The 230,686-nt window shown below is 38.3% G+C and carries 184 protein-coding genes and 2 riboswitches; of the genes, 87 read left to right on the top strand and 97 right to left on the bottom strand.

The window, feature by feature from the left end:
- Positions 1-1,249 precede the first annotated feature (1,249 nt).
- The 5 genes from Q4534_RS04695 to Q4534_RS04715 all read left to right on the top strand — a co-directional run bounded on the left by Q4534_RS04695 (position 1,250) and on the right by Q4534_RS04715 (position 4,778).
- Positions 1,250-1,888: a bifunctional 2-polyprenyl-6-hydroxyphenol methylase/3-demethylubiquinol 3-O-methyltransferase UbiG gene (locus tag Q4534_RS04695; RefSeq protein ID WP_303612016.1), complete on the top strand. Its 639-nt coding sequence runs from the start codon at positions 1,250-1,252 to the stop codon at positions 1,886-1,888.
- Between the two features lie 19 nt (positions 1,889-1,907).
- Positions 1,908-2,489 (top strand): YdeI family protein, encoded by a 582-nt coding sequence (locus Q4534_RS04700; RefSeq protein WP_303612017.1) that lies wholly within the window; start codon positions 1,908-1,910, stop codon positions 2,487-2,489.
- Positions 2,490-2,587: 98 nt separating this feature from the next.
- Positions 2,588-2,953 (top strand): DUF2200 domain-containing protein, encoded by a 366-nt coding sequence (locus tag Q4534_RS04705; protein WP_303612018.1) that lies wholly within the window; start codon positions 2,588-2,590, stop codon positions 2,951-2,953.
- A 113-nt stretch (positions 2,954-3,066) separates the two neighbouring features.
- Positions 3,067-3,804, top strand: a complete 738-nt coding sequence (locus Q4534_RS04710) for a hypothetical protein (protein ID WP_303612019.1) — start codon at positions 3,067-3,069, stop codon at positions 3,802-3,804.
- 146 nt (positions 3,805-3,950) lie between these two features.
- Positions 3,951-4,778: a glycerophosphodiester phosphodiesterase family protein gene (locus Q4534_RS04715; protein WP_303612020.1), complete on the top strand. Its 828-nt coding sequence runs from the start codon at positions 3,951-3,953 to the stop codon at positions 4,776-4,778.
- A gap of 280 nt (positions 4,779-5,058) precedes the next feature.
- Here the strand turns inward: Q4534_RS04715 and Q4534_RS04720 are convergent, their stop codons facing one another.
- Complete coding sequence (locus tag Q4534_RS04720) at positions 5,059-5,832, bottom strand: helix-turn-helix domain-containing protein (RefSeq protein ID WP_303612021.1); 774 nt, start codon at positions 5,830-5,832, stop codon at positions 5,059-5,061.
- A gap of 174 nt (positions 5,833-6,006) precedes the next feature.
- Positions 6,007-6,852: a ChaN family lipoprotein gene (locus Q4534_RS04725; protein ID WP_303612022.1), complete on the bottom strand. Its 846-nt coding sequence runs from the start codon at positions 6,850-6,852 to the stop codon at positions 6,007-6,009.
- A gap of 217 nt (positions 6,853-7,069) precedes the next feature.
- Here Q4534_RS04725 and Q4534_RS04730 point away from each other — a divergent pair, with 217 nt between their 5' ends.
- Complete coding sequence (locus tag Q4534_RS04730; protein ID WP_303612023.1) at positions 7,070-7,522, top strand: hypothetical protein; 453 nt, start codon at positions 7,070-7,072, stop codon at positions 7,520-7,522.
- 125 nt (positions 7,523-7,647) lie between these two features.
- Entirely contained in the window at positions 7,648-8,490 is an 843-nt protein-coding gene (locus Q4534_RS04735; RefSeq protein WP_303612024.1) for an oxygenase MpaB family protein, read from the top strand.
- Positions 8,491-8,497: 7 nt separating this feature from the next.
- Here the strand turns inward: Q4534_RS04735 and Q4534_RS04740 are convergent, their stop codons facing one another.
- The 3 genes from Q4534_RS04740 to Q4534_RS04750 form a co-directional block, all read right to left on the bottom strand.
- The gene (locus Q4534_RS04740; RefSeq protein WP_303612025.1) at positions 8,498-8,671 is read right to left on the bottom strand and encodes a DUF5522 domain-containing protein; all 174 of its coding nucleotides are present in this window, start codon (positions 8,669-8,671) and stop codon (positions 8,498-8,500) included.
- Positions 8,672-8,881: 210 nt separating this feature from the next.
- Positions 8,882-10,708, bottom strand: a complete 1,827-nt coding sequence (locus Q4534_RS04745) for a RagB/SusD family nutrient uptake outer membrane protein (RefSeq protein ID WP_303612026.1) — start codon at positions 10,706-10,708, stop codon at positions 8,882-8,884.
- Between the two features lie 21 nt (positions 10,709-10,729).
- Positions 10,730-13,882, bottom strand: coding sequence for a TonB-dependent receptor (locus Q4534_RS04750; RefSeq protein ID WP_303612027.1), 3,153 nt, complete (start codon positions 13,880-13,882; stop codon positions 10,730-10,732).
- Positions 13,883-14,581: 699 nt separating this feature from the next.
- Here Q4534_RS04750 and Q4534_RS04755 point away from each other — a divergent pair.
- The 9 genes from Q4534_RS04755 (at position 14,582) to Q4534_RS04795 (ending at position 23,787) form a co-directional block, all read left to right on the top strand.
- The gene (locus Q4534_RS04755) at positions 14,582-15,211 is read left to right on the top strand and encodes a hypothetical protein (RefSeq protein ID WP_303612028.1); all 630 of its coding nucleotides are present in this window, start codon (positions 14,582-14,584) and stop codon (positions 15,209-15,211) included.
- 63 nt (positions 15,212-15,274) lie between these two features.
- Positions 15,275-17,728 carry a heavy metal translocating P-type ATPase metal-binding domain-containing protein gene (locus Q4534_RS04760; protein ID WP_303612029.1) on the top strand — a complete coding sequence of 818 codons (2,454 nt, stop codon included), beginning with the start codon at positions 15,275-15,277 and terminating at the stop codon, positions 17,726-17,728.
- Complete coding sequence (ccoS, locus tag Q4534_RS04765; protein WP_303612030.1) at positions 17,719-17,901, top strand: cbb3-type cytochrome oxidase assembly protein CcoS; 183 nt, start codon at positions 17,719-17,721, stop codon at positions 17,899-17,901. The genes Q4534_RS04760 and ccoS overlap by 10 nt, the downstream gene beginning before the upstream one ends.
- Position 17,902: 1 nt before the next feature.
- A complete protein-coding gene (gene ccoN / locus Q4534_RS04770) occupies positions 17,903-20,035 on the top strand; it encodes a cytochrome-c oxidase, cbb3-type subunit I (protein ID WP_303612031.1) in 2,133 nt (710 codons plus the stop codon).
- An 11-nt stretch (positions 20,036-20,046) separates the two neighbouring features.
- Positions 20,047-20,238 (top strand): hypothetical protein, encoded by a 192-nt coding sequence (locus Q4534_RS04775; protein WP_014022899.1) that lies wholly within the window; start codon positions 20,047-20,049, stop codon positions 20,236-20,238.
- Positions 20,225-21,151: a cytochrome c gene (locus Q4534_RS04780; RefSeq protein WP_303612032.1), complete on the top strand. Its 927-nt coding sequence runs from the start codon at positions 20,225-20,227 to the stop codon at positions 21,149-21,151. Before Q4534_RS04775 ends, Q4534_RS04780 begins: the two co-directional genes overlap by 14 nt.
- A 61-nt stretch (positions 21,152-21,212) precedes the next feature.
- Complete coding sequence (gene ccoG / locus Q4534_RS04785) at positions 21,213-22,628, top strand: cytochrome c oxidase accessory protein CcoG (protein ID WP_303612033.1); 1,416 nt, start codon at positions 21,213-21,215, stop codon at positions 22,626-22,628.
- A gap of 19 nt (positions 22,629-22,647) precedes the next feature.
- Positions 22,648-23,073, top strand: a complete 426-nt coding sequence (locus Q4534_RS04790) for a FixH family protein (RefSeq protein WP_303612034.1) — start codon at positions 22,648-22,650, stop codon at positions 23,071-23,073.
- Entirely contained in the window at positions 23,074-23,787 is a 714-nt protein-coding gene (locus Q4534_RS04795; RefSeq protein WP_303612035.1) for a sulfite exporter TauE/SafE family protein, read from the top strand.
- 7 nt (positions 23,788-23,794) lie between these two features.
- Here Q4534_RS04795 and Q4534_RS04800 read toward each other — a convergent pair whose 3' ends face one another.
- A complete protein-coding gene (locus Q4534_RS04800) occupies positions 23,795-23,944 on the bottom strand; it encodes a hypothetical protein (protein ID WP_303612036.1) in 150 nt (49 codons plus the stop codon).
- A gap of 79 nt (positions 23,945-24,023) precedes the next feature.
- On the bottom strand, positions 24,024-24,338 hold the full coding sequence (locus tag Q4534_RS04805; RefSeq protein WP_303612037.1) for a phage tail protein: 315 nt from the start codon (positions 24,336-24,338) through the stop codon (positions 24,024-24,026).
- Positions 24,339-24,956: 618 nt separating this feature from the next.
- Between Q4534_RS04805 and Q4534_RS04810 the strand changes: the two genes are divergently transcribed.
- Both Q4534_RS04810 and Q4534_RS04815 read left to right on the top strand, forming a co-directional pair.
- Positions 24,957-25,529 (top strand): peptidylprolyl isomerase, encoded by a 573-nt coding sequence (locus Q4534_RS04810; protein WP_303612038.1) that lies wholly within the window; start codon positions 24,957-24,959, stop codon positions 25,527-25,529.
- A 113-nt stretch (positions 25,530-25,642) separates the two neighbouring features.
- On the top strand, positions 25,643-26,974 hold the full coding sequence (locus tag Q4534_RS04815; protein ID WP_303612039.1) for a GntP family permease: 1,332 nt from the start codon (positions 25,643-25,645) through the stop codon (positions 26,972-26,974).
- A gap of 24 nt (positions 26,975-26,998) precedes the next feature.
- Here the strand turns inward: Q4534_RS04815 and Q4534_RS04820 are convergent, their stop codons facing one another.
- Genes Q4534_RS04820 through Q4534_RS04830 form a run of 3 tightly spaced genes read right to left on the bottom strand, consistent with a single transcriptional unit; the run spans position 26,999 to position 31,415 of the window.
- A complete protein-coding gene (locus tag Q4534_RS04820) occupies positions 26,999-27,781 on the bottom strand; it encodes an SDR family NAD(P)-dependent oxidoreductase (protein WP_303612040.1) in 783 nt (260 codons plus the stop codon).
- A 10-nt stretch (positions 27,782-27,791) separates the two neighbouring features.
- Entirely contained in the window at positions 27,792-28,883 is a 1,092-nt protein-coding gene (locus Q4534_RS04825; protein WP_303612041.1) for a sugar phosphate isomerase/epimerase, read from the bottom strand.
- Between the two features lie 6 nt (positions 28,884-28,889).
- On the bottom strand, positions 28,890-31,415 hold the full coding sequence (locus Q4534_RS04830; protein ID WP_303612042.1) for a c-type cytochrome: 2,526 nt from the start codon (positions 31,413-31,415) through the stop codon (positions 28,890-28,892).
- A 1,039-nt stretch (positions 31,416-32,454) separates the two neighbouring features.
- Here Q4534_RS04830 and Q4534_RS04835 point away from each other — a divergent pair.
- The 8 genes from Q4534_RS04835 (at position 32,455) to Q4534_RS04870 (ending at position 45,251) form a co-directional block, all read left to right on the top strand.
- Positions 32,455-35,649, top strand: coding sequence for a TonB-dependent receptor (locus Q4534_RS04835; RefSeq protein ID WP_303612043.1), 3,195 nt, complete (start codon positions 32,455-32,457; stop codon positions 35,647-35,649).
- Between the two features lie 27 nt (positions 35,650-35,676).
- Positions 35,677-37,452 carry a RagB/SusD family nutrient uptake outer membrane protein gene (locus Q4534_RS04840; RefSeq protein ID WP_303612044.1) on the top strand — a complete coding sequence of 592 codons (1,776 nt, stop codon included), beginning with the start codon at positions 35,677-35,679 and terminating at the stop codon, positions 37,450-37,452.
- A gap of 346 nt (positions 37,453-37,798) precedes the next feature.
- On the top strand, positions 37,799-38,221 hold the full coding sequence (locus tag Q4534_RS04845; RefSeq protein ID WP_303612045.1) for a 3-hydroxyacyl-ACP dehydratase FabZ family protein: 423 nt from the start codon (positions 37,799-37,801) through the stop codon (positions 38,219-38,221).
- 481 nt (positions 38,222-38,702) lie between these two features.
- On the top strand, positions 38,703-39,860 hold the full coding sequence (locus tag Q4534_RS04850) for a glycosyltransferase family 4 protein (RefSeq protein ID WP_303612046.1): 1,158 nt from the start codon (positions 38,703-38,705) through the stop codon (positions 39,858-39,860).
- Between the two features lie 83 nt (positions 39,861-39,943).
- Positions 39,944-40,756 carry a polysaccharide biosynthesis/export family protein gene (locus Q4534_RS04855; protein WP_303612047.1) on the top strand — a complete coding sequence of 271 codons (813 nt, stop codon included), beginning with the start codon at positions 39,944-39,946 and terminating at the stop codon, positions 40,754-40,756.
- Between the two features lie 2 nt (positions 40,757-40,758).
- Positions 40,759-43,206: a tyrosine-protein kinase gene (locus tag Q4534_RS04860; RefSeq protein WP_303612048.1), complete on the top strand. Its 2,448-nt coding sequence runs from the start codon at positions 40,759-40,761 to the stop codon at positions 43,204-43,206.
- Positions 43,207-43,397: 191 nt separating this feature from the next.
- Positions 43,398-44,444, top strand: a complete 1,047-nt coding sequence (gene rfbB / locus Q4534_RS04865) for a dTDP-glucose 4,6-dehydratase (RefSeq protein ID WP_303612049.1) — start codon at positions 43,398-43,400, stop codon at positions 44,442-44,444.
- A 12-nt stretch (positions 44,445-44,456) separates the two neighbouring features.
- Positions 44,457-45,251 carry a thymidylate synthase gene (locus Q4534_RS04870; RefSeq protein WP_303612050.1) on the top strand — a complete coding sequence of 265 codons (795 nt, stop codon included), beginning with the start codon at positions 44,457-44,459 and terminating at the stop codon, positions 45,249-45,251.
- Between the two features lie 31 nt (positions 45,252-45,282).
- Here Q4534_RS04870 and Q4534_RS04875 read toward each other — a convergent pair whose 3' ends face one another.
- A complete protein-coding gene (locus Q4534_RS04875; RefSeq protein WP_303612051.1) occupies positions 45,283-46,080 on the bottom strand; it encodes an aminotransferase class IV in 798 nt (265 codons plus the stop codon).
- Between the two features lie 238 nt (positions 46,081-46,318).
- Here Q4534_RS04875 and Q4534_RS04880 point away from each other — a divergent pair, with 238 nt between their 5' ends.
- Both Q4534_RS04880 and Q4534_RS04885 read left to right on the top strand, forming a co-directional pair.
- Positions 46,319-47,659 carry a TolC family protein gene (locus Q4534_RS04880; RefSeq protein ID WP_303612052.1) on the top strand — a complete coding sequence of 447 codons (1,341 nt, stop codon included), beginning with the start codon at positions 46,319-46,321 and terminating at the stop codon, positions 47,657-47,659.
- Between the two features lie 12 nt (positions 47,660-47,671).
- Positions 47,672-48,979, top strand: a complete 1,308-nt coding sequence (locus tag Q4534_RS04885; protein ID WP_303612053.1) for an efflux RND transporter periplasmic adaptor subunit — start codon at positions 47,672-47,674, stop codon at positions 48,977-48,979.
- Between the two features lie 79 nt (positions 48,980-49,058).
- Here Q4534_RS04885 and Q4534_RS04890 read toward each other — a convergent pair whose 3' ends face one another.
- On the bottom strand, positions 49,059-50,234 hold the full coding sequence (locus Q4534_RS04890; RefSeq protein ID WP_303612054.1) for an O-succinylhomoserine sulfhydrylase: 1,176 nt from the start codon (positions 50,232-50,234) through the stop codon (positions 49,059-49,061).
- Positions 50,235-50,353: 119 nt separating this feature from the next.
- A riboswitch (SAM riboswitch) is annotated at positions 50,354-50,456 on the bottom strand.
- A gap of 241 nt (positions 50,457-50,697) precedes the next feature.
- Positions 50,698-51,348, bottom strand: a complete 651-nt coding sequence (locus Q4534_RS04895) for an SGNH/GDSL hydrolase family protein (RefSeq protein WP_303612055.1) — start codon at positions 51,346-51,348, stop codon at positions 50,698-50,700.
- Between the two features lie 312 nt (positions 51,349-51,660).
- Here Q4534_RS04895 and Q4534_RS04900 point away from each other — a divergent pair, with 312 nt between their 5' ends.
- Together Q4534_RS04900 and Q4534_RS04905 are read left to right on the top strand one after the other, a co-directional pair.
- The gene (locus Q4534_RS04900; RefSeq protein ID WP_303612056.1) at positions 51,661-52,734 is read left to right on the top strand and encodes a DUF4407 domain-containing protein; all 1,074 of its coding nucleotides are present in this window, start codon (positions 51,661-51,663) and stop codon (positions 52,732-52,734) included.
- 121 nt (positions 52,735-52,855) lie between these two features.
- Positions 52,856-54,331: a sulfatase gene (locus Q4534_RS04905; RefSeq protein ID WP_303612057.1), complete on the top strand. Its 1,476-nt coding sequence runs from the start codon at positions 52,856-52,858 to the stop codon at positions 54,329-54,331.
- A gap of 29 nt (positions 54,332-54,360) precedes the next feature.
- Here Q4534_RS04905 and Q4534_RS04910 read toward each other — a convergent pair whose 3' ends face one another.
- From Q4534_RS04910 to Q4534_RS04925, 4 genes are read right to left on the bottom strand one after another with little or no spacing between them, the layout of a single operon-like run.
- Positions 54,361-56,004, bottom strand: coding sequence for a hypothetical protein (locus Q4534_RS04910; RefSeq protein ID WP_303612058.1), 1,644 nt, complete (start codon positions 56,002-56,004; stop codon positions 54,361-54,363).
- A complete protein-coding gene (locus Q4534_RS04915; protein ID WP_303612059.1) occupies positions 55,997-57,154 on the bottom strand; it encodes a DUF4249 domain-containing protein in 1,158 nt (385 codons plus the stop codon). The genes Q4534_RS04910 and Q4534_RS04915 overlap by 8 nt, the downstream gene beginning before the upstream one ends.
- Positions 57,154-59,916 (bottom strand): carboxypeptidase-like regulatory domain-containing protein, encoded by a 2,763-nt coding sequence (locus Q4534_RS04920; protein ID WP_407933569.1) that lies wholly within the window; start codon positions 59,914-59,916, stop codon positions 57,154-57,156. The genes Q4534_RS04915 and Q4534_RS04920 overlap by 1 nt, the downstream gene beginning before the upstream one ends.
- Positions 59,913-60,596, bottom strand: a complete 684-nt coding sequence (locus Q4534_RS04925) for a hypothetical protein (protein WP_303612061.1) — start codon at positions 60,594-60,596, stop codon at positions 59,913-59,915. Before Q4534_RS04925 ends, Q4534_RS04920 begins: the two co-directional genes overlap by 4 nt.
- 477 nt (positions 60,597-61,073) lie before the next feature.
- Between Q4534_RS04925 and Q4534_RS04930 the strand changes: the two genes are divergently transcribed.
- A complete protein-coding gene (locus Q4534_RS04930) occupies positions 61,074-62,366 on the top strand; it encodes a hypothetical protein (protein WP_303612062.1) in 1,293 nt (430 codons plus the stop codon).
- A 91-nt stretch (positions 62,367-62,457) separates the two neighbouring features.
- Here the strand turns inward: Q4534_RS04930 and Q4534_RS04935 are convergent, their stop codons facing one another.
- Together Q4534_RS04935 and Q4534_RS04940 are read right to left on the bottom strand one after the other, a co-directional pair.
- Complete coding sequence (locus Q4534_RS04935) at positions 62,458-63,252, bottom strand: alpha/beta hydrolase family protein (RefSeq protein WP_303612063.1); 795 nt, start codon at positions 63,250-63,252, stop codon at positions 62,458-62,460.
- 108 nt (positions 63,253-63,360) lie between these two features.
- Positions 63,361-64,584 (bottom strand): S-adenosylmethionine:tRNA ribosyltransferase-isomerase, encoded by a 1,224-nt coding sequence (locus Q4534_RS04940; protein WP_303612064.1) that lies wholly within the window; start codon positions 64,582-64,584, stop codon positions 63,361-63,363.
- A gap of 205 nt (positions 64,585-64,789) precedes the next feature.
- Here Q4534_RS04940 and Q4534_RS04945 point away from each other — a divergent pair, with 205 nt between their 5' ends.
- The 4 genes from Q4534_RS04945 to Q4534_RS04960 all read left to right on the top strand — a co-directional run bounded on the left by Q4534_RS04945 (position 64,790) and on the right by Q4534_RS04960 (position 70,354).
- Positions 64,790-65,893 (top strand): o-succinylbenzoate synthase, encoded by a 1,104-nt coding sequence (locus tag Q4534_RS04945; RefSeq protein ID WP_303612065.1) that lies wholly within the window; start codon positions 64,790-64,792, stop codon positions 65,891-65,893.
- A 44-nt stretch (positions 65,894-65,937) separates the two neighbouring features.
- Complete coding sequence (locus tag Q4534_RS04950) at positions 65,938-67,344, top strand: sugar porter family MFS transporter (RefSeq protein ID WP_303612066.1); 1,407 nt, start codon at positions 65,938-65,940, stop codon at positions 67,342-67,344.
- Between the two features lie 14 nt (positions 67,345-67,358).
- Positions 67,359-68,516: an AGE family epimerase/isomerase gene (locus Q4534_RS04955; RefSeq protein WP_303612067.1), complete on the top strand. Its 1,158-nt coding sequence runs from the start codon at positions 67,359-67,361 to the stop codon at positions 68,514-68,516.
- A gap of 110 nt (positions 68,517-68,626) precedes the next feature.
- The gene (locus tag Q4534_RS04960; RefSeq protein WP_303612068.1) at positions 68,627-70,354 is read left to right on the top strand and encodes an FAD-dependent oxidoreductase; all 1,728 of its coding nucleotides are present in this window, start codon (positions 68,627-68,629) and stop codon (positions 70,352-70,354) included.
- A gap of 87 nt (positions 70,355-70,441) precedes the next feature.
- Here the strand turns inward: Q4534_RS04960 and Q4534_RS04965 are convergent, their stop codons facing one another.
- Positions 70,442-71,725, bottom strand: a complete 1,284-nt coding sequence (locus Q4534_RS04965; protein ID WP_303612069.1) for an acetylxylan esterase — start codon at positions 71,723-71,725, stop codon at positions 70,442-70,444.
- Positions 71,726-72,241: 516 nt separating this feature from the next.
- Between Q4534_RS04965 and Q4534_RS04970 the strand changes: the two genes are divergently transcribed.
- Entirely contained in the window at positions 72,242-72,700 is a 459-nt protein-coding gene (locus Q4534_RS04970) for a cold-shock protein (protein ID WP_014022859.1), read from the top strand.
- 262 nt (positions 72,701-72,962) lie between these two features.
- Here the strand turns inward: Q4534_RS04970 and Q4534_RS04975 are convergent, their stop codons facing one another.
- The 3 genes from Q4534_RS04975 to Q4534_RS04985 all read right to left on the bottom strand — a co-directional run bounded on the left by Q4534_RS04975 (position 72,963) and on the right by Q4534_RS04985 (position 75,470).
- A complete protein-coding gene (locus Q4534_RS04975) occupies positions 72,963-73,478 on the bottom strand; it encodes a 5' nucleotidase, NT5C type (RefSeq protein WP_303612070.1) in 516 nt (171 codons plus the stop codon).
- Positions 73,475-74,074, bottom strand: a complete 600-nt coding sequence (locus Q4534_RS04980; protein WP_303612071.1) for a hypothetical protein — start codon at positions 74,072-74,074, stop codon at positions 73,475-73,477. Before Q4534_RS04980 ends, Q4534_RS04975 begins: the two co-directional genes overlap by 4 nt.
- A 214-nt stretch (positions 74,075-74,288) precedes the next feature.
- Positions 74,289-75,470, bottom strand: a complete 1,182-nt coding sequence (locus Q4534_RS04985) for an aspartate aminotransferase family protein (protein WP_303612072.1) — start codon at positions 75,468-75,470, stop codon at positions 74,289-74,291.
- A gap of 265 nt (positions 75,471-75,735) precedes the next feature.
- Between Q4534_RS04985 and Q4534_RS04990 the strand changes: the two genes are divergently transcribed.
- Both Q4534_RS04990 and Q4534_RS04995 read left to right on the top strand, forming a co-directional pair.
- A complete protein-coding gene (locus tag Q4534_RS04990; RefSeq protein ID WP_303612073.1) occupies positions 75,736-76,497 on the top strand; it encodes a DUF1080 domain-containing protein in 762 nt (253 codons plus the stop codon).
- Between the two features lie 28 nt (positions 76,498-76,525).
- Positions 76,526-77,869 carry a Gfo/Idh/MocA family protein gene (locus Q4534_RS04995; RefSeq protein ID WP_303612074.1) on the top strand — a complete coding sequence of 448 codons (1,344 nt, stop codon included), beginning with the start codon at positions 76,526-76,528 and terminating at the stop codon, positions 77,867-77,869.
- Between the two features lie 282 nt (positions 77,870-78,151).
- Here Q4534_RS04995 and Q4534_RS05000 read toward each other — a convergent pair whose 3' ends face one another.
- Positions 78,152-78,595, bottom strand: a complete 444-nt coding sequence (locus tag Q4534_RS05000; protein WP_303612075.1) for a peroxiredoxin — start codon at positions 78,593-78,595, stop codon at positions 78,152-78,154.
- Positions 78,596-78,752: 157 nt separating this feature from the next.
- On the opposite strand from Q4534_RS05000, the gene Q4534_RS05005 reads away from it, so the two are divergent.
- The 3 genes from Q4534_RS05005 to pncA all read left to right on the top strand — a co-directional run bounded on the left by Q4534_RS05005 (position 78,753) and on the right by pncA (position 81,740).
- Positions 78,753-79,574: a DMT family transporter gene (locus tag Q4534_RS05005; protein ID WP_303612399.1), complete on the top strand. Its 822-nt coding sequence runs from the start codon at positions 78,753-78,755 to the stop codon at positions 79,572-79,574.
- Positions 79,575-79,636: 62 nt separating this feature from the next.
- Positions 79,637-81,118 carry a nicotinate phosphoribosyltransferase gene (locus tag Q4534_RS05010; protein ID WP_303612076.1) on the top strand — a complete coding sequence of 494 codons (1,482 nt, stop codon included), beginning with the start codon at positions 79,637-79,639 and terminating at the stop codon, positions 81,116-81,118.
- Positions 81,108-81,740: a bifunctional nicotinamidase/pyrazinamidase gene (gene pncA / locus Q4534_RS05015; protein WP_303612077.1), complete on the top strand. Its 633-nt coding sequence runs from the start codon at positions 81,108-81,110 to the stop codon at positions 81,738-81,740. The genes Q4534_RS05010 and pncA overlap by 11 nt, the downstream gene beginning before the upstream one ends.
- A 147-nt stretch (positions 81,741-81,887) precedes the next feature.
- On the opposite strand, the gene Q4534_RS05020 is transcribed toward pncA, so the two are convergent.
- The gene (locus tag Q4534_RS05020) at positions 81,888-82,436 is read right to left on the bottom strand and encodes a ferritin (RefSeq protein ID WP_303612078.1); all 549 of its coding nucleotides are present in this window, start codon (positions 82,434-82,436) and stop codon (positions 81,888-81,890) included.
- A 168-nt stretch (positions 82,437-82,604) separates the two neighbouring features.
- Positions 82,605-84,467, bottom strand: coding sequence for a CocE/NonD family hydrolase (locus Q4534_RS05025; RefSeq protein WP_303612079.1), 1,863 nt, complete (start codon positions 84,465-84,467; stop codon positions 82,605-82,607).
- A 186-nt stretch (positions 84,468-84,653) separates the two neighbouring features.
- Here Q4534_RS05025 and kdsB point away from each other — a divergent pair, with 186 nt between their 5' ends.
- A complete protein-coding gene (kdsB, locus tag Q4534_RS05030; protein WP_303612080.1) occupies positions 84,654-85,388 on the top strand; it encodes a 3-deoxy-manno-octulosonate cytidylyltransferase in 735 nt (244 codons plus the stop codon).
- A 28-nt stretch (positions 85,389-85,416) separates the two neighbouring features.
- Here the strand turns inward: kdsB and Q4534_RS05035 are convergent, their stop codons facing one another.
- Entirely contained in the window at positions 85,417-86,127 is a 711-nt protein-coding gene (locus Q4534_RS05035) for a 16S rRNA (uracil(1498)-N(3))-methyltransferase (protein ID WP_303612081.1), read from the bottom strand.
- 110 nt (positions 86,128-86,237) lie between these two features.
- Between Q4534_RS05035 and Q4534_RS05040 the strand changes: the two genes are divergently transcribed.
- Positions 86,238-86,699 carry a GAF domain-containing protein gene (locus Q4534_RS05040; protein WP_303612082.1) on the top strand — a complete coding sequence of 154 codons (462 nt, stop codon included), beginning with the start codon at positions 86,238-86,240 and terminating at the stop codon, positions 86,697-86,699.
- 178 nt (positions 86,700-86,877) lie between these two features.
- Here Q4534_RS05040 and Q4534_RS05045 read toward each other — a convergent pair whose 3' ends face one another.
- Positions 86,878-88,038 (bottom strand): acyltransferase family protein, encoded by a 1,161-nt coding sequence (locus Q4534_RS05045; RefSeq protein WP_303612083.1) that lies wholly within the window; start codon positions 88,036-88,038, stop codon positions 86,878-86,880.
- Between the two features lie 454 nt (positions 88,039-88,492).
- On the opposite strand from Q4534_RS05045, the gene Q4534_RS05050 reads away from it, so the two are divergent.
- Positions 88,493-89,245 (top strand): glucosamine-6-phosphate deaminase, encoded by a 753-nt coding sequence (locus tag Q4534_RS05050; protein WP_303612084.1) that lies wholly within the window; start codon positions 88,493-88,495, stop codon positions 89,243-89,245.
- Between the two features lie 132 nt (positions 89,246-89,377).
- On the opposite strand, the gene Q4534_RS05055 is transcribed toward Q4534_RS05050, so the two are convergent.
- The 3 genes from Q4534_RS05055 to Q4534_RS05065 are packed head-to-tail and all read right to left on the bottom strand — an operon-like array spanning position 89,378 to position 94,351.
- Complete coding sequence (locus tag Q4534_RS05055) at positions 89,378-89,974, bottom strand: nucleotidyltransferase family protein (protein ID WP_303612085.1); 597 nt, start codon at positions 89,972-89,974, stop codon at positions 89,378-89,380.
- A 5-nt stretch (positions 89,975-89,979) separates the two neighbouring features.
- The gene (locus tag Q4534_RS05060) at positions 89,980-91,446 is read right to left on the bottom strand and encodes an SGNH/GDSL hydrolase family protein (protein ID WP_303612086.1); all 1,467 of its coding nucleotides are present in this window, start codon (positions 91,444-91,446) and stop codon (positions 89,980-89,982) included.
- A 13-nt stretch (positions 91,447-91,459) separates the two neighbouring features.
- Positions 91,460-94,351: a carboxypeptidase-like regulatory domain-containing protein gene (locus tag Q4534_RS05065; RefSeq protein WP_303612087.1), complete on the bottom strand. Its 2,892-nt coding sequence runs from the start codon at positions 94,349-94,351 to the stop codon at positions 91,460-91,462.
- 250 nt (positions 94,352-94,601) lie between these two features.
- On the opposite strand from Q4534_RS05065, the gene Q4534_RS05070 reads away from it, so the two are divergent.
- Positions 94,602-94,808, top strand: coding sequence for a hypothetical protein (locus tag Q4534_RS05070; RefSeq protein WP_303612088.1), 207 nt, complete (start codon positions 94,602-94,604; stop codon positions 94,806-94,808).
- A gap of 86 nt (positions 94,809-94,894) precedes the next feature.
- Here the strand turns inward: Q4534_RS05070 and gldC are convergent, their stop codons facing one another.
- The 9 genes from gldC to pdeM are packed head-to-tail and all read right to left on the bottom strand — an operon-like array spanning position 94,895 to position 100,935.
- Positions 94,895-95,236 carry a gliding motility protein GldC gene (gene gldC / locus Q4534_RS05075; protein ID WP_303612089.1) on the bottom strand — a complete coding sequence of 114 codons (342 nt, stop codon included), beginning with the start codon at positions 95,234-95,236 and terminating at the stop codon, positions 94,895-94,897.
- Positions 95,237-95,293: 57 nt separating this feature from the next.
- Complete coding sequence (locus Q4534_RS05080; RefSeq protein WP_303612090.1) at positions 95,294-95,962, bottom strand: 3-oxoacid CoA-transferase subunit B; 669 nt, start codon at positions 95,960-95,962, stop codon at positions 95,294-95,296.
- Positions 95,963-95,974: 12 nt separating this feature from the next.
- The gene (locus tag Q4534_RS05085) at positions 95,975-96,670 is read right to left on the bottom strand and encodes a CoA transferase subunit A (RefSeq protein WP_303612091.1); all 696 of its coding nucleotides are present in this window, start codon (positions 96,668-96,670) and stop codon (positions 95,975-95,977) included.
- A complete protein-coding gene (locus Q4534_RS05090) occupies positions 96,660-97,613 on the bottom strand; it encodes a bifunctional riboflavin kinase/FAD synthetase (protein ID WP_303612092.1) in 954 nt (317 codons plus the stop codon). Before Q4534_RS05090 ends, Q4534_RS05085 begins: the two co-directional genes overlap by 11 nt.
- The gene (gene truB, locus Q4534_RS05095; protein WP_303612093.1) at positions 97,600-98,289 is read right to left on the bottom strand and encodes a tRNA pseudouridine(55) synthase TruB; all 690 of its coding nucleotides are present in this window, start codon (positions 98,287-98,289) and stop codon (positions 97,600-97,602) included. The genes Q4534_RS05090 and truB overlap by 14 nt, the downstream gene beginning before the upstream one ends.
- On the bottom strand, positions 98,289-99,083 hold the full coding sequence (locus tag Q4534_RS05100) for an undecaprenyl-diphosphate phosphatase (RefSeq protein WP_303612094.1): 795 nt from the start codon (positions 99,081-99,083) through the stop codon (positions 98,289-98,291). The genes truB and Q4534_RS05100 overlap by 1 nt, the downstream gene beginning before the upstream one ends.
- Before the next feature lie 5 nt (positions 99,084-99,088).
- Positions 99,089-99,292 carry a DUF3098 domain-containing protein gene (locus Q4534_RS05105; RefSeq protein WP_041934845.1) on the bottom strand — a complete coding sequence of 68 codons (204 nt, stop codon included), beginning with the start codon at positions 99,290-99,292 and terminating at the stop codon, positions 99,089-99,091.
- Positions 99,293-99,297: 5 nt separating this feature from the next.
- Positions 99,298-100,188: an ABC transporter permease gene (locus Q4534_RS05110; protein ID WP_303612095.1), complete on the bottom strand. Its 891-nt coding sequence runs from the start codon at positions 100,186-100,188 to the stop codon at positions 99,298-99,300.
- A 42-nt stretch (positions 100,189-100,230) separates the two neighbouring features.
- Positions 100,231-100,935, bottom strand: a complete 705-nt coding sequence (pdeM, locus tag Q4534_RS05115; RefSeq protein WP_303612096.1) for a ligase-associated DNA damage response endonuclease PdeM — start codon at positions 100,933-100,935, stop codon at positions 100,231-100,233.
- Between the two features lie 377 nt (positions 100,936-101,312).
- Between pdeM and Q4534_RS05120 the strand changes: the two genes are divergently transcribed.
- Positions 101,313-101,966, top strand: a complete 654-nt coding sequence (locus tag Q4534_RS05120; RefSeq protein WP_303612097.1) for a hypothetical protein — start codon at positions 101,313-101,315, stop codon at positions 101,964-101,966.
- 6 nt (positions 101,967-101,972) lie between these two features.
- On the opposite strand, the gene Q4534_RS05125 is transcribed toward Q4534_RS05120, so the two are convergent.
- Positions 101,973-105,800 (bottom strand): PVC-type heme-binding CxxCH protein, encoded by a 3,828-nt coding sequence (locus Q4534_RS05125; protein WP_303612098.1) that lies wholly within the window; start codon positions 105,798-105,800, stop codon positions 101,973-101,975.
- A gap of 17 nt (positions 105,801-105,817) precedes the next feature.
- Positions 105,818-107,395 (bottom strand): sulfatase, encoded by a 1,578-nt coding sequence (locus Q4534_RS05130; RefSeq protein WP_303612099.1) that lies wholly within the window; start codon positions 107,393-107,395, stop codon positions 105,818-105,820.
- Between the two features lie 234 nt (positions 107,396-107,629).
- On the opposite strand from Q4534_RS05130, the gene Q4534_RS05135 reads away from it, so the two are divergent.
- Positions 107,630-108,517, top strand: coding sequence for a LamG domain-containing protein (locus Q4534_RS05135; RefSeq protein WP_303612100.1), 888 nt, complete (start codon positions 107,630-107,632; stop codon positions 108,515-108,517).
- Between the two features lie 171 nt (positions 108,518-108,688).
- Here Q4534_RS05135 and Q4534_RS05140 read toward each other — a convergent pair whose 3' ends face one another.
- From Q4534_RS05140 to Q4534_RS05220, 17 genes are all read right to left on the bottom strand, one after another.
- Positions 108,689-109,207 (bottom strand): hypothetical protein, encoded by a 519-nt coding sequence (locus Q4534_RS05140; RefSeq protein ID WP_303612101.1) that lies wholly within the window; start codon positions 109,205-109,207, stop codon positions 108,689-108,691.
- Positions 109,208-109,520: 313 nt separating this feature from the next.
- Positions 109,521-109,979, bottom strand: a complete 459-nt coding sequence (locus Q4534_RS05145) for a DUF1569 domain-containing protein (RefSeq protein ID WP_303612102.1) — start codon at positions 109,977-109,979, stop codon at positions 109,521-109,523.
- 136 nt (positions 109,980-110,115) lie between these two features.
- The gene (locus Q4534_RS05150) at positions 110,116-110,697 is read right to left on the bottom strand and encodes an O-methyltransferase (protein ID WP_303612103.1); all 582 of its coding nucleotides are present in this window, start codon (positions 110,695-110,697) and stop codon (positions 110,116-110,118) included.
- A 47-nt stretch (positions 110,698-110,744) separates the two neighbouring features.
- Positions 110,745-111,560: an alpha/beta hydrolase gene (locus tag Q4534_RS05155; protein ID WP_303612104.1), complete on the bottom strand. Its 816-nt coding sequence runs from the start codon at positions 111,558-111,560 to the stop codon at positions 110,745-110,747.
- Between the two features lie 79 nt (positions 111,561-111,639).
- Positions 111,640-112,182, bottom strand: coding sequence for a DUF1697 domain-containing protein (locus Q4534_RS05160; protein WP_303612105.1), 543 nt, complete (start codon positions 112,180-112,182; stop codon positions 111,640-111,642).
- A gap of 302 nt (positions 112,183-112,484) precedes the next feature.
- Positions 112,485-113,081 (bottom strand): YdeI family protein, encoded by a 597-nt coding sequence (locus Q4534_RS05165; protein WP_303612106.1) that lies wholly within the window; start codon positions 113,079-113,081, stop codon positions 112,485-112,487.
- 162 nt (positions 113,082-113,243) lie between these two features.
- Positions 113,244-114,641 (bottom strand): aldehyde dehydrogenase family protein, encoded by a 1,398-nt coding sequence (locus Q4534_RS05170; protein ID WP_303612107.1) that lies wholly within the window; start codon positions 114,639-114,641, stop codon positions 113,244-113,246.
- On the bottom strand, positions 114,638-116,278 hold the full coding sequence (locus Q4534_RS05175; protein WP_303612108.1) for an acetolactate synthase large subunit: 1,641 nt from the start codon (positions 116,276-116,278) through the stop codon (positions 114,638-114,640). Before Q4534_RS05175 ends, Q4534_RS05170 begins: the two co-directional genes overlap by 4 nt.
- Positions 116,279-116,362: 84 nt before the next feature.
- A complete protein-coding gene (locus tag Q4534_RS05180) occupies positions 116,363-117,328 on the bottom strand; it encodes a nucleoside hydrolase (RefSeq protein ID WP_303612109.1) in 966 nt (321 codons plus the stop codon).
- 17 nt (positions 117,329-117,345) lie between these two features.
- Positions 117,346-118,854, bottom strand: coding sequence for a sodium:solute symporter family protein (locus Q4534_RS05185; RefSeq protein WP_368509149.1), 1,509 nt, complete (start codon positions 118,852-118,854; stop codon positions 117,346-117,348).
- Between the two features lie 12 nt (positions 118,855-118,866).
- Entirely contained in the window at positions 118,867-120,345 is a 1,479-nt protein-coding gene (locus Q4534_RS05190) for an aldehyde dehydrogenase family protein (protein WP_303612110.1), read from the bottom strand.
- The gene (betA, locus tag Q4534_RS05195) at positions 120,342-122,012 is read right to left on the bottom strand and encodes a choline dehydrogenase (protein WP_303612111.1); all 1,671 of its coding nucleotides are present in this window, start codon (positions 122,010-122,012) and stop codon (positions 120,342-120,344) included. The genes Q4534_RS05190 and betA overlap by 4 nt, the downstream gene beginning before the upstream one ends.
- Before the next feature lie 91 nt (positions 122,013-122,103).
- Positions 122,104-123,231 (bottom strand): PQQ-dependent sugar dehydrogenase, encoded by a 1,128-nt coding sequence (locus Q4534_RS05200; RefSeq protein WP_303612112.1) that lies wholly within the window; start codon positions 123,229-123,231, stop codon positions 122,104-122,106.
- 84 nt (positions 123,232-123,315) lie between these two features.
- The gene (locus Q4534_RS05205) at positions 123,316-125,760 is read right to left on the bottom strand and encodes a ligase-associated DNA damage response DEXH box helicase (RefSeq protein ID WP_303612113.1); all 2,445 of its coding nucleotides are present in this window, start codon (positions 125,758-125,760) and stop codon (positions 123,316-123,318) included.
- A gap of 431 nt (positions 125,761-126,191) precedes the next feature.
- Positions 126,192-126,533, bottom strand: a complete 342-nt coding sequence (locus Q4534_RS05210) for a zinc ribbon domain-containing protein YjdM (protein ID WP_303612114.1) — start codon at positions 126,531-126,533, stop codon at positions 126,192-126,194.
- A 475-nt stretch (positions 126,534-127,008) separates the two neighbouring features.
- On the bottom strand, positions 127,009-128,109 hold the full coding sequence (locus tag Q4534_RS05215) for a PepSY domain-containing protein (RefSeq protein ID WP_303612115.1): 1,101 nt from the start codon (positions 128,107-128,109) through the stop codon (positions 127,009-127,011).
- Between the two features lie 184 nt (positions 128,110-128,293).
- Positions 128,294-129,295 carry a DUF1080 domain-containing protein gene (locus Q4534_RS05220; protein WP_303612116.1) on the bottom strand — a complete coding sequence of 334 codons (1,002 nt, stop codon included), beginning with the start codon at positions 129,293-129,295 and terminating at the stop codon, positions 128,294-128,296.
- 300 nt (positions 129,296-129,595) lie between these two features.
- Here Q4534_RS05220 and Q4534_RS05225 point away from each other — a divergent pair, with 300 nt between their 5' ends.
- The 7 genes from Q4534_RS05225 (at position 129,596) to Q4534_RS05255 (ending at position 139,832) form a co-directional block, all read left to right on the top strand.
- The gene (locus Q4534_RS05225) at positions 129,596-130,924 is read left to right on the top strand and encodes a Gfo/Idh/MocA family protein (protein ID WP_303612117.1); all 1,329 of its coding nucleotides are present in this window, start codon (positions 129,596-129,598) and stop codon (positions 130,922-130,924) included.
- Between the two features lie 226 nt (positions 130,925-131,150).
- Complete coding sequence (locus Q4534_RS05230; protein WP_303612118.1) at positions 131,151-131,720, top strand: RNA polymerase sigma factor; 570 nt, start codon at positions 131,151-131,153, stop codon at positions 131,718-131,720.
- Positions 131,721-131,858: 138 nt separating this feature from the next.
- The gene (locus tag Q4534_RS05235) at positions 131,859-132,806 is read left to right on the top strand and encodes a FecR family protein (RefSeq protein WP_303612119.1); all 948 of its coding nucleotides are present in this window, start codon (positions 131,859-131,861) and stop codon (positions 132,804-132,806) included.
- 147 nt (positions 132,807-132,953) lie between these two features.
- Positions 132,954-136,385, top strand: coding sequence for a TonB-dependent receptor (locus Q4534_RS05240; protein WP_303612120.1), 3,432 nt, complete (start codon positions 132,954-132,956; stop codon positions 136,383-136,385).
- Positions 136,386-136,430: 45 nt separating this feature from the next.
- Positions 136,431-137,909 (top strand): RagB/SusD family nutrient uptake outer membrane protein, encoded by a 1,479-nt coding sequence (locus Q4534_RS05245; protein ID WP_303612121.1) that lies wholly within the window; start codon positions 136,431-136,433, stop codon positions 137,907-137,909.
- Between the two features lie 25 nt (positions 137,910-137,934).
- The gene (locus Q4534_RS05250; protein WP_303612122.1) at positions 137,935-139,272 is read left to right on the top strand and encodes a sulfatase; all 1,338 of its coding nucleotides are present in this window, start codon (positions 137,935-137,937) and stop codon (positions 139,270-139,272) included.
- Between the two features lie 185 nt (positions 139,273-139,457).
- The gene (locus Q4534_RS05255) at positions 139,458-139,832 is read left to right on the top strand and encodes a DUF3703 domain-containing protein (RefSeq protein ID WP_303612123.1); all 375 of its coding nucleotides are present in this window, start codon (positions 139,458-139,460) and stop codon (positions 139,830-139,832) included.
- Positions 139,833-140,119: 287 nt separating this feature from the next.
- Here Q4534_RS05255 and Q4534_RS05260 read toward each other — a convergent pair whose 3' ends face one another.
- Positions 140,120-141,682 carry a YdiU family protein gene (locus tag Q4534_RS05260; RefSeq protein ID WP_303612124.1) on the bottom strand — a complete coding sequence of 521 codons (1,563 nt, stop codon included), beginning with the start codon at positions 141,680-141,682 and terminating at the stop codon, positions 140,120-140,122.
- A gap of 568 nt (positions 141,683-142,250) precedes the next feature.
- On the opposite strand from Q4534_RS05260, the gene Q4534_RS05265 reads away from it, so the two are divergent.
- Entirely contained in the window at positions 142,251-143,633 is a 1,383-nt protein-coding gene (locus tag Q4534_RS05265; protein ID WP_198249261.1) for a sulfatase, read from the top strand.
- Positions 143,634-143,753: 120 nt separating this feature from the next.
- On the opposite strand, the gene Q4534_RS05270 is transcribed toward Q4534_RS05265, so the two are convergent.
- The 8 genes from Q4534_RS05270 to Q4534_RS05305 all read right to left on the bottom strand — a co-directional run bounded on the left by Q4534_RS05270 (position 143,754) and on the right by Q4534_RS05305 (position 157,019).
- A complete protein-coding gene (locus Q4534_RS05270; RefSeq protein ID WP_014022795.1) occupies positions 143,754-144,158 on the bottom strand; it encodes a response regulator in 405 nt (134 codons plus the stop codon).
- The gene (locus tag Q4534_RS05275; protein WP_303612125.1) at positions 144,124-146,142 is read right to left on the bottom strand and encodes an ATP-binding protein; all 2,019 of its coding nucleotides are present in this window, start codon (positions 146,140-146,142) and stop codon (positions 144,124-144,126) included. Before Q4534_RS05275 ends, Q4534_RS05270 begins: the two co-directional genes overlap by 35 nt.
- 480 nt (positions 146,143-146,622) lie before the next feature.
- A complete protein-coding gene (locus tag Q4534_RS05280; protein WP_014022793.1) occupies positions 146,623-147,027 on the bottom strand; it encodes a response regulator in 405 nt (134 codons plus the stop codon).
- Positions 147,020-148,843: an ATP-binding protein gene (locus Q4534_RS05285; RefSeq protein ID WP_303612126.1), complete on the bottom strand. Its 1,824-nt coding sequence runs from the start codon at positions 148,841-148,843 to the stop codon at positions 147,020-147,022. The genes Q4534_RS05280 and Q4534_RS05285 overlap by 8 nt, the downstream gene beginning before the upstream one ends.
- Before the next feature lie 880 nt (positions 148,844-149,723).
- Positions 149,724-151,193 carry a potassium/proton antiporter gene (locus tag Q4534_RS05290; protein ID WP_303612127.1) on the bottom strand — a complete coding sequence of 490 codons (1,470 nt, stop codon included), beginning with the start codon at positions 151,191-151,193 and terminating at the stop codon, positions 149,724-149,726.
- A 290-nt stretch (positions 151,194-151,483) separates the two neighbouring features.
- On the bottom strand, positions 151,484-152,596 hold the full coding sequence (locus Q4534_RS05295; protein WP_303612128.1) for a Gfo/Idh/MocA family protein: 1,113 nt from the start codon (positions 152,594-152,596) through the stop codon (positions 151,484-151,486).
- Positions 152,597-152,638: 42 nt separating this feature from the next.
- Positions 152,639-153,499, bottom strand: coding sequence for a sugar phosphate isomerase/epimerase (locus Q4534_RS05300; protein ID WP_303612129.1), 861 nt, complete (start codon positions 153,497-153,499; stop codon positions 152,639-152,641).
- Positions 153,500-153,521: 22 nt separating this feature from the next.
- Complete coding sequence (locus Q4534_RS05305; protein WP_303612130.1) at positions 153,522-157,019, bottom strand: PVC-type heme-binding CxxCH protein; 3,498 nt, start codon at positions 157,017-157,019, stop codon at positions 153,522-153,524.
- 152 nt (positions 157,020-157,171) lie between these two features.
- Here Q4534_RS05305 and Q4534_RS05310 point away from each other — a divergent pair, with 152 nt between their 5' ends.
- Complete coding sequence (locus Q4534_RS05310) at positions 157,172-158,047, top strand: AraC family transcriptional regulator (RefSeq protein ID WP_303612131.1); 876 nt, start codon at positions 157,172-157,174, stop codon at positions 158,045-158,047.
- 109 nt (positions 158,048-158,156) lie between these two features.
- Here Q4534_RS05310 and Q4534_RS05315 read toward each other — a convergent pair whose 3' ends face one another.
- The 6 genes from Q4534_RS05315 to Q4534_RS05340 form a co-directional block, all read right to left on the bottom strand.
- The gene (locus Q4534_RS05315; RefSeq protein WP_303612132.1) at positions 158,157-158,558 is read right to left on the bottom strand and encodes a heme-binding protein; all 402 of its coding nucleotides are present in this window, start codon (positions 158,556-158,558) and stop codon (positions 158,157-158,159) included.
- A 340-nt stretch (positions 158,559-158,898) separates the two neighbouring features.
- Positions 158,899-159,873, bottom strand: coding sequence for an NAD(P)-dependent alcohol dehydrogenase (locus Q4534_RS05320; protein WP_303612133.1), 975 nt, complete (start codon positions 159,871-159,873; stop codon positions 158,899-158,901).
- A gap of 675 nt (positions 159,874-160,548) precedes the next feature.
- Positions 160,549-161,502, bottom strand: a complete 954-nt coding sequence (locus Q4534_RS05325) for a DUF4625 domain-containing protein (RefSeq protein WP_303612134.1) — start codon at positions 161,500-161,502, stop codon at positions 160,549-160,551.
- Between the two features lie 93 nt (positions 161,503-161,595).
- Positions 161,596-163,974, bottom strand: coding sequence for a TonB-dependent receptor (locus Q4534_RS05330; RefSeq protein WP_303612135.1), 2,379 nt, complete (start codon positions 163,972-163,974; stop codon positions 161,596-161,598).
- A gap of 96 nt (positions 163,975-164,070) precedes the next feature.
- Complete coding sequence (locus Q4534_RS05335; protein ID WP_303612136.1) at positions 164,071-164,283, bottom strand: DUF3820 family protein; 213 nt, start codon at positions 164,281-164,283, stop codon at positions 164,071-164,073.
- Positions 164,284-164,296: 13 nt separating this feature from the next.
- A complete protein-coding gene (locus Q4534_RS05340) occupies positions 164,297-164,728 on the bottom strand; it encodes a hypothetical protein (protein ID WP_014022780.1) in 432 nt (143 codons plus the stop codon).
- Between the two features lie 303 nt (positions 164,729-165,031).
- Here Q4534_RS05340 and Q4534_RS05345 point away from each other — a divergent pair, with 303 nt between their 5' ends.
- Positions 165,032-166,312, top strand: a complete 1,281-nt coding sequence (locus tag Q4534_RS05345; protein ID WP_303612137.1) for a nitrate/nitrite transporter — start codon at positions 165,032-165,034, stop codon at positions 166,310-166,312.
- A gap of 116 nt (positions 166,313-166,428) precedes the next feature.
- On the top strand, positions 166,429-166,650 hold the full coding sequence (locus Q4534_RS05350) for a hypothetical protein (protein WP_303612138.1): 222 nt from the start codon (positions 166,429-166,431) through the stop codon (positions 166,648-166,650).
- A gap of 3 nt (positions 166,651-166,653) precedes the next feature.
- Here Q4534_RS05350 and argH read toward each other — a convergent pair whose 3' ends face one another.
- The 8 genes from argH to Q4534_RS05390 are packed head-to-tail and all read right to left on the bottom strand — an operon-like array spanning position 166,654 to position 174,957.
- Complete coding sequence (gene argH, locus Q4534_RS05355; protein ID WP_303612139.1) at positions 166,654-167,982, bottom strand: argininosuccinate lyase; 1,329 nt, start codon at positions 167,980-167,982, stop codon at positions 166,654-166,656.
- Entirely contained in the window at positions 167,979-169,064 is a 1,086-nt protein-coding gene (locus Q4534_RS05360; RefSeq protein ID WP_303612140.1) for a M20 family metallo-hydrolase, read from the bottom strand. Before Q4534_RS05360 ends, argH begins: the two co-directional genes overlap by 4 nt.
- A gap of 42 nt (positions 169,065-169,106) precedes the next feature.
- The gene (argB, locus tag Q4534_RS05365; protein WP_303612141.1) at positions 169,107-169,892 is read right to left on the bottom strand and encodes an acetylglutamate kinase; all 786 of its coding nucleotides are present in this window, start codon (positions 169,890-169,892) and stop codon (positions 169,107-169,109) included.
- Positions 169,893-169,904: 12 nt separating this feature from the next.
- Entirely contained in the window at positions 169,905-170,846 is a 942-nt protein-coding gene (locus tag Q4534_RS05370; protein WP_303612142.1) for an N-acetylornithine carbamoyltransferase, read from the bottom strand.
- Positions 170,843-172,000: an aspartate aminotransferase family protein gene (locus tag Q4534_RS05375; protein WP_303612143.1), complete on the bottom strand. Its 1,158-nt coding sequence runs from the start codon at positions 171,998-172,000 to the stop codon at positions 170,843-170,845. The genes Q4534_RS05370 and Q4534_RS05375 overlap by 4 nt, the downstream gene beginning before the upstream one ends.
- Before the next feature lie 51 nt (positions 172,001-172,051).
- The gene (gene argC, locus Q4534_RS05380; protein ID WP_303612144.1) at positions 172,052-173,020 is read right to left on the bottom strand and encodes an N-acetyl-gamma-glutamyl-phosphate reductase; all 969 of its coding nucleotides are present in this window, start codon (positions 173,018-173,020) and stop codon (positions 172,052-172,054) included.
- On the bottom strand, positions 173,007-174,212 hold the full coding sequence (argG, locus tag Q4534_RS05385) for an argininosuccinate synthase (protein ID WP_303612145.1): 1,206 nt from the start codon (positions 174,210-174,212) through the stop codon (positions 173,007-173,009). The genes argC and argG overlap by 14 nt, the downstream gene beginning before the upstream one ends.
- 52 nt (positions 174,213-174,264) lie before the next feature.
- A complete protein-coding gene (locus tag Q4534_RS05390) occupies positions 174,265-174,957 on the bottom strand; it encodes a GNAT family N-acetyltransferase (protein ID WP_303612146.1) in 693 nt (230 codons plus the stop codon).
- A gap of 557 nt (positions 174,958-175,514) precedes the next feature.
- Between Q4534_RS05390 and Q4534_RS05395 the strand changes: the two genes are divergently transcribed.
- Genes Q4534_RS05395 through alr form a run of 3 tightly spaced genes read left to right on the top strand, consistent with a single transcriptional unit; the run spans position 175,515 to position 179,889 of the window.
- Positions 175,515-176,735, top strand: coding sequence for an acetyl-CoA carboxylase biotin carboxylase subunit family protein (locus Q4534_RS05395; protein ID WP_303612147.1), 1,221 nt, complete (start codon positions 175,515-175,517; stop codon positions 176,733-176,735).
- 8 nt (positions 176,736-176,743) lie between these two features.
- The gene (locus tag Q4534_RS05400; RefSeq protein ID WP_303612148.1) at positions 176,744-178,738 is read left to right on the top strand and encodes a hypothetical protein; all 1,995 of its coding nucleotides are present in this window, start codon (positions 176,744-176,746) and stop codon (positions 178,736-178,738) included.
- Complete coding sequence (alr, locus tag Q4534_RS05405; protein ID WP_303612149.1) at positions 178,732-179,889, top strand: alanine racemase; 1,158 nt, start codon at positions 178,732-178,734, stop codon at positions 179,887-179,889. Before Q4534_RS05400 ends, alr begins: the two co-directional genes overlap by 7 nt.
- A gap of 18 nt (positions 179,890-179,907) precedes the next feature.
- Here the strand turns inward: alr and Q4534_RS05410 are convergent, their stop codons facing one another.
- The 5 genes from Q4534_RS05410 to Q4534_RS05430 all read right to left on the bottom strand — a co-directional run bounded on the left by Q4534_RS05410 (position 179,908) and on the right by Q4534_RS05430 (position 185,211).
- Complete coding sequence (locus Q4534_RS05410) at positions 179,908-181,392, bottom strand: alkaline phosphatase family protein (RefSeq protein WP_303612150.1); 1,485 nt, start codon at positions 181,390-181,392, stop codon at positions 179,908-179,910.
- A gap of 123 nt (positions 181,393-181,515) precedes the next feature.
- The gene (locus tag Q4534_RS05415) at positions 181,516-182,295 is read right to left on the bottom strand and encodes a glycerophosphodiester phosphodiesterase family protein (protein ID WP_303612151.1); all 780 of its coding nucleotides are present in this window, start codon (positions 182,293-182,295) and stop codon (positions 181,516-181,518) included.
- 134 nt (positions 182,296-182,429) lie between these two features.
- The gene (locus Q4534_RS05420) at positions 182,430-182,819 is read right to left on the bottom strand and encodes a VOC family protein (RefSeq protein ID WP_303612401.1); all 390 of its coding nucleotides are present in this window, start codon (positions 182,817-182,819) and stop codon (positions 182,430-182,432) included.
- A 21-nt stretch (positions 182,820-182,840) separates the two neighbouring features.
- The gene (metX, locus tag Q4534_RS05425) at positions 182,841-183,896 is read right to left on the bottom strand and encodes a homoserine O-acetyltransferase (protein ID WP_303612152.1); all 1,056 of its coding nucleotides are present in this window, start codon (positions 183,894-183,896) and stop codon (positions 182,841-182,843) included.
- 10 nt (positions 183,897-183,906) lie between these two features.
- Positions 183,907-185,211, bottom strand: coding sequence for an O-acetylhomoserine aminocarboxypropyltransferase/cysteine synthase family protein (locus tag Q4534_RS05430; protein ID WP_303612153.1), 1,305 nt, complete (start codon positions 185,209-185,211; stop codon positions 183,907-183,909).
- Positions 185,212-185,393: 182 nt separating this feature from the next.
- A riboswitch (SAM riboswitch) is annotated at positions 185,394-185,503 on the bottom strand.
- 496 nt (positions 185,504-185,999) lie between these two features.
- On the opposite strand from Q4534_RS05430, the gene Q4534_RS05435 reads away from it, so the two are divergent.
- From Q4534_RS05435 to Q4534_RS05455, 5 genes are read left to right on the top strand one after another with little or no spacing between them, the layout of a single operon-like run.
- On the top strand, positions 186,000-187,652 hold the full coding sequence (locus tag Q4534_RS05435; protein ID WP_303612154.1) for a S8 family peptidase: 1,653 nt from the start codon (positions 186,000-186,002) through the stop codon (positions 187,650-187,652).
- 22 nt (positions 187,653-187,674) lie between these two features.
- Entirely contained in the window at positions 187,675-188,823 is a 1,149-nt protein-coding gene (locus Q4534_RS05440; RefSeq protein ID WP_303612155.1) for a cysteine desulfurase family protein, read from the top strand.
- Positions 188,824-188,839: 16 nt separating this feature from the next.
- The gene (gene moaC, locus Q4534_RS05445) at positions 188,840-189,325 is read left to right on the top strand and encodes a cyclic pyranopterin monophosphate synthase MoaC (RefSeq protein ID WP_303612156.1); all 486 of its coding nucleotides are present in this window, start codon (positions 188,840-188,842) and stop codon (positions 189,323-189,325) included.
- Entirely contained in the window at positions 189,309-190,487 is a 1,179-nt protein-coding gene (locus tag Q4534_RS05450; protein WP_303612157.1) for an NTP transferase domain-containing protein, read from the top strand. Before moaC ends, Q4534_RS05450 begins: the two co-directional genes overlap by 17 nt.
- A 58-nt stretch (positions 190,488-190,545) precedes the next feature.
- A complete protein-coding gene (locus Q4534_RS05455) occupies positions 190,546-191,736 on the top strand; it encodes a class I SAM-dependent RNA methyltransferase (RefSeq protein ID WP_303612158.1) in 1,191 nt (396 codons plus the stop codon).
- Positions 191,737-191,983: 247 nt separating this feature from the next.
- Here the strand turns inward: Q4534_RS05455 and Q4534_RS05460 are convergent, their stop codons facing one another.
- The 5 genes from Q4534_RS05460 to Q4534_RS05480 form a co-directional block, all read right to left on the bottom strand.
- Entirely contained in the window at positions 191,984-194,089 is a 2,106-nt protein-coding gene (locus Q4534_RS05460; RefSeq protein WP_303612159.1) for a M28 family peptidase, read from the bottom strand.
- 7 nt (positions 194,090-194,096) lie between these two features.
- Positions 194,097-195,257 carry a C40 family peptidase gene (locus Q4534_RS05465; RefSeq protein WP_303612160.1) on the bottom strand — a complete coding sequence of 387 codons (1,161 nt, stop codon included), beginning with the start codon at positions 195,255-195,257 and terminating at the stop codon, positions 194,097-194,099.
- Between the two features lie 71 nt (positions 195,258-195,328).
- Positions 195,329-196,618, bottom strand: coding sequence for an amidohydrolase family protein (locus Q4534_RS05470; RefSeq protein ID WP_303612161.1), 1,290 nt, complete (start codon positions 196,616-196,618; stop codon positions 195,329-195,331).
- A 51-nt stretch (positions 196,619-196,669) separates the two neighbouring features.
- Positions 196,670-198,040, bottom strand: coding sequence for an amidohydrolase family protein (locus Q4534_RS05475; RefSeq protein ID WP_303612162.1), 1,371 nt, complete (start codon positions 198,038-198,040; stop codon positions 196,670-196,672).
- Positions 198,033-199,715, bottom strand: coding sequence for an amidohydrolase family protein (locus Q4534_RS05480; RefSeq protein ID WP_303612163.1), 1,683 nt, complete (start codon positions 199,713-199,715; stop codon positions 198,033-198,035). Before Q4534_RS05480 ends, Q4534_RS05475 begins: the two co-directional genes overlap by 8 nt.
- 269 nt (positions 199,716-199,984) lie before the next feature.
- Between Q4534_RS05480 and Q4534_RS05485 the strand changes: the two genes are divergently transcribed.
- The 4 genes from Q4534_RS05485 (at position 199,985) to Q4534_RS05500 (ending at position 203,711) form a co-directional block, all read left to right on the top strand.
- Positions 199,985-200,530: a class I SAM-dependent methyltransferase gene (locus tag Q4534_RS05485; RefSeq protein ID WP_014022751.1), complete on the top strand. Its 546-nt coding sequence runs from the start codon at positions 199,985-199,987 to the stop codon at positions 200,528-200,530.
- A 37-nt stretch (positions 200,531-200,567) separates the two neighbouring features.
- The gene (locus tag Q4534_RS05490; RefSeq protein WP_303612164.1) at positions 200,568-201,626 is read left to right on the top strand and encodes a PA0069 family radical SAM protein; all 1,059 of its coding nucleotides are present in this window, start codon (positions 200,568-200,570) and stop codon (positions 201,624-201,626) included.
- Between the two features lies 1 nt (position 201,627).
- Positions 201,628-201,894, top strand: a complete 267-nt coding sequence (locus tag Q4534_RS05495; RefSeq protein WP_303612165.1) for a hypothetical protein — start codon at positions 201,628-201,630, stop codon at positions 201,892-201,894.
- A 146-nt stretch (positions 201,895-202,040) separates the two neighbouring features.
- The gene (locus tag Q4534_RS05500; protein ID WP_303612166.1) at positions 202,041-203,711 is read left to right on the top strand and encodes a DUF6909 family protein; all 1,671 of its coding nucleotides are present in this window, start codon (positions 202,041-202,043) and stop codon (positions 203,709-203,711) included.
- On the opposite strand, the gene Q4534_RS05505 is transcribed toward Q4534_RS05500, so the two are convergent.
- The 3 genes from Q4534_RS05505 to Q4534_RS05515 all read right to left on the bottom strand — a co-directional run bounded on the left by Q4534_RS05505 (position 203,708) and on the right by Q4534_RS05515 (position 206,975).
- Positions 203,708-204,415: an SIMPL domain-containing protein gene (locus tag Q4534_RS05505; protein ID WP_303612167.1), complete on the bottom strand. Its 708-nt coding sequence runs from the start codon at positions 204,413-204,415 to the stop codon at positions 203,708-203,710. The genes Q4534_RS05500 and Q4534_RS05505 overlap by 4 nt on opposite strands.
- Positions 204,416-204,550: 135 nt before the next feature.
- Positions 204,551-205,723, bottom strand: a complete 1,173-nt coding sequence (locus tag Q4534_RS05510) for a DUF1343 domain-containing protein (protein WP_303612168.1) — start codon at positions 205,721-205,723, stop codon at positions 204,551-204,553.
- Between the two features lie 274 nt (positions 205,724-205,997).
- Positions 205,998-206,975 carry a GlxA family transcriptional regulator gene (locus Q4534_RS05515; RefSeq protein WP_303612169.1) on the bottom strand — a complete coding sequence of 326 codons (978 nt, stop codon included), beginning with the start codon at positions 206,973-206,975 and terminating at the stop codon, positions 205,998-206,000.
- A gap of 383 nt (positions 206,976-207,358) precedes the next feature.
- Here Q4534_RS05515 and Q4534_RS05520 point away from each other — a divergent pair, with 383 nt between their 5' ends.
- From Q4534_RS05520 to Q4534_RS05535, 4 genes are all read left to right on the top strand, one after another.
- The gene (locus Q4534_RS05520) at positions 207,359-207,787 is read left to right on the top strand and encodes a VOC family protein (protein ID WP_303612170.1); all 429 of its coding nucleotides are present in this window, start codon (positions 207,359-207,361) and stop codon (positions 207,785-207,787) included.
- A 565-nt stretch (positions 207,788-208,352) separates the two neighbouring features.
- Entirely contained in the window at positions 208,353-209,222 is an 870-nt protein-coding gene (locus Q4534_RS05525; protein WP_303612171.1) for a polysaccharide deacetylase family protein, read from the top strand.
- Between the two features lie 443 nt (positions 209,223-209,665).
- Positions 209,666-210,184, top strand: a complete 519-nt coding sequence (locus Q4534_RS05530) for a TonB family protein (protein WP_303612172.1) — start codon at positions 209,666-209,668, stop codon at positions 210,182-210,184.
- Positions 210,185-210,430: 246 nt separating this feature from the next.
- Positions 210,431-210,754: a YbjQ family protein gene (locus tag Q4534_RS05535; protein ID WP_303612173.1), complete on the top strand. Its 324-nt coding sequence runs from the start codon at positions 210,431-210,433 to the stop codon at positions 210,752-210,754.
- A 414-nt stretch (positions 210,755-211,168) separates the two neighbouring features.
- Here Q4534_RS05535 and Q4534_RS05540 read toward each other — a convergent pair whose 3' ends face one another.
- Both Q4534_RS05540 and Q4534_RS05545 read right to left on the bottom strand, forming a co-directional pair.
- Positions 211,169-213,046 carry a monovalent cation:proton antiporter-2 (CPA2) family protein gene (locus tag Q4534_RS05540; protein WP_303612174.1) on the bottom strand — a complete coding sequence of 626 codons (1,878 nt, stop codon included), beginning with the start codon at positions 213,044-213,046 and terminating at the stop codon, positions 211,169-211,171.
- Between the two features lies 1 nt (position 213,047).
- Positions 213,048-213,635 carry an NAD(P)H-dependent oxidoreductase gene (locus tag Q4534_RS05545; RefSeq protein WP_303612175.1) on the bottom strand — a complete coding sequence of 196 codons (588 nt, stop codon included), beginning with the start codon at positions 213,633-213,635 and terminating at the stop codon, positions 213,048-213,050.
- Between the two features lie 828 nt (positions 213,636-214,463).
- On the opposite strand from Q4534_RS05545, the gene Q4534_RS05550 reads away from it, so the two are divergent.
- The 13 genes from Q4534_RS05550 (at position 214,464) to Q4534_RS05610 (ending at position 230,652) form a co-directional block, all read left to right on the top strand.
- The gene (locus Q4534_RS05550; RefSeq protein WP_303612176.1) at positions 214,464-215,060 is read left to right on the top strand and encodes a DUF4255 domain-containing protein; all 597 of its coding nucleotides are present in this window, start codon (positions 214,464-214,466) and stop codon (positions 215,058-215,060) included.
- A 2-nt stretch (positions 215,061-215,062) separates the two neighbouring features.
- Positions 215,063-215,920, top strand: a complete 858-nt coding sequence (locus Q4534_RS05555) for a hypothetical protein (RefSeq protein WP_303612177.1) — start codon at positions 215,063-215,065, stop codon at positions 215,918-215,920.
- 11 nt (positions 215,921-215,931) lie between these two features.
- On the top strand, positions 215,932-217,905 hold the full coding sequence (locus Q4534_RS05560; protein ID WP_303612178.1) for a phage tail sheath C-terminal domain-containing protein: 1,974 nt from the start codon (positions 215,932-215,934) through the stop codon (positions 217,903-217,905).
- A 33-nt stretch (positions 217,906-217,938) separates the two neighbouring features.
- A complete protein-coding gene (locus Q4534_RS05565) occupies positions 217,939-218,367 on the top strand; it encodes a phage tail protein (protein WP_303612179.1) in 429 nt (142 codons plus the stop codon).
- Between the two features lie 2 nt (positions 218,368-218,369).
- Positions 218,370-218,810, top strand: coding sequence for a phage tail protein (locus Q4534_RS05570; RefSeq protein ID WP_303612180.1), 441 nt, complete (start codon positions 218,370-218,372; stop codon positions 218,808-218,810).
- On the top strand, positions 218,810-218,959 hold the full coding sequence (locus tag Q4534_RS05575) for a DUF5908 family protein (RefSeq protein ID WP_303612181.1): 150 nt from the start codon (positions 218,810-218,812) through the stop codon (positions 218,957-218,959). Before Q4534_RS05570 ends, Q4534_RS05575 begins: the two co-directional genes overlap by 1 nt.
- Positions 218,960-218,964: 5 nt before the next feature.
- On the top strand, positions 218,965-219,657 hold the full coding sequence (locus Q4534_RS05580) for a LysM peptidoglycan-binding domain-containing protein (protein WP_303612182.1): 693 nt from the start codon (positions 218,965-218,967) through the stop codon (positions 219,655-219,657).
- A 15-nt stretch (positions 219,658-219,672) separates the two neighbouring features.
- Positions 219,673-221,394, top strand: coding sequence for a type VI secretion system tip protein VgrG (vgrG, locus tag Q4534_RS05585; RefSeq protein WP_303612183.1), 1,722 nt, complete (start codon positions 219,673-219,675; stop codon positions 221,392-221,394).
- Positions 221,395-221,401: 7 nt separating this feature from the next.
- The gene (locus tag Q4534_RS05590) at positions 221,402-221,695 is read left to right on the top strand and encodes a PAAR domain-containing protein (protein ID WP_303612184.1); all 294 of its coding nucleotides are present in this window, start codon (positions 221,402-221,404) and stop codon (positions 221,693-221,695) included.
- A 13-nt stretch (positions 221,696-221,708) separates the two neighbouring features.
- Positions 221,709-222,119, top strand: coding sequence for a GPW/gp25 family protein (locus Q4534_RS05595; RefSeq protein WP_303612185.1), 411 nt, complete (start codon positions 221,709-221,711; stop codon positions 222,117-222,119).
- Positions 222,120-222,184: 65 nt separating this feature from the next.
- Positions 222,185-225,316 carry a baseplate J/gp47 family protein gene (locus tag Q4534_RS05600; RefSeq protein WP_303612186.1) on the top strand — a complete coding sequence of 1,044 codons (3,132 nt, stop codon included), beginning with the start codon at positions 222,185-222,187 and terminating at the stop codon, positions 225,314-225,316.
- A 3-nt stretch (positions 225,317-225,319) separates the two neighbouring features.
- On the top strand, positions 225,320-228,004 hold the full coding sequence (locus Q4534_RS05605) for a hypothetical protein (protein WP_303612187.1): 2,685 nt from the start codon (positions 225,320-225,322) through the stop codon (positions 228,002-228,004).
- 11 nt (positions 228,005-228,015) lie between these two features.
- Positions 228,016-230,652 carry a hypothetical protein gene (locus Q4534_RS05610; protein ID WP_303612188.1) on the top strand — a complete coding sequence of 879 codons (2,637 nt, stop codon included), beginning with the start codon at positions 228,016-228,018 and terminating at the stop codon, positions 230,650-230,652.
- Positions 230,653-230,686: the final 34 nt, after the last annotated feature.

Consider the following 230,686-nt stretch of genomic DNA (forward strand, 5'->3'; position numbering starts at 1 on the left):
CGAACATCATTTAGAGAAGAATATTTGACATTTTTGAAAAAATTCAATGTTCCTTTTGAAGACCAATATTTATTTGACTGGTTGGAATGAGGTGCCACTCCTCTGGAGCATCTCTGATACCAAGAGAATAAGGGTAAAAGTCATTTAGTATTTAACTCTTAATTGGAGAAAATTAAAATTGATACACTTTACTTTTTTAAAAAAAGTGGGAAACCAAATTGTCGTTTTTAAAATGTGTAGTGCACATTCGGGATTTTTATGTATTTGGGAAGGAGTGTTTATATTATACTGATTTATAATTATTTGACTTATGGTTAAAGCTCCGAAGGAGTTTTATTTTTGTAGTACTAGGTGCTTGAGTTATTACAAGCTCCCTAGGAGCGATACCCAAATTTTAATACAGAACGTTTTTGCTGTAAAGAATCAAGAATGGCTAATTAGATTTCAGGGTTCAGAAGACCAATATACGTTTTATTGGTTGGAATGTGCCGCTCCTCTGGAGCTCCTGATCATTGAGGATACAATAATGCTACAAAAATATTGCTCCTCTGGAGCATCATAATTCTCAAGCGAATTATTGGGAACAAGAAGCATTTGTTTCTAGGTTTGAGTAAATGAAGGTTTGTAATTGTTGTTCAATAGCGATGAATGGGAGAGCAGGTTGTTGAATTACTTGACTTGTTATATAGAATCTAATTCGTTTTCTTTCTTAGCAATTGTTCTATTATTAACTTGATTTATAATTATTTAACTTATGGCTGAAGCTCCGTAGGAGTTTCATTTTTGTAGCACTAGGTTTTTGAATTATTACCAGCTCCGTAGGAGTGATACCTTAATTTTAATACAGTACGTTTTTGCAGTAAGAAACCGAGAATTTCTAATTTGGTTTCAGGGTTTTGAAGACCAATATACGTTTGAATGGTTGGCATGAGGTGCCGCTCCTCTGGAGCTCCCGACCATTAATGATACAATATGCTACAAAAATATTGCTCCTCTGAAGCATTTAGATTTTCAACTGAATTATTGAGGGATACAATAAGCCTAAGTGTGTAAATTTGAGTAAGTTAAAACGTTTTATCATTTTGTTTAATCCAAAGCTCCGTAGGAGTTTCATTTTAGTAGCACTTAGTGATTGAATTATTAAAAGCTCCATAGGAGCGATACCTTAATTTTGTGGTATGGCAAATGCCAATTGAAAAAGTTATAAATTGGTAGGCAATGCCAAGAATTTTGGTGAAAATGTGAAACCATGACGGAATTTTGGGAAGAAAACTTTAAAGACAAACAATCCATGTGGGGGTTTAGCCCGGCAGATGCAGCCATTGAAACCGTGAAACTGTTTCAAAAGCATGAACTGCGAAAAATCCTTGTCCCCGGCTTTGGCTATGGCAGAAATGCAAAAGTTTTTATGGATGAGGGCTTTGATGTGACCGGAATAGAAATCTCAGAAACGGCAATTGATATTGCCAGAAAGCAATATGGAAACCAAATAAATGTTCACCACGGATCAGTAAGTGGAATGCCTTTTGACAATGAAACTTACGATGGGATCTTTTGCTATGCCTTGATTCATTTGCTTGAAAAGAAAGATCGGCCCAAACTAATAGCCGATTGTTACAAGCAGCTTAACGAAGGTGGTTTAATGGTTTTTGTAGCTATTTCTACCGAAGACCATGCTTTTGGGAAAGGGGAGGAGATTGGCAAGAATAGATTTTTGACACCTCATGGTGTTGAATTGTTTTTTTATAACCTAGATTCTGTAAACGATGAATTTGGTGATTATGGGCTGCTTGAATCCAAGACAATCATGGAGCCGGCGAAAAACATAGTAGGCAAGCCCGGCCAAAAATTTTGGCAGATTGTATGCAAGAAAGCTGCTGTAGGTTAAAAGAATTAAATTATAGCACATGACCAAGGTAATAATCGAGGATTTCTGTCCATCAAATAAAGAAGAATGGAGCAATTGGCTAGAACGCCATCACTTAATAAAAGAGGCTGTATGGCTCATTGTTTATAAGAAAAGATCAGCTACTCCAAACCTTACTTGGAGCGAATCTGTAGATGAGGCTTTGCGATTTGGCTGGATCGACAGTTTGAAAAAGCCTATAGATGATGAAAAGTACAGACAATACTTCAGCAAAAGAAAGGCAAACAGTATTTGGTCAAAAACGAATAAAGACAAAATTGAAGCTTTATTAGAGAAAGGCTTGATGTCGGAGGCAGGCTTAAAAACGGTTGAAATTGCCAAAAAAAATGGATCCTGGTCTATCTTGGATGCTGCAGAAACCTTGGAAGTTCCCATGGATTTAGCAAGTAAATTCAATGAGTTTCCGGGGGCAAGAGACTTTTTCGATAGTCAAAGTAAATCTTGCAGGAAAAGCTTGCTAACATGGATTGCAATGGCAAAGCGACCCGTTACTCGAGAAAAAAGAGTATTGGAAATAGCAGAAAATGCTGGGCAGAATTTAAAACCTAAGGCATTTCGATAGGTGCCAAGTACTCGTCTTTTGGCTTTGCCTTTCGTTAATCCCCTTGAGCAATTTTAATACAGAAATATCTATTAAAAAAACATAAATCCCAAAATTCTATGAAAGACACAAGTCACCACGATGAACGGATTGCCAAAATGACATTCGCCACGGTATACCCGCATTATGTAACAAAAGTAGAAAGGAAGGGAAGAACAAAAGAAGAATTGCATCAGGTAATTGATTGGCTCACAGGATTTAATGAGGAGAAACTTCAGGAACTTATTGAAAATCAAGCTACTTTTGAACATTTTTTTCAGGAAGCCAACCTAAACCCCAATGTTGACAAGGTAAAAGGAGTTATTTGTGGTTATCGTGTGGAGGAGATTACAAATCCCTTGACACAACAAGTACGGTGGATGGACAAGCTGGTAGATGAATTGGCCAAAGGTAAAAAGATAGAAAAGATTTTAAGGGGTAGTTAGGGGTTGAATGGTTGGTATTAGCAAGGTGTAGATAAAGGATTTTAGGGTGACTTAAGTTAGCTTTTTGTCCTATGATTTAAAATCCTTTAATTTGTCACCTAAGAATCCATATTATGAGAAATATATGTTTACTAGCATCTTTGTTATTATTTCTTGCCTGTACGGAAGAGGAAGTGCCTTCTCAGCCGGTTGTATACGATGGTGATCTTGAAATTAGGTCGCTCTCTGACCTTAAAGATATTGCAGAAAGGGGGTATACAACCATTAATGGAGTGCTTGCCATTCATTATACCAATGAAGTGGAAGATTTTTCACTGCTGAAAAACTTGCAAGAGGTTTCAGGCCTTATTATACGTTACAATGATGACCTCCAATCCTTGAAAGGGTTAGAGAATATTGAGAAGGTGGCTTTCCTAGAGATAGAAAGTAACCTTGAATTAAAGGATTTGACCGGTTTGGAAAACTTAAAATCAGTAACTAAAATTCTTTCCATTAAAGACAATGATCAATTGGGCTCCTTGGCTGGTTTAAAAGCATTGACTTCCTTGAAAGAGCAGTTTGTATTATTTGATAATAGGTCTTTAACCAACCTTCATGGTTTGGAGCAATTGCAGGAAGCCCAACAAATGCTGATAACGAATAATGTCAACCTAACAAGTTTAGAAGGCTTAGAAAACTTAAATACATCTGCAGATATTAGGGTTTATTCCAATGATTCACTCATAGATTTTTGTGCCCTGTCAAATTTCATGGAAAAGAAAGGAGAAGAAGATTCATATGTTGCCCTATTGAACGCTTTTAACCCTACCATAGCCGATTTTGAGAACGGTAACTGTGTCTGGATTCCATAGAAATTGGTAGCAACTTGACCTTTAAATTAATATTCAGTTGATTTAGATTTAACACAGCACAAGGCTTAATTTCCTAATCTTAATGGCCTTCCTTCAACTTTTAGTAGTATAGCTTAGTGATACTTTACATAAGATTTATAAAGCATATGCATTTGATTACAAAAAGAATTTTAGCACCATTATTATTCCTTTTCTTATTTGTCCAATTTGGCCAAGCACAGGTTGATGAAATCAAGGAAAAGTTTCTTAAAACTGAAGAATTGATGGTAATTGCTCACCGAGCAGCCAACCAAAATTTCCCGGAAAATAGTATTGTTGCCATAGAAGAAGCTATCCGTATGGGAGTGGATATAATTGAGCTAGACATTAGGGTGACTGCTGATGGTGTAGTGGTTTTGATGCATGATCAAACAGTAAATAGAACAACCACCGGCAGCGGAGATATTGAAACTTTGGATTATAGCTATTTACAAACTTTAAACTTACTTCATAAAGGAGAAGCTACCAAGGAGAAAATTCCAACTTTAGAAGAAGCATTGAAAGTTACGAAAGGGCGGATTATGGTGGATATGGACATGAAAACGGATAAAGTGGAAGAAGTGTTGGAGGTGGTTAAAGCCATGGATGTTGTTGATGAACTGTTGTTTTTTGATTCAGATTGGGATGTTTTGGCGGCATTTCAGACAAAGCTTCCGGATGCGTTTATTATGCCAAGAACTTACAAAACAAAAGAGATTAAAAAGGCGGTTAAGAAATTTAACCCTAGGGCAGTGCACATAGACCCGAGTTTTTATACACCTAAAACAGTGGCAAAAGCAAAAAAATATGGTGTAAGGCTCTGGATTAACGCTCTAGGAGATGTGGACAGGGAAATGCTAGCCAATCCCGACCAAGAATGGGCCCGAGAATGGCTAAATAAAGGAGCTACCATGGTACAGACTGATGTGCCAAGCTTTTGGACAAAACTCAAGTAAATTGACCTTAATGATTTGAAGGTGTGATAGCTGGTGCTGTCACACTTTTTTTGTAATCTAAGGCGTTTTTTCAAGCCTTTTGGACAGCTTCAGTACTTTTTGGAAAAAGTGATTTGCTTCCTTATCTGTCTTTGGAGGCTACATAATCCTTTGCCTTTATTTTTAATTTTCAAGGTTGTACCCCTATGATTTAACCCGGATTATGTAATAGAATGTCTATTGCATATTTCGGGTTTAAGTCTTTTAACCCTAAATAAGTATTAGATGATCTATTGCCTATTTAGGGTTTAACCTTGTCAAAAGCACTATACAATACAATTAGCAGGAGAATTTCACTAATTGCCAAGAATAATAAACCCAACAAAGCCAATACAACAGAAATAAAAAGCAAGCCCGTGATCATGACCACAATGCCAGCACCTATGGCCATGTTTCCAAATTCTTCTTTGTACCTATAAAGTCCGAACCCAAAAATCAAGTAAATGCTTCCGAATAATATGGACTGAGCGGCCACCAGGGGCAATGGATCAGTATCCATGTTATAAAACAAGTAGAGGTCAGCAGCTATGCAAATCACAATTCCTGCAACGGCTAGTAAGGAAGCCGGTTTTATCCAATTGTTTTCCCAAATATGCCCCATCTGATAAAATCCAAGCATAAATAGAGAGTAAAATATCAATATGCTTATTTTGACTAAGGTGTATTGCCAAGCTGAGATACTTATAGGCAGAGAAGTACTTAACCCATAGTCCATATAAGCTTCCCAAAAGGCCAATATGAAATAGACTACCCCACTAATGAATGCCAAGAGCAGCCATTTCGGTGCTTTCTTTGAGGTACTTGAAAGAGGATTATTTGCTTGTAATTGATCGAGTTCTATGTTTAGCGCTGCAAAGATTGACCGAACAGTATGTGATCTAGGGGTAACTTCACCTGCTTCGATGCGTTGAATTGTGCGCACATTGATATTGCAGCGTGCAACCAATTCTTCTTGAGTGAGTCCATTCGCCTTTCTTAATTCAAGGATTTTCTTTCCCAATTCCGGTTGTTCCATGAGATTCTATTCGTTTGGTTTCATTTGCAAGGTCTGCTAAAAATTGTTTAATGAGCCTGTATCTGCAACGGATTTAACCCGACATTTACCCGACAATCGACTTATTTAATGATTATTGACACCAAATAGATATGTTTTCGCATAAATAAACCATTTGGTATATGAAGGGTTGAGTTATTTCGTAAGGATAATAAAATCAGCAAGGGCCTTTTTGTTTTCTAGATTTTCATTATTAGCAAAGCATGAAATGGTTTTTACATGTAATTTCGGTTTCATTCTTTTTAATTCAGCCACGGTTCCAAGTCGCTCGTCACTATGAAACCTACCGGTAAGGTGTAATATTTTTGTTTTTTTGTCTTTACGCCATGCTTTGAGTATGCTTTCAGCCATGGTAGCGTCACGGAGCAATTGAGCATGGAAAACCGATGGTCCCATACTATGTGCATGAGCACCCATGGCTTCATTGAATTTGTGCAGGTAAGGGTCTCCGGCTTCAGGGATTTTTATTTTTGCAAACAAGCGCCGGGATTTTCTTTGGAGTAGGTCTAAAGAGGTCAAGCCTTTTCTACTTACCATATTTGCATACCTACCGGGTACATTGGCTGCAATCACTTGTTGCTTATTTTCTTTGGCTAAATTTACCAAAGGAGCATAATCTGAATAATTGTTCCAAACTTTGCCTTCTTGCCGGAGTTTCTTTTCTGTAATTAAACCTGCAAGGTATTCGTCCAATACGAGCTGCACATCTCTCTCAAACATCTCCATACTGAGGGTTAGGGAGCCGTTCTTTGCTAGCAAATCGTTGTACAATTCGTATTGTAACACATGAGCAATGCTGTCATTGTGTTCTTCTCCAAAAAATATGACTTCTGCCTCAGTTAGTTTATCCACTAAAGAAACCAAAGAGAGTTTATTTCCCGTTTTCGTTTCAATAATTGTATAGGACTCTTGTTGAGAGGTGGTAGGTGGAAGGCTGAACTGTAAAAGAATAAAAAAGAGAGAGGTGATAGAAAAATTCATCGTAAGGGAGTTTAGCATGTTAAATTATAAAATTCTAAATATTTTATCAAAAAGGAATGCCAAGAGGATAATATCAATAAATAAAAAGATGGCTTGGGTTCTATGCTCAGAATGAGTGAATGCCTTTTTTTATTAGGGGAAACAACAACTTTTCTAAATCTAATTCCGTCTAGGTTTTAATGTTTACTCAAAATTAACAATTAAAATTATTTCAAAGATGATCAGAAAGGGCATGTTCACCCTATTGCTAATGGTAGGGTTTGTTTATATGGAAGCAAAAGCTCAACAGGAGTTTAAAATTGTGACCGTAGTAGAATCTATTGTGCCAATGGGAATTGGTAGGTCTCGTATTATTGACAGTCAGACGGAAAATAATTATGAAGAATATACCACTGATAGAACAGATGGTAAAAAAAGTAATCAAAAAGAAATCAAAAGGTCTGATATTAAGGTGGATGAGTTGGAAGAAACGAAATTACTCAATTTTTTCAGTTTGACCGGAATCAACTTTCAGAACATTGCTTCAAATGATGCAGTTATCGCTTCAAAAATCAATGCTATGCTGTCAAAGGGCTGGAAACTGACCTATGTTGCAAGTGGAGTGGAAAGCAATGCTGGAGCAGATGATGGCAAAGGTATTTATATTACCCGCTTGTTTTTTTCCAGGTAGGGTGATGAATAAAGAATAGGAGTAAAGGTGGATATGAGGTCTCCTTTACTCCTTTAATGGGCAGTGAAGATGATTTTGAGAATTTCATTTTCAGAAGTCGGACCTAAATTGTACATTTAGAAACGATGGCTATTAAACCTTTTACACACCAAATCGAGGAACTAGATCCGGCTAAGGATTGTGAAAAAATTTGTTACCTCCTCACTTTTCATTGTTTCCCCTGGGACATGGAAAAGGCCCTTGAATTTGCCTTGTTCAGAACTTTTGCGGTTCCATCTGTTTCCCGTTTACTTGTTGCAACAGGTGAGTTTATCAAACATACACGTAAGCGGTACGATGATACTGAGTTGCTCTTGTATGAAATCCTTGAAAATGGCATGGATAGTGAACGTGGCACCATGGCAATTGACCGAATAAATAATATGCATGGTAGGTACAAAATAGCCAATCGAGATTACCTCTATGTACTTTCCACCTTTATTTTTGAGCCAATTCGCTGGATGGATAAATGGGGCTGGAGACCTTTTTCATTGGCCGAAAAAAATGCAATTCTTAACAACTACTTAAAGTTGGGCGAGCGGATGCACATCAACGATATTCCTCAAACCCTCGCAGCTTTTGAAGCTTTTAATATGGCATATGAACAAGAACACTTTATGTTTCATAAGGCCAATGCAATGGTAGGTAACAAAACTCTTGACCTTTTGCTGGGATTCTATTTGCCCAACTGGTTGTTCCCTTTGGGAAGGCCTGTAGCTTTGTGCTTAATGGATGCCCCACTTAGGAAAGCAATGGGTTATAATAAACCGGCTGATTGGCTAATCAAAATGGTACAACAAGGGATGCTTATTCGTGGTAAGTTGTTAAAATGGTTGCCTGAAAGAAAAAGCCCCATATTAGGTACAGCGCGTAAACGCAAAACTTACCCAACAGGATATAAAGTGGAGGAGTTGGGTACCTTTAGATAAAAATGTTTCACTTAATTTTTTGCTGCTTCGGAGGGTAAGGACAATGCCGGCATTGGTTGCCACAGCAACTTCCCCTTTGTATATGGTAATTTTCCGTAAAGACCATAAGCCTACCCTCAAAATAATAATGAAAGCCTTCTTTTAATAAATGTGGAGGAGGAAGTTTGTTTTCCTTTTTCAAAGTGAGTGATGCTGATAGCCAGCTTTATGTTATTTAATTCAATTTGGCTTTGATGAAATTAATTCGGTCAAAGTGGTGGATTTAAAGACGGCGTTTGTTCTAAAAAAGGGTATAAAGATGGCGCAATCAATTATTTGGCGCCATCTTTATACCACAATTTCTTTTTGCTTTAGCTTTTGCCAAAGTAATCAATAATAGGTTATATAATTATTAATACCCCGGATTTTGTAACAGTTGCGGAGCTCTGTTTAGTTCGTCTTGCTCTATGGGCACCCAATATAATTTTTCAGAAAAGTTCCTTTTAGGTGCTGCAGATATCTTCCTCCAGGTAGTCGTAATGACCCCATCTTCGGTAACTTCTTTGATATCTACTCCATAAAGGTCAGGAGCAAAATTTTCCTCCAGCAGTTTCCACCTTCTGGTGTCATACCAGCCTACATTTTCAGAGAAAAACTCAATCTTACGTTCATACATTAATGCTTCCATGATATCTCCGGTAAAATCCGGTAGAGCAACTCGGTTTCTGACCATATTGATATAGGTAGTGGCTGTTTCTGTATCTCCCAATTCTAGAGATGCTTCTGCATAATTCAATAGGATTTCAGGGTAGCGAATCCATATAAAGATGTTTTCATTGGCCATATCTCTGCCAATAATTTCATCGTCCATGAATTTTTTCATTACGTATCCGGTATAATTCCCATTGGAAGGAGAGACTGGGCCTTGTCTGGTATCCAAGCCAAAGCGTTCGCTTACTAAAACACCATTTTCGATTACAGTTCTTGTCCTTCTTTCGTAGATCCCAAGTGGGTCGATGTGTGCCAAATCATCGAATCTTGGTTGAAAAACAGCACTGTCATATAAGATGCTTCCATAAAATCTAGGTTCCCTATGTTTGTAAGGATTCTCATCTGTAAAGTCTGATGAAACATTGATGTATTCATCATTGGCATTAAAATTAAAGTGGTCAAAGAAATCTGTGCCATCAGCCATTTGGTAGCTGTCTACAAAATTCCCATAAGGCGCATTGTTTCCATGACAAGATAAGCCATTAAGACCATTTCTTAGATTGGTGTTAATCCTAGGGCCATCATCTGCTCTATGCATTTTTCCCCAAATAACTTCAGGACTTGATAAATCTCTGGCTTTAAACAGTGAAAAATAATTATAAGCAGCAGCTTCTTGATCAGGAGCACCAAAATCTTCCAAAGAAACTGTTCCCAGATCTATCAAATCTTTAGCAGCATCCCTAGCAGCAGTCCATAGTGCTTGTCTGTTAGGATTCGCATAACCTACATATTCATTCACGGCTGTTCCATCAGCAGTTAAATCACTGGCTGCAAATAATAACATCCTAGATTTAAGCGCCATTGCGGTTTCTTTGGTTGCCCTGCCCATTTCCATTTCGCTTTTGAGCAACAATAAATCCGCAGCAGCATCTAAATCTTTTACTATAAAGTCAATGGTTTCTTCAAAGGTGCTACGTAAGTATCCGGAAAAGTCTTCGCCTAATTCAGCCGGAGTATCCAATAAGGGAACACCACCATAGGATCTGCAGATATCGCTGTAAAATACAGCCCTAAGAAAGATAGCTTCTCCTTTTAAAACGTCTACCTGGGCCTGAATATTTGCTCTTTGAGATTCAGGATAAGCCTCTGGCAGTGCATCGATTTGAGATAGAAATAAATTTAGTTTATGAATATTGGAATAATGCTGCCAAGTCAGGTGTCCCCTGTCAATGCCCGGATTCCCTGCACTGATGGTTCCTCGTCCATAATCTGTTAGCTGTGCTCCTTTTGTCATGGTGGTTTCCCCTACAAAGAGACCGGTTTGGTAACCATGGCTTCTTTGATTCCATCCATATTCTACACTGTTGTATAGATCGTTTAGGTAGTATCTTACCAAGTTTATATCAGACCAAACGACAGGGTCAGAATAGCTATCAAGGGGCGACCTGTCGAGTAATTCATCGTTGCAAGAGAAGCTTCCTAGCAACAAAGCAACTAATATTGTCAGTTTACTTATATTTCTTTTCATAATATAATTTTTTTTAGCCAATTAAAATGAGATTTGAGCACCAATAGAAATAACCCGCATAATTGGGTAGGCTCCCATTCCACTTACTTCCGGATCCATGATGTCATTTCCCGAATAAATCAACCAAAGATTTTGGCCTGAGGCATAAACTTTGGCAGACTCAAGACCAATCAAATCTAAAACAGTACTTGGTACTCTATAATTAATCTGTAAATTCTTTAGCCTAGCATAAGATACATTGGCATAGTTATAATCTGTATCATAATTGCTTCTCCAATATTCTTCTAACCATTGGTAGGCACGTGGTTTTGTAGCGTCAATATTATCCGGGGTCCATCTGTCCTCAGCGTCATACTGAAAATAATTACCGGCAGTTCCAGAACGCAAATCATCGTAAATTCCTCTCAGCGCATTACCATGTCCTTGGACAAGAGCAGTCAATTCCCAATTTTTATAAGAAAAATTCAGGTTCAAACCAAAGGTGATTTCAGGTGTTGTTGTCAAAGGAAATAACTGACGGTCATTTGTGGTGATTTCTCCATCATTGTCATAATCTTCAATGATGATGTCTCCGGGCCTTGCGCCAGCAACGTGTGGCATAGAATTCACTTGTTCCTCATCTCTAAAGATGCCGATTGAATTGTACAGAAGTAGAGCACCTTGTGGGTGGCCCGTTCTTACTTGCCATGGAACAGGGCGTTCCGGTTCATCAGACTCAATGATTCTGTTTCTTGCAAAAGCAAAATTACCGGAAACACCGTAACCGATATCTCCTTTTTGATCATCATAGCTCATGATCACTTCAACGCCATAATTGTCTACGACACCAAAGTTTTCATCAGGTAATGAAAGGCCTACGAAACGTGGTATGGATACATTTCTTTGTACTAGGATATCACTTCGTCTTTCGTAGAAAAAGTCTGCATCGAAGCCTAGTTTGGTGTCAAATAATAGGGACTCCCATCCTAGGTTGAAAATACTTGCCTTTTCCCAGGTTATATTAGGATTGGGTATTCCTTGCTGTCTTAAGCCGGGCAAGTAAGTTTTGCCTTCTCCCAAAGCCAGCCCTTGAACGAAACCATAGCTGGCCAAATACTGAAAAGGAGAGACCAAATCATTTCCCATTTGTCCCCATGTCGCTTTCAATTTAAATTGATCGATTAAACCCAAATTATTTTTCCACCAATCATATTCTGAGGGTCTCCAGCCTGCCAGTACGGAAGGGAAATTGCCCCATCGGCCTGCTTCTTTGGAAAAATTAACAGATCCATCTCTTCTAAAACTAAACTGGAACAAATAAATTTCTTTGAAATTATAACTAATTCTACCAAAATAATTTTGTCTTGCACCAAAACTTACCGAACCGGCATTGTCTTTTTCAGCATCACCTCCGGCAAATAAATAGGGGAGTTGGTCAGAAACAAAATACCTTCTGTAGGCGTTGAAGTTTTCTTGGAATCCTTCATTTTGCTCATAGGCCATAAATGCATCAACATTGTGAACATCGTTAAATGTTTTGGTGTAATCAATTTTAAAATTGAAAGTACTGGTGTTAGAATAATTCGAATAATCGGTTAACCTAGGTTCAGGGGGACCTTTTTGACTACCGATAATATAATCTGAACCGTCCTCAACTCCGGTATTTCCATCTGCCAAATAGGATTCCTCATTGAAGCTATACAAGGTGAAAGGTTTTTGGAATAATTTTCTTTTTTGGAAATAAAGGTCATATGCAAAATAACTGGATGCCGATAGACCTTCTACCCAAGGTATTCTAAGCTTTGCAGAGAAGATGTTATTGCTTCGGAATTGTTTGTCATCATCGAAACCGGTTTGATCTGAGGCCATTACCATTGGTTGGTAACCAAACTCGATGTCAGGTCCCGGCAATCCATTAGGATATACAGCATGATTGGTTGGGTACATTCTTCGAATAGTCTGAAACATACTTGATGTTGACATTCCGGAATACATTCTGTTTTCTTGAATTCCCGATATGTCTACGCCCAAATCCAAATATTCATTAATTTTAAAATCAACATTTGCCCTTAGATTGTATCTTTTATAGGAGGTGTTGGAATTGGTATATATACCATCATCTGCTTGAGTACCAAACGAGGTGAAATAACTCACTTTTTCTCCACCACCTGTTACAGATAGGTTGTGATGACTGGTACTACTAAAGTCTCTCAAGGCTACCTCGTTCCAATCTGTATTGGGGTGGGTCCAAGGATAATCTCCTGACCTGTATTTTTCTACATCTTCTTCAGAAAAAAGCATATTGGATTCATCCACTCCCCGATATGACTGGTTTTCTCGAATCATGGTAGCATAAGTTGCGGCATCTGCCATTTCCGGTAATTTGGTTGGAGATAGCCAGCCTTTATAAAATCCATAAGTGATTCGAGTAGGGGTGTCTTTCTGTCCTCTTTTTGTAGTTACTAAGATTACCCCATTGGCAGCTCTTGCACCATATATCCCTGCGGAGGCATCCTTTAGTACCGTTATACTTTCAATATCATTTGGATGGAGGGAGTTTAGGTCTCTTCCTATAATACCATCAATAACCACCAAAGGTGAGTTGTTTCCCAAGGTGGCATTCCCTCTAATTCTGATGCTGGCCTGGTCTTTACCAGGTTCTCCACTGCTTTGCATAAAAATACCACCAGGAAGACGACCAGCTAAGGCATTGGAAACGGCACCCACAGGAGCCGATGAAATCTCATCAGCATTAACTGTGGTAACGGAGCCGATTACATTTACTTTTTTCTGAGTACCGTACCCGACTACAACTACTTCATTTAAGGAGGAGATGCTTTCTTCCAATTCCACATTCAGAATACTTTTCCCACCTATTTCAATTGATTTTGAATTGAAACCAATAAACGAGAAAACTAATGTGGATTGTTCAGGCACTGAAATCGAATAATTGCCATCGATGTCGGTGGCTGTGCCTAAGCCGGTGCCCGGAACTGATACTGTTACCCCAGGGATAGGTTCCCCATTTTCATCGGTAACCTTACCAGTAATGGTTACATCTGCATTGATAATGGTTTTAGTGGTCGTAATTTCAGCTTTGGCATCGGCCGTAATGATTGACCCCAAATGTAGCATCAATGGTAGCGTACAATAAAGGGGGAACCTGTAAAACTTAAAAGGTTTTCTTTTTTTCATACTGTTGAAAGGGTTAAATATTAGTGAACGGATAATAATTTTAATTCTATATGACAATTGTGTAAAATATTGCTTATGGGTTTTCTTGTTTCGCTTGTGAAAAAATTAATTCTGACGTTTTTTATCAAAATAAACTGTGGTTGAAGCTTAAGGTGGGCAATATAATATTTAAAAAATTTAAAACTTATATTTATATGAAAAATTGATTGAAAAAAAACTAAAATTCTTTAATTTATTATATTAATCAAAAATTTATATTTATGATCTTATTTTTTATATTAGGTAGATGATATATTTATTTAGGGTAGATAATGACTTGGTTATTAAAGTTTTGATTAATATTTGGCCACAATCGGATATCATTTGTAAAGAGCTATTGAGCATTTATTTTGATTGGAGGGGAACCGGTATTGACTCAGCTTAATAACATTGGAATAAGACTGCTCCTAGATAATTTGAATGGATGAAAAAATGATTTTGCAATAGAAAGTAACTGTATCGCTTCAAAAATCTCATAAGTTTTGACTGAAATACTTAGCTTTATGGTAACAGGATATTTCTTCCTTTCCAGATGTAGCAATCTTTACTTTTGCCTGCTAGCCTAATCTATTAAAACATGACTTTTATCATGTTTACACCTTCTTATAATCAAGTTCGCTTTGGTAATTGGGGAGTAGCTTTGTAGAAAATAAAAGGTATATGCAAGCCAAGCTAGAAACACAATTTGCCTTCCCAAGTGAATTAATCACTTCTTATCAAGAGATACCTTTACCAGAAGAGTTTAAAGTTAACTTGGAGGTTAGGCCGGAGAATAATAGGTTGCAAATAACCACTAAACCGGTCCTTTATACGGCGCATTTGCCACGAATCCTTGATTGGTTACATGGTCTAGATCAGCCTAGCCCTTTAGAAAAAGAGCCATGCGATACACCGGTGCTTTTGTATGATAAAGAGTTGTCATTCGAAAGACTTCTTTTTCATTATGACGGAACTCCTGCATCAGCTAAGATCATCAAACATTTCTTGCTATTATTCTCAAATAACTTGCAAGCGAGTAAGGCAACCATAATTTCACCTGCTTTTATTCCAAAGTCAAAATTAAAGGAGGAGCAAGAACTCATCCAAGAAGTAACAAACCATATTTCTGAAACTTCTTTTATTAAGTTTAATTTTAATAGAATAGGAGATTTTTGGTCATATGCTGTAAAACATCAGAAAACCCTGTTAGTAACTACCAAAAATAACCAATCGGATTTGGCCAAAGTACTATTTCATTTTTACAAAGGAGGACTTTGGTACGATAAATTATCATTTTACTTGGCTTTATAAATTATTGTTTTTAATGATATTCGTCATGTTTTTAATTATATTAAAGGATTAACTTGTCCGAAAATGGAGGAAATGCCTACAAAAACAGAAAAATCTAAAATTGTCAGTTGCTTTCACTGTGGTGAAAACTGTGATGATGAGGCGATTATGTGTGATGAAAAGAATTTTTGTTGCACAGGTTGCCTGACTGTTTATGAGGTTTTGAATGACAATAATTTATGTGATTATTATGCTATTGAAGCATCTCCGGGGAGCAATCAGAAAAAGAAAGAAATTAGAGACAATCGATTTGATTATTTGGAAGATGAGGATGTCATAAATAGGTTGATAGATTTCAAGGATGATGAACAATCCCATGTGACTTTTTCTATTCCTATGATTCATTGTGCCTCCTGTATCTGGCTTCTTGAAAATCTATACAAGCTTGAGCCGGGAGTAACTTTTTCCAGGGTAGACTTTATCAAAAAGAAAGTTCAAATAAAATATTTGTCTAAAGAGACCAGTTTAAAATCTATTGTTAAGTTGCTGTCCCATATTGGCTATGAGCCCAGAATAAACCTTTCTGATCTGGGTGAAGAAAAAAGCCATAAGACCAATAAAAAGCTCATTTACCAATTGGCAGTGGCAGGATTTTGCTTTGGTAATATGATGTTTTTTAGTTTGCCTGAATATTTTTCAGAAACTGAATTGCTGGGTAATGGGTTTAGCCATCTTTTCAATTACCTGAATATTATCTTGGCTTTGCCTGTAGTTTTTTATTCTGCTACGGATTATTTCCGCTCTGCTTGGATCGCCATTAGGAATCGTTCTGTTAATATGGATGTGCCTATCGCACTGGGAATCATTAGTTTGTTTTCTTACAGTTTGTTTGAGATCTTTATTTCAGGACAGGAGGGCTATTTGGATACACTTGGAGGATTGTTGTTTTTTCTTTTGGTGGGGAAATATTATCAACAAAAAACATTTGATACCCTTTCTTTTGATAGAGACTATAAGGCTTATTTCCCCATTGCAATTACTAAAATGATCAAGGATCGTGAGCAAGTAATTCCTTTAACTAAGCTTAATGTTGGTGATATAATTAAAGTTAGAAATGAAGAATTAGTGCCTGCAGATAGCATATTATTAGAGTCTGAGGCCTCGATTGATTATAGTTTTGTGACTGGTGAGGAAATACCCATTCCTGTGAAGAAGGGTGAACTTATATATGCTGGAGGAAGACAAAAAGGTGCAGCCATAACGCTGGCTGTTCAGAAATCCCCTTCTCAAGGATATTTGACAGACCTTTGGAACAATGAAGCTTTTTCAAAGGATGAGCAAGAAGACTCCTTGGCTTCGATGGCAAATCGAATCAGTGGAAAATTTACTTTCACAGTACTTTTGATTGCATTTGGAGCATTGTTATACTGGAGTTTTAATGATATTTCGCTCGGAGTCAGGGCTTTTACTTCTGTATTAATAATTACTTGTCCCTGTGCTTTGGCTATGTCCACTCCTTTTACCTTAGGGAATGTGATGCGGATATTTGGTAAAGGGGGTTTTTATTTAAAGAATACCCAAGTGATCGAAAAACTTGCAGGTATCAATACCCTTGTCTTCGACAAAACAGGGACACTAACTGCCCCTTCCAAAGCAAGGGTGAGCTACCATGGCGAAAACCTTACAGAGGAATCGAAAAGTATGGTAAAAGCTTTGGTGAATTTTTCTGTCCACCCATTGAGTAACAGTATCAATCAATGGTCAGGAAATGTAAAGCCTGTAACATTGGACAATGTGGAAGAGATTCCTGGGAAAGGATTACAGGCGAGTTATAAGTCCAAAAGCATAAGCTTGGGTTCCGCATTGTTTTTAGGTGTGGGGTCCATAGATAAAGTGAACAATATAGGCAATGAGGTACATCTTGTCATAGACGGCATGCATTGGGGTGTTTTTCGAATTGCAAGTAGTGTTAGAGAGGGGATAGAAAAAATGGTTCCGGAATTGGCTAAATCTTATGACATTCATTTGCTTTCCGGAGATCATAACCATGAAGAAGATTATTTGAAACAGGTTTTAGGAGAGAACGTATCTATGCATTTTCAGCAATCCCCCAAAAGTAAATTGGCGCATATCCGGAGGATGGAAAATACCGGTAAGCATGTGTTGATGGTTGGTGATGGACTCAATGATGCTGGAGCACTTAAAGCAAGTGAAGTGGGAATTGCGGTAACTGATAATATCTCACATTTCAGTCCTGCAAGTGACGCAATTCTGGACGGAAAAAAATTAAGTTATTTGCCAGATTATTTGGATTTTGCTAAAACAGGGCGAAAGATTATCAAAGCCAGCTTTGGTTTGAGTTTCACCTACAATGCGGTAGGAGTCTTTTTCGCAGTTCAGGGATTGGTGAGTCCGGTGTTATGTGCGATTTTGATGCCTGCTAGCAGTATTTCTGTGGTTTTGTTTACAACAATTGCCACCAATTTTCAAGCGTATAGAAAAGGATTAAACGATAAGGAGATGATTCTATGGAAGTGATATTTGTTCTGATAGGTATAAGTTTAGTCATGGCTGGAGGCTTTTTATGGCTTTTTTTTAAAGCGATGAAAGGTGGGCAGTTTGATGACCAACATACACCGGCGATCAGAATACTATTTGACCAAAAAACGAAAAGTAAAGCGAATAAAAAAACACCTAAAAAAAAGAAGTGATATGTCAGGAACGACACTTGAAAAGTTTAGTTACGATAACAAGATCGTAAAATTCTTCGGCGCAGCCACCATGATATGGGGATTAGCCGGAATGCTGATAGGCTTGCTTGCTGCCACCCAGCTATTTTTACCCGAAGCAAATTTAGGCAATCCTTATACGACCTTTGGGCGGATAAGGCCCCTTCATACGAATGCAGTAATCTTTGCCTTTGTAGGGAATGCCATTTTTGCCGGCGTTTATTATTCTATGCCCCGCCTACTTAAGGCTCCAATGTGGAATAAAACCCTTAGTTGGATCCACTTTTGGGGATGGCAGGCCATTATTCTTTCTGCTGTAATTACGCTGCCATTGGGATTAACTTCATCCAAGGAGTATGCAGAACTTGAATGGCCTATAGATATTGCCATTGCCATCATTTGGGTAGCATTTGGTGCCAATATGATTGGTACTTTGATCAAGCGACGAGAAAAACACATGTATGTAGCCATTTGGTTTTATTTGGCTTCGTTTGTAACCGTAGCAGTATTACACATTTTCAATTCCCTAGCTTTACCGGTATCCTTTTTTAAAAGTTATTCAGCATACGCAGGTGTGCAGGATGCCTTGGTACAATGGTGGTATGGACACAATGCGGTAGCATTTTTCCTTACTACTCCTTTCTTGGGATTGATGTATTATTATTTGCCAAAGGCAGCTAACAGACCTGTATTCTCCTATAAGCTCTCTATCGTCCACTTCTGGTCCCTAATTTTCCTATATATCTGGGCAGGTCCTCATCACTTGTTATATACCGCTTTGCCTGAATGGGCCCAGGTTTTAGGTGTTGCATTTTCAATTATGCTACTTGCTCCAAGTTGGGGTGGGATGGTTAATGGGCTGCTCACACTTAGAGGTGCATGGGATAAGGTTAGAGTAGACCCTGTGTTAAAGTTTATGGTGGTGGCTGTTACAGCCTATGGTATGGCTACCTTTGAAGGCCCATTACTTTCTATTAAAAGTGTAAATGCCATTGCTCATTATACAGATTGGATCGTAGCTCACGTGCACATTGGTGGATTGGGATGGAATGGATTTCTAACTTTTTCCATGCTGTATTGGTTATGGCCAAGAATGTGGAGAACCAAATTGTTTTCCGTTAAATTGGCCAATACTCACTTTTGGTTGGGAACCCTTGGGATATTGTTTTATGCCTTGCCAATGTATGTGGCAGCCCTTACCCAAAGTTTAATGTGGAAAGAATTTGCAGATACAGGGCGTTTAGCCTATCCTAACTTCTTGGAGACAGTTATTCAGATAGTACCAATGTACATGCTTCGTGCATTCGGAGGTTTACTTTACCTGAGTGGAGCCATATTGATGGTGTATAACCTAGTGAAAACTGCAGCTGCAGGATCCTTCTTAGAAGAAGAGGAAGATGAAGCACCGGCTTTGGCAAAACACGTGGAAGAAAAGAACGAATTCTGGCACAGGGCCTGGGAAAGAAAACCTGTATTTTTCACCATTTTGGCTACAATAGCTATTTTGATAGGAGGAATTGTAGAGATTATTCCTACTATATTAGTTAAGTCCAACGTACCTACTATAAGTAGTGTAGAGCCATATACGCCACTTGAGTTGCAGGGTAGGGATTTGTACATTGCCAATGGTTGTGTAGGCTGCCACTCTCAAATGATTCGTCCATTTAGGTTTGAAACTGAGCGTTATGGAGAATATTCCAAAGCAGGTGAGTATGTTTATGACAGACCATTTTTATGGGGATCCAAACGTACAGGTCCAGACTTACATAGGGTAGGGGGGAAATACCCCGATAGCTGGCATTATCACCATATGGTAGATCCAAGAAGTATGTCGCCGGGATCTTTGATGCCACCATATCCTTGGATGACCACCAATATTATGGATCACAGCAATATTGGAGCGAAGATAAGAACCATGCAAAAATTAGGTGTTCCATATGAAGAAGGTTATGATGAAAGGGCTATGGAAGACCTGCAAAGGCAAGCCAAAAAAATTGCAGGAAATTTAAAGGAGTCAGGAATCGAAGTGTTACCGGATACGGAGATTATAGCCTTGATTTCTTATCTGCAGCGATTAGGAACTGATATTAAAAAAGGTGGATCCGGAAACGAATAAACTAGAAAGAAATGAAAAAAAATATTTTAAGCTCAATGGAGAATATTGAGATTTACCCAATCATTTCCTTATTGATATTTGTTATTTTCTTTATCGGAATGTTTTGGTGGGTCTTAAAAGTAGATAAAACTTATGTGGACCATATGAAAGAAATGCCACTCAATGATGAACCTCAAAACGATAAGTCGAATGAAAAACTTTAAACTGATTGGAGTCACCCTGATGTGTTTGTTAATGGCAGTGCCCGGCTTTGCCCAAGAAGCAGAAACCAGCTTCTTGGCCCAAATGCAGCAGCTCGATAGCAATACCTTGCTTTTGCTAGCCATAATTGCTGTCGTTTTGCTTGTCATAGTGGTTATTGTTGCGGTGATGGTTTATATGCTGTCCTTTCTAATGACAATAATGAGAAAGGAAAACCCTGCTTTGGCAGCAGAGCCTTCCTGGTGGGAGTCGTTTAAGACCAAATATGTTGTTGGTAAAATGAAACCAATTGCCGAAGAGAAAGATATACAGCTTAACCATAGTTATGACGGAATTGTGGAACTGGACAATTTCATGCCTCCTTGGTTAAAATATGTATTTTACCTTACAATTTTCTCAGCAGTAGTTTATTTTCTGAATTACTCTGTATTAGGAATAGGAAAAACACAAATTGAAGAATATGAGGCATCATTGGAGGAGGCGGCACTTGAAGCAGAAGCTAGAGGAGCGATGATGCTAACTTCCATAGACGAAACCAATGTAGAATTGGATACTTCTACCCCCGCGTTGGAAGCCGGTGAAGAATTGTTTACCGGGAATTGTGCGGCCTGTCATGCCATGGATGGTGGAGGTGGAGTTGGTCCAAACTTAACCGATGAGTATTGGTTGCATGGGGGAGATATAAAAAGTGTCTTTACCGTGGTCAAATATGGTGTGGTTGAAAAGGGGATGATTCCTTGGCAAGATCAGTTGAGCCCTGAGCAAATGCAGCAGGTATCAAGTTATATCTTGTCACTACAAGGAACTTCACCCGCCAATCCAAAAGATCCTCAAGGAGAAAAATATGAACCCACTATCGAGGAACCGGTAGATGCTTTGGGTGAGGAAGAGTTGGGTGTAGAACCTGCTGAATAAAGCCAAAAGGTCGGGTTTGAAGCTTTTTCAGACCCGACATTTATCATAAAACAAGAGAATTATGGCTGTTAGAAATGAAAATCTAAATCCGGACAAGTTTAGGGATGCACTTGGAACTGTGAATCAGGATGGGAAAAGACATTGGGTTTTTCCCAAAAAGGTTTCCGGAAAATTCTATCAATACAGGACCTATTTTTCATGGCTACTCCTAGGGATTTTGTTTGCAGGGCCTTTCATTAAAGTAGATGGTCGACCTTGGTTGCTATTCAATATTTTTGAACGCAAATTCATAATTTTTGGAGCTGTTTTTTGGCCCCAAGATACCCATTTGCTGATTTTTTTATTGCTTATTTTCTTTGTCTTTATTATCCTATTTACGGTAGTTTTCGGGAGGGTGTTTTGTGGTTGGGCTTGTCCCCAGACACTCTTTATGGAAATGGTTTTTCGCAAAATAGAGTATTGGATAGAAGGGGATGCCGGCCAGCAAAGAAAGTTGGATGCTATGCCTTGGAATGCAGAAAAAATAAGGAAAAAGTCCATCAAAATGGCCATTTTCATTTTTATTTCTCTGCTCATTTCACATACTGTAATGGCATACCTTATAGGTATTGACGAGGTGTTGGAAATTGTTTCTTCTCCTCCTACAGAGAATTTGGCTGGGTTTTTCGGCCTCTTGGCTTTTACCGGGATTTTTCTTTTCGTTTTCTCATGGTTTAGGGAGCAGGCATGTATTGTGGTTTGTCCCTATGGACGTCTTCAAGGTGTATTGCTGGACAATCAATCCATCAATGTAACCTATGATTATAAAAGAGGGGAGCCACGGGCTCCCATAAGAAAGAAAAAGGTAGAAGAAAAGCCTGCTGGTGATTGTGTGGACTGTACCTTATGTGTTCAGGTTTGCCCTACTGGAATTGATATTAGAAATGGCGTACAAATGGAGTGCGTAAACTGTACGGCCTGTATGGATGCTTGTGACGACGTCATGGAAAAAGTGGATCGTCCCAAGGGCTTGATCAGATATGCTTCTGAAAATAGTATTCTTACCGGAACATCTAAATTGCTTACGGGAAGAGTGAAAGCCTACTCCGGAATACTCTTGTTGCTGATTGTAGGCTTTGTCTCTTTATTAGCTACTAGGGAAGATTTAGGTGCCACAGTGACCAGGTTTAGGGGAATGACCTACCAAGCCAGAGAGGGGGCTCAAATCAGTAATCTATATGAAGTTACCTTAATCAATAAGACCTTTGATGAACAAGAGGTTACTTTGGTGCCTGATGATCCTACATTTACCTTAGAAAAGGTGGGACATACCGATTGGCATCTCGAAGGACAGTCAAAGATTGAAGGTAGGTTTTTTCTGGTTAAGCATCAGAAAGACATGAAAGTACCACAACAAAATGTGGACCTTTTGTTGCAACAAAACGGGATAACCATAGATCGGATTTCGACGAGTTTTATGGGCCCCGTTGGAGAATGACAATATTTAAAGAATAGATATGAATTGGGGAAATGGGATTTTACTATTGTTACTTGTTTTTATTGGCTTGATGGTTACCTTGGTTACCATTTGCGTGAAGCAAGATGATATTCATTTGGTTACTGAGGATTATTATGCGGAAGAAATTAAATATCAGGAACATATAGATAGGGTAAGTAATACCCAGGCTATAGAAGGGAAGGTCATGCAATTTGATGCCCTTAGCAAGACGCTTCAATTCAAGTTGCCGATTGGGGCCAAAGGAGAGTTGCACTTATTTAGGCCTTCGGATGCGCGGATGGATAAGAAAATTCAGGTTGAAATTAAGGACACTGAATCCAACGTTTTGAATCTGAATGATTTAGAGCCGGGTTATTGGAAGGTAAAAATGACCTGGGAAGCAAATGGGGTAGCCTATTTTGAAGAGAAGAAAATAGATATTTAAATGATTTGGACAGCCTTTATATGGGGTTTGCTTGGCTCATTTCACTGTGTTGGTATGTGTGGGCCTATTGCTTTGGCCTTGGCAGGGAAAGATAGAAACAAGTATTTGTTTAATAAATTACTCTATAACTCAGGTAGGGCCATTACTTATTCCTTATTAGGTGGATTGGTAGGAATGCTGGGTTTTTCTTTGTCTCTGGCAGGTGTACAGCAATGGGTTTCCATTGTTCTCGGGCTGAGCATTATTGCCTTGGCTTTTTTTTATAAAGAATCTGAAAAGTGGATAAGCGGATCCACATTTTCGAAATCATTGATAAAGCTAAAAACACAATTGGGAAAATCCATAAAAAGAGGTGGTAGTAAAGCTTTTTTTCTAACCGGATTATTGAATGGCTTCCTTCCTTGTGGAATGGTATATATGGCCTTGATGGCTTCCTTGGCATTTCAAAGCCCAATTTATGGAATGGCTTATATGTTCGTCTTTGGTTTGGGTACTTTTCCTGTGATGATTTTGCTTATGTTTTCAAAGGATGTCTTCTCTTTGAATTTTAGGATGAAAATGAATAAGGCTATGCCCTATTTTGTGATGTTTATGGGAGTCCTATTTGTTTTAAGAGGTATGGGTTGGGGAATACCTTATTTGAGTCCCAAGCTTGGACTGCCAACTGCCCATGCCACAGAACTCCTAGACAGTGATATTACCCATTGTGAATGATGGGAAATCATGTTCTTGCCGGATAATACTCCTGAATACAGATAATGAAATTGATACTTAAATAGGGGGGCATTTGTTCAAATGGTTCATTTCCACCCGTTTCACTAATAGATTTTTCATTCATTTTGCTATTGGAAGTATCCGCATAGGTCATCATTGTATAGGGAGGCCAAAAACGTTGGCTTTAACTTGACTAAGGGCCATATAATTGTTCTCGGGATTATTGGAATTGGCTTTTATAGAGTTTGATCATAAGGTATGGGAATGAGCAGGTAGGTTATTTTTTCTAATTGACAGGTTTCCTGACCACCATTTTCACCGTTCTTTTTAGGACTAAGCCCTAGGCCGGACCCACTTCCAACCGGCATTCTTCCTCTTAAGTCCGGTAAAGCGAATGTAGTCTTACTATCTCCTCCATACATATTGCCCAATATTGAAAATAAGGACTGATTGTCTTTGATTGACATTTTCCTTCCATCACATGGCGCAGATCCTTGGGGAGTGAAATTGCCGGCAAACATTTTTATTACTCCTATGTACTCTTCAAACATATTTGAATTGATTCGTTAATTTGTTGATTGGTAAAATAATCAAAATATATTTTTAAAAGTAGGTTAAAGTGTGTTTTTGATTCGGTTTATTGGTTAATAATCCATATAAAAGTATTACTTACCCTGTTTTTGTACCATAAACCGCATTTACATTTTTTGAGGACTAATATTGGATGGAAAAGGGTTGGAGTTTTTTTTTGTGAATGGAAGTTGTTGGTAGATTAACAGCCTTAATTAATTATATAGGATTTCCTGTAGGATAATTCACAATTAATTTTTCTATTGCCTTATGCTGTTATTGGCACAGGTTTTTGGTGTTACTGATTAGCTCTTTGATGAAATAGTGGGCTTAGTTTGAAATTTATTGCCTTACTTTTTGTATTTTGTTTAACTCGGATAATGTAAAGGGATTTCCTAAGCTTTCTCAGGGAGGGTTGTAATCACAATAAAATCAGGCTGTTTGTATGGCTTAATATAGCATTGTTATGGTTTACCACTCTTTCGATTAGTAGGGTTGAAAACAGCAAGGAAGTGGCTGAGCTTGAAGTGAATCCAGCACGTAATAGATTGTGTATTACATTTTTTGAGTTTATATTAAAAGATTAAAGGATGTAAACCATGAATAAATTTATCAGCTGTGTCTTATTGTTTGTCATCATTAATTCAATACATGCACAACAAATTGAGAAGTACCTAATCGAGACAGAAATTGGGGATATTGAACTTGAAGTGTATCCGGAGAAGGCCCCAATCACTGTAGAGAATTTTCGTGCTTACGTTGAAAAAGGACTTTATGCGAATTCTAGTTTTTTCCGGGTATGTACACCGGAAAACGAAGCAGATAGAGAGATTAAAATAGAAGTAATCCAAGGTGGGAATGTTCCTGACAGTTTATTGTTGGCTCCAATACCCATAGAAACAAGCGAAGAAACAGGTGTTAAACATAAAAATGGAACCATATCCATGGCCAGATTAGGACCTAATACTGCGCAAAGTTCTTTTTTTATTTGTATTAATGCACAACCTGAACTGGATTATAAAGGAAAAAGAAATCCGGACGGGTATGGTTTTGCTGCTTTTGGTGCGGTTACCAAGGGAATGGAGCTGGTTAATGAAATTCAATCCGGAGAAGAAGTTGACCAATACCTTATTGATCCGATAAAAATACAATCCATAAAAAGAATGAATTAAATGGTATTTATTCATAAGGAAAGGAATTATATTTTATAAATATCTATAAATACAGTTGAAATAAAGATAAAAATGCTTTATTTGGTAAGTAAAATAAACCCAAATATTGCTATATGTTAATCTTTGTTTTGATTCTATTGGTGCTGGCCATTATTGTGGTAGCGATCATTAAATTTGAAATTCACCCTTTTCTCGCCTTATTCACCGGAGCCATTCTATATGGACTATTGGCAGGAATGCCTACAGCCTTAATTATTAGCTCCATTACCGAGGGGTTTGGAGGAGTCTTGGGGAGGATAGGTTTACTGATCCTTTTTGGGGTTATTATAGGTACTTTTCTGGAGAAATCGGGAGGAGCTTTTGTCATTGCAAAAAAGGTGCTGTCCTGGGTGGGACAAAAATCAGTGATGCTTGGAATGATGATTACCGGATACATCTCCTCTATTCCTGTATTTGGCGACAGTGCCTTTATCATGTTAAACCCAATCAATAAATCACTGTCCTTTAAAGGGAAGTTGCCATATGCCGCAACAACCGTAGCCTTAACTTTGGGGATTACTGCCACACATTCATTGGTGCCACCCACTCCGGGACCTATAGCTGCCGCAGGTATCTTGGAAGCTGATTTGGGACGGATAATTTTATTTGGTGCGATTATCAGTGCTTTGGGACTGATACCTTGCTACTACTTTTGCAAGTATTGGGTTTCAAAGATTCATTTAGAACCGGTCTTTGCCAAAGTGGACAAATTAGGTTATTCAGGGAAAAGCCCTTCGCTGGGCAAATCTTTTATGCCAATTATCATTCCTTTGGTTTTGATAATTTTATCCTCTATTGCTGCATATCCAACCAAACCCTTTGGGGAAAATCAATTCACCTCACTTATTTTGTTTATTGGTAACCCAATAATTGCTTTACTTTTAGGCGCTTTTTTGGCCTTTAGTTTGCCCGAAAAATTGGACAAAAAAGTACTGTCTTCTGCGGGTTGGTTTGGGGAAGCATTGTTGATAGGTGCACCTGTGATACTCATCACAGGTGCTGGAGGAGTTTTTGGTAAAATGTTGCAAAATTCCGGAATTGCTGATCAGATTAGTGGTCTGATGAGTAGCGGACATTGGAGTTTATTCCTTCCTTTTGCCATGGCTTTTGCTTTGAAATCTGCCCAAGGTTCATCAACCGTTGCCTTGGTGACTACAGCCTCTATTATGGTTCCTTTGATGCCCGCATTGGCCTTGGATACTGAGATAATGCGCGTATTTACTGTTTTGGCTACAGGGGCAGGGGCCATTGCCGTATCCCATGCCAATGACAGTTTTTTCTGGGCCATGACTCAATTGTCAGGAATGAATATCAAACAAGGCTACCAGTCACACAGTTTGGGTACCCTTATTTTATCCATTACTTCCATGGTTATTATATTCTTTTTGGCCAATATATTGGCATAGGCTTTTACAAGATTTCCTTATGGGCTATTTGGCTGTCCATCCTCCGTCCACGGTAAGAAAAGATCCAGTCATGTAATTGGCTGCTTCACTGGCTAAGAATATTGCAGCTCCTTGAATTTCTTTGAGTTCCCCCCATCTTCCCAAGGCTGTAGCTCCAATAATAAACTCCTTGGTAGCCGGATCATCGGCAACCGGTATATTCATTTCTGTGAGGAAAGGCCCCGGGCAAATCGCATTAACCTTAATATCAAATGGCGCCAACTCTATACCCAAAGCTCGGGTCATTTGGACCACAGCGCCTTTACTTGAAGTGTAAGGTGTGCGATTGGCCAAACCTACAAGACCTAAGGTGCTGGCCAAATTTATTATTTTCCCTGAATTTTGAGCCTTCATATGGGGGATAACGGAGCGAATACATAGCCAAGAACCAGTGACATTTACTTCCATTACTTTATTAAAATCCTCCAAACTTACCTCATCAATCGCCCCTCTAATGTTTATTCCGGCACTGTTTATCAAAATATCGATGCTACCAAATGCTTCTATTGCAAAAGTAGCCATGGCATTGGTTTGGTCTTCCTTCGAAATGTCAGCAGCAAAAGCCAGCGCCTTTACCCCGTAGGTTTTGGCGATCTTATCAGCTATAATATGGCCGTCTTTTTCATTCCTATTCACAATTAATAGATTCGCTCCGGCAGAGGCAAGTCCTGCTGCCATGGCAAGGCCTAAACCTTTGGATCCACCTGTGACAATGGCTGTTTTTTTACTAAGATCAAATAATTTAATTCCTGGTAAGCTGTCTAACATGTTTTTTAATTTATAGGTTTAAATTTTCTTTACTGTATGATAATGAAGTCAATACATTGTATTCTTCTTTGGCCAATAAGGCCTCAGGTTCCAAAGAATTGATATTGGGAAGCTTTTCTTTTCTACCATTTACCCAAGTAAGCATTGCTGCCAATTCCGAGGCCGGCACTTGTTGAAGCGTGGCCCAATAATCAGGAGTCAAACAGGGGATAAGCAACGGGTTTCTTGTAATCATTTCGAGATTAAAAGTAATTGTCGGATTATGCGTTTTGCAGGTGTCAACAATATGTTTCAATGCCAAGCAACCTTCTCCTAATGGGACTTCAGACAATTGAAATCCCTCTTCATAAGGAGCTACAGCCATGTCTTTGACATGTGTAGTGAAAACATAGGGTGCCAGTAGTTGGAGGGTATGTTCAGGCTGTTCCATTAAAGCAATGCTGTTTCCAAAGTCCAAGGTAACCCCAATCCATTCACTTGATATTTTTTTTACCAAATGAACCAATTCATCAGATCGCCAATCTTTGTGATTTTCAATCGCCAATTTGATTTTATGCTTGCTTAAAATTGGTACTACTTTTCCTAGCATTCTTGTGGCCTCTGTTTTGAAGGATATAAAATCTTCTTCTGTATGGATAGCTTCATATCTTCGAGGTCCTAAACTTACGGTTCTCAATACCTTGACTCCGGCTTCCTTTGCTAGGATTAGTTGCTTCTCAAAATCCGGTAGATCAATCTCCTTCTTTGGCATTCCAATAGATCCTTCAAGGTACATGCCAAGCTTTTCTCTTTGATCTCTTATTTTTTTTGAGAAATCAGTTGACCAACCTTTGACGCCAACTTGGATGCCTCCAGCACCGATTTTATGGCAATGGTTAAGCAATTCACCGGCATTTTTAAAGCCCGGATAAAGGCTGCTTTGATAAGAAGAATGCCATCTTTTTCCGTAAGAATGAACGACAATGCCCAATTTTTCCTTCCCGAAAATACCAGGAAGATCAGGGATGCTCATGGCCAATAAACCCATGCCTGCAGTTTTAATAAACTTGCGACGCTCTTTTAAAAAATTTGGGACTGTTGTAGGTAGGGGGGGTGGGTTCATGCGTTTTTAAGGTTTGTTTAGCGGGTTTATTGGTGGCTCATATTGTAAAAGATCCTTTGGTTTCCATGGCAAAACTCTGCCTTGTGTTGAAAGTCTTAATTCTGCAATTGTACCACTCTTTACAGCCGGTGCATTATTGTTCCATTCATTTCTAATATAGGTGAGTATATTTGCTATCCTACCATTGTCTAAACTAGCCATGGAAGGCATAACGGGTAAGATTTCCGGGCTTTGGTATTGAACCCCATTGACAGTTAATGGGCCTTCTAATCCATGGATTAAAATCATGGCAAGTCGCGTTTCATTTCCTGTAACCCACTCAGAATTGTTTAATGGTGGCCCCATTCTTTTTACGCCTTCACCATCTTCTCCATGACAACCTGCACAAGTACTTACATAATACTGTCTACCTTTAGCAAAGGATGCCTTCTCACTATTTGTCAAGAGGAAGGTGCTTTTAAGGCTGTCCACTTCATTTATTTTGCCGGGCCAGTCAAACAAGTTATTTAATTGACTGATGTTTAAATTACTTTTTTCAAAATCAGTACTGGTCGAGAACCTTGGTGCTGTGGAAAGCTGAATGGGCGATTTTTTATGTTGGGAAGCAGCCACGGACATGCCCCTAAAAATAGCCGATGACTTCCAGTCATCGGACGGTGCGCTTTTATCTAAAATTTGTACCAACTTTTGCATTTCCAGTGGTTCATACTTGTTGCTGATGGCTGTAGTCAACATTTCAATAAAAATGGCTTTTGAACTTGTTTTGTTTTGCCATGTTTTTTGCCTTATTAGTAACTGCAAAAATGCAAATTCACGATCATACAAGCTACTGAGTGCCGCATCCCTAAATATAGGCTCATCAATCTTTTGTTCCAAAATAGCCAAGAGAACCTTAAAATTAAACTTTGGAGAAAAACTGCCTGAACTTAATACCAATTGGAGATTTATTTCCGGAATATTAGTTTTCACTATTTTGAGCATGGCATTTTTCAGGGCCTCTTTGACACTTGAATTATTTGCAGAAACCTGTTCTGCAAGACGTAGGGCATGGATAGTAACTTGTGGTGATTTAATTTTATCTTTTCTCAATAGGAGGATGATAACCTTAGCATCTAATTTCTCCATGCCTTCCAAAGTCCATAAGGCATGGATTTGTGCCAAAGGATACCTGTCATCTAAGGCCAGCTTTTCTAAACTTTCTACTGTGTTATTGTCATTTTTTTCTACTAACAGCCTTTGTGCCATATCTCTATGCCAGCCGTTAGGATGTTTCAGCTTTTGAATGAGCTCGTGGCTTTTTAATTCAGATAGTTTTGGCGCTGTTTTGTTTTTTTGGTTTTTTCCGCTTATCCGCCATATTCTGCCATAATGAGTAGGCAATTCAAGTTTTCTATTGATTGTTATCTCTTTTAAATAAGGAGAGATATAGGCAGCATGTTGGATTAGGCCACGGTACATGTCGGTAATATATAAGGCACCATCAGGACCTGAAGTTAAACTCACAGGCCTAAACCGCTCGTCTTGAGAGGCAATCACAGACCGGCCTTGATCGGGCGAGGTGGTTTGGATAAAAATCCCATTCTCCTTAACCCTATTCCTTTTAATTAAATTTCCGGAAGGTTCACAGATAAAGACATTTTCTGAATATTGTTGTGGAAGCCCATTACCCCTAAAGTAAAAGGGAGAACATGCTGATGTAAATTCCTTCAGCCTATTTTTTTCATCCAATGTTCCGGGAATATAACCTCTGTTGATGGCTAAATTCTCCCTAACGGGAAAAATTTCACGATCCGCGGTAAGACCTTGGTCGATCCCTGAGGTGCTGCTATGGTTAAGGTTTCTATTAAAATAGTTTGGGGGTACAAGATCTGCATGCAAAGGCGACCAATTGTAATTGTAGTAAAGCCTTCCATAATTATCCTGGCTAATGCCCCATTGACCTCGAAATTCAGTGCTGTCTTTAATCCATTTTTGACCTATAAGCTTATATCGAAACCGAGATTTTGCATTGTAATACCAATTGTCAATTCCTCTCAATAAACCGTTGCCGGCATGTTCAGGTAAATTACTTCCTGCATAATCAGGGTCTACCAATATCTTGGTATCGGCCACCAAATCACCATCCAGGTCCTGAGTCCACCATAGGGCCATATTTTCAGCCACTAAGGCACCGTTGGTTACAGTGGCAAGTGCTCTTGGTAAGATAAGGTTATCTAGATAAATGGTTTTTTTGTCCATTTCCCCATCCCCATTTATATCTTCCAAGATTGAAATCCTGCCATTCGGTGCTAGTTCATCATACCCGTCTATGCTATTCATAAAACCTCGCATCTCAACTACCCAAAGTCTTCCCTTTTCATCAAAACTTGTAAAAACAGGGTCTTCAACCAAGGGTTCAGCTGCCACAAGTTGTATCGAGAGGTCATTATTTAATTCAAATTTGCTAAGTGCTTCTTGTATTGAAAGTACAGGGGAGGGTTCATTCTTCTCTTGCGTGTTACAGCTGGTGCTTAAAAAAAATATTATACACACCAATTTCAGGACGGAAGGGCTTAAACTGTATGAGCAATATTTAAACAATTTCTTAATAAAAGGGTTATTTGGGTGTGATTTTTGTGGTTATTTGGTAAATATAAAATTTTAACTTTAAAAATAAATAGAATTTAGTATGTAACAGTTAAAAATTTCACGATATGCAATTTTATCAGAAGTTAGTGTGTGTTTTTAGATAGTCAAAGGCTGGTAAAAACCTATAAAAAGTGAAATTTTACCGATGGAGGAATTCTAATTTGAATATTGCTTGCCCTTTATACTTAAGAAAATCAATGATTGTAGTGTGATAAGGAAGGATTCGATATAAATTTTAATTTCACATAATAAATGAATATTTAATTCCGTTTACCTTACCGTAAAAATTTTTTCTGCTAAATCTAAATATCATCTATAAAAGTTTTCTTTATGAGAATTAATATTAGTTAAAATATTTAAATATAAATATAGATCAACACTTAGGTTACATTAATGTAATGATTATTTTTTATCGGTTGATTAAATTAAATAGTTTATATTCAACTGTATTAAATATAAATTTTGTGTAATCTTCAAAAACAAAATTTAGTGTTGTTTTTGAAGATGGCTAGAAGGGAATAGTATTGTTTTTTAAAGGTAAAGTATTATTGGTATAGGATTTGGTTTGATTTAGTAATTAATTTGCAGATTTAAATCAATTTCAAATAATTGGCTAAAATTTTTTTCCTTAAATTAAAAAATCATATTATTGCTTAAGTCGTTTGATTAATTATTTTTTTTGTATGTCTATTTTGTAATAAATAATAATTAACAGAAAAAGATAGCCCATTATGCCAGTACTACCATTTGCCTCAGTAAGTCCTTTAGCGTTTTTTGGAACCAGCGTGCATTCAGAGGACAGTTATCCGCAATGTTTTTCACCGGAAAATTCTTTATAAGTTAAACAATGGTTGCCCTTATCGGTTAAATCATTTGAGCTTTGTTTATACAATGTGCTCTTAATTTATATTAAATTAATTTATACTAAACCTAAAATTTACTTATGTTAAAAATTTACAAGTTATGCAGTTTGGTACTGTTGTCTTTGTTTGTGAGCACGGGCTTTGCCTTGGCGCAAATAGAGGTTTCGGGTACCGTCACGGACGACCTTGGGGATCCACTTCCCGGTGCAGCCGTATTAGTAAAAGGTACATCGAATGGTACTGTAACAGACCTCGATGGTAATTACACAATTTCAGTAGCCAATCAAGAATCCACCTTGGTCTTTTCTTTTTTGGGATTTAATAATGTGGAGGAAGTGGTTGGAAGTAGGGCGTCAATCGATGTCACTTTAGAACAAGGATTAAGTGGTTTGGATGAAGTGGTTGTAACAGGTTACGGCTCTCAGTCCAGAAGAGAGATTACCGGTGCAGTTACTTCAGTCGATTCTGAGGAATTACTTGCTATCCCAGCCACAACATTTGCCCAACAGTTGCAAGGAAGGGCAGCGGGGGTGACCATTATCAATGATGCGACACCTGGAGGCGGAGCCACTGTACGAATTAGGGGATTTGGAACGATTAATAACAATGATCCCCTTTATGTAATAGATGGTGTGCCCACCCAAAGTCAAGGGAATTTAAACCCCAATGATATAGAATCAATTCAAATTCTAAAAGATGCCTCAGCTGCTTCTATTTATGGTTCTAGAGCTGCAAATGGTGTGATCATCATTACTACAAAACGAGGTAAAGTAGGGAAGCCAAGTGTTTCATTCAATGCCTATTATGGTATGCAAACATCCGATAGAGGCCCCGATCCTTTGAATGCAGAAGAGTTGGGAGAGTACCTTTATTTGGCCAATATTTATGGAAACCCAGGCAGTACACCCACACATGGTCAATATTCATGGGGGCCAAATGGCGAAGTAAGTATTCCTGATTATGTGTTTCCAAGTGGAGCCATGGAAGGAGATCCCGGAGTCGATCCAAGTTTATATGCATTGGAACCGGGAAATATTTACCCAATTACCAGAGCATCTGACACTGACTGGTGGGCTGAAACCACAAGATCTGCACCTATACAGAGCTATCAAGTGACAGCAAATGGAGGCACGGAGAATGGCAGGTATGCATTGTCATTGAATTATTTCAGTCAGGATGGTGTGGTAAATGATATAGGATATGACCGATATTCTCTTAGAGCCAATACTGAATTCAAAACACTGAAAAATAGATTAACGATTGGAGAAAATCTTTCCGTAACAGTCGGCAATAGAAAAGGTGGATTTGGTAATGGATCGAGAGGTAATAATGAAGAGCAAAATGCTGTATTTAGTGCCTCCCTGCAACACCCACTTTTGCCTGTATATGATATCATGGGCAACTTTGCAGGAAGTAGAGGAGCCAATTTAGGTAATAACTATAACCCTGTGGCCTTCTTGGAAAGGGCGAAAGACAATAGGAATTTAGAATTGAGGGTTTTTGGAAACATTTATGCTCAGGTAGACCTTACGGACAATATTTATGTAAGGTCAAGTTTTGGTGTGGATGCTAACAATAGGAGAGCCCGATATATAGGCCGTCCACAGCCTGAATATGTTGAGGGTAATTTTGTCAATAGCTCCACTGCAGAGAATGAATATTCTTATCAATGGGTATGGACCAATACGGTGAGTTATACAAAAACTTTCAATGAAGTGCATGCATTTGATGCTTATTTAGGTTTGGAGTCCATTAAAGAATTTGGAGAAATATTCGGCGCTTCCAGACAGAGGTTTGCTTTCGAAACCAATCCAATCATTTCTTATCTTGACCTAGGAGATCCAAATACCGCAACCAATTTTGGAAGAGTAGAAAGTGATTATCGACTGTATTCGCAGTTTGGAAAATTGAACTATTCTTATGATGGTAAATACCTCGTACAGTTTATTTTAAGGAACGATGGATCTTCAAGATTTTTAGCTGCTTCAAGAAATGCAACATTCCCCGCGTTTAGTTTGGGATGGAGGTTATCAGATGAAGCAGCAATAGCTGAAGCTTTACCTATTGTGTCAGACATGAAATTAAGGTATGGTTGGGGTAAGACCGGTAACCAATTGATAGGTGATTACAATGCCTATACAACCTACAGGTCCAATATTTTCAACGCAGGTTATCCTATTGATGGCTCAACCACTACACCATCCCTTGGTTTTGATGCACAGCGCTTTGGAAATCCAAATGCAAGGTGGGAGACTACTACCTCAAATAATATTGGTTTGGATATTGAGTTGATGAATGGAAAGTATTTCTTCGAATTGGATCTTTGGAACAGGGTAACTTCAGATATGTTGTTTCAAACCCCGATAAATTACGGACATGGAGATGCTACTGCACCATTCTTTAACGTCGGTCAAATGACCAATAAAGGCATTGACCTAAACTTAGGGCTTGATGACACTGCTATGGGAGGAGATTTAAGTTATGGGATTTCTGCCAATTTCTCTATGTATAGAAACAATGTTGATAATTTGGCGGAGAATGAGGACAATGTATTGTTTGGTACTTCCACTAGAGTTCCCTCAGTAACCATCACCCAATCAGGGTATCCAATTTCTTCTTTCTTTGGCTACAATAACTTAGGTATATTCCAAACCCAAGAAGAGGTAGATGCCCATCCTGCTTATGGTAACTACAATGCTGTTGGTAAATTTAAAGTTCAGGATGTTAATGAAGATGGAGTGATTACCGATGCAGATAGGACCATCATTGGAAATCCTCACCCTGATTTTGTTTATGGAATAAATTTAAACGTAGGGTATAAAAACTGGGATTTGGCCATTTTTGGAAATGGATCAGTAGGGAATGATATATTTAATTATATCAATTACTGGACTGATTTCAATACTTTCCAAGGAAATAAATCAAAGACAGCTTTGTATGACGCTTGGCAGCCTAGTAATCCTTCAGGAACTTTCCCAATTATGGATATCAATGACCAGGTAAGTAGTCGACCTTCCAGTTATTTTGTTGAAGACGGTTCTTATTTTAGGATGAGAAATGTTCAGTTGACCTATAATTTGTCCGATGCTTTATTAAATAATATAGGCATGAGTAGGGCTTCAATTTATTTCCAAGGTCAGAACCTGTTTACCATCACAAAGTATTCAGGTACAAATCCTGAGATTCAGACAGGAAGTAACAATACCGTCGGGTTTGATGGAGGTTATATGCCTATTTCCAGAAATTTGATTTTGGGAGTAAATGTTACGTTTTAATCAATCATAACATAAAGAAGCAAACAAATGAAACGAATATATTTAAAAATAGCTACAGCATTTGTACTTGGACTGTCCATTACTTCCTGCCAGGAAGAATTTTTGGAAACAGTGCCTCAGGGCCAATTCAGTACAGTAGATCTGGCTAATGCACAAGGGGTAGAGGGGCTACTATTGGGAGCCTACGCAATGATAGATGGATACGGACTGGATGGACAATCCGGATGGAATGGCACCATAGACAATTGGGTGTATGGAGGTGTAGTGTCAGATGACGCCTATAAAGGAACAGATGCAGGTGATCAGCCGGAACAGTCTTTCTTGGAGGCTTTTGATTTTCAGCCTACCAATCTTCACTTAAGAAATAAATGGAGAGCGGTTTATAAAGGAGTGGCTAGGGCAAATGATGTTTTGAACACTTTGAAAAAAGCTGAAGATGTGTCTGAGGCAAGGAGTGCTCAGATTATTGCCGAAGCAAGGTTTTTAAGAGGGTTTTTCCATATGGAAGCTAGAAAAATGTGGAGAAGAGTTCCTTATATTGATGACACTACCTTCGATTTAATTGATTTGGAGAGTAGTAAAGTGCCAAATGATAAAGAGATTTGGCCGGATATTGAGGCTGACTTTGAAGCGGCAATGAATACCCTGCCTGAATCCCAGGCAGATGTTGGAAGACCCACAAAATGGGCAGCACAAGCTTTTCTGGCCAAAGCAAAGATGTTTCAAGGATGGGACCAAAGCACCGGGGAAGCCAATACTACCGTACTAGCGGAAGCCAAGACGTTATTGGATGATATTTTAAACAATGGACCATTTTCATTGACCAATACTTTCGAAGAAAATTTTCTTGTGGGAAGAAGAAACAATGAAGAGTCGATTTTTGAAATTCAATTTTCTATCTCAAGTGCTACTACAGCTGCAGCCAATGAAGGAACTACTTTGAATTATCCCTATACAGATCCTTGGGGCTGTTGCGGATTTTACCAGCCTTCCCAAAACTTGGTAAATGCTTTTAAAACTTCCGAGGAGGGGCTTCCGCTTTTGGATACCTTTAACGACAGTGATGTTCCCAATGACCAAGGCTTGGCTTGGAATGATCCTTTTCAGCCTTATGAAGGTCCATTGGATCCAAGACTGGATCATACAGTAGGTAGAAGAGATGTGCTATACAAAGGGTATAAAATCCACGGTAGTGATTTTATCAGGGATCAGAACTATGCCGGGCCATATTCACCAATTAAGCATGTGGCAGAGCCGGAATTTTTCGGAATAGGTTCAAACCCACGTTTGTCGGCCAATAATTACAGGATCATGAGGCTGGATATGGTGATTTTATGGCTTGCTGAGGCTGAGGTAGAGCTTGGTAATCTGGAAAGGGCCAGAGAGCTCGTAAACATGATCAGAACTAGAGCAGCTAACCCAGATGGTTTTGTACCAAAAGCCATTCAAGGGGCTGAAAGAAATGACTATACAATAGTAGAAGGGGAGCCTGCTGCTAATTACGTAATATCAACTTATGACATGCCATGGACAGACCAAGATGTGGCAAGAAAAGCTGTAAGAATGGAAACAAGGTTGGAATTTGCTATGGAAGGTCATAGGTTCTTTGATTTACAGCGTTGGGGAATTGCTGCTGAAACCATGAATGAATACCTTAACGAAGAAGGTACCAAAAGGACTTACTTAAGCAATGCGAGTTTTACCAAAGGTGTACATGAATATTTTCCTGTGCCTTTAGAGGCGATTGAAAGATCCTTTAAAGAAGGATCACCTACATTGGTTCAGGATCCTGCATTCGATTAAATAATTGTTTTTGATAAAAAATAAAAAGGGTGGGGTTTCCTCACCCTTTTTTCTTTACAATTCTATGCTGTTCTAGACAAATCAATCCTTCTTTTCCGGGATTATGGGTAGGTTATATATTAAGCTAATGAATTTGGTTAGAGAAGAAACTATATTCGATAGATGCTTGGTGTAACCTCCAAATGCCCTGTAACATTTATCTTCATGAGAAGATTGATCAATTCATTTAGATTTAAACTGAGACCCTATGCCTTATACCATTTAAAATTAATTAAATTGGTAAGGCTTATCCAAAAGAATTTATGGTCGTGAAAAAATACTAACCAAGCTTTAAAAGTAAAAAACAATGGATGCTTCAATCGAAAAATTAATACCTCATCGATCTCCTTTTTTATTTGTAGATAAAATTATTTCCGCAAACGAGAAAGAAATCATCGGACTTAAAACCTTTGACAAAGCCATTGACAAAATGGCTACGGGTAGTTTTTCTGATTTTGATTTTATTCCCGGTATGATTTTAATTGAATCCATGGCACAATGCGGAGGTGCAGGAATTAAAAAAGCAGGACTTGCAGATGGCTTTTTTGGTCTGGTAAGTATGGACAATGTCCGATTTTTAAAAGGAGCCACTTACAATGAAGAAATTAAATACACCATCCGGAATATAAGAATTAGCAATAAGATTATTAAACAAAGTGGGATTGCCACTGTTCGGAATGCACCTATTGCAGAAGCTACTTGGGTTTGTGCACGAATAGATAATGCATAAATTGTAATAGGTTACTTCCTAGTTGAGTTTGAATTTGTCGGTGGTAATAAGGTCTAATTTTATTCACTCCTCCCAAAATAATTGCGCCTTATTCTCAAAATTTTTTAAGATTTAAACCTTGGGTATAAGGTGAAATCTTTTTGCTTTAGATGACTTTTGACTGTTTTTTAGCATTGATTTGTGTATTTGCAATGCGTAATCATTCCTTATATATTTTAAGGAGATGATTTTTAATAACCTTTTAAGGAAATGTCGACGGAGAACTCTTTGATTATCATTTATTTATAAATATTTATCGATTGACTTATGCATTATGGCTTTTTTTGCCAATTACTCATTTAAAATAAATCCGATTGCCTGACCACTTTTTACCAATTCCTTTCGTTTCATTAATAATAAAAATTGAAGACAACTGCGTAGAATATTTAATTTTCCATCGATTTAATAGGTATATTTGACCTTTTAATTAAATAATAGCTGAATGCCAAAGTTGATTAGGATCACTACTGTTCCCATTTCTCTCAAATTATTATTAAAAAATCAAATGAGTTACATGTCCAATGCAGGATTTGATGTACTTATGGTTAGTTCAGAAGGAAAAGAATGGTATGATGTTTCAAAAAATGAAAAAGGCATAAGGAAAGAAATCATCCCTTTTACCAGAAAAATTACTCCCTTAAAAGACATTTATTGTTTGTGGTTATTGTTCCGCTTGTTTAAGCGAGAAAAACCGGATATTGTGCATACCCATACACCAAAGGCCGGTTTGTTAGGGATGGTCGCCGCCTGGATGGCCGGAGTACCTGTAAAAATTCATACTTTGGCTGGGCTTCCCTTTATTGTGGAAAAAGGTAGGAAAGCAAAACTATTGTCTGATATTGAAAAAATTACCTACCGCTTTGCAGATGAAGTTTGGCCTAATTCTCAATCCTTAAAGGATTTTATCGTAAGTAAAAAACTAGTTCGGCCGGAAAAAGTGAAAATTATAGGTGATGGGTCCTCGAATGGGGTAGACCTAAAGGTATTTGACAGGAATAATTTACAGGAAAATCATTTGGTAGCAGCTACCATGCGAATTGTACCAGGGGAGGATGATTTTTTAATGCTAACAGTTGGTAGGCTAGTTAAAGATAAAGGGATTGCTGATTTAGTGGAGGCATTCCTCCAGTCTAAAATTGTAAATCGGTCAAAATTAATTTTATTAGGAGACTTTGAGCAGGATTTGAATCCTCTTGAACCGAAAACCATTAACCAGATAAAGGATCATCCAAGGATAGTACATGTGCCATGGACGGATCATGTAGCACATTATTTGGCCATTTGTGATGTTCTCATACACCCTTCTCATAGGGAAGGATTTCCCAATGTTCTTTTGGAATCAGGAGCCATGTGCTGTCCAATAATCTGTTCGGATATTCCCGGAAATACAGATTTAGTGAAACATAAAAAGACTGCCCTTGTTTATCAGACAGGTCTTGTTTCAGCATTGAAGGAGGCCATGGAATTTGCATTCGTTAAAAGAGCAGATATGCAGGGTTATGCGGAAAATCTTCACCAGAGGGTTGTGGAAAAATTTGACAGAAAATCTATTCAGAAAAATATTTTTAATGCATATAATCGCTTGTTAAATAACGAATAATGCACTTTAAATTTATTATTCTCATTTTTTTTCAAACCGTTCATATTTAGTTAATTTTGGAGGTGGTCATAAAAAGTTTTTACATGAAAAGACTGGTATTTCCGGTTTTAATTTTTATTTCAATTACTTCCTGTATAAGTAATAAGAGAATTAATTATCTTCAAAATTTAGAAGGAAATGAACCCATTGAATTGGATGAATTTATTCCTTTTGCTGATGTAGAATATGAGTATGTTTTACAGCCATATGATATTGTAGACGTAGATTTTGCTTCCTCCAATGAAGATTTATTGAAAGCCTTCGAGTTTCAAGGAGCCAATGCTGTAAGAACTGGTAGGGCTGGCGGAAATGGGAACATGGACATTTTTTACTTTTCAGGTTATTCAATAGATAAGGACGGATACATTCAAATTCCAAATTTGGAACCCATTAAAATTGCCGGTTTAACTGAACTGGAAGCAAGAGAAAAAGTTCAAGAGGCCATTGGGTTTTATTTCAAAGATGAAGTGCAGGTAAAGCTTAGAATTGGCGGCATAAGGTTTACCACCTTGGGAGAATTTAATAACGTAGGGCCTAAGATGATTCTAAAAAACCGAGCCACCATTTTTGACGCAATTTCAATTGCAGGAGAATCCAATATTCTGGCGCGTAAAAATGAATTGTTTTTAATAAGGCAGTATGATGGAGGCACCAAAATTCACCAAATCAATTTGAATGACAGGCAACTTTTGGCTTCCCCCTATTATTTTATTCAGCCCAATGATATATTGTATTTGCAACCGATGAATATTAGACAAATTGGTTCAGGAGAGAATTTGACAGGAAGCTTGCAGCTTGGAGTTTCCATTATTACCGCCTTGATGTTCTTATACGGTATTACCTCAGGGCTCTTTTAGTTATGGAAAATCTAGATCTTTCGCAATTTGACGAGCAGGAAAAGCCAATTGATATTAAGTATTACTTAATTAAATACTTTAGGTATTGGCCTTTGTATTTGGTTTGTATTTCAATTGGATTGGTCTTTGTATTCCTTTTTCACCGGTATACAGTTGAACGATATGAGGTAAGAGGGAGTGTCATGATCAAGAGCAACGCTTCCCCTGAAGTCAGAATACTTGATCGTTCAAATATTTTTTCCGGAGGAGAAAACCTTACCAATGATATTTTATTGTTTTCCTCTAAAAATCTGGCTTCTGAGGCTTTGAATAGCTTGCACTTTGATGTGAGTTATTTTGCCTCAACCAATATAAAGGAAATTGAACTTTACAAAAATAGTCCAATAAAGGTTGAAGTAGACTGGGAATACCCACAGATCGTCAATAAAAAGATCAGTATTAACATACTCTCAGATTCCACATTTATGTTGCTTTCCGGCGAAAACACTTTTTTTGATAGGTTTTTCACCAGCTATCAATACGTTGAAGAGGAAAGAGATATTTTCAATAAAGAGCTTAATTTTGGCGAAGAAATAATAGGAGATAATGCCAAATTTAAAGTTTTTTTACTTGACGATGCTCGGCAATACAACACCTATGAATTTTTACTTCACAATCCGGCATCCTTGGTGGATACGTATGCTAATGCCATTCAGGTAAAGCCACTTATCAATTATGGGACTGTGCTTGAGATCAGTACAGTTACTAAGATTGTAGAAAAAGGCAGTGATTATATCAATGCGCTAATGGACGCTTTTCTGGAATATGATCTCAAGGAAAAGAACAGGATTTCCGAAAATGCCTTAAAATTTATTGAAGAACAGCTATATATTGTTGAGGACTCCTTAAAGTCTGTGGAGGGTAGAATGCAACAATTTAAAGTAAGCAATAAAATGCTGGATGTGAACGCAGAGTTCGGAGGAGTGCTGAATAGTATTCAGGCTTTAGAAACCAACATCCAATCCATAGACTTTGAATTGGCCTATTACAATACCCTTAAAAATTATTTGATTACTAAAACAGATTCTTTTGAGGAAATTGTTGCCCCTTCTGTCGTGGGGATTGATGATCCACTTTTTAATGAATTGGTAGGTTCATTGGTAACCATTTCTCTAGAGCGCCGAAAGTTACTTTCTTTAGTTAATGAAACACACCCAGATGTAGCCGTTTTGGATCAACAGATCCATAGGTTGAAAGAGAATTTATTTGAGAATATCAAGAACCTCATCGCCAATACAGAAAGTAGAAAAAAAGAAAATCAGAAGAAATTAAATTCCTTTGATCAACAGTTTTCTAACCTACCCAAAGCAGAATCAGATTACACCAATATTTTAAGAGAATTCAAGCTGAGGGAAAATTTATATACCTATCTTCTTGAGAAAAGAGCGGAGGCCGGTATCGCCAAAGCGTCGAATGTACCCGATAACAGTATCGTGGACCAAGCCAAACGGGGTACTTTAATTTTTCCTAAAAAGACTCAAAATTACACCTATGCCATTGGATTAGGATTTTTTCTACCCTTAGGTTTTTTGGTGCTGTTTCACTACTTAAATAATAGAGTGATGGATCAGATCCAATTGAAGAGCCTCATGCGAATCCCTCTTTTAGGGACCATTGGCTACAGTGATAAGAATACCAATTTATTAGTAGCGGAGTATCCACGGTCTCTGGCCTCGGAATCATTTAGATCGCTTCGTTCGGCACTGTTTTATATAGCAAGTGAAAAAAAATGTAAGCGTGTCTTGGTTACTTCAAGTATTTCAGGTGAAGGTAAGACATACATTAGCCTGAATCTTGCTTCTGCAATGGCTTTGAGTGGGAAAAAGACATGTATAATGGGACTTGACCTTCGAAAACCCAAACTTGCAAAATACCTGGGTGTATCCAATAAAAAAGGACTTTCTACCTTTTTAGTGGATAAAGATAGGGAGGACGAGATTATTGTTAAAACACCTTATGAAAATCTTTACGTGGTCCCTTCCGGAGCGGTACCTCCCAACCCCGCTGAGCTATTGCTAAAGGATAAAATGGGCGAGTTTCTAGACCATTTGGAAGAAAGTTTTGACATTATTATTATGGATTGCCCTCCGGTAGGATTAGTTTCCGAAACCATGGATTTATTGCGTTTTTCGGATGTTAACCTTTATATTGTAAGGCATGATTTTACAAATAAAAATCACCTATTGATGATCAATGATCTTTATGCCAATGATCAAGTAAGGAATTTTTATGCCATTTTTAACGGATTAAAAAGTGGTGGGGATACCTATGATTTTAGCGGTTATAATTATGGTTATGGGTACAATTACTCTTACATGAGAAAAAATAGCTACGGGGATGGTTATTATGCAGAAGAAAAAGAACATAAAACTAGTTGGCTAGCAAAATTATTAGGAAAGTTTAAAGTTTAAACATTCTCGTTTTATCTCCGAAGGAAAGAGGGATGTGCTTGAAAGTTTTTTACTAATTACTTGAACTGGGCGTCTGATTTTTTTGAATTTTATGGTCGGAATTGGAATGGAAATTGTCCTAGCTTTTGTCAGGTAAACTGTACAAAGCTAGATTTGAAATTTTTACATACATATTATAATATCTTTTAATTATGGAAAAATCAATTTTGATTACAGGTGGAGCAGGGTTTATAGGCTCCCATGTTGTCCGACTTTTTGTAAAAAAGTATCCCAACTACAGAATTGTTAACTTGGATTGCCTGACCTATGCAGGTAATTTGGAGAATTTAAAGGACATTGAAGGAGAAAAAAATTACGTTTTCGCCAAAGCGGATATTAATAATGAGGAGCTATTAAAGGAGGTATTCAATGACTACCAAATTACTGATGTGATCCACTTGGCCGCAGAATCTCATGTGGACAGGTCAATCACCGACCCACTGGCTTTTGTGAAAACAAATGTAATGGGAACTGTTAACTTGCTCAATACAGCCAAAAATTTCTGGAAAGACAGAGAGAATCATCTTTTTTATCATGTTTCCACAGATGAGGTGTATGGTTCATTGGATGATGGCGGGTATTTCTTGGAAACCACCCCATATGATCCCCAATCTCCCTACTCTTCATCCAAAGCAGCTTCAGATCATTTTGTAAGGGCTTATGCCAATACTTATGGCTTGAGAACAGTAATTTCAAACTGTTCCAATAATTATGGCCCCAACCAATTTCCTGAAAAGCTAATTCCTCTATGTATTCACAATATCAAACAAAATAAACCCTTACCGGTTTATGGAAAAGGTGAAAACATTAGAGATTGGTTGTTTGTAGTGGATCATGCCAGAGCCATTGATCTAGTTTTTCACGAAGGTAAAACGAATGAAACCTACAATATAGGAGGTTTTAATGAATGGAAAAACATAGATATTGTGAAGCTCCTATGTGAAATCATGGACAGAAAACTGGGCAGAGATAAAGGAGCTTCAGCGCAATTAATTACCTTTGTGAAAGACCGAGCGGGGCACGATCAGCGGTATGCAATTGATGCCGATAAAATCAACAAAGAATTGGGATGGAAACCCAGCCTTACCTTTGAAGTAGGCATTGAAGAAACAGTTGATTGGTACTTGGAAAATGAAAAATGGCTGGATAGTGTGACCTCGGGAGATTATCAAAAATATTACCAAGAACATTACAGTTAAAAGCAATTCAGTATGCAACAATATCACCAATTATTAGAACACATATTGGATCATGGAATTAAAAAAGGAGATCGGACAGGTACCGGTACGCTAAGTGTATTTGGGTACCAAATGAGGTATGATTTGTCCAAAGGTTTTCCTTTGGTAACAACCAAAAAATGTCATACACGATCCATAATTCATGAATTGCTATGGTTCTTATCCGGTGATACAAATATCCAATACCTAAAAGATAATAAAGTTTCAATTTGGGATGAATGGGCGAATGAAAATGGTGATTTGGGCCCTGTGTATGGGTACCAGTGGAGACACTGGCCCGATGGAAAAGGAGGAGAAATTGATCAAATAAAGAATTTAATTCATCAGATTAAAACCAATCCTAATTCCAGGCGACTAATTGTTAGCGCCTGGAATGTGGCTGATGTAGATCAAATGGCTTTGCCTCCTTGCCATCTTTTGTTTCAGTTTTATGTGGCTGAAGGTAAGCTGTCCTGTCAATTGTACCAACGAAGTGCGGATGTGTTTTTAGGAGTGCCTTTTAATATTGCCTCCTATGCTTTGTTTTTGGCTATGATAGCTCAGGTTTGTGACCTTGAAGTAGGGGAGTTTATCCATACCCTTGGAGATGCACACTTGTATAACAACCATCTTGATCAGGCCCGGCTCCAGCTTAGTAGAGAATGCAGATCCTTGCCGCAATTGAAATTAAACCCTGAGGTAAAGGATATTTTCTCTTTTAAATATGAGGACATAGAATTGTTGAATTATAACCCTCATCCCAGAATAAAAGCTGAAGTATCGGTTTAAAAGTAAACCTCTCAAGTTTACCATATCCTCATTAAAGGTCAAAAAGTGAAAGTAGTTCAGGCTCAGGTTTTGGGGCAAAATCTCTATCTTCAATTTTAAGTAAGTAACTTATTCCGGTTACATTGCTCACAAAAACCTGATCTGCCTTCAGTAAGTCATTGGGTTTAAACTTTCCTATCTCACAATGCTTTTCTAAATCTTTTAAGCGGCCAATGATTTGTTTCCGAGAAACCCCTGCAATGCAATTGGTCGAGAGGCTAGGGGTATAGTATTGGTCTCCTTTTACCCAAAAGATATTGGAGCTACCAGCCTCTGAGACAAAGCCTTTCTCGTCCAATAAAATTACATCAGCCATGCCCTTTTCTTGCCGTTCTATATTGGCCATAATATAGTGCAAGGCATTTAATGTTTTGACTCCGGACCATGCTGTGGTATTGGTATGAACTTTTTGGCTAATATAAGCAGTGCTTTTGGTTTTAGGGGATGGGTTAAAATCAGAAACGATAAGATGTTCACAAGCGGTATTTTCAATCGGGCTATACTTGCCTATTCCTGATCTGTAAATATTCCACCTGACCCTTAGCATTTTGGTTGTACCGAAGATATTTCTTAGCATTATGCCTATCTCTTCCAAATCAAGTTCTCCATTTATTTTTAATTTTTGGAGTCCATTGACCGCTCGGTTTTGATGGTCTTGATGGAACCTGAATTGGCCATTGATAAAACACATTGTTTCAAAGATTCCATCACCGAATAGGAGGGCCCTGTTGAGGGGTAAGGCATCAACTTCAGTAAAAATCTTCGAATTGGATTTAAAAAACTGTCTCATTTTTGTACAGTGAACTGTTCATATACGAACAAAATGGTTATTTGATTGTTCCTTTCTCGTTAAAATTAATTAATTAATGGTATTTATAGGTGGTTTTCAAAGAGAAAGGTTTAAACTTGAAAGTAAATGACTAATTAGCACTAGGTTTGCTTAATAAAAGCTGGTTCATAAAGTTTTCAAAAATTATTAAAAAAAGAGATAAACTTTTTAATTGCAAAAAGATAAAATACCAAAGTTCATGAAAAAGCATATTTTACTGCTATTGATATTTGTTTCTGGATTGTCTACATCGGTTTTTTCCCAAGATAATCTTGGTAAGTTGACTTTGGAGCAAAGTGTTGAAACAGCATTAGAAAATAACCTAAATTTAAAGAGGGCTGAAATGAACCTAATAAGTTCTGAAGCCAATTTGTTGGAAGCCAAAGGACAAATGATACCGTCTTTCTCAATGGGTGCCAGCTCAGGTTTTCGCTGGGGTAGATCCATAAACCCGGTAACGAATGATTTTGAATCCAGGAGAATAGGTAATGTTAATATATCAGGGAACTCAAGTTTACCCATTTATTCTGGGGGGAGGGTTCAGAATAGCATCAAACAATCCAAATTAAATGTGGAAGTCAATCGCTTGAATGTAGAAAAAAGCAGAAATGACATTACACTAAATACGATTAACCTCTTTATAAATGTGGCATTTTCAATGGAACAGTTGAATATTGCCCAATCACAGTTGAAGACCAGTGCGGATCAACTGGAGAGAACAAAAAGTCTAGTAAAAGCTGGGGCTTTACCTAAGGCAGATCAATTGGACTTGGAAGCTCAAAGAGCTACCAATGAATTGGAAGTGATCAACGCGCAAAACAATCTAAGAATTGCGAAGTTAAACTTATCACAATCCTTACAGTTGCCTTTCGATGATAACTTTGGTATAATTATCCCAGAGGTTGGAGTAGAAGGGTTAGAAATTGGAACGGTAGGGGTTGCTGAAGTATACTCAATAGCCGAAGGAAGATTGCCGGAGATCCAAGCGGCAGCGTTGGCAGTAAAGAGCGCGGAATATGGAGTGAAAATAGCAAAGGGAAGTTTTGCACCAAGTTTGAGCCTTAGCGCAAATGTTTTCTCAAATTACGTGGACCAGAGTACTTTTATGACTCCTGATCCTCTGTTGCAACAATTTGAAAACAACCTCTCACAATCTGCAAACATTGGTTTGAGTATCCCTGTTTTTTCCAATTTCAGAAATAAAGCAAGTTTGCAAAGAGCAAGAGTACAGAAAAGATTGAGTGAAATTCAGGAAATAGAAGCTAAGAACCTTTTAAGACAGGATATTGAATCTGCCTATACATCAGCGTATGCTGCAGAACAATCCTATAAAAGCTCATTGATAAGAGTGGAAGCATTGGGCGAGTCTTTTAGGATGGCCAAGCAACGATTTGAAGTGGGCGCTATCAATGCTGTTGACTTTCAGGTTGCACAAAACAATTTATTCAATGCAGAGGCAGACCTGGTTACTGCGAAATACCAATTTGTGTTTAGTGTTAAAGTCTTGGATTTTTACTTAGGAAATCCCCTTACCCTATAATAGATCAAAACAATGGCAAAGAAAAAATCTAAAAAGATAATATACATATTACTGGGAGTATTGGCATTCTTGGTAATAGGAATGATAGTAGGAAAACAAGCCGGTTGGGTAGGTGGAGAGAAGCCTTTAGAGGTTCAGATCGGTAAGGTTAGTAAAAAAGACATCGTGGAGAAAGTGAGTGCCTCCGGAGTAGTTCAACCCGAAACAGAGGTGAAAATGAGTCCAGATGTTGCCGGTGAAATTATTGAATTGAACGTCAATGAAGGAGACTCAGTTAAATTGGGTGATTTATTGGTCAAAATCAGACCTGACAACTTTATCTCTGCATTGGATCGGGCTCAGGCCAATTTAAACCAACAAATGGCTAATTTAGCACAGTCAAAAGCTAGTTTGAAACGTTCTGAAGCACAATTCAACCAATCTAAATTGAATTATGAGCGGAATTTAACCCTTTATGAAGACAAGGTGATTTCAGATGCTGATTTTGAACAAATCAAAGCAGAATTCCTTACAGCTGAAAATGACCTTGAAGCAGCCAAGCAGTCAGTTATCGCTTCGGAATTTATAGTCAAAAGTGCCAAAGCTTCAGTGGATGAAGCAGGAGAAAATTTGAGGTTAACGAATGTTTATTCCCCCACAGATGGTATCGTCTCCAACTTGCTGGTGGAAAAGGGAGAGCGTGTAGTTGGAACTGCCCAAATGGCAGGTACAGAAATGCTTCGCATTGCGGATTTATCTAAAATGGAGGTAAGGGTAAATGTTAATGAAAACGACATTGTCAGGATCAGTATGAGTGATACTACTTTGATAGAAGTGGATTCATATGCTTCTACAGGCAAGAAATTTACAGGGGTAGTGACCGCCATTGCTAATTCAGCCAACGAAAAAGTAAGTACGGATGCCGTTACTGAGTTTGAAGTTAGAATTAGGATTTTGAATGACTCTTATAAAGACTTGGTCTCAAAAGAAAACCCCTTCCCATTTCGTCCGGGTATGACAGCGAGTGTTGAAATCATAACGGACAAAAAAGTAGGTGTATTAGCCATTCCTCTTGCTGCAGTTACAGTAAGGGCAGGCCAGACCATAGAAGAAGGTGAAGGCAAAGGTAATATGAAAGAATTGGTTTTCATGAAAATTGGGGACAAGGCCCAGGTCCAGGAAGTAAAAACCGGCATCTCTGATTTTGAAAACATTGAAATCTTGGAAGGACTTGTAGAAGACCAGGAAGTCATTACAGGGCCATACTATGTCGTTAGCACCCAATTGGAAAATGACAAAGAGGTGAAAACTGCAGAAGCTGCAGAAGGTGAAAAAGAATAAACAGAAAACAATAATAGAAAAATTAAAGCTTATCAAATGCCATGATTACAAATAATGTATTTGTAATCATGGCATTTTTTTATTTAGACTGTTCTAAAGCCCTCTCAATGTCCAAGATGATATCGTCTACATGTTCCAAACCAACGGATAACCTTACTAAACCATTCAATATCCCTACCTTAGCTCTTTCTTCTTCAGAAAGCTTGCTATGAGTGGTAGAGGCTGGATGAGTAACGATACTTCTGGTGTCCCCCAAATTTGCGGTTACAGAAATCATCTGCAATTGGTCAATGAATTTTTTTGCTCGGTTTAACCCTCCCTTTAATGTTAGGGTGATAATACCTCCCCCATGTTTCATTTGTTTTTTGGCTAGATGAAACTGTGGATGAGATGCTAAGAATGGATATTTTACTACTTCCACTTCTTGGTTTCCTTCAAAATACTGAGCAATTTTCAAGGCATTTTCGCAATGCCTGTCCATTCTCACTGCCAAAGTCTCCATACTTTTGGCTAAAACCCAAGCATTGAAAGGGGACAAGGATGGCCCTGTATGGCGCATAAAAAATTGAACTTCATCGATTAATTCTTTCTTGCCCAAAATAAGCCCTCCCAAGACCCTTCCTTGCCCATCTATGAATTTGGTGGCGCTATGGGTGACGATATGTGCTCCCCACTTGGCAGGTTGTTGCAAATAAGGGGTAGCAAAACAATTGTCTACTACCAAAACCAGATTATGTGCATTGGCAAAATTAGCGATGTATTCCAAGTCGATTATCTCTAAACCCGGGTTAGATGGAGTCTCTATAAACAACATCTTGGTGTTGGGTTGTACCAGTTCTTCCCACCTGTCGATATCTGAAATGTCTCCATAGGTATGTGAAATACCCCATTTCGGAAATACGCGTGTTAGCAGTTGATGCGTAGAGCCAAACAATGATCTTGAAGCCAAAACATGGTCACCTTGTCTTAGTAAAGAGGCCATACTGCCAAACATTGCGGCCATTCCAGAGGCAGTCGTAATGCCACTTTCAGTTCCTTCTGCTGCACAGACCTTTTCTATCAAATCACTTGTGTTGGGGTTGGCATACCTTGAATATATATTGCCTTCAATTTCGTCTGCAAACATTTGTCTGGCTTGTTCTGCTGAATCAAAAACAAAACTAGAACTTAGGTACAAAGGTGCAGAATGTTCTCTCTGATCTGAGGAGGATTTAGCAATCCTTACAGCTTGGGTTTCAAAATTTTTATAATTCATAAAAGAAAATTGTCTAAAGATGGGTACATGTATTTATACTCTTCTTCTTTAATATTGAAGAACAGCAAAACAAGTCGAGAAAAGTAAAGGTGGAGATTGTATGTAATGTCATATAGTCTAATTTATCGTTCCCTATATTGGGCAGGTATTGGCACCTTTCCTTGGTTTGGAAGGTTGCCAGAGGTTCACAGAGCCTGATCTCTCGCCTCTTCTTTATAAATCAGTTTCCTGAATTTACTGCAAAGAAAACAAGGGTAATTCGATTTTCCAAATTCCCTCCTGTTTTTATATGGGGTAACTTTTCTGCTTGGGCCTGTACCTTGGGCTTGAGGTTTGTCCGAAGTAAAAAAATCCCCTTTCCTATAAACCTTCTGGCAATTCAATGGAAAGGGGAAAATGAATTTTAATAGACACACTTGAATAGGTCAGCTATTCAAGTGTTACATTTAACTGAATAACTGAGTTATAAATACTTTTCAATGGTTTTTGCCCATATGGCATAACCTTTTTCGTTCATGTGAAGGTTATCTTTAATAAAGATATCATCCATTGGCTCTTTGTCTTTGTTAAGCATAGGCTTCCATAAGTCAGCATATTTCATGTACTTTTCACTCTTTGTGAATTTTTTTAGTTTTTTATTCAACTCTAGGTACTGATCCGCAAGCTTCCATCTGGCGATACTTGGTTTCGGACTAACGATAATGATTTCTGTTTCAGGCAAGGCTTCGTGTATTTTACTTGTAATCAGATTGAAAGTCATTAATATTTCTTCAACGGACTTACCTGATGAAATGTCATTGTCTCCTTCATAAATAAAAACTTTAGAAGGTTTATAATCCAGTATAAGTTCATCAATATAGTATAGTAAATCACTAGCCTGAGAACCGCCAAAACCTCCATTGATCACAATGTGTTGCGGAAAGTCTTCTTGCAAGCTTTTCCACATCCTTATGGTAGAACTACCTGTGAAAACGATACCATTCAAATTGTCTTGAATTGGATTGTCTTTGTGGATCTTCTCCACCTGTCCTTTAAATCTAGTAGGGTCTTGAGCAAAAACTGTGGTAGAAATAAAAAGTAAAACAGCTAAGAAAGCGAAATTATAATTTTTCATATTTGATTATAGATTTTATTGTCTAAAATAATTGAAATATGCGGATTTTAAAATCATTTTATTGTTTGATTGTCACGATAGCGGACAAATAAAGCGGACAGTTTTTTATTCTGCCCCATCATTGGCTATAATTTCTTGGTAAGCCTACAAATATCTATTAGTTAAAGGTATACTTTTATTTATTTAAAGTATTGAAATACAGTATTTTATAATTTATTTCTGGAATTTAATCTACATTTAAAGTAAAATCATTTTTTTGGCAGCCTACTTGAATAGTGTTTCTTTTAAAAAGCCACACAAGCACTCTTATCTATGAATAAAATTGAACGCTTCCTTATATTTTGCTCAGGGGCTTACCTTCCACTGGTTAAGCGCTGCCCGGGATCTATTCATCAATTCATAGGTATAGGGGGAACAGTCTTGTTCACAGCTGTTTTTGCAGGCTTGTCTGTAGGTTATGCTTTATTTACCGTTTTCGAAAGTCTATGGCCAGTTTTGGCTGTGGGAATTTTGTGGATGTTGATGATTTTTAACTTGGATAGGTACATTGTTTCCACCCTCAAAAAGCGGGAAAATTTCAGTCTGGAATTTAAACAAGCTATTCCTAGATTAATATTAGCCATACTGATAGCATTAGTAATTGCCAAACCTTTGGAGTTGAAGATTTTTGAAAAAGAGATCAACAGGGAATTAGATCGACAACGTTTGGAAACAATACGAGAAAGTAAGGATCAAATTAAAGCCGGTTATCCTGAAATTCAACAACTACAAGCTGAAATTGATGGACTTAATGCAGAAATCAAAAGTAAGGAGGATTTTCGAAATGAGAAACAGCTTGAATATGACAATGAACGATTTGGTGTAAAGACGGATGGAACTACCGGTAGAGCTGGTATTGGCATTAATGCTGAAAAGAAGGAAGAACAATTGGACCAGGCCCAGCAGGACTTGTTGCAAACTCAAACTTTAAACAGGGAGAAAATTAAAGCGATTCTGTTGGAAATAGATCAACTTAATGATCAAATGAAATTAGAGTTGGATCATCAGATGCTTTCAGTGGCATCCAATAACGGACTGGCTGCACGTATACAAGCCTTAGATAGTCTTACGAATGCAAATACTGCTGTCTATTGGGCCAACTTAATGATAATGCTTCTGTTTGTCATGATAGAAATGGCTCCTATTCTCGTGAAACTGCTGGCGAAAAGAGGAGCTTATGACCACTTGCTTGATGCTTATGAGGCAGGGGTTATTTTGTATGCGGATGAACAATGGCACAAAAAGAAAAGTCAAAGCGATTTGAGAAAAGATGTATTTGATGAAATTGAACCTGAAAGGAAAGTTGCTCAGAAAAAATTTGATTTGGGACTGCTGCAAGCGAAGTAAAGCCAATAATCACTAATAAATTAGGTGTTTAGCTTATAAGTATTATGCTTATTTTTTTGGGTAGCTTATTGAATTTAGTGTAATTTTCACCAAATTTCATTTTCATCCCAATTTTAGCCCTATGAGATCAATAACCCTAATTTTATTAGGTTGCCTTCTTAGCTTGAATTTTTCATGCAAACCAAAAGAAACTGAACAGCATGGAGGTGAAGAAACTCCCCCCCCTCCAAATATTGTTTTTATTTTGGCCGATCAATGGCGTGCACAGTCTGTGGGATTTCTTGGGAATAAGGATGTTATTACGCCTAACTTGGATAGTTTAGCAAAAGAGAGCACTGTTTTTCATAATGCAGTTACTGTAATGGCCGTATGTGCACCTTGGCGAGGGAGTTTTATCTCAGGTCAGTATCCATTGACCCACGGGGTTTTTTACAATGACAAACCCTTTCCAACGGAAGCCACCACTATAGCAAAAATATATAAAGAAGCGGGCTACCAGACAGGTTATATTGGCAAATGGCATTTAAATGGGCATGCAAGAGGTGAAGAACCTTTTAGTGCTAGAAATAAACCTGTACCTAAAGAAAGAAGGCAGGGGTTTGATTATTGGAAAGTCAGAGAAGTAACCCACAATTATAACAACTCATATTATTTTGATGAAGAAAATCAAAAGCAATTTTGGGAAGGGTATGATGCTTTTTCTCAAACTGACAGTGCCATCAGCTATATCAATAAAAATAAGGACAGTCCTTTTCTATTGGTATTGTCTTGGGGTCCTCCTCATGACCCTTACCATACTGCTCCGCAAGCATACAGGGATATGTATGAGCCTTCAGCATTAAGTGTGAGGCCAAATGTTCCTGAAGAATTTCAAGATAGTGCAAGGAATGTATTGGCCAACTATTATGCCCATTGTACAGCCTTAGATCACGCTGTAGGCGATTTATTAAAAGCCGTTGATCAAGCTGGTATTGCTGACAATACGATTTTTGTTTTCACTTCTGAACATGGAGATATGATCATGTCTAAAGGAATGTTGAAGAAGCAAAGGCCTTGGGATGAATCCATAAAAGTCCCAATGCTCATTAGGTATCCTGAAAAATTAGGCAAAGGCAATAAAGCGGTTTACGACCCTATTAATACACCGGACCTTTTACCTACCTTGTTGGGATTAAGTGATTTGGAAATACCCGAGTCCATTGAAGGAACAGACTTTTCAAGTAAATTGATAGCAGGTGAAGAATTAGGGAATGAGGCAGCATTAATCATGCTTCCGGTTCCATTTCATGAATGGAAATTTTTGAATGGAGGTAGAGAATATCGTGGAGTCAGGACAAAAAAATATACTTACGTTAGAGATTTGTTGGGGCCTTGGTTGCTTTATGACAATGAAAAAGATCCTTACCAGATGCATAACCTGGTTGACATGCCTCAGTTTTCCCAATTAAAAAATCATTTAGACGGCCTATTGAATGAAAAGTTGAAGGCTACCAATGATGAATTTCTTCCCGCAGATGAATACATGGAAAAATGGAATTATTTGTACGACAGAAATGACAGTATTAGGGATGAAAATTATCTTTCAATCAACAGGTGATTTAAGTAGGAGAAATTTCGGTAAATCAATCAGTTTAGGTTAAGTAAATAGCTCGCTGTGTTAAAGGTTTTATTTCGACCTTCTCTGTATCGAACCCTTAGTTCGAAGTTTCCTTTTAAAAGGGAAGGCTTGAAAGTAAAATTAAGTATTCCATTGTCATCAATTTCTTTGTTGGATTGCCAGGTTAAAATACTTCTGAAATCGGGGAAATGCTTCTCATGATTAGCTGTTTTTGATGCGGTATGAAATTCATAAGGTTTTTGCAATCCCTTGTAAGTGATAAACAAGGCATTCTTAGGTAGGTCAAAACCTCCAAAATCGTTTTTAAATGAGCTGAGGTTTACCATGCCAGTAAATTTTAGATCATTGATATAAAAATACCGGTTGATAATGTCCATGCTTTTGATACCTTTTGGGTTAAATTTAGCAAATGCATCACTGTCAAATACAGGCATTCCATCGATTACTAGCAAGGGACTTTCTTTAAATACTAGGTTATACGGGATATTGAAATTTTTAAATATGGTTTTGCGGTTTTGACTTCGTACCAAAACCATGGGAACATATTCCCTAATGGTGGTGGCCATGTCTTCAAAGCGGTTGTAATCATCCAATTGATAACTGTAGTCTGTGATGTATTGAAAAGGTAAGGGGACAAGTGGCACCTCAATCGGCGCCAGATAATATTGATGACTAGCTCTAGCTAAAATCTTTTCTTTAATAAATGCTTCGTCAGTAGGGCTTAGTGATAGAGGAGGCAGGGTAAAATCCTCATTAGGAGTTTTCTCCCAAAATGGTGAAGAAAGTATGAAGTTTACCTGTTCATCTGTTCTTGTAGATTGTATGACTGCATATTCAAAAAAGGAAAAATTTCCAGTGTCAAAATAGACATCTCCCTTTTCATTCGGTTTGTCTACAAACATATGGGATTGATTGCCATGCAGGGTTAGGAAAAATACCTCAGCGGTATCAATGGCACTGTCAAGAATTTTACCCTTAACGATATGTCCATATAGTTCCGGGATTAAGTCCTGATTCTGAGGAGTCTCGGAAGCATACATTTCATTAAAATTGATAGTAGCACCAAGATCATCTAAAGGACTTACTTTATTGACTACAATTGAAATGTCGCTAGCATCAGGCAGGGGCAATGATACTGCTAACAAGCTATCCCTTGAATTGATATATGAGGGATTCAGTAAGTTGGGAAGGTCTCCGGCTTTCTTTTGTTGACTAGAATCGATTACAGGTGGCTTTTGAGAGTTAATAATAGAAACCATGGATTGAAAAACTCCTTTTTCACCTGAAATATAAGGGCTGATTCTTGTATAAACCCGCAATAAATAATTGTCGGAGGGAAGCTCAGGGGGAATTTGTAAATAGGAATTAACTTTTCCGTTTTCAAGCTTGGCAAGATCTCCTGCCACAGAAATTCCATTTCTATCCAAGAGCTCCATATAAATCACTTTAGAGGGACTGGGTTTATTTCCGGAATTTACCGAAACTTCCATCCATAGGTATTCCTCTGTTAAAGAAACAGGGTTGACGACTTGAACCAAAACCTCTTCATCAGGAAAGTTGTCCGTCGATTGGGCCAGGCCTTGAAAACTGTAGGTACAGCAAAAACCAAGGAAAATAAGGGTAAGGCATGTAGTTAAAAATTGCTTATTCATCTTGCCAATAATCTGGTTTTTCAAGTACTCCTCCTCTGAGTCTGCAATCTGTACAGCCTTCTGTAGAAGCAAAATAGCCTCCACAAGGTAAATCATCACAATATTCATATAAAGGTATAAAATTCAACAAACCGAATACTTCTTGATAATCCTGCGGAGCAATCGTATCAATTATGCAACCGTAATAATCTTGAATTGAAGTCCGCCATGGAACCACATCACTGGAATTGATGTAGAGTACTTTTTCTTTTGAAACGCCAGCTGAAATATATCCTATCACGGATTCGTCCGGGTTGTTTACTGAGTGAATATTGCTCTCCACCGCTGAGGGTAGGGGGCTGAATATACCACCAATATCGTCAGAATTTCTTCTGATTCCCTCCCAGAAAATATAGGCCTCGCTGTTGATAGCATATTGCTTAGCTTTGATTCTATAACGGATTCCTAATTTTTCAGATAAACTGTCTATGGTTAACAATTCCTTTTGAAAAATTCGACTGTCTTCAAAGCGAGAAGAGACCTCCAAAATAACCCTTCTTGATTGGTCAAAATTATAGCAGCGATTGGTCAATTGATCCAATGGTATGTCTACCATTTCTCCTGTTTCTTTGTCATAGTTAAAAAAGGAAGTATGTGGCGTACGGTATATCCATGCTTCTTCATATTGCCATAGAAAATATTCAGCTTCATCATTGCCTATAGTATTGCTATAAATCTGTACATCCCCATCTTCTTTTGTAAAAGTGATTTCAAAATCAGGTGTGGCGATTGGTACTATTTTGTCAGAAACGTAACTTTCGCCATTGCTTAAATTTATGCTAAGGGTATATACCTCATCTTCCGGCAAAAAATCCTCGATAATATAGGAACCAAAATTATCGGATTCCAACTCCCAACTTTCACCACTATCGGTGGTAAGGAAAATGCTGGCCCCCGGCACAGAGAATTGAGGTATATCGCTATAGAGGGTTGACGCATAACTTAAGTTGATGCTTGTTGTGCCTCCACCCACTTCAATAAAACCTTCTACCACCAAAATATTTTCATTCAACTCATTGAGTTCAGGAGAAAAAGGTTCTCTACAACCAAAAGAGAGTAAAAGAATACCCAGCAGCACATGGAACTGTGTTTTATTTATTTTGGTATCCATTAAAATTTAAAATTATAGGTGATAAATGGAATAGGTCTAGCAAATATGGATAGTTTATAGCCTTGTATGGTCCCGTTTTCCGGGGAAAAGTAGACCGAATAAGGATTTGCGCGACCAAGTAAGTTGTATACCCCCATTGACCAAGAGGCATGAGCTAGTTTTCTGACTTTATGATTACCTTCAATATTAAATGACAAGTCTACTCTGAAATAATCCGGTATACGGTATGCATTTCGGTCTGAATAATAGACTCTTTCTGAGCCGTTGTAATAAAACTTGGCAATGGGCAAGGTGATTGGCCTGCCTGTACTGTAATTGGCATTGATAGAAGTATTTATCCTTTTGGTAAATTCAAAATTTCCTGCCAGCATGATGTCATGGGGTTGGTCAAAATTACTGGGGTAAAATTTCCCTCTATTGACCATCTCTCCCAATTCATCAGGATTGGTTCTGAACAAGGATCTTGAATAAGTATAACTTATCCATCCATTTAATTTCCCCTCCGTTTTTTTCGCCATTAGTTCTATGCCATATGCCTTTCCTTGGGTATTGATTACATCTTGTTCAATATTGTCATTTAGGATTAGAGAGGCCCCACTTCTGAAATCTACTAAATTCCTCATTTTTCGATAATAAATTTCGGCTGAAGTTTCAATGGTGTTTGATTGGAAATTTTTAAAGAATCCTATGGCCCATTGGTCTCCAAGTTGAGGGGCCAAATGAGGATCACTTAACTTCCAAGTATCCGTTGGAGCAATGGCAGAAGTATTGGTAAGCATATGTAAATGCTGCCTCATACTGTTGTATCCTGCCTTAATTGAAGTGAAGTTATCCAAAGCATATCGAGCAGAAAACCTAACCTCAGGACCCTGATAAGTATTGATTATTTCGCCTGAAGAGTACGCTGTTTCTCCTATTTTGGTTTCTTCAGTCTTAATTGAATTTCTAGGGTATTCATTGACTGTATTTGGTCCCAAGTAATTGTAAATAACATATCTTAAGCCATAGCTGAACATTAATTTTGGATTAAATTCATATTCGTCTCCTAAGAAAAAAGAAGTTTCTAAAGCATTTTCACGACTTACTTGCTCATGAAGAAGGATGGACTCGCTTCCTTTGGGTATTTGTTCTCCGGGGTTGAGGTTATAATAAATGGCATTCATGCCAAAGCTCAATTGGTGTTTGTCGTTTAAGTCAAACGTGAAATGATTTTTCCAACTGCTTTGGTCCATTCCAAAACCAAAAGTAAAGGCATTTAAAGGATCTTGTTCGCTCTGAATGTCAAAAGTATATTGGTCATGGCCTAAGTGAAACTTGCCTTCCAAACGATCACTAAAATAATGCGTCCAAGAAGCACTTAGGTTTAAATTCTGATAATTAAAAACAGTATCCTTATCAAATCTAAAGGCATCCTTGCTCCAATAGGCAGAAATGGTAAGCTCATTGTTTTCATTCATTTTGTGTTTCATGTTTAGGTTTAAATCATGAAACGAAGCCCTGCTATTTCGGAATTCTGAATCTTCATCCAAAAAACCAAATAACCAATTGGAATAAGTAGTTCTTCCCCCAACGGCAAAGGTTGTTTTTTCAGAAAGTGGTCCCTCCAAGTACAAGCGACTGGTCATTAAACCTATGCCACCGCCCCCCTTAAGTTTCTCTTCATTGCCAAACTTGCCTTGAATATCAAGCACAGAAGATAACCTTCCTCCAAACTTTACAGGAACACCGGCCTTGTATAAGTCTACACTTTCTACCATGTCCGGATTGAAGGCAGAAAAAAGCCCAAAAAGATGGGTCGGATTGTAAATTGTAGCCCCATTGAATAAAATCAAGTTTTGGTCTGCTGCTCCACCTCTCACATTAAATCCCGCGCTAGCCTCGCCAACGGTTTTTACTCCGGGTAAGGTCAGGACGGCTCGTAGCACATCCACTTCCCCAAGTACAGCCGGTAATTTTTTTAAGGATTGTACAGTGATAGAAGAAAGCCCCATTTCCGGCCGTTCTATATTGGCAGATTTTTCTGAGGTTACGGTTACTTGATTTAATGAAATAATATTGTCATCCATTGCTACATTTAGCACACCATCCCCACGTATATTGACCTGCCTTTGTTCCTGGTATGCTCCGAAATTTTGGAAAATTAAAGTGTGGCGTCCTTTGCTTAAAGTAATGGTGTAGTTGCCTTTTTCATCTGAAATAGACTTGGCACCCTGCTCAGTAGTATAGATTAATGCACCAATGATAGGCTCACCGGACTCAAAACTTCTTATTTTCCCTTTTAAAACGGCTACTGTAGCACCCGGAGCATCATTGCTGCTTCCAATTTCCCATAGCCTGTTCTTTGCAAAGGAGCGGTCCTTGTTTTCTTTTTGAACTGAATTGTCCACAATTAAATTCGCTGAGGATGATTTGACTTCAAAAAAATCCTTGGGGAGCTCCATATTCAAGGCAGTTCCTCGGCTAATGAAAATTCTTTTTTCATTGTCGATTGCATAATATAGCTCCGACCCTCTAAAAATTTCATCTAATAAATTCTCAATGGTGCTTTCGTAGGCATTGACATTGATGGTAAGGGTGTCAACGTCTGCTTGTTTGAAGAACATGCGATAGTTTGATTTGCTTTCGACCATTTGGGAAAATTGGTCAAAAGAAATACCTGAAAAAATCCCTGAAATTCTTTCCTCACTTGGTGTTTGCGCAACTGTATATTGCATGCTTATCAAGAAAAGGAAGCTTGCTAACCTAAATAATTTCTTAATCATGGTTGGACATTATTCGACATATTCACCAAAGTTCTCAAATAAGTTTCTCTGTTTTTTTTGTAGCGAAGACCTAAAGCTTTTAGCTCTTTTTTTGCTGATTTCTTCTCAATACCTAAGGTCTCAAAAATTTTACTTTTCTTGGGTACCTCCACCAGTTTTCCTTCAATTTCAAAAAAATACTTGACCACTTCCTCATAGCTTCTAACAAGTTCTATTGTAGAGGTTTCTTGCTTCTTTTGTTTTCTGTGTTTGGCATATAAGCCTATTTCACCCGCCTCAACCTCTCTGTAATAGCCGTTTCTATGAAACAAGAAATTATTGGGTTTCTCTTTTTTGATAAAAAAGGCACCGTTATTTAATTTGAAGCTATCTATTTTTAAGTGATTTAAAATCATCCTCTGATGAAAAGCAGATGAAAAGGAGATGATCCAATCCTCCCAAATATCATATTGTAAGGGCACATCCTCAAAGTAGTTTTCTCCTATGGTTAAAGCTCCCAACTCAATCTTTGCGGATAAATAAAATGGGTGTCCATCCAATGACCTGTTTTCTTCAATATAATGTGTGCCCGTGTTGATTTCTGGAAAAAACTGTATGATCTCCTCATACTTTCCCACCAATTGTTCCGACTTAGGCTCTTGAGCTTTCACCTGAAAAGATCCTGTCAAAATAACTGCCATAAGTATTGTTCTGAACATCAAAGGAATGAATCTAATGGATCAATAAATTTGATTAAAAATTTCTGAAATATAGGCTATTTTATTTTAATAAAAACCAGCTTTTTTGCAATGCTAGAAAAATAATTGTTAACAAATCTTAAAAATGGAATACCAGATTACCTTTTGCATTAATTTACGGTTTAATAATCTGTTTAAAACCTTAATTTATTTTTAAAATGAACCGCAAACTGGCTTAATAAGTAGAACAATATCACTCCTTTAAAAGTTAAAATGAAGGAATTTATGCTAGCCGACTTTCAAAATAGGATTAAAAAAATAGCTATTTGAAGTTGACTGTTGGCTGAGGTAGGGATTGTATCATGGCTTATAAATTTATACGATAAATAGGGTAATTTGAATTAATGGATAAACTTGTTTGGCCTGATTGTTGGCTGTGTTAATTTTTAGATTAAAGAGATTTTTTAATTAAAGATAAAGTTGAAAAATACATTTCCTCCAGATTGTAAGAAACAAACAGCTAAAATTGTCCTGCTTGGAATTGGTCTTCAAAGTATTGATTTCCTGTTTAAGTGTCAAAGTAAGTTTGAAGAAGTAAATGTTGTTCTATTTGAAAAATCAGAGCTTGGGCCATTTTTATTGGAAGCCCTGCTAATGGCGAGAGACAAGAATCTCCTTTCTACGCCGGATAAGAACTCAACTTTTCAAGTAGAAAATATAACTTTTACTTTCATTCCCTCCTCCATTAATTCAATTGATAAAGAAGAAAGGGTAATCTACCACAAGAGAGGGAAACAGAGATATGATTACTTACTAATTGAGGAGGCACAGGTCTTTAAGATTTTTTCTAATAGTGACCAAAGCTTAACTGCGCTTTTATCCGAAAGTTATAAGGCTGATTATAAGGTTGATAAAAAAAATGTGGTGGTGATTGAAGGTCATGACTTGTTTGCTATTTCCATTGCCATTCGATTGTTACATTTTGGTATTGTGCCTGTAATCATTTGTAACGCATCAAGGTTGACGAGTAAGGAATTGCCGGAAGAAGAAGCTTGGTTAATTGGTAAGTATTTAAAATATATAGGGGTTGAATCAATTTTTGATGTTCATTTAAATTTTAATAGCTTAATAAGCCATAAAAACTTTCTAGAGATTAAAACTTCAAAGAATAAAACCTTGCATGCCCATTCTATTATTTCTGCATCGGTAGGTTTTAATAGCAATGGCAGTATGGCTAATTCAAATGGTATAATCCTGGATTATTTCGGTTCTTGCTCAACTGATACATTAGATGTAAGTAAATTTGCAGCGCTTTTAAATGAGCCATTTGATGAGAGGGCGATTAACAAGAATAAAAGGCATTATAAAATGAATGGCACTTGGCCTTGTTCTCAATGCTTTTTCAATGAACTAGAATGGAAAAGTTATGGGGAAATATCCCCTAACTGTGGTCAAAATACGCACAATTTTTATTGGGAACATCCGGGGGGAGAAGTTTCATTTAGAATGCAATATGGTAAGTCAGATTTATTGATTAAAGGGTTGTCTTTTTTGGGGATCCCTTTTAAAATGGGTTTTATCGAAGTAATGCTAGAAGCGAAATGCAATGCCCATGAATTTATTGAAAGGATGAATGAAGGCCTGGCTAATTCAAACCAAGTAACAGATGTTTACCCATTGATTAAAAAATCTTTTGGAGTGGAATTTAAAGATGAAATAAAAAAAGCGAGGGATCCCTTTTATAAGCGAATACTTAAAAAGTGGTTTAAATGATAATTGGACATGGTCAATTTTCATTTAAACCATCTCCTGCTTACCATTTTTCTATCTATGGAGCCATTTAAACAATGATTGTAAATGGTAGTTACCTACTCAGTTGCTCCTGGAAAAAAAGAAAATGAAAAGGAATGGCTTCTGTCCAATACTCCCAATTGTGAGCACCGGGTCTTTCAATATAATCATGCGGAACACCGGCGTCTAAAAGGAACTGGTGCATTTGTCTGTTTGGTTTTAAAAGAAAGTCCTCCGTACCACAGTCAATAATCATCTGCACATCATTCTGCTTCATTTTTTCTATTAAGCCAACGGCCGTATAGGAGCTAAAAGGTGCCTCATAATTGATTTTTCCCAGCATTTCTTTTTGCTGTTTTTTTCTTAGTGCTTTTCTTTCCTCATCGATATCCCATAAATCGGTATCAATATTCATTACTCCACTCATGCTACCTGCTGCAAAAAACAAATCCGGATTTTTGGCACTTAGCATGATTGCTCCATGTCCTCCCATAGATAACCCGGTGATAGCCCTGCCTTGTCGAGAGGCGATGGTTCTGTAGTTTTGATCAATTTCTTTGATAAGGTCAATTGTAATATAGGAAGCATAGCGAACAGAATCCATCATCGGACTGTCATAATAATAACTAAAAGGACCTACCTCAGGTGTGACAATCAGCATTTCATATTGGTTGGCCAAATCAGGTAATAGGTCAGGCTTTTTAACACTTTTATGCCAATTGCTAAAATCACCACCTGCACCATGCAAGAGATAGACTACCGGATAATCTTCTTCTGAATCTTTATAACTATCCGGAAATGTAATGGCATACCGCATTACTTTATTTAGGCTTTGGCTATGGTGATTCACCGTGTCCACTTGAGCCATAGCACTGTTAATTATTAAAGCGACAAAGCCACATAAAAGGAGCGATCTTAAAACTAACATAGGGATTCTGAGAAATGTAATTTAATAAATGATGCTTGGGCTAGATACCTAACCTAATTTATTGTTCCACAATAAACTGCTGTCTCCGTAGCTTAAAAACCGGTAATTATTATCTAATGCTTCTTTATAGATTTCTCTCCAATTGCCATGTGTGAAAGCTGCCACTAAAAGAATTAATGTAGATCCGGGCTGGTGGAAATTGGTCACTAGCCCATTGCATAATTTAAATTCGTAGCCCGGGAAAATAAATATCTCTGTGGACCCTATCAACTGATTCAAATCATTTTCCTGCATCCATGCAAGAATGGCTTTAAGGCTTTCATTTTTGCTAGGAAGGCTTGTGTATTCTTGGTAGGGGGTCAATTTCTCTATTCGAAACTCTTTCGATTTCCCTAGCAAAAGATTAACACCAAACCAATACAAGCTTTCTAATGAACGCATGGAAGTTGTTCCCACTGCTATTATATTGCCTTCAGCAGCAATTAAATTGACAATGTTTTCTTTGGTAAACACCATTTGCTCACTATGCATTGGATGTTCAATGATATTGTCATGTTTGATTGGCTGAAAGGTACCTGCTCCGGTATGTAAGGTAAGGTATTCTATTGAAATTCCTTTAGCCTTTAAATCGGTTAGGGTTTGGTCTGTAAAATGAAGTCCTGCTGTTGGTGCTGCTACAGCCCCTTCCTTAATAGAATAGACTGTTTGATAACGTACTTTGTCCGCATCCTCGGCTGCTCTGTTTAAGTAGGGGGGGAGTGGTACCTCACCACTAGCTTCAACTATCGAAGCAAAGGATTTGTCATCAGGATTCCAGCTCAATTCAACTTCCCTGTTTTCCCTATTGACCAATTTTGCTTGTAAGGTATAGCTTATTGAATCGATGACTATTTGGGAGGAAAGTTGTTCATTTTCTTTCCATCGTTTAAGATTTCCAATCATGCATTTCCAAGTTACCGGTCCGGTGCTCTCCATACTTTGTTGAATAAGGGTTACAGGGAGAATAGGATTGAGTAGGAAAATTTCAATTTTTGCTCCAGTTGCTTTTTGAAAGTGAAGCCTGGCAGGAATAACCTTGGTATTGTTAAATACCAGATGGCTGTTGGCAGGAATCAAAGCTGAAATATTCGAGAATTTTTTATGTCTAATTTTACCATTTTCAAAATGCAATAATTTAGATTTATCCCTTAGCTCAAGTGGATGTTTGGCGATGTATTCATCAGGTAAATCATAGAAATAATCCTTCAACTGTGGAGCACTTTCGATGCGCATGTTATTAATAATTCTCGAAATTCAACATTCTTTATAAAACCGATGCAAATATAGCCCTTTCAAAGCAATACCATTATATATTGGATGGTTTCTATGGTTCCGATAACCATTGGAATAAAATCCGGAAAAATTAACTGCTTAAAGCATTGCCCCTTTTCATCCTTTGGAAGAAAATAACCATATTTGACTATAGCTAAAAAGACAAATGACCAAAATATTTACAGTTAAATGCTCCGTTATTGCTTATAATTTGGATTTTAAGTTTGATGCAGGAACCAGCAGGGGAGTACTTAAAAATAAATTAACCCACTTTATTCAAGTTCGTTCAGACCAATTCCCGACGGCCATCGGGATTGGAGAGGCAGGCCCATTAAAAGGGTTAAGCATAGACGATGTTTCTGATTTTCAGGATAAGATCAATTTGATTTTGAGAAGGGTGGAGAAAATGAAATTCCGGGCCGATCAAGAACTGCTTTTACAGCAGATAGATGAGCTTGATCTTAGCAAGTATCCAAGCATTCAATTTGCACTCGAGACTGCCTTGCTAGACTTAATCCATGGCGGTAAGCGGGAAATATTTCAAAATAGCTTTTTCAATGGCAATTTATCTCTTCCTATAAACGGTTTGGTATGGATGGGGGATAAGGGATTTATGGAGCGTCAAATTGAACAAAAACTTGAGCAAGGCTATGATTGCATTAAAATGAAAATAGGGGCAATTAATTTTGACCAAGAATGTGAAATTTTAGGGAATATAAGGGGGCGATATTCAAAAGAAAAAATAACGATTAGAGTTGATGCCAACGGGGCTTTTACGCCTGATAAGGCGCTCGATAAGCTCCATAAATTAAATGAGTATGACATTCATAGCATTGAACAACCGATTCAACCGGGTTTGATTCAAGAGATGAGTAAATTATGCAAACAATCCCCCATTCCCATAGCTTTGGATGAAGAGCTTATAGGGGTATGTGGAAGAGAAAATAGATTAGCATTACTCGAATCAATTGCCCCTCAATACATCATTCTTAAACCAACCTTGCTCGGTGGTATTGTAGCTACAAGAGAATGGGTTGAGCTTGCTGATCAAACCAACACCGGCTGGTGGATGACCTCGGCATTGGAAAGTAATATAGGCCTTAATGCCATCGCTCAACTAACCGCTGCTTTAAAAGCTACTTTGCCTCAAGGCCTAGGGACCGGGCAATTGTACCATAATAATATTGAGTCACCTTTGTGTATATCAGAAGGTAAATTGTCTTACAACGTAAATATTGATTGGGAATTACCTGACATTTTTAATCAGTAAGCCAACCGATTTTTTATGTCAAATTCTTTAATATTATCCAGTAAATGATGAAAGTAAACGCTGCTTATTACTATATAATTTTTCTGTCTTTAGTAGCTGCCATTGGTGGGTTTTTATTCGGTTATGATACAGCTGTTATTTCAGGGACCATCAGTGAGGTTACCAAACAATTTTCTTTGGGAGCCATTGCACAAGGTTGGTATGTGGGTTGTGCATTATTGGGTTCAATAATTGGAGTGAGCATGGCAGGAGGTTTGGCTGATAAATATGGCCGAAAGAAGGTAATGCTACTTTCGGCAGTATTGTTTTCAGTATCAGCCATTGGCTGTGCACTCGCAGGTACTTTCAATGCCTTAATTGTCTATAGAATTATCGGAGGGGCAGGCATTGGTATGGTGTCTATAGTTTCTCCAATGTACATTTCTGAGGTGGCACCTTCTTCCATAAGGGGAAGTTTGGTTTCTCTGTATCAGTTGGCCATTACTGTAGGCTTTTTAGGGGCTTTCTTAATGAATTTTCAGCTGTTAAATTTTGCAGAAAGCAAACTATTTGAAATAGATACAATCCTGTATAAGGTTTTTAATGAGGAAGTTTGGAGGGGAATGTTAGGGATGGAAACCGTTCCTGCATTGTTGTTTTTCCTGATCCTATTGCTAATTCCTGAAAGTCCTAGATGGCTTGTGATCAACAATAAAATTCCTAATGCAGAACAGGTGTTTACCAAATTATACAGTTCTACAGCATCCGGAAAGCAAAAAGTAAAAGAAGTAATGAACCAATCCGGTCAAATTGGAGATAGCAATTGGATGCTGTTAAAAAATCCGGTGATTTTAAAACCTGTACTCCTGGGAATGGCCATTGCTATCCTTGGTCAATTTATGGGAGTAAATGCTGTCTTGTATTATGGGCCTAGTATTTTTGAGCAATCAGGTTTAAGTGGAGGAGATGCGCTTTTTTATCAGGTGATGGTGGGTTTGGTCAATGTTTTGACAACCATATTGGCTTTGATTATCATTGACCGTGTCGGTAGGAAGAAATTGGTCTATTTTGGTGTGTCAGGAATGGTCTTGTCCCTGCTAATGATAAGTTTTTACTTTTATGGAAGTGATAGGTATGGTTTGCCATCGATTTTCCTGCTGGTGCTATTTTTGGCCTATATCTTTTTTACTGCCATTTCTATATCTGCTGTAATTTTCGTTTTGCTTTCTGAAATGTATCCCAATAAAATCCGAGGCTTGGCCATGTCTATTGCAGGTTTTTCTCTTTGGTTGGGTACTTATTTGATAGGTCAATTAACTCCTTGGTTTTTGGAAAACCTTGGGCCTTCAGGGACTTTCTTGTTCTTTGCTTTGATGTGCTTTCCTTACTTGTATATCATATGGAAAAAAATACCTGAGACAGCCGGGAAAAGCTTGGAGGAAATAGAAAACTATTGGTTCGAGAAAAAATAAAAAAACAACTAGCCATGAAGGAATACCTGGATTTATATAAAAACGAATTATTAAATAATGTAATTCCCTTTTGGGAAAATAATAGCCCGGATAAAGAATATGGAGGCTTTTTTACCTGCCTTAATAGGCAGGGAGAGGTCTACGACACAGACAAATTCTTGTGGCTGCAAGCTAGGCAGGTTTGGATGTTTGCTGTAATGTATGATCAGGTGGAGGCAAGAAAAGAATGGCTTGATTTGGCAAAGCAGGGGGCTGATTTCCTAATTCAACACGGGAGGGACAAAAATGGAGCTTTTTATTTCTCATTAGACCAAAAAGGAAAGCCTTTGATTCAGCCTTATAATATATTTTCCGATTGCTTTGCAGCCATGGCTTTTGCTGCGCTAAATAAAGTGGCCCCAAATGATGCCTACGCTTCCATTGCAGTGAATACCTTCGAGAACATTCTTAAGAGAAGGGACAATCCAAAAGGTATTTACAACAAAACATTTCCGGGAACAAGAGATTTAAAAAGTTTTGCCTTGCCCATGATATTGAGCAATTTAACGCTTGAAATGGAGTCTTTGCTAGATAAGGAGAAGGTTGAAGAATTGGTTCCTACAGTTATCCATGAGGTGATGGATGTTTTTTATCAAGAGGAATCCGGCTTAATTTTGGAAAATGTGAACTTGGATGGAAGTTTTTCTAATTCCCATGAGGGGAGGTTAACAAGTCCCGGTCATGCCATAGAGGCCATGTGGTTTATGCTAGACTTAAGCCAAAAGTATAAGGATGAAGATTTGTGTCAGAAAGCCATTGCAACAGGATTAAAAACTTTAGAGTATGGCTGGGACAAAACTTATGGAGGGATTTTTTATTTTTTGGATATTTTGGGCCATCCCTCGGAAAAGTTAGAGTGGAATCAAAAATTGTGGTGGGTCCATTTGGAAACTTTGGTGTTTTTATCAAAAGCTTATGCCATCACGGGCAATAATGATTGTCTTCAATGGTTTTATAAGGTACATGAATATACCTGGAATCATTTTAAAGACCCTGATTCTTCTGAATGGTTTGGTTACCTGGACAGGTATGGCAAAATTCAATTGCCACTCAAGGGTGGCAAGTGGAAAGGATGTTTTCATGTACCCAGAGGGCTGTATCAGGTTTGGAAAAGTCTTGAAAAAATTCAATAGTTAATATGAGTCCCTAGTCCGGCGATTGGCTTGGAAGCAAATTTATTCCGGAACAAGAAAACAATTGCAGGCTTTGGATTTAATTCTAAGCAAAATATAATATTGAGACAATGAATAGAAGAAACTTCATGGGCAAGGTGGTAATGGGGGGAGGCACCATTGCTACAGCTACACTTTCAGGTTTATCGGCACATGCTAACCAAGGAGCGAAGAGGGTTCAAATAAACGAAAGTGGCAAAGTATTCAAAGCAGATTTAATCATTGCAGGGGGAGGACTGGGAGGCTGTTCAGCTGCTTTTGCAGCATTGAGAAATGGCTTGACTGTAGTGATGACCGAAGAGACAGATTGGTTAGGAGGTCAGCTGTCTCAGCAAGGAGTGCCGCCGGATGAGCATCAATGGATAGAAACGCATGGGGCCCCCGAATTGTACCGGGTTTTTAGAGAGAAAATCAGAGATTATTACAAAAGGTGTTACCCTTTAACTCCCGAAGCTGCCGCCAACAAAAGGCTCAATCCGGGGGGAGGGTCAGTCTCACGACTTTGTTTTGAACCGAAGGTAGGCCACCTTGTTTTGCAAGAAATGTTTGCATCCTATGAAAGTTCTCGAAAACTCATTATACTCAAGCAGCACAAGGTAGAGACTGCCAAAGTCCATGGGAAAAGGGTGCAATCGCTGATTGCTACAAATACAATTACAGGAAATACTTCCTTATTGGAAGGTGAATATTTTGTGGACGCTACTGAATTGGGGGACTTGCTGCCTCTTACAGGTACGGCTTATATCACCGGAAGCGAAGCGAAGGGAGACACCGGAGAATTCCATGCAGGGGTGACCCACCGGCCTGAGAACAACCAAGCCTTTACAGTCTGCTTTGCCATTGACTATGTTAAAGGGGAGGACTGGACCATACCTAAGCCTTCTGACTATGAGTTTTGGAAAAATTTCGAACCCCAAATGAACCCTCCCTGGGCGGGGAAAATGCTGGAACTTAATTACAGCAGTCCAAAAGACTTGAAGCCAAAAGCCCTTGGTTTTCATCCGGAAAGTGTGAAAACAGGCGACAGTTTAAATTTGATGGTTTACAGGAAAATTATTGAGCAGAAAAATCATCAACCGGGCTTTTATGAGGGAGATGCTACCCTCGTCAACTGGCCACAAAATGATTATGTGTCGGGTAATATTGTGGATGTAAGTGAAGAAACCTTTAAAAAACATGTTGATGCAGGAAAACAGCAGAGCTTGTCATTGCTTTATTGGCTGCAAACAGAAGCCCCTCGGCCTGATGGGGGCAAAGGTTGGCCGGGCCTTAGGCTCAGGAATGATCTGATGGGAACACAAGATGGTTTGGCCAAATATCCATATGTAAGGGAATCAAGAAGGATAAAAAGTTTGTTCACGGTTTTAGAGGAACATGTGGGGGCAGCCCAGCGGGCGCAGGTTTCAGGCTTAGAGGGGAAGGCTTTAAAAGCCGCAGAATTTCATGATAGCGTAGGGATAGGTTATTACCATATCGATTTGCACCCCAGCTGTGGAGGTGATAATTACATTGATTTTGGTTCATTGCCATTTCAAATACCTTTAGGAGCGTTAATTCCTCAAGAAACAGAAAACCTTTTACCAGCCAATAAAAATATTGGCACCACTCATATTACCAATGGATGCTATAGATTACACCCCGTTGAGTGGAGTATAGGTGAGGCAGTAGGTATGTTGGTGCCCTTTGCAATTGGTAAAAAAGAGCAACCCAAAAACATTCGGGAAAACAGCTCTTTATTAAAGGAATTTCAATCTTTTGTAAGGTCTCAGGGTATTGAAACCAGTTGGCCGCAGGCTTAAGTAATGGCCGCAGTACTGTATTGCTAAGAGAAAAAGTAAAAAGCTTGAAAACCATTGATTTTCAAGCTTTTTTATTACTTATCTTATTTATTTGGCTCCGATTTTTTTAACCAACCATTCGTGACCTTCTTTGCTTTGTTCAGCATAACGCCAGTGTGCGGCATCATGATAAAGCGATAATTCCTTTTCTCCGGGAACCACATTGTAGGCAGAATACATAGAGGTAGGAGGGCATACATTGTCATTGAAACCCCAAGAATAGAAGCCGGGGACTTTCACAAACCTTGCAAAGTTTACCACATCATAATACTTGGATGTTTCAATTCGGTTCGGCTGATTGCTCCATTCATCTCTAAATAAATGTGGCCAACCACCGGCTCTACCATGAAGGTAGCCTGTGAGGTCAGAAAGGGCAGGGTAATAACTTACCAAATATTTAATTCTTTCATCTAAACCGGCTGTGATAATGGATAAAGCACCTCCTTGGCTTCCGCCCATGACACCAATATTTTCACCGTCAAACTCTTCCTGAGCAAAGATAAAATCCACAGCTCTTACACAGCCAAGGTATACTCGCTTGTAATAATATTTGTCTTTATCATCCAAGAAGATGCGGTTATAGTTGGCCAATGCACCGGCTCTTAGATCCTGGTACAATGATGAATTGTATAAATTTACCGGAATACCATGAATTCCAATTTGAAGAGAGATAACATTTTGATTGATATTCGCACCATAGTAGGGTCTGATTCCGGCGCCAGGAACATGCAAGATTGCAGGATATTTTCCCGGCTTCTTGGGCTTGGTTAGGATACCATAGATTTCACCACTAATATTTTTAAAGGATACATGGTAAACATTGGTATGGTGGGTAGATCTTTCGGGGATTAAGGTTAATACAGGCTCCAGAGGTATATCTTTTAAAGCTGCTTTTCCCTTGTCCCAAAATTCTTTAAAATCATCAGGTAAGGTGGTTGTAGGCTGAATTTCTAAAGGTGCAATTCCGGCTGTTCCTGTATTGGTATAGGTTTCTCCGTTTTCTCTATAGGTTACTTGACACCTTACAAAGCCAGGGACATCAAGTTTTCCACCTTTTAAAGTAGTTGTTCCCTTTTTTAATGTTTCTGTTCCGGTCAAAACAGGCTCCATTTTTTCCGGCCCAATTTGATATTCGATTTCAGCTCCTTCGACTAACTGACCGAACTTGTAAATGGCCACATCAAATGATATGTTATCACCTTTTTCATAAATTTTATCGGTTGATGATGGGCTAACCATTATCCTGATAAGGTCTCCTTGTTGAGATTGAGCAGATACAAATCGGCTGAACACCAGTCCGATTAATAATAACAATAAAACGTGTTTTTTCATTGAATAATGATTTTGTTTAATATTGGTTTTTTGAATTAATAAATTGTCAGGTAATAAAGTTATAAACTAATGCCTTTTAAAGCCAAAAAGTACAATAAATATTCAATTTTTAAAGAGGTCTATATCTATATGTAATTCATGTGGTAGGCCAGTCGGTTTGATTCTAGCACCTGCTGAATGGCTATTATTTTCCAATACTTCTGAAACCCTGAACTTTTTTAGGGGGAAGTGGGAAGGAACGATTTTTTAGGTTAAATAACCTTAAAGTTGGGTTAAGACCTTCTTTTAAAAATATATTCATGGTATGAAATAGGAATAATCCATTATTTTGGCCAAATTTGTACTTACCCAGAGAAATAATACCCGCTAATTTTATAGAAAGTACCGGATTGACCCGTATTTTTTCATTCCGCAGGTGCTACTAATAATGATAAAATTAGGATGACTTGATTGGTGTTTACTGGATTATCGGTCTTATAACCGGCAAAAAACTAACGAAAGAACAAAAAATAATTTATGGCAAAATCGAAAGAAACTTTTAACAAAAAAGAAAAAGAGAAAAAAAGATTAAGGAAGAAGAAAGAGAAGGAAGAAAAAAAAGAAGCCAGGAAATCTAATTCCAACAAAGGGGGAGATCTTGATGACATGATAGCCTATGTAGACGAAGATGGTAATATCACTTCAACCCCACCGGATCCTACCGTTAAGAAAAAGAAAATTGAGCTTGAAGACATTGAAGTAAGTGTATCCAAACAAGCTCCAATTGATCCTGAAGATCTAAGAAGAAAAGGAAAAGTTACCTTTTTTAACGAATCTAAAGGTTATGGATTTATTAAAGATCTAGAATCTCAGGATAGTATATTTGTCCATGTGAAAGGACTGGTTGATGATGTCAGAGAAAATGACCAAGTAACCTTTGAAACCGAAAAAACACCTAAAGGCTTAAGTGCTATAGATGTGAAATTGGCAACTTAAGCATTTGTGCTAATTTATATATAAAACATTTTATCTGGGTATGTTTGAATTAACATAGCTATCTTAGTCAAGATACCTGAAACCCAGGACTAAAATAAGAATCCATTCACCCTTTCCGCTTATAGGTAAGGATGAATGGATTTTTTCATTTGAAACTATTCTAATGATAGATGCCTTAAATCCAGATGGTATTGCTGAAATTAACTTTGAATAGGCCAATAATGCTACATTAGAATCACAAAGGGCCGGTTGAAATTGTGGTTTACAGTAAAATCTGTTTCAATTCCTCCCAGTTTTTAACTCTTTCATGATTTTTCGGGTCGGCATTTTCATTGTGTGGCTGGGTAAACAAATAAGTCTTTCCTTTAAAATAATCAAGGTTTTTAAAATGATCATCTATCATGATGTCGGTATTGATTATTTCTTTGGAACCACAGAAAACCATTTGTTGCCAAGTAATAAAGGGAAAGTGTTCACTTAACCATAAGTGCTTCTCTCCCAGGCTTAATGGGAATTCTGTGGCAGCAGAAACTATAAAAATCTTATAAACCTTAGATAATTCCTCAACCACCTGCTTGGCACCGGAAATTAGCGGTGCTGTTTCAAAAAAACCTTTGGCGTTTACGTGTTTTAATAGGTGCGGAAATGCCTCTCCTTCTGTTAAACCTATCATGTCTTTTTGATTCAGACGTTCTCCGGTTTCTGCAAAATGCATGTCAATAAACTGTGTATAAACATCTGCCAAAACCCCATCCATGTCTATGGCGATTGTTTTCATGAATCTTTCTTGTTTAGCGCATCCACCAATTGACGATTGAGTTTTCTCTCTCTTTCCAGGGTGTTCCTTCTGTGTAATTCAAATTCCTCGCGAAGGTCCTCTAAGCTTTGTTGGGTTTCTGCAGTCACTTGGTGACTTCTTTTAAACCTGAAGTAGGAAATAACTAGTATTAAAATCAAAAGAATAATTATGCCCCATACCAAATTGTTGTAAAAATTCTTGTGTAATAACATACCAAAAATACTGAAGCTGTCCTTTTCTTCCACAGCTCGGTCAAAATCGGCTTTGGTGGTACTTAGTTTTTGGTTCAAGTCATTTATTTGGGTTTTGTTTTCCTGCAGGGTAGCCTTCAGCTCCTGAATGGTAGATTTATACCCACTTAATGAATCCAAAATATTGGTTCTTAGTTTTTCCAGGGAACGTAATTTAATGACCTTATACTCTTGGTAGTTAGTAGAAACCTTTTTAATATATTCAAATTGTTCCTCAATCGTGCCATTCTCTAATTCTGCTGTTGAGGGAGCGGATTGTTCCTGAGCCGATAAGTTAAAGCTTATGGATAAAAATAAGGTGAATAAAAAATGGCGAATCATCATAATACAATTGGTTAATTTATTTATTGTTCTATTCCTAGATTATCAATTTCCGTGCAAAATAAGGAAAATTTAAATTTTATGTTCATTTGCACAGGGTACATTCTCCATCTATGCTAGTCAAGCATAAATGCAATATCTAGAATGTAAATTTAAAATAATTTTTACGCTTTCAATATTTCCTAAAAAACCTAGGAGTTGGTTTAATGTTTATTAATTAAACCTCATCTATGGCTTTGAGAATACGTTCACAAGCAAGATGAATTTCCTCATTACTTATGGTTAGTGGAGGAGCTATTCTCATGGCATTTTCGCAATATAAAAACCAATCCGTGATAACTCCATCTTCAATGCAACGGTCAATTATAGGTTTCAATATTTCAAATGAATCAAAAGCTACAGCCATCATCAGCCCTTTGTTTCTAATCTCCTTAATCTTAGGATGTTTTAGCAAACTTTTAAATAGTTCAGCTTTTTCTTCAACTGTTTCAATTAAATTTTCTTCTAAAATCACCTCTATGGTGGCCAACGAAGCAGCTGCACTTACCGGATGACCGCCAAATGTTGTTATATGCCCTAATAAGGGGTTTTCTTTGAATACCTCCATGATTTCTTTGGAGGCAATAAAAGCTCCAATGGGCATTCCTCCGCCCATACCTTTGGCGCAAACCACTATATCCGGTATGATTCCGAAATGTTCAAAGGCCCAAAATTTTCCTGTCCTGCCAAATCCTGCTTGTACTTCATCCAAGATTAATAGGGTGCCGGTTTGGTCACATCTTTCCCGAAGGGCCTTAAAATATTGCTTGTCGGCCACACGTATTCCTGCTTCACCTTGTATGGTTTCCAAGATTATTGCCGAGGTTTCTGTGCTAATGTGTTTGAGTTGTTCCTTGTCTCCGTATTGGATATTTCTCACTCCGGGTAATAAGGGTCTATAGGCTCTTTTAAATATTTCATTACCTCCAACTGAAAGTGCACCATGTGAAGAACCGTGGTAGGCGTCTATGCATGAAATTATTTCTCTGCGGTTATTGTATCTTTTGGCGAGTTTGAGGGCTCCTTCAATCGCCTCGCTACCACTATTTACCAAGTATACATTGTCCAGGCTTTCTGGTAATGTATTGACAAGGGCCTGGGCTAAAAGGGATTGCGGTTGTTGTACATATTCTCCATAAACCATAAGATGTAAGTACTTGTCCAATTGTTTATGAATGGCTTCCAGAACTTTAGGGTGGCGATGACCAATATTGCTTACGCCAATGCCTGAAATTAAGTCCATGTATTTTTCACCATTGGGACCAAACATATAAATTCCCTCTGCCTTTTCTATTTCTATCAAGAGAGGGAAATCGGTCGTTTGTGCCAAATGAGATAAAAATAACTGTCGGTTGTTCATAATAATAAATACAAATGAAAATATACTGGGATTAATTACCACTTTTTGTGGCAATCATCAGCAAAACAAAAGTAATCATAATATGTCCTGTAATGAAACCTTAATTGATTAAGGAAGCTTTAAATGATTTTAATTAATTGAAATCTTATGCATTTTAATGCATGAAATTCGCCGAAATAGAGAAATTTATGCCGATTAATTAAGGTTTATCTGCTACAAATCATTTAATTTGAGAAACACATATTCTTAAACCAAAAATATACCAATGAAATCAAAATTATTTTCTTTGTTTTTAGTCTTGGGCGTCACTGTTGCTTTTTCTGTTTCTGCTCAAGAAAAAGATATTAAATTGCCACCTCAAGCTACCGAGTTTTACGAACCGGTTGTGCAACCTGTTAAGCCGGGAAATGAAAATCACCTGCCACCGGCGGATGCGATTGTACTGTTTAATGGGAGTAGTTTGGACGCTTGGGTAAGTGAGAAAGATGGGAGTTTCCCTAAATGGGAAGTTAAAGATGGTGTTTTCACCGTAGTGGCAAAAACCGGAGGAATTAAAACCAAAGAAACTTTTGGTGATGTTCAAGTTCACTTGGAATGGCGTTCACCCAGTGAAGTAAAGGGAGATGGGCAAGGACGTGGTAATTCAGGTTTTTTCTTAATGGGAAAATATGAATTGCAGATTCTCGACTCTTATGAAAACAAAACCTATTCTAATGGCCAAGCAGCAAGTATTTACAAGCAGCATCCACCATTGGTAAATGCTACACGCCCTCCTGGAGAATGGAATACCTATGATGTGATTTTTACTGCTCCGGGATTTGACTCTAAAGGCATGTTAGTATCTCCCGCTAGAATTACAGTATTGCACAACGGAATTCTTGTACAAAACAATGTAACACTGCATGGGCCTACTGAATATATAGGGATTCCTCATTATGTGGAGCATGAGGAAGAATTACCTTTTCATATCCAGGACCATGGCAACCCCGTTAGTTTTAGGAATATATGGGCGAGAAAGTTAGATTGATTTACCATTCTAATAATTAAAATTAACGATGAACTCCAGAAGAAAATTTATTCATAAATCAATTCTTACTTCGGCAGGCTTGGCCACCTTACCCAACCTATTGTCTGCAGAGCATTTAAATGCACGGTCTAAACGTGTGGGAGCCAATGATCAAATTAACTTTGGGTTAATTGGCTGCAAGGGAATGGGCTGGTCAAATATGCACAGTCACTTAAGAATTCCTGAAGTCAACTGTGTAGCATTGGCAGATGTGGATCAAAGTGTTTTGGATCAACGTACCGAAGACGTGTACAAGCTTCGAGGGAAAAGGCCAAAACAGTACAAGGATTACAGGCTGATGCTTGAAGATCCTGATATAGATGCAGTAATCATTGGGACTCCGGATCATTGGCATTGTTTGAATTTGATTGATAGCCTTTCTGCAGGTAAACATGCTTATACCGAAAAGCCCTTGGCTAATTCCATAGAAGAATGTAACCTGATGGTGAAGGCTGCGGATAGGTACGGTAAATTGGTGCAAGTAGGCCAATGGCAACGTAGTGGTTCTCAGTATGCCCAGGCCATAGAGATGGTTAAATCCGGCAAGCTGGGAAATATTAGGTTGGTCAAAACTTGGGCCTACCAAGGATGGATGAATCCTGTCCCCCAATTACCCAACAGCCAGCCTCCTGCAGGTGTTGATTATAAGATGTGGCTTGGTCCGGCTCCTGACAGACCTTTCAATGCTAACAGGTTTCATTTTAACTTTCGTTGGTTTTGGGATTATGCAGGAGGATTGATGACAGATTGGGGCGTGCATGAAATTGATATAGCCCTATATGCCATGGGGGTAAGTGCGCCTAAATCAGTGATGGCATCAGGTGGTAAATTGGCCTATCCTGATGATGCTTCTGAAACGCCGGATACCCTTCAAACAGTATATGAATACGATGGTTTTAATATGCTATGGGAACATGCAACGGGAATAGATGGAGGAAATTACGGAACCACTGAAGGCATCGCCTTTATTGGGAACAATGGTACACTGGTGGTCAATAGAGGCGGTTGGAAAGTCATTGCTGAAACCGAAAATGTCAATGGCATGAAAAAAGAGAAAATTGAAGCATTAGAACTTGTCAAGCCGGAGTGGCCTGCTCAAAGAATGCATAGCAAAAACTTTGTGGAAGCCATGAAAGCCAATGATCCGTCTTTGCTCCACTGTGGAATCAAAACAGGCTCCGTAGCGGCAATCAATGCTCATATGGGAAATATCGCCTATAAATTGGGCGAGAAAATTTATTGGGATGCAGAGAAAGGACAGTTTACAAGTGGAAAAGCCAATAAGTTAATTAAAGCCAACTACAACAATGGTTGGAAATTACCTAAAGTATAAAAGCAAAAAAGGGATGTCAATTGCATCCCTTTTTTTATTGTCTTTGTAGTATTTTAGCTAGAGTAATTCCAAGCATTAATAGTAACTTGTCCTGTTGTTTTACATATGGGGTGTAAGCAGAAGAAAATAAGTTTATTTGGAGGCTACTGCTTAACACCGCAAGACTTAATAGACTCCCAAAAAGGGTCGGAAACAACCCAAAAATGACTGATATTGAAATGATGTCCCCATGAAATTAATGCCCTTGGCCCTATTAATTCCAGAAGCAGGTAACGGACCTGCTCAGTAGTTTTCAAGCATCTTTTTAATATGTGCTTTTGCATTGAACATGTCTTGGAACTCATCCTGGATCACATGCCCCTTGTCTAGCAGATAAGTTACTCTTTTTGGAATGCCTATAATTGGTACCAAGGCATCGTATTTTTTACATACTTCTCCGGAGACATCAGAAAGCAATTCAAATGGTAATTTATTGGATTTTTTGAAACGAAGATGTGTTTCCATATCGTCCCTGCTGATCCCAATTACCGGCAAATCTAAATCTCTGAATTCTTCAAATTGATCTCTGAATTCACAGGCCTGAGCCGTACATCCGCCGGTAAAATCTTTTGGATAAAAATAGATTACACATGCTTTACCAAAAAAATCCCTTGAAAGTTTAAAATCTGAACCAGAAGTAGAAGGTAATGTGAAGTCCGGTGCTTTTTGACCTTTTCTTAATCCCATGTTTTTTTAGTTAGTCAAACAATTTTTGATAGAAATAGTTTTCTTTTCCTGCTTTTATCTTTTTTTCGGAACCAATTTATACAAAAAGGACTTTTATTGGGGGAATTTTTATTCACTATTTAAAACGTTTATTTTGAGTAATTCAAGTGTAAAGCACATGTTGCTGGCTGTGTGTTTTTTCGCACTAATGAATGTAGTTGTAAAGACCTTGCCCCATATTCCGGCCATAGAAATTATTCTCTTTCGATCCGTATTTAGTTTTATTGCCAGTTACCTTATCTTAAAGAAAAAATCAGTCCCTGTTTTTGGGAATAATAAGAAGCTTTTGGTAATAAGGGGTATCGTTGGTTCTATAGGCTTGATTACATTTTTTTACACCTTGCAGAATATTCCTTTAGCGAGTGCTGTAACCATTCAGTATTTAGGCCCAATTTTTACAAGTATCTTAGGGATTTTTATCGTCAAAGAAAAAGTCAAACCCAAGCAGTTTTTGTTTTTTGCCATTGCCTTTTCCGGAGTGATAATGATAGAAGGATTTGACCCGAGAATTAATGGTTTGTTTTTGGTAATTGGTATTACCTCAGCTCTGTTTTCCGGTTTGGCCTATAACGTGATCAGAAGACTAAAAAATACCGAACACCCCTTGGTTATCGTGTTTTATTTTCCACTTGTAACCATTCCAATTGCCGGATTAATAAGTATGCTTTACTGGAAACAACCTGAAGGGTGGGATTGGGCTTTCCTCTTTTTGGTAGGAGTTTTATCTCAGCTAGCCCAGTATTTTATGACCATTGCTTACCAAAATGCTAATTTGGCCAAGGTGTCTAATTTAAATTACCTTGGAATAATTTTTGCGCTTGGATTCGGATATGTTCTTTTTGAAGAAACCTATAACCTGTATACTTATGGAGGGATGTTATTGGTGCTTACCGGTGTGATCTTAAACTTTTTGTATGCCAGGAAAGCCGAGGTAAAATAATGGCTTAAAATGTGGTTTAAGCCGCTTAAACCTGTAAATTTGAAATTTATAGCATCACTTTTATGAAAATAACCAAAGACCTTTACCACAGTTCTCTGACTTTATTAACTGATTATTACCAATTTACCATGGCCTATGCCTATTGGAAAGCGGGAAAAGCAGAGGAAGAAGCCATCTTCAATCTATTTTTTAGGAAAAATCCTTTCCAAAGTGGATTTACGATAGCTGCCGGATTAGATTATATCATTGATTATTGTCGCAATATGACCTTTGGCGACAATGATTTAGCTTTTCTGGCTGAAATGAAAGACGAAAAAGGGGATAAGGTTTTTGAAAGTGGTTTTATTGACTATTTGAAAAACATGACCTTTAGCTGTGACATAGATGCAGTAGAAGAAGGTGAAGTTGTTTTTCCCAATATGCCTATGGTAAGGGTAAGGGGCCCACTCATACAGTGTCAACTATTGGAAACACCCTTATTGAATATCATTAATTTTCAAACTTTAATTGCTACCAAGGCAGCAAGAATGGTCTTAGCCGCCAATGGAGACCCTGTGATGGAGTTTGGCTTAAGGAGGGCTCAAGGAATAGATGGGGCACTTGCTGCTAGCCGGGCTTCTTATATTGGAGGCTGTTCTTCCACTTCAAATGTGATGGCCGCAAAGCTATTTGGCATTCCGGTTTCCGGGACACATGCCCATAGTTGGATTATGTCGTTTGAAAATGAATTAGCAGCTTTCGAATCTTATGCTGAAACCTTTCCTGACAATACCATTTTGCTTGTGGATACCTATGATATTGTTCAAGGAGTCAAACATGCAATAGAAGTTGCTGAGAAGTTAAAAAAGAGAGGCAAAGCATTGAAAGGAATTAGAATCGATTCCGGAGATTTAGCTTATTTCAGTAATTTGGCCAGGAAAATGCTAAATGAGGCTGGTTTTCCAGAGGTTAAGATTGTGGCAAGCAATGATTTGGATGAGCATATTATTACCTCTTTGAAAATGCAAGAGGCCTCAATTGATGTTTGGGGAGTAGGGACCAAGCTGGTTACTGCCTATGACCAACCTGCCTTAGGTGCTGTGTATAAATTGTCCGCATTAAAAAGTAAAAATGGAGAATGGGTCCCTAAAATAAAATTGTCTCAACAATCCATAAAAATTAATATTCCCGGCCATCACAATGTACTGAGGTATTCTGCAAATGGAAAGGCAATAGCGGACATGATTTACCTAGAAGGTTTGCAACAGGGAGATAAAGTGACGATAATTGACCCCATAGATCCTACCCGAAGAAAGAAAATCTCCGTAGGGAATGCAGAAGCTGAGGTTTTGCTTAAACCAATCTTTGTCAATGGTAAGAAAGTATATGAGCGGCCCAGTATTCAGCAGATTCGACAAAGGACACAAGATAGGCTTGCCATCTTTGATAAAACCCATAAGAGGTTGATCAATCCCCACATCTATCCGGTTGGGCTTGAGGCAAGTTTACACGAATTCAGAACAGCCTTGGTGCTTAAAGCTAAATCTATGGACAATGGCAATTGATCTCAATAATAGCGCTCTTATTATAGTGGACGTGCAAAATGACTTTTTGCCGGGTGGTGCGCTTGCGGTAAATGATGGGGATAAAGTGATACCTGTGATCAATAAGTTACAAGAAAATTTTGAGTTCATCGTGGCTACCCAAGACTGGCACCCCTCAAATCATGGAAGTTTTGCAGCCAACCATGAAGGTAAACAAGTGGGGGAAACTGTTGGTTTAAATGGTCTTGAGCAAATTTTATGGCCTACACATTGTGTGGAAGAATCTTTTGGAGCAGCTTTTCATCAAGAATTAGATCATAATAATTGGCGTGAAGTTTTTAAGAAGGGGACCAATCCGAAAATTGATTCCTACAGTGGATTTTTCGACAACGGCAGGAAAGAACAAACCGGATTGGGGGATTACCTAAAAAGCAAGAAGATAGCAAAGGTATTTGTTACAGGTCTAGCTGCCGATTACTGTGTGAAGTTCACTGTAATGGACGCCTTAGATTTAGGTTTTCAGACCTTTTTGATTACAGATGCCACAAAAGGAGTCAATTTAGCTGCCAATGATACCTTGGATGCTTTCAATGAAATGGAGAAGAAGGGGGCTGTGCTGCTTCAAAGTGATGATTTGCTTTGAGCATAATATTAAAATAAGTGAGTTGACCTCAGAAGTGTTTGGTGAAATTAAAAGCCGGAGTTCTAAATTGCTAATCTTATAGGTAATAAGAAAAGCCATCAGAATATGATTCTGATGGCTTTTTTCAATAAATAAGTTTCAATTTACCTAAACCTCTGAATCATTGGTTGCATGCAATTTGCCCATTTCTTGGTCGATGGTCCATAAACCAACGCCTTCTTCACCAATAATATCAAAAATTTCTAAAGCGCGTCTTGCAACGGTTTCTTCTTCACGTTGTTCTGTCACATACCACTGCATAAAACTAAAAGTGGCAAAATCCTTAACATTGAAACAATGATCTACAATGTTATTTATGGATTTAGTAACTTCTATTTCATGTTCCAGTATCAATTCGAATACTTCTCTTAAAGAGTTGAAATGCTGCCTGATATCTGTAATCTCAGGTTGTATCGCATGTCCACCGGCTTCGTTTATATACCTAAACAATTTCAGCATATGGCCTCTTTCCTCCTCAGCATGGTCATAGAGAAATTTCGCAGAATGGGAAAATCCTTGCATTTCAGCCCATGAAGCCATGGAAAGGTAGTAGGCAGATGATTTGCCTTCCATTTCCACTTGTTTGTTTAGCTTTTCCTCAGTATCCATCAATAAGGACCTTTTTAAGGTCACAATTTCTTTTTCCTTGATATTCATAAGTTTCCTCTTTTTTAGTTGGGCAACTATTCTTTTATTATAAAATCATAAAAGAGTTGGCATTTGCCTTTTTTCTTACTGCACTGTATTTTAAGATAAAGATAGTTAAAATCAACTGCCGACAAACCAATCTTTTGCTACAAATATTAATTTTAAAACATTCTAATTCTAAGGAAGGACCATTACCTCAATTTTGCTGGCAAACTTTTCGGTATGAAAAACCCTATGGGTGGCTTTGACAAAGTCTTCCTCATCAGCTTCAAAAATGTTTTGTACATATTTCTGGGGATTGCGATCAATCAGTGGAAACCAAGTACTCTGAATTTGAATTTGTATTTTATGACCCTTCTTAAAAGTATGGAAAAGGTCCTGTAAACTGAAATCTATAGCAGTTATTTGATCGGGTATAAAGGGTTTTGGAAACTCAAAACTTTCTCTATATCTTCCTCTGATAACCTCCGAACGAACCATAAGATGGTAATTTCCCATGTCAACTCCATCTAAAACATAAGCATGGTTAGGTTGGTCTCCGGGAAAAATATCAATGATTTTAACTACCCAATCTGCATCCGTTTGAGAAGTGGCAACTTTTAATTTTGCCATAACCTCCCCCGCAAGTGTCATGTCCTGGCTTAATACTTCACTCGTAAAGGTCAGTACGTCCGGTCTTCTGGCTGCAAATCGCTGGTCATCTGCCATGTATTTTCTTGGCGTAAAGTTAAGCTTGATATCTTGGCTGTAAGGAACAGGGTTGGAGGGGTCTGAAGTAAAAGTGGTAAATCTATTTCCCTCCGGAGTGGTATCAGAAAGTCCCCCTTTTTCTTGAAAGTAAAAGCTTTTCCATTGACTTTCTTTTGGAGGCCATTCTTCGAATTTTTCCCATTTATGTCTTCCGGTATCAAACATATACGCTTCTGGAAGAGCCGGTTTGCCCGTTTCGGATCCCTTAAGGTAATGATTGAAAAAAACACGTTCTATATTTGCTTGGTACCATGTGGAGATAGAATCACCAAAATAAATATTAGAAATAACCTGAGGCCCACGTTCTCTAGACCAGTCACCATGAGACCAAGGCCCCATAACTATGGTGTTATTGGTGTTAGGGTTATTCTTTTCGATGGTTTTATAGATTGTAAGTGGGCCATAGAGATCTTCGGCATCAAACCAACCTCCAACAGTTAATACTGCAGGTTTCACTTCTTTTAAATGCGGAATAATGCTTCTCTTCTGCCAGAAAGCATTGTAATCCGGATTGTTTTTTAATTGTTGCCAGAAAAAATTATCTTCACCATACCATTTATTGGCATTTTTTAAAGGCCCCATGTCCATAAAAAATTGATAGCCATCGTTTGTTTCCGGATTCACCATGCCATACCAAGCTTCCTGGGTTGGTCCTTCCTTTTGGTAGCCGAAAACTGAAGTGGCCAACCAATAACTTAAGAAGTAAGCACCGTTGTGGTGGAAATCATCAAAGTAAAAATCCCCTATAGGGGCTTGAGGTGAAACGGCTATAAGGTTGGGGTGGGCAAAGGGAAGTGCGGCGGCACTATAAAACCCCGGATAGCTGATTCCCCATATGCCTACCTTTCCATTGTGGTTATTGATATTGGCGAGCAACCATTCTATGGTATCGTAGGTGTCGGTGCTTTCGTCTATTTGGTTGGAATTTCTTTCTGACTTTGATAGGGTGGGGCGCATATTGTCATAGGACCCTTCCGACATCCAACGACCTCTCACATCTTGGTAGACAAAAATATATCCTTCGTCCATTAAAAACTGAGAAGGACCAAGCTTGCTTTTCATATTTCCTGAACCATATGGGCCGGCGCTATAGGGTGTCCTTTGCATCAATATCGGAAATGGCTGGGATAAGTCTTTAGGGCTGTAGACGATGGTGTGCAGATGAACGCCATCCCGCATAGGGATGTCATATTCTGTTTTATCATACCTGTTACCAACTTGTGATAATGCCGGGTTTGTGGTCAGCAAAAATATAGAGAATAAGACCAGAGGTTTGAAGCAGTGTTTCATGACCATATTATTTTGTTAGGGGTTTAGGCTTTAATAAAGATATTATTTTTTACCCTTAATTGCCCTCAAATTGCTTAGCTTTGCTGTTAATATAATTCTTATTTCATTGATTTTGGATAGAATCTAAGAAATTTAAAAGGGTAAATCACTGATATCCAGTGAAAGTTTAATTTGTAAATTAAGTAAATGAAGACCATTGCTTTAATTCCTGCACGGTTTGGAGCCACACGTTTTCCTGCAAAATTATTAGCAGATTTAAGAGGAAAGCCATTGATTGCAAGAACTTATTTGAGTACCATGGCCACCAATGTTTTTGACGATGTGATGGTGGTGACCGACCATGAGTCCATTGCGGAAGCTGTTAGAAATGAAGGAGGTAAAGTGTTTTTCAGCCAAAAGGCACATGAAAGTGGTTCAGATAGGATAGCTGAGGCTGCTGCATCAATTGACGCTGATATTATTGTAAACGTGCAAGGAGACGAGCCCTTTCAAGACAGGGAATCCCTTTCCAACCTCGTGCATGCCTTCGAAGATGAGAAGGTGGAAGTGGCTTCTTTGATGTCGCCCATTTCTGAACAGAGCTTGATAAACAATCCAAATATTGTAAAGGTGGTCACTGATCAGGAAAGTTTCTCACTTTACTTTAGCCGTTCTCCAATTCCTTTCAAAAGAAATGAAGCTTCTTCGCCTCAGTATTTTCGACATATAGGGATATATGCTTATAAAAAGGACTTGCTGATGGCATTTACCAAGTGGGAAAAGTCTTCTTTGGAAAATATTGAAATGCTAGAACAATTGAGGTTATTAGAAAACGGTATTCGCATTAAAATGGTGGCTACCCACCATCAGGCTGTTGCCATAGATGTACCTGAAGACCTAGAGCGAGCCCTCGTTTATTACGATAAAAATCATTCTTCGTAAATACCTACTATACAGGTGCATTTAGGCATTACTTTTCTAAATTCAATAAATTCAAAGTATGAACGGCTACCAAACCGGCAGTTTCTGTTCTTAAGCGGTGTTTTCCTAAAGAGCTGGGTTTAAAACCATTGTTTATGGCTAAAGTAATTTCTCCAGGACTAAAATCTCCCTCAGGACCGATTAAGACAAGGTAAGACTGCCCAATAGAGGCTTGTTGCATCAGATGTTGATCATTGTCTTTGTCAACGTAAGCGATAAATCGTTCATGTGCATGAAAAGCAGGATCAGAAATAAATTTATCGTAGTCTACAATAGGGTTAATTTCAGGCAACCAGGTTTTAAAACTTTGTTTACAAGCTGATATAAGCTTTTTTTGAAGACGGTCTAATTTCAATCTTGTCCTTTCGATGTGGGCAGTTTTCAAAAATGTGATTTCATTGAAACCTATTTCGGTGATTTTTTCAAGCATCCATTCCATCCGGTCGATATTTTTGGTGGGGGCAATGGCCAAATGGATATGGAATTTCTCCATGGGTGTGAAAAGCTGCTCTACAATCTTAAGCCGGCATTTTTTAGGATTATTGTCTTCAATTTGACAGGTAAACAAAGACCCTTTACCATTTGTAAATAAGACGGTATCACCGATGTTTTTTCTTAGAACCTTTCCTAAGTGATTGGATTCCTGTGGGTCCAAAGTAAATACCTCTCCGTTAATCTCCTCTTCATAAAAAAGCTGCATGGCATTGTTGTTTATTCCTTCGAATTTATAAAATTAACCTTAAAGGTTAAATAGGATTTGTTTATTATTGTAATAGAAATATTTTGATTGAAAACGAAATTAATTTTATAATGGAAACTAAATCTGACCTAACCCAAAAAATTCTTTCAGCGAATGATTTAGCTTGGCAGACCTGGCTGGAAGAGATTCTTTCTGCTTTTGATTGTGTTACAGGTACCTTGCATGTACTGAATAAGGATACAGGACTTTTGGAACTTCAAGCGCAAGTGGGAATTCCTGATTTTTTATTGCCTAAAATGAGTACAATTCCGGTTGGAAAAGGAATGGCAGGAATAGCTGCGGAGCGAATGGAAGCAGTTCAAGTTTGTAATCTCCAAACCGATGATTCAGGAGTGGTAAGACCCGGCGCAAAAGATACAAAAGTGGAAGGAGCCATTACAGCCCCAATGATTGTTAAAGGAAAACTTTATGGAACTTTAGGCATTGCCAAAAAGGATCCATATGAATTTAATGATGAAGAAACAAGTGCACTTATGAGGATCGCCTCCGCCATCGCACAAAAAATAAATTAAACTTAAATAAAATCCGAAATAGGTAATTGAAGGCCTATCTCTTCCTTATTGGTTAAGTTGATTAGGTCAATAAAATCCCCTTCGAACTGCCGTTTACCTTGTTGGTGATAGCTATGCTGAAGGGGATATATTATTTATATGGGTATTAGTGCTCGATAAGTCAAGCGTTTTATCCTTGCTAAACCTTTACGAAAATTTTCAAGCGGTATAATATGTACAAAAATATCCAGACCAAAAGTAGTGCTCCAAAGGCTTGAAAAACCGGATGCCATTCTTCAGGAAGTGGGGCATAAAGGCCTGCAAATAGTTTTTCACTGGTAAAACGGAAATTGATAAAGCTAAAGGCAAAGTAAATGGTCAAGGAATTTAGCCCAATCACCTGAAAGAAAAATGCCCATTTTCTAATTTTCCATACGTCTATTACCACATAGAACAATAGTAAGGTTAGGAATGCCATTCCGCTTGTCAGGAGAATAAAAGAGCTGCTCCAAAGATGTTTATTAATAGGGAAGTGCAAGTCCCAAATTAAAGCTAAAATGATGCCGATTACCCCAGCAACAGCCAGTTGTTTAATTTTTTTTGAGTCCAACCAAGCTTTAGTGAGGATTTCTCCAGCTAAGGTACCGAAAATTGTTAGACAGAGGGCCGGTATTTGGGTCAATAGGCCCAATTCATCATAGATCTCCTGCTTTAATATACCCGGCATAAATGTGCGGTCAAACCATCCTACTAAATTTCCTTCAATACTCAAATCTCCGGCACCATAACCGGGAACAGGAATTAGGAATAAAGCTGCATAATATACCAGTAGGGTGGCCATAGCAATGCCTAACCTTTTATAGAAATCAAAATTTAAATACACGAAGGTGGCTATAAAAGTAGCTATTCCTATCCGGCCCAACACACTGCCATACCTAATTTGAGAAGGTTCAAAAATAGGAACAGGCGAGTTTTTGTATAAAATTCCCAAAAGAATGAGTACCAACATTCTCGAAAATGTTTTTTTATAAAGGGTTGGTTTGGACATTCCAAGTTTTCTTCCTTTATTTAATGAGAACGTTAACGAAACTCCGGCAATAAATAAGAATAGTGGGAAGATAAAGTCATAAAATGAGAATCCATTCCAAGCAGGATGGTAGAATTGTCCGGCAATCCAGTCTATAGCAGGAATACCGGTTTTATCTTTTAATAATACCAAAAAGGCTCCGGCTCCTGCGATTAATAACATATCAAAACCTCTTAATGCATCAATAGAGAGTAGTCTTTTAGATGTTTGGGGAGAGGAAGATGTTGGAGCATTTAACGCTGATTCTTTTTGATTGAAGGGAGTGTTTGCCATGACAAAGACTTTCAGTAAATTGGACGAGTTAATTGAATACCTTAAAGTGCCAATTTATTCTAAATTTATGAAATAAAAAAGCTAATTAATTTTCATTAGTTACAATTTATTTGGAGAAATTAGTTGTAGATTTTATTTATATATGGTATAATAATATTATTGTGCAAAAAATACTGTGTCAAATAATTACACTAAACAGTGAAAAATATGTGAAGGCCTTATGATTCTTTAAGTTAACTTTTAAAGACCAATTAAAACCTTTAGCTGATTTTAGCGAAGAAATATGAAAAATCAAAAAACTGATGAAAGTTGATAGTTTACCTCAAGTGTATATCAATATTTTGCCTGATAATCAGGATCAATATTCAATTTATTTTTAACTATTTGTATTTAACCTAAAAATGAATTGGCTCTATATGGTCAATTCAATATCAATTAAAAAACACCTAATTAAATGAAGATTTATAATCGAAAAAGCCCGACTGAAATGGGTAAGTTGGCAGGAGATCATGCTGCTGAAGCTATTTTAGAAGCTATTAAAGAAAATGGGGAAGCAAATATAATTTTGGCTACCGGGACTAGTCAATTTGAAACCATTGAAACAATATTAACTTATAAGGAAATTGATTGGAGTAAAGTCACCATGTTTCATTTAGATGAGTACTTAGATTTACCCATCACCCATCCAGCAAGTTTTCGAAAATACTTAAAAGAAAGATTTTTGGATAAAGTTGGTCAATTGAAAGCTTACCACTTAATTGATGGAGAAAAAGATCCAATTGAAGAAACCAGTCGCCTCAATGAGCTTATAAGTAAATCGCCAATAGATGTAGCCATGGTTGGCATTGGTGAAAACGGACATTTGGCTTTCAATGATCCTCCTGCTGATTTTGATATTGAAACACCTTACTTGGTGGTAGATCTTGATGTTGCTTGTCGTCAGCAACAATTTGGAGAGGGATGGTTTCCAACCTTGGAAGATGTGCCTACAAAAGCGATTAGTATGTCTATCCAACAGATCATGAAGTCCAAAAAAATCATTTGTTCTGTGCCGGATGAAAGAAAAGCCAAAGCAGTTAAAGCTTGTCTTGAAAACGAGGTTAGTCCCGAATATCCAGCAAGTATTTTGCAGAATCATCCTGACTGTGGTGTCTATTTGGATGAAGCAGCAGCTTCACTATTAGATGCCTCAGTTACCGTAAACTAATATCTTCAAGCTTAATTTGCCACAAGTGGTATTTTACGGGGCTTAATATGTATGAGCCTGATGAAATACACTTGTGGCAATTGAATTTATGTAGCATAGGCTCATTTTTAGCTATTGAAGCGTAATTTGGACTTATTTACTAAAATACTCCCAATCTGAATTTTTAAATGCTTCTAAATCTTCAGGGCTGTCAATGTCAATATTGCCTTCATCAAATCTAACCAAGGACAATTGCTTGGAATTGCTTAACAGCAGTTTTTTTGCCCCACCTTCATCGGGAATTGAATTTAATTGCTGAAATACAGATTGATCAAAAATAGCAGGTACTCCCGGCGCCTCCTGATAAAAAGAAGCAACAATTGCAGTGTGATTTTCAATTTTCTTGCGAATTAGGCTCTTGATTAGTTCTATACTTACGAATGGTTGATCTGATAATAGCACCAATACCTGTGTTATATTCCCTTGGTTTACTAGCGTATTTAAGCCTAATTTTATTGAACTTCCCATCCCACTTTCCCATTTATTATTCACCACTTTTTTTAACCTAGGATTTGGTCTTAAGGGATAGGTGCCTGCCCCTTCTACAAGCAATACCGGACCATTAGTTGCCTCCAATGCCATGTTCACAATGTTTTGCAGGAGGCTAATCCCATTATAGGGGATTAGCTGTTTGGGCTTGCCTAACCTGCTGGAATTTCCTGCAGCCAATATAATGGTACCTATCTTCATAACAATTAACGGGGAAGGTCATTACCAATATAAGCATTTGGATTGGCCATTGGTATGGTGCTATTCCATTTATCATTGATGGCTTCAATAAAATGGTTCGCTACCACAGCACTTCCACGGGCATTTGGGTGCACACCATCTGTGGAAAAAGCGCCATATGGAGGTGAGATAGAATTGGAGATGGCTATATCATTTGCAGTTACAGAACCTTGCCCGATTCTTTCCAGAAGGTTTTTCGTATCTACCAATACCAGTCGGTCCTCGTTTGCTGATACAGTAGTCGCGATGATTTGATTGAAAGCATTAATTTGGGCCTCCATTTCGTCCTGTTCGGCAGGAAGCAATATATAGCTGTCGGCAATTGGCACTGTAACCCCATAAATTAAAGTGGGATCCTCCCCGGGGCTTAGGCCCAAAATTTGTCCGGTAGTCAAAGCAACCTTGTCATTAACATTGGTTTGCCTAATTGAAGGTAGACCCATTTCTGAAAGGTCAGCTAAAGTTTTGTCATCAATCACAAATCCATTTTGTCCGGCAGAGAAATTTATTTTTCGTAAATCTCTTTCAGCATCGCTAATCATTCCGGCTGTAACCAGATTGTCGAGACCATTGTTATAGTCTGTAAAAACACTATTGGCTAGACCTGCCAAGGAATTGTCCAAGGGTAAAGCATTCCACGGAACCGTACTAAAATAAGGCAGTTCATTGATGTTTGGTATATTGCCTACAGCTCCCTTAGCTTCAGTGCTTGCTTGTAACATAGTGCTTAAAGCAGATTGATACCGAAGGGAGAAATCCGATTCACTCGTTAATAGTTCTGGAATGGCGCCTCCGGTAAGGGCGTAGGGTAAAACGTCATTTTTCCCCAACCAAAATACGAAAAATGTACCGCCATCTGTCAAGGCCGATGCAGCATCTCCTATAGGTGTTGAATTACCTGGGTCACTGGCAAATCGCGCATAATAGGGATTGAATAAAGGATTTGCAGGTTCCTGAATATTACCGGAAGCGGGAAGTAAAGCTTGGGCTAAGGTAAGGCCGTTCACCCCAAAATTGTTTAAAGCTGTTTTGTCTCCTGAAAATGCCGTGAGGGCATCTCCCGGAACTACTGGGGTAGGCAATATGCTACCGGTATTTTGATTTAGGGTAAGGATTAATCGTCCCAGTGCTCCTCCTGTGGGGCTAAGGATCAAGTCACCATTTTCTGCGTTGATATCTGGAACATTGAAATCTCCACCACCGGCTTCTTTCATCTGCTTGGCCAATATCACAGCATAGGAGTTTACTTGGGAGCGATTGTACAAGGCTGCATCCATTACTCCGGCGGTAATAGAACTACCAATGGTCACCATTTTGGAAAAATCTGCTTGGCCGGAATCGGGGCTCAATTGATCCGGCTCAGGAAACTCATATTGGCATGAAAATAACAAACCAATGGCCAAATAATTGAAAAGTAAGCTATATCGTTTCATGGTTTTTTTTGGTTTAGTTCAACAGTTCATCAAAGGTGATGGATAGGTAGTAAATGGCTCCTGAGGTAGGCCCGCCAAAATTCAGATAGTACCGGTTGTTAAGTACATTGGATCCTCCTAATTTTAATATTGACTTTATGGACTTAACCTTATAAGAAATTTGGGCATCTAAATTATGTATTTCCGGCACATTTCCTCTGGCAAAACTAGACTCCCACCTAAAAGCAGATTGGTATCTATAGGCCAAGTTGAACCCTAGTTTATCTGTTAGTTTTCGATTACCGAAGATGATATTTGTTTTATGTTTAGGAGTGTTAAACTCCGAAAGGTATCCTGCTTCAAATTCTGTGAGCAGTTCATTGTAGTTGTAGTTTCCACCTATGGTGAAATTTTTCGGTAAATTAAAATTGACACCTAAAACCAATCCATGCGCACGCACCTCTCTGTCTACGATATTGGTATAGGTCTGAAAGGTGTTTTCCTGCCCTGGAGTGGTGATAGGGGTAAGAAGACTTGGTGCATTGACAGCATTAATTGCTCCCTGGTCGGAGCCGGGTTCAGCGCCTGGAAAAACCGGCCCTGGAGCTTTCCTTATGGCGGTTTGTGAGATGAAATTATTGTATCGGTTGTAATAATATGCAAAATCAATCAATAGCCTATTGTCCATTAGCAAACCTTTATAACCTGCCTCTATGGCTTTAACTTTTTCAGGCCTTAAGGCAGGAAGGGAGGTTACGGGTTCCAATAAACCTGTGGCTGTGGAGCCAATTGGGCTGGCACCCTCCGCTACTGCTGCGGTATAATTCAGAACTGAAGCCAAAGAATATCCATTTTCAAATATCTTATACTTATCTCTATAGTATGGTAAACCGGCAATTAGCCGAGCTGAAATCACATTCAAATCAATGTGTTGGGCTTGGGTGGTAGGCATCCTAAAGCCAGTTTGGTAAGACAGTCGGAAATTGTGATTGTTTTCCGTGAAAACAGTTGAAATCCTGGGACTAAACTGGCCCTCAAAGTTTTCATTTTTATCGTACCTCAATGAGCCAATTAACTTTAATTTCTCTTGCAATAGGCGTTTAGTGGCTTGGGCATAACCACCAATTTCTGAGATGGTAATATCATTGCCTTCCCCGTCGGCAAAGATGGTTCCATTCGATCGAAGGTCGTAGATTCTATAGGATGCACCAATCTGAAGGTCCATAAAATCTATTTCATTTTTAAAATCATACTGGCCTTCTGTTAAGTACATTCTTGATCGGTCATAAAACAATGAACCGCTGGGAATATAATCACCACTTATGTTTTGAGCTGTGCTATTAAATTCAGTACTTCCGGGAAGATACCTTCCACTATCCGCTTGTTGCCGTGCAAACTGGTGAGCTGCAGTTTGTTGTTCTATGGTTCCTAAGCTTCCGGGTGCAACTTGTTGATTGGCAAGCGCTCCTAAATAATTGAGTGTATATTCTCCAAACCAAGTAGAATTGTCTTTCCAAGTGTCATTAATTAAAATTCCGTTTAAATCTGAAATATAGGATTTCCCTGAATTATCTCTGGTTGTATAACTCCGAATGAAATAATTGTCTCCTTTAAGTTCTAATTTATGTTGCGTAATAAAGAATTCATTCAGAGAATACCTCTGGGCGCCCGTGTAAATTGAAGTACCTGAGCCGTAATTTAAAGAGTAGAAAATCTCCGCATTATCTGAGATACGGTAATGTAATGCACCATTGACTTTATAATTGCTTGCTCCATAATCAACCAGGTTTCTCTCCGGATAGCCGGTTCTAGAAACTACCTGATCCGGGATGCTACCAATATAAGCACCTAATCCTAGCTGGTTTGCTTGTTGCTGTAAGGCACTGACATTCCTAAAGAGTCCAATATTATTGGATACTTCATCGCCAAAGGTATGTACCAAATTTGCCCCGGGATTGAAGGGAAGGTCGCCTTGAGATACCGCATTTAAATCTGTGGCATTGGTGCCATACCAGTCTTCGGCTTGCATAAAAGAAGCGCTGATTTTAAAAGCCCATTTGTTATTGAAGGCCTTGGCATACCTTATGGCACCTTCATACATGGGTTGAGGAGAACTTGGTTCGCCTGATGCAGTGCCTATATGGTTAATCCCTTGCTTATAATAAGCACTCAGGCCTTGGTATTCAAAAGGGTTTTTGCTATTAACCAAAAGTATGCCGTTGAAAGCATTGGGGCCATATAGGGCAGAAGAAGCACCCGGTATAAACTCGATACTTTCTACATCAAGTTCAGAAGGCCCATTGAGGTTGCCAATAGGGAAATTTAATGAGGGAGCTTGGGTGTCCATGCCATCTGTGAGCTGCACAAACCTAGTGTTCCCTGTCGAATTAAAACCTCTGGCGTTTAAGATTTGGAAATTAATGGATGAACTGGTGACGTCTACCCCCTTCAAGTTTGAAATGGCTTTGTAATAAGAATCGCCTGGAGCTTCCCTAATGTCTAAAATATCCATTTTTTCTATGGAAACGGGTGATTGAAGGATACTTTCTTCTACTCGGGATGCTGAAACGACTACTTCTTGACCCAGAAAGGTTTGTTCTGAAAGAACTACCTCTAAAGGAAGAGGGTTGCTTGAAGTAATATTTATTTCTTGGCTGGCAAAGCCCACCATAGAAAAAATTAAGGTGAGTGGAGGAGGGGAGCTTACTGTGATAGAAAATTCGCCATTTACATCAGTTATGGTCCCGGAAACTTTACCTTTTACAAGTATATTTACACCTATCAAGGTTTCTCCGGTATCTTGGTCTTTGACAGTACCACTTATCGTAGTGTTTTCTTGAGCATAAGTGAAACTTATTGATAACAACAATAGCCCAATCAATAGGGAGTTATAACGGAAACCCTTTCGTTGTTGGTTAGTATTCATGGCACTATGGGTTTAGGTGTTAATTGAAAGTTAAAATTTACTTTTATTGTTCAACTTCAATATTACTTAAAAAGACAATCCCGGATTAAGTAATAGAAATGGGATGTTGTCCAATCATATGTTTCTATTAATTTACGATAATATTTGTAAAATAATAGGATGTTTCAATTACTATTCTCCTAGTTGTGTGTTTGCGATTTGTTTTTTTAAACATTGCGCTTTACTTTCTAAGTAATTTCTTTATTAAAATGTGATGGATAAAAACAGGCCTGGATTAAAACAGTTTTTCCCGGATTATGCAATAGGATTTCCCTTGTTTTCGGGCAGGGATGCAATCACAAAAAAATCAGGCTGGTTGGAAACTTTAGTAAAGCATCGCTATGGAGAAATTGAAAAAAGCAACGAAGTGGCTTATTTTGAGGGGATTTTAGCTTCAAATAGAAGGTCTATTGCTTAAAATTATTTAGAGCCAGATGTTGGGAGAAAAAAAATAGGATAAACCCATGGGCTTATCCTAGTGTATGCGCTACATTGCCTAGTAAATTATTTTTGTTTTTCGTTCTCTTCATTTACATGTTTTACCAAACGATCACAAAGGGCTTTTATTTCTTCTGAGTAATATTCATCTCCAGTACTGTTAAGTATATTCTGCCCCATACCACCCAAAATATCAATGTAGAATCTCTTCATTTCGGCGACGGACATATCTTCTGTCCAAAGGTCAATTCTTAAAGTACTTTGATTTAGTGTATCCCAAACATTCAAGCTAATGCTTCTTGTTGATTCTTGCCCTTCACTTTCCTTGTCTGTAGCATCCCATTCTATACTCTTCGGTAAATTTTTGTCGTCTAGAGTAACGGTAAACTTAATTTCAGATTTTTTCATTTTTTATTATTCTATTTATGCATGCGAAATTAAGAAAGAAATCGCAAAGGGACTTCACTATTCATTGTCAAACAATTCCATTTCTTTAATTTCTCCTTTTACAACGAGTCTTCCTTCGGTTTTGGCTTTTATTTCTTCTATGCTTACACCAGGAGCTCTTTCACAAAGTTTAAAACCTCCCTCAGGTAATATAGTAAATACGCCCAAGTCAGTAAATATCTTCTGGACACATTTTATCCCGGTTATTGGCATCTTGCAATGCTTCAGAAGTTTTGAGGTGCCATCCTTGTGGCAATGGTGCATGGCAATATAAAGTTTGGCCCCGGAGGCCACTAAATCCAAGGCTCCACCCACTCCTTTGATAAGACCGGATGAAATTTTCCAATGGCTGATGTCACCATTTTCAGAAACTTCTAATGCGCCTAAAATAGATAGGTCTATATGTCCACCTCTTATCATGGCAAATGCTTCTGCTGAATCAAATAATGAGGAGCCTTTTACCATGGAGATGGTTTCCTTACTTGCGTTGATTAGGTCGGGGTCCATGTTATCTTTTTCAGGGTATGGACCTATGCCTAATAAACCATTTTCTGATTGGAAAACCACTTGTAATTGTTCTGGAAGATAGTTGGCAACCAAAGAAGGAATCCCTATTCCTAGGTAAATGTATTGACCGTCTTTGATCTCACTGGCGATTCTCTGAGCGATTTGTTTTTTGCTTAGCATGCGGAGTAAAGATTATTTACTAACGGTTTTATTTTCAATTCTTTTTTCATAACCATCACCTTGAAAAATACGCTGAACATAGATTCCAGGGGTATGAATTTGGTTGGGGTCCAACTCACCCGCCGGAACCAGTTCTTCAACCTCTGCAATGGTGATTTTACCTGCAGAAGCCATAAGGGGGTTGAAATTACGGGCAGTACCTTTATAAATAAGATTTCCTGCAGTATCTCCTTTCCAAGCTTTAATCAATGAAAAATCTGCTTTAATCCAGCGCTCCAGTAAAAACAAACGTCCATCAAACTCCCTGACCTCTTTTCCATCTGCCACATGCGTGCCAATTCCGGCAGGGGTATAAAATGCGGGTATTCCTGCTCCTCCGGCTCTTATTCGTTCGGCGAGTGTTCCTTGAGGAATCAATTCTAATTCTAAAGATCCTGTTGTAAATTGTTTTTCAAATTCCAGGTTTTCTCCCACATAGCTGGAAATTAATTTTCGCAGCATGCGTTGTTTGATAAGAAGACCTACGCCAAAGTCGTCTACACCAGCATTATTGGAAATACAGGTAAGTCCTTTTAAATTAGTTTGTAGGAGCGCATTGATACAGGCTTCAGGAATTCCACAAAGACCAAAACCTCCTACTAGTAAAACAGCACCATTTTCTATATCAGAAACTGCTTCAACACCGTTTTTAACAGTTTTATTTATCATTAGTACTTTTATTTTTCGTCGAAAAAAAATCCACCACTTTTCCCTGGTCTGTTTTCAATTGCTTGGTTAAGGCTTCCAGGCTTTCGAATTTTTTTTCGGGTCTTAAAAATTCTAACAATTCTAGGTTTATTGTTTTACCGTAAATGTCTTGGTTAAAATCCAAAATATTTACCTCAATATTCTTTCTTTCACCGGATACCGTAGGCCGCATGCCTATATTTAGCATGCCCTCATAGATATTCTTGTCGATGTTTACCTTGACAAGATAGGCACCATCCATCGGTACCAATTTATTGGGTTCATTAAGTTGGATATTTGCCGTGGGAAAACCTATTGTTCTGCCAATTTTATCTCCTTCAATTACTTTTCCTTGTAGGTTGTAGGGCCTACCTAAAAACTCATTTGCCTTGACAATGTCCCCTGTTTTTAATGCTTTTCTGATTTTGGTGCTACTGATCCCAATATTATCAATATCCTCTCTAGGGATTTCTTCCAAGTCAAAATTATACCGGTCTTGTTCTGCCTGTAGGTGTGCAAAACTGCCCTCTCTTCCTCTTCCAAACCTATGGTCATAGCCAATGACTAGCTTTTTTGTTTTTATCTTCTTGACCAAAATATTTTCAATAAAATCTTCCGATTCCATCATCGAAAATTCCTTGGTAAAAGGAATACTGATAAGGTGATCTACGCCAAATTTTTCCAATAGAGCTGCCTTTTCATCAAAACTATATAGCAGTTTAATTCCATGAGATTCTGGAAAAAGCACCATCCTAGGGTGTGGCCAAAACGATACTAAAACGGTCTCTCCATGAATGGATTTGGCAATATTGTTGATTCTTTTAAGAATTTTTTGATGGCCCAAATGAACCCCATCAAAAGAACCGATGGTAACTACTGGCCGTTCAATATCAGGAAAATCATCAAGAGATTTATAGATTTTCATTTTGCTCTTTTTTGATTTTATCTATCAATTGCTCTAGTTGCCAAGCATTGTCAAGTTTAAATTCCCCAATGGCATCTCGCCTAAGTGCCGACATATAAGCACCTACTTCCAATTTGTCTCCCAAATCCCTAGCCAGGCTTCTAATATAAGTGCCTTTTGAGCAAACAATTCTGAAATGAATTTCCGGAAGTACGATACTTGTTATTTCAAAAACTTCTACGGTAACAGGTCTGGGGTCAAGCACTACCGTAATTCCTTTTCTTGCTGATTCATACACCCGTTTACCATCTTTTTTGATAGCAGAATGATTGGGAGGAATTTGCATGATATCTCCGGTAAGCTCTGCTACAGCCTCTTCTATATCTTCTCGAGTTAAATGAGAGGGGTCGGCTACTGTTATGACCTCTTGTTCTAAATCAAACGATTCAGTGGTTTTACCCAAAACAAATGTTCCGGTATATTCCTTCTTTTGGGCTTGATATTTTTCAATATTTTTGGTTTCCTTTCCTGCACAAACGATCAATAGTCCGGTGGCCAATGGATCAAGTGTGCCTGCATGGCCAACTTTTTTTACTTTGAGGGTATTTCTAAGCTTCTTTACTACATCAAAGGAAGTCCATCGGTAGGGCTTATTGACAAGAAATACTTCTCCGTATGGTTTTTGCTGTTTGTCCATCAATAATATGTTCCGGCTACAATGGCCAGTATTCCTACAATCACACAATAAATTGAAAAGTACCGCAATTTACTTTTTCTTACCAATTGGATCATCCAGGTACAAGCAACTAGTCCTGCAACAAAAGCCGCCAAAAAAGCGATTATCATACTTCCAAATTGATCACTTTGGTAAGTCAAATCTCCGGATAAAACATCTTTGCCTATTTTCCCTAAGATAAGTGGAACCACCATCAAAAAGGAAAATCTCGCGGCTCTGTTTTTGTCTATACCCAATAAGACTGAGGTAGATATTGTAGCACCTGAACGAGAAATACCCGGAAGCATGGCAATAGCTTGAGCAATGCCAATTATGGCAGCATTAAAGAAGGAAACAGGTTTCCCTGTGTTTTTGGCTTTGTCTGCAAGGTATAGTAGAAGTGCAGTGATCAGTAGCATAAAGCCTACAAATACTACTTTTCCTCCGAAAAATTGTTCCAGCTGCTCTTCAAAAAGCAATCCAACCGCCACAGCAGGAATCATTGAAACAATAACTTTCAGAGAAAACATTGTTTCTTCATTGTTTTTAAATTGAAATAGCCCAGTCAATAATTCAGCGACATCCTTTCTAAATACTACAATTGTACTTAAGGCAGTTGCAAAATGAACAACTACCGTAAACAGTAAACTTTCTTCAGGCAAGGAATTGCTTCCAAGAAGAGCTCCGGCGATTTCTAAATGGCCACTGGAGGAAACAGGTAAAAATTCAGTTAAGCCCTGAACAATCCCCAAAATTATTGCTTCAAAAATGGTCATTTTATTTATTTGGTTTTATAAAAAATAGCGTAAAATTCAAAAAGAAAACCCGACAATACAACAATAGGTCCCAGCGTCAAACCCATAAATCCAAACCCATGAGTGGTTTTGTCCAATCCTATAATGGCAAAGCCAATAGTAATGATGGCGATCCCTATAAGCATGAGTTGATAATTTTTTTTCGAAAAAGGCAATGGATTATTTTTCATAATGTTTAGTACAATTCGTCCAGTGACATGTTAAGGTATTTGTTGATAGAACGGTAGGTGCTGATCCAAGACATCAGTGCCCCCAATAAAATTAAGCTTCCAAATAACATGGCAAGCAATTCAATATCATAAAGTAATTGTAAGCCTTCAATAAAGTTTTTACCATATTCCAAGAGGCTGAATATTATTGCAGAGGAAAACACACCTCCTAAAGCTCCATATAAGAAAGCACGCCATAAAAAAGGTCTTCTAATAAAGCCTTTGGTTGCCCCTACCAATTGCATGCTACGGATCAAAAACCGTTGTGAGAATAAAGCGAGCTTAATCGTGTTGCTAATTAAAATAACCACGGTTACGAGTAAAATTAAGATCAAGGCACCCATTACTATTCCCACTTTAAGCAGGTTTTCGTTGATTGAAGAAACAACATCTTGCATATAGGTCACTTCAAAAACTCCCGGGGTAGCCTCTATTTCTGCAACGATCTGCTGGATTTTTTCAGCCGTTTGAAAATCTTCGTTTATAGAAAATGTAAAAGAATCTCTTAGGGGATTGTCATCCAAAAACTGGTTGAAGTCCTCTCCAACCTCCTCGAGAAAAACTTCTGCAGCCTCGTCTTTACTGGTGAAGCGCAAAACTGGAGAAGCCTCTTTCTGTAAAACGTAAGGCTTTTTGCCCATTTGCTCGATGAGTTTATCAATAGAGGCCTGTGGCAGATCTTTGTTAAGAAATACCTGCACCTCAATGTTTTCACGGATGATAGAAGTGAGTTTTTTTGCCTGAATGGCAATGACCCCAAATATACCCATCATCAATAACGAAAGGGTGATACTGAATAATACACTGGCAAATTTATAACTTCCCAGCCTCGTCTTTTTTCTTTTTAATTTGGCCATCACATAATTATGTGTTTGTCAAAATTAATCAGGTATATTTACTTAACCAACCTTATTATTTAATTTGATTGGAATTACCTTTTCAGGGGTGGTCACCATCGCACATTCGGCTGTTTTTAAATCCATACAATAGAGGCCGGTAAATTGACCAAAAGCCGGCATTATCAAGGAGTTGTTTTTATAATAAAAAGCCGGCAATCTGAATTTCTGTTTACTGTTTTTCTTTATCACAATTCCGGGATGGATGTGCCCACAAATATTCAACTGACCTTTAGGTGTCCCTTCCTGAGGTTCATGACTTAGTACCAAATTGCCAAGTAATAAATTGCCTATATGTATTTTTAAAGCACTACTTTCGTACAGGCTATCCGGCAAAATGTCATGATTTCCCTTTACCAAATGAAAATTTAGTTCAGGGAATAATTCAATAAATTCAAGTAAAGTAAACCAGCTTTCATTGCTTTCACTATGGAATAAATCACCGAGAAAGTAGACTTTGGAAGCACCTGTTTTATCTAAAAGCTGGCTAATCCTATGGAAATCATCTAAATGAATACTTTCAGGAACAGGAATTCCGGCTTTTCTAAAATGGGCGGCTTTCCCAAAATGTGTGTCGGCCAATAAAAGTGCATTCTCCTGCTCTAACCAAATGGCTTTCTCCTTCATTAAATGAAGGCTGACCAACTCATGTTGCCAAATATATCTTCCGTCTAAGTCTGCTGTCAAAGGATTAAAAATCTTGGGCACAAAGATAGTTTTTTCTATTGATGATTAATATCAAAATTAGGAATTGTACAGCGATTATGTCCCGAAGGCATATTGAAGGAATCATGTAGATTATTAAAACCAGAAAGCCACCGGGATTTTAGGTATTAGCTTGAACAATAAAATAATTCCTACTGGAATAGCGTTTTTCTTATTACTCGGGCAGATAATATTTCAGGAGTTAAATAACCTCCCTGATTAAATATTGAAGGAGCTTATTTTTAAAAGATTCTTGGACCCAAATGATCTAAAAGTAGACCTGATTTCAATATCGGGTTGAAAATTGTTGCTAGCAATTATGGAATAACTATTGTCTTTCCATTGCCGGAAAATACTCTCTTAACAAAAAATCAGCTGTTATGATTGAAAGCAAATTTAATTTCATACAAACCAAAGCCTCTCTTTTCTTTTTCGTTTTAATAATTGGCTTAAGCCATAACGACCTGAAAGCCCAACAAGCAGAGATTAGTGGAGGACTGACCAAAAAGATTCTATTAGGTGACCATACAGGAATCACTAACCCTTCTCTAGGGTATGCATTTGGATTTAATCACCATGTAAATGATTACAGACTCGCACATTCGTTTAGTTATGGGTTTAATTTTGAGTTTTTTAAGGTCTATAGGGTCAATAATGAAGAAATTCCCGGGAATCCTTATCAGCAAGTTTTATCACCTAAAGCCTTGTTCCGATATGATTACTTTATCAACGACCATATATCCCTATTTTCAGGTGGCGAAGTGGGATTTCAATTTATCGATCTAAAATCTGATCAGGAAGTGGTGATATCTACGGAAAGTTCCACCAACCTATATACCAAGGCAGTTTTATCTCCTCAAATAGGGGTGAATTTTGAAATCAACCCTTACCTGGCCATTTATTACCAATTTGCATACGACTTAGGATATTATATGGGAGACCGCCCCAATTGGGGATCACAATCCTCAAAATGGATACATATGCTGAGTAACTCTGCAGGTTTGAGGATTAAAATCAACCATGGATTTTACTAAATTATGCTAATTAATTTTTTTTGGACTTTTTAAATAAGCCATTAAGTCGATGACCTCCTGCTCCTCAAAGGACTCAAAAAGGCCTGGTGGCATTAATGAAACATTGGTGACTTCTTTACTTTGAATTGCTGATTTATTTATTTTTACAGGTTCTTGGCCGGCAATTTTTAAAGTGACTTGTCTGGTATTTTCTCCTACAATGTTTCCGGTGTATGTGCGTCCCCCCATAGTGGTGATAACTACCAATTTATAGGCGTCCTGAATTTCAGCACTTGGCTCCAAGACATTCAATAAAATATAATCAGTATTTGCTCGATTGGATCCGGTAAGGTCTGGACCAATAACTGCTCCCTCTCCAAACATTTTATGACATGACCCACAAGTGTTCATAAAAATTGCTTTTCCTGCTTTAAGGTTTGCATTCTTTAAGGCATTGTTTGTAACCATTGAGCGATATTTTTCATAGGCTGCCTCATCATTGGGTACATGTTCTATTGGTCCCCAAAATTCTACAAAACCACTTCCAATCACCCGGTGAAGCTGTCTGGCAAGGGTGACAGGGATTTCCTTTTTCACGATGTTTCCGGCCTTGATTTCATCTAATAGTAGATTTCCATACCTTGGACGTGAAGACAAGGTTTGAAGGATGTTAACTTTGTTTTTAGGACTTGCCTGTGGATATAAAGCTATCAAAGCTTTGCCCACTTGTTCATTATTAAAAGCTGCAGCAGCCTTGATGGCCTCTTCTTGCAGGTCTTTTTCTTCGAATAAGCCGAGAAGTATGGGCACCAATTCCCTTTTTTGTCGGGCGGCCAATAATTGTATGGATTTAATTTTTTCTGTCTTATTATTTTTTTTGCTCTTTAAAATTGCCAATGCTTTTTGGGTGGCTTCAGCATCTCCAAATAGGGCCGCAATATCCTCAGCAAAGCCTTTGGTGGCAAGGTTCTTCTTTAATTGACTTTCCAGGCTTTTCCAATTGTCCGGAGCAACCAAATCTGTTCTACCTTCCATACCATTGATCATGCCTTCCAACAGTAATGTTTGATTTCGTGAAGAGGAAATAATCGTCTGGACAAGTGGTTTCAATGCATCGCCGTCCACAGCCCTTCTTGCGATGTATTTTGTGAGCAATGGGATTTTAGATTGTTCGGCCAATTCCATAAACTTTCTCTCATCTTTTTCAATTAAATCTGAAATTCCAAACCAAACGAGTTTGGGGATATTGTGATCATTTTGGTCTTCTTTTCTGGAAACCAGATGGGTTGCCAGTTCCCATTTCCAGTCCTCTGGAACTCTTTGTAAGGCTGAGGCCAAATAAAGCCGAACGACGGGGGAGGGGTCGGTTTCTGCCATGTCTACCATTATATCTTTGGCTTTTGGCAGGGGGTTTTTGCTTTCACAAATCAATTGAATGGCCCAGGAACGAATAAAGGGATCTTTGTCTCTCAGAGAGGACAGTAGGGTTGTTTCCGTTAAACTATTGGTTTGATGTAATGTCCAAAGGGCCCTTAGTCTCAGGTCAGTCGGGTTTGAACTTGAAAAAAGCGTCTTTAATGCGTGAATGGCATCTGGTTTTATTTCACCAAAATAGGCTCGTTTCTGAAGAATTCCTCTGGCCCTTCTTGCATGCCAGTCACTTTCACTGTTTTGTAAGCCAGCGAGTTCCATATCTGTCAGGAGGTTGAGGTCAGTATACCTCCCTTTCCAGTTTTTGGCCTGATTCTTTTCAGGCATAATTCTGAAAACCCGGCCTGTTTCACCATTAAGGACTTCTTGACCACAGATATCTGCATCGTGCCAATCCAATACATAAAGTCCGCCTTCCGGGCCTATTTCCATGCTAAAACCAACCCATTGGGCATTGTTTGCCATAAGGAAATTATCTGAATGTTTGCCAATGAAACTTGACCCACTTGGTATTAAACTGTCTGATAAGACTGCATGCTCATGGATATTGGCCATAAAAACTTTCCCTCTTTCCTCCTTCGGAAAAGCGTCTGACTGATAAATTCTAGCCCCTCCATGGGCAGAACGGTGGCTATGGTCGGTAATTGTTTTGATATCTTCATAAATGTAAGGGTTGAAATGTTGCCCTCCTTGCCGATGGTAAATCCCACCGGGTACTACATGCCAAAGGTGAGGGATCACACAGGCCGACATGATGAGTTGGCCCTTTGCATCGTAATCAATGCCCCAAGGGTTGCTAAAGCCATGAGCCACTACCTCAAAACTGTGCTTGGTAGGATGATAGCGCCAAACTCCTCCATTAATGTCTACCCCATCAGCCTCAAGTAAGTCTTTCGGAAATGGGTCTTTATGGTAATAGAGTTTTGTTTTTTCTTTTTCTGTAGGCTTTCTGATTTTTGATGGGGTAGCAAAGCCTTGCAGTCCGTAAAGCCAACCATCCGGTCCCCACTGAAGGCTATTTAATGTCTCATGGCGATCTCTTATTCCCCATCCGGTAAGCAAAACTTCAATATCCTCAATATCTGCTTTGTCATCTTGGTTTTTATCAGGAATGAAAAGAAGGTTGGGTGGTGCTCCTACATAAACCCCATCAAAGCCTACGGCTAAAGCTGCAGGAAATGCAAGTCCCTCCATAAAAACTTTCTTTCGATCCGCCTTTCCATCACCATCTGTGTCTTCTAATATAAGAATACGGCTATTTCCATTGTTTGAAAAACCATGCTGCCTTGACTCATAATCTTTGTTTTCAGCTATCCAAAGCCTCCCTTTGTCATCCCAGCAAAAAGCCATCGGCTGGCTTATCATGGGTTCAGAAGCAAAAACATTGACCTTATAGCCTGGTTTAACAGTCATTTCCTCAACTGCCTCATTGGGGGTTAAAAACTTGGCTTTCCGGCCCTCGTCTCTTGCCATTTGCCATAAGGAAGCAGTATTGTACATGCCTTCTCTTCCGGTATAGGCAGCCCAGGCCTCCGTTAATTCCACATCATTGAAGGCTTTGGTATAGAAAAGTAGCCGATGTTTAATGATTTGAGTAGCCCCACTATCAATTTCCCAGTCTTCGTCACGTGTATAGGCCGGTCCAAGACCAAACTGTTTGTCTACTCGCCATTTTTGTGGATAGCCTTTGTTCTCAGGATGATCAAAAACCGCGATATTGGCCATCTCTGTTCTGCCCTCTACCTGCATTCCCACATTCACCCACATGGAATGTTCTCCTTCCGCTTTTTCATTGACTTGTCGGGCAGTATTGGTGATGGCTGCCTTCATTCCCTCTTTCCATGGCATTCTAATAAAAAGTCCCCCATAATCGTATTTACCTAGGGTAATGTCTTGGGCGGCATTTCCACGCCACTCCAAATCCAGTAAATATTCTTCCCCCTGAACCTTGAGACTCCAGGTTTGAGTTTCTGTCATCAATGGCCTTCCCAAACTATCCAGCATTTCATAAACCGTTTGCCAAGAAACATTTTCACCCTCATTTTCTAGTATGTTCACAGCCACTTTCTTCCAATGGTCCGCTCCGGGATTATGGAAAAAATCCCTTTGATTTACTCGAGTGAACCCCCAATAAATTCCAGTTTGGTGTTGGTGGTGATCAGGGCTCTTTTCTGTAAGAATTCCTTGTCCATCCGGAGCTACGATGGGATGAAGATAGGGCCTGAATTGGGCTTTTACTTCCTGAACAAGAAGAGGCTTTTCGGGATTAGCCTTTTTATAAACCATTAACTGTTCGTCCGAGCTGTCCATCAAGATATGGAGGACCTCTGTAGTGTCGGCTGACTGCTCTTGGTCCTTGTTTTTGCCCGGGCTGCAAGCGAAAGTGATGTAAATTGTAAAAACGAAAAGGTAGGTTAAGCGCATGGATGGTTAAATTGGTATTAGTAATTACTTTTGGGTGTGATCACTCCATAATGCATTTTGATGCGTTTTAGGCGATCAGTCATAGCAGATTTGAGGGAGTCATAGGAGGATTCATAGTATAGGTTTTTCATTTCCCTTGGATCTTCCTTTAAGTCGTAAAGTTCCCATTCATCAAGCTCATAAAAATGCATTAATTTATACCGTTCACCGGTTACTCCTTCGTGTTTTCGGACACTGTGTACGGCAGGAAATTCATAGTAATGGTAATACAGAAATTCTCTCCAGTTTTCCGGTTTACTACCTGCCATCAATGGCAATAGGCTTTTGCCTTGCATACGTTCGGGTGCCTGAATTTTGGCCATGTCCAAAAAAGTTTGAGCAAAATCGAGGTTAGATACCAATTGGTCATTGGTGATTCCGGAAGGAATCGTTCCTTTCCACTGCATCAATAAGGGGGTTCTGAAGGATTCTTCATACATAAAACGCTTATCAAACCAGCCATGTTCTCCTAGATAAAAGCCTTGATCTGAGGTATAAACTACTAAGGTGTTTTCTGTCAACCCATTTTCTTCCAAGTAGTCAAGAACTCGTCCCACGTTTTCGTCTACGGACCTAATGGTGGCCAAATAGTCTTTCATATACCTTTGGTATTTCCATTGTATTAACTCCTTACCCTCAAGACCTTGTGCTTGGAAATCCGCAATAATCGGGTCATAGGTTGCATCCCAGTTTGCCTGTTGTTCTGCATTCATCCTTGCATAGGTTCGGTTAAAAACGGGCCCCTTTTTGGTGGCTTCTGTCCAAATCTTAAGGTCAGAAGTCAGGTCCATGGTTTTCTCTATGCTCATGTCCTGTGTTTTGGCCGCAGTACCTCTGCTTGAGTAATCATCAAAAAGGTTTTCCGGCTCAGGAAAGGTAAGGTCTTCATAAAGATCCAAATGCGCAGGTCCTTTTTCCCATTTTCGATGGGGAGCCTTATGTTGTAACATTAGCATAAAAGGCTTACTACCTTTGCTATTTTCAGCCAACCACTCCAAAGATTTGTCTGTGATAATATCTGTGACATAACCTTCTACTATGCTGGTGTCTGTGGCGGATATTATATCAGGGTTGTAATAATGTCCTTGTCCGGGAAGTATTTCCCAATGATCAAATCCGGTTGGGGCAGATTTTAGGTGCCATTTACCTATGAGGGCTGTGGTGTATCCATTGTCTTTTAAGAGTTTAGGAAAGGTAATTTGACTGCCATCAAAAGTGTCACCATTGGTCCGATGTCCATTTACATGGCTATGTGTACCGGTAAGTACAGTTGCCCTTGAGGGGGCACAAATAGAGTTGGTGACATATGCGCTGTTAAAAAGAATACCATTATCCGCAATGCGATCTATATTGGGAGTAGGGGCCAAATCTGCAAGTCGGCTCTGATAAGCACTTATGGCTTGGTAAGCATGATCATCAGTAAAGATAAATACAATATTAGGTGCTTTGGCAACTTCGGTTGTAATCTCTGATTTTTCTGAACAAGCAGCAATTATTAGGCAAAAGCTAATAATAAAGCTTTTGGTAAGCCAATATCTATACAATTGCTTTTTCATGGTTTTATGGGTTGTTGGATTTGTTATATATAGACAAACAAGTGAACAATATAAATAATATTGGGTACGATAAGAATTATTATAGATAAAATATTATATGGTATTTTAATTCCCAATTTTATTATTGTTGAAACCCATTTGTAAAAAACGTAAAGTATTGCCCATTAAATAAAATGTAGGACTTGTGGTATTCTTTGCCTTTGCTATATTTGATCAAATAAAAAATAAATTGCTATGCGCTATTCACTTCTTTTTATTATATCCATTGGTTTGTTTTTCCTAATAAGCTGTAAGGAAGACAATCAACTTGCTGTTGTTCAGGAAATGGATGGATTAGTAGCCCTTTGGGATTTTAAGGAAGAAAGTGGAACGGCCAGGATGGCCATAGGAAAGGGAGACTTTCCGTTGAAGGAAATGAACGGTGAGATCCAACGGATACCTGAAGGCCCCCTGTCTGGCTTTTCTGCACTAATGGAGAATGAAGCGTATTTTTCTTTAGCTCATGAAAAAACTGCTGAATTAAATATTCATGGTAAAAACCAAGGGGTAACGGTAATGGCATGGGTAAAGTGGGAAGGGAAAACCGGATTTGTTGGTGGAATGTGGAACGAATATACCGACGGAGGGAAACGACAGTATGGGTTATTTGTAGATCTTCCTCATTACAATGGAGCCTCCCAAGTCTGTGGTCATATTTCTTACTCAGGAGGGCCTACACCTCCTTTCCCATACAGTTGTGATTATGCAGCAAGTAAGCAAAAACTTACCAAAGGGAAATGGCACTTTATTGCCTTTAGCTATGATGGGAAATACATAAAGGCCTATTTGGATGGTGTTTTTGAGGAAAGGGCACCTGAGCCTATTAAAAATACCAAAGGTTTTGAAGGATTGCCTGATGGATTGATCCATTCTAAAAACCCTTATTTATTCAAAGATGGAATGGGGAACAACGGGTCCGACTTTACCGTTGGTGCTGTTGTACTATCCAGAGGCATGGGTAATTTTTTTAATGGACAAATTGGGGGATTGGCTGTTTTTGATAGGGAATTAACAGAAAATGAGATTAGTGAAATTTTTCAAAAAACCATGGTTGAAAACCCTTTCATGAATAAAGAACAATAGCGTCAGCTGTCCTACTATTAAGCCATTTCAGGTCGGAGAAATGGGGGTATGGCAAAAGCCAAGTAGGAAGGATCGTTGAGTGGGGAGCAATGCTTATCCCGGATTTTTGGTGTAAACCTTTCAAACGCGTGCTTTTCACGGTTAAGTCTAAAGAGAAAAATAAGCATTATTTTAGGTATATTTGGAAAGAGACCCATTGAATTCATCCACCAAAAGGTTCTCTTTAAGCATTTTGTATTTTTTCTGAGCCTCTGATTTACTATTGTAGGAATAGGTGTAAATTAGTTTTTTCGGGAAAAAAGAAAGAACGATTTGATAACTGAATTTTATAGAACTTATTGTTGGACTTATGCCATTGGGAGTATTGGATGTCTTTTCTTCAATTGGAACCAATTTAATGGCTTTTAAGGAAGGTAGTTTATGCCATTTCCCGGTTTTAATTCCACAAAAGGAGAAATATTCCTTGATGGTTTTGTTATCCAAATCAATTAGCGTGCCCTCGTAAGTGTTGATAATAATAAGGCCTGAAGTAAAAGCACTTAAACCTACCCATAAGGTCTTGTGTAGATCATCTGCTGTTTCAATAAACACAGAGCTAAGCAGAACAATAGAACTTGCCAATAATAGAATTGCACCTAAAAGGTGAATACCCGTACCTAGGTTTCTTCGCTTATAATTGAATAGATTCATATTGGCTAATTTAGGGTCACTTCTAAGATTCAACTACTATAATAAACTATTCCTCTGGGATTTAAAACTATATCGATGAATTTAGTTTTATTTAGAGATGGATTTCTTTATAGACCGTATATGGCTTGCAGAATTAATATCAAAGATTTACTTTACCGGATATAATATACCGGATGCCATACTTCTTATTTTGCCCAATTTCCTCTCTGCTTCCCTGAAATAATAGGGCACTATTTTTATTGACCCAGGATGCAGGGTTTTAAAAATAAGGTTAGGAAAAACCGTTTAATTCAGGTAGTTATAGAAATAAATATTAAACCCCGAATTGAGTTAAATGGTGGTCAAGGTGTTTGTAAAACATGTTGTTCCATTCTTCAATGCTTAGCTTACCAAAAGAATTGGATTCTTTTTTATCAAAGCTTTTTTCACCCAATGCCTGTGTTTGGTTTAAATAATCAATGAGTCTTTTGCGTTCTTTCTCAAAATCTCTGGTATCAGTTATTAAAAAAGCCGGTGCGGTTTGTGAGTTTCGTTTGTATGGTTTTTCACCTACCACAATATTTTTAACAAACAGTTTTAAAATAAATTTCATAAAGAAATTTGGCTTGGGATGTTTGTCTGTATATGCCATTTCGTAAGTAACATTACAATGAGCAAGCATTTGTGGAGCATTCATTTTTCCCCATTCCGGTTGGCTGTCCGTTTTCAATTTATTGATCCTAGCAATTAATCCCTCAGTAACATTTTTATCGAAAATATTGGGTAAGGCCATTGTTGTATTGTAGTTAGTTGAGTAAAGGGTGATTTTATATGCTATTTACGATTTTCAAATTATAATGCCTTCATGAAACCGTGATAAATTTGTTTGATAACATATAAATTTTGAATCGAAATAGGGTTTATTATCCTTATTTTATTTTGGTCATAAGTATTACACCGGTTGACCAATTCATTTTTGTAAGGTTGAAATTTTTTCTTTCTTCGAGGGTTTGTATCAATTGCTCAGCTTTTTCAGCATGTCCTAAAGGCCAGTTTTTTTGAGGGTTCATGTCATCTATCACGTAAAATCCACCAGGCTTAATCATGGCTAAGGTTTCATCCAAATGGCTGTATTTGCCGGGCCAAGCATCTGCAAAGATCAAATCAAACGGTGGTCCATTATAATTTTCTATCCATTTTCCCCCGTCTTCACATAAAATGTTAAGTTTTGGATTTTCTTCGAAAAATTCCTTTGCAATATTGGTTAATTGAGGGTCATTGTCAATGGTAGTAAGTTGGGAATTCTTACTTAAAGCGTCCACCATCCATGCCAATGACAAGCCGGCGCCCGTACCAATTTCTAAGATATTGGCATTGATTCGCGATGAGATAAGGGTTTTTAGCAAGCTGCCTATATAGAGGTCTGAAGGCATGTTGAATCCAATCTCCTTGGCTTTGGATTGAATGTTTGAATACAATGCGGGAATGTCCTTTATGTGAGATTGATTCATAAGCTTTGCTTCAATTATTGGTATTGCTTTGTAAGCACCTTTTAGTCTTACTTGGCTAAAATCCTTTTTACTTCTTTGATAAGCAATGGAAAGGCAGGATGTGTCATTCCGTGTCCATATCCATCCATTTCGTAGAGTACAGTTTCCTTATGCCCCACCACTTTCATCATGCGCATTAGATAAGCATTTTCTTCATATCTCCCTAAAAGTTCAAGTTCACGGTCACCTGTTATGAGTAAAAGTGGAGGCGCATCTTTTCTTACATGAAACAAAGGCGCATATTTATCAATGGTGGGCTGCTCTCCGGAAATGCCTTGCTCTTTGCGTACTGTGAAATGAGTAATGGTGTGACCGCTGAATGGTATCAATCCGGCTATTTCATTTGCATCTATACCATGTGTTTGTAGGTAAGACTTGTCCAATCCAACCATACTGGCCAAGTATCCGCCTGCACTATGTCCGGAAACGAAGATTTTTTTGGGATCCCCTCCGTACTCTTCGATATTTTTGAACGTCCAAGCAATGGCAGCTGCAGCATCTTCAATGTATGTGGGAGCTTTGACTTTAGGAGATAATCGATAGTTCACGCCAATTATTGCAAAGCCTTGATTTTTTAACGCTTCCGGGATTTCTTTTTCTCCTCCGGTGATACCTCCTCCATGAAACCACACTATTGTCGCAAAATCCTTGGTGTTTTTTGGATAATATATATCCAACACGCAGCGCTCTGACAAATAGCTATCGGTTTTTCTAAGCTCTTCTCCATAATAATGCAGGTTCTCTAACTGCTCGTAAGAAATGTCTTGCGCATAAGTGGATGAAATTGAAAATACAAGTAATAGTATGAAGGATAATTTTTTCATGATCATGAAATGGTTTTTATTTTGGGAGTTCACAATTCAATTTAGTAAGCGGATGTTGTTCTTTTTTAAGCGGTCTGGTTTATTGACTTAATTCACAAAGCTTCTTTACGGTTTTGAGATTTCTGGTGGTAGCTTTCACCTTTAGCTTATTTTCAAAAAAATTATTGGTCAATTTGGATTGATGGTATTTTCCTTCACAATAAATAAAAACATCCTTTCCCTCAATTGTATATTTGTCAGGTGGGAAATCAAAGGTTTTTATTTTATCAAGGTTTTCACTGGTTGGATTTTGTGCCAAGAAAGTAATGTGTAATGGGCTAATATCCATTTCACCATCTTTGTAATAGGGGTTGTTTGATAATGTTTTTTGCAAATCCTTAGCGGTTCGAACGATTACAGGAACCTCAAATCCAAATTTTTCTTCAATGGCCTTTTCAATTCTATTTGCCATTTCCTTTTCATCTGCCTTATCAGCTGAAGTGAAAATTACATTGCCACTTTGTATATATGTTGAAATCTCGCTATACCCTATTTCTTCAAATAAAGATTTAAGGTCCACCATCAAAATTTTCCGTTTACCACCAACGTTAATCCCCCTTAAGATTGCTATTTTCTTGTCCATTTTTAGTTAACATATTTATGGTTTTGGGTCAAATGAATGCTGTTTCAAATTTGACCATAAACCTCAGTGATTAGGAATCGTCGTTTAATATCTAGAGGAAAGGTTGAAAGTTACTTTTAAATCAGTTTCTATTCAACTGTACAATTTGCATACTGAAAAATACGCTATTATTTTCACCTTTTGTAATTTTTAATGGTTTTGTAAGCCTAATTTTTATTTTAAATCATTCTTGATGAGACATTGAATTGATTTTAAGCCCTTGAAAATTAATTATTTGCACTTTGAAAAATAATATTCAAAAATCAATCATCCTTTCCTTGCCCATTTAATATTTTGGCCTTGTATTTATCAATCCTTGAAAGCCTTGTTTTGGATTGTTTTGCAGAAGAGAAATACAATAAATAGGCCCTTTGTCTGCCGGGGGAAAGGGATTGAAAACCTTTCAGTAAATTAGGATCGTTATCCATTGCAAGTTGAAACTCTTCTACAATTTCGTAAGATTTCGTTTCTCTTTTCGGCACCTTTAAGCCGGCTTCTTCCACAGATATGGCTTCACTTATTAGGGATTTAATGTTGGCTGTACCTGTCAAAATCTCTTCTTCATCGGTGAAACGCATTTGCCTTGCTGCTTGTACATTTTCGGTTTGTTGCACCAGGATTTTATCGGGATCATTTAAAAGCATTCCTTTAAAAAACAATAGGGCACAATATTCTTTAAACTCATGTATTAAAAGGATGTTTCTGCCTTTTGACCTGGGGTTTGGGGACCAGGTATAGCATGGGACGCCCCATTTTAATTCTTCAGAAAGGGGGAAATCCAGGATGATGCTCCTTAATAATATCAATTCTTTTTGCCATTTTTTTGATTTCTTAAAATAAAAATCGACTTTAGGATTCATAAAAAGGATATGTTTTGGTAGATACTCTAAAATATCATATTATTTACTTTCAAGCAAAAAAGATAGACATAAGCCTTATTACTGGTTGATCCCATTTTGGGGGAAATAAAAAAAGCTTTCCAATAGGATTGGAAAGCTTGAATATTCAGGATTGTACAGTTTTTATGGCAAGTATTTGCTTTTGAATACCATTAATTTTTCACGAGTCATTTCGTGCATAGAGTAGGGGATTCCTCCCATACCTTCTCCTGAGGCATCTCTGCCACCAAAAGGCATCCAGTCAACTCGAAAAGCTGTATGGTCATTTACCATTACTGCGGTGGCATTCAACTTTTGTACTGTATCAAGGGCTATGTCCAAATCCTTGGTAAATACGGCTGCTTGAAAGTGAAATTCAAGGCTATTGGCCAAGGCAATGGCTTCTTCTCTATCTTCATAAGCATACACACAGACAACGGGGCCAAATACCTCTTGTTGGGAGATCTTCGCTTCGTTAGAAGGATTAAGCAATACGGTTGGCTCATAACAGGTATCACTGATTTTCTTACCTCCGCATAAAAGTTCCGCCCCTCCGGAAATGGCTTCTTTTACCCATTCATCCACTCGGTCAACTTCTCCGGTTTCGATAAGGGGACCTACTTCTGTATCTTCAGAGAGCGGGTTTCCAACTTTCAATTTTTTTGCTTCTTTAGCAATGTCATTGGCAAGCTTTTCTGCTATCGAATGGTGAGCGAATACTTTTTGAACCGAAACACATACTTGACCGGCATGGTAAAAACCACCTTTTACCAGTAAAGGTAACATCTCTTCAAATACGGAATCCTTTTCAACAATTACAGGAGCTGCACCACCGTGTTCCAGCGCACACCTGGTTCCGGGCGCCATTTTTGATTTTAATGACCAACCCACTTTTGCAGAACCAATAAAGGACAGGAAATTAATTCTAGGGTCACCCACTAGCTTTTCTGAAAGTTCATTGCTGCAATGTATAGACTGAACCCAGCCTTCCGGTACTCCGGCTTCTTTTAGGATTTCTACAAGGGCCATGCAAGAATAAGGTGTCTTGCTCGCCGGTTTTACGATTACCGGACAACCTGCAGCAAAAGCCGTAATTACCTGGTGAACGATTAGGTTCAAGGGGTGGTTGAAGGCGGATAAAGAAGCGACGACTCCTATGGGCTCGCGAATGGTAAAAGCCAATCTATTTACTGAGGATTCGGTAATGCCCATTGGGATTTGTCCACCTTTCATATGAGAGATTTCCTCAGTGGCAATCTTTAACCCATTAATGGCCCTTTTCACCTCTACCATAGAATCCTGGAAGGGTTTTCCTCCCTCTTTGGCCGCTGTATTGGTTAAGTCTTCTATTTTATCCTCCATCAAAGCTCTCGCTTTTTCCAATATAGCAATTCTTTTATGTGCAGGAATCCATTGACTTCGGTCCTTAAAAAGATCATGGGCTGTAGCTATTTTTTGCTCCAATTCATCAGCATCTGCCATGGGCAAAGTGCCTATTAGTGTTCTATCAAAAGGTGCATATACTTTTAATTGGTCATTCATAGTTTGGAAGTTTTTTCTTTCAACATTACATTTAAAATTGGGTGGTTTAAAGAATAATCAACCTTTAAGTCAATTACATGAACCCCCGAGCTATTGAGTGATTTGTCAAGAATTTCTTGTAAATCCTTGTCACTTTCAGGGCGGTAGCCATGTGCTCCATAGCTATTTGCATATTGAACAAAGTCAGGATTTTTAAAGTCTAAACCAAAATCCTTGAAACCCATGTCTTCTTGTTTCCATTTGATCATACCATAGGATTCATCATTCAAAATAATGACTACCATATTTAATCCCAAGCGAACGGCAGTTTCTAATTCCTGGGAGTTCATCATAAATCCACCATCTCCACAGATGGCGACTACTTTTTTATCTGGGTTTAATAAATTAACACACATGGCTGAAGGCAAGCCTGCCCCCATGGTAGCCAATGCATTGTCAAGTAAAAGGGTGTTGGGTTGATAACATGTATAGTTTCTGGCAAACCAAATTTTATACACGCCATTGTCCAATGTTATTACATCTTTTTCACCTAGCTTATTTCTCAATAAATTCACCAATCGCTGGGGTAAGGTAGGGAAGCGCTCATCTTCAAAATACTTTCCGAGATGTGCAGAAACTTCTTTTTTTACCTTTTTATAAAAATCAAAGTTCCAGCTTTCTGAAGGCTTTACTGCTTTGGCAAGTTTTTCAACAGAACTGGTTATGTCTCCAACAACGTTTAATTGTGGGAAATATACGGGATCGACTTCTGCAGGGGAAAAATTCACATGTATTACTTTTTTCCCTCCCTGCTTCATGAAAAATGGAGGCTTTTCAATTACATCATGTCCTACATTGATGATTAAATCCGATTCATCAATGGCAGCATGGACAAAATCATGTGAGGAGAGTGCTGCGGTTCCCAGGTATTTAGGATGTCTTTCGTCAATTACCCCTTTTCCCATTTGCGTGGTGAAAAAATAGATTCCTGTAGTATCTACAAAGGATGCCAAGGCCTGGCAAGTTACCTTTCTATTGGCTCCGGCCCCTATCAACAAGAGTGGCATTTTAGCATTTTCAATCATATTGGCTGCTGATTGAATTGCCTCATCATCTGACTTCGGCAACAAATAGTCTACAACCTCAAATACATGGTCTTCTACCTCCTCTTGGGCAATGTCTTCCGGAAGCTCCAAGTGTACTGCCCCAGGTCTTTCTTCTGTAGCTATTCGAAAAGCCTCTCTTACGTTGGAGGCAATTACATTGCCATCCACAATTTGTTTGGTATACTTGGTGATTGGTCGCATCATGTCTACGACATCAATTATCTGGAACCGAGCCTGCTTGCTTTTTTTAATGGGTTTTTGGCCGGTTATCATTAACATGGGCATGGCCCCTAGTTGGGCATAGGCTCCCGGAGTGAATAGGTTTGTGGCTCCGGGCCCCAATGTAGACATACAAACTCCCGGTTTGCCGGTGAGCCTCCCATAAGTGGCAGCCATAAAGCCTGCGCCTTGTTCATGCCTTGTCAAAATTAATTTAATTTTAGAACGGGTAAGAGACTCTAAAATGTCTAGGTTTTCCTCTCCTGGAAGACCAAAAATATATTCTACACCTTCCTTCTCCAGTGCTTTTACAAATAAATCTGATGCTTTCATATGTTAAAAATTTATGGTTTGGGTCTAAAATGCAGAATAAGAAGAATGAATTTGGAGGTGTTTTACAACCCATCCAATATCCAATCAAAAACCAGGCCTATAAATCCCCACCATTAATGCATCAATTACTTTGGCGATTTCAGTAGGAGGTAAAGATTCAATCAAGTACTGGTGTAAACCCTCAGGGTCATTTTCCCAAGAATTACTTCCATCTTCATTTACTATTACGTTTCCTTTGGGACTCAGTTTCCAATAGTGCTGATCAGTTAGCGCCACCAGAATAGAAGTTTGATCCCAACTTTGCCTTCCTTGATATCCATTGAATAATTTATAAGCCAAACTTACAGGATGCTCGCTATCAAGCGCATGCTTTAAATAATCCGCTCCTGTAATGATATTATTGCCTATTTCCCATCCAGAAAAGATCACTTGGCCGGGCCAGTTCTTCACTGCAATTGTGGTAGACTCGGGGTCGGGCCGATAGAAGTTAGCCTCTTTCCCATTAGGGTATTGCCCACCCATACAAGACCAAAGTTTAACCTTCTGTTTGATCAGTTCGTGACCACTTAGAGGACTAATATGATCTGCCTTGGAATTGAGTAATTTTCGAAGATTTGTAAGGTGCCCTATGCTAATGATAACCACACTATTGTCTGATGAATTGACCAATAGCCTTCTGTAAAGCCGCGTAGCATCTTCCGGCTGTTTGCCATTTTTTAAAGGATGTGGATAGTTTGTTGCCAGCTGTTTTGTGTATTTGGAGAAACTTCTTAATTCTATACCTTTTTCAACTCCGATAGGAATGTCAGGTCTTTTGTAATAAGTGTTAATGGCTGCAGCGCATCCGGCAGCATCTTTGTCATCACTGGTAATGACCACTCCGAGGATTTCGATCTTTTGGTGGTCTTCTAAGGTGTGTAACATCGCTAACGCACCAACATCATCAACATCAGAATCCAAGTCTGCATCTAAAATGACCTGAACCTGTGCTTGGGAAGGAAGGATAACAGCAAAAAACAAAATCAAAAATAACTGTATCGTTTTGTTCATTTCTAGAAGATATTTTTTCAGTTTGATTTTTTGTCCGGTAAAAGCAAGGAAACAGTAAGTATACTTATTAAACTACATATCATTGAGAAAGTTCTGAATGGAAACTGTATTCCTGCAATAGGGTCTTCCATAGGATAAGGTAAAAATGGGGGGATACCAAATATTGGTTCACCACCGCCAAATCTTAGAAAAACTCCAACTATAATTCCGGCAATTGCTCCTCTTTTGTTGGACTTTTTAAAATACAAAGCCATTACCAATTGTGGAAATAAAATTACATAAACAAGATCCGCACATAGGTACCAAAGCTCATAGACACTTTGGAGCGTTAAGGCAAGCCAAGTAGCCACAATTCCAATTCCGAGAATGGCTAAGCGTATGGAGTTTTTAATTTGCTTGTCGGAGCAAGAGGGATTGAGTAGCGGTCGATAGAAATTCCAGGTAAACATAGAGGCTGCAGATAAAATGGAAGAATCCACTGATGACATGACTGCCGCTGCAACTGCTCCCAAACCCAATGCAGCAATGATTGGGGGAGTCATTTCTATCAAAACATATGGCAGGACCATGGTGGCTTCCGGAGCAACTCCTAAAGAAGATTGGCTCCAATCAAAACCAACACCGGCTACCCCGATGAAAATGGCAGGAATAGCCATCAATGCACAACATATTCCACCAAATATGGATAACCTTATGGCAGACTTGTCCGAATTTGAGGACAACACCCTTTGGAAATATACTTGCCATGGTATACCTCCCATTATTAACAACAAGGCAAAATCAAGCCAAACCCAAATACTATTTCCCCAAGCCGGATCTGTTCCACTAAATGCGCTTAGGCTGGGGAATAAATTAAATCCATTGTTGATTTGTTGATCATAAATATTCAAAGCAGTCTCTATTCCTCCAATCTTATCCAAGGCAAAAGGTATGGATATCCCAAGACCAAGGATGATAAAGATCAGCTGAACCACATCTGTATAAGCCACAGACCATAAGCCTCCCATCATGGTATAACCAATGGCTATACTAGCCGAGACCATGATGGACGTTTCCAAATCCAATTCAAAAATAGTAGCAAAGGTTATCCCCAATGCAGCGAGGATGGCTGCACTCCAAAATATTTCCCCAATCAAGGCAGGAATAAAGAGTACAGCGGCAGTTTTTTTACCATACCTATGTTCAAAAACATCAATAAAAGTGGTAAAGCCAAAGCTTCTGATTTTTTTTGCAAAAAATAAACCACCTAATATTAGGCTGATGGCATAACCCCAAGGAGCCTGTGCCCATACCAGCCCTCTGGCACTGTCGTAAACTGCCTCGCTGGTGCCGATAATATAACCTCCACCCACCCAGGTGGCTGTCATGGTGAAAATACCGATCCAAGCCGGCATTCTTCTTCCGGCCAATAATAGGCCTTGTGAAGTTTGATCTCCTGATTCCTTTTTACTGGCGTAATAACCAATATATAGAATAATCAGGTAAAAAATAACAGTGATGAGAATTCCTAGGGTCTTGGTGTCGATAGCTTTGGTGGATTAGTTCCCAAACCAATTTAATGGTGAAGGGTGGAAATTTTGATAAATGTGTTTGATTTCTTGGAATTCTTCTAATCCGGTATGGCCAAGTTCTCTCCCTAAGCCGGACTGTTTATATCCTCCCCAAGGAGCTTGTACAAAATAAACATTGAAGTCATTGATCCATACAGTCCCGAAGCGAAGTGCCTTGGATACCCTATCTATTCTTTGAACATCCCTGGTCCAAAAACCAGCAGATAAACCATAAATGGTATCATTGGCATTTTTTATAGCTTCAGCTTCCGAGTCAAATTTTTCTATGTGTATTACTGGGCCAAAGATTTCTTCTTTTACAATTGCCATTTCTTTTGTGCAACCGACCAATAGGGTGGGCTCATAAAAATAGCCTTTGGCCAGTTCAGGATTCGAGGGTTTTTTACCACCTGTGATCAATTCTGCGCCCTCTGAGATGGCTTTTTGAACATGATTGGACACTTTTTCAAGCTGAGCTTCGGAAATAAGAGGTCCCATTTGAGTTTGCTCATCCATGCCATTCCCCAGGCGAATTTTTTTAATCCTTTGTTCAAGGTGCTTTACCACTTGATCATGGATGGAGGCAGCAACCATCACTCTTGTCCCGGCAGAGCAAATCTGACCGGCATGGAAGAATACACCATTTAATATAAAGTCAATGGCTGTTTCCCAATCTCCATCTTCAAATAATATATGGGGATTTTTTCCTCCCAATTCAAGTGCTACTTTTTTAACATTTCCGGCAGCCGCTTTCATGATTTTCTTTCCCGTGACTACACCACCGGTAAAGGATATCATGTCTACCTCAGGGTTTTCAGCCAGTTCAGCACCGATGCTATGTCCTGGACCCAAGACGGTATTGATTACCCCTTTGGGGAAACCGGCTTGTTCTGTAAGCTGGGTCCAAAATAAGGTTGTAAGCGGGGTGAATTCACTTGGCTTGATGACCATGGTACAACCGGCCGCAAGGGCAGGAGCAATTTTCCAAGCAGCTTGGAGAAGAGGATAGTTCCAAGGACAAATCATGCCTACAACCCCGATCGGTTCTTTTACCAAGCGACTTTGGGTGTTGGGATTTGGGCTAGCAATGCCTTCCCCTTCGTTTTTGTCTGCAAGCCCGCCATAATACCTGAAAATTCCGGCAATATCGTCCATGTCCCAAATACTTTCAGCATAGGTTTTACCGGTATTTAGGGTTTCTAATCGGGCTAATTCTTCCTTGTTTTCTTCGATCAGATCACCCAATACATAAACCATTCTCCCACGTTCAATGGTAGAAAAATTTCGCCATTCTTCAGTATTAAAAGCAAGTTTGGCGCTTTGGATGGCTTTTTTTGCATCCTCTCGACCACCTTCGGCTACATTCACAAGGGCTTGCTTGTCAAAGGGGTTGTAAATGGTTCTTACCTCATTTGAGAGGGCTTCCTGCCAGCAGCCATTGATATATAGATTTTTATTTTTGATCAATTGGTAAGTTGGTTTTGTTCCTTTGTTGGATTGTGTTTGTAATAAGGTACTTCTTGAGGGGACTCGGGACTGTTACCTAGCAATATGTCAGCGGCTTTTTCAGCAATCATGAGCACTGGTGCGTAGATATTGCCATTGGTGATGTAAGGCATAATGGATGCGTCTACCACCGAAAGGTTGTTGACACCGTGAACTTTTAGATTTGCATCAACCACAGCCATGTCATCATAGCCCATTTTAGCCGTACAACTTGGGTGGTAAGCACTTTCTCCTTCTCTGGCTACGAAATCCAATATTTCTTCGTCGGTTTCTACACCAGCTCCTGGTGACAGTTCTTTTCCCCTAAGTTCATCAAAGGCGGGCTGATTGATAAGGTTTCGGGTACACCTGATGGCTTCCACCCATTCTTTTCTTTCCTGAGGTGTAGAGAGATAATTAAATTTAATACTTGGATATTTTTCGGGATCTGCAGATTTAATTTTCACATGTCCCCTCACATCCGTATTCATTGGTCCCACATGCAATTGGAATCCATGTCCTTCATTTGGAGCTGACCCATCGTAGCGAATGGCGATTGGCAGAAAGTGATACTGTAAATTAGGGTAAGCCACTTCGTCGTTTCCCCTGATAAATCCTCCGGCCTCAAAATGATTGCTTGCTCCTACACCTGTCCCCTTAATGAGCCATTCTAATCCAATCTTAGGCTGGTTATAGAATTTTAGGGAAGGGTAAAGGCTCACCGGTTTCTTGGCAGCCCATTGTACATAGACCTCAAGATGGTCTTGCAGGTTTTCTCCAACTCCCTTTAGGTCAGCCACTACAGGGATTCCAAGTTTTTTTAGGTCATTGGCATTACCAATCCCGGAAAGTTGTAGGATTTGCGGGGTGTTGATGGCCCCTCCGCAGCATATTATTTGCCCGCCATAAGCAACTTCTTTTTTACCATTTTTTGAATAAGCCACTCCCGTAGCAGTATTTCCTTCAAATAAGATTTTGCCAACAGTAGATTTCAGGTGGATGGTAAGGTTTTTACGGTCCTTTATCGGATGAACGTAGGCCCTGGCTGCATTCCATCTTTTACCTTTATAAATTGTAGCATCAAATTTCCCAAAACCCTCTTGTTGATAACCATTGACATCGTCTGTCAGGGGATAACCGGCTTCTTGAACAGATTCAAAGAAAGCCTTAAAAAGAGGGTTGTCACACTTGGGTGTTGTCAAATAGAGAGGTCCTTTGTCACCACGGTAAGTATTTCCTCCAATTAGGCGATTTTCTAAACGCTTAAAATAGGGCAGGCAATGTGCGTAACTCCAGTTTTCCAGGCCTTTTTCATTGGCCCATTTTTCATAATCCATGGCATTGCCACGAATAAAAATCATACCATTGATTACACTTGAACCACCCAATACTTTACCTCTGGGTTGAAAAATTTTCCGGTTTTGCATATAAGGTTCCGGTTCAGATTCATAGCCCCAATTGTAAAAATTATTGGTAAGTGGATAGGTGAGGGCTGCAGGCATTTGAATTCTAAAATCCCAACCATGGTCAGGCCTTCCTGCCTCTATCACCAGTACCTTATTGGAGGGGTCTTCACTTAATCTATTGGCAAGTACACTGCCAGCAGAACCACCGCCAACGATAATGTAATCATATTTCTCTTTTGACATTCTTTAATTTAGGACAGTTGACTTGTCTAAAAAAGCAATTGCTGCTAAAATCATATTTAGCAGCAATTACTTAGCTTTTAACAATTTAATTTTATTTTCCTTTAGGGACGATCTTCACAATCCCTTTACCGTCTATGCCGGCATAGATGATACCATCAGGACCTAGAACAACATTTCTAACGCGTCCCAAACCATCGATGATTTTTTCTCTTTTGATAACTTTATTGTTTTTAATGGTAAGTTTTTCTAATCGACTAAACTTCAAAGAGCCAACCAAAAGGTCCCCCTCCCAAGCTGGGTATTTGCTATTGGTTACATAGGCAAAGCCACTTGGAGCAATGGATGGTACCCAATAATAAAAAGGTTGTTCCATTCCGGGTTTAGCTGTATTTTCTGATAGTATTGTTCCGTCATAATTGATACCATATGTGATTTCAGGCCAGCCGTAATTGGCACCTTTCTTTACGATATTGATTTCATCACCACCTTTAGGACCATGTTCATTTACCCAAATTTGTCCGGTTTTAGGGTGTAAAAGCATTCCTTGTGGATTTCTATGTCCATAAGAATAAATGGCTTTCTTTGCTCCGGGTTCATTGTAAAAAGGGTTGTCTTCAGGTACTCTTCCGTCATCATACAGGCGGTAAACTTTACCCCCATCTCGGGTGATATCTTGAGGATTTTCAAATTTAGCACCTCTTTCACCAATGGAAAAATACAAGTACCCTTCTTTATCAAATGCTATTCTTGAGCCAAAATGCTGACCTGCTTCAGAATTGGGGCTGGCTTTGTACAGCCTTTCAAAGTTAACCAATTTGCTGCCCTCCAATTTGCCACGACCTATGGCTGTGTGGGAACCTTTTCCGTCACCTCTAGAGGAGGCATAAGCAATGTAAACCAACTTGTTGTTTTTGAAATCCGGGTGCAGAACCACGTCCAACAAACCTCCTTGACCTTTGGCGGAAATTTCAGGCAACCCTTCAATTTGGGTTTTTTGTCCATTTTTAAAATGGATCAATTCACCGGATTTTTCTGTAATTAACATGCTGCCATCCGATAAAACTGCCATTCCCCATGGGATATTAAAGCCTTCAACAACTGTTTCAATGTCATAGGCATTCCATTCCGGGTCCGTTACTTCGGGGCCATTGGGTGGTGTTTGACCCAAACAGGTCATAAACGAACTGATCACCAAAAAGGTAACTAATAAAGATTTCATAAAGGCTAAATAAATAATGGGATATAATTAATTTAATAGGAATATTGAAGCGAATTTAAATTTAAATATGCTCCAAAACAAGTTTTAATCTAGCAGTTCAATCTGCAGTTTTAGTATTCTATCAGTAAGATTTTCTGAACTTATGGTATTTCTACTTAGTCGGTCAACCATAATAGGAAAGGCAAAAGGAGTTATTTTTTTTGTTTTAATTAGGTGAATCTGATTTCTGTTGATTCGATCAATGACCTTGAAAAGCCTGTTTTTTTCCATTTGGATTTGGATCACCTCCTCTCTGGCCTGCGCAAGTAATAGATTGTTAGGTTCATAAGTCTCAAACACTCCATATAAAATCCCCGAACTGGCTTGTAGGTGTCTGGTTGGTACATTTTTTCCGGGATACCCTTGAAAAACCAACCCGGCAATGGCTGCAATCTCTCGAAAACGCCTTTTACCCATTTCAGTCTCGTTGATGCTTGCAAATAAATCATCCATTAGGTTTTCTGTCCGAAACAAATCTTCCTCTAAGCTGTCTTCAATGGGTATGGGGCTATCAGAAAGCAACTCAAAACCATAATCATTCATGGCTATGCTTAGGCTAATAGGATAACTTACACTGATTCTGTAAGCAACCAAAGCTGCCAGAACTTCATGTACAAACCGACCCTCAAACGGAAAAATAAAAACATGGTACCCATCTCTGCTTTTACACTGTTCTATGAGTAGGGACTCTTGATCAGGAATTCTTGATAAAGTATTTTGTAACTTCAAAATAGGCTGAATGGTTTTTAATTCAATAGCATCCAAATTGTTTTTAGAAGCATTTTGCAATTCATCCCTGATCATTTCCGATAGTCTGGAAGACAAAGGCATTCTACCTCCCATCCAGCGGGGAATGGTTCCGGTCTTCTTTTTTGATCTTCTTACCAATGCCTTCATTTCCTTGATTTTGACAAATTCCAGGTTGCGCCCGGCAAACCAAAAAGCATCTCCCGGTTTTAACTTGGAGATAAAACTTTCCTCTACCGAACCGATGTATCCTCCTGTTATAAATTTAACTTGAATCATTGGATCGCTTACAATGGTACCCATGGACAATCGGTGACGCATGGCTATTTTTTTATCTGTGACGCGATACAGTCCGTCCGGTGCTAAGTTTATTTTCGAAAACTCCTCATAACTGCCAAGGGCCTTTCCACCCACTGTGACGAAATCTAACATCCACTGAAATTCATCCCTTGAAAGGTTTCGAAAAGCGTAGCAACTTCTTAATATAAGGTAGGCATTCTCAGGTTTGAACCCATCTCCTAATGCGAGGGTGACCAGAAACTGAAGACCTACATCATAACAGGCCTCCATAGGGATTTGGTCCTCATACGCTCCATTATTTATTGCTTTCCTCAATGCGCTTGCCTCTATCAACTCCAGGGAATGGGTAGGAACAAAATACACCTTGCTTATAGCGCCCGGAGAATGACCCGACCGGCCTGCTCGCTGTACAAATCTGGTAACTCCCTTGGGACTTCCCACCTGTATTACGGTGTCAACAGGCCTAAAATCTACACCAAGATCTAAGCTGCTTGTACATACAACAAGTTTCAACTTTTTTTCATGCAAGGCTGTCTCTACCCACGCCCGTACTTGAGGATCCAATGATCCATGGTGCATGGCCATGGTTCCCGCCCATTCAGGTTTGGTTTCTAATATTTTTTGGTACCAAATTTCTGTCTGAGACCTTGTATTGGTGAAGAGTAGTAAACTTTGACTTTTTTCGATAATGGGGATAATTTTGGGCAATAATTTAATGCCTAGATGACCAGCCCAAGGATATTTCTCCACTTCATCAGGTATTACTGAGGCAACTTTTATTTTCTTTTTAACCTTGCTTCTTATAATTAATTGAGGGGTTTTAGGGCCTAATAAAACTCCATGCGCTTGAGATAGGTTACCTATGGTTGCCGATATTCCCCAGACTTTGAATTGAGAGCTTGCAATGGTCTTTAAATACTCAATGGCTAGCTGAACTTGAACTCCTCGCTTGTTGGCCAATAGTTCATGCCATTCATCTACCACTACAGCTTTTAGATTGCGAAATAGCTCTTGATTTCCTTTTTGAGCGATTAATAAATGAAGACTTTCCGGTGTGGTAATCAAGCACTCAGGCATGGCTCTTTTTTGTTGCTGCCTTTGAGATGCCGTGGTATCACCATTTCTAACAGCAATTCGCCAAGGTAATCCGGTTTCAAGGCATACCTCTTGCATGGCTTGACATAAATCTTGGGCAAGGGCGCGTAAAGGAGTAATCCAAATCACCTGCAAACCATTCTTTCTCTTTTTTTTCCAACTGTCAGGATATTGATTGACATACTCTTTCAATATGGGGATCCATAAGGCCATGGTCTTACCACTTCCGGTGGGAGCATTTAATAGTCCACTTTTACCTTCGAGATAATTATTTAAACAATCTTTTTGAAAGTCGTAGGGTTTTCTATTTTTATAGGCATACCAATTCTTTACCCAATCATTTTTCATATGTTGAAAGCCTGAAAATTATATTTTAAACAAATATATAGTTGTTAATTGCCTAAATTATTTCTAAGCACTTAACGTAAATTATCTGTATTAGGTCTTAGACAAGTTACCTTTTAATTGTAACTCATTCTAAAAGTATTTGTTTCTTGGGTACAATCTCCTGGTTAAAGAAAAAAGCAAGCAGTTTCGGTATATGCCTGATTAGATGCATCTCATGCCTTGATTAAGGAACAGGAGGGATAAAATTTTCTCAATAGAATAGCCAAATGGATATATTAGCAATGATTATCATTGCTAATATATCCGAAATATTAATTTGAATATTAAAAAAGCTGAAATGAGGAAAAAGAAACCTTATTTCTAAGAGAGATAGACAGATCCTAATAAGCAGAATTCACTGTATATAAAAAAGTATAATATTGTAGTGTTGCTTATCCTTTTTTTACAAATTCAGATTTTAAAGCCATGGCTCCAAAACCTGTAATCTTACAATCTATATTATGATCTCCATCCGTTAATCGAATGTTTTTCACTTTGGTGCCGGCTTTTATTGGTTGAGGATAGCCTTTCACTGGTAAGTTTTTAAGTACAATTACCGTATCCCCGTCCACGAGAACATTTCCATTGGCATCTTTTACTTCAATGCCTGAATCTTCAACGACTGTTTCTTCAGGGTTCCATTCATGTCCACATTCCGGACATGTTAAGAGTGGACCTCCGGTGGAATAAGCGAATTCTGATTGGCATTTAGGGCATGGTGGGAATTGTGACATCTTTTATAAATTATAATTTCGGCGCAAATAAGGAATTTTTTTTGAACTGATTAGCCTAAAGACTTAGAAATTGGGTTTGATAGTGCCAATTTAAATAAAATCTAATCTATGGTTGAAACATTGGCTCGTTAATCCCTTGGCAATAAAACCCGGATTATGGAATAGTTTTTCCTGAGCTTTCTCAGGGATTGTTGTAATCGCAGAACATCAGGTTGTTTGAAGATTTTAGCTTAGCATCGCTATGGTGAAATTGAAATCAGCAACAAAGTGGCTGATTTTGAAGTGATTTCAGCAATTAATAGATTGGCGATGGCATATTTCAGTTTAACAAACCTATGATTATAATCGGCTTTACTACAAGGGCTTGTATAAGAAATGAGGTAAAAGTAATGGGTATATATTATATTGATTTCTCAGTGCATCCGAAAAATCTATTGCTGATTTAAACTGTAGAGAGGATGAGTTAAAATATTGTTCATAAAGTTTTCTTTCTTTTTTTTCCTAGCCAAAATATAAATCCGGTGACTGGTAGTGAGGCTCCGATTAAAGAGGCTAGGAAAACCAAAATTCTTCCCGGGAGACCTAAAATACTTCCAAAATGAATGTCATAGACCATTCCATTCACAGTTTGGAAAGTACTGCGGTCTTTGGATAAGCCATTCTGAAAATTACCTTCCAAAGGATTGCCGCTGTATTGGTCATAGACATAGTGATCAATTGCATTTAATCCTTTGTTAGGCTGAATTACGGTAAGGTTTATTGGATCGTCTTTTTTATGGGGAATACTAATTCTTACATAAGACTCAGGAAAGCGCGAATGGTTTTGGGCAATTAATGTGTTTAATACATCATCCTGATTTACCTCTTCGGTTTTATCCCTGAGCATAGATTTTGGGCTGTCGTAGGTGATGTTATTTTCTCCACTAACAGCTTTTGTTAACGCTTTTACTGACTCAAAGCCCCAAAAAATACCTGTTAACACACTGAAAATTAAGATCCAGGTGGCATAAAATCCTAGGATATTGTGCAGGTCATAGTTGAGTTTTTTTGGAGAGACAGTCCATTTAATTTTAAACTTATCTTGGCTAGGCCATCCCTTAATTGGCCACCACATTACCACACCCGAGATTAACATAGGGAGTGCCAAAAGGGTAACCCAGTGTACTACTTTTCTCCCAAAATCCCCTAAAAGAAGATTTCTGTGTAAGTTTTTTAAATGGTTTAACCAGCCCTTTTTCATGTCTTGCAGATGGATTAACTCTGCATTATAAGGATTAAGTTGGGCCAAATAATAGGTGCCGGGGACATATAGTAAAACTTCAATACTGCTGCCACTATCTCGGTACAAGGCCGTACGAAAATCTCCTTCTGGAAATGAATTTTGTAAACTTTTTTTAATGTCAGAGATGGTAATAAAGGGTTTGTCTTGTACTTCTACTTTGTGTTTGTAAATGATTCTGCTGATTTCAGGTTCCCAAGTGTATAGTGCCCCTGAAAGGGCAATGACGAAGAAAAGGAATCCTGTCCCTAAGCCAATAAATAGGTGTATTTTGGCGAGGAATTTTCTGATGGGCATTGAGGAGAAATTTTAATAAGTTGGGGTGACTACATTTCAAACATTAAATGTAAATAATATTTGTTAGGTTCTTCTGTTTCGGTAGGTTTTTTGGGGAAAAAATCGGATTGCCCAAAGAATGAACAATCCGAATCTTTAATTTAGAAATATTCTAAGAGAATATTTATATAAAGAATACCAAGCCCTATTTTTTGACCGGGGTTAATACAATGTTTCTATAGCTTACATTGCCATGGTCACCCTGTAAATATATTGGGCCGGGAGAAAGTACATCGGCACTCATGGCTCCACCTGTGGGTCCCCAGGCAGGCTGATTGTCTATGATTGTTTTTCCGTTTAAAACAACCGTTACATGTCGATCCACAAGTGTGATGTCCATGGATTGCCATTCCCCGGCTGGTTTTTCAGCAGCTTGGCTTGGTTGTATACGGCTGTAAAGAGCTCCCATATTGTGGGAATCTAAAGGTTTTCCATAAGAGTCAACCACTTGGATTTCATAAATTCCTCTCAGGTAAACTCCGCTGTTATTTCCTTTGGGGACATTTACTTCAAGTTTTAAGTTGAAATCACTAAATTCTTCATTTGTCCTAATATTACCATAGGAAATATGTTTGCCATTTTCAGGTTGAATGGGGTCATTGACCAAAATGCCATCCTCCACCTTGAATCCGTTTTTTTGATTGGAGTTCATTAATGTCCAACCACTCAAGTCTTCCCCATTAAATAAGGCTATGGGCTTGCCGTATTTCACCTTGGAAAGATCCGGTTTAGAAGGCATTTCAGGCATTCTTTTACCTGTGAAATTAGCTGTATATTCACCGTTTCTCCTAGGTCCGGACATGGTTCCTTTTAATATATCCCCATTTTTTTCTACCCTTAAAGTATGGGTAATCGTGTGTGTTCTTTCATCATTTTTCTTGGATTGATTTGTTCTTGTAACCACCAAAGTGTTTTCGTTGGCTAAATACACATGAGATACCGGCAATACACTACCGCCTATCCACAATAATTCAGCATCTAGAAATCCATGGTCTTCATTTACATGGAGCCATCCGACGCCACCGCCTTCCACCTCCAATCCCCACATCCCTAAAAATGGGTTGGCCTTTTGGTTCTTAGGTAAATTACTAGCAAAAATGCCGGAAGTTATTAAAAGCAGTAATACAGAGCTTATGATTGTTTTCATTTTGAGTTATTGTTAAAAGTTTACATTCATTTTTATCGATAAGATAATGAATGTAAAAATTTATTTTTATTCTAAACTTCTTTTTTTAAGTAAATGCATAGGTAAAGCCTAAACCGGTGGAAAATAAGAGATAATTAAAAAGTAATAATAAGATTTAAAATAGATTTTATGTTTCTAGCATTTGATTGTATTATAAAATCTGTATAAAACAAAATAAATATGTGAATTTATGTTTACTTTCAATGATAAAGTAAATGAATTCAGCTTTTATCAAGGTAATAATAGGTTAAACTTAATGATATGACACATTCAAGAAGAGATTTTTTAAAAAGGAGCAGCGTCTCGGCAGTAGGTTTTGGTTTATTACGACCTGATTTTTCATACCATCGTGAAATTTCTCCCAATGAAAAGGTTAACGTTGGTTTAATTGGAGCAAGGAATAAGGGGTTTAATATTTTAAGTCATATGCTGAAAACAGGCCAGGTAAATTGCCTTGGTATCTGTGATGTGGATAAAAATATAATGGAGCAGCGTGTAGAAGAGGTGGAAAAAACCCACGGACAGATGGTGAGAAGCTATAATGACTTTAGAAAAATGCTTGACAATAAGGAAATTGATGCTGTGGTCATTGGAACGCCCGATCACTGGCATTGCCTGATAATGGTACTTGCCTGTCAAGCAGGAAAAGATGTATATGTAGAAAAACCATTGGCTAATAGCATTGAGGAGTGTAATTTAATGCTTGCAGCTGCTAGAAAATACAACAGGGTGGTCCAAGTAGGACAGCAGCAGAGGAGTGGTGAAGTTTGGAATAGCGCTATGACTCATATTCATACCGGGGGAATTGGGGAAATAAAACGTATCAATGTCTGGGCCAATTTTCCTTACGGAATGGGTGCCCCCAAAGTACCTGATAAAGCCATTCCCAATGGTCTGGATTATGATTTTTGGCAAGGTCCTGCAGCTAAAAGAGCCTATAACCCCAATCGGGTTCATGGAAATTGGAGACATTTTTGGGATTACGGAGGAGGTTTGATGACGGATTGGGGGGTACACCTTTTGGACATGGCGCTATGGGCCAAAAACATTCATCACGAACCAAAGTCTGTCATAGCCTCTGGGGCCAATTTTAACCTGTCCGCATATAGTCGAGAAACCTTTGAGCTCATGGACGTTAGTTATCCTCTGGAGAATTATTTCATTCATTGGACACATACTGCAGGTATTGCTGTAGGTCCCTATGAAAAGCCGTATGGTGTAGAATTTATCGGTGACAAAGGGGTAATTATTGCTGACAGAGGGGACTGGAAAATCCTACAGGGGAATAAGGAAGAAAGTGAAGAGGCCAGCAAATTGGCCAAGGCAAATTTTAATTTTACCGGCAAAAGTGCCATGGAAATACATGTGTTGGATTTTTTAAAAAGTGTAAAAGAAAGAACTGTTACAAACTGTCCTGTTGAAATAGGCAGAAATGTTGCCCTTTATGCGCATATGGGGAATATAGCTGTCAGGTCAGGTGAAAATGTTCTGGAGTGGAATGCAGAATCAGGTAATTTTAAAGGCAATAGTAAGGGGAATGCCTTAATTCGACCTGAATATAAGGGTGGATGGAAACTTCCTACCGTTTAAACCAAAGATAAATAACTGATTTTGTCTACTCAAAAATGATCAAGGGCCCAAGATGAGTTTTCCTAAACCAATTTTTGAGGTTTAAAAAAAGTATTTGACTTTTTCACCTGATATGGTATGCAGGTATTTTGTTCAAGTATTTGATTTACAGTGGTATAAAAATCTTTATTTGAATTATGCATTAAATTCTTTTAATTAGCGTATTACAAGTTAGCATAACCCAAAATTGACTAAAATAACCTCCTATAATGACCGGGAACTTCTGCGGTTGATTAAGGAACTTCAAAACCACGGTGCTTTTGAAGTTCTGTATCAACGGCATTTTGATCCAATTTATCGGTATGTATTCAAAGTAATGCAAGATCGGGAGGCAGCTGAAGATGTCGCTCAGAATATTTTTATTTCCCTTTGGAAAAAGCCACCAACCTTAACTTATTCCAGTCTATTGCCTTACCTTTTTGGGGCAGCAAGAAATCAGATTTCCAAAGAGATTCGGAAAAACAAATGGAACAGAGAGCAACTGGATTATATAGAAAATAGTCTGGGGATATGTTCCACAGATGAATATTTAGAAGAAAAAGATACCCGTTCACTTTTGGAAAGTGCGGTAGAAAAATTACCTAAAAGGTGTAAGAATGTTTTCGAGTTAAGCAGGTTTAGTTATCTAAGTAACAAGCAAATAGCAAAGAAGCTGGGTATTTCAGTTTTTACAGTTGAAAATCACATTAAAAAAGCTTTGTATCATTTAAGACAGTCTTTGGAGCTAATTGCTTTGCTATTTTTTGGTTGGTTGTAATTTTCATTTTCTCTCGTGGAAATGTTTTAGGCAATGGGGCTTTTAGCATCACATAAAATAAAAAATAGATTTTTTTATCATCACACTAGCTGATCTTTTGGGTTTGTGGTACTCTACTGTATAACCCTTTGGTATTTTATGCAAATTAAGCAATTAATTAACTGGGCAAGAAAGTATAGAAAAGCTGATCCTTCCGCCAAGGAAAAGAAAGAATTTGATTCATTTTTGGATGACCTGGCTAAACTGGGTAAGGATCCCAAACCTTTTGATTTAGAAAAATCAAAAGCCAGAGTATGGGGAAATTTAAAAAAGAAAAGCCATAACAAAAAGTCGGTCAGGCATTTGTTTCCTGTCATTAGGAAAGCAGCAGCAGTGTTTTTTATTTTTTCTATGCTTGGTACGCTCGTTTATCACACAATAAATATAGATGAAGAACCGGTTCTTTTGGTGAAAATAACCGGGGAAGGAATGCGGTCCATGGTGACTTTGGTTGATGGAAGTACTGTAAGGATCAATGAAAACAGTAAACTCGAATACCCTGAAGTTTTTACCCCTGAAAGTAGGGTGGTGTACTTAACAGGTGAGGCATTTTTTAACGTAACAGCCAATGCTAATAAACCTTTTAAGGTTGTGATGGACTCCTCAGAGATTACAGTTTTAGGAACATCATTCAATATTAATACCCACCAAAATACAGAGGTAACTGTGGCAAGCGGAAGGGTCAAAGTGTCAGATAGAATTTCCAATAATAACGTGGTATTGGATAAAGGTCAGCAGGCTTTATTAAAAGCATCAGAGATTCAGGTAAAGAAAGTTAATCCTGATTATTACATAGGCTGGCACACGCGGAAATTAGAATTTGAGGAAGAGACCATCGCTTCTGTCTTTTCAATTTTGGAAAGGGCCTATGGAGTAAATATAGAATTAAAAATGCCCGATAAGGAAATTGACTGTGCCATTACAGGGGCTTATTCCGGAGAGCGGATAGAGACCATCCTATTGGGATTGAGGCATATTTTAGATTTCAGCTACCAAACAGATATTGAAACCAAAACGATTTTTATAAAAGTGAATAAATGTAAATAATAACTATGAAGTAAAAACTAGAAAAAAATGATCCAGCAACTGCTGGAACAGTCCTGGATCATACTTAAAACACTCATCAATTAACTAACCCGAAAAGAATTTTAAGCATTTAAAATTATGGAAATTAATTTACTAAAACTATTGATCATGGCATCAAAGAGGCTTCTGTATGCCTTCCTTGTTCAGGTGATTGCAATGCAATTTATCATGGCCTCCCCTTCAAAAAGTCAAAATTTGGAGGATGTAGGCTTAAGCATAAGCGTTCAGTCCAAAACTTTTGAAGAGGTATTGGGTATTATACAAGAAAAAACCCGATTCAACTTTACCTATAATCAAAAGGTAGGAAGTTTAGACAACCAGTTTACCTTTTCCTTTCAGGAAAGTAACCTAAAGGAAGTACTGCAACACCTTGCACAGCTTACCGCATTTGAATTTAAAAGAGTAAACAACACCATCTATGTAAAGCCTGGGCTTTCATCGGAAGAAACTGTGGTAGTGCTTTCAAATCCACCTACGGTATCGAATGATGCAGAAGAGGCCTTCATTCCTATAGAAGGTACTGTATTAGATGAAGAGGGAAATCCCATTCCCGGTGCAACGGTAATCATTGAAGGAACAACCAATGGCACGGTTACAGATATCGATGGCAAATTTAGGCTTGATGTAGGGGCCGGAAGTACAATAAAGGTTTCCTTTATTGGTTACAAAAGTCAATCCATCACTGTTGGTAACCAAACTGTTTATGAAATTACCTTATTAGGTGATCAGGCAGCATTGGAAGAAGTGGTAGTGGTGGGTTATGGTACCCAAAAGAAAGAAGATGTAACCGGAGCAGTATCATCGGTTAATCAGGAAGCAATCAAAAATTTACCGGTTTCGTCATTGGATCAAAAAATGGTTGGCCAGGTGGCAGGAGTACAAATCCAGCAAGTATCCGGTGCTCCCGGTGCAGGAACCTCAGTCAAGATCCGAGGAAGTGGGTCCCTTGGGGCGGGCAATGAGCCACTCTATGTGATAGATGGGATGCCTTATTCATCTGGGATGAATCAAACCTTGAACCCTTTGATGTTTATTGACCCTAATAATATTGAGTCCATTACGATCTTAAAAGATGCCTCATCTACCGCAATTTATGGTTCTAGGGGAGCCAATGGAGTAATCATGATTACCACGAAAAAAGGGGAGTTAGAACAGACCAATATCAATTTCTCATCTATGGTAGGGGTACAACAAGTGCCTCAAAATGGACGTCCGCAGTTATTAGGTCAACGAGAGTTTGCAGAATTTCAACGGGATAGAATTGATATTGGTGTAAGGCAAACAGAAGGAAGGGAACCAACATTGGCTGATTATCCGGAGGAATATAGAGATTTGGAAGCCTTATCCGGTCAGGGTACGGATTGGTACGACTTGGTATTGCAGACAGCGAAAATTCAAGACCATAACTTTAGCATGCAAAAGGGTACCAAAGATTCTAAAATAAACTTTAGTTTGGGATACTTCAAGCAAGAGGGGGTACTTAAAGAAACCGGTATAGAACGGTTTAGCAGTAATTTGGGGATCGAAAGTAATGTGACCAATAAACTTAAAATTGGAGCTACCATTCAACCAACTTTTATAAAGCAGGATCGAGCAAGCACCAATCTAAACAGGAACGATATTTTGGGAGTGAGTATTTGGGCCAATCCGATTTCTACCCCATATGATGAGAACGGAAACATTAAACCCTATATTGTTGCCCCTCAAAGTCGTTTTCATTCCGCTTGGAGCTTTGTAAATCCCTTGTTTTCATTGCAGGAAATAAAAATGCAGCAAAACACTTTTCAAAACCTGGGTTTGGCATTTGCTGAGCTTGAAATTTTACCGAATTTAAGGTTTAGGTCTTCACTCAATACTATTTTTGAAGTGTCAAAATATGAACAATATATTCCAAGTTCCATTGGTGCTTCAAATAGGCCACCTACTGCAGGTACCGGATCGTCAAGCAATACGCGGAGAAATAGTTTTGATTGGTTAATAGAAAATACACTGAACTATGACTTAAACAGAGGGGATCACAGAATTAATGCCCTGGTAGGTTATACCACCCAGAAATTTACCTCAAATAATATTTCATTAGGTGCAAGTCCCTTTCCGAATGACTTGATTACCACCATCAATGCTGCCCAAAGTATAACGAATTGGGGAGAAGCCATCAATGAATGGAGCATGATATCCTATTTGGGAAGGGTTAATTACGCCTTCAGAGACAAGTATTTATTGACAGCCACCTTTAGGTCAGATGGATCTTCTCGTTTTGGAGATGAAAATCGCTTTGCCATGTTCCCTTCACTTGCAGCAGCTTGGAGGGTTTCTGAAGAAGATTTTTTTCAGAATATCAGCTGGATGGACGAATTTAAGATTCGAGCAAGTTATGGTAAAAGTGGAAACAATAACATAGGCAATTATGCTCACCTTGCATCCATAAGTGCCGGCTCTTATGTTTTTGGCAACAATCAAGTTACTGCTTCCTCCGTAGGTTTGTCGAACCCATTCTTGACTTGGGAAGAATCCAACCAGTTTGACCTTGGGCTGGACTTCCAATTTTTGGACAGTAGGTTAAGTCTATTGGTAGATCTGTATAGAAGAGAAAGCAATAATATGCTACTCAATGATGTTATCCCTACCATTACAGGCTTTAATTCTCAGACTATTAATCAAGGAAATGTAAGAAATATGGGGCTGGAAATTGCTTTGGGTGGATCACCATTTGTAGGGGCATTCACCTGGGACATCAATGCAAATATTGCTTTCAATAGAAATAAAGTAATTTCCTTGAATGACAATACCGTACGGATTTTGGCTGGTAATAATGACGGAAACCCAACGCATGTTTCCGTAGTGGATAAGCCGATTGGTCAGTTTTACGGATTTGTCTTAGAGGGTGTTTATACTCCGGAAGACATGGAGAATCCCGATATCGTTAAAACGCCTCAAGTATATGAAGGGAATGTCAAGTATAAGGATGTCAATGGAGATGGTTTGATCAACGATGTATTGGATTATACCATTATCGGTAATCCCCATCCGGACTTTATTTTCGGTTTTACAAACAATTTTGCTTATAAAAATATTGACCTTGGATTGATAATCAATGGGCAGAGTGGTGGTCAGGTGATGAATGGTTTGCGCCAAACGACGGACAATCTTCAAGGATTTTTTAACGTGGACGAAGATTGGGTAAACCGATGGAGAAGTACCGAAAATCCGGGAGATGGAATTCATTCCGGAATCCCACAAGTGAGGCCTAGCTGGGGACACAGAGTATCTACCCTTTGGGTGGAAGATGCATCATACCTAAGGATTTCAAATCTTACTTTAGGCTATACGTTGCCCAGTAAATTAATGGAGCGTTTAAAAGTAATCAAGGGGTCAAGAATATACATGACGGTACAAAATTTGGCCATGTTTACCAATTACAAAGGTGCCAATCCGGAAGGGCAAGCAGCCAATCAAAACAATACCCTGGTCCCCGGATTTGACATGACTTCTTATCCATTGTCAAGGACCACCTCCATAGGTATCAATTTATCTTTTTAAACGCATTTGTAATTAAAAATTCAGCGTCACAAAAAATAATCAGACATGAAAAAGCTATTATATATACTTGTCTTTTTGGGAATGAGTGCCTGTTCAGAGGATTTTCTGGAGATTTTCCCGGAGACGACTTTAAATGAAGGTAACTTCTATCAGACACAGGAAGAATTTATTCTTCTGGCCAATGGTTGCTATGTACCAATGAGGGATTATGAAAAGGATCTACATTGGGTATTGGCAGAATTGATTTCAGACAATACGAGTTTTCAGTACAATATCAGGACCGGGGAGGCCGTAAGGGGAGTTATTGATCAATTCATTATTACCTCAGACAATAGGGGCTATGCTCAATTTTGGGATGGATCGTATAATGGGATCACCAGGTGTAATAAATTATTGGCTGAAATAGATAGGGAAGGGGTTACCTGGACCAACCAAGCATATAAAGACAGGTCCACAGCAGAGGCCTTGTTTTTGCGTGGACTTTATTATTTCAACCTGGTAAGACAGTTTGGCGGCGTGCCTTTGGTGACGACACCTATTACTGCACAGGAAGCTGTAAATATTGATCGATCTACCGAGGAGCAGGTTTACCAACAAATTATTAATGACCTTGAAAGTGCTGTGACCCATTTCTCTAATGCTACAACTGTAGATGAGGAGGGCAGAGCCAATAAATATGCCGCTCAAGCCTTATTAGGAAAAGTGCAGCTTACTTTAAAAAATTATTCTTCAGCAGAAAGTAGTTTAAAGGCGGTAATTGATGCCAATCAGTATAGCTTGCTTCCCAATTATGCGGATTTATATGATCCTTCCAATCCCGATTTCACCGAAACATTATTTTCAATTCAGTATTCAGAAAACAACAGAGAATTATCCAATAGGTTTATCTTTATGTTTGCCCCTTGGAGTTCTGAAGGTGAAATCACCAATAGGCCTAATATAAGTATGGTGTCTGCGGGTTGGAATATTCCCACGCGCGACCTTATTGAGGCATTTGAAGAAGGAGATCAACGGAAAGAGGTGTCTATTAACACGTGGACAGGGCCGGATTGGGATGGTGAAATAAGAGAATTGTCTTATATTGGAAAGTTTAAACCACCAGTTTCAGCCCCGGATGATCGGTGTGGGGACAATATGCCGGTTTTACGTTATTCAGATGTATTGTTGATGTATGCAGAAGCCCTAAACGGACAAGGAAGAACAGGAGAAGCCATTCCTTATGTAGAAATGGTAAGGAGCCGGGCAGGTTTAACAGAACCGCTACAAGGGTATAACCAAGAGAGCTTACAGGACTTGATTTTGAAAGAACGCCAAGTAGAATTCTGTTTTGAAAACCAGAGGTGGTATGACCTTAAGAGAACCGGAAAAGCCTTGGAAGTAATGGCAGCTCATGGTCAAAGGGAAAAAGAGATGAAATCTTTTCTTTTTGATGCTTCCTTTGATGTGGCCGAATATAAATTATTGGCACCTATACCGGCAGAACAAATATTGATCAACCGACTGGAACAAAATTCAGGCTATTAATCTTAGAAAACCAAAATAATTTACAATGAAAAAAACAAGTAGGATTCGTCCTTTGAGGTGGGCATTTGTGGTGCTCATTTTGATGTCAATTACGAAAATGACATCTTATGGGCAGGAAGAAAAGCCCAATATTATCTATATACTATCCGATGATCAAGCGTGGAATGATTATGGTTTTACGGGACACCCACATATTGAGACTCCAAATATTGATAAATTGGCTGATGAAGGTCATACCTTCACTAGGGGTTATGTGACAGCTCCACTGTGCAGCCCTTCGTTGGCAAGTATAATTACTGGTCTCTACCCTTATCAACATGGGATTACAGGGAATGATCCAGAGTTTAATTTTGAAGGGAAGCGTTACAATAATGATTGGCAAATCGCTAGGTCTCGTCTATACAAAGACTACTTGGATGAATTTCAAAAACACCCGACCGTCCCAATGATTCTGAAAAAATTGGGGTATTTGTCATTCCAAGCAGGAAAATGGTGGGGTGGAAACTTTAAAGAAGGAGGATTTACTCATGGAATGACCCATGGTGATCCGAGTAGAGGTGGAAGACATGGAGATGTAGGTCTTAAAATTGGCCGTGAAGGGATGGATCCTATATTCGATTTTATGGATCATGCCATCGATGAAGACAAGCCCTTCTTTGTATGGTATGCACCATTTCTGCCTCATTCTCCTCATAATCCACCGGATTCTTTGCTTCAGAAGTACCTGCCCTTGGCTCCAAGTAAGTCTGTAGCATCCTATTGGGCAATGTGTGAATGGTTTGACATAACCGTTGGTCAGCTTTTAGATAGGGTAGAAGAAAAGGGGCTTTCAGAGAATACTTTGGTTGTATTTGTCACAGATAATGGATGGATTCAAGACCCGGAAGTACCTAATAAATTTGTAAAGGGGTCCAAACAGGCTCCCCAAGATATGGGGATAAGAACGCCTATTATATATAAATGGCCGGGGAAAATCAAGCCTAAAATGGATCATTCCAATTTAACAAGTAGCATTGATATGGCAGTAACCACCTTGGCTGCGGTGGGGATGGATCCGCTTCCTACTATGCAAGGAATCAATATAATGGATAAGAAAGCCATAAAAAATAGAAAAGAAATCTACAGCATGGATTTTGCACATGATATGAAAGGGGTAGATGTGCCGGAAAAGACTTTGGAAAGTAGAATTCTTATTACCAGTCCCTGGAAAATCATTGTACCGGGAGTAGCCAATGAGGATACCCAAGAAGTGTTGTTGTACAATATCTTAAAGGATCCTTTAGAAGAAAATAACTTGGCAGAGAAACACCCTGAGGTAGTACAAAAACTTACAGCCTCACTGAATAAATGGTGGAATAAATAATTGTTAATAGGAAAGGGAATTTTTCCCTTTCCTATTTTTTTATCAGAGATACCCTTAAAATTGGTGGAAACAAATGAACCTTAAAGTAGAATTAATTTCAATCTATTCCCCATTGTCATAAGGAAAGAGAAAAACTTAAAGGTTTTATTTAACGTTTGACAGCTGTACGCACTATTGTATTTGATATGAAAATTTACACTTCCATGCCCGCAGGTTTAGTGCCTTATTTTCAAGAATCCCTTGAAATTTACAGGATTGAGTTTGAAGCCGGTAACCTTGGTAAAGCATGGAACCATTTGGAAAATGCCCACATTATAGGGCAAAGGTATCCTTATACCCACACCTGCGTTCATTTGGAAATGCTGTTGTTTGGGATAAAAATTAAAAGTTATAGAGAAATAATTGGTCAAATTCCTCGATTGGTATTGGGAGGAGTTAAATCTTTTGTGGGTAAGGTTCCTTTGGGTAATCCCGGTGGAGCTGATGTGCCACCTTTAAAACCATTTCCAATCAAGAAAGGCATACAGGAGATCTTTGAGAAAGCAGGAATAAAACAATAATATTGGGCCTCAGAATATTGGCTAGCTTAAATTTTAACCTAAAATTTCAAGGTTTTTCAGGAAATGAATGACCTTTTGATCAGACATTTCACAGGGCTTTAACAATTCTTGTTTGCTGATAATATAATAGTTAAGGCTAATAAAATTCTTTCCCCCCAATTCTTTGGAATAAATTTTAATACTTTTTCCCTTATTGAAATCAGTCCTTGTTAGTCCATATTTCTTGTTTTCATAAATCACTTCCGAATAACCAATGGGTAATTTGTATATCCAATTCACCAACATGATTAAGAACTACAGGAGAGCATGGAACAACCCACCTTATGTCTCGCCCATTCAGGACGTTTTGCAAACCATTTTTCTTGATGGGTTTGTTCTGAATAAGGTTTTTTCAACAGTTCAAACAATTCCTCCAAAAGGCCATAATCTCCATTTTCAGCATCATCAATCGCCAATTGGGCCATGTAATTTCGAAGTACATATTTGGGGTTTATTTGGTTCATGTGCTTCTTTCGCTCCTCATCAGAAACAGCTTCTTCTTGCAAGCGATTTCCATAAAATTGGAACCAAGCTTTCCAATCTTCTCGTAGGCTAGCTGATAATTCAGAAGGGGTGTAGAAGGCTTCATTTACCAGGTCTAAACCATTTGAGGGGGCTGCTTTTTTCACATTGCTTAGCAACCTGAAAAATATTGTCATATCAGTTTCTGCTTCCTGCAAAAGTCGCTCTAATTCTTGAATTAAAGCGATGTCTTTCTCTTTTTCTGTTGATAGGCCTATTTTTTTTCGCATCATTTGAATCATTGCTTTAGGAAAACCTGTTCTATATTGGTTCAAAGCACCTTCTAAAGGTGCTACTTCTTCTATCAAAGGGTACAAGGCATTGGCCAATTGATATAAATTCCATAGGCCAATATTTGGTTGATTTCCATATCGGTACCTCTTTTGCTGAAGATCTGTGGTATTGGGAGTCCATCCTTCTTCGAAACCCTCAAGCCAACCGTAGGGGCCATAATCTATGGTCAAGCCTAAAATAGACATATTGTCTGTATTCATCACCCCGTGAACAAAACCCACCCTTTGCCAATGAACAATTAGGGCTAGAGTGCTTTGTACAACTTCATTGAAAAAGGCTATATAAGTCTCCTTTGAAGGTGAGCCTAAATGTGTGAAATGATGTTTTATGGTAAAGTCTACCAAGGTTTTAAGTGTTTGGGCATCTTGTCTGGAAGTAAGAAGTTCATAATTTCCAAAACGTAAAAAACTTGGTGATACTCTGCTGACGATGGCTCCTTTTTCGTAGGCAGGATTTCCATTGTACAGTACGTCTCGCATTACTTTGTCACCGGTTAAGGCCAGAGACAAAGCCCTGGTGGTTGGCACTCCTAAGTGATGCATTGCTTCACTGCAAAGGTATTCCCGAATAGAAGAGCGCAAAACCGCAAGTCCATCTGCTGTTCTTGAATAAGGTGTAGCTCCCGCACCTTTAAGTTGCACCACCCAATGTTTTTCCTGATGTGCTACTTCAAATAAATTAATGGCTCTGCCATCCCCTAACTGCCCTGCCCAGTTTCCGAACTGATGTCCACCATAGCACATTGCATATGGTTTGGTATTATCCAGTATAGCATTTCCAGTAAAAATATTTAGGAATTCAGTGGATTCACTGTCTTCTACAGTTAGTCCCAAGTTATCCAACATTTCCTGTGAAACATGAATTAGCTTGGGTGCTGCGCTGGGACTGGGTTTTACAAAGGAAAAACATGCCTCTGAAACCTGTCGCCTTTGTTTTCCCGTAATAGGGTCAGCAGGTAATTCACTTGTAAAATTATTTTGAATGTTAAGCTTCATCTCTTGGTCTTAAATTTTATCATTTCCTGCCTAGCCTTTGAATAGATCCGGACAGCCATAGATAGGGATTGGTTACCTAAGTTTCAAACAGTAATAGCGATAAAGTAGTTCTCTATTCAATGAGAGGAAATTTAGTGGAAGGTTAAAAACCTAGGCTCGACTTAAAACTGTGAAAAAATTCTCATAGGTAGGCTTAAGGAGGAATTTGAGTTAAAAAAGGCTTGGGAATTCCTTAAACGATGAGACCGCTCCACCCTTTCCTATCTCAGCATGCTCCAGAAGGGGCGAACAGGGAAGACATAGCCGTTTTTAAATCAATTTAGATTGAGGTGGGATTATAAATTGGTTCGCTAAGCTTCAATAATTGATGGCCCTGATTAAATTTCTTTTGGTCAGGGCTTTCTTGGTAAGGAGTCTTGGGGGGCAGCAAAGAATTCTGCCATCCGTAAGAAATTTTGAGGTAATTTAAATATAAACAAAAACAAGTATATTCAACCTTTGATTGATTAACCTTTGAAAAGCAAAAATTAACTCCATGAATAAGTTAACTAGTCTTTTGTTTTGTTTTATGGTGCTTTTTTCATCTTGTCAAAGCCCTCGAAAGAATCCCAACATTATTTTAATTATGACAGATGACCAAGGATGGTATGATGCGGGGTTTAATGGAAATACCCTGATAAAGACGCCAAACCTTGATCTATTGGCATCCAATGGAGTTGTTTTTAATAGATTTTACTCAGCATCAGCAGTGTGCTCACCCACTAGAGCAAGTTTGATTACAGGAAGGAATCCATTAAGAATGGATATTCCTTATGCAAATACAGGTCATATGAAACCTGAAGAAATAACCATCTCAGAGTTACTTGAAGAAGAAGGATATGCAACAGGGCATTTTGGAAAATGGCATTTAGGAACATTGTCAAAAGATGTTCCTGACGCTAATCGGGGAGGAAAAGCAACGTTTCTTAAAGATTATTCAATTCCTTCAGAACATGGATATACCACATTTTTTAGTACGGAATCAAAAGTGCCTACTTATGATCCTATGGTTTATCCTAAGGAGTTTATTGAAGGAGAAAGTATGCGTTTTGGTTGGAGGGCAGTGGAACAAAATGATAGTACGAGTGATTATGGCACGTTCTATTGGAAAGGTGAAAACCAGAGAGAAACAATCAATTTAACCGGTGATGATTCACGTGTTATAATAGATAGGGTTATCCCTTTTATAAACGGAGCGCAGGAAAAGAATCAACCTTTCTTTTCAACAATTTGGTTTCATACCCCTCATTTACCGGTTGTTACTGATAGTTCATTTAGGAATGAATATCCGGATATGAAATTGCCTGAGCAATTGTATTATGGATCTATTACCGCCATGGACCAGCAAATTGGCAGGCTCTGGGAAGCATTGGAGAAGGCCGGAATTGCTGAGGAAACCATTATTTTCTTTTGCAGCGACAATGGTCCTGAAGAACGAACCCCGGGAAGTGCAGGGCCTTTTCGCGGTCAAAAAAGAAGTTTATATGAAGGAGGAGTAAGGGTTCCTGCATTTATGATTTGGAAAAATAATATTAAAGGTGGCAGAAAGATAGATTTTCCCGCATTTACAAGCGATTACCTTCCAACCATTCTGGATGTATTGGAACTTGACTATCCCGATACCAGGCCACTTGATGGAGTTAGTATTTTGAAGGCCATTCAGGGGGAAGAAACCATAAGACAAAAACCTATGGGGTTTATTTGTAAACCACATACTTCTTGGGTAACACATCAATATAAACTTATCGGCAATGAGGATCTTCAATCATTTGAACTCTATGATTTGTTGAAAGATCCCTCCGAAAAGAACAATGTCATTGATGTGTTTCCGGAGGTTGCCCATACCTTAGAGGCAGAACTAGTTGAATGGCATAGGTCTGTCCAGAATAGCAAAAGTGGATTGGATTATTAATAAATAAGATAAGCTTAAATTATACCCATCCTTGTTTCAATAAAAGATTGAGGTTTAGTCCTCAATCTTTTATTCATTTTAAATACTTAAAATCTAGAGAACTTAATAGGCAAAGATTTTTTAAAAATTTTCATCAATCACTCTTTCTATCATTTCAAATGTCAAAGGTTTATTAAAAAATCCATTGATTAATCCTTTGCTTTTTGCTTTATCTTTGTCATCCGGGTTGACTGATGTGGTCAACATGACAACCACAATTTTAGCTTTTTTCCCTTCATCCAATTTATCATATTCCTCAAGGAATTCCCATCCGCTCATGGCAGGCATATTGATGTCTAGAAAAATAATGTCAGGTTGAGGGTATTTTCCGTCTTCCATCTTTTCTAAATACTCTAATGCTTCATATCCACTTAGTACTTCAACTACCCTTTCCACCAAATTTGTTTCCATAATAATTTCATTATGAAGGAAATTAGTCGCTTTATCATCATCAATCAATAGGATGCAATTGATCTTTTTTCTCATTATAAACTGTTTTTATCGTAAAACTAAAAGTACTTCCGCTACCTGGAGTTGAATCTACCCATATTTTGCCACCATGCAAATCTACTATTTTCCTGCAATGAGCCAGGCCTATTCCAGAGCCATCATATTCATCTTTACTATGGAGTCGCTTAAAAATTTCAAAGATTTTCTCTTGATGATTAGCAGATATTCCAATGCCATTGTCTTTAACCATAAATAAAAAACCATCTGCCATAGGTCTGGCAGTTATTTCTATATAAGGTTTAACTTCTTTACTTCTAAATTTAATCCCATTCGAAATTAAATTTTGAAATAACAACCTTAATGGAGTTTCATAACCTATTATTGTAGGTAAGGTGTTAACAATAACAGTTGCATCGGCATCAGCAATTTTTTTATCAAGGTCAATTTTGATTTCTTCAATGAGTTCATTACACGCGATCCGTGAAAGTTTGCTGTTTTTATCTATTCTGTTATAGTCCAAGAGGCTTTTGATTAGTTGACTCATTCTTACTGTTGCTTCTTGAATGAAATCTAGACTTTTAATACCAATGTCATCAAAATGATGTTTTTGCTTTCTGGCAAGAAGATCTGTGAAATTAATAACTGTACGCAAGGGTTCTTGAAGATCATGGCTGGCGACAAAGGCGAATTGTTCTAATTCTTTGTTTTTGTACTCTAGCTTTTTTAAGTATTGTAACCGATCCTCCTCGGCATTTTTTCTATCAGTAATATCTTGCCTTAAAGCCATAAATTCTGTTATTTGATTGTCTTCATTCTTAAAGGGAACAATGGCTGTTAATACCCAATAATATGAACCATCCTTGGCTTTATTTTTAATTTCATCAATCCAAATTTCTCCGGACCTTATGGTTTTCCACATTTTGGAAAAAAATTGTTTATCATGGTGACCCGAGTTTAGGATGGAATGGGTTTTACCAATCAATTCATTTTCGCCATATTTTGAAATTTTACAGAAAGTTTCGTTTACTTCAGTGATCACTCCATATTTATCGGTTATTGCCAAAATAAAAGCTTTATCTATTCCATTTTTAAATTGTTTTAAATACCTATTGCTCTTTCTAAAGTCATTTTCTACCAATTGCTTTTCTATATCAGTTTTATTTAATCCCAGAGCAATGTAAGTGATATAAAATATGCTTAACGGTATAAAAATCGTAGCGTAGGCAATCAAGCCAAAATCGAATGAAAATAATTCTTTTTCAATTGCAATTACCAAAAGGTAATTGAAAATAATTGGAAAGAGTATCATCAATGGCAATACCTTTCGAATCAATTTGCTACCTGCAAAATTTCCCCAAATCAACGGGAGAAGCTCATGTTTTGTATTTTTTAAAATTTTTAAAATGGAAATTAAAAAGAACAGTAGAGAAGTATGAATGGCCATAGATTGAAAAAGTATTCCTTTATGCCCCATTGGAATAAATAAAATGTAAGCGGTAATGGCAAGGATAGAAATAAAGACGATCAAGGCATTTAAAAATCCCGCTGCTTTCTTAAAGAAATTGTTAGCTGAAATTTCTGCGATAAACCCTAACCCAAGAAATACTGAACAAACTGCTGTGGCCGGAGACATTCTTCCGGGATACTTTGAAGAAAATTTATCTGATACAAATAAATTGTCAATTGAAAATACTGACCACCCGGTATATTCTAATAGGGTAAATACTCCTATAATGACAATGATTAGAGCCAATGAGTAATAAATAAATAGAATTGCTGTTTTTTTTGTTTTTTGGATAACTAATAATATGCCTGTCAGTAGAAAAACCAAAGCCGTGTTAAATTTCATTGTGGCACTGCCGGGAATTATACTTAATATTTGTTTTTCCTCAAAATACCAACCTAGCAATACAGTGAAGCTTAAAAATAAACTAGTAATTATTGCCAAACCTTCAATATTTTTAATTATTGATTCAGATAATTTTGGGTTTAAACTGTTATTTGTAACAGATTTTTTCATGAATTTTGGGTATAGCTCTGGCTAAATGAATTGCTGAATAAACTTTAAAAATATATAAAGATAAATAAATTCACTATTTTAATTAAAAAAATAGTCGATAATGTAATGGTATGTGTTACGGTTAAATTAAATTTTTGTTCAATAAAAAAGTTAATTAGTTGAATTGAAAATAGTTTTTATAAGTTAAAATAAGGAATCTTCGAAAGAAACTAAATGTTCAATTACTGTAATTCACAGGTTAATAGAGTGGTGATATCTACTTAATATTAATCTAAATTAGTTAATAATATATGGATTATTAGTTAAAATTGATTATTTCTTTGGTAAAAAACTGAAAAGGAAAATGAATCAATACTAAATTTGATTTTATTTAAATATTTAGAAAGCTTACCGGTTTATGATCTAGATAAAAGTAGACCTGCCAATCTATTCATTAGCAGGTCTCGGATTAGTTTATTATTTATTTAAAATAGAACTAAACTAAAAGTTTTCATCAATAACTTTTTCTATCATTTCAACAGTAAGGGGTTTATTAAAAAATCCGTTAATAAAGCCTTTGCTTAATGCTTTTTCTTTATCATCGGGGTTAATTGATGTGGTTAACATGACTACTACAATTTTACCTTTTTTTCCTTCGTCCAGTTGATCATACTCTTCGAGGAATTCCCATCCATTCATTGCCGGCATATTTATATCAAGAAAGATTAATTCTGGCTGAGGATATTTTCCGCCTTCCATTTTTTCTAAATATTCCAGCGCCTCAAAACCACTATGAACGGCAACTACTTTTTCAGCCCGACCTGAATCATTTATTATTATTTTATGTAAAAAATTTGTTGGTTCATCATCATCAATCAATAGTATGCATTTAACTTTCTTAGTCATGTTCTTTAATTTTTATGGTAAAATAGAAGGTGCTACCTTCATCATCTATCGAATCTACCCAAATTTGACCTTGGTGCAGATCTACAATTTTTCTGCAATGGGCAAGCCCTATACCTGAGCCTTTGTATTTATTTTTGTTGTGCAGCCGTTGGAAAATTACAAAGATCTTATCCTTATATTTGGGAGAAATGCCAATACCATTGTCTCGGATGGAAAAAAGCCACTCGCCGGCTTTTAGTGTAGCATTAATTTCAATAAGTGGTTTTATGTCTTTTTTTCTGAATTTTATTGCGTTATTGATTAGGTTTTGGAAAAGCAGCCGCAGCGGCGTTTCATAACCAAATAAGGTAGGCAAATTATTATATATGAGGGTAGCCTCAGCATCATCGATATTCATGCTAAGGTCTTTTTCTACATCTTTAACCAACTGATTGCAATCTATTTGCGTCAAGATATTGTCCTTGTCCAATCGGTTGTAATCCAATAAATTTTTTATAAGTTCACTCATTCTGCTTGTGGCATCTTGAATATACTGTAAACTTTTTAAGCCTAATTCATCAAAATATTCCGTTCTTCTCTTGGCAAGTAATTCCGTAAAATTATTGACAGTTCTTAAGGGTTCTTGAAGATCGTGGCTTGCCACATAGGCAAATTGTTCAAGTTCTTTGTTTTTGTATTCTAGCTTTTTGAAATAATCACTTTTTGACTCTTCAGCGGTTTTTCGTTCAGTAATATTCTGGCTCAGAGACATGAATTCAAATATCTCTCCTTTATCATTTTTAAAAGGGATAATCGCGGTTAAAGTCCAATGGAAGGAACCATCTTTTCCTTTGTTTTTCATTTCGTCTACCCAAATTTCTCCTGAATCAACTTTTTTCCATATGTCAGTATAGAATTTTTCTTCGTGGTGTCCGGAACGTAATATGGATATGTTTTGATTTAATATTTCATCTTTTCCATATTTAAATACTTCACAGAATAATTCATTTACATAAGTAAAGTTCCGATTAATATCTAATGTGCCAATTAGCGAGACCTGATCTACTCCCTGTTTGAATCGCTTAAGGTAATACCTGTTACTGTCTTCTAATTCTTGCCCAAGTTTTCGTCTTTCTTTCTCGGATTTGTTGAGTCCTATAGCAATATAGGATACGTAAATTATGCTTAATGGAATAAAAATAGCTGCATAAGCTACCAAGCCAAAGTCAACTGAAATGAATTCTTGATTGATTCCAAAAATTAATATAAAACTGTAGAATATTGGAAAAAGAATAATTACCGGTAGAATTTTTCTGGTTAACTTGCTTCCCTCATAATCACCAATTAAAATTTGGTGAAAAGAAGAATTAGGGTTGTTAAATAGTTGTAAGGTAGAAATCAAAAGAAATAGCCCGGAGGTGTGAATGGCCATTGATTTGAAGAATACAGTTTTGCTGGAAAGTGGAATTAAAAGTAGGTAAGAAATAATGGCTACAAGAGAAAGTATAGCTGTGAACTTGAAGGAATATAATCCGATTTTGTTAATGGCTTTGTTTGATGAAATCCTTCCTAAAAAACCGACACCAATTAGGATTGAGCAAATGGCGGTGGCAGGAGACATTCTTCCAGGATTAGTTGTAGTCAATTTATCAGGTATAAAAATATTGTCAATGGAGAAAAATGACAAACCCAGATGCTCTGCTATAGTAAATGCCCCAATAAAAATCATTGTATAGGACAATGCCTTATAAAGGGATTTGAATTCGGATTTGTTTTTTTTCGATAAAAATAAAATGATACCTGAAAAAAGAAAGATTAAGGCTGTATTGAATTTCATTGTTGCAGCCTGAGGTATAATGCTCAATATTCCGACTAATTCTAAAACCCAACCTAAGATTACAGATATGCTAATAAGCAAACAAAAAGCAACAACTACTTTGCTAAATATGTGCTCTTTGAATTTAACTGAACTATTAGATACCATAGGATTAGAATAATCAATTGATTACAAGTTGATTGGGTAATTATTGTTCTTTATTTAATTTATAAAAGCTATAAATTAAATAACAGTTATTCTATAAAATAGTTTGCATTATGGATTTTGTTTATTCAACCCATTAAATTAAACCTGAAAATCTAAAATAAATATAAATATATTAATAATTGATATAATAAAATAAATAAGGTGTGTAACTTATTTATTTTTCGGTCATGTAGGAATTATGTTGTTGTAATCGAACCTAAGAATGGAGACATTATGCAAGCATTATTCATTTACAATTTACTAAGGGATCGTATTAACAAGGGATTATCTACCTCTGCTAAATTATAAATAAAACCATTCTCAAATTCTGCTAAGGCCTACAGAATAATTATTATGACTGCTAAAGTGAAAAGGTCAAAAACCTTTTTGGGTGATTTTAGCAATAATAAATTTTAAAACTATTTTGGGTATAAAGAAACCTAGTTAATTCGGATTTCCTGACAATAAGATTGCTATAAGCTGTTAAATTATGGTTCTAATCTCACTATCACTTTTCATTCAATTTTTAAAGATAAATAAATATGTCAATATTCAATTGTTGAAATTTGTTTTTATTGAAATATGAACGTAAAGGGTTGATTCACAATCAAAAAAAAATAAAATTCACTAAACAAAATATGATGATTTTGTAGTTATACTAAGATAATAAATGGTCTGTCAGTATCCTACTTTCCTACCCTTCATCAATATTTAGGCAAGCGTATACATCTTTTATATTTTCTATTTTATCGGTTAAAACCACTAATTTATCATTTACTTCCAATATGGTAGATCCATTAGGCATGAGGTAGTTGTCGTCCCGTTCTATCATTGCAATGATGGCGTTTTTAGGGAAATTTAAATCTACAATTTGTTTCCCTATTGCCTCCGTATTTTTTTTGATTTTTATCTCTCTCAAAATGGTCTTGGGATGTTCTTCCATGAACTCATCAGTGAGTTTAGGTTTTTTTGCGCTTTCCGGAAGACCTACTTTGAGCCATTTTGCTACCAGGGAAATGGTGGTGCCCTGAATCAAAACAGAACTAAGCGCCACAAAAAAGACAATATTAAAAATTATGTTGGCTTTCTCAATGCCTGCCAGTAACGGATAAGTAGCGAAAACTATGGGTACCGCTCCCCTTAAGCCCACCCAGGAAATATAGAACCTCCGCCGAAGTTTCATTTTAAATGGGGTGAGGGAGATAAATACGGCAAGCGGACGAGCTATAAATATTAGGAATAATGAAATTATTAGTCCAATGCCGATATATGGGATTATCTGTGTGGGGAAAACCAATAAGCCCAATGTAAGGAACAACACAATTTGCATCAACCAAGCCAAACCATCGAACATTCTAAGGATGGTGTTTTTATGAATTATATTTTGATTACCCAGATAAACTGAACAAATGTAGATGGCTAGAAATCCATTGCCATATAGGGTGTTGGTAGCTGAAAAAGTAATGAACATCAAGGCTATTGTCAATGCCGGGTAAAGCCCCTCAAAATCCAGTTTAATTTTATTAATAATCCATTTGCTAAGCTTACCAAATAGTAACCCCGAAACACCACCTATGAGCATTTGTGATATAAAAAGCGGTAGGATTGAAGATATTCCTTTATCGGGTTCCTGAACCAATGATAAAAAGGCGATGGTCAGCACATAGGCCATGGGATCATTACTTCCACTTTCCAATTCCAATGTAGGCCTTAAATTCTTCTTTAATGCTAAATTTTTGCCCCTTAAAATTGAAAAAACCGCTGCAGCATCTGTGGAAGAAACAATCGCACCTAAAAGCAAACTTTCGAATAAAGTAAAATCAGTGATCAAATACACGAAATAGCCTAGTCCCAAGGCTGTTAAAAAGACCCCAAGAGTAGATAAAACAATTCCTTCCTTCAAAACAGGTTTGACGGACGGCCATTTGGTGTCTAAGCCACCAGAAAAAAGGATGAAATTGAGAGAAACAATACCTATAAATTGAGCAACTTCAGGATTGTCAAAATAGATACCACCAATACCATCTGAGCCGGCTAACATTCCTATGGTTAGGAAAAGCAATAAAGTTGGTATTCCAAAACGGTAACTTGGCTTTCCGACAATGATGCTAATAAATAATAGCACAGAGCCTATCAATATGATATTCTCAATTGTTATGTTCATTCAATTTTGTTTAGTTATTTGAATAGGTGAAAAAATACCTTTACCCTGATAAATTTGGCGTAATATTTAGTGCTGTTTTGCAAAATTAAAGAAATCTTGATGGTTTCTTTTAAATACTTTAAAAAATAGTTTAAACTTCTGGTGTAACCTTGAATACAACTATATTAATCCAAGCTAATGGATGAATTGATCTTAATCATAAAATATCATTTATTTAAAGGATGTTTGAAAATGTTTGGCATGAAAAGGGCTCGGACATCATCTGTTCAAGCCCTTTTTTAATAATTCCTTTATCTATTAAAAGTGAAGGATGGAAGTTTTATTTTTTCTCCACCTTTCATGGCCGATTCATGCGCTAAAATACCTACACAAGTAATGTTGGCAGATTGTCTGGCATTAGGGTAAGGGTCTCTGTTTTCTTGCAAGGCAGTGACAAATTCATGAACTAAGTGGGGGTGGGAGCCTCCATGTCCGGCCCCTTGAATAAAGGATAGATGCTGATTGTCCTCTTCATCATAGACCCCGGAAGTAGTGAACGGGGAAATTTCCTCAGGAAGTAAATGCGCATAATCCGGAATTTTAACTTTTTCAGGGATCTCTCCCGTATGCACTACGCTGTCTTCATGTTCTATCAAAGTCCATTCAAAGGTCTTTTCAGATCCGTAGGCATCAAAACTCTCTCTGTATTGCCTGGCAGTGTTGAATAGGGAGCGGGTTACTTCTGCAGAAAGGTCGCTGTCTTTTAATTTGATATGGCAACTCTCAATGGCAAATGGAGAGCCATACTTTTCTATCAGGTTTTCATCGATTCTTCCCGAGCCAAAACATGACACATACTCAGCCTCTGCCTTGGGTAAAGCCAATACCGGCCCTACACAATGGGTGGCATAATGCATGGGAGGTAGGCCCTCCCAGTAGCCTGGCCAACCGGCCATTTCTTGCTGGTGACTTGCTCGTAAAAATTGTAATTTTCCCATGGCACCACTTTCATACATCTCCTTCACAAAAAGGAATTCCCTGCTATAAATCACAGTTTCCATCATCATATAAGTGAGCCCTGTGCGTTCGGTTTCTTCCACGATTTGACGACATTCCTCTACTGTGGTGGCCATCGGAACAGTACAGGCCACATGTTTGCCCGCCCTAAGAGCTTTAAGAGATTGTTCCGCATGAGCTTGAATAGGGGTGTTGATGTGAACCGCATCAATTTCAGGGTCTTTTAGCAATTCATCGTAGTCAGAATACCTTTTTTCTATACCAAAGGCATCACCAATCTCATTCAATTTTTCTTTATTCCTTTGGCAAATGGCATATATATTGGCCGCAGGGTGTTTTTGATAAATAGGAATAAATTCTGCGCCAAATCCCAGTCCTATGATTGCAATGTTTAGTTTTTTACTCATCTCCGCAAATTTTTTGGGTTTCTACTAATGATTGATTTTGGTTTATTGATTAGACCAATTCTTTAAAAATTTATAACCGTCAGAAGCAAATTTATCCTGACTCTCTGCAAAAGTACGCCATATGCAAACCGCACCGGCCAATTCTTTTACTTCCGGCGTGAAACTTTCTATTGTTACAGCTCCCTTATAGTTTATTTTTTCAAGTCCAGACCTAAAGTCTTCCCACCTGGTTTGCCCGGTTCCGGGAGTTCCACGGTGATTTTCTGACACCTGTACATGGATTAGTTTTTCACCGGCCTGTAAAATTGCCGCTTCGATGCTTGGCTCTTCAATATTCATATGAAATCCATCCAGTAAAACACCGGCAGCAGGATGGTTGATGTCTGATATTAATTGCATCAAATCAGCAGTAGTGTTGATCAGATCCGTTTCAAACCTATTTAAGGGTTCCAAGGCTATTTTTTGACCTGATATCTCAGCCATTCGGCAAACCTTCTGCAAATTGGTTACGGCTCTTTGCCATTCAATTTTCTTTTGCTCAGGAGATACCAAGCGTGCTTTGCCTACAGCTGAATACATGGGACCGGCCACAAATTGAGCCCCAAGGGCTGCGCTGGTATCGAAACAGGCTTGAATATAATCCAAACTGTTTTGATGAAATGAAGGGTCTTCATGGGTAAGGTCTCGGTTTGTGCCGAAAGCAGCACAAATGACAGGGGTCAAGCCATTGTCTTTTAAAGCCTGATCAACTATTTTCGTATCAATCAATGAGGGGTCTTCTACCGGTATTTCTACGATGTCAAAACCCATATCTTTGATTTTAGGGAAAAGAGAAGCCGTTGCTGTGTTAAATGGAGAGGTCCAAAGCCAGGTACTAACCCCTAATTTTATGTTTAAAGCCATTACTTATTTATATTTTTATTGCCTATTCTACAATCATAACTCCATTCATTATTCTCCAATGCCCCGGTACAGTACATAAGAAAGGGTATTCTCCGGGTTTACTAGGAGCAGTAAACACCAAGCTTTCATTGCTGTCAGGGTTTACCAAAGGTGTAGAAGCGATTATTTCCGGTATTTTTGGAACAAAATTCATATTGGCCCCATCCGGATTTCTCGCCATTTCATCCGCTGCTTTGCCTATGACCTCTAAACTACCTGCCTTGCCTATCAATAGATTATGTTGCATAAAATCATTGTTCACGAAATCGATGGTTACCTGTTGACCTGCCTTTACTTTGAAGCTGGCTTTATCAAATTTCATTTCATGTGCAATGACTCCCATTTGGATGGTGACTGCACCTGCATTGTTAATTTCGGACTTTGTCTTTTTCGCTTCAATAGGATTCGTTGGATTAGCCATTAAAGGTGCCTCTAGCTTGAGAAAAGAGGATCCTCGGTCAATTCTTCCAGTAAAATAAGAACGATCTTTGTAATTTCCTACCTGAGCATCGGGTATATTGTCTTGCCCAATCCTAACCGATTCTTCATCAAAGTTTGCTGAAAATAAGCCGGGTGCTTTGCCTTTTGCCCTTTGCTTGTTGTCAATGCTTATGGCCATGTTGCCATCCCTCTCTAAAGTAGCATTGATCACAAACTGTTGATCAGGTAGTTGGCCCCTGGAAATAGCTAGGTGGCTTTCACCGGCTTGCTTGATCAGCCAATTAATCTTATTATCCGCTAAATACAGGCTATAACCATTGGTGTTGTTTCCTTGTGTTACAATAACCCCTTCCAAAGGTTTATCGGATTGGCTGATAGTGGCCTGAATATTGATTTCTTTACCTGCAACTTGCGGAGGGTAGGGGATTCCTGCTCTTCTATCCAACTTGTATTGCTCTTCTATCAAACTTTTGGCAATTTTCTCCTCTAAATTCCAAAGTGAATCGGGTTTATTTTCTTGCCTTAGCATTGAACCAGCACTTTCAAAAGCAGAAGGATGCGAAATTGCTGCAGTGAAAAAAGCTTGCGGAAGGTACTTGTCTGAAACATTTTCCTCTTCACGACTTGCTTTAAGAAGTAAATGGGAAACATCAGTTGTACTTGGCATAGCTGCGAGCGCAAGCAATGCCTCTTTTCTGGTGTTGAGATCTCTGTCCTGAATCAACCTGGCATCCAGAATGGCCTTTATTGTTTCTTCATTTTTTGGTAAAACCAGTAGGGTATTTTTTCTAACTCCGGCAGCAGGGTGCTTTAAGGCTTGCCTTACTACTTCCATAATTTCCCCATCCTTTCCATCCAATGCACCAATTCCATGCAGAGCCCATAATGCATGCACAGCAGGGGAGTTGAGGCCAATTTCATCCACCGATTGATCAGTTATGATATGGAGAAGGTCTTCAATTATTGAAGTGTTTTTATTTTCTACAATTAGCTTTTGCGCTGTCATTCGCCAAAACATATTGTCGCTTTTCAAGCCCCTAATAAGATCCGCATTGCTGGTAGGGTCAATCTTCATGGTATGGTAATCCCCGCCTTTATACACTAAGCGGTAAATTCTCCCATGCTCAGAATCCCTTAAAGGGTTGATATAGGCATTTCCTTCACCATTATCAAAGCCTTTGGGAGTGGGGTTGTGTTGGATTATGAAGTTGTACCAATCCGCTACCCATAGTGCGCCATCCGGACCAACTTCAGCATGTACGGGTGAAAACCACTCATCAGAACTAGCCAAAATATTAAACCCATTGGTCTCCTTGTAACCTGAGCCTTCGGGTTCAATTATGGCTTTATGTAATACCCTGCCTGTAGGTTCGGCTACAAAGGCCACTTTGTTCCAATAACTTTTGGGAAAACTTCTTGCGGTGTAAAAATTATGCCCGGAAGCAGCTGTGTAACCTCCATGCCAATCTACCTGGCGTAAATAGGGGGTAAGGTGAGGCATCTCAAAGTGACTGTCTATGCCATGTACAGCCTTTTCCGAACCTCCCCAAATCGGTCGTTTTAAATAATTATTGGACATAGAAAGGTAAGCGCTGTGCTGCCCATTAGCAGTTGAAATAAAGGTGTTAAATTCCTCAGTGAAACCCAATCCCCAAGTATTATTGCTGGTATTGCCAAGAAAAGTCAATTGAGATCCATCCGGAGAAAACCGATAAATTCCTTGACTAAAGGATAGGGCTTTGCCTTCTGATTCTCCATTAAATCCGGAATAGCCTAAAACACCCCATATTTTATTGTCAAAGCCATATTTTAGATTGGAAGGACCTGCATGGGTGTCACTTTTCCCCCAACCGGTAATGATAGTTTCTTTGGTGTCTGCCTTGTCATCCCCATCCGTATCCTTAAGGAATACAAAATCCGGAGCCATGGCTACCAAGAGTCCGCCATTGATAAAAACCATGCTAGTGGGGATGTTTAGACCATCTGCGAAAACCGTAACTTTATCTGCTTTGCCATCGCCATCTGTATCTTCCAAAATTTTGATTTTATCATTGCCTCCTTCTTTTCTTACTTCATTGGGATAGTCGGCCGTTTCTATGGCATAAAGTCGCCCTTTATCATCCCAGGCAATGGCCATTGGGTTAATTATATCAGGTTCTGAAGCAAAAAGTTGTAACTCAAAACCAACTGGAATTTGTACCAATTTCATTGATTCCTCAGGGGAAAGAGGCAATTGAAATCGAGGTGCAGGATCTCTTTTTTCATAATTTGGAATTTTTGCATCTTCAAATTGTGGTTGTGGTATATCAAACACAGCCACCTGTTGAGCTACCTGATCACCAATGGCCCATAGAATTCCATTGGCCACCAATTCTTGAAACTCAGGTTGGTTCCAAGTTCTATCATCATGACCATAGGCAGTGTAGAAAACCCGCCCTTTTCCTTGCTCCCTAACCCAGGCATAAGGTTCCTTTTTTCCATCCTCAACCCTTTCCATCAAAATCGTCATGTCTTCGTTCAATTGACTGTGGACATAGGTTTCATCCCAAGTGGTGAATGTAGTGATGCCTTCCATCACGGGATGAGATGGAGCTGTAATGCTACTGCTGAATTCACCTGATCCATGGGAAGAAAATTGCCCTCCCACTGTTTCGATATACCAGTCAGAATTTTGAAAGCAAAATGAGCCACTGTGCAATGGAATCAATGCTTTACCACGTTCAACAAAATTTCTAAGGGCTTTTTCTTGTTCCTCTGAAATGGTTTCGTGATTGCTATAAATGATTAGACCGTCATAAAGTCTTAATTTGTTCTCATTAAGATCATTAAGCTGAGTGGTGTAAGTGAGGTTAATTCCCTTCTGGAATAAATGCCTGGCAAGAATAGGCATAAATTTTTCAGAGTCATGGTGCGTGCTGTTATGGCCAAGAAATAAAATTTCTGCTCTCCTTGGACCGTCAGACAATTCAATCTCATTGTTTCCTGTGCTACATGCCGTCCAGAATAGCATGACAAAGGCAATTATTCCTAGATTTTTCATTGTTGTTTTTGGGGTATTGCTATTTTAACCATATCAAAATGCTAATTTGAAGGATTAATAGTCTTTATGCTTACTGTTTTTTGTCTAATTATGACTGTTTATTGCCATTTTTATCTATTTTTAATGAATGATTCAGCAATATTTAATTACTATTGAAAAAAGCTTTTCAAAAATCTCGTATTCCTGAGCATAACGCCTATATAATAAAGGAGTTAGTGGCCCCAAGTTTTGACAAGAATTGGCATTTTCATCCTGAGTACCAATTGTTTTTGGTCTTGGAAGGGCATGGTACAAGGTTTGTTGGGGACGATATGCGACCCTTTCAACCAAATGATCTGGTACTTACAGGACCTAATTTGCCTCATTTATGGAGAAATGACCAAGCATACTTTGAAAAGGGTAGCGATTTGATGACACGTGGAATTGTTGTTTATTTCCCCGAAGATTTTTTAGGGGAAAAAATGTTAAAAAAAGAGGAGTTTGATGAATTTAATGCTTTAATGAAAAGGGCTACATTAGGGCTTCAAATTATTGGAAAGACCAATCAGAAAATTAAAGACAAACTTATTCGGTTGGTGCACAAAAAAGGAATGGCCAGGATCATTGGTCTCCTCGAAATATTGCTTATTATCTCCAAGTCTAAGGAGGTCAAAACGATTGTACAGGCAGGATACATTAATGCCAATAAGGAATCTGAAAAGGATAGAATGAGCAAGGTGCATGAGTTTGTGATGGATCATTTTCAACAGGACATCAAGCAAGAAGAAGTGGCAGAGTTAATCAATATGACCAGCACCTCATTTTCTAGGTATTTTAAGTCTAGGATGAATAAGTCTTTTTCCGATTTTCTTTCAGAAGTCAGAATAAGCCATGCCTGTAAATTGTTGCATTCAGAAAATATAAATATCAGTGAAATAAGTTATGAAAGTGGGTTCAATACCCTTTCAAACTTTAACCGACAGTTTAAGGGCAAAATGGGAGTAACGCCAAAGGTTTATAAAAGAGACTTCCAACCAAGATTTGAATAAAAGGTTCCAAGAATTATTAGGTGTTTACAATTCTAGGCGGGGGCTAATTTGATTAATAATGCTTATAGGTGGAAAGCAAACCCTTGAAGTTTGCCAGCCACCTGAGATTCTATTTTATTGAAATTGCTCCGGCTTCGGCAACTGAATGATCATTATCCACTGAACTGCCGCTAACACCTATGGCGCCAACAATTTCTCCAGAGCTATTTTTGATAGGGACTCCTCCCGGAAAAGTAATTAATCCATTGTTAGAATGTTCGATATTGTATAAGGTTCCACCGGGCTGGGAAAGCTCGCCTATAGCCCCGGTATTCATATCAAAATATCTGGCCGTTTTTGCTTTTTTTATGGAGATGTCTAATGAGCCCAACCAGGCACCATCCATTCGGGCAAAGGCAAGAAGGTTGGCTCCGGCATCCACTACGGCAATATTCATCTTGGTATCAAGTGCTTGGGCTTTACTTTTGGCAGCTGCAATGATTTCTTCAGCTTGATTGAGATTAATATTCATTATTTTTGGGTTTAATTATAATTAAAATGTTTAAAATTTGTATTATAATTTAAATATAGTGAATAGTTATAAATAAAGACATTATTTTGTTCAATGGTTGGTTGACTTCTTTGGCTCCGTCAAGGTCTTTAATCAGGGAAAAAATTTAGTTAAAAATACTGTTTAAAAAAAAATGGTCGGTTATGTTGGCTTTGACCGACGCTAAGCAGGATTTAAAGTTTTCTCTTGCTACATTAATTTTGCATCAATGTTTTTTGATTTTGGTACAAACAAATGCTAATTATCCATTAAGCCTTAGCAAACAGAGAAAAGGAATTAGGATATAATTTAAATTGTACAATCAGGTGATTATTGATAATATTATTTTTCCTATATGGTAGCCATTTCCAAACTCTTGGAGTTTGTCAGGCCCTAATGAGAGAGGATAGGGACCATCAATCACAGGTTTTATCTGTTTATTTTCATACATTCCCTCAATCTCTTTTAGGCCTTGATTTGATTTTAAGCTTAAAATTTCGAACCTTTTAGAAGAAATAACAGACAAAGCCTTGCCTAAAATGAGGGTAGAGAGCAAATAATTGATTTTCCCACCGATGCTAACATAAACCCCATTGGCTTTGAGGGATCTTGCGTAAGAGAAAGGTAATTTATCTGTCTTACAGTCTAGAATTAAATCGTATTGAATACCATTTTTCGTAAAATTTTCTAATTGATAGTTGATAAGATGATCATACCCTAAATTGGATAAAGCCTCGAATTTTTCCTGACGATCAACTCCTGTAACTTCACAATGATGGATTTTGGCCAATTGCAAGCCTATAGTGCCTACACCTCCTCCGGCCCCATTGATAAGGACCTTCATTCCATTTTTAATGCCTCCGATTTCTTTCATTCCTTGTAGTGCCAATAGCGCGGCATGGGGTAAAGCCGCAGCATCTTCATAGGTCATGGTTTTTGGTTTGGTGGCCAGGGCTTTTGGAGGTAAGGAAATGTATTCTGCAAATGTTCCAAAACCATGGGCAGAAGTATCGCCGTAAACTTCATCCCCAATTTCAAATTCAGTAACTTCGGAACCCACTGCTTCCACTGTACCGGATAATTCCATTCCCAAGCTTTTTGATTTCGGCTTTACCAATCCAAACATCAGTCTGTACATTAATGGCTTTCCCCTAACCAGGCTCCAGTCATAATCATTAATGGCAGTAGAATGAATTTTCACCAATACCTCATTTTTTTGGTAGGATGGCTTTTTCTGTTCAGTTAACCTTAAGACTTTTTTAGGTAAACCATATTTCTCTAGGGTCAGTGCTTTCATTGGTAATGAGATAGTGTGGATCTAAGAAATAAAAATACAACAAAGGATGAAATATCAAAGAAAGAAAAATAGCATACTATGAGAAATCAGTCTGTTTGGAGATTTCAACATACCATCGCTAAGATGAGTAGATAACAGCAATGAAGTGGTTGATTTTGAAGTGATTTCAGCATGCAATAAAATGTTTATTTCATATTTTGGCAGCGTGCTCCGATATAACTATGTGCGCTATCGCAGGTAAATGTTAACTCAATTGGTGTTTTTATAATTTATTTTTGGTTTTAAAGGATTTTTGCATCGTTTTTGTTTAGGTATTCGAAACAATTATGTTTAACTATTGTTGGGTATATATTAAACACAAATAAAATGAAACTCTCCTTTAAGTATATCGCAATTATTCTATTTTTCTGTATTTTGAGCTTCAATGAATCTCTTTTTAATACGGGGTCTAGAAGTGATGAAAAAATAAAAAAGATAGAAAATCTCTTCGTTCAAGCCCAAACCCTATTCGTTGATGGAGTTGAATTTGATCTAAAATAGGTTTGCCGGTATTGGTTTAATCCACTATTATTTTTTTTAACAAGATAAATTTCGTTTATCATTATTTTCAATTATATAAACAAAAAAGCATATTGTTGCCAATATGCTTTCCTGATAAGGTTTTGAACTTTTCTTTTAATCCATATGCACCTCATATGTTTTTTCGATTGTATTCCCATTGACATCTTCAGCCCTAATTGTCAAATCCAAATGATCGCCACTTTCAGGAAGAATAATCTTATTTTCGCCGGATAGAAGCGTTGAAAGATCTATATTTTGATTGTCCGGCAAATCAGGTCCGCTAACCTCTGATATCCACTGAGAACTTCCCCACATTTTATCGTAGAAGTATTCATCATTGCTGACCCTGTGATTATCTTCATCGTGATCGTGGTCTTCATCTTCCTCTTCCCCTAGTTTAATCCAGATAAAAGCCAAATCACCACTGAGTTCATGAACAGGCTTGCTAATTTCACCGGTTACGCTGAGGGCTTCACCTAAAGTGCCCAACAATTCCCCATCGTTGAGATTATTTACAGCAACTGTAGGGGCGTATTCAGTCCTAATATGGATAGTAGTCAGGTAACTGGATCCATCTGCAAAAGAAGTTTGGTTTCCATATATATCGGTTGCCGCGATGGAGAAGTCGTACATGCCTGCCAAAACAGGTCCGCTTAATCGGGAATTGTCTCCTGACCAATAAATATCCGTGGCAGTGTTATTTACATTTACCTTGGTTGAATTTTCTGGAAATTGAAAATCAGGATCACTGGCATCTATTGCATAGATGTCATCAACGGATAAGGTTTCAAAATCTGTCAGTACCCTCCCATGACTATGCCCATCAAAGTTCGCATGGACATTGACCTTGATTTGACCAACACCGGAGGGATCTTCAACGGAAAAACTAACAGGTATATGGTCCATTGTCTCTGTGAAAACCTCACCATGATCCGGGCTGATTTCATCTGCTGAGGCAGCATGGTCTATGGTTGGAGCTTCCAAGTCTTGTGGGTTCTCAGCAGTATTCTCACAGGAGGTAATACCAATAGCGAAAAGGCTTGCTATTAGAATGTTGATAGTCTTCATCTTTTAATTTTTTAAATACAATATTATTGTAATTGCATGCGTGTTGCAATTGTATGTATTAAATAACAGATAAGCAAGAACAGGGGTTCAATGCTACTGATTTTTTATTTGGAAGGGGATTTTAAGATTAATATTTACGTTCCTCCCTTGTTCCGGTAAGTTTAAGAGCCTGTAGCGGCTCAGGTGATTGAAGTAGTATTTATTCAATAAATTTTGTCCGCTAATTCGGAGTTTAAGCAGTTGTCTAGCAATTTTGAACTCTAGGCCTAAGCCTGCTTCTAAGAGTCCATATCCTTCTGTAACATTCTCGTTTCTGTCTATCCTGTTTTGGCTAGCTACTTGTCGGTACTCAACATATAAAGTATTGTTAGGAAACCAGAATGTCTGAATGGGTATATCCCATTCAATTCCTGTTAAAATACTTGCAGGAGGGGATAAGGGAAGAGGCAAACTCGTATCGAGATTTTGGCTATAAACGTATTCTGCTGCAATACTAGTTTGCAAAGCAGGGGATATAGACCAATGAAATTTAATTTCTCCTCCTGCAAAAATTGCATTGTTTTGCCTGTATTCCCAAAGGGTGCCAGCACCCGGTAAGGTAGAAAATTCGGAAGTAGGGGTAAGGTAAATATAGTTGTTGTAATAGGCCAAATAAGGGCTGATCCCTATCAATATATTTTCTTTTGAAAAGGTGTAGTTTAAGTCGCCTTGAAAGCTCCTTTCACTTTTAAGGGAGCTATTCCCCAATTCATGCCTGAAATTCCCATGGTGGATGCCATTGGTGGACAATTCAATGGGAGTTGGAACGCGGTAACTACTGCCTAGGTTAAATTTAAGATTACTGTTTTTGCTAAAAATCCAGGAAAAACCTGTGGAACCACTTAAATTAGAATAGTTGCGATCAATTTCCGGATTTCTAAGGGTTTCATCTCCTGTAGCTTCTCCTGAACTGTTATAGTCAGGTTGGGAATGAGCTTCAATTTGATGTTGGGCCATGTCTAATCTTAACCCTGCATTAAGAATAAAATTTTCCTTCAACCGATATTCATGGAAATAAAATATCCCGGCAGATTTTGATTGAAATTCAGGCAATAGAAATTCAAAACCACTAAAATCATTGTTCATCAGACTGGATTGAAGGCCAATTATCACCTGTTGTTTTTCATTTACCTGTCGGTTATACCTCAAGTTTGCGGTATAAGTATCCAAATAAAGGCCTAAAGCAAGATTTCCATATTCTGAGGAGTTAATTCCATGTGCATGAGGCAAAGAATTTTCTTGGCGAACATTTCGCTGATAACCTAGGTCAATTTCTAACCAATTTCTATTCAACTGAATTGTTGTATTAGAAATTACCTTGAGATGGGAGTTATCTTGGTTTGGTAATTCTATATTGCTATAATCTCCATTGTGCCTTAAATTATAGCTACTTGGTATTCCTATTGCTCCCGTAAATAGACCCGCTTGTTGGCCAAACCTACTTACCGTAAGGGTGGATTTTCCCCAATTTTTTCTAATCCCGGTCATTAAAGAAAAGTGTCGCTCCTTTCCAGCTGTATTTTTTAGTCGATTATCATAGACTGGCAAAACATATCCGGCATAAGTAAATTCATCAGCAGGAACCCTATAGTCTTGATAATCTTGAAATGTTAGCCTTCCTTTAAATATGAAGCCATCTTCATTTCCTTCTACCATGGCAGAATGGCTTCGCATGGCATTATTTGTTTGATAACTGTTGATCAAATGTCCTCTGATTTCTCCTTCCATTGGTAAAGGTGCCGGAGAAATGTTTATTACTCCTGACATTCCATCTGATCCATATATCAATGAGGCCGGACCTTTTACTATTTCAACCCGGTCTACATCAAAAGGATCTATTTCCAAACCATGATCGGAACCCCATTGTTGACCCTCTTGCTTTATTCCCCGATCGTTAACTTGAATTCTATTGGAACTCATACCCCTGATCACAGGCTTACTAATTCCAACTCCTGTATTTATGGTGCTGATACCCGGCAACTTTTCCAGCGCATTAGAAAAGGTACCTGAGTTGTTTTTTTCAATGAAATTTCTGTCAATTACATCGATGGTTTGAGATTGTTCAACCGGCCCATTTTTGAAGGGATTGGCCTCAATGGTCAGGGATTGAAGGGTAATGGCTGAAGGTTCCATTGTCCAATTGAATTCCAGATCCTTGTTTTCCAAGTGTACGGTTTGGGTGATGGACTTGTATCCCAAATGGGAAATGTGAAGGTGGTAATTTCCCGGATTCAAATTGTTCAATTCAAAACGCCCATTTTCATCGGCATAGTCTCCCGATCCAAGTTCATGAATGAGGATGGTAGCCATCAAAGGTTCACCGGAGGGATCTGTAATGAAACCACTGATGGCGTATCTTGAGCTAGCTTGTGCAAAGAGGAGGGAGTTGCCAAAGGTTAGCAGTACGAAAATTGAGAGAAAAATAAATCTCACTATTATATATTGAATGATTGGAATACTTTTTCACAACAAAGGTATCCTTATCAAACAATAATTGCAACGTAATGGCAAAGATTGACTTATTCTAAATTAGGATTTCTTTAGGGGGTCTAGAAGGTATTCGAGTCCATTGACACGAATTTCATACATTGTTTCTAGCCACATACCTAATTTGCCCTTTGGAAAGCCGTTACGTTTAAACCAGATTAAATAATGTTCAGGCACATCACAAATTAATCTGTCCTTGTACTTTCCAAAGGGCATCTTTTTAGATACGAGATCTAAAAGTATATTTCTATCCATTGGGGCTAGTTTATTAATTTAACCAAGCATCCCAAGGTATTCTACTTAAAATCATTACGAAAGCTATTCCATAAAACATATAAATGCTTCTAAATCTGCTCTTACTTTCTGTTAATTTCTTAGCCCTGCTATAGCCAATTGTGATGAGTGCAATGGCAATTATGTTGATTAATGGGTGTTCGAGGGCATACAATCTGCTCATGGAATCACCCATGGTTTCACCACTTAGATTTGACAACCCCAGAGGGCTTAAAAAATAGACTCCTATTCCTACCAACAATTGAATGTGGGCCAAAATCATTCCTATTAAACCAAATTTTCGGTCTTTCTCAGTAAACTCTTTGCCACTCAATGCACCGATAAGTGCAGAAATAAAACTGAATATTATACCTGCCAAAACGATGTAGGCCAGAAATGAATGAAGATGCTGAAATCCGGTAGTCATGATACTTTTGATTTTCTTTTTTTAAAAAGGCTAAATAAGTAAAAAAAAGCGATTATTCCATTAGTTTCTTGTGGCTTTGTGCCAATTAATATCCAAAGCATCGTTGTGCTTACTTGTTATAAAAATATGAAGAATAATGACTTTTCATCCAAAATAAGTGTTATTGTAAATTTATATTTTGCAGATATCTAATTTTCATTCGGTTAATTGGTTTTAAAACCTAATTAATTACTTAATTTTGCGAATCGTAATTTTGCCCGCCCAAGGACCGCGATTATTTTTCTAATTAAATTATTTCCTGAGATGAGTTATTGGAGTTTTGTATTTGAGAACAAAAAGATGTTGATTTTCGGCTTGTTGATGACTTGTCTTTCAGGGTATGGACAAACCTATCTTTTGGCCCTCTATGTGCCTTATTTGATAGAAGAGTTTTCCCTTCAGAATGCCCAAATAAGTGTTTACTATATGATTGCCACAATCGCTAGCGCATTTCTTTTACCACAGGTTGGAAAATACATTGATAAAGTAAGTTTGGTGAAATATACCTTGCTTACCACAGTAGTATTTATTCTTTCCATGGTCTTGATGAGCTTTAATCAGCATTGGTATCTATTACCGGTAGCCTTTTTTGGATTGAGAATAGCAGGGCAAGGCTTGTTCAGTCATATAGCCATTACGTCCATGTCCAAATACTTTGTTAAAGGTAGGGGAAAGGCCATTAGTATGGCATCTTTGGGACATCCTTTTGGTCAGGCTGCTCTCCCCATCATGGTGGTGGCATTAATAAATGTTTTCGGTTGGAGACAATCCCTTTTAGTCAATGGGCTGATTGTGCTTATCATGGTTCCTCTTTACTTGTACTTTTTTATTGATGAGAAAAAGCTGGTAGTGTATGAAGAATCCGTTGGAACCAAAGAATCCGGGCCAAAGAAAGAAATCTCCCAATGGGAAATCATGAAATCTAAAAGTTTTTGGATTTTGGCTCCCAATTTATTTGTCTTGGCTTTTGTCGTTACCGGCTTGTTTTTCTATCAGTTTGCCATTGCAGACTATAAGGGTTGGAGTCTGGAATGGATGGCTGTTGGCCTTACATTTTATGCCATTGCAGGGTCTATTGCCATTTTGTTTTCAGGGCCCTTGATCGACAAGTATTCTGCAAGAACATTTTTCCCTTATTACCTTATCCCTTTTCTAATTGCCATCGTATTTATCTGGCAGGTAGACAATCCCTTAGTGATTTTTCCCTATATGATTTTGATGGGGGCTTCTGCAGGGGTGGGGAATTCTATCATGTCTGCTTTGCAAGTGGAATTGTTTGGCACTACCTATATTGGTAAAGTGCGGAGTATTTTTGCCTCCATAATGGTATTAAGTTCTGCCGTAGGGCCTGCCGTTTATGGTATTATTGTAGATGCCGGATACGATTTTCAGTATGTTTTTATAAGTTCAGGAATACTGATGGCAGTGGCGATTTTGTTATCCTTTAGAATTATCCCGAATTATACTTATGCGAAAATGAAATATAAATTTAAAAAACGTGATAGGAGATTCGATTTTTTTAATATTTTTACGCTGAAACGTTAATCCCGCCTTTAATTATTAATTACCCATTATCACTTAGCAATTTACTTAAACTTAATCTGCATGAACTTTTGTAGGCTATCTTTAAGACATTATATTTGCATTTAATCCAGTGAGTTATGCAGACACTTGTCACCTTATTTATCTTCACCATTTGTTACGGTTTGTTATTCCTATCTTTTTTCCCTGTAAAACCACTTAAGAGAATTAGTAATTTTACGCATAAAACGAAAAATGCCATGTACAAACAGTATGATTTGACATGGCCTTATTTTTTCTCTTTTCTTGGAGGATACCTGCTTGCTTCAATGATGGTTTATATCATTCAAGACTCTATTTAATCCTTAAATTTCCCATAATTTTTCTTCAGCTTTCTCTGCTTCTTCAAAGTTTACCTTTGACTGATCCATCTTGTTTTTGATGGCAGGTAAACAGAGTTGACCAATGCTGCCTTCATGGCTGTGTTTGATTTTTTTACCCGGAGTAAAATCTCCTTTTTCTATATCCATCCCCACTTTTTTGTAAGCATCTCTAAATGGCATGCCTTCCAAAACCAGTCTGTTGACCTCTTCTACACTGAATAGATAGGCATAGAATTTATCCTCCAAAAGATCCTTTTTAATGCTGATATTTTCAAGCATCAATTGAGCGATTTTCAAGCAGTCATTCAGTTGTTCAAAAGCAGGGAAAGTGGTTTCCTTGAGCAGTTGTAAGTCCCGATGGTACCCGGTACTCAAATTTGTGAGCAACATCATGATTTGTTGAGGGTAACTTTGAATTTGGTTGGTCTTTGCACGGATCAACTCAAAAACGTCAGGGTTCTTTTTATGTGGCATAATACTCGAACCTGTGGTTAGTTCATCAGGAAAACTGATAAACCCAAAATGCTGGTTCATAAACATAATCGCATCTGTAGCCAAGCGGTTTAGCGTGCCTGCAGTACCTGCCATTGCAAATGAAAGTGTTTTTTCTGTTTTCCCTCTACTATTTTGGGCATTGATGACATTGTAATGCATGTCGCCAAAACCTAGAAGTGATGTGGTCATTGTTCTGTTGAGAGGGAAAGAACTTCCATACCCTGCTGCGGAACCCAGAGGGTTTCTGTTGGAAAGGCGATAGGCTGTTTGCCATAGCTCCATGTCTTCTGCCAAACCTTCAGCAAGAGATCCAAACCATAATCCAAACGATGAAGGCATAGCCAATTGGGTATGGGTATAACCCGGCATTAAGTCATCTTTGTGTTTTTCGGCTAGCTGGGTAAGTAAGTTGAATAGATTTTCTATTTCAGTTACCGTTTCTTTTATAGCCTTTCTATAATACAGCTTTAAATCCACCAAAACCTGGTCGTTCCTCGATCTTCCGCTGTGTAATTTTTTTCCTACATCACCATATCGTTCTGTAAGTAAAAACTCCACTTGACTATGCACATCTTCTACCCCGGGAGCTATGCTAAACTTACCTTCTGCAATCTCATCTCGAATTTCCTTCAAACCCTCTTTTAATATTCCCAACTCATCTTGGGTAAGCAAGCCAATGGATGCTAACATGGTGGCATGTGCCATGGATCCTGTCACATCGAATGGTGCAAGCAAAATGTCAAATTCAGGATCCCTACCTATTGTAAAAGTTTCTACTTCTTTTTTACTGGTTTTGTCTTTTTGCCAAAGCTTCATTGGTTGTTTCTTTTGGTATTTGAAAAATAGTTTTTCAAGAGTGATACATATAATGATATTCCTTCCTTAATTTCCTCGACGAATATAAACTCATCAGCTGTATGAGATCTTGCAGAATCACCGGGTCCAATTTTTACGGAAGGAAAAGGAATCAAAGCTTGATCCGACAATGTGGGGCTACCATACAATTCTAATCCCATCTTTTTTGCAGTGATTACCATAGGATGGTCTTCTTTAATAGAGGAGGAATTTAATCGAAGTGACCTAGGGGTTAATTCGGCTTTTAAATTGCTTTTTAATTCTTCAAAAGCTTCCTCTAAAGTGTAGGCATCAGTAACCCGAACATCGAGCGTATAGGTGCACTTATCCGGCACCACATTGTGTTGGCTGCCTGCAGTGATGATGGTGGCAGAAACCTTATTAGGCCCTAAGAAAGGTGACTCTTTTTTAAATTTAAAATCTCTTATGGTTAATAAATCTTCAAGGCTCTTATAGATCGCATTGGTACCTTCTTCCCGAGCTGCATGACCAGCCACACCATTGACTACAGCATCTATTACCATTAATCCCTTCTCTGCTACGGCCATCTTTAATAAGGTTGGTTCCCCAACAATGGCAACCTCTATTGCGGGCAGTTCGCTGAGAACAGATTCTATCCCTCCGCGTCCACTTATTTCTTCTTCAGCAGAAGCCACAAGCACAAGATTTACGGGCAAAGATTGTTCATAATAAAATACGAAAGTGGCCATTAGGCTAACCAAACAGCCTCCTGCATCATTCGAGCCCAAACCAAAAAGCTTCCCATCTTTCACCACAGGTGAGTGGGGGTCTAAGGTATAACCACGGTTGGGTTTTACAGTGTCATGGTGTGAATTGAGCAAAATTGTTGGCAAAGAAGCATCGAATTGCCTATTAAATGCCCATATATTGTTTCCTTTTCTGTGCGTATCAATTCCCTTTTTACTAAAAAATGCTGCGATAAGTTCAGCAGTTTTGTCCTCTGTTTTACTTAGAGATGGGGTACTGATAAGGGCCTTAAGTAATTCAACCGCCTCAATTTTTAATTTTGCTAAATCTTCCAATTTTTTTCGTTTATAAAGGAGTAAGACCTATTTCAATGCCAATTACAAAGGTTTGATAATTGTTCCGGCCTCTTCTCCTTTTGCTGCCAACAACAAGTTTTCTGGTAAACCCATCCATACATTGGCCACTCCTTTGTTTAAAGCATTGAAGGCATTTTCCAATTTCGGGATCATTCCGGAATGGATCACCTTGTCTTCAAGTAATTTTTTAAATATATCTTCATTGATCAGAGGAACCAAAGATTCAGGTTTGTCAGCATCCATCAATACCCCTTTTTTATCAAAACAAAAATAAAGGCCTACTTTGTGTTTGCTTGCCAATGCAGTGGCCAATTCGGAAGCAATAGTATCTGCATTGGTGTTCAACAATTGCCCTGTGTTATCATGTGTAATGGCGGAAAATACCGGAGCGATATTTTGCTCCAATAAGGTTTCTACCAATGTGGTGTTAACTTTGGTTACATCGCCTACAAAGCCAAAATCCACTTCTTTAACAGGCCGTTTTGTGGAAGTGATGGCATTTCCATCTGCCCCGGTAAGCCCAATGGCATTTTGTCCATAGGATTGAAGTTCAGCCACCAAATTTTTATTAATCAAACCTGCATAAACCATGGTCACCACATCCAGGGTTTCCTTGTCAGTGATCCTTCTGCCATTGTGCATATTGGGCTTGATGCCCAAGGAACTTCCCATTCTACTTGCCAGCACACCTCCTCCGTGAACAAGTATTTTTACGCCGGGAAAATGAGCAAATAACTTAAGAAAGGCTGTACAGTTTTCCTGATGGTCAATTACGTTTCCACCGATTTTTATTACACTGATATCCATTAAGAAATATTTTTAAAGCATGCTGTCGATTACTGCCTGGGCAGCAAAAATTCTGTTTTTTGCTTGGTTTTGGACAAGACTTCGTTCGCTGTCCAAGATTTCATCACTAAGTTCCAAGTTTCTTCTTACAGGCAAGCAATGCATAACTTTTGCATGTTTGTTTTCACCAAATTTGGCTTCATTAAGTAGCCAGTCTCCTGTCACGCTCAGGATTTTCCCATAGGGAGTAAAGGCACTCCAGTTTTTGACATATACAAAATCTGCCTCAGCAAGTGCCTTACTTTGGTCATATTCTATTGTAGCTCCATTGGTAAATTTGGTGTCCAATTCATACCCATGCGGATGGGTAATGGTCAAGTCATGCCCACAACCAATGGCCCATTCCGAAAAAGAATTTGCAACAGCATGAGGGATAGCTTTGATATGTGGTGCCCAAGTAAGCACAACTTTAGGCTTTCTTTTTTCTTTAAAGTTCTCCTTAATGGTTACCATATCTGCCAAACTCTGCAAAGGGTGCCTTATGGCGCTTTCCAGACTAACCACCGGTACACCTGAGTATTTGATAAATTGATTGATGACAAAATCGTTGGTATCCTCTTCTTTATTGGTAAGGGAAGGAAAAGCCCTGATGGCTAAAATATCAAAATATCCACCCAATACAGCAGCTGCATCTTTTATATGCTCCACTTTGTTTTGGTTCATGACAGCGCCATCCTGCATTTCCAAGGCCCAACTTTCTTTGTCCATATTTAAGACAAAACTCTCAACACCAAGATTGGATGCAGCAAGTTGTGTACTCATCCTTGTTCTCAAACTTGGGTTTAAGAAAATCAATCCAATACGCTTGCCACTGCCTTTGATTGCGTTTACCTGTGGGTCTTTTTTAAAAGCCAATGCTTTATCAATCAATTGATTGGCAAGGTTGATATCTTCAAATTTAGTGAAATTTTTCATGACTGTTTTTTGGGATTCATGCGATTAATTACCTCTCTTAAACTCTTAAGGAAAAGTTGTAACTCTTCCTTCTTCACAGAAAGTGGGGGAAGTATGCGAATGGTGTGCTTAGAAGCCGCACTTCCGGTAAAAATATGGTGACTTTTGATCAGCTCAGACCGGTAGGGGGCAGCTTCATCCTTCAAGTCAAAACCTATCATTAAGCCTTTTCCCCTTACTGATAGAATTTCAGGAAAGCCTTCCTTTAATTCTTTGATTAGAAAATCTCCCAATTGCTCAGCATTGGTCATTAAATTCTCCTCTTCTAAAACTTCCAAGACTGCAAGTCCTGCAGCACAAGCCAAGTGGTTTCCACCGAAAGTAGTTCCCAATAAACCATATTTGGCCTCGATATCCGGGTGGATCAATACACCGCCAATGGGAAAGCCATTTCCCATTCCTTTGGCTATCGTAATCAGGTCAGGTGACAAATCTTCAGTCCATTGGTGAGCGAAAAATTTACCTGTTCGCCCATAGCCGGATTGTACTTCATCGAGAATTAATTTGGCACCGTATTTTTGGCTAAGGGTGGATAGGCCTCTTAGAAAATTAGACTCAGCGACCTGAATGCCATTGACTCCTTGAATACCTTCAATGATCACCGCTGCAATTTCCCCACCTTTCAGCCTTTTTTCCACAGCATCCAAATCTCCTAATGCTTCAAAGAAAACCTTATGGCCGCTATTAAAAGGGGCTACAATCTTTTGGTTATCCGTAATGGCTACAGCTCCGGATGTTCTCCCATGAAAGGCACCATGAAAAGCGATAACTCCCGCCTTCCCTGTTTCAAAAGAAGCCAATTTTAAAGCATTCTCATTGGCTTCAGCTCCTGAATTACAAAGAAATAAACGGTAAGCATCATAGCCGGAAAGTTCTCCCAGTTTGCTTGCCATTTCTTTTTGTAATGGGATTTGAACAGAGTTGGAATAGAAGCCAATTTTGTTCAGTTGCTCGCTTATTTTTTTGACATAATGTGGATGTGAATGCCCGATTGAAATTACTGCATGCCCACCATATAAATCCAGGTATTTCTGACCTGTATTGTCCCATAAGTAAACACCACTTGCCTTTTCAGGAGTGACATTCATTAAGGGATAAACGTCAAACAATTGCATATTGTATATATTTGTAGACAGCTTGTTAAGGCTGTCAGATAGTCGTTTTATTTAAAAAGCAGTACTTTTTAGTTGTAATCCTGTTTTTTCATCCAACCCAAAAGCCAGATTCATGTTTTGTACTGCTTGTCCGGATGCACCTTTGAGAAGGTTGTCTATGGCAGAATAAATAACAAGTTGACCGGCTTCTTTTTTCAGGTGTACCAAGCCCTTGTTGGTGTTGACCACTTGCTTTAGGTCAATGTCATTTTTGCTTACGTAGGTATAGGCTGCATCCTGGTAAAATTTAGAATACGCCTCATAAGCTTCTTCTAAACTTCCCTCATATGGAAAATAAGCTGTAACCCAGATTCCACGAGAAAAATTACCTCTGTAGGGTACAAACAATACCTGCTGATCAAATTCAGGTGTCAACTGCTTGAAAGTCTGGTTAATTTCTTTCAGGTGCTGGTGGGTAAACAATTTGTAAACCGATACATTTTGGTTTCTTTGACTAAAGTGAGTGGTTTCTGAAAGTTTTTTACCGGCACCAGTGCTTCCGGTGATCCCGGTTACATGTAAAGAACTTTTAATCCAGTTTTGCTGGATGGCAGGAACAAGAGCCAGTTGAACTCCGGTAGCAAAACAGCCCGGGTTGGCTATTTTTTGTGCAACTTTGATTTTTTCCCGATTGACTTCAGGTAAACCATACACAAAACCATTGCTTTCATCCCTGAAATCCGTGCTAAGGTCAATTATTTTTGTATCCGCATCAAAAGCATGTTTTTCTAAAAATGGTTTGGCCTGTCCATGAGGCAAACATAAAAAAACAAGGTCAAGCTTGCTCGGATCAATCTCATCAGTAAAACTTAGGGAAGCATCACCGATTAAATCCGGATGAACCTCTTCTAACTTTTTGCCTTTTTGGCTATTGCTATGAATCCAAACCAGGTCTACATTTGGATGATGTACCAATATACGTAACAATTCTCCTCCCGTATACCCGGCAGCACCCACTACAGCTGTTTTAATCATTTTCATGGCCTAAACTTTCATTTACTTTATGGAAAATAGCAGTTTGGTTACCCAATATTTTTGTGAAGCCTTTGACATCTTCAGCAGTATAACCTTTATTCATTTCACCATAGCTACCAAACTTGGATGACATCAAATCATGGTCTGAAGAAACGCCTATCATATTGAATCGATAAGGAGCAAGTTGAACTTTTACTTCACCGCTTACATAAGTTTGGGTATCTGTCATAAATGCTTCTAAGTTTCGCATTACAGGATCTAGATAATGACCTTCATGCAGATGGTTGCCATAAAACTCAGAAATTTGATTTTTCCAATAGCTTTGCCACTTGGTTAGGGTATGTTTTTCTAAAAGTTGATGTGCTTTTATGATGACCAATGGTCCAGCTGCTTCAAAACCAACACGTCCTTTTATTCCTATGATCGTATCTCCAACATGAATATCTCTACCAATTCCATAAGGGCTTGCCAATTCTTGAACTTTTAAGATTGCTTCGACAGGATGATCGAATTGCTCCCCATTTACCGCTACCAACTCACCCTTTTCAAAAGTTAGGGCTATGGTCGCAGGTTCCGTTACACTTACTTGGGTGGGATAAGCACTTTCTGGCAATGCTTGGTCAGAAGTAAGTGTTTCCTTACCTCCCACGGATGTTCCCCAAATCCCTTTATTTATTGAGTAAGCAGCTTTTTCAAAATTCATGCTTACGCCATGTTTTTTCAAGAAAGAAATTTCTTCTTCTCTACTTAATTTTAAATCCCTTATGGGAGTAATGATTTCAACGTCAGGAATGATGGTTTGAAATATCATATCAAACCTTACCTGATCGTTTCCGGCCCCTGTGCTGCCGTGGGCAATGGAAGTTGCCCCTATGCTTTTGGAGTACTCAGCTAATGCTTTGGCTTGTAAAATTCTTTCTGCACTGACAGACAAAGGGTAGGTTTGGTTTTTTAATACATTACCAAAAATCAAAAACTTTATGACTTCATTGTAATAAGTAGAAACCACATCAAGCACCTTAAAGGAAGCTACACCTAATTTTTTTGCCCTTTCACCTATATTATCTAACTCCTCCTGCTCAAATCCTCCGGTGTTGACCAATACGGCATGTACTTCATAGCCTTTTTCTTTGCTAAGGTGAATGGCGCAGAAAGTGGTGTCTAGGCCTCCGCTATATGCTAAAACTACTTTTTTCATATTATAAATTGTCTTTATTAAAAAGTGTTACCTTGAGGAAACACAGTTATTATTATTGGTTTACTTTATCTTTTACTTTTTCAAGTGCTTTTTTTCCTTTGGCAAAATTAAGAAACATGGCCCGTTTGATATTGATTAATCGCTCAAAAAGACTGAGATTCTTTTTGAATTCGGAAGAACGCTTCTTTTGTTCAGCTTTTTTTACATTTTTGGGTTCATAAAGCATGGCCGTACACAGGCAGTTAGACCTGTTCTTGCTCATAAGTATGGGGTAGTTTACGCAGCTTTGGCATCCCTTCCAGAATTCCTCGTCTGTAGTGAGGTCAGAATAACTGACCGGATAATAGCCTAAATCTGAATTTATCTTCATCACAGCTGCTCCGGTGGTCAAGCCGAATATCTTGGAGTCGGGGTATTTTTTGCGGCTTAACCTGAAAACTTCCTTTTTTATTTCTCGGGCTAGGCCGAATTTTCTGTAGTTGGGAGATACAATTAATCCTGAGTTGGCCACAAATTTTCCATGACCCCAAGCCTCAATATAACAAAAACCTGCCCATTCTCCGGTTTTGGTAAGCGCTATGACTGCTTTTCCTTCCCGCATTTTGGTTTTAATGTATTCGGGGGATCTTTTGGCTATACCGGTACCTCTAGCCTGTGCAGAGCGTTCCATTTCACCTGTAATGGTTTCTGCATATTGGCAATGCTCTTCTCCTGCAGGTTTTATTATAAATTTTTGGTTAAACATTGTAGCATTTTTTTGGCTTGCCGTAATCTTCCATCAAATCGTTATTGACAGAGTCAGCCTTAAGAAAACTAGTTGAAATGAATGATTGAAATGCTTCCGGAAATAGAAATATCCACATAGGATATATTAAAAGAGTGTAGGGACTAAGCCCTAAATAAGGTCCTGTAGGTTTTAATAGGACATAATATCGGATACCCACTAAGGATATTAAGGGCCCGATAATTTTTTTTTGATATGTTAACTTCTTTCTTCATGCTAAACCGTGCAAATATTTATTTATTTTATCAGAAATACAAGTAAAATAAGGATATAATGTGAATCAATGGCGATTTGAATATCAGTCCTGCTTTTCGCATGGCTGAAAATTTCTCATTCCTTTTTCAGATTAAGAGCAAAGGTCCTAATGTTTTATATAATAAACTTGTTTTTTACCGATATGGATTGATTATTTAAAGATTTTACTGCAGTATAATAGGATATTTCATTTATATTTTAATAAAAATTGACTTTAGCCTATTTTTTGTTGCCTATTGGAATCGAACCAAAATCAATAAATAATGGCAAAATGTTTTGCACTAATGGGTTGGAGTTTACCTGTTATAGAAAGTATGCAAAAACTCAACAAGTCTTTTGTAGTTGTTTCATTTCCGGACTTTGAAAATTACGCTCAAGAAAATAACATACCATTTGTTCCTTATCAATTTGACGAATGGAGTGATTCTTCAAATTCTTTGGATTTAAAAGACAAGCTTGAGCCTTATGATGTAGATGTGGCTGTTCCCCTGTTTGAAGAAACAGTAGAATGGGCAGGTGCATTGAATTCTTTGTATAGAGATGATCCTAAAGTGTTGAACAGGGCATTTCTTTTTAGAAATAAAGCAATGATGAAGCGGAAAGCCTTAATAGGAGGCTTAAGAGTAGGTCTTTTCGAAGAAGTTTACAATAAGGAAGGTGTTGTCAATTTTATGAATAGGCTTAACCAGGCCAACCTACAAGTAGATGGTGAAGAAGACAGCTGGGTACATATCAAGCCCTTCGCTTCAGCAGGTACGGTGGGGCACCGCCTTTTAAAATCCAAAGCAGATATTGAAGAGAAATGTCAAGACGACGATTTCCCTTGCTTGGCAGAAAGTCACTTACCGGGTAAAGAATTTTCTTGTGAAGCTTTTGTTCACGGTGGTAAAATCCGATTTCTAAATATCACAGAGTATGTAAAATTGGGTTATTCTAATTTTATTCCCGAAGGAAATTACCTTCATACCAAAAGGGAAAAGATCATGAAGGAAATGCAGAAGTTGGTGGATCTATTTGGCATACAATATGGTATGATACATCCTGAATGGTTCCTGACCGAAAATGATGAGTTAAGCTTTGGAGAGGTTGCGTGTAGAATTCCCGGGGGACATATTTTGGAACTTTGTGGACAGGCCTATGGGTTTGATGCTTTGGCTGCTTTTGTTTGTTGTCATGACCCTGAGCTTACAGAGGAAGAGCTCAATGAGCTGCTGCCTCCATTGGATGCCAGACCCAAAACCTTTTACGGAAATGTAATGATTTATCCTCACAAAAATGAGATTTCCCGATTGGTGATTCCTGAAGAACTTAAAGAAGAACCTTTCTTTTTGGATCACAATTTGGTACCTCCTTTAACAAGCCAAAAAGTCAATTCCAGAGAGGGCTTTGGCAATCATTTTGGTACAGTAAACTTTAAAGGAGATGATCCGGACCGTATGTCCGAACTATTATTACACTACGAAAATGTAGATTTTTACCATTAATAAATTGTATGCAAGAAAATATAATCTCAAAAAATAAACTTGAATCCTTTGATGAGTTGTTTGAGAGCTATCAATCAGCCACGGTGCTGACGAGGGAAGAGAAAGCAAAAAAAATAGTTGGACAACTTGATGCTTGGTGTGGAAACTTAGAAGGTATTTTGCAGATTTATAAACGCATACCGGCGCTTAATCAAGTAGGGATATTTAAAGGTACTCCTTGGGAAAACCCCTCCAGGTTGGTGCCTCAATTGGTGAATGGCACTTTTAAAAGTGGTCATCCCAATTCAACTTTCGAACTCCTTAGTGAGCTCAGGATGCTAGCCATTGCTCGGGGTGAAATTCAAGCTTCAGATAATTCGAAAGAGGAAGCAGAAACTTATTTGCAGGAGGTGTTGGTTTTGAATCTTGAATTCGTTTTTAACGAACCTCAGGAAGAAACCCGCCTTTTGATGAGTGAGGATGAGCTAAACAAGGTACATTCCTTGTTTGGCTTTATTTCTGAACAAATCCAACTGTCAAAGGTGAAAGCTTCATTGGTTGATGAACTGGTGTTGATTTGTGAGCAAAGGCCTGTTGTGACGGAAAAGCAAAGGAGAATCATAGCCTTGGTCAAAGAGAAAATAGCACTGGACCCTAATGATCCTGCTGATGAAGACTTATTGGCTTTTCAGCGGTCCATTTATCGACCTTCTATTGGCACTGAGGGCAAAACCTACAAGGAGTATGAGGAATATTTAAATGGTTTGTGTGAAGCTCAGTTGATTGTAGAAGCGGAGCAGATGAGTGAAGGCATGCTATCCAATGGATTGGTGAGTAGTTATCAGGCCAGCCTGCTTTTGTTTTTGGTAAAAAACAAGCATTTTGAGGTGGTAGCCAAATGCCTGGGACTTAATGAATCCGGTTTGGCTTGGTTTAGTGAGTATCAGGAATTTGTCTGTACCTTAATTGTGGATGTAATTCATCCCAACAATGCCCAGTGCATTTATGGCTTAGCCAAAAGTTTAGAAAACGGTGTTTTGTCGCGTTCGGCAGTCAGGGCAGGCTTACATAACCTGCTAACAATCTCTTTACACCCAAAAGTTAAAGAAAGAATCATAAAGTCCCTTGGAAACGCTAAGGGTGAGGTAAGTCCCAAGCAATTTTTAATTGGTGCTTTGCTAAGGATTTTAGGGCAACCCCTTGGCGTAGGTCAGGGCAATAATCCGACCTGTCAAAGTGCCAGAGGAATCAGTATGTGGAGTCAACATGCACCAGCTAAACTGATTCATATGGTACATGCTGCGGCTGTGCATAATGATTTAAGTTTCCGGTTTGAAGGCAGAGAAATAAAGTACTCAGAATCTGCTTTGGGCTTGGTTCAAAAATTGGATCATCAACTGGATGCGGTTTCGGTAACCCTGGTACCCATGTTAGATAAAATCTACAATGAAATGATGCGTAGGGCATCAGGTAGGGGGGAAGATCCCCACAAATGGGTCAATCCGGGCTTATATGGACAGTGGATACAAATTGGTTTCGCATCGGCCTATGATTATCTATCCAATGCCATAGTGGATTTTGACGGGTTTGTTAAGGTTTTTTATGCCATGTGTCATCCTCAATACAATGGTGGACACCGGCTAGTGTACCCAAATCCTGTAGGTATATTTATAACCTCTGCAAAAGGGGAGATGCTGGGGTTTCACGCAATTTCGTTACTTCGAGTCGAAAAAGACCCCCAAGGGACAATTAGGGCTTATTTCTTAAATCCTAACAACGAAGGGCGACAAAATTGGGGACAGGGAATTTGCCCTTCAGTATATGGCAACGGAGAAAATCACGGGGAGTCTTCCCTTCCAATTCACGAGTTTGCCGGAAGGATTTACGCTTTTCATTACAACAATCTTGATGCTACGGCAAAAATGGATGAGGTGCCTCAAAATGAGGTAAATAAAGTAAAAGAACTAGCAAAAAATAGTTGGGGAAAATCCTATACCTGGCTGGAAATAAAAAAACAATGGTAAAACATTCCTCGAGAATAGAATTAAATCAGGTTGCGTATAAGGGCAATATAAATTTCATTAGAAAGAAGATTGGGGACAAGCCTATACTTTCATCTGTGGTTAAGGCCAATGCCTATGGACATGGAATAGAAGCATTTGTACCCATGGCGGAAAGATGTGGAATCAATCATTTTTCCGTGGCTTCTTCCTTTGAAGCCGAACAAGTCCTGAGTGTCTGCAGCGCAGAAAGCCAGGTGCTGATTATGGGGATTATTTATGAAGAAGATCTGGGTTGGGCCATTTCCAATGGGATTTCTTTTTTCGTATATAATTTCAATCGACTTGCTAAGGTTTTGGAGGCAGCCAAAAAAGTGGGTAAGCAAGCTTTGGTTCATCTGGAAGTAGAAACCGGGGCCAACCGAACAGGCATGCATGCCCAGGAATTCCCAAAGGCGCTTGCCTTTTTAAAACAACATGCGGAGTGGTTAAAATTTGAAGGCCTCTGCACGCATTTTGGTGGTGCGGAAAGTGTTTCCAATCAATTTAAAATTGACCGGCAACACAAGAGATACAAAGGCTTTCTAAAGACTTGTAAAGATAAAAAGATGATGCCTGAAATTCGGCATATTGCATGCTCGGCTGCTGCTTTAGCCATGAAGGATACTGTCTATGATATGGTTAGGATAGGTGTGGCCCAGTATGGATTTTGGCCAAGCCCTGATATTTATTATGCTCACCTGCACCAGACCAATAAAAGCTCCGACTCAACAATGAAAAGAGTTTTTAACTGGAAAACGGATATCATGGATATTAGAACAGTTGAGCAAGGTGAATTTATAGGTTATGGTACGGCTTTTCAGGCAACCCAGAATATGAGAATTGCAGTACTTCCATTGGGATATTCAAATGGGTACCCTAGAGCACTTTCCAATAGAGGTCAAGTGCTGATTAAAGGTAAAAAAGCCCCAATTGTAGGCTTGATTAATATGAATTTATTTATGGTAGACATCACCCATATCAAAGATGTGGAACTTGGGGATGAAGTGGTTTTAATAGGGAGGCAAAAAAACAATGTAATCAATGTTTCAAGTTTTACCAATGCCACACAGCTATTAAACAATGAAATGTTAAGTCGATTACCTGCGGCAATCCCCCGAACAGTTATCAAATAGAATTACCGAAAAAGTAAATCATTTGATAAACGCATCCGTGATTATTTGTTTGGGGATATTTGGACCTTCAATGTATATTTCTAGTTCCTCACCGGAAATGTCATCGAAGTATAATACCTCAATGGAATGTATGCCTTCTTCCAATTCAATATGGTTGCTTTTTGAGCTACTTGAATGGGAGCCATCATGGTCTACAAGTACCTTACCATCTATTAAAATTTTACTTCCATCATCTGATTGGGTATAAAATGTATACGTTCCTGAGCCTGGAAGGGCCAAACTGCTTTTAAACCAAATGGCAAAGTGATCGGGCCGGTGAGAGATATGTTTCAGACTAAATTCTTTGCTTTTTCCCGATTTTAAAACTTTCAACCCGGTGAAGTCGGGGAGTTGAGTGAAATTTCCTTCATAATAATCCCAAGAAATTTTACCTTCTTCACCATTCCCTATTCTGTATTGATTGGTTTCAGGACGACTATAAGCTTCATTTTTATAGGTGACGGCCGTAACAATGGTGTTTTTCAGTATTTGAATAGGTTTCTTATAGCTTATGCCTGTTTCTTTGGTAGGTATGGATCCGTCTAAGGAATAAAATATTTCCGCTTCTACATCATCTACCTTTATTGCAACAGAAAGAGGGGATTTTGAATACAAACCTGAAACAGGAGCAACCAAAGGCATGGGAACATAAGGAGCTGAGATACTATTATTGTCAAAGGCTTCAAGAATGGGTCTGCCAATTCCTGCACTGGGAGGAGTTATGCCTATGGCATAGGCCAAGGTTACCGGGACGTCATAAATATAGCAAGGCTTGTCTATAATCAATCCTTGTTTTACTCCGGCTCCATACATAATGATAGGTATTTCTAATTCATTTAAAGAAGTACCTCCATGTCCTTTATTAATGCCACCGTGGTCTCCGGTTATCATCAATAAAGTTTCTTCCATAAGCCCTTCCTGTTCTAGTTGCTGAATGAAACTGCCAATTAGGCTGTCGTAGTGCGTGATAGCATTGAAATAAGCTTCAGAATCATGTCCATCATGGTGTCCAAAATGGTCAATCTCATCAATGTTTAAGAATAGGAAATCTGGTTTATCCTCAAAAAATGCATTCACTGCTTTTTCAAAAACGTCGTCCCCCTTTTTTCCTCGATACACTTGGTCTACTTCACTTAGATCAAACAACCTGGCCAAGCCTTCCCACTCGTAAAAAAAATGAACTTTAGAAGATGGAATTTGTTCCTTTACCCAGTTAATCAAACTAGGGTAAACCCCTTCTTTAGTGGTTAAGACGGGAGGCCACTTTACCATGTCCCTTTCCCAATCGTTGTCGTAAACGCCATGTTGCAAAGGACCTACACCTGTAAGCATTGCTGTCCAGTTTGGGGAACTGTTTGTGGGGAGTAAACAACGTGAAAACGGAGCCATGGCTCCGTTTTCCGTCATTTTATTCATATAAGGAGTGGATGCCTTCTGAAATCCTCTCGTTCCAAATGCATCCATCCCAATTAAAATTATATGTTTAACCTTCCGAGTAGATTTTGTGGGTTCACTACAGGAAAAGGCAATAAACGTAGCAATTATAAGCAAGAAAAAAATACCAGAAATTCTACTGATAAATTTCATCTATTGGTTGATAAGTGAAAATAATAATTCAGGTTCGTCAGTAGAAATAAATTCCACATTTTGATCTAATAACCATTTCATATCTTCTTCTTTGTTGACCGTCCAGACATTAACGGTTAAACCCAGGTCGTGGGCTTCCTTGATCCATTGAGGATTTTCTTTTACTTTTTTGATATTATAATCGAAGCCAAAAAAGCCTTGGTCTTTTAATTCTTGGGGCGTTTTATCTCCCATAAGGTAGGCAACATTTGCCTCAGGGTCCATTGAAATTACCTTTAGGCCCATTTCATAACCAAAAGTGATATAATCAACCCATTTTTCAGCGCCTAATTTTTTCACAATGGATACAGATTTTTCTGCCAATTCAATTCCTCTTTCTTTGGATACCCCCGATGGCTTTATTTCAAAGATGAGTTTGGTTTTATTCTGTTTCATACCATAGGTTAAATACTCCTCTACGGTAGGTATTTTCTCCCCATTGGGCAAAGGTTTTTCCAGAAGTTCAGCATAGGTGGTTTCCTCTATCACCATTCCATGGTGGTCTGCATCATGGTTTACTACCAGGATCCCGTCTGAAGTCATCCATACATCGAATTCAGATCCTGTGCATCCCAAGTCAAAGGCTTCTTGCAATGAGGCCAGCGAATTTTGGGGATGTGGGCTAGTTTTCCAAGCCCCTCTGTGGGCGATTACTTGGTTATCATTTAACTCCATACTTTGGTTGGTACAAGAAAAAAGGCATGCACATATGCCTATAATCAATAGAAAATGTTTTGACATCTAACTGTAGTTATTGTTTTTATTGCAATATTCTAAAAGTTAATGCAATCCACAACTCCTAAATAAAATTTATCATTAAAATAATATGGAGTTTGAATTAAAAAGTTGGCATTATTTGAAATTAGCAATAATTATTAGTCCCACATGCCTGTAGGAACAATTTCTAAGACATTTCCGAAAGGATCTTCAAAATAAAAACTACTGATGTCTTTTTTCCATTCCTGTTGGTGAGTAATGGAAATACCCTTTTTACTTAATTTTTTCTTAATCTCTGAATAATCTCTATGTGCCACTTCGAAAGCAATGTGTTGCTTGCCATAGGCATAATGTGGAGGCAAATTGTTGTCGTGCTTGGTTACCTCAGGTAAGAAGCAAAGCAAGACACTGTCTCCACATCTAAAAAAAACATGCCTTTGATCTTCTTTAGAAATTAATGGCATTTCTAATACTTGATGATAAAATCTTTCTGCAAGATCCAAATCATCTATGTAGAGACATGTTTCCTTTATCCTAGTGTATGAGATCATTCCAGGTATATTCTTTGTCTAACCGTTATTTTCTAAGTAAAAAGATTTTAAAATGTATTGCAATTGTTCGTACTCTATAAGAAATGCATCATGCCCATAAATAGAAGATATTTCCCTGTAGGTTCCTTTTGGTACATGTTTGCTGATATACCTGGATTCTTCACTTGTAAATAAGATGTCCGTATCAACGCCTATGGAAAGTACTTTACATTTAATTTTAGATAGGGCAACAGGTGTTCCACCTCGCCCCCTTCCGATGTCGTGGCTGTCCATGGCTTTGGATAGAATCCAATAAGACAGTGCATTAAACCGGTTGGCCAATTTTAGGCCTTGGTACCTTAGGTAGCTGCTTATTTTAAAATCATCCCTTTTTTCCTCTGTTTCACTTTGGTTTTGCAGGAAAGTCATGGGATGTCTATAACTCAACATTCCTATGGCTCTAGCTGTTTCCAAGCCTTTCTTACCTGCTTCAGGATGAGATTTTCCCCAGGAGCTATCCGATTCTATAGCCATCCTTTGGGTTTCATTAAAACCAATTATCCAAGGAGAAGCTTTGGCATTGGAAGCCACGATTATGGCATTTTCAAGCTTGTCTCCTAAAGAAACAGCCCATTCCAAGCCTACTTGACCACCTAAAGAACCTCCAATTACCGTATTGATTTTTTCCAAGCCCAGGTGTATTCTCAATTTATCCAATGCAGCTGCAATATCTCTTGTTGTAATATTGGGGAAGTCATAATAATAAGGATCCCCACTTTTAGGATTATTGCTTAAGGGTTGGGTAGAGCCGTAACAAGAACCAAGAAAATTTGCACAGACAATAAAATATTTGGAAGGGTCAAAAAACTTGTCCTCTCCAATTAATCCGGACCACCATTCATGAGGGTTGGCATCACCTGTTAAGGCATGCAAGACCCAAATAACATTGTCTTTGTTTGCGTTTAATTGGCCTTGGGTTGTAAAACTCAATTGGAATTCCGGAAATGATTCTCCGGATTCCAATGGTAATGCTTCCTGGCAATAGAAAATCTCTTGGGTCATTTCAATAGTCAAATGCGGCGATTGAAGGTTCATTTTAATTATTTTATATTTTGTCGAAAGCGGCCGAAAGGTCGGCTTTCACATCTTCAATGTGTTCGATACCTGAAGAAACCCTTAATAATGTTGGTGTTACCCCTGCTGCTAGTTGAGCTTCCTCAGAAAGTTGCTGGTGTGTGGTGGCTGAAGGTTGGATGATCAAGGTTTTGGCATCACCAACATTAGCTACATGGGAGATTAATTCCAAGTTGTTAATGAAGTTTGAAGCCGTTTCTTTCTCTCCTACAATTTCAAAGCTTAATACTCCTCCAAATCCGTGGGTTAGGTATTTTTTTGCCGTTTCATGATAAGGACTATTAGATAGACCCGGGTAATTAACGGACTTCACTTTAGGATGTGCTTCCAACCATTTTGCCAATTCCAATGCATTGTCTACAGTCCTTTGTACACGAAGGGAAAGGGTTTCCAATCCTTGAAGTAGTAGGAAAGAGTTGAATGGGCTGATGGCAGGGCCAAAATCTCTAAGACCTTCAACTCTTGCACGGATAGCAAAGGCAATATTTGGTAATCCTAAAGGATTATTATCACCAAAAGTATCCCAGAAATTAAGTCCATGGTATCCTTCAGATGGCTCAGAGAATTGAGGGAATTTGCCATTACCCCAATTGTAATTTCCCCCATCTACTATTACTCCACCAATGGAAGTGCCATGTCCGCCTATCCATTTGGTGGCAGAAGAAGTTACAATATTAGCTCCATGCTTAATGGGCTGACACAAGTATCCTCCGGCCCCAAAAGTATTGTCAACCACTAAAGGGATGTCATGTTTTTTAGCCAATGCAGCGATGGCTTCAAAATCCGGAACATTGAATTCAGGGTTTCCAATTGTCTCTACATAGATGGCTTTGGTTTTATCATTGATTTCTGCTGCCAAATCATCTACCTTGTCTGATTTTGCAAACCTAGCTTCAATACCTATTCTTTTAAAAGAAACCTTAAATTGATTGTAAGATCCTCCATAAAGAAATGGAGAGGTAACAAAGTTATCGCCTACACTTAGGAAGTTATTTAAAGCTAGAAATTGTGCGGCTTGGCCCGAGGCTGTAGCCACTGCTGCAACACCACCTTCCAATGCGGCCACCCTTTTCTCAAAAACATCTGAGGTAGGGTTCATTATTCTGGTATAGATATTTCCGAATTCCTTTAAGGCAAATAAATTGGCCCCATGTTCTGCAGAATTGAAAACATAAGAGGAGGTCTGATAAATGGGAACTGCTCTTGAATTGGTAGAAGGGTCTGCTTCCTGCCCTCCATGAACCTGTAATGTTTCGAAACGATAATTTTTAGACATGTTTTTTTATGTTTTAGGTTTGTTATCAATTCTGATTAATTTTCACGGTAAGAAAAACCAGCATAAGCTATACACGATTTTGCCGGTTTGTATTTCCATTAGAATAGAAATCTAATATCTGCTGAAAGTTTCTGGGGTTGTTATCCTTTATTGAATGGTGTATGGAGCTCATATAAGTTTTGAATTTATATTCCCAGATGTAACCTATTTCATCTGGCAGGAATTGGCACCTTGGATTTTCCAGGTTGCCAGAGGGTCAACGAGCCTGTCTCTTGCCTCTTCTATATAAATCCTAACTACTTCGGAAAAAGTAAAAGGATTGTACAAAATAAAGCCACATTGTCAAATTTTCCAATAGTTGTCAATGATTTTTTCTCTTTAAATGTAAACAAGTCAAATAATCAGCGAGTTAGCAGTTATTTTATGCTGTATTTTCATAAAAGAGAAAAGACAATTTAACAAATGACTCAATAGATTGAAGATGCTTCCTTCCATTTCGGCTAATAGAAAATAAGGGGGCGATGATTTTTTAATCTCTGTAATAAAGGTATTGGTTAGTTTTAAAGTTTTTTAACAAACGGTTCTAGATTCATTTCGTTGCATGTATTGTCCAGTATGTGGGCAGGTTTTAATGTCCAGCTTCAAAATAAACCAACAAAAGGATAATCTTACCGTAAAAGTTTTTGAAATTTGTAACAAACTTAATCTTTGGTACCTTACATTCTTGGTTTTTAGAGCGGGTGGTCTTAAAGAATGTCTTTTAAATTTATATATACACTTCAAATTCTATGGAAAGAAATTTCAAAACGTATTTTTACGCATTTTTACTGGGGATTTTTCTCAGCGGTTATGGGTCTATTTATGCATTTTCAGGTGAGGCATATGTAAAAGACAGCCTTAAAACGCCTGATAATTGGTTTTTATTGGATCCTATAGACGATGGGATCATGGGTACCGGTACGGAAAAAGCCTATGAAAAATTGCTTCAGGGGAAATCTCCAAAAGCTACAATCGTAGTAGCGGTTATTGATTCCGGAATCGACATAGATCATGAAGATCTTCAGGGTAAAATATGGATCAATGAGGATGAAATTGCCGGAAATGGAATTGATGATGATAAGAACGGCTATGTAGATGATGTACATGGTTGGAATTTTATTGGAGGAGCAGATGGTTCGCAGGTAGACAATGATTCTCATGAATTGACTAGAGAATACGTAAGGTTAAAGGCCATTTATGGAGACATGAAGAAGGAAGATGTGAAGCGAAGGAACCGGGAAGAGTTTGAATATTGGGAAAATGTCAGTAAAAACTTTGAAGAGGCTAAAGATAAAGCAGCATCAAATTACAACATGTACAATAACATGATGGAAGGTTTCTCAAACATGGCAGATTTGGTGAAGAAAGAATTTGATGTTACAGATTTTAGTCTTGAGGACTTGGCAAATTTTGAGTCAGATGATGAAAAAATTACTGCGGCCATTGACATGCTTAATCAAATGTTTGGTATGATAAGACTTGAAGACGCAAGTATCAATACCATTCTTGCAGAATTAGGTAAAGCCGTCAAGCATTTTGAAGTGCAGGCCAAGTATGCTTACAATACAGATTTTGACCCTAGAGGTATTGTTGGGGATGATCCGGATAACTATAAGGAAAAGTATTATGGAAACAATGACCCAACAGGTCCTGATCCTTCCCATGGGACTCATGTTGCTGGTATTATCGCAGCCAACAGAGGAAATGATTTAGGAATTGAAGGGATAGCAGACCATGTTTTGATCATGCCTATCAGGGCGGTGCCGAATGGTGATGAAAGGGATAAGGATATTGCCAACTCTATTAGGTATGCGGTAGATAATGGTGCAAACGTCATCAATATGAGTTTTGGTAAATCTTATTCTCCCGGTAAAAAATATGTGGACAAAGCAGTCAAGTACGCAGAGAGAAAAGGGGTATTATTGATCCATGCGGCAGGAAATAGCTCAAAGGAAGTCACTCCGGGAAATAACTTCCCAAACAGATGGTTTGCCAAAAGAGGAGTGTCTGATGCCTGGATAGAAGTAGGTGCTTCAGGCCCCAGAGAGGATGAAAATCTTGCAGCTGATTTTTCTAATTTTAGTAAAGAAGGGGTAGACTTATTTGCTCCGGGTGTAGATATTTATTCTACCATTCCTGACTCAGGTTATGAAAACAATAGCGGTACAAGCATGGCAGCCCCTACTGTTGCCGGAGTAGCAGCGCTTTTGCTTGCTTACTATCCGGACCTTAAACCGAAAGAAGTACGAAAAATTCTTACGAGCTCTGTTTATAAGGTTGGTGACGACAAAGTACATCAACCGGGTAATGAAGAATTGGTTGGTTTTGGAGATTTGAGTCAAACCGGTGGTATTGTAAATGCTTATCAAGCCATTAAAAAGGCAGAAGTATTGGCACAATAGTCTGTATATTTAAGCCCTGTAGATGGATTTACCCATTTATTTTGATTACAATGCAAGCACACCTTGCTTACCGGAGGTAGTAGAGGCCATAGTCCCCTACTTTACCTCTTCTTTTGGCAATGCTTCAAGTATCCACCATCCTTATGGCTGGTTGGCAGAAGAGGCGGTGGAAACGGCCAGAGAGCAAGTGGCAACATTGATCAGAGCAGAGGCAAATGAAATTGTATTTACGAGTGGGGCCACTGAAGCATTAAACCTTGGGATAAAGGGTATTGCTCAGATGGCAGATCCCGGAAAAAATCACCTGATTACCATCGCCACGGAGCACAAGGCTGTTCTTGATACAATGGAAAGTTTGGTAGACAGGGGATTTGAATTGACCTGTTTACCTGTAAGTGCTGAGGGTGAAATTTCTCTAGACCTATTGAGGTCAAGTTTTAGAGAAAATACCTTGATGGTGGTTGCTATGATGGCCAATAATGAAACCGGAAATCTACACCCTATCAAAGAAATGGCTGCACTATCGAAAGCCCATGGGGCGCTCTTCTTAACTGATGCGGTACAAGCCGTTGGAAAGGTTCCTGTTGATGTTAGGGATTTGGGAGTGGATTTATTGGCACTTTCAGGTCATAAAATGTATGCGCCAAAAGGTGTAGGAGCTTTGTTTATAAAGAAAGGGCTGCCTAAAATTCAATTAAAAGCCCAAATAACGGGAGGCGGACATGAAAGAGGCCGTAGGAGTGGAACCCTAAATGTGCCCGGAATTGTAGGATTAGGTAAAGCCGCTGAGCACTGCCTAGATGATTTGCAGGAGGAAAGCCACAGGCTTTTTAATTTAAAGAAGGAATTAGAGAATGGTTTACTACAAATTCAGGGTTGCCGACTAAACGGAAGTAGCCATCGTCTTCCTCATGTATGCAATGTTTCTTTCAATGGGGTCTCCGGCAAATCCTTGCTAATAAGGGTAAATAAAAAATTTGCGGTTAGTTCCGGGGCTGCTTGTAGTAGTATTTCTGATAAACCCTCTCATGTATTGACCGCAATGGGTTTGGATCAAAGGACTGCCATGGCCACTTTACGCCTTTCATTAGGCCGATTTACTACTGCGGCTGATGTAGCATTTGCCATTGAATACATCCGTGAAGTAATAGAAGATTTGCGTTCTATATAATTTTTAATTTATTAAAATGACAAAGAAAGACTTTACCCACCTGGACAAGGCTACCGGAAATCCGGCGATGGTGGATGTAGGAGAAAAGAAAATCACCCAGCGCTTTGCCAAAGCTTCTTGTAAAGTGGTGCTTGGTAAAGAAATCATGGGTTCACTTAATGATGACTCAGAACTGATAACAAAAAAAGGTCCGGTATTTCAAACAGCGATAATTGCAGGCACAATGGGGGCTAAAAAGACCGCTGAACTTATTCCGCTTTGCCATCCATTGGGAATGGATGATTGTAAGGTATCCATAGAGGCCATTGGGGAAGAGGAGATATTAATTACTTGTAGTACAAGGGTCACAGGGAAAACCGGGGTGGAAATGGAAGCCATGACAGGAGCATCAGTTGCGGCCTTGACCATCTATGACATGTGCAAAGGTTTTTCTCATGATATTTTAATTAAGGAAGTAAAACTGGAAGAAAAAACTGGAGGTAAACGTGACTTCAAAAGATAAACACCAAAAACATGTACACTTGGCCAAGCCCGATATGGGGGATTATGGCCGTATTGAATTGGGCTTCTTAGGAACTTCTTGTGGAAACATACAAAAATTAGCCCATCTGGCAATCGAACAATTGTCTTCAACTTATAAAATTGCTTATGTTGATGCGGACCATAAAGAAGGGGATGCGTTGATTGCCGGTAAGGGAGATAAAGAAAGTTTGATGCAGTTCCCAGATGCGGTGGAGCTTAGGGATAAAATCGTATTTAAGAGGTTAGATAGAAGACAGGAACAGGTATCAATCTTTGAGCAACGTGAATGGCTTAATAACCAAGAATTGGTTTTAATCAATGCCAACCATTTTAAAGCCAAAGATCAGGTATTGGTGATTGATCCAAAAAAACCAATGGAAAGAAAGCTTAGCAAAATCACCCGTGTTCGCTTACTGGTTTTGCAAGAAGGACAATCCACTATTCCGGAATATATAAAGGAACATATCCAAGATTGGGAGCAATTACCTGTGATTAATATTGCTGAGGTGGATAAAATCGTTTCTTTTATAAAAGAATTTACAGATGCAAATCGTGCCGAAGTAAACGGTTTGGTTTTGATAGGTGGCAAAAGCAGTCGGATGAACAGAGATAAATCCGGATTGACTTACCATGATAAAAGCCAAAAAGACCATGTTAGGGACTTGTTGCAAAAACATTGTAAGGAAGTATTCTTGTCCTGTAATGAAGTACAAAATGAAGGGCTCCAAGGGGAGTATTTGACAATCAAAGACAAAATTGCAGGTTTGGGGCCAATGGGAGGTGTTTTGTCTGCATTTATGGAAAATCCGGATACAGCCTGGCTTTCAGTAGCATGTGATTTACCTTTTTTAACCGAAGAAACCATCGCATTCCTGCTGAAAAACAGAAACCCTTCAAAATTAGCTACCGTCTTTTTGGATTCAGATGGCAAGTTTCCTGAACCCCTAATTACCATATGGGAACCTAGGGCTTACCCGGTATTATTAAGGTATTTGAGTCAGGGATATAGCTGCCCTAGGAAAGTTTTGATCAATTCAGATGTGGAAATTTTGCAGGCACCGGATGTACAAGAATTCCAAAATGTAAATGATCCTGAAGCCTATGCATCCGCCTTGAAAACGTTAAAAAAAGAAGAAATTTGAAGGGTAAGGCGTACTTCGAATTTCGTTCCAAGCCAATTTTTTAAGGTATATTTGCATCATGATAGATTTTACTAAGGAAGGAAAAATAGTCATTACTTGTTACGACAGGAATGCGCCATTTTTAGAAGCCGAATTACAGGCTTTGAATTTTAAAATCGATGGGGTTTTCCGAACTCATGTAGCATTGAGAGGCAGCTTGAATGATTGTATTTTTTTAAATATGCACTTAAGAACAGCCAGTCATGTTTTGTATGAAATCCATAGCTTTCCTTTAGATCACATTAAAGACCTTTACAAGGTTATCAATGAATTGCCTTGGGAAGAATATATAGAAACGGATGGTTATTTCTCAGTTATAAGCAATGTAAAGCATGAAACTGTTGATAATCCCTTGTTTGTCAATGTGAAAATAAAGGATGCCATTGCGGATAGGTTTAGAGACAAGTTCGGCGAAAGGCCGGATTCAGGATCTAATTTAGATGAGGCTGTTTTTCAGTTTTTTTGGAAAGGAGACCAAGCTAGCATTTATATCAACACCTCGGGGGACACCCTAATCAAACATGGTTATAGGAAAATCCCGGGAAGTGCTCCCATGATGGAGTCTCTTGCGGCTGCCTCCCTAGTAGCCTCCGGTTGGGATCAAAACAGTCCCTTTGTCAACCCTATGTGTGGTTCAGGGACTGTTGCCATAGAAGCCACTTTAATGGCTACGAACAGGTTCCCCGGCTTATTTAGGGACGATTATGCCTTTATGTACATCAATGGTTATGATGCCGGCGTATATTATGGTTTGAAGAAGGATTTAGAAGAGAAGATAAAACCAAGTCCCGATTTCCCTATTATTGCTTCAGATATAAGTGAAAGGGCTATAAATGCCAGTAAAGCTAATGCCAGAGAAGCAGGAGTTGCCGAATATATTCAGTTTGAAGTTTGTGATTTTAGAGAAGCAACCATACCGGAAGCAGACAAAGGAGCCGTCTTTTTTAACCCGGAGTATGGCGAAAGGCTAGGGGAGGAAGAAGAACTTGAATTGACCTACAGAGAAATTGGTGATTTTATGAAAAAAAGCTGTTCGGGTTATATTGGCTTGGTTTTTACAGGAAATCTCGATTTGGGTAAGCGGATTGGATTGAAACCTAAAAGAAGAATTCCATTTTATAATGGGACCATCGACTGCAGACTTCTTGTATTTGAATTGTACAAAGGATCAAAAACGGTCTCTTATAAAAAGCCTGAAAATAATAGTTAGGCGATTGCTCCTACAGGCTTCAATAAAGCTACTTTAATAGATAGCTTCTTCACTAAAACCTATGGTTTTCCCATCAATAATAGCACTTCAGGTGGCTATTTAAGAAAAGGAGATCTTAGGAAATGGTGTTGTTTTTAATATCATTTTTCGGAAATAAAAACGGAGTTGTTGGCATTGATGGCTACAACTCCGTTTTTTTAATTTTATGAATAGACTTTTTAACTTATAACCTGTAGTCGGGGTTCGCTTATAGACTTTTTAATTTTAGACTGATGGCCTTTACTTTTTGATTCAGGTCTAAAATGGCATTGGCATATACTTCATCCCAATGGTCCAAATTTTCGGTTTTGCTGTTTGCAATCTGATATTCAATAGCCGGAAGAATCCAAGATGCATAACCACTATAAGGATCAGAAGAGGCGTATAATGAAAGATACCAATGTCCAAATGGCATTCCTTCTTTATAAATAAAGCTTTTTTCAAGTTGGATTAGGGCCGAATTGATTTGTTTTACCTCTTTTTTCTTGAATTTGCCTTGGTCTAGAACTTTGGGCATTAGTTGCCTGAGTGAATTTGTAGTTTCCGCTAAGGATTGGATGGCAGCTTCTGATTGCTGAAAGCCGGAAAATTCCGGAAAATAGGTTTTGATTTTTTCGGTAGCTGTAGCGAAATGTTTCCGCAAGTCTTCTGCATATATGGGAGTATCATAAGGTATTAAAGTGGCATTTGCCAGTTTCAAAGACATTATCCCTGCCCATTGGGCAACTGCACCGCCCATTTTCAAACTTGGATCAATAAACTTTTCATAGAAATTAAAATCATCGTAATTGGTATGATAAAGCGTTTTTCCTCCGGTACCTCCACTCATTGAGGGTACTCCTGTATGCATGTAAAAACCAATATGATCAGATCCACCACCTAGATTACCAATAGGAAGATTTTCACCGTCTTTGGTCCACATGTCAAAGACTGTTTTGGACGAGTCGGGATAGGTGACTTTTTTAGCAGCATCCATCATTATTTTCTTCAAACTTGGAGCAGCAGCTCCCCCAAAATTTCTTCCGGATACGCCTGCATCAAAATTAAGGTAGGCCACGGCCTTGCTTCCCAGATCTTCCTTCATCTGCTCTACCCATTCTGTTGATCCAATGACCCCATATTCTTCACCATCCCAATGAGCAATCATAATAGACCTTTTAGGGCTAAATCCTTCATCTACCAGCTTACCCAATGCTTCAGACAAGGTTAAAAGCATGGCTGTACCGCTTCCAGGATCCGTGGTACCAAAAGCCCAAGCATCGTAATGGCAACCTAATATGATCCATTCGTCCGGATACATGCTGCCTTTTACTGTACCTATTACATTATTGATTCGGACAATTTCCTTGGGTTGAGATACTGCTAACCTAACTTTTAAAGCAGGTCCTCCATCTAATCTGTAGGTAAATGGGAGCCCTCCTTGCCAACCGCTCGGTACCGGCTTACCTTTCATCAAAGCCATGATTTCTTTGGCAGACCCATAGCCGATAGGTGTCACAGGAATTGTATGTAAATTTGTTTCTTTGGGGTCAAGACGCTTTACTTTAGTTTTTCCATCCAGTGGCAAAGCAGGTTCAAAGGGTGTCAGAGGGTCGCCCGTAAACGTTTCAGTCAATACAGAACCTCTTTGAATGGCACTCTCACTGTAATTATTGCCTTCCGGGTATACCAATCCTTTACTGAATCCATAATCTTTAGGGTCTGTGTATATCAGGACACCTGCAGCGCCATATTGTTCTGCATATTTTGCCTTAAATCCACGGAAGTTTCTACCATACCTGGCCAATACTATTTTACCTTGAATATTAATCCCAAGCTCTTCCAGTTTCTCAAAATCTTCTTTGGTTCCATAGTTAGCGTAAACAACCTCTGTAGTGACATCTCCTGAACCTGAATAAGCATTCCAGCCTTTATCGAGGTCAGGGTGGGAGGAGTAAGGGTTATCAGGAATAATGTCCTCCATCTGATTCAATGGCTGTCTTTTAGGGGTTACAATTTCTACGATTGAAGTACCCGGATTTTTAGGGATATAGACATCAAATGGATATAATTTGGTGTCTAAGTTGGCTTTGGACATTATCTTGACAAGGTAATCCCTTACCACTTCATTGGCTTTAGAACCAGCGGTGTGTGGATCGGCAGTAATGGTTTTGAGGTGGTTTTTAAAGCTTGTGAAATCCACCGTTTTTAAAAATAAATCTTCTAAGTCGGTCTGAGTTTTGCTTTCACTTTCCGAAAAACCGTCAAGGCGACTTTGAGCCTGCAGGTTAAAAGTCAATCCTAGAAATAAATAAATTAAAAGTAATTTCTTCATGTTTAAATTATTGTAGCACCTGTTCAACAGTCAGAATATTCTCACTTGGTTGATTTCTGATACGTTTGGTTCGTAAATATCTCTTAAGTTCAGCAGCATCGAAGAGCTCATCTTCAGGGTCAAAACTACTGATTCTAACTCTTCCTCTTGAATGAATGAATTTCCCATCACCTATCCACATACCTACATGGACCACACGCTCCTTGGTAGTATCTGTAGCGGGAACACCAAAAAACAATAGGTCACCCACTTGTAAATTTTCCCAATTTTTGTTCTCGTCTATCAATTCACCTTCATTGACCTGCTGCGAGGCGTCTCTAGGAATGACCATGCCGTTAAGGAAGTAGATGGTCTTAGTGAAACCACTACAATCAATTCCCTTTGGGGAAGTTCCTCCCCATAGATAGGGTGATCCCATCATTTCTCGTGCAGTCTGAATTAGATTATTGTCACTTGTGTTTCTGCTGTTTTTCCAAACTTCGTAGTTGATGGCATGATCCCCTTGAATAACTCCCGTCCTTTGATCGGGAAGGGTCACCAAATAATTTCCATTTTCATAACCATTTACTTCCAATACATTTCCTGCGGTGATATCACTTACAATGTCCTCAAATTTGTCATCACTATAGATACTACTAATCATTTCTGTGACCACCACTTTTTCTTTTTCAAACCATTTATCCAGGGTTGGTTGATCCACCAATACAATGGCTGCAGCATCTACCCATGATATATAATCATCAGGTGTTTGTACCAAATACCAATTCCCGCTTGATTTTAAAACATTTAAGGGAGTGCCCATCAGGGCTTGCGTAGCAAGTTCTGCAGAATGTTTGGGTGCACTTCTTATATTGGCCACGGAATTGGTTACCAAAGCCAAGTGTTTGGTCCCTAGTTCAGCGGCAGGCAGTAGCTGAATGGAATCACTAAATTCTTTATTATTTTCAGCTAACTTTGCGAGCAAAGCATCATGGGCTTCGGGTAAATTAGTTTCTCCTAATAATTTGCCATCTTCCCATTGAACATCGAATAGGGCTACACGTTTATCCGGAGCAAACTCTTCTTTTACTTCGGCAATAATATTGTCAATTTCTGTTTTCCTGTCTTCACTTTTGCAAGCAATGAAAGTAGCCAGCAAGAATAAATAAATGTAAAATGTGTATTTCATGGCTAAATACGCTATTATTCTCTATTGATTGGAGAAAGTTTAAAATAAAATAATAAGGAAGAGTCCCTAATTTAAGGTTGCATTTCCCTATTCAAGAATTCTTGATAAAGCCGAATATGCCTATTGGTCATAGGTATTCTATAGCCCTTAATAAATACTTGTTGAATTTGAGTTTTGGGTTCAAAGGGATCTCCATCTGAAATAAAAAGTGTGGCATTTTTACCTTCCTCAAGTGAGCCCATTTGCTCACTTAGGCCAAACATTTCTGCGGGGTTAATGGTAATGGCTTTCAATGCCTCGTCAGTACCCATTCCATAAGCAGCTGCAAAACCGGCGTGGAAAGGCAAGTTTCTAACATTTTCGGCTTCCATTGTTCGTAAGGCTATTTTAACTCCTGCTTTTTGGAGTAGTGCCGGGTTATTATAGGGAGCATCATATTTGTCTGAATTTCGGGTTGGCAAGGCCAGGACCGGGCCTGTAATGACCGGGATTCCGGCAGCAGCAATTTTATCTGCCACTTTCCATCCTTCAGCCACCCCTGTTAGAATAGGGGTTATCTGTTTTTCCTTTGCCCAAGCAAGAGCAGAAATGATATCTTGGGCAGCATTTACTTCAATAAGTAAGGGAAGTTCTTTATCCAATACCTTTGAAATTTGCTCCATTTCGGGGTAATATTCTAATTCTCCGCCTTTCTTCTTGATGGAAAGGTAGGTTGCCGCTTTTTCCCAAAGCTCGTCAATTTCCTTTAGGGATTCTTTTGCAGCCTTGTTCAAATCTGATAAGGAACGGTTGTCATAGCTTCCTGATCTTGCGGCTGAAGGGAAATTCATATTTACCCCCTTAAAACCTCCATACATTTGTTCAGGGGTGTAACCATTTAGATTGATAAGTGCTGCTGTGCCGGGAAAATAGCCGCCTCGGGGTTGTGTCAGCACTGTAGTGACTCCACTAACGCGGGTAACAGGTATGGCTACCCCATTGGGGTTTACCGCAGTAAGTGCTTGCATTTGTGGTGTCACTTTTCCCAATTCCATATAATCTTGAGTTTCCCGCAAAGCGTTTATTTCCACTATTCCCAAACTGGTACCTCCATCTATAAAACCGGGATAAATGAATTTGCCTGAACAGTCAATAATGGTATGGTTTTGCTCAGGAAGGTCTCTACCAATGACTTTTATTAGTCCATTTTCTATTAGTAAGTCATGATTTTCCAAAACCCCGTTAGTTACGGTATAGATTGTTGCATTGGTTAGCAAGAAATTGGCCTTGAAAGGTTTGATAACTTCGCCTTCGATCTGAGCAATCAAACCCTGATTTAGTAATAAAAAACAGAGCCCTAAAAACAACTTAAACGCTTTCATTGAAATTTTATTTTTGCAAAGGAAATTGAGCAGTCTCTTCATTGTAAACAATTAATAGTGTTGATTTTCAGTAAACAACATGTCAACATCCTGCATGCAGTTGTGTGTGCCTGTACTTAAAAGAAATGGATCAGGGGATCTTTTTACGTTGATCTTTAGTCTTTGATCGGCCTCATCAGATGCTCTATCAAAATATTTGACACCATCTACCCAAGTAATCTGAGGAATGGCATATATAGAAAGTGGATGTTTGTCAAACAATACCAAATCAGCCTGTTTTCCCACCTCAATGGATCCTACAAATTGGTCAATTCCTAATTGTTTTGCTGGGTTTATGGTAATCAAGGCCAAGGCTTCATCATCAGAAAGTCCTCCATATCGCTGCGTTTTTGCTGCCTCATGATAGAGGTGACGAATTAGCTCATCTGAGTCTGAGTTAATGGAGGTGACCACCCCATTTTTTGTAAGTATGGCCGCATTGTAAGCTGTGGAATAATACACCTCAAACTTGTAAGCCCACCAATCCGAAAATACAGAAGCTCCCATGGTGTATTTTGCCAGTTCCGGTGCTACCTTAAATCCTTCATTTACATGCGAAAAGACAATTTTGTCTATGCCATATTCCTGGCAAACTTGGATTAGCATATAAATTTCATCAGCCCTATAGGAGTGGCAATGAATAATAATTTCACCTTCCAAAATGTCTACAAGCGTTTGCAGTCTGGAATTATACTTTGGTGGGGTGGAATTTATCTTTTTGTCTTGCTTGTCTTTTTCCCACTTAGCCCAAACTCTCTTGTATTGCAGGGCTTCTTCAAAGCCGTTTCGGATGACGGCTTCTACGCCCATTCTGGACCTGGGTTGAAGGTTCTTGCCTATTCCGTGTACCCTTGTTGGATTTTCTCCTAGTGCAAATTTAATGGTACGTGGTGCCTCTTCCATTATCAGTTTTTCGGGATCAGCTGTTCCGTAACGGAGCTTTAGGGTTACATTTTGTCCTCCAATTACATTGGCAGATCCATGCATAGCATGAGATATGGTGGTTCCTCCGGCCAAAGCCCTGTATATAGAAATATCGAATGGATCGATTACATCCCTCATTTGAACCTCTGATGTTATGGGACTGCTGGCTTCATTGATGATCTCAAGTGCCAGGTGGGAATGTGCATCTATTATCCCGGGCATTAAATATTGTCCGGTAGCATCCACGACTGGAATGTTTTTTTTGGCCTTCAAATTGGCACCGATTTCTTTAATTATCCCATCTTGAATGAGTACATCTGTGTCTTCTAGGGTGCCATTGGTAATGGTAATGACGTGGGCGTTTTTTATCAAAACGTCTGCGACAGGATTTTTCTGAGAGAAACCTTCTGTACCCAACCAAATTATTAAACCAGCCAGTAGTAGTAATTTTTTATTCATGGTTTTTATTCGGTTTTACTTTTTTGGAAGCTTTTACAGTAAACTGATTATAGCCCTTGATATTCATTTTGCCTTCAAACTTGTCTGGATCTAAGTCTCCTGATACCGTTACCTCCAAGACTTCCTCGTTGGTTTCAACCGTAAATGAAAATGACAAAGCATCCTCGGTCTTCAATAAGTCTTTCATTTCGGATTTTTTTATTCCGGTTCCTTTTGGACTATCATAGGTGATGGTTCCTTCCCATTTGTTATCTTTTTGAACAAATTCCCATGTTCCTTTTGATTGTCCAACCGGTGTTTCGGCTGCATAATTCCAAACTTGGTTTTTAGCATCAGTCAATTTAGCATCTTCACTGTAATCAAAAAGGTAACCATCACTAATGACCATTTTTACCTTAGCATCCTTTGAGAAAAGACTGTCGGTCATCACTACCATATTGGCCATTTTACCGGGAGAAATGCTGCCGTTGATATTTTCTATTCCCAAAAGTTTGGCTGGGTTGTTTGTCAATGCTGCTAGTGCAGTTTCTTTAGAAAGCCCATTTTCAATCATTAAATTAAGGTTCTTAAATAGGTCTTTCTTTTCTGTACCAAGACTGCTGAAAGCAAAAGGGATTTCGGCTTTTTCAAACTTAGAGGCTAGTGTTAATGCTTCTTTGTAGGCTGCTTTTCCTCGTTTAATGAGGGCTTCGTAATCTTCCCCTTGCTCTGCTTTTGGCAGTGAATCTGTGAAGCTATCCTTAGGTAGATCCAAGCTTAAAACAACTCCGATTTCTTTGGCTTTTAGTAAAGGGATTGCTGAGCTTCCCTCATTTACGCCAAGTAAAATAAGCTTAAAATTGTTTTCATCTTGCATTTTAATGGCCCTTCTCAAATCCAATTCACTATTTACGGATACCAATAAAGTCTGCTTGCCTTGAGTGACAGGGATGAGTGCATTCAGCACAGGGTCATTTTTAATTCTTCCAATGTGTTGATTACCCTCATATAGCTTAAGGCTTTCTTCATGAAGGACTGTGTTTTGGTACAAGTCACGCCACTTTGCCATTACTGCAAGTTGGGTGTGAGGATAAAGTCCCCTGATAGTGCTAAATTGAAAATACTGGGATTGTAAATTTGTAAGCAAATTGTTGTTGTCAGGATTACCATAAATAACAACTGCTGTAGAACCGGGTAACATTCCTTGTCCCACAGGAAGTTTTTGTCCCAGTGTAAACCCAAGTTTTCTCCATTCTTCTTCAAGGTTTTCATCCAATTGATAATGTTTGGCTGCGGAAAAATGAGGGTGGATGCCGGCGATTTCAGGATCTGGATTGGATGAGTCAAAATTATCGGGCCTTTCTGGAAGCTCAGGTGCCTTGACTCCTGTTTTATTACCGAAATCAATAAATCCGGGATATACAAACAGGGATTTACCATTGATCTCTTTTGCATCTGTAGGAGCCTGAAGGTTTTTTCCAATTTTCACAATAATTCCATTCTTAAAAAGAATGTCATATTCGCTAAGTATTTTATCCGGTGAGGGGATTATTGTTGCCCCTGTTAGGAAATAACTTGTCGTTACCCTTTTTTCACCATTATTGTCACTTTGCGCCGGTGATTGGCTTATATTCACAAGCAGACATATTACAATGGCAGTAAAATAGGGTAAAATGAGTTGTTTTTTTGACTTCATTTTTAAGAATTTGTACTGAACTAAAAGCTAAAATTAAGCTTTTAAACTCAATTTAGGAATAGATATTAGTTAAATATTGGCCTCAAGTATAGAATAGCTTTTCTTTCACAAATGACAGTTAATCAAAATGAATTTTTCTTTTTTTGAATAAAAATGAATTATATGAAGTTGATTTTAGTAACTTTGAAATTTGTGATGGTAATTAAATATTTATAAAATTCAGTTGCAGAAGGTTTTAAAGCTAAACCCTGGTTTAATTCAATTAACTAATGAGTAAAAGTTCGCTTTTTAAAGAGTTGTTTGTCAATATTAAAACTACTGGCGCAGTAACATTTAGTTCAAAGTCCCTTGTGAATAAAATGTTGTCTTTTGCCGAGTTTAAAGGTGCAAAGGTCATTGTAGAACTTGGCGGAGGAGATGGCAGCATAACTAAAGGAATAATTGAAAGGATGGACAAAGATGCCACCCTGTATGTTTTTGAGATTAGTGAGCACTTTTGTGAAAATCTTAAAAAAGAATTTGCTTCAGACAACGTGGTAATTATCTGTGATTCTGCAGAAAATATGGACAAACATCTGAAAGGAGAGCCTGTTGATTTGATCTTATCTTCCTTGCCTTTTAGCCTTATTGCCAAAGAATCCAGAACTGCTATTTATGAGAAAAGTAGCCTGATGCTTAAGCCAAGCGGTTATTTTATCCAAATTTGCTATTCCTACCTGTTGCGGTTCCAATTTGCTAGTCATTTTAGCACCATAAAAACAGCATTTACCTTAAAGAATTTTCCTCCGGCTTTTATTATGGTCTGTAATAGCTGATAAGGTTTTTCTCACTTAATTTTATAAATTGCTTCTGATGAAAGGAGCGAATTTTAAGGGAAGAGGTACGGGCCAACAGCCGGGTAATAGGTATGAAAAAAATGACCTTGTTCAAGAGCATTTAGAAGGGATTGATATCCCTAAATATGAGGAAAACCCACGAACAAAGTTTATATCTATCCATAGTAAATCAGCCTTAAGTGTCAATGACAGTCCTGATTTACCCTTAAATTACTCTATCAATCCTTATCAAGGTTGTGAACATGGTTGTATCTACTGCTATGCAAGAAATTCCCATCAATATTGGGGATATGATGCCGGTTTAGGCTTTGAAACAAAAATACTGGTAAAGACCGATATCGTTGGGCAACTGATAAAGCAATTTGAAAAGCCAAATTACCAAGCCCAGGCGATTATGCTTTCCGGTAATACAGATTGTTACCAGCCTGCTGAAAATAAATACCAGCTTACCAAAAAAATCCTAGAAACATGTTTGGCCTACAATCATCCGGTAAGCATAATAACAAAAAATAGCCTTATAGAAAGGGATTTTGAACTGCTGAAAAAGTTAGCGAGCAAAAATCTGGTGCATGTCTACTTCTCTATTAATCACCTAGATAAGGATTTAAAACTACTTTTAGAACCGAGAACCGCTATAGCTGGGAAAAAAATTGAAATCATTCGAAAATTTTCTAAAGCAGGTGTTCCTATTGGCATAATGGTTGCTCCAATTATTCCCGGAATCAATACAGATGCTATTCCGGAAATAATTAAATCTGCAGCCGAAGCAGGTGCTATGAAAGTGGGGTATACCGTGGTGAGGTTGAATGGACAAGTAAAAGACTTGTTCCATAACTGGCTATTGGAACATTTTCCTGACCGAGCAGAAAAGGTAATGCATCAAATAGAATCCTTGCATGGTGGGAATCCAAATGATACTGCTTGGGGAAGGAGGCTTAAAGGTGATGGGGTTCTGGCCAAAACAATTTCAGACCTGGTGAAACTTTCCATCAGGAAGTATCTCCCCAAAGGCTCAAAAATGCCTGCTTTTGATTTCAATCAATTTATAGGTAATGGACAAACAAAACTTTTTTAGTATGGACTATCTTGATAAAGGAATATTGGTACAGGCCACCATGGAAATGGCCAAAAGAAAAAAGGGCAACGCTTTTTGTCCCACAGAAGTATTGAAGTGGATATATCCTACCGACTGGCAAAGTTTCCTGGATGAAGAGTATAAAGCAGTGAATTGGTTGCATGAAAAAGGGTGTATAGCTTTAGAAAATGAGGGAAATAACCTTAGCAAAAGTGCAATGGAGGAAGGCAATAAAATTAAGCTGGGTGGAAATACCATTGGGCTATAAATATAAATTAACTCCTTCAGTAAATTGTAAGGTTCACGTTGATTTAATCAGATTAGGAAAAGGTTATATTTAATCAAATCCCTTACTGCTTTTCTTTAAGCAGCATATAATTTTGTAGTTTTACCTAATTTTTAAATCATAACAGTATGAAAAGGACCAAAGCACAGGAATCCAGAGCAGCCATAGAACGTTTGTACATCACCATGCGGCATCTTTTTATGCGGGGCAATTACAAACCTACAGGAGTTTCAGGGGAGTCCTTGGTGGATGCTTTACTTACCCTCAGCCCGGAAATTTATGGTTTGGTCAATGATACTGAAAAGCTTGAATTAGAAGGCTTATTGTATGTAATGGAAAGGCTACCTCAGGGCATTGAGGAATGCCGATACATTCGCTTAATTAGTAGGGAAGGTTATGAAGATTCAGGGTTTATGCCCTTGGTGCCCTCCAAGCGGAAGCGGAATTGTTACAGGGTAGATGAAGAACAGATGTATGTGGAGATGACACGAGGGAAAAGTGATATTTATGACATCCTTACCCACCTTACTTTTTTATACATAGAGTCAGAAAAAATCCGAAAAAACAGTACTGATCCCAAAGGAAGAATTAACCTCAACTGGAAAAAACTCAAGGAGGTCGTAGAGAAAGAGATAAAGGGTGAGGAATACAATAAGGAAGCTGCCTGCTCTTACTTAAGCCACATTACCGGCAGAACATTTGAAGAAACCAAACAAGCTGTACAGAAGTTTGGTAACTCCCAAAATAGCAACAGTCTTTTTTCTATCATTTACCATATGGGAAGATTATCCATGGAAGAAATGATAGAAGACCGTGATAGAGAAATTTCATTTTCGGCCACTTTGAGAGAAAGGGTAGGACACCATGTTTACGGGGAATCTTGGGCCAACAATATCAAAGCCGTTTTACAAGAACATGATTTATTGGACAGACCTATACATGTGATTAGCGCCAATCTACACAGTGTGCTTAATACCATTTATGGATACCAAGCTTTTGGACTTGAGGATTACGAAACCATTGAGGAAATGGCTTTAAAAATAAGTGTCAATGGTAAGGGAAATAAGGGCAAAGAAGTCTTAGCCTATGCACTAAAACACGGTTTGATACAATTACCTGATTCCTCAGGTACTAATATTGGTGTTCAAATTATTGATACAGATAAGATGGTATCCGAAGCTCTTATTCCGGGGGTAAAACTTCCTGAGAATAAAAAGAAGAAGCCGGTTTTGATAGTGATGGATTATGCCTTTGGAGAACAAGCCTATGAATGTTTTGATGAATTGTTGAAGCCCTATGAACTGGGTGAGAAGAAGATTCCACTGAATATTATCAGTACATCTATCATGGGTAAAGCCGGGATTCTTGAAGGGAAGAAGGGCGACATTATGATCCCAAACGCTCATGTGTTTGAAGGAACAGCTGATAATTATCCGTTCAAAAATGAATTGAGTCCTGGTGATTTCGAAGGCTATGGGCTTGGTGTTTATGATGGGCCAATGATCACAGTATTGGGAACATCTCTTCAAAACAAGGAGGTTTTGGGGTATTTTATGGAGTCTTCTTGGAAAGCTGCAGGCTTGGAAATGGAAGGTGCCCATTATCAAAAGGCAATTCAATCCGCCAGCAAAATTAGAAATAGCATTAGAAAGAATGTCAAAGTGATGTACGCCTATTATGCTTCCGACAATCCATTGGAAACAGGTAGCACCTTGGCTTCAGGGGCATTGGGTATGGACGGTGTGAGACCTGCCTATTTGATCACCTATAAAATCCTTGAGAAAATAGCTGAAGTCTAGTCCTCTAATTGAAAATCGATGGTAGTGACCACTCTTACGGTTTTAATTTGAGGTGTATTCTCATCTCGGTCATTAATCGTAAATAGGCCTTGTCTAGCAGTTCTGATTTTGCCTACGCTGGCATCTGAGTCGCGCGCAAATTTTTCAGCCACTTCCCGAGCATTTTTTGTCGCTTCCTCAATCATTGAGGGTTTCAGGTCATTTAGGCCGGTAAAAATATATTCAATGGGTCTCCATGTATTTTTCGACTCCAATAGTATCCCCTTAGACATTAATGTTAAAGATTCAGAAAGGGCTTTTTGGAGTTTTGCCAAGTCATTTGTTCTGACTGTTAACTCTGATTTGGCCAGGTACCTAAAGGCGCTGTATTGAGCATTGGCATTGTATCTATCTGCCTTAAGGTCACTAATATTAGTACTTCCCTTGGTCAGCTCATCCTCGGTAAAACCTTGAGCAATAAAAAAATCGTACACTTCCTTGTTTTGTTTTTCTATATCTCCGCTTAAAATATTTAAATCATTGGCAGTTAATGAAATATTGATGGGCCAAACAGCTAGGTCTGCGTCTACCTCCCTTTCAGACAGGCCCTTAACTTGAACTGACCTGTCATATTGCTTGCCAATCTTGTGCATATTTCCAATAAAAAAACCTGCAATAACCACTGCAGCACTAAAAAGAAGTGTTTTTAACCAATCAATTTTCATGACCCAAAATTTTAAAATAAATCTTAATATAACCTTAATTTATAAAAATAAGTAGCCTGCTTATTTTCAATATTCCCTTATCAATATCAGTGCCATCTTGGCTTTTTCGGACAGCCTTATTTTATGGACAATACTTTAGGGGTAAAGCAGGTATTGCTTTCTCATTGATTTATAGTTTGATAAACCCGGTTCCCAACTTGCTCTAATTTCACTTTCGGGTACTCCATCAATTATTTGTTGCCTAAAAAGACCTGAGCCTATTTGGATCTCAATATTATTCATTTGATTGCTGAGACTTCCATCAAAAAACTTTTCTTTCTCAGGACTGTTTTTATAAAGTTCCATGATCCATTTTAAGTTTATTTGTCCGGTTTCTCGCAATAAGTCAGTATCGTAATCACGTAGATCTAGACCAAAGCATTCTTGATCCATAAACAATGGGCTTTTTGACATGCCTGCTATGCTCTTTGGGGTATAGGAAAAGGAATAAATGCCTTTATAGGCCGGACTTCCGAAAACAGTAAAAGGAAAAATAGTACCCCTACCATGGTTGACATAAGTACCCTCAAACATACAAGTAGATGGGTACAAAAGTATCGCCTGCTGGGTGTTTAGGTTGGGAGAGGGGGATACCGGCAGGGTGTAGGGCATATCATGGGTATAGTTGGCCACAGGGATAATTTTCAATTTGCATTGCAACTTGTCATTTAACCAACCTTCACCATTCGCCATCAAGGCAAATTCAGCCACAGTTAAACCGTGCGACATAGGCAAGGGAAACTGTCCTATTCCGGATTTGTACTTCATGTCTAAAACCGGACCATCTATCAAATATCCATTGGGGTTTGGCCGGTCAAGGATAAGCAATTCCAAATCGTTCTCTTGGCAAGCCTCCATCAGGCGAACCAAAGCATTGATGTTTGTATAAAACCTACAGCCAACATCCTGCAAATCGTATATCAAAAGGTCAACCTCGCTTAAATCCTCCTTGGAAGGCTTTCTCTTTGCCCCATATAAGGAGACTATTGGGATGCCTGTCTTGCTGTCTATTTCATCTTTTACATGAACCCCGGCGCCCACATTCCCTCGGAAGCCATGCTCAGGGCCAAAAACTTTTACTATGTCCACACCGAGGGACTGAAGACTATCTACCAAGTGCCTCTCCCCAATAATGCTTGTTGGGTTGGCCATAATGGCTACTTTTTTCCCTTTCAAATAAGGTAGGTATTGTTCAGTTTGATCTGCACCGGTGATAATTTTACTTTTTTTCTCATAACTCGTTTGGGCTCCTACGTTAAAAAAAGTCATTATAGGCAAGAAAAAAATTAAGCAAAGGTTTTTCAATGGGAGGGGCATAAGTACATTATTTTGATTGAATATAATAAGGAAATTAGGAAAGCCCAACATTAAAATGGTAAGGTTTTTGGATTATTGGGCTAGAACCAAAGCTGGTAAATTTAATTTTATGAACATACTTTATTTGTGATAAGGTGAATAACACCGTCGCTAATGATAAAGAAATTCAACCAGAATAAAATGTAAAGCTCAGATAATAAAACTGAGGTTTTTGATGGACCACAAATTATAAAACTTCTTTACTGTACTTATTCATATAATTCATTGGGGTCATATCGGTGATTTTTCTAAAAACATCTCGGAAAGCTTTAGGGTCATTGTATCCTACCTCATACATGACTTCATTGATATTTTTTTTACCTGACTCCAATGCTCTTTTTGCAGCTTCCACCTTTACCCTTTGGTGGTATTCAACAATGGTGTTAGCGGTAGCCTTTTTAAACCGCCTTTCAAATGTTCGTCTGCTAATGGCCAATTCATTACAGAGCTTGTCTACGGCTAATTTCTCATTAAAATGACTCTCTATATGTTCCTGTGCCTTCAATATCTCTCTGTCTTGATGCGATTTTTGTCCTGAAAATACCATAAAGGGAGATTGACTGTTTCGGTCAATATCAATCATAAACCCTTTGGCTGCGGCCACAGCTGTATCCCTGCCGGCAAATTTTTCTATGAGATACAAAATAAGATTGGTAAAGGAATAAGCCCCACCACTGGTATAAATACCATCGGCCTCAGTCATTATTTTATCGTCTTTTAAGGCTGCTTTGGGATAACGTTTTCGAAATTCATTGGCAAACTGCCAGTGTGTCGAACATTGCCTGCCATCCAAAAGTCCTGTTTCTGCCAGAAAAAATGAAGCCACACAAAGGCTGACCACCTCCGCACCATTTTTATGGTGGTTGATGATCCAGGGAAGAAATGGGGTGTTTATTTTTAGGTTTTGATTAAAATCACCATGGATTGCAGGTATAATGATAAGGTCAGTTTTATTGACTTGGTCAATTAATATTTCAGGTTTGACAATGAAAAGTCCGTGACTTTGCTCTGTTTGTTTTTCAAGCCCAACCAATTGAATGTTAAATAGTGGCTTTCTTCCACTTTGCATAAAAAATTCGTTTACCCAATTTAGCATTTGGTGGCTACCACTAATATTCACCATGCTTGTGTGGCCTCTGGGGATAAGGATTGATACATGTTTCATCTTTTCTTTAATTAAAATAATTTATGCGGGCCCTAATTACTTAAAGAAAGGTAAATAAAGATTGTGTCGCAATCAACCCGTTAGATTGACGGATTCTACCTTCCTTAAAATAAAACTATTCAGTTAACTTTGAAAGGAGCTTTAGAGAATATGGATGTTGTTAAAGCAGGTGGAAACAGATCTTCTATTTATTTTTCTTATGAAGATGATGGGACAGAAGAGGATTAGTGAATAAAGGTGAGTGCAAAATTTTTGGTCCAAAATGAATATTGGAAAGTATGGTTTTACCTTTCTGTTAATTGATAATGAAGGGGATAGGGTTGACTTGCATTCGTTGAAATAAAAGTGCTTCTTTAATTTAACTAATTTAAATATACTACATCATGAAAATCAATCCTTATTTAAATTTTGACGGAGATGCTGAAGAAGCATTTTCCTTCTATAAATCTGTTTTTGGTGGTGAATTTAGCGCCTTTATGAAAATGGGCGAGGCGCCTGAAGCTGAGAAATTGCCCAAAGAAGAGCAAAGCCGGGTAATGCATATTTCTCTGCCCATAGGCAAAGATACTATCCTTATGGCTTCTGACACCATGCCTTCCATGGGGCAGACCCTTACAAAAGGAAATACAAATTATATTTCCATACACCCGGAAAGCAGAGAAGAAGCAGATCGACTCTTTAATGGGCTTTCCGAAGGAGGAGAAATTGAAATGCCCATGGAAGACCAGTTTTGGGGAGATTATTTTGGAAGTTTTACCGATAAGTTTGGTATCAATTGGATGGTGAATTACAATCCTGCCAATGCCGAATAATTTAGCATAAACCCAAATATTAGAAGTTTTTATCGGTCCTAAGGCAATAAATGGTAGGATGCGTAATAGTATCAGCACATTTATTGCCTTTTGAATCCAATCAACTATTTCAAAAATGAAGTGTTAGCCTAGAAAGAAATATTGTAAATTTTTTCAAGTCCTTTTTTCAATTATATTTTTTATTTGGGGAAGAAAAAAGGGCGGAAAATTTTTATCAGGTCTAATTCTTTTCGCGATTTCCCTAAATCTTCAAGATATTATATAGATCTATTTAGGCATTTTATAACATCCTTTTCAGGGAATTTCCATGGTTTAGGTGTGGATTTTGGCTAATTTAGCACAATAATTCTTTTTTAGTTGCAGGAGATAAAATTGTACTTGCAGCCAATCCAATTTAAGCTCACCCAATAACCAATTTTAATAATAGGAAAAATCACCAATAGTAATCCCTGGCCGATTTGTTACTAACTGCTTGCAGTCATGTGGAGTCAAAGCCGAGTCGTATCACTGTGGTATATTTTCTTTTTTATTGATTGAAATATTAATCCTACAGAACTTATTTAAAATGAATGCAGCACAAAAATTAGGTTTTTCGGAAAGTACCAAGCTTTTGATAATCCATGCAGATGATGCTGGGCTTGCACATGCTGAAAACAGAGCAACCATTCAATCTCTAAAAAGAGGGGTTGTAAATTCGTACAGTATCATGGTACCTTGTCCATGGTTTTATGAAATGGCTATTTTTGCAAAGAATAATCCCCAATATGACAATGGGGTTCATCTGACCTTAACCTGTGAATGGGAAAATTATCGGTTTGGCCCGGTTCTACCTGTTTCTGAGGTTCCAAGTTTAGTGGATGAAAATGGTTTTTTCTTTAAGAAAAGAGATAAGTTAGCTCAAAATGCCAAAGTTGAACACGTTGAGAAAGAACTTACTGCACAAATAGAAAGAGCCCTGAAATTTGGAATCAAACCTACCCATATAGATTCTCATATGTATAGTGTCGGTGCCAAGCCTGAATTTTTAGATGCCTATCGTAGAATTGCGAAAAAATACAAATTACCCCTGGTGCTTAATAAGCAGCTTTTCGAAATGGTAGGCCTAGAAATGGAACTGTCTGGTTTTGAAGAGGAGCTTTTTATCGATAATGTGCATATGGGAGAGTTCAAGTATTTTGAAAAAGGAGGACTAGCAGATTTTTATGGGACTGTTTTAGACAAGTTGGAGGGAGGGTTAAACCTGATTTTAATTCACCCTGCTTTTGACGATGATGAGATGAAAGGAATAACCATAAATCATCCCAATTTTGGATCGGAATGGAGACAGATAGACTTTGACTTTTTTACCAATGAGGGGGTTAAATCAAAACTCAAGGAGCAAAACATTCAATTGATTACCTGGGATGAAATTAGAAAAAAAATATACGGGGGCTAAGGAATCGAATTCAAAATAGTAATTTTCTTTTAAGACTTAATAGAGAGAAATATGCTTGGATACTTTTTTTCGCTAATTATGATTTTCAATGTAGCTTAATAAAATTAATAGCATCATTTTATAAATAGGCTATTTTTATAAGGCCCATCAAGTACCTGCTTTCTTTTCTTTCCCATAAAATCCCTCAACTTAAGTTGGGGGATTTTATGGATATCTCGATTTTTTGGTTTGCTATCAGTTAACCGCACTTTGACTTTTTTTTCTTGGTAATTGAGCAATCAAATTTAGATGCTGGAAAAGGCATTAACATTTAATTTTTCTTGCTATTTATCGATAAGTCTTAGAATTATAGAAGATTTGGTTAAATTGGCTTATAAATTAGTTGTTGAAAGTCAGGGACTATATTTTATATAATTGAAACAGTTAAAATAATAGTTCTGCCAATGAAAATTTCTCTTGTTTTTATGGTCTTTGTACAGGGATTGATAATTTCGTCTTGCTCCTCAAATCCTGATAAAAGGGAATATACCGAGTCGAATGAAAAGCGTCCTGTACTTGCAGATACAATTAATAAGGCCACTTCTATTAAGGATACCCTAAATACAAATGCGCCATTGGAAAAGAAATTAGCGAAAGATTCAACAGACGCAGAACCTACAATAAACGATGTTATTTTGGTGGATGAAGATCCAAAACCATTAAATTTAGGCGAAATTTATCAGGCTATTGGCTACCCTTCCAAAGCCAAAGAAGCAGGAATTGAAGGCAGTGTAGTTGTCAGCGTCTTCGTGGGGGAAAATGGCGAATATTTAAAGCATAAGATTATCACACATGCACACCCATTGCTGAGTGATCCGGTAGATCTTGAGGTGAAAAACCTTCGGTTTACTCCTGCAATGAAAGCAGGGCAACCTGTAAAAGTTTGGATAAATTTACCTTTTAAATTTAAATTGGTGAATTAAGTTGAAAATGATATGAATACATTTTTTCCCTATTGCGATAGCGTTCAATTGATTCATTATTGGAGATTATACTTGCATACGACCTTAACTGCTGTTGTTAGGTTAACTTATTTCCCAACTGCATAAGTAAACAGTCAAAAGAAGGACACTTTAGGGAAAAATGTAAATATTAGAAAATACAGGTAGCCGCTTAATCGAAGTCTATAATTAAAGTTAATATTGAAGATCCAAAATACAATATAGAAAATGAATAAAATAATTATCACCACAACAGACACAGTACCGGGAAAAGAAATAACCGAAATCTTAGGCATAGCCAGAGGAAGTACTGTAAGATCCCGAAATATTGGCCGAGATATTTTTGCCGGACTGAAAAACATAATTGGAGGGGAAATTGAAGAATATACCAAATTACAAGCCCATTCAAGGGAACAAGCCATGCAAAGAATGGTACAGGATGCACAGATCCTTGGTGCAGATGCTATTGTAAGCGTAAGGCTCACTACCTCCATGGTAATGGAAGGAGCATCCGAAATCTTAGCTTATGGAACAGCTGTAAAGTTTACTTAATATGGACCCGTTTTTAAAACTGATTATGGGCATTCAGTGGTTTTTTTGGGGCGTCATTTTTATAATATTCATTTTCCTGATTATCAGACGAATCAATATCAAAGAAAGGGAAAACTTTGAAGATAGAGACAACTAAAATTCATCATTATTTACTCATCTGGTATTTCATTACCAAGGAATATTTGAATACCATTCTTACTGAATTATTGTTTAAATCCAGAGTCTAGGGCATTCTTTTTTCTAATGGGCTTTAGCCAAATTATTATACCCGGCGACTACTCACAATTGAGAAATTAAGGGCTTGTCTCAATAAAGGTTGAAAAATATACATTAAATATCCAAGTAATGCTTTACTCAACTTGGGCCAGTTTTCGGGTGGTTGCGCCTGCCCAAGAAAACTAGACCATTCTTGAATTACTCCTTATTCTTTTCCTGATCTTTTCTCTGGGTTTCAGAATCCCAGGCATGATCATTAATACTGAAGCGCTTATTTAGCTCAAAGGAAAGTAAGTTTTCCTGCATTTCTATGGACTTTTTCATTGTGGAGATAAAGGCATTTTTGTCATGTTTTACTTTTACCAACTCTTCCAATGAGTCTTCATCGTATTTTATAAAATTCTGGCCTAAGACATGTACAGTATGTGCACGAAATCCAAGTTTCACGAGAACATCTTTCCCCAACTTAACAGCACTCTCTAGGTTTTGAATGTAAACATGGGAGACCTCTAATTCTTTTAATTCGATTGCTTCCTTTTTGTCTTTTGCCCGTACCATCAGTTCCAAGTTTGGAAAATGCTTTTTGACCAAAGAAACCAAGCGGTAATTGGTTTCAGGATTTCTAATGGCAGAAATAAGTATTTTTGCCTCCCCGGCACCGGCCATTTCCAGTAGGTCTACCCGCGTAACATCTCCATAATAAACCTCAAATCCCATTTTCCTTAGCAGGTCCACACGATCAGAGTCGTTGTCCAGTATGGTTGCTTTTATCCCATTTGCTCTTAAAAATCTACCAACCGTACTGCCATAGTTAGAAAAACCTGCAAGAATAACCTTGTTGGTTTCATCCATTTCATCATGAGGCTTATCGTCTTTCTCTTTGGTACCTATATAGGGAAGGAGAAGCCGTTCGTTAAACAATAATAACAGTGGTGTAAAGGTCATACTAATGGCAGTGACTGCCATAAAAATCTCTGTTGTTTTTGCATTCATGATATGCAATTCGGTAGCAAAGGAAAAGGTGACGAAGGCAAATTCACCGACTTGACTTAGACCTAAGGCAAATATGAGGTTTTGATCTGTGCTAATTTTATTCACTTTGCCTATTCCAAAGAGAACAAGACTCTTAATTAGCAGAACAGAAAGGGCGATGGCAAAAACCATCAATGCATTTTCACTGATCAAACCAAAATTAATGGAGGCGCCGACTGCTATAAAAAACAAACCAAGCAACAAACCTTTGAAAGGTTCCAGGTCGCTTTCCAGTTCATGCTTGAACTGAGAATTGGCCAATACTACACCACCTAGAAAAGTGCCTAAGGCTGGACTCAAGCCTACCATTTCCATAAGGAATGCAATTCCCAATACTACCAGCAAGGCGCCACCAACAAAAAGCTCTCTTAACCTGGTTTTTGCCACCAAACTTAGCATGGGAATGATTACATAGCGACCTGCTACCACAATTAATATGACAGCACCGAAAACCAATATAGTTTGCAGCCAACCGGGGAATTGGGAAATTGGGCTCATTTGTTCCATGTCTACATCTGAGCTGGCAGCCAAGGCTATTAAGGGCAAGATGGCTAGAATTGGTATCACAGCGATGTCTTGCATCAAAAGTACCGCAAAAGAATTTCTTCCTGCGGCAGTATTCATTTGATCTTTTTCTTTGAGCGATTGCAAGGTTATGGCTGTAGATGATAGCGCCAGGGAAGTACTAATGGCAAGGGATTGTCTCCACCCGGTACCTATAAAATACAAGAAGCCAAAAAAGATTAAGGTGGTTAACAAAACTTGTGAAAGTCCAACCTTGGTAATCATCTGCCTCATTTTCCACAGTTTGGAAGGCTCCAGTTCCAAGCCAATAAGAAATAACATCATGACTACCCCAAATTCAGCAAAATGCATGATGTCTTCTCCTTCTTCCCCTATAAAACCGAAAATATAAGGGCCAATAATAATGCCAGCCAGTAAATAACCTAAGACAGAGCCCATGCCGACTTTTTTGGCTAGAGGCACACAAACTACGGCGGCAGAGAGGTAGATGATAGCCTGAAATAAAAATCCATTCTCCATGTTACTGTTGGTTGAAGTCGTTTAAAAAATTAAGCTTTAGTAAATTTTCTAAATCTTTCTTATCCCTTAGGTGAAGGATAAGCGATTTGAAGTCAAGGGCATCTTTTTGCAAACTGTGAAAGCTTATATTATGAGTTCCTGCTACGTGAAATGGTGGCAAATAAGTCATGTTACAAAGGTTTGCTGTTTGCTTATAGGGGAGTAGGAATTCCTTTAAGGGATAGCCATGGTGACCTTTGTCACTATATGCATCAGGAGAGCCTCCCGTACTGATGGCATTGAATAAGTATTTTCCTTTGAGGTAGATGCCATTGTGTCCATACGCCCAATTGTATTCCAAGACCAAATCCATCCAGTGCTTCAAAAGAGGCGGAGCTGCATACCAATACAATGGATGCATCCAAATGATAATGTCAGCTCCGAAAAGGGTTTCTTGTTCACGCTGAACATCAATATTAAAATCCGGATAGCGTTCATAAAGATCGGTGATTTGAACATTTTCCAAATCACTAATGGAAGCCAAAAGGTTAGCGATTACTTTTGAATGCTCCAATTTGGGGTGGGCCATTAGGACCAGGATATTTTTCATCTTCTTTTAAATAAGAAAAAAACAACATTTTAGGCAACTGAAATAACAGTATTCAGTGAAAGTTTCTAAGCCAATCGACTGATTTTGATTGTAACCGAACTTTCAAGATTAGGATTGACATAAGGCTTGCTTAAATCAATTATTGCTGAGCCCATCTAAGACCCGATAATAGTCATTTTAGGCTGAAAGAAAGTCTTCAATAGCCAAAGCTAGTTATTTTTTCGCATAGATAGGAAAGCTTTACCAGTAAAGGAGGAGTATTTGCATTTAAATGAGCTGCTATTTTATTCATGCTTCAAATCTAGATTAAATGAATGAAGGATCAAATTGCCTCATAGATAGAAATGATTGTCTTCAAAAAGGCTTGTACTTTGGTTTTTTGAATGGTTCATCCTAGGGTTTTCTTGAGCCAGATTGAATCCTTAAGACTATAATAAATTGGATAGCCGCTAATCTAATGACACTTGGAAAAAAGGGCAATTAATAAAATGAATCGTAAAAATTAATTTGTCGGAGTTGGTTTTATTATACATTTACTATTTATAATGAAAATAATAATATTTTATGCCTTTAAACCTATCTTTTTAATTATAATTTTTACTCTTAATGGTTTGGAATTATAATAAAATTCACGCAAATTGGAGAAGAGTTAAGAAATAAGGTTTTGAGATAGCCAACTGTAACAATTAACCTTTGTTTGGGTTAATTCAATATTTTTCCAAAGCCTTAATGAATACTTTTAAACTAACTATTATTAATTCGTTCTGACATATCGGGGAATTTTTTAATTCCTGTTGTCTTGTTGTTTCACTTCTTTTTTACTGACTGATGATTTTTGAAGTTTTTCAAATATTAAAAGAGCAGATTAACCATTATTTTGAGGGGATAGGGCTGGAGAATTCAGATGTGGTGATAGACAATATCGCCATGGCAGAAGGTGCCACAGAGGCAGCAGATGCCATGAGAGACAAAATGGTTTTGACACTTGTGAATTTGCATGAGGAAGGTGCATTAAAAAACTTTCCTAACCAACGATTCAACGATGGCAAGGTGCAATACAAAAATAGGGTAATCAACCTACATCTTTTCCTACTTTTCTCTGCCAATAGAAATCTTTACAGTAACTCTTTAAGGGATCTATCTGCTGTGATTAAATTTTTTCAAGGAAAGAAAAGATTTAATCAATACAATACGGTATTCAATAGAGAGTTGGAAGCAATGGAAAATGTTGGAGATTTCGATTTCTCCTTAGAGCTATATACCCCCACTTTTGAAGAGATGAATTTCATATGGGGAACCTTGGGAGGGAAACAACTGCCATCAGTTTTATATCAACTTAATATACTTTCTTTAGAGCGAGATTTGATACATAGTGAAGGACCTTTGATAGAAAGTGTGCACTCTGAGCTCAAAAAGAAAAACTGATCATGATAGCTGCCCAATATAAAAAATTGTTTTTACTAAAAGTGTATCATGCCTACTACCTAAATAGTGGAGAGGTGGCCTTTGAGGATTTAGATGAAAATGATAGACAGACCAATCTAAGAAAATACAATTGGCAAGATTTCTTAAAGGTAACACCCACACAAGCCACCCTAAAAAACTTCAAGAGATTTCAATTACTATTAAGGAATACCAACGATGGGATAATTGTTTTTTCTCGGGTGATGGAAGAAAATGTTCAAGATAGCTTTATCAGTTTAGATCAGGATTTGGTATTGTCTTTTCTTATTTCATATAAGGATCCCTATTTTGAAAACTATACGGCCATTGGTCCCATGTCGAATGAGAAGATTTTATTGTCAAATTTTATTCCTGAGCATTTTCAGGAAGTGGATTTTGATTTAATGCCTATAGAAAGTGAGAACACTGTATTTTCAAATGCCTTTGTAGTTTCCCGTGAAAGTATTGATTCCTATTTTGCTGAGGGGGTTAATCCTAACGAAGGCAAACAGGCAAAAGGTCTCCTCTTGATAAATATGCAAGGAGAAAATGGGAACTTAAATGTTACGAATGTAAATGGTACCCTAAAAGTTAACCCAACAGTTTTCAAGATTAATTTTGATAATAGAAATACTTATTGGACCTATCACCAACAAGCGAATAACAGCAGTGTAACTACCAACTCTCTTAAACCACTGACTAAGAACGGTTTCGTTCAAATCCAATCGGATTCAGATTTTGATGAACCCAATGATGATTTGAGTGAATTACAATTTCCCAACCCAAGTGTTGAGCGTATCAGAATAGATGAAAACAATTATTATTCAGAAATTTATATTTAACAGGTTGAACCATGGCAGCAAATTATAGAACCCCAGGTGTATACATTGAGGAAATATCAAAATTTCCCCCATCCGTAGCCCAAGTAGAAACCGCAATTCCGGCTTTTATAGGTTACACAGAAAAAGCTAGAGAAAAGGAGGCTGACACAAGTGAGACATTGTACTTGGAGCCTAAACGCATTGTTTCATTGTTGGAATATGAGACATTTTTTGGTGGACCGGAGCCGGAGACAGGACTGAAGGTTCAGGTAACGGAAGAGGCCGGAGAGAAATCAATTTTGGTGGAGGCCCCTGAACCCGAGGACAAATCGCCTTTTCTAATGTATTATGCGATGCAGGCTTATTTTGCCAATGGTGGAGGCCCTTGTTACATAATTTCAGTGGGGATATATGATGATGCGGACCCGGTTACCCCTGTAACCATGGCAGCTTTAAATACAGGTTTACAGGAATTGGAAAAGGAAGATGAGCCAACTTTAATATTATTTCCTGACGCCACCTCGCTTCCTGAAGCTGCAGAATTTTATGCCATTTACAACAATGCAATGGCTTTGTGTAGGAAAATGAGAGATAGGTTTACTATCATCGATACTTACACCAATAATATGGAAACAGAGATTTCTTTGGAGTCAGGGGTGAGAGAATTAATAACTTCTGATATTGAAGAAAAGAAATATGGGGCTGTTTATTTCCCTTACTTAGAGACCATTTTAAATTACAGTTATGACCCGGAACAAACCGAGGTCTCACACCTTATTACAGACGCTTCTCCAGTTTCTGATATCTTAGAAGAGGTGGATGATATCTTGGTAGAAGCAGAGGGGATCATGACAGACTTACCTACAGAAGTATCCGGATTAACTGCTGCAGATTCCACCATTCAAGGAGGTACAGATGAAGAAGCAGTGACCAATAAAAGTACGGTTGTTGATCCATTGAATGCAATTGTGGAGGCATTGAATGAGTTTGTAGGCCTTATGGCTGAGATTGTAGAAGACACCAATAATGTAGCGGCTATGGCTCAAGAACAAGATGAAACCCTTGCCACTGCAGCTACTGAAGCAGCTGATGCCCTAAATGCCGAACTCGAAGAAGCCGGAGATGTTCCTGCCTTTATAGCCACTCTTCAAGGGCATCTGGAGATTTTAAATCAAGACATTGACGGAACTGCTGTAAAGCAGGCTTCAGGTGATGCAAATACAGCGCTTAACGGTACAGATGTTAGTGCATTGCTCCAATCAGTATTGGATTTAATAGATCCTGCAATATTGGACGCCATGTTAGATATTGAGGAGCTGGATATGGAATCAGATGGTGCACTCAATGGATTGGCCCTTAGTGAGGTTGAAGCCATAGACAGTGCTACTTACAATAAGATTAAGGCAGAAATAAATAAAGTTAAGGTGATCTTACCACCTTCCTCTCTAATTGCAGGAGTTTACGCCAAAGTGGATTCTAATATTGGGGTATGGAAAGCTCCGGCCAATATCTCTTTGAATTACGTGGTCAAGCCTTCAGTAAAAATCACAAATGATATGCAGGATAGGTTGAATGTAGACACCATTGCAGGAAAGTCAATAAATGCTATACGATCATTTACGGGGAAAGGAACCCTAGTTTGGGGAGCCAGAACACTCGCCGGAAATGATAATGAATGGCGTTTTGTTTCTGTGACAAGGTTTTTCAATATGGTGGAAGAGTCCGTAAAAAATGCTACCCAGCAATTCGTTTTTGATCCCAACGACGCCAATACTTGGGTCAAAGTTCGGGCCATGATTGAGAACTTTCTAATCCTCCAGTGGAGGGCCGGGGCATTGGCCGGTGCCAAGCCTGAGCAGGCCTTTTATGTCCGGGTTGGATTGGGTCAAACCATGACGGCTATGGATGTTTTAGAAGGAAAAATGATTGTAGAGATAGGCATGGCTGTTGTCCGTCCTGCAGAATTTATCATTTTGAAATTTTCACACAAAATGCAGGAATCCTGATTACTTGTTTTAACCCTTTAAATGTAAAAAATCATGAGTTATCCATTATCGAAGTTTCATTTCTCCGTTGATTGGGGAGGAACAATAATAGGTTTTACGGAAGTTTCTGGTCTTGATGTGGAAACGGAAGTCATTGAATACAGGCATGGCGCTAGCCCGGAATACAGTAAAATAAAGATGCCGGGACTTCAAAAATACAGCAATATAACACTGAAAAGTGGGACTTTTGCCGGGGATAATGAGTTTTATGAATGGTGGAATACGGTCAGCTTGAATCAGATAGAGCGCAGAGACATCACCATAAAATTACTAAACGAAGAGCATGAGCCCGTGGTGACATGGAAAGTAAAAAATGCCTGGCCTACCAAGATTCAATCCACCGATTTAAAAGCAGATGGAAATGAAGTAGCCATCCAAACCATGGAATTGGTGCATGAAGGTCTTAGCATACAAAATGAATAACGATGGCTGATACTTATCCCTATGTAAGCTTTCATTTTAAAGTCTCTATTGCGGGATTGGAGGACACAGAAGATACTTATTTTCAATCTGTCTCAGGCTTGGATGTGAGTATGGATACAGAGGAATATGCAGAAGGTGGAGAAAACAGGTTCAAGCACAAACTACCTGTAAAAACCAAATACTCCAATTTGATTTTAAAAAAAGGCCTGGCAGGTTCAACGGGGTTGACAGACTGGTTCAAAGAGTCCATGGAGAATTTTAATTTTGAGACCAAGACCATTACCATAGATTTGTTAAATGAGAAACATGAACCTTTAGTAACATGGAATGTGGTCAATGCCTTTCCCGTTAAATTGGCCATTGAACCTTTCAATTCCATGGAGAGCAAAATGGCCATAGAAAGCATGGAATTCTCTTACCAATACTTTACTAGAATCAACTAATGGCAATCAATATTAAAGAAATGCATATCAAATTCCATGTGGAAGAAGCAGGGAAGGCGAAAAAAGGTGCAGGTGTGGACAAAGAAAAAGTAGTGGCAGAATGTGTGGAACAAGTGATGGAAATCCTTAAATCTAAAAAAGAAAGGTAATTGTCATGAGTGAAGGGAAATTAGAAAAGCTTAAGTTGATCGCCTATAGCGATCCTGAATTCAGTGATAAAGTAGCCGATGGAGAGTTTACAACCTTGCTGAATCCTGAAAAATATGCTTATCAGTACAAAATTGAACAGAATGAGGATCAGGCCCCGGGAACCAGCGCTGCTCCCATCAAATTTAGTAAAAAGCTACCTGAGGAACTCGATTTAGAATTTCTATTTGATAGGACAGGAATAGTCAAAGGAAAAGAGAAAGCTGAAGATGGCATTATCGATGATATTGAACATTTCAAGAAGGTAGTTCTTGACTACAATGGAGAGGAACATAAGCCAAATTATGTGATGATATCCTGGGGTAGTCTTTTATTTAAAGGCAGCTTGCTGGAAATGACAGTTGAGTTCAAGCTTTTTAGACCCGATGGTACACCTTTGAGGGCGGTAGCCAAGGCTAAGTTTAAAGGTTTTGTTGAGGATGACCTTAGGGTAGCAAAAGAGAACCGAAGTTCTCCTGATTTAACACATTATAGAATTGTCAAAGCAGGCGATAATTTGCCCTTGATGACACAAAGGATTTATGGAGATCCAAAGTATTATTTAGAAGTGGCGAGAGTAAATAAACTGGTTAATTTCAGGAACCTTAGGCCTGGGCAGGCCATTTATTTCCCTCCCATTGAAAAGCAAGGTTCTGCATAAAATTATAAGATAAAGATGATAGATATCGGAAGTATAGTTTCCTTAACTGTTAATGTTTCCCAAAATGAATTGCCTGATACTGTTCAGGTAATGAATGTTTCAACTCAGCGAGAATTGAATAGGATTCCAATGGCCAAAATAGTGGTTTTAGATGGGGATCCGGCCAAAAGTGATTTTCCTATTAGTAACGAATCGACCTTGTTACCCGGCAATGAAATTGAGGTTTTAGCGGGTTATGATGGTGAAGTGGTAACCATTTTTAAAGGGATAATAATTAATCACAAAATAAAGATTAGAAGTCAAGGTGCTATTTTGGAAATTGACTGTAAGGATCAGGCATTTAAAATGGCCAAAAACCGCAAATCGGGTTATTTCTATGATTCAAAAGACAGTGACTTGATGGAGGAATTAATCACCAGAAATGGACTCGAAGCTGCTGTCGATTCTACCAATTATGCTCACCCTGAGATAATACAATACCAGTGTACCGATTGGGATTTTTTGGTGGCAAGAGCCCAAGCCAATGGTATGGTGGTAAACGTAGAAAATGGAAAAGTTCAAGTTGCTAAGCCTGATCCCGGCCAAAGTAGTGTCAGGTCTGTACAGTTTGGAGATAATATTCTTGAGTTTGATGCTGAAATGGATGGAAGGAACCAGGTTCCGGGAGTTTCATCTTTTGGTTGGAATCCTTCCGACCATGAAATGATAAAAATTGAAGCGACTAACCCTGCCTTTAATCTCAATGGCAACCTTAGTCCTGATGAGTTATCGGATTTGATGGGTCTCGATCCTGTGGATCTTAAAAATGGAGGTAAAATTGCTGATGCCCTTTTACAGGATTGGGCAGATAGCAAGTGGATGTTTCAGCAGCTTGCCAAAACAAGAGGGAGAGTAAAGATTCAAGGAAATTCTGAGCCTGTTCCGGGTCAGTGTTTATCCCTAAATGGGGTCGGTAACCGGTTTTCCGGAGATGCCTATGTTTCCGGAATTAGGCACCAGATTGCGGATGGAAATTGGACAATGGACGTGCAATTTGGGATGGACCCTGAATGGTTTACGGAGCAATTTTCTATACACACCCAACCTACTTCGGGGCTATTGGCAGCGGTAAAAGGTTTGCAAGTGGGGATAGTTTCTCAATTGGAAGGTGACCCTGATGGTGAAGACAGAATCATGGTAAAGTTTCCTGTGATCAATGAAGAAGAGCAGGGAGTGTGGTGCAGGTTGAGCTCTTTGGATGCAGGCAATGAAAGAGGTTTTGCTTTTCGACCTGAAATTGGTGATGAGGTAATTGTAGGCTTTATCAATGAAGACCCCAATCAAGGAGTGGTTCTTGGCATGTTGAACAGCAGCAGCCATCCCAGTCATTTGGAGCTTTCGGATGACAACCATCAAAAAGGATATGTTTCCAGGTCAGGAATGAAGGTGATGTTTGATGATGAGTTGAACAAAATGGAGATAGAGACTCCCGCAGGAAAAAAAATTGTGTTGGATGAGGATGGGGATGCCATTACCATTACGGATGATCATGGAAATTCCATTACCATGAATGGTGAGGGCATAGTGATGGAGAGTGGATCGGATATGACCATCAAGAGTACGGGTGACATTAATTTGGAAGGTGTCAACATAAATATTAAATCCCAAGCCGAATTAAAAGCTGAAGGCAGTGTAGCTGCCACACTTTCAAGTAGTGGTACCACTACCGTTAAAGGATCATTGATACAAATAAATTGAAAATAGTATGGGATTACCTGCAGCAAGAATTACAGATATGCATGTTTGCCCGATGGTAAACCCCGGAGGAGTCCCTCATGTGGGAGGACCTATATTACCACCGGGAGAACCCACCGTATTGATTGGTGGAATGCCTGCGGCAAGGGTAGGGGATATGGCTACTTGTTCCGGTCCACCGGATAGCATTGTAGCAGGTTCATCTACAGTTTTAATTGGTGGAATGCCAGCAGCCAGAATGGGAGATAGCACCAGCCATGGCGGGTCTATTGTGGCAGGATTGCCTACTGTACTTATAGGTTAAAAAGGATATGGTTATGGAAGATGATTTAGATTTTTTAGGGAAAGGTTGGAGTTTCCCACCAGTTTTTGAAAAAGATTCAGCCTCTGTGAAGATGAGTACAGGTCTGATAGATATACAGGAAAGCTTATGGATCCTATTGTCAACTCGCTTGGGTGAAAGAGTAATGCAGCCTAAGTATGGCTGCCAATTGGAAGAGTTGCAGTTTGAAAATTTAAACCGAACAACCATAACCTATATATCAGAGCTGATTCGGACGGCCATTTTATACCATGAACCAAGAATAGAAGTTGAAAAAATTGAAATCCTTGAAGAAGAATTGGTTTCAGGAAAGGTGTTGATCAAGTTAAACTATTTGGTTAGAAGTACCAATTCCAGAATGAATATGGTTTATCCTTATTACTTGAATGAAGGAACATCGATATAGTAAATATGCAGCCAGATAATCTGAACATATTAAAAGTCTTGTGGAGGAAAGGCACCTCGCAAGCAATGAGAATAAATCCTGCTTTGGATCCATCAACTTTAAAATTAATGGATCTGGAGTTAGGTGACTGGTTGCTCTTTGCCAATAATTTCGCTAGATATATTCCTTTTTTTCCGGCTGACACCTCAAAGGTCACCATAGACAATTGGCAACTGTTTTTCGATGATTTGCAATTGGAAGAAACCTTGCCTGAAAAAGGAAGTATTGCCTATAATAAGTTGATTGACTCGATTCATGAAAGACTTGAAGGTTTTGAAAAAGAGGGAATCTTAAAGCCCCAGTTAACCTTGCTGATAGCTTTTTTGAAGCTTTTAGAAAATTCCAATCACAGCCTGAATAATATAACGAAAAGGCACTTGGACTTTTATTATAAAAAAGTATTGCGATTCTCTAAATTACCTGCTGTGCCTGATGCAGCATTTCTTGTAATAGAAAGGGGTAAAGGTGCAAAGCCTATTTTGACCAAAAGCACAACATTCGATGGAGGTGTGGATGCCACCGGGAAAAAACGTACCTATAGCTTGGAATATGATTTTATTCCAAATCTTGCTCAAGTAATTCAGATAAAAAATAGATTCATTGACTCCGGCCGAAAAAAAATTAAAGTGAGTCAGGTTGCCGATTCTCTTGATGGAAGGGGGGAGGCATTTAAAGATGACAACCAAGGATGGTGGCCTTTTGGTCACCCCTTGGCTAATTCAAATTACCCTGAATTGCAGGATGCTTCATTTGGATTTGGAGTATCGGTCACCTCTTTGTGGTCTTCAGCTGACTCAGATAAGTATTTAAGTTTTTCATTTACTTTTAAAAAGAACCTGCCATTTTCCGGTACCGCTCATGATATCCACCAACTTTTCTCTGTTGAATATACTGGTGATAAAGGGTGGGTTGCACTTTCTCCAAGTGATCACCCGGAAAAAAGCAATTTTAAATCCAGTATATCAGGAAAGCAACTTACAATTGTCCTTTTTGTGGGTAAATCTCAACCTGCAATTGTGGATCAACAAGAGAAAATTCATGGTGATATTAAAGGTAAAGGAGCTCCATTGATATGGTTTGACATAACTTGCAATTCTACCAAAGCCTTTCAATGGATAAAAGGAATAGGAGAGACACCCATTCAAAACCTTACCATTCAAACCACCTATGGTAATATCAATACACCAATTATTGAGTCAGATTTAGGTGTCTTAAACCCCGAAAAACCTTTTCAACCCTTTGGAAGTATTCCTAAAAAAGGGAGCAGTTTCTACATCAAGTATTCCGAATGGGAAAAGAAAAACCCTAAAAAAGTTACTCTTAAAGGGAAATGGGCCAATACACCTGAAGACTTCAAAGACTGGTATTACGGATACAGAGACATGGGCAGCCAATACCTGAGTAAAGACAATTACTTTTCGCAACATTTTGTGGCCAAGGCAAGTTTAGCTCAACCCATTAAATCATTTTTATTGCAGCCCACAGGTTTTAGAGCTCCTTTATTAGACAATACAATTATAGTAAATCCGGATCCGAATAACCTTATTGTAAAAGGGAATAATCACTTTAAAGCAAGTCTTTCCTTAAAGGAAGATCAAGGATGGGAAACAAAGTTACCCGAAGAAGTTTTGTTTGAAACTGATAGTGAAGGTTTCAAAACCAGTTTTGATATTTTACCCGAAGGAGGAAACTCCCGATTGGAGCTTAGGGAAGGCATTAAGATAACCTTGCTGCAGTCTTTCCTCTCGGAAATGTATCCTAGAATTTATGCCTTGGCAATGTCTAGTGATCAACCTGAAACGCCGATTCCAAATGAACCGTATATCCCGTTATTGGAAAACCTTCAGGTGGAGTACGAGACAGAGGATCTTTTTAATTTAAGCAATTCCGATGAATTGGATTTACAATTTTTTGTAAGGGATGATTTTGGGTGGTATAAGGAAAGTAAAAGTACAAAAACAGCCTTGGCTCACACACCTGACAATGAGTTGTATGCCTTTCCTTTTCCCTCAACGGCAGGTGAAATGTTTATTGGCATTTCAGGCTTGGCTCCATTAGAGCAACTTTCTTTACTGATTCAGGTACTGGAAGGAAGTGAAAACCCCTCCCTAAATAACCCAGATGATAATGAAGGATTAAAGTGGTCCGTTCTAGCTGGCAATTATTGGCTGGAGCTAGAAAGGGAACATATTGTTTCTGATCAGACAGATAACTTGCTTAAATCAGGCATCATCACTTTTTCCTTACCGGAAGAAGCTTTTTCCTCCCACCAAAGAATGGACAATGCATTGATATGGATAAAGGTAAGTTCAACAAAAGCATATAATGCTACCAGTCGTGTACTAGGGATTTTTTCCCAAGCCATTGAAGTAGTTTTGGTTGACAATGACAATGATTTGAGTCATTTAAAGGAGGGACTGCCTGCCCAAAGCATTACCAAAATGATCGCGAGAAAGGCAGGAATTAAGGGGGTAACCCAACCTTTCAATTCCTTTGGAGGTAAGGCAACAGAAAAAGACAATGAATTTTATATCAGAGCGAGTGAAAGGCTGCGGCACAAAAACAGAGCTGTTTCACTTTGGGATATGGAGCACCTGGTATTGCAAGCCTTCCCTGAGGTATATAAAGTCAAGTGTCTCAACCATACTTGTCCAACCTCCTTTTTGTCTCCGGGTCATGTGATGGTTTTGGTTATCCCTGATACCTTGAACAAAAATGTATATGACATTTTTCAACCAACATTTAGCGCTGCCAAGTTAAATGAAATCACAAGCTTCTTAAAAGAGAAAGCTGCACCAAGGCTTGCAATTAAAGTGGTTAATCCACTGTATGAAGAGGTAAGAATTAGGCTTCAAGTAACCTTTAACCCGGGAGTAGATAAAGCATTCTTTATGAATGAGTTAGAGGAGGATATCATAAATTACCTTTCACCATGGACAAGTGGAGAAAAACTAGCTATAGATTTTAACAGTCATTTCAATAAAAGTAGCTTGGTATACTTTATTGAAAAATTGAGTTATGTGGATTTTATCCAAGAACCCAGAATATTTAGAAACAATGTAGAGATGGGCAATGATATTCTTCCAAGTAGTCCCAAACATGTATTGGTGGCTGCAAAATCTCATGATATTTCCGTTTATGCCCCCCTTAGTAATTGATAAATGATGGATCAAAACACATATCGTCCCATTTCAAAAGAAGTTCATTCACAAGATGACCAAGACTTTCATTTTCTAAAGGAAGAAGGAATTAAAGTTATTCAAAGATTGGGCAATAAACTTTGGACGGATTACAATACCCATGATCCTGGTATTACAATATTAGAAATTCTAGCCTATGCCATAACTGATCTGGGCTATAGGCTTTCCCTGCCTGTGGAAGACTTACTGTTGGGAGAGGAAAAGTCAAACTACCTTAAAAGGCATTTTCATATGGCCTCGGATGTATTGCCATGCAAGGCATTGACTGAGTTGGATTACAGGATGCTATTTATGGACATTGAGGGTGTCAAAAATAGTTGGGTTGAGCCTTATAAGAAAGAAGTTTTTATGGATTGCAAAAACGTAAAGATGGCTTATGAACCTGTTATTTGGCAGGGGATTCCGGATAAGGATAAAAAGTCATTTGAGTTAAAAGGACTCCATAAGATATTAGTAGATGCCTCTGATGAAATTTCATTTGATCAAATTAGAAAAAATGTGATGCGGGCTTATCATCAGAATAGAAATTTATGTGAAGACTTAGTGGAAGTAATTCCTGTTGAGGCGCATCCAATCCAGGTTTGCGCCATTATGGATTTGGCCCCTGATGCAAATGAAGAGTTAATTGCTGCAACAATTGAATGGAATATTGAACAATATTTTTCCCCCAATCTTCATTTTTACTCTTTTGAAAAAATGCTGGATAAAGGGTATTCTGCTGATGAAATTTTGGAGGGCCCCTATTTGAAACACGGCTATTTGGATCCACAAGAAATGCAGGCTGCCAAACTTAGAAATACAATTAGCCAATCTGATATTATCCAATTGATTATGGATATTGAAGGAGTGGAATCCATTAAGGATTTAAGTATTAACCATTGTGATGAATCCCTTTCCGGTAATGGCTGGGTAATAGAAATTCCGGAAGGTAGAAAACCTATTTTATGTGATAAAAGTAAGTTTAACTTTTACAAGGGGTTATTGCCACTTAATGTTAATCAGGAGGCTGTTTCAAATTACAAAAAAGTACTAGTTGACCAATTTAGAGAAGAACAATATGGGATCAAGGAGAAAGGTTTTGCCTTACCTGAACCTTATGATCACTCCCTTGAAGAATATACCAGTATAAGGAATGATTTTCCCGAAGTATATGGTGTAGGTCCACTTGGTATCCCTGAAAGTGCCAAAGGAATGGGACGCCAGGAAAAAGCCAACCAATTGAAGGCTTACTTGACCTTTTTTGATCAAATTTTGGTCAGTTATTTTAAGCATCTCGGTCAGGTTAAAAGCTTATTGTCTGTTTTTGAAACCCGAGAAAGGACTTATTTTACTGCTAGAATTGCAGATATTGGAGACCATCAGACATTTTTAGGAGAGTTTTATGATAGTGGCAACTTATATGAAGACTTGATGGCTCCCTTTGATGAGCGAAACAAAAGAAGTCAACAACTCAAAGATCATCTTTTGGCCCGTTTTGGTGAGAAATTTTCTGACTATGCATTTTTAATGAAAAAAATCTACGGCTCTGGAGTGGATGAACAGGTGTTGGAAACCAAGTCTTATTTCCTAAAAGAGTATGGCAATATTAGTGCTGAGCGGGCCACAGCCATGAATTATTTTAGGCAATCTGCAAAAAATTTATGGAATAGCTCCAACGTGTCAGGTTTTGAGAAAAGGGTTGCTTTATTGGTGGGGATAAAGAATTATTTCCGAAAAAACCTTTCCAAGTCTTTTGTGGAGATTTTCCCAACATCCAACTCAGAAGGTGAGGCGGGTTTTAAATGGAGAATTTATGACCTGAATAATAATATTATATTAAGCTCCAATAAATTCTACCAAGGAAGAACTGCTGCCCATAAGGATATTTACTTGGTGATTCAGCAAGTCAACGCCGTATCTCCCGAAATGATTAACACATCCCTTGATCAATTTGAAGATGTTCCGGAGGAAAATTTCCAATTCGCTTGTTTTCAGGTGAGTATTTCAGCTTCCGGTAGATTTTCATTCGGGATATCTGATCCGGATATAGTTAATCAAGATAGCCCGGATTTTATTATTGCAAGCCAACAGAAGTTCTTTACTTTTCAAAATTTCAAAAATGCACTGTTGAGCTTTAAATCTTTTATGGTTGAGCATATGGATGATGAGGGAATGTTTGTGGTTGAAAATATTTTGTTAAGGCCTGACTTTAATGAAGAAGATCTCAACAATCAGCATTTTCTTCCTTTTTGCAAAGATGATTGTGGACAAGGAAATTGTCTAGATCCCTATTCTTATAGAGTCACCATCGTACTACCGGGCAATTCCTTTAGGTTTGCTGATAGGGATTTTAGGGATTTTCTCGAAAATATTATCAGGGAAGAATTGCCTGCACACATTTTAGCCAAAATCTGCTGGATAGGAAGAGCCAATACAGGCGACTTAGAACAGGAAGACCAAATGAGTCCCTTCGAGCAAGCCTATAAAAATTTTCTCTCCGGCCTTACAGTTGGAGATTTCCAATACCACGAAGAATTTATAAAAATATTATCCGAATTGCATTCCATTTACCCTACAGGCACATTGTATAACTGTGAGGATGAAGATGAAAGTAATGCAATGAGGGATACAATAATTTTAGGAAGATCTAATTTAGGAACCATTTAATCCCGTAGGCCATGTCAAATAAACTAAGTTCCGTAACCTACCAATATAGAAATTATAAGGCTGATCAGGTGCTTACGCATACCCAGCTAAATGAGACCATTGCTTATTTTGAAGATCAAAATAGGCTGACGCGGGTGACACTGACTGGCGTGGGCATCATTCATGGTTTAACCATTTCCAAAGGGGTAGCTGAAACCGGGGATCAATTTATAGTCAGCCAAGGAGTGGGGATAACCACTGATGGCGATTTAATTGTCCTTCACAAACAACTTTCGGAAGAGCAACCCAAAGAAAATACAATTTCAATAGACGAACTTTCATTCACTCATTTTAGAGTGTTTACTGACGATAAAGCAAAGTACTCTCCTTATTTCTATGCAGATGAGGAGCAATTATCCATTTGGGAGTTTTGCAATGAGGACGATGTTGATGCACAGCCATTGTCAGAATTGGAAAACTGGGAGGACTTGAATGTTTTGGCCTATCTGGAAAGTTATCCAAAAGGAGAGGATATTTGCGGTGATATCAATTGTGATAACCAAGGAATTGAGCAAATTTCTAAATTGCGTTTTTTAATGCTAGAGGATGATAGCATTCAAAGACTGATAAACCAAGATGAGATCCTATCTAAGGATTTAGCAAATAAGGAACTCTACGGAGAATTGGCACCAATTCATTTGATGAAGGTGGTTCACAATGGTCAAAATTCAATAGATTTATCCCAAATTGATAAATTATATTGGGTCGCCTTAGAGAATGGTAACACATTAGAAGAATTGGGTAAAGGGCTTCAGGCAATTGAGGAAGGCTTTGGGTCAATCATAGAACAAGATGAAGATACAATAAACTTAATCGAAATATATAATGAAAGGATCGAAGCGCTTTTTAATAGTCCCTCAGAGGGTTATAGCTTCTTTCAATACCGGTATCAGTTGGTCAAAGACCTTGTGGCTACCTACAATGAGTTAGTAAAGGAAATAAAAGAATTCGATTTTTGGCCCAATCCAAAAATTACCCCATTTCCCAAGCATCTTCAATTAGGGAAATTGGATGGAACAGGTTTTCGCCATGATTTTTATAAATCTCCTGCATTGGGCAGTTTTGAACAGGGAAAAATAAAAATCAAATCCTTAATCAAAAAGGTGATAGCACTTTTAAGATCTTTTGAAATAAAAACAGATCAAGGCTTGAGGATTATTCCGAATGGTAAGCGAAAACACAATGCCATTTTCCCTTCGATCCCATTTTACTATGTCAACAATGAGGATTTAATTCGCAGTTGGGGATCAGCTTCTGAGCTCATTAGCTTTTATTATGGAATGGGAAACAACCCATTGCTACTAGAGTATGATGGTGTGGACAGCTATTTGATTGGAGGACATTTGGGCACAGAAGGGGAGAATACCTATCAAGCCATTGATTCGATGATAAGCCAGTTTGGATTGGAGTTCAAAGTCTATCATTTTGATCTATCTGTGAATCAGAAAGAGCTTAAAAAGCTTTTTAAGGATCACCCTTCTTGTTCTTCTACTGGAGGGGTTCCAAAAGCAGGTACTTATATATTGCTGAGTCAAGATAACAAAGTTTTTGCTGACCTTTCATTACCTTACCGTGTAGTGGACGAAAGCGGACTGATTGGAGCCAGCCACATCAAGGTTGCAAGTTGTAGTTATCCTTGGATTAGTTCTTTAAAATACCTCAACAATTTGTCTAGAAGTATAAAAGGATCTGTAAGGAGGTTTGGTATTCAGCCCAAAAGTTATCGTTTGGTTGTCAACAGCTACACCATCAATGAGAACCCCTTAATCACAGGGGCAGTAACCCTTGAAATTCCATTTGAACAAATATACAAAAGGAGAATGCATGCCATTACTGAAGCCTTGAATGAAAGGTTTCCTAAGGGAGTGGTGTTTGATTTTGATGAATCCTTAAAGCGGTTTATTATCACCCGTCCATTTGATGATGAATTCAGGGTGAGTTTTTCGGACAACACCTTAAGTATAAACTCTCCTTCCTATACCTATACTCAAGATGGCATGGTGAAATCGGATAGGACCTATAGGATTGATTCAATCCGTTGTGAAGAATTAAAAAAATATAGAGAAAGCACATACGTGCAATTGCAAAGCGAATTTGCTCCAGTAGAAAAAGATGATGATTATGGTGTCTACACCGGAAAATGGAAACAATGGTATGATTTGATTGATGATTTGATGACTGATCCTAGGTTTACCGGAGATAATAAACCAAGGATTCCACAAAGTATAGAAGATCTTCCCAATTCTGTTTCCAGAATTATTAATAGGGTGCAGGGAAGTCTGGAGGCTTCACAAATCCCTCACGATCTTTACCTAACTGGTGATTGGGTAAATGGAAGTTGGGCCAGCATTGAAATGATCAATGAATATAAAAATTCTACCAATACCAACGATACCATTTTTAGATTTTTAAACTTGAGGAGTAGCCTTCACAAAAAAGACCAAGCAACAAAAGCCTCACTTGTAGTGGTTTTAGCTAGAGAGATAGATAGGGGAAGAATGATCACAACCCTTAGTCCTTTCACTGAGTTAGTAGATGTTTATATAGAGGTTCCAGCTGTTAGAAACCAACCGCGTACCATTGATACCATTACCAAGCTCAAACTCTAAGGCATGAAAAAGGACCAATCATACAAATTCCGGA

The organism is Cyclobacterium sp. 1_MG-2023 (assembly GCF_030546805.1).
Classification (GTDB): domain Bacteria; phylum Bacteroidota; class Bacteroidia; order Cytophagales; family Cyclobacteriaceae; genus Cyclobacterium.

Bases quoted from the DNA above. Each gene is read 5' to 3' on its own strand.
- Q4534_RS04695 (WP_303612016.1), top strand. From the start codon at position 1,250: ATGACGGAATTTTGGGAAGAAAACTTTAAAGACAAACAATCCATGTGG.
- Q4534_RS04700 (WP_303612017.1), top strand. From the start codon at position 1,908: ATGACCAAGGTAATAATCGAGGATTTCTGTCCATCAAATAAAGAAGAA.
- Q4534_RS04705 (WP_303612018.1), top strand. From the start codon at position 2,588: ATGAAAGACACAAGTCACCACGATGAACGGATTGCCAAAATGACATTC.
- Q4534_RS04710 (WP_303612019.1), top strand. From the start codon at position 3,067: ATGAGAAATATATGTTTACTAGCATCTTTGTTATTATTTCTTGCCTGT.
- Q4534_RS04715 (WP_303612020.1), top strand. From the start codon at position 3,951: ATGCATTTGATTACAAAAAGAATTTTAGCACCATTATTATTCCTTTTC.
- Q4534_RS04720 (WP_303612021.1), bottom strand. From the start codon at position 5,832: ATGGAACAACCGGAATTGGGAAAGAAAATCCTTGAATTAAGAAAGGCG.
- Q4534_RS04725 (WP_303612022.1), bottom strand. From the start codon at position 6,852: ATGAATTTTTCTATCACCTCTCTCTTTTTTATTCTTTTACAGTTCAGC.
- Q4534_RS04730 (WP_303612023.1), top strand. From the start codon at position 7,070: ATGATCAGAAAGGGCATGTTCACCCTATTGCTAATGGTAGGGTTTGTT.
- Q4534_RS04735 (WP_303612024.1), top strand. From the start codon at position 7,648: ATGGCTATTAAACCTTTTACACACCAAATCGAGGAACTAGATCCGGCT.
- Q4534_RS04745 (WP_303612026.1), bottom strand. From the start codon at position 10,708: ATGAAAAGAAATATAAGTAAACTGACAATATTAGTTGCTTTGTTGCTA.
- Q4534_RS04750 (WP_303612027.1), bottom strand. From the start codon at position 13,882: ATGAAAAAAAGAAAACCTTTTAAGTTTTACAGGTTCCCCCTTTATTGT.
- Q4534_RS04755 (WP_303612028.1), top strand. From the start codon at position 14,582: ATGCAAGCCAAGCTAGAAACACAATTTGCCTTCCCAAGTGAATTAATC.
- Q4534_RS04760 (WP_303612029.1), top strand. From the start codon at position 15,275: ATGGAGGAAATGCCTACAAAAACAGAAAAATCTAAAATTGTCAGTTGC.
- ccoS (WP_303612030.1), top strand. From the start codon at position 17,719: ATGGAAGTGATATTTGTTCTGATAGGTATAAGTTTAGTCATGGCTGGA.
- ccoN (WP_303612031.1), top strand. From the start codon at position 17,903: ATGTCAGGAACGACACTTGAAAAGTTTAGTTACGATAACAAGATCGTA.
- Q4534_RS04775 (WP_014022899.1), top strand. From the start codon at position 20,047: ATGAAAAAAAATATTTTAAGCTCAATGGAGAATATTGAGATTTACCCA.
- Q4534_RS04780 (WP_303612032.1), top strand. From the start codon at position 20,225: ATGAAAAACTTTAAACTGATTGGAGTCACCCTGATGTGTTTGTTAATG.
- ccoG (WP_303612033.1), top strand. From the start codon at position 21,213: ATGGCTGTTAGAAATGAAAATCTAAATCCGGACAAGTTTAGGGATGCA.
- Q4534_RS04790 (WP_303612034.1), top strand. From the start codon at position 22,648: ATGAATTGGGGAAATGGGATTTTACTATTGTTACTTGTTTTTATTGGC.
- Q4534_RS04795 (WP_303612035.1), top strand. From the start codon at position 23,074: ATGATTTGGACAGCCTTTATATGGGGTTTGCTTGGCTCATTTCACTGT.
- Q4534_RS04800 (WP_303612036.1), bottom strand. From the start codon at position 23,944: ATGATGACCTATGCGGATACTTCCAATAGCAAAATGAATGAAAAATCT.
- Q4534_RS04805 (WP_303612037.1), bottom strand. From the start codon at position 24,338: ATGTTTGAAGAGTACATAGGAGTAATAAAAATGTTTGCCGGCAATTTC.
- Q4534_RS04810 (WP_303612038.1), top strand. From the start codon at position 24,957: ATGAATAAATTTATCAGCTGTGTCTTATTGTTTGTCATCATTAATTCA.
- Q4534_RS04815 (WP_303612039.1), top strand. From the start codon at position 25,643: ATGTTAATCTTTGTTTTGATTCTATTGGTGCTGGCCATTATTGTGGTA.
- Q4534_RS04820 (WP_303612040.1), bottom strand. From the start codon at position 27,781: ATGTTAGACAGCTTACCAGGAATTAAATTATTTGATCTTAGTAAAAAA.
- Q4534_RS04825 (WP_303612041.1), bottom strand. From the start codon at position 28,883: ATGAACCCACCCCCCCTACCTACAACAGTCCCAAATTTTTTAAAAGAG.
- Q4534_RS04835 (WP_303612043.1), top strand. From the start codon at position 32,455: ATGTTAAAAATTTACAAGTTATGCAGTTTGGTACTGTTGTCTTTGTTT.
- Q4534_RS04840 (WP_303612044.1), top strand. From the start codon at position 35,677: ATGAAACGAATATATTTAAAAATAGCTACAGCATTTGTACTTGGACTG.
- Q4534_RS04845 (WP_303612045.1), top strand. From the start codon at position 37,799: ATGGATGCTTCAATCGAAAAATTAATACCTCATCGATCTCCTTTTTTA.
- Q4534_RS04850 (WP_303612046.1), top strand. From the start codon at position 38,703: ATGCCAAAGTTGATTAGGATCACTACTGTTCCCATTTCTCTCAAATTA.
- Q4534_RS04855 (WP_303612047.1), top strand. From the start codon at position 39,944: ATGAAAAGACTGGTATTTCCGGTTTTAATTTTTATTTCAATTACTTCC.
- Q4534_RS04860 (WP_303612048.1), top strand. From the start codon at position 40,759: ATGGAAAATCTAGATCTTTCGCAATTTGACGAGCAGGAAAAGCCAATT.
- rfbB (WP_303612049.1), top strand. From the start codon at position 43,398: ATGGAAAAATCAATTTTGATTACAGGTGGAGCAGGGTTTATAGGCTCC.
- Q4534_RS04870 (WP_303612050.1), top strand. From the start codon at position 44,457: ATGCAACAATATCACCAATTATTAGAACACATATTGGATCATGGAATT.
- Q4534_RS04875 (WP_303612051.1), bottom strand. From the start codon at position 46,080: ATGAGACAGTTTTTTAAATCCAATTCGAAGATTTTTACTGAAGTTGAT.
- Q4534_RS04880 (WP_303612052.1), top strand. From the start codon at position 46,319: ATGAAAAAGCATATTTTACTGCTATTGATATTTGTTTCTGGATTGTCT.
- Q4534_RS04885 (WP_303612053.1), top strand. From the start codon at position 47,672: ATGGCAAAGAAAAAATCTAAAAAGATAATATACATATTACTGGGAGTA.
- Q4534_RS04890 (WP_303612054.1), bottom strand. From the start codon at position 50,234: ATGAATTATAAAAATTTTGAAACCCAAGCTGTAAGGATTGCTAAATCC.
- Q4534_RS04895 (WP_303612055.1), bottom strand. From the start codon at position 51,348: ATGAAAAATTATAATTTCGCTTTCTTAGCTGTTTTACTTTTTATTTCT.
- Q4534_RS04900 (WP_303612056.1), top strand. From the start codon at position 51,661: ATGAATAAAATTGAACGCTTCCTTATATTTTGCTCAGGGGCTTACCTT.
- Q4534_RS04905 (WP_303612057.1), top strand. From the start codon at position 52,856: ATGAGATCAATAACCCTAATTTTATTAGGTTGCCTTCTTAGCTTGAAT.
- Q4534_RS04910 (WP_303612058.1), bottom strand. From the start codon at position 56,004: ATGAATAAGCAATTTTTAACTACATGCCTTACCCTTATTTTCCTTGGT.
- Q4534_RS04915 (WP_303612059.1), bottom strand. From the start codon at position 57,154: ATGGATACCAAAATAAATAAAACACAGTTCCATGTGCTGCTGGGTATT.
- Q4534_RS04920 (WP_407933569.1), bottom strand. From the start codon at position 59,916: ATGATTAAGAAATTATTTAGGTTAGCAAGCTTCCTTTTCTTGATAAGC.
- Q4534_RS04925 (WP_303612061.1), bottom strand. From the start codon at position 60,596: ATGGCAGTTATTTTGACAGGATCTTTTCAGGTGAAAGCTCAAGAGCCT.
- Q4534_RS04935 (WP_303612063.1), bottom strand. From the start codon at position 63,252: ATGGCTCAAGTGGACACGGTGAATCACCATAGCCAAAGCCTAAATAAA.
- Q4534_RS04940 (WP_303612064.1), bottom strand. From the start codon at position 64,584: ATGCGCATCGAAAGTGCTCCACAGTTGAAGGATTATTTCTATGATTTA.
- Q4534_RS04945 (WP_303612065.1), top strand. From the start codon at position 64,790: ATGACCAAAATATTTACAGTTAAATGCTCCGTTATTGCTTATAATTTG.
- Q4534_RS04950 (WP_303612066.1), top strand. From the start codon at position 65,938: ATGATGAAAGTAAACGCTGCTTATTACTATATAATTTTTCTGTCTTTA.
- Q4534_RS04955 (WP_303612067.1), top strand. From the start codon at position 67,359: ATGAAGGAATACCTGGATTTATATAAAAACGAATTATTAAATAATGTA.
- Q4534_RS04960 (WP_303612068.1), top strand. From the start codon at position 68,627: ATGAATAGAAGAAACTTCATGGGCAAGGTGGTAATGGGGGGAGGCACC.
- Q4534_RS04965 (WP_303612069.1), bottom strand. From the start codon at position 71,725: ATGAAAAAACACGTTTTATTGTTATTATTAATCGGACTGGTGTTCAGC.
- Q4534_RS04970 (WP_014022859.1), top strand. From the start codon at position 72,242: ATGGCAAAATCGAAAGAAACTTTTAACAAAAAAGAAAAAGAGAAAAAA.
- Q4534_RS04975 (WP_303612070.1), bottom strand. From the start codon at position 73,478: ATGAAAACAATCGCCATAGACATGGATGGGGTTTTGGCAGATGTTTAT.
- Q4534_RS04980 (WP_303612071.1), bottom strand. From the start codon at position 74,074: ATGATGATTCGCCATTTTTTATTCACCTTATTTTTATCCATAAGCTTT.
- Q4534_RS04985 (WP_303612072.1), bottom strand. From the start codon at position 75,470: ATGAACAACCGACAGTTATTTTTATCTCATTTGGCACAAACGACCGAT.
- Q4534_RS04990 (WP_303612073.1), top strand. From the start codon at position 75,736: ATGAAATCAAAATTATTTTCTTTGTTTTTAGTCTTGGGCGTCACTGTT.
- Q4534_RS04995 (WP_303612074.1), top strand. From the start codon at position 76,526: ATGAACTCCAGAAGAAAATTTATTCATAAATCAATTCTTACTTCGGCA.
- Q4534_RS05000 (WP_303612075.1), bottom strand. From the start codon at position 78,595: ATGGGATTAAGAAAAGGTCAAAAAGCACCGGACTTCACATTACCTTCT.
- Q4534_RS05005 (WP_303612399.1), top strand. From the start codon at position 78,753: ATGTTGCTGGCTGTGTGTTTTTTCGCACTAATGAATGTAGTTGTAAAG.
- Q4534_RS05010 (WP_303612076.1), top strand. From the start codon at position 79,637: ATGAAAATAACCAAAGACCTTTACCACAGTTCTCTGACTTTATTAACT.
- pncA (WP_303612077.1), top strand. From the start codon at position 81,108: ATGGCAATTGATCTCAATAATAGCGCTCTTATTATAGTGGACGTGCAA.
- Q4534_RS05020 (WP_303612078.1), bottom strand. From the start codon at position 82,436: ATGAATATCAAGGAAAAAGAAATTGTGACCTTAAAAAGGTCCTTATTG.
- Q4534_RS05025 (WP_303612079.1), bottom strand. From the start codon at position 84,467: ATGAAACACTGCTTCAAACCTCTGGTCTTATTCTCTATATTTTTGCTG.
- kdsB (WP_303612080.1), top strand. From the start codon at position 84,654: ATGAAGACCATTGCTTTAATTCCTGCACGGTTTGGAGCCACACGTTTT.
- Q4534_RS05035 (WP_303612081.1), bottom strand. From the start codon at position 86,127: ATGCAGCTTTTTTATGAAGAGGAGATTAACGGAGAGGTATTTACTTTG.
- Q4534_RS05040 (WP_303612082.1), top strand. From the start codon at position 86,238: ATGGAAACTAAATCTGACCTAACCCAAAAAATTCTTTCAGCGAATGAT.
- Q4534_RS05045 (WP_303612083.1), bottom strand. From the start codon at position 88,038: ATGGCAAACACTCCCTTCAATCAAAAAGAATCAGCGTTAAATGCTCCA.
- Q4534_RS05050 (WP_303612084.1), top strand. From the start codon at position 88,493: ATGAAGATTTATAATCGAAAAAGCCCGACTGAAATGGGTAAGTTGGCA.
- Q4534_RS05055 (WP_303612085.1), bottom strand. From the start codon at position 89,974: ATGAAGATAGGTACCATTATATTGGCTGCAGGAAATTCCAGCAGGTTA.
- Q4534_RS05060 (WP_303612086.1), bottom strand. From the start codon at position 91,446: ATGAAACGATATAGCTTACTTTTCAATTATTTGGCCATTGGTTTGTTA.
- Q4534_RS05065 (WP_303612087.1), bottom strand. From the start codon at position 94,351: ATGAATACTAACCAACAACGAAAGGGTTTCCGTTATAACTCCCTATTG.
- gldC (WP_303612089.1), bottom strand. From the start codon at position 95,236: ATGAAAAAATCTGAAATTAAGTTTACCGTTACTCTAGACGACAAAAAT.
- Q4534_RS05080 (WP_303612090.1), bottom strand. From the start codon at position 95,962: ATGCTAAGCAAAAAACAAATCGCTCAGAGAATCGCCAGTGAGATCAAA.
- Q4534_RS05085 (WP_303612091.1), bottom strand. From the start codon at position 96,670: ATGATAAATAAAACTGTTAAAAACGGTGTTGAAGCAGTTTCTGATATA.
- Q4534_RS05090 (WP_303612092.1), bottom strand. From the start codon at position 97,613: ATGAAAATCTATAAATCTCTTGATGATTTTCCTGATATTGAACGGCCA.
- truB (WP_303612093.1), bottom strand. From the start codon at position 98,289: ATGGACAAACAGCAAAAACCATACGGAGAAGTATTTCTTGTCAATAAG.
- Q4534_RS05100 (WP_303612094.1), bottom strand. From the start codon at position 99,083: ATGACCATTTTTGAAGCAATAATTTTGGGGATTGTTCAGGGCTTAACT.
- Q4534_RS05105 (WP_041934845.1), bottom strand. From the start codon at position 99,292: ATGAAAAATAATCCATTGCCTTTTTCGAAAAAAAATTATCAACTCATG.
- Q4534_RS05110 (WP_303612095.1), bottom strand. From the start codon at position 100,188: ATGGCCAAATTAAAAAGAAAAAAGACGAGGCTGGGAAGTTATAAATTT.
- Q4534_RS05120 (WP_303612097.1), top strand. From the start codon at position 101,313: ATGATTGAAAGCAAATTTAATTTCATACAAACCAAAGCCTCTCTTTTC.
- Q4534_RS05125 (WP_303612098.1), bottom strand. From the start codon at position 105,800: ATGCGCTTAACCTACCTTTTCGTTTTTACAATTTACATCACTTTCGCT.
- Q4534_RS05130 (WP_303612099.1), bottom strand. From the start codon at position 107,395: ATGAAAAAGCAATTGTATAGATATTGGCTTACCAAAAGCTTTATTATT.
- Q4534_RS05135 (WP_303612100.1), top strand. From the start codon at position 107,630: ATGCGCTATTCACTTCTTTTTATTATATCCATTGGTTTGTTTTTCCTA.
- Q4534_RS05140 (WP_303612101.1), bottom strand. From the start codon at position 109,207: ATGAATCTATTCAATTATAAGCGAAGAAACCTAGGTACGGGTATTCAC.
- Q4534_RS05145 (WP_303612102.1), bottom strand. From the start codon at position 109,979: ATGGCCTTACCCAATATTTTCGATAAAAATGTTACTGAGGGATTAATT.
- Q4534_RS05150 (WP_303612103.1), bottom strand. From the start codon at position 110,697: ATGAATCAATCTCACATAAAGGACATTCCCGCATTGTATTCAAACATT.
- Q4534_RS05155 (WP_303612104.1), bottom strand. From the start codon at position 111,560: ATGAAAAAATTATCCTTCATACTATTACTTGTATTTTCAATTTCATCC.
- Q4534_RS05160 (WP_303612105.1), bottom strand. From the start codon at position 112,182: ATGGACAAGAAAATAGCAATCTTAAGGGGGATTAACGTTGGTGGTAAA.
- Q4534_RS05165 (WP_303612106.1), bottom strand. From the start codon at position 113,081: ATGAATCCTAAAGTCGATTTTTATTTTAAGAAATCAAAAAAATGGCAA.
- Q4534_RS05170 (WP_303612107.1), bottom strand. From the start codon at position 114,641: ATGAATGACCAATTAAAAGTATATGCACCTTTTGATAGAACACTAATA.
- Q4534_RS05175 (WP_303612108.1), bottom strand. From the start codon at position 116,278: ATGAAAGCATCAGATTTATTTGTAAAAGCACTGGAGAAGGAAGGTGTA.
- Q4534_RS05180 (WP_303612109.1), bottom strand. From the start codon at position 117,328: ATGAACAAAACGATACAGTTATTTTTGATTTTGTTTTTTGCTGTTATC.
- betA (WP_303612111.1), bottom strand. From the start codon at position 122,012: ATGTCAAAAGAGAAATATGATTACATTATCGTTGGCGGTGGTTCTGCT.
- Q4534_RS05200 (WP_303612112.1), bottom strand. From the start codon at position 123,231: ATGAAATCTTTATTAGTTACCTTTTTGGTGATCAGTTCGTTTATGACC.
- Q4534_RS05205 (WP_303612113.1), bottom strand. From the start codon at position 125,760: ATGAAAAATGATTGGGTAAAGAATTGGTATGCCTATAAAAATAGAAAA.
- Q4534_RS05210 (WP_303612114.1), bottom strand. From the start codon at position 126,533: ATGTCACAATTCCCACCATGCCCTAAATGCCAATCAGAATTCGCTTAT.
- Q4534_RS05215 (WP_303612115.1), bottom strand. From the start codon at position 128,109: ATGCCCATCAGAAAATTCCTCGCCAAAATACACCTATTTATTGGCTTA.
- Q4534_RS05220 (WP_303612116.1), bottom strand. From the start codon at position 129,295: ATGAAAACAATCATAAGCTCTGTATTACTGCTTTTAATAACTTCCGGC.
- Q4534_RS05225 (WP_303612117.1), top strand. From the start codon at position 129,596: ATGACACATTCAAGAAGAGATTTTTTAAAAAGGAGCAGCGTCTCGGCA.
- Q4534_RS05235 (WP_303612119.1), top strand. From the start codon at position 131,859: ATGCAAATTAAGCAATTAATTAACTGGGCAAGAAAGTATAGAAAAGCT.
- Q4534_RS05240 (WP_303612120.1), top strand. From the start codon at position 132,954: ATGGCATCAAAGAGGCTTCTGTATGCCTTCCTTGTTCAGGTGATTGCA.
- Q4534_RS05245 (WP_303612121.1), top strand. From the start codon at position 136,431: ATGAAAAAGCTATTATATATACTTGTCTTTTTGGGAATGAGTGCCTGT.
- Q4534_RS05250 (WP_303612122.1), top strand. From the start codon at position 137,935: ATGAAAAAAACAAGTAGGATTCGTCCTTTGAGGTGGGCATTTGTGGTG.
- Q4534_RS05255 (WP_303612123.1), top strand. From the start codon at position 139,458: ATGAAAATTTACACTTCCATGCCCGCAGGTTTAGTGCCTTATTTTCAA.
- Q4534_RS05260 (WP_303612124.1), bottom strand. From the start codon at position 141,682: ATGAAGCTTAACATTCAAAATAATTTTACAAGTGAATTACCTGCTGAC.
- Q4534_RS05265 (WP_198249261.1), top strand. From the start codon at position 142,251: ATGGTGCTTTTTTCATCTTGTCAAAGCCCTCGAAAGAATCCCAACATT.
- Q4534_RS05270 (WP_014022795.1), bottom strand. From the start codon at position 144,158: ATGAGAAAAAAGATCAATTGCATCCTATTGATTGATGATGATAAAGCG.
- Q4534_RS05275 (WP_303612125.1), bottom strand. From the start codon at position 146,142: ATGAAAAAATCTGTTACAAATAACAGTTTAAACCCAAAATTATCTGAA.
- Q4534_RS05280 (WP_014022793.1), bottom strand. From the start codon at position 147,027: ATGACTAAGAAAGTTAAATGCATACTATTGATTGATGATGATGAACCA.
- Q4534_RS05285 (WP_303612126.1), bottom strand. From the start codon at position 148,843: ATGAAATTCAATACAGCCTTAATCTTTCTTTTTTCAGGTATCATTTTA.
- Q4534_RS05290 (WP_303612127.1), bottom strand. From the start codon at position 151,193: ATGAACATAACAATTGAGAATATCATATTGATAGGCTCTGTGCTATTA.
- Q4534_RS05295 (WP_303612128.1), bottom strand. From the start codon at position 152,596: ATGAGTAAAAAACTAAACATTGCAATCATAGGACTGGGATTTGGCGCA.
- Q4534_RS05300 (WP_303612129.1), bottom strand. From the start codon at position 153,499: ATGGCTTTAAACATAAAATTAGGGGTTAGTACCTGGCTTTGGACCTCT.
- Q4534_RS05305 (WP_303612130.1), bottom strand. From the start codon at position 157,019: ATGAAAAATCTAGGAATAATTGCCTTTGTCATGCTATTCTGGACGGCA.
- Q4534_RS05315 (WP_303612132.1), bottom strand. From the start codon at position 158,558: ATGAATATTAATCTCAATCAAGCTGAAGAAATCATTGCAGCTGCCAAA.
- Q4534_RS05320 (WP_303612133.1), bottom strand. From the start codon at position 159,873: ATGAAAGCACTGACCCTAGAGAAATATGGTTTACCTAAAAAAGTCTTA.
- Q4534_RS05325 (WP_303612134.1), bottom strand. From the start codon at position 161,502: ATGAAGACTATCAACATTCTAATAGCAAGCCTTTTCGCTATTGGTATT.
- Q4534_RS05335 (WP_303612136.1), bottom strand. From the start codon at position 164,283: ATGGATAGAAATATACTTTTAGATCTCGTATCTAAAAAGATGCCCTTT.
- Q4534_RS05340 (WP_014022780.1), bottom strand. From the start codon at position 164,728: ATGACTACCGGATTTCAGCATCTTCATTCATTTCTGGCCTACATCGTT.
- Q4534_RS05345 (WP_303612137.1), top strand. From the start codon at position 165,032: ATGAGTTATTGGAGTTTTGTATTTGAGAACAAAAAGATGTTGATTTTC.
- Q4534_RS05350 (WP_303612138.1), top strand. From the start codon at position 166,429: ATGCAGACACTTGTCACCTTATTTATCTTCACCATTTGTTACGGTTTG.
- argH (WP_303612139.1), bottom strand. From the start codon at position 167,982: ATGAAGCTTTGGCAAAAAGACAAAACCAGTAAAAAAGAAGTAGAAACT.
- argB (WP_303612141.1), bottom strand. From the start codon at position 169,892: ATGGATATCAGTGTAATAAAAATCGGTGGAAACGTAATTGACCATCAG.
- Q4534_RS05370 (WP_303612142.1), bottom strand. From the start codon at position 170,846: ATGAAAAATTTCACTAAATTTGAAGATATCAACCTTGCCAATCAATTG.
- Q4534_RS05375 (WP_303612143.1), bottom strand. From the start codon at position 172,000: ATGCAATTGTTTGACGTTTATCCCTTAATGAATGTCACTCCTGAAAAG.
- argC (WP_303612144.1), bottom strand. From the start codon at position 173,020: ATGAAAATGATTAAAACAGCTGTAGTGGGTGCTGCCGGGTATACGGGA.
- argG (WP_303612145.1), bottom strand. From the start codon at position 174,212: ATGAAAAAAGTAGTTTTAGCATATAGCGGAGGCCTAGACACCACTTTC.
- Q4534_RS05390 (WP_303612146.1), bottom strand. From the start codon at position 174,957: ATGTTTAACCAAAAATTTATAATAAAACCTGCAGGAGAAGAGCATTGC.
- Q4534_RS05395 (WP_303612147.1), top strand. From the start codon at position 175,515: ATGGCAAAATGTTTTGCACTAATGGGTTGGAGTTTACCTGTTATAGAA.
- Q4534_RS05400 (WP_303612148.1), top strand. From the start codon at position 176,744: ATGCAAGAAAATATAATCTCAAAAAATAAACTTGAATCCTTTGATGAG.
- alr (WP_303612149.1), top strand. From the start codon at position 178,732: ATGGTAAAACATTCCTCGAGAATAGAATTAAATCAGGTTGCGTATAAG.
- Q4534_RS05410 (WP_303612150.1), bottom strand. From the start codon at position 181,392: ATGGATGCATTTGGAACGAGAGGATTTCAGAAGGCATCCACTCCTTAT.
- Q4534_RS05415 (WP_303612151.1), bottom strand. From the start codon at position 182,295: ATGTCAAAACATTTTCTATTGATTATAGGCATATGTGCATGCCTTTTT.
- metX (WP_303612152.1), bottom strand. From the start codon at position 183,896: ATGAACCTTCAATCGCCGCATTTGACTATTGAAATGACCCAAGAGATT.
- Q4534_RS05430 (WP_303612153.1), bottom strand. From the start codon at position 185,211: ATGTCTAAAAATTATCGTTTCGAAACATTACAGGTTCATGGAGGGCAG.
- Q4534_RS05435 (WP_303612154.1), top strand. From the start codon at position 186,000: ATGGAAAGAAATTTCAAAACGTATTTTTACGCATTTTTACTGGGGATT.
- Q4534_RS05440 (WP_303612155.1), top strand. From the start codon at position 187,675: ATGGATTTACCCATTTATTTTGATTACAATGCAAGCACACCTTGCTTA.
- moaC (WP_303612156.1), top strand. From the start codon at position 188,840: ATGACAAAGAAAGACTTTACCCACCTGGACAAGGCTACCGGAAATCCG.
- Q4534_RS05455 (WP_303612158.1), top strand. From the start codon at position 190,546: ATGATAGATTTTACTAAGGAAGGAAAAATAGTCATTACTTGTTACGAC.
- Q4534_RS05460 (WP_303612159.1), bottom strand. From the start codon at position 194,089: ATGAAGAAATTACTTTTAATTTATTTATTTCTAGGATTGACTTTTAAC.
- Q4534_RS05465 (WP_303612160.1), bottom strand. From the start codon at position 195,257: ATGAAATACACATTTTACATTTATTTATTCTTGCTGGCTACTTTCATT.
- Q4534_RS05470 (WP_303612161.1), bottom strand. From the start codon at position 196,618: ATGAAAGCGTTTAAGTTGTTTTTAGGGCTCTGTTTTTTATTACTAAAT.
- Q4534_RS05475 (WP_303612162.1), bottom strand. From the start codon at position 198,040: ATGAATAAAAAATTACTACTACTGGCTGGTTTAATAATTTGGTTGGGT.
- Q4534_RS05480 (WP_303612163.1), bottom strand. From the start codon at position 199,715: ATGAAGTCAAAAAAACAACTCATTTTACCCTATTTTACTGCCATTGTA.
- Q4534_RS05485 (WP_014022751.1), top strand. From the start codon at position 199,985: ATGAGTAAAAGTTCGCTTTTTAAAGAGTTGTTTGTCAATATTAAAACT.
- Q4534_RS05490 (WP_303612164.1), top strand. From the start codon at position 200,568: ATGAAAGGAGCGAATTTTAAGGGAAGAGGTACGGGCCAACAGCCGGGT.
- Q4534_RS05495 (WP_303612165.1), top strand. From the start codon at position 201,628: ATGGACTATCTTGATAAAGGAATATTGGTACAGGCCACCATGGAAATG.
- Q4534_RS05500 (WP_303612166.1), top strand. From the start codon at position 202,041: ATGAAAAGGACCAAAGCACAGGAATCCAGAGCAGCCATAGAACGTTTG.
- Q4534_RS05505 (WP_303612167.1), bottom strand. From the start codon at position 204,415: ATGAAAATTGATTGGTTAAAAACACTTCTTTTTAGTGCTGCAGTGGTT.
- Q4534_RS05510 (WP_303612168.1), bottom strand. From the start codon at position 205,723: ATGACTTTTTTTAACGTAGGAGCCCAAACGAGTTATGAGAAAAAAAGT.
- Q4534_RS05515 (WP_303612169.1), bottom strand. From the start codon at position 206,975: ATGAAACATGTATCAATCCTTATCCCCAGAGGCCACACAAGCATGGTG.
- Q4534_RS05520 (WP_303612170.1), top strand. From the start codon at position 207,359: ATGAAAATCAATCCTTATTTAAATTTTGACGGAGATGCTGAAGAAGCA.
- Q4534_RS05525 (WP_303612171.1), top strand. From the start codon at position 208,353: ATGAATGCAGCACAAAAATTAGGTTTTTCGGAAAGTACCAAGCTTTTG.
- Q4534_RS05530 (WP_303612172.1), top strand. From the start codon at position 209,666: ATGAAAATTTCTCTTGTTTTTATGGTCTTTGTACAGGGATTGATAATT.
- Q4534_RS05535 (WP_303612173.1), top strand. From the start codon at position 210,431: ATGAATAAAATAATTATCACCACAACAGACACAGTACCGGGAAAAGAA.
- Q4534_RS05540 (WP_303612174.1), bottom strand. From the start codon at position 213,046: ATGGAGAATGGATTTTTATTTCAGGCTATCATCTACCTCTCTGCCGCC.
- Q4534_RS05545 (WP_303612175.1), bottom strand. From the start codon at position 213,635: ATGAAAAATATCCTGGTCCTAATGGCCCACCCCAAATTGGAGCATTCA.
- Q4534_RS05550 (WP_303612176.1), top strand. From the start codon at position 214,464: ATGATTTTTGAAGTTTTTCAAATATTAAAAGAGCAGATTAACCATTAT.
- Q4534_RS05555 (WP_303612177.1), top strand. From the start codon at position 215,063: ATGATAGCTGCCCAATATAAAAAATTGTTTTTACTAAAAGTGTATCAT.
- Q4534_RS05560 (WP_303612178.1), top strand. From the start codon at position 215,932: ATGGCAGCAAATTATAGAACCCCAGGTGTATACATTGAGGAAATATCA.
- Q4534_RS05565 (WP_303612179.1), top strand. From the start codon at position 217,939: ATGAGTTATCCATTATCGAAGTTTCATTTCTCCGTTGATTGGGGAGGA.
- Q4534_RS05570 (WP_303612180.1), top strand. From the start codon at position 218,370: ATGGCTGATACTTATCCCTATGTAAGCTTTCATTTTAAAGTCTCTATT.
- Q4534_RS05575 (WP_303612181.1), top strand. From the start codon at position 218,810: ATGGCAATCAATATTAAAGAAATGCATATCAAATTCCATGTGGAAGAA.
- Q4534_RS05580 (WP_303612182.1), top strand. From the start codon at position 218,965: ATGAGTGAAGGGAAATTAGAAAAGCTTAAGTTGATCGCCTATAGCGAT.
- vgrG (WP_303612183.1), top strand. From the start codon at position 219,673: ATGATAGATATCGGAAGTATAGTTTCCTTAACTGTTAATGTTTCCCAA.
- Q4534_RS05590 (WP_303612184.1), top strand. From the start codon at position 221,402: ATGGGATTACCTGCAGCAAGAATTACAGATATGCATGTTTGCCCGATG.
- Q4534_RS05595 (WP_303612185.1), top strand. From the start codon at position 221,709: ATGGAAGATGATTTAGATTTTTTAGGGAAAGGTTGGAGTTTCCCACCA.
- Q4534_RS05600 (WP_303612186.1), top strand. From the start codon at position 222,185: ATGAGAATAAATCCTGCTTTGGATCCATCAACTTTAAAATTAATGGAT.
- Q4534_RS05605 (WP_303612187.1), top strand. From the start codon at position 225,320: ATGATGGATCAAAACACATATCGTCCCATTTCAAAAGAAGTTCATTCA.
- Q4534_RS05610 (WP_303612188.1), top strand. From the start codon at position 228,016: ATGTCAAATAAACTAAGTTCCGTAACCTACCAATATAGAAATTATAAG.